The organism is Caulobacter sp. 05T431 (assembly GCF_056665975.1).
Map to the genome: position 1 here is coordinate 1 of NZ_JBFTKU010000006.1, position 219,216 is coordinate 219,216.

General features: G+C 69.7%; 214 protein-coding genes, 2 tRNA genes and 2 pseudogenes. 97 read left to right on the forward strand and 121 right to left on the reverse strand.

The window, feature by feature from the left end; all coding sequences use genetic code 11:
• Nucleotides 1–793: pseudogene (locus AC1U89_RS07310) on the reverse strand (flagellar hook-length control protein FliK); the annotation flags it as partial.
• A gap of 403 nt (nucleotides 794–1,196) precedes the next feature.
• On the opposite strand from AC1U89_RS07310, the gene flgK reads away from it, so the two are divergent.
• The 5 genes from flgK to AC1U89_RS07335 all read left to right on the forward strand — a co-directional run bounded on the left by flgK (nucleotide 1,197) and on the right by AC1U89_RS07335 (nucleotide 6,250).
• A complete protein-coding gene (gene flgK / locus AC1U89_RS07315) occupies nucleotides 1,197–3,311 on the forward strand; it encodes a flagellar hook-associated protein FlgK (RefSeq protein WP_479899060.1) in 2,115 nt (704 codons plus the stop codon).
• A 9-nt stretch (nucleotides 3,312–3,320) separates the two neighbouring features.
• Nucleotides 3,321–4,244 carry a flagellin gene (locus tag AC1U89_RS07320; RefSeq protein ID WP_479899061.1) on the forward strand — a complete coding sequence of 308 codons (924 nt, stop codon included), beginning with the start codon at nucleotides 3,321–3,323 and terminating at the stop codon, nucleotides 4,242–4,244.
• 65 nt (nucleotides 4,245–4,309) lie between these two features.
• Nucleotides 4,310–5,521 (forward strand): tRNA 2-thiouridine(34) synthase MnmA, encoded by a 1,212-nt coding sequence (gene mnmA / locus AC1U89_RS07325; RefSeq protein WP_479899258.1) that lies wholly within the window; start codon nucleotides 4,310–4,312, stop codon nucleotides 5,519–5,521.
• A gap of 30 nt (nucleotides 5,522–5,551) precedes the next feature.
• Nucleotides 5,552–5,884 (forward strand): hypothetical protein, encoded by a 333-nt coding sequence (locus AC1U89_RS07330; protein WP_479899062.1) that lies wholly within the window; start codon nucleotides 5,552–5,554, stop codon nucleotides 5,882–5,884.
• 234 nt (nucleotides 5,885–6,118) lie between these two features.
• Nucleotides 6,119–6,250 (forward strand): hypothetical protein, encoded by a 132-nt coding sequence (locus AC1U89_RS07335; RefSeq protein ID WP_479899063.1) that lies wholly within the window; start codon nucleotides 6,119–6,121, stop codon nucleotides 6,248–6,250.
• Nucleotide 6,251: 1 nt separating this feature from the next.
• Here AC1U89_RS07335 and AC1U89_RS07340 read toward each other — a convergent pair whose 3' ends face one another.
• The 3 genes from AC1U89_RS07340 to AC1U89_RS07350 form a co-directional block, all read right to left on the reverse strand.
• Nucleotides 6,252–6,761, reverse strand: coding sequence for a sugar transferase (locus AC1U89_RS07340; RefSeq protein WP_479899064.1), 510 nt, complete (start codon nucleotides 6,759–6,761; stop codon nucleotides 6,252–6,254).
• 170 nt (nucleotides 6,762–6,931) lie between these two features.
• On the reverse strand, nucleotides 6,932–7,144 hold the full coding sequence (locus AC1U89_RS07345) for a hypothetical protein (protein WP_479899065.1): 213 nt from the start codon (nucleotides 7,142–7,144) through the stop codon (nucleotides 6,932–6,934).
• The gene (locus AC1U89_RS07350; protein WP_479899066.1) at nucleotides 7,141–7,644 is read right to left on the reverse strand and encodes a winged helix-turn-helix transcriptional regulator; all 504 of its coding nucleotides are present in this window, start codon (nucleotides 7,642–7,644) and stop codon (nucleotides 7,141–7,143) included. The genes AC1U89_RS07345 and AC1U89_RS07350 overlap by 4 nt, the downstream gene beginning before the upstream one ends.
• A gap of 220 nt (nucleotides 7,645–7,864) precedes the next feature.
• Between AC1U89_RS07350 and AC1U89_RS07355 the strand changes: the two genes are divergently transcribed.
• Entirely contained in the window at nucleotides 7,865–9,052 is a 1,188-nt protein-coding gene (locus AC1U89_RS07355) for an acetyl-CoA C-acyltransferase (protein ID WP_479899067.1), read from the forward strand.
• Between the two features lie 158 nt (nucleotides 9,053–9,210).
• On the opposite strand, the gene AC1U89_RS07360 is transcribed toward AC1U89_RS07355, so the two are convergent.
• Nucleotides 9,211–9,828 carry a DUF3617 domain-containing protein gene (locus tag AC1U89_RS07360; RefSeq protein WP_479899068.1) on the reverse strand — a complete coding sequence of 206 codons (618 nt, stop codon included), beginning with the start codon at nucleotides 9,826–9,828 and terminating at the stop codon, nucleotides 9,211–9,213.
• A 78-nt stretch (nucleotides 9,829–9,906) separates the two neighbouring features.
• Here AC1U89_RS07360 and AC1U89_RS07365 point away from each other — a divergent pair, with 78 nt between their 5' ends.
• Nucleotides 9,907–10,176 (forward strand): GNAT family N-acetyltransferase, encoded by a 270-nt coding sequence (locus AC1U89_RS07365; protein ID WP_479899069.1) that lies wholly within the window; start codon nucleotides 9,907–9,909, stop codon nucleotides 10,174–10,176.
• Nucleotides 10,177–10,311: 135 nt separating this feature from the next.
• On the opposite strand, the gene AC1U89_RS07370 is transcribed toward AC1U89_RS07365, so the two are convergent.
• Nucleotides 10,312–11,178: a LysR substrate-binding domain-containing protein gene (locus tag AC1U89_RS07370; RefSeq protein WP_479899070.1), complete on the reverse strand. Its 867-nt coding sequence runs from the start codon at nucleotides 11,176–11,178 to the stop codon at nucleotides 10,312–10,314.
• A 112-nt stretch (nucleotides 11,179–11,290) separates the two neighbouring features.
• Here AC1U89_RS07370 and bla point away from each other — a divergent pair, with 112 nt between their 5' ends.
• From bla to AC1U89_RS07385, 3 genes are all read left to right on the forward strand, one after another.
• A complete protein-coding gene (gene bla, locus AC1U89_RS07375) occupies nucleotides 11,291–12,175 on the forward strand; it encodes a class A beta-lactamase (protein ID WP_479899071.1) in 885 nt (294 codons plus the stop codon).
• 135 nt (nucleotides 12,176–12,310) lie between these two features.
• A complete protein-coding gene (locus AC1U89_RS07380) occupies nucleotides 12,311–14,818 on the forward strand; it encodes an MASE1 domain-containing protein (RefSeq protein WP_479899072.1) in 2,508 nt (835 codons plus the stop codon).
• Between the two features lie 171 nt (nucleotides 14,819–14,989).
• Nucleotides 14,990–15,640: a glutathione S-transferase family protein gene (locus tag AC1U89_RS07385; protein WP_479899073.1), complete on the forward strand. Its 651-nt coding sequence runs from the start codon at nucleotides 14,990–14,992 to the stop codon at nucleotides 15,638–15,640.
• A gap of 117 nt (nucleotides 15,641–15,757) precedes the next feature.
• Here the strand turns inward: AC1U89_RS07385 and AC1U89_RS07390 are convergent, their stop codons facing one another.
• Complete coding sequence (locus AC1U89_RS07390) at nucleotides 15,758–16,684, reverse strand: LysR family transcriptional regulator (protein WP_479899074.1); 927 nt, start codon at nucleotides 16,682–16,684, stop codon at nucleotides 15,758–15,760.
• Nucleotides 16,685–16,822: 138 nt separating this feature from the next.
• Here AC1U89_RS07390 and AC1U89_RS07395 point away from each other — a divergent pair, with 138 nt between their 5' ends.
• Together AC1U89_RS07395 and AC1U89_RS07400 are read left to right on the forward strand one after the other, a co-directional pair.
• The gene (locus tag AC1U89_RS07395) at nucleotides 16,823–17,563 is read left to right on the forward strand and encodes an SDR family oxidoreductase (RefSeq protein ID WP_479899075.1); all 741 of its coding nucleotides are present in this window, start codon (nucleotides 16,823–16,825) and stop codon (nucleotides 17,561–17,563) included.
• Nucleotides 17,564–17,821: 258 nt separating this feature from the next.
• Nucleotides 17,822–18,730, forward strand: coding sequence for an SDR family oxidoreductase (locus tag AC1U89_RS07400; protein WP_479899076.1), 909 nt, complete (start codon nucleotides 17,822–17,824; stop codon nucleotides 18,728–18,730).
• 186 nt (nucleotides 18,731–18,916) lie between these two features.
• Here AC1U89_RS07400 and AC1U89_RS07405 read toward each other — a convergent pair whose 3' ends face one another.
• The 7 genes from AC1U89_RS07405 to AC1U89_RS07435 all read right to left on the reverse strand — a co-directional run bounded on the left by AC1U89_RS07405 (nucleotide 18,917) and on the right by AC1U89_RS07435 (nucleotide 28,005).
• Nucleotides 18,917–19,486 carry an OmpA family protein gene (locus AC1U89_RS07405; RefSeq protein ID WP_479899077.1) on the reverse strand — a complete coding sequence of 190 codons (570 nt, stop codon included), beginning with the start codon at nucleotides 19,484–19,486 and terminating at the stop codon, nucleotides 18,917–18,919.
• A 330-nt stretch (nucleotides 19,487–19,816) separates the two neighbouring features.
• Nucleotides 19,817–22,408, reverse strand: a complete 2,592-nt coding sequence (gene clpB / locus AC1U89_RS07410; RefSeq protein ID WP_479899078.1) for an ATP-dependent chaperone ClpB — start codon at nucleotides 22,406–22,408, stop codon at nucleotides 19,817–19,819.
• Nucleotides 22,409–22,509: 101 nt separating this feature from the next.
• Nucleotides 22,510–23,247, reverse strand: coding sequence for a M48 family metallopeptidase (locus AC1U89_RS07415; protein ID WP_479899079.1), 738 nt, complete (start codon nucleotides 23,245–23,247; stop codon nucleotides 22,510–22,512).
• Nucleotides 23,248–23,351: 104 nt separating this feature from the next.
• On the reverse strand, nucleotides 23,352–24,782 hold the full coding sequence (locus AC1U89_RS07420; protein WP_479899080.1) for a M20/M25/M40 family metallo-hydrolase: 1,431 nt from the start codon (nucleotides 24,780–24,782) through the stop codon (nucleotides 23,352–23,354).
• Between the two features lie 132 nt (nucleotides 24,783–24,914).
• Nucleotides 24,915–26,051 (reverse strand): DUF4167 domain-containing protein, encoded by a 1,137-nt coding sequence (locus AC1U89_RS07425; RefSeq protein ID WP_479899081.1) that lies wholly within the window; start codon nucleotides 26,049–26,051, stop codon nucleotides 24,915–24,917.
• Between the two features lie 285 nt (nucleotides 26,052–26,336).
• A complete protein-coding gene (gene prmC / locus AC1U89_RS07430; protein ID WP_479899082.1) occupies nucleotides 26,337–27,185 on the reverse strand; it encodes a peptide chain release factor N(5)-glutamine methyltransferase in 849 nt (282 codons plus the stop codon).
• A 58-nt stretch (nucleotides 27,186–27,243) separates the two neighbouring features.
• Complete coding sequence (locus AC1U89_RS07435) at nucleotides 27,244–28,005, reverse strand: MOSC domain-containing protein (protein WP_479899259.1); 762 nt, start codon at nucleotides 28,003–28,005, stop codon at nucleotides 27,244–27,246.
• Nucleotides 28,006–28,108: 103 nt separating this feature from the next.
• Between AC1U89_RS07435 and AC1U89_RS07440 the strand changes: the two genes are divergently transcribed.
• From AC1U89_RS07440 to AC1U89_RS07450, 3 genes are all read left to right on the forward strand, one after another.
• On the forward strand, nucleotides 28,109–29,383 hold the full coding sequence (locus tag AC1U89_RS07440; RefSeq protein WP_479899083.1) for a YihY/virulence factor BrkB family protein: 1,275 nt from the start codon (nucleotides 28,109–28,111) through the stop codon (nucleotides 29,381–29,383).
• 38 nt (nucleotides 29,384–29,421) lie between these two features.
• Complete coding sequence (locus AC1U89_RS07445; RefSeq protein WP_479899084.1) at nucleotides 29,422–29,967, forward strand: GNAT family N-acetyltransferase; 546 nt, start codon at nucleotides 29,422–29,424, stop codon at nucleotides 29,965–29,967.
• A gap of 194 nt (nucleotides 29,968–30,161) precedes the next feature.
• On the forward strand, nucleotides 30,162–32,903 hold the full coding sequence (locus tag AC1U89_RS07450) for a glycoside hydrolase family 38 N-terminal domain-containing protein (RefSeq protein WP_479899085.1): 2,742 nt from the start codon (nucleotides 30,162–30,164) through the stop codon (nucleotides 32,901–32,903).
• A gap of 221 nt (nucleotides 32,904–33,124) precedes the next feature.
• On the opposite strand, the gene prfA is transcribed toward AC1U89_RS07450, so the two are convergent.
• Nucleotides 33,125–34,195: a peptide chain release factor 1 gene (gene prfA, locus AC1U89_RS07455; protein ID WP_479899086.1), complete on the reverse strand. Its 1,071-nt coding sequence runs from the start codon at nucleotides 34,193–34,195 to the stop codon at nucleotides 33,125–33,127.
• A 163-nt stretch (nucleotides 34,196–34,358) separates the two neighbouring features.
• Between prfA and AC1U89_RS07460 the strand changes: the two genes are divergently transcribed.
• On the forward strand, nucleotides 34,359–34,871 hold the full coding sequence (locus AC1U89_RS07460; protein WP_479899087.1) for a DUF1993 domain-containing protein: 513 nt from the start codon (nucleotides 34,359–34,361) through the stop codon (nucleotides 34,869–34,871).
• Nucleotides 34,872–34,917: 46 nt separating this feature from the next.
• Here AC1U89_RS07460 and AC1U89_RS07465 read toward each other — a convergent pair whose 3' ends face one another.
• The 3 genes from AC1U89_RS07465 to AC1U89_RS07475 all read right to left on the reverse strand — a co-directional run bounded on the left by AC1U89_RS07465 (nucleotide 34,918) and on the right by AC1U89_RS07475 (nucleotide 37,120).
• A complete protein-coding gene (locus AC1U89_RS07465) occupies nucleotides 34,918–35,391 on the reverse strand; it encodes a molybdopterin-dependent oxidoreductase (RefSeq protein ID WP_479899088.1) in 474 nt (157 codons plus the stop codon).
• Between the two features lie 203 nt (nucleotides 35,392–35,594).
• Nucleotides 35,595–36,368: a DUF3108 domain-containing protein gene (locus AC1U89_RS07470; protein WP_479899089.1), complete on the reverse strand. Its 774-nt coding sequence runs from the start codon at nucleotides 36,366–36,368 to the stop codon at nucleotides 35,595–35,597.
• 77 nt (nucleotides 36,369–36,445) lie between these two features.
• Nucleotides 36,446–37,120, reverse strand: a complete 675-nt coding sequence (locus AC1U89_RS07475) for a LysE family translocator (RefSeq protein WP_479899090.1) — start codon at nucleotides 37,118–37,120, stop codon at nucleotides 36,446–36,448.
• Nucleotides 37,121–37,215: 95 nt separating this feature from the next.
• Here AC1U89_RS07475 and AC1U89_RS07480 point away from each other — a divergent pair, with 95 nt between their 5' ends.
• Together AC1U89_RS07480 and AC1U89_RS07485 are read left to right on the forward strand one after the other, a co-directional pair.
• Nucleotides 37,216–38,601, forward strand: coding sequence for an aminotransferase-like domain-containing protein (locus tag AC1U89_RS07480; RefSeq protein WP_479899091.1), 1,386 nt, complete (start codon nucleotides 37,216–37,218; stop codon nucleotides 38,599–38,601).
• A gap of 79 nt (nucleotides 38,602–38,680) precedes the next feature.
• Entirely contained in the window at nucleotides 38,681–39,067 is a 387-nt protein-coding gene (locus AC1U89_RS07485; RefSeq protein ID WP_479899092.1) for an OsmC family protein, read from the forward strand.
• A 9-nt stretch (nucleotides 39,068–39,076) separates the two neighbouring features.
• On the opposite strand, the gene AC1U89_RS07490 is transcribed toward AC1U89_RS07485, so the two are convergent.
• Nucleotides 39,077–39,550, reverse strand: coding sequence for a hypothetical protein (locus AC1U89_RS07490; RefSeq protein ID WP_479899093.1), 474 nt, complete (start codon nucleotides 39,548–39,550; stop codon nucleotides 39,077–39,079).
• A gap of 106 nt (nucleotides 39,551–39,656) precedes the next feature.
• Between AC1U89_RS07490 and AC1U89_RS07495 the strand changes: the two genes are divergently transcribed.
• A complete protein-coding gene (locus AC1U89_RS07495; protein WP_479899094.1) occupies nucleotides 39,657–40,265 on the forward strand; it encodes a TetR/AcrR family transcriptional regulator in 609 nt (202 codons plus the stop codon).
• 6 nt (nucleotides 40,266–40,271) lie between these two features.
• Here AC1U89_RS07495 and ispG read toward each other — a convergent pair whose 3' ends face one another.
• The gene (gene ispG, locus AC1U89_RS07500) at nucleotides 40,272–41,411 is read right to left on the reverse strand and encodes a flavodoxin-dependent (E)-4-hydroxy-3-methylbut-2-enyl-diphosphate synthase (protein ID WP_479899095.1); all 1,140 of its coding nucleotides are present in this window, start codon (nucleotides 41,409–41,411) and stop codon (nucleotides 40,272–40,274) included.
• A 137-nt stretch (nucleotides 41,412–41,548) separates the two neighbouring features.
• Between ispG and AC1U89_RS07505 the strand changes: the two genes are divergently transcribed.
• A complete protein-coding gene (locus tag AC1U89_RS07505; RefSeq protein ID WP_479899096.1) occupies nucleotides 41,549–42,352 on the forward strand; it encodes a hypothetical protein in 804 nt (267 codons plus the stop codon).
• A gap of 170 nt (nucleotides 42,353–42,522) precedes the next feature.
• Here AC1U89_RS07505 and AC1U89_RS07510 read toward each other — a convergent pair whose 3' ends face one another.
• The 3 genes from AC1U89_RS07510 to AC1U89_RS07520 form a co-directional block, all read right to left on the reverse strand.
• The gene (locus AC1U89_RS07510) at nucleotides 42,523–43,668 is read right to left on the reverse strand and encodes a helix-turn-helix domain-containing protein (RefSeq protein ID WP_479899097.1); all 1,146 of its coding nucleotides are present in this window, start codon (nucleotides 43,666–43,668) and stop codon (nucleotides 42,523–42,525) included.
• A gap of 176 nt (nucleotides 43,669–43,844) precedes the next feature.
• Nucleotides 43,845–46,109, reverse strand: coding sequence for a phosphoenolpyruvate--protein phosphotransferase (gene ptsP / locus AC1U89_RS07515; RefSeq protein ID WP_479899098.1), 2,265 nt, complete (start codon nucleotides 46,107–46,109; stop codon nucleotides 43,845–43,847).
• Nucleotides 46,110–46,310: 201 nt separating this feature from the next.
• A complete protein-coding gene (locus AC1U89_RS07520) occupies nucleotides 46,311–46,766 on the reverse strand; it encodes a glycine zipper 2TM domain-containing protein (RefSeq protein ID WP_479899099.1) in 456 nt (151 codons plus the stop codon).
• Between AC1U89_RS07520 and AC1U89_RS07525 the strand changes: the two genes are divergently transcribed.
• Complete coding sequence (locus AC1U89_RS07525) at nucleotides 46,756–47,454, forward strand: hypothetical protein (protein ID WP_479899100.1); 699 nt, start codon at nucleotides 46,756–46,758, stop codon at nucleotides 47,452–47,454. The two genes, AC1U89_RS07520 and AC1U89_RS07525, sit on opposite strands and share 11 nt — an antisense overlap.
• Here the strand turns inward: AC1U89_RS07525 and AC1U89_RS07530 are convergent.
• The 5 genes from AC1U89_RS07530 to AC1U89_RS07550 form a co-directional block, all read right to left on the reverse strand.
• Nucleotides 47,451–48,392: a DMT family transporter gene (locus tag AC1U89_RS07530; protein ID WP_479899101.1), complete on the reverse strand. Its 942-nt coding sequence runs from the start codon at nucleotides 48,390–48,392 to the stop codon at nucleotides 47,451–47,453. The two genes, AC1U89_RS07525 and AC1U89_RS07530, sit on opposite strands and share 4 nt — an antisense overlap.
• A gap of 67 nt (nucleotides 48,393–48,459) precedes the next feature.
• The gene (locus AC1U89_RS07535; protein ID WP_479899102.1) at nucleotides 48,460–49,119 is read right to left on the reverse strand and encodes a glutathione S-transferase family protein; all 660 of its coding nucleotides are present in this window, start codon (nucleotides 49,117–49,119) and stop codon (nucleotides 48,460–48,462) included.
• An 85-nt stretch (nucleotides 49,120–49,204) separates the two neighbouring features.
• Nucleotides 49,205–49,960 (reverse strand): AraC family transcriptional regulator, encoded by a 756-nt coding sequence (locus tag AC1U89_RS07540; RefSeq protein WP_479899103.1) that lies wholly within the window; start codon nucleotides 49,958–49,960, stop codon nucleotides 49,205–49,207.
• 21 nt (nucleotides 49,961–49,981) lie between these two features.
• On the reverse strand, nucleotides 49,982–50,443 hold the full coding sequence (locus AC1U89_RS07545) for a hypothetical protein (RefSeq protein ID WP_479899104.1): 462 nt from the start codon (nucleotides 50,441–50,443) through the stop codon (nucleotides 49,982–49,984).
• An 86-nt stretch (nucleotides 50,444–50,529) separates the two neighbouring features.
• Complete coding sequence (locus AC1U89_RS07550) at nucleotides 50,530–51,777, reverse strand: aspartate kinase (protein ID WP_479899105.1); 1,248 nt, start codon at nucleotides 51,775–51,777, stop codon at nucleotides 50,530–50,532.
• A gap of 182 nt (nucleotides 51,778–51,959) precedes the next feature.
• Here AC1U89_RS07550 and ubiG point away from each other — a divergent pair, with 182 nt between their 5' ends.
• The 3 genes from ubiG (at nucleotide 51,960) to AC1U89_RS07565 (ending at nucleotide 54,359) form a co-directional block, all read left to right on the forward strand.
• Nucleotides 51,960–52,736: a bifunctional 2-polyprenyl-6-hydroxyphenol methylase/3-demethylubiquinol 3-O-methyltransferase UbiG gene (gene ubiG / locus AC1U89_RS07555; protein WP_479899106.1), complete on the forward strand. Its 777-nt coding sequence runs from the start codon at nucleotides 51,960–51,962 to the stop codon at nucleotides 52,734–52,736.
• A gap of 136 nt (nucleotides 52,737–52,872) precedes the next feature.
• A complete protein-coding gene (locus AC1U89_RS07560) occupies nucleotides 52,873–53,910 on the forward strand; it encodes a glycine zipper 2TM domain-containing protein (RefSeq protein WP_479899107.1) in 1,038 nt (345 codons plus the stop codon).
• A 137-nt stretch (nucleotides 53,911–54,047) separates the two neighbouring features.
• Nucleotides 54,048–54,359, forward strand: a complete 312-nt coding sequence (locus tag AC1U89_RS07565; RefSeq protein WP_029914197.1) for a glycine zipper 2TM domain-containing protein — start codon at nucleotides 54,048–54,050, stop codon at nucleotides 54,357–54,359.
• Between the two features lie 160 nt (nucleotides 54,360–54,519).
• Here the strand turns inward: AC1U89_RS07565 and AC1U89_RS07570 are convergent, their stop codons facing one another.
• Nucleotides 54,520–55,953, reverse strand: coding sequence for a LytR/AlgR family response regulator transcription factor (locus AC1U89_RS07570; protein ID WP_479899108.1), 1,434 nt, complete (start codon nucleotides 55,951–55,953; stop codon nucleotides 54,520–54,522).
• 112 nt (nucleotides 55,954–56,065) lie between these two features.
• On the opposite strand from AC1U89_RS07570, the gene AC1U89_RS07575 reads away from it, so the two are divergent.
• On the forward strand, nucleotides 56,066–57,523 hold the full coding sequence (locus AC1U89_RS07575; protein WP_479899109.1) for an alpha/beta hydrolase: 1,458 nt from the start codon (nucleotides 56,066–56,068) through the stop codon (nucleotides 57,521–57,523).
• Between the two features lie 8 nt (nucleotides 57,524–57,531).
• Here AC1U89_RS07575 and AC1U89_RS07580 read toward each other — a convergent pair whose 3' ends face one another.
• From AC1U89_RS07580 to AC1U89_RS07595, 4 genes are read right to left on the reverse strand one after another with little or no spacing between them, the layout of a single operon-like run.
• The gene (locus AC1U89_RS07580; RefSeq protein WP_479899110.1) at nucleotides 57,532–57,966 is read right to left on the reverse strand and encodes a DUF1178 family protein; all 435 of its coding nucleotides are present in this window, start codon (nucleotides 57,964–57,966) and stop codon (nucleotides 57,532–57,534) included.
• 16 nt (nucleotides 57,967–57,982) lie between these two features.
• Nucleotides 57,983–58,807, reverse strand: coding sequence for a carbon-nitrogen hydrolase family protein (locus AC1U89_RS07585; protein WP_479899111.1), 825 nt, complete (start codon nucleotides 58,805–58,807; stop codon nucleotides 57,983–57,985).
• Complete coding sequence (grxC, locus tag AC1U89_RS07590) at nucleotides 58,804–59,058, reverse strand: glutaredoxin 3 (RefSeq protein ID WP_479899112.1); 255 nt, start codon at nucleotides 59,056–59,058, stop codon at nucleotides 58,804–58,806. Before grxC ends, AC1U89_RS07585 begins: the two co-directional genes overlap by 4 nt.
• A 32-nt stretch (nucleotides 59,059–59,090) precedes the next feature.
• Nucleotides 59,091–59,870, reverse strand: coding sequence for a phosphoribosyltransferase family protein (locus AC1U89_RS07595; protein ID WP_479899113.1), 780 nt, complete (start codon nucleotides 59,868–59,870; stop codon nucleotides 59,091–59,093).
• Between AC1U89_RS07595 and AC1U89_RS07600 the strand changes: the two genes are divergently transcribed.
• Nucleotides 59,869–60,783, forward strand: coding sequence for a methyltransferase domain-containing protein (locus AC1U89_RS07600; protein ID WP_479899114.1), 915 nt, complete (start codon nucleotides 59,869–59,871; stop codon nucleotides 60,781–60,783). The genes AC1U89_RS07595 and AC1U89_RS07600 overlap by 2 nt on opposite strands.
• Before the next feature lie 3 nt (nucleotides 60,784–60,786).
• Here AC1U89_RS07600 and AC1U89_RS07605 read toward each other — a convergent pair whose 3' ends face one another.
• The 4 genes from AC1U89_RS07605 to AC1U89_RS07620 all read right to left on the reverse strand — a co-directional run bounded on the left by AC1U89_RS07605 (nucleotide 60,787) and on the right by AC1U89_RS07620 (nucleotide 64,824).
• A complete protein-coding gene (locus tag AC1U89_RS07605; protein WP_479899115.1) occupies nucleotides 60,787–61,203 on the reverse strand; it encodes a hypothetical protein in 417 nt (138 codons plus the stop codon).
• The gene (gene mutT, locus AC1U89_RS07610) at nucleotides 61,200–61,616 is read right to left on the reverse strand and encodes an 8-oxo-dGTP diphosphatase MutT (protein WP_479899116.1); all 417 of its coding nucleotides are present in this window, start codon (nucleotides 61,614–61,616) and stop codon (nucleotides 61,200–61,202) included. The genes AC1U89_RS07605 and mutT overlap by 4 nt, the downstream gene beginning before the upstream one ends.
• A 268-nt stretch (nucleotides 61,617–61,884) precedes the next feature.
• Complete coding sequence (locus AC1U89_RS07615; RefSeq protein WP_479899117.1) at nucleotides 61,885–63,531, reverse strand: glycoside hydrolase family 43 protein; 1,647 nt, start codon at nucleotides 63,529–63,531, stop codon at nucleotides 61,885–61,887.
• 9 nt (nucleotides 63,532–63,540) lie between these two features.
• Nucleotides 63,541–64,824: an MFS transporter gene (locus AC1U89_RS07620; RefSeq protein ID WP_479899118.1), complete on the reverse strand. Its 1,284-nt coding sequence runs from the start codon at nucleotides 64,822–64,824 to the stop codon at nucleotides 63,541–63,543.
• A 201-nt stretch (nucleotides 64,825–65,025) separates the two neighbouring features.
• Between AC1U89_RS07620 and AC1U89_RS07625 the strand changes: the two genes are divergently transcribed.
• Nucleotides 65,026–65,373 (forward strand): PRC-barrel domain-containing protein, encoded by a 348-nt coding sequence (locus AC1U89_RS07625; RefSeq protein WP_479899119.1) that lies wholly within the window; start codon nucleotides 65,026–65,028, stop codon nucleotides 65,371–65,373.
• A 3-nt stretch (nucleotides 65,374–65,376) separates the two neighbouring features.
• Here the strand turns inward: AC1U89_RS07625 and AC1U89_RS07630 are convergent, their stop codons facing one another.
• Nucleotides 65,377–68,364: a P-loop NTPase fold protein gene (locus AC1U89_RS07630; RefSeq protein WP_479899120.1), complete on the reverse strand. Its 2,988-nt coding sequence runs from the start codon at nucleotides 68,362–68,364 to the stop codon at nucleotides 65,377–65,379.
• A 317-nt stretch (nucleotides 68,365–68,681) separates the two neighbouring features.
• Between AC1U89_RS07630 and AC1U89_RS07635 the strand changes: the two genes are divergently transcribed.
• Complete coding sequence (locus tag AC1U89_RS07635; protein ID WP_479899121.1) at nucleotides 68,682–70,136, forward strand: DEAD/DEAH box helicase; 1,455 nt, start codon at nucleotides 68,682–68,684, stop codon at nucleotides 70,134–70,136.
• A 133-nt stretch (nucleotides 70,137–70,269) separates the two neighbouring features.
• Nucleotides 70,270–71,064, forward strand: a complete 795-nt coding sequence (locus AC1U89_RS07640; RefSeq protein WP_479899122.1) for an FkbM family methyltransferase — start codon at nucleotides 70,270–70,272, stop codon at nucleotides 71,062–71,064.
• A 179-nt stretch (nucleotides 71,065–71,243) separates the two neighbouring features.
• On the opposite strand, the gene secA is transcribed toward AC1U89_RS07640, so the two are convergent.
• Nucleotides 71,244–74,009, reverse strand: a complete 2,766-nt coding sequence (gene secA, locus AC1U89_RS07645; protein WP_479899123.1) for a preprotein translocase subunit SecA — start codon at nucleotides 74,007–74,009, stop codon at nucleotides 71,244–71,246.
• 413 nt (nucleotides 74,010–74,422) lie between these two features.
• Here secA and AC1U89_RS07650 point away from each other — a divergent pair, with 413 nt between their 5' ends.
• The 3 genes from AC1U89_RS07650 to AC1U89_RS07660 all read left to right on the forward strand — a co-directional run bounded on the left by AC1U89_RS07650 (nucleotide 74,423) and on the right by AC1U89_RS07660 (nucleotide 77,571).
• The gene (locus AC1U89_RS07650) at nucleotides 74,423–75,403 is read left to right on the forward strand and encodes a peptidylprolyl isomerase (protein WP_479899124.1); all 981 of its coding nucleotides are present in this window, start codon (nucleotides 74,423–74,425) and stop codon (nucleotides 75,401–75,403) included.
• Nucleotides 75,400–76,935: a bifunctional glutamate N-acetyltransferase/amino-acid acetyltransferase ArgJ gene (gene argJ / locus AC1U89_RS07655; protein ID WP_479899125.1), complete on the forward strand. Its 1,536-nt coding sequence runs from the start codon at nucleotides 75,400–75,402 to the stop codon at nucleotides 76,933–76,935. The genes AC1U89_RS07650 and argJ overlap by 4 nt, the downstream gene beginning before the upstream one ends.
• A 171-nt stretch (nucleotides 76,936–77,106) precedes the next feature.
• A complete protein-coding gene (locus AC1U89_RS07660; protein ID WP_479899126.1) occupies nucleotides 77,107–77,571 on the forward strand; it encodes a hypothetical protein in 465 nt (154 codons plus the stop codon).
• Here the strand turns inward: AC1U89_RS07660 and AC1U89_RS07665 are convergent.
• Complete coding sequence (locus tag AC1U89_RS07665) at nucleotides 77,568–78,275, reverse strand: hypothetical protein (RefSeq protein WP_479899127.1); 708 nt, start codon at nucleotides 78,273–78,275, stop codon at nucleotides 77,568–77,570. The two genes, AC1U89_RS07660 and AC1U89_RS07665, sit on opposite strands and share 4 nt — an antisense overlap.
• A 14-nt stretch (nucleotides 78,276–78,289) precedes the next feature.
• A complete protein-coding gene (locus AC1U89_RS07670) occupies nucleotides 78,290–78,691 on the reverse strand; it encodes a GFA family protein (protein WP_479899128.1) in 402 nt (133 codons plus the stop codon).
• Between the two features lie 203 nt (nucleotides 78,692–78,894).
• Between AC1U89_RS07670 and AC1U89_RS07675 the strand changes: the two genes are divergently transcribed.
• From AC1U89_RS07675 to AC1U89_RS07685, 3 genes are all read left to right on the forward strand, one after another.
• The gene (locus tag AC1U89_RS07675) at nucleotides 78,895–79,587 is read left to right on the forward strand and encodes an ABC transporter ATP-binding protein (protein ID WP_479899260.1); all 693 of its coding nucleotides are present in this window, start codon (nucleotides 78,895–78,897) and stop codon (nucleotides 79,585–79,587) included.
• Nucleotides 79,584–81,137 carry a hypothetical protein gene (locus AC1U89_RS07680; RefSeq protein ID WP_479899129.1) on the forward strand — a complete coding sequence of 518 codons (1,554 nt, stop codon included), beginning with the start codon at nucleotides 79,584–79,586 and terminating at the stop codon, nucleotides 81,135–81,137. Before AC1U89_RS07675 ends, AC1U89_RS07680 begins: the two co-directional genes overlap by 4 nt.
• Before the next feature lie 93 nt (nucleotides 81,138–81,230).
• Nucleotides 81,231–81,449, forward strand: a complete 219-nt coding sequence (locus AC1U89_RS07685; protein ID WP_479899130.1) for a hypothetical protein — start codon at nucleotides 81,231–81,233, stop codon at nucleotides 81,447–81,449.
• Nucleotides 81,450–81,455: 6 nt separating this feature from the next.
• Here AC1U89_RS07685 and AC1U89_RS07690 read toward each other — a convergent pair whose 3' ends face one another.
• Nucleotides 81,456–83,741 carry a PAS domain-containing sensor histidine kinase gene (locus tag AC1U89_RS07690; protein WP_479899131.1) on the reverse strand — a complete coding sequence of 762 codons (2,286 nt, stop codon included), beginning with the start codon at nucleotides 83,739–83,741 and terminating at the stop codon, nucleotides 81,456–81,458.
• Nucleotides 83,742–83,908: 167 nt separating this feature from the next.
• Nucleotides 83,909–85,309, reverse strand: a complete 1,401-nt coding sequence (locus AC1U89_RS07695; RefSeq protein ID WP_479899132.1) for an MFS transporter — start codon at nucleotides 85,307–85,309, stop codon at nucleotides 83,909–83,911.
• 82 nt (nucleotides 85,310–85,391) lie between these two features.
• On the opposite strand from AC1U89_RS07695, the gene AC1U89_RS07700 reads away from it, so the two are divergent.
• Together AC1U89_RS07700 and AC1U89_RS07705 are read left to right on the forward strand one after the other, a co-directional pair.
• Nucleotides 85,392–86,099: an ArsR/SmtB family transcription factor gene (locus tag AC1U89_RS07700; protein ID WP_479899133.1), complete on the forward strand. Its 708-nt coding sequence runs from the start codon at nucleotides 85,392–85,394 to the stop codon at nucleotides 86,097–86,099.
• Nucleotides 86,100–86,233: 134 nt separating this feature from the next.
• A complete protein-coding gene (locus AC1U89_RS07705) occupies nucleotides 86,234–86,566 on the forward strand; it encodes a hypothetical protein (RefSeq protein ID WP_479899134.1) in 333 nt (110 codons plus the stop codon).
• Here AC1U89_RS07705 and AC1U89_RS07710 read toward each other — a convergent pair whose 3' ends face one another.
• The gene (locus AC1U89_RS07710) at nucleotides 86,567–87,103 is read right to left on the reverse strand and encodes a hypothetical protein (RefSeq protein ID WP_479899135.1); all 537 of its coding nucleotides are present in this window, start codon (nucleotides 87,101–87,103) and stop codon (nucleotides 86,567–86,569) included.
• A gap of 68 nt (nucleotides 87,104–87,171) precedes the next feature.
• Nucleotides 87,172–89,025, reverse strand: coding sequence for an ABC transporter transmembrane domain-containing protein (locus AC1U89_RS07715; protein WP_479899136.1), 1,854 nt, complete (start codon nucleotides 89,023–89,025; stop codon nucleotides 87,172–87,174).
• Nucleotides 89,026–89,144: 119 nt separating this feature from the next.
• Here AC1U89_RS07715 and rpmE point away from each other — a divergent pair, with 119 nt between their 5' ends.
• Entirely contained in the window at nucleotides 89,145–89,372 is a 228-nt protein-coding gene (gene rpmE / locus AC1U89_RS07720) for a 50S ribosomal protein L31 (RefSeq protein ID WP_479899137.1), read from the forward strand.
• A gap of 229 nt (nucleotides 89,373–89,601) precedes the next feature.
• Here rpmE and rcdA read toward each other — a convergent pair whose 3' ends face one another.
• Together rcdA and AC1U89_RS07730 are read right to left on the reverse strand one after the other, a co-directional pair.
• Nucleotides 89,602–90,111 carry a protease adaptor protein RcdA gene (rcdA, locus tag AC1U89_RS07725; RefSeq protein WP_479899138.1) on the reverse strand — a complete coding sequence of 170 codons (510 nt, stop codon included), beginning with the start codon at nucleotides 90,109–90,111 and terminating at the stop codon, nucleotides 89,602–89,604.
• 175 nt (nucleotides 90,112–90,286) lie between these two features.
• Nucleotides 90,287–90,493, reverse strand: coding sequence for a DUF1192 domain-containing protein (locus AC1U89_RS07730; RefSeq protein ID WP_479899139.1), 207 nt, complete (start codon nucleotides 90,491–90,493; stop codon nucleotides 90,287–90,289).
• An 88-nt stretch (nucleotides 90,494–90,581) separates the two neighbouring features.
• Here AC1U89_RS07730 and AC1U89_RS07735 point away from each other — a divergent pair, with 88 nt between their 5' ends.
• Complete coding sequence (locus AC1U89_RS07735; protein ID WP_479899140.1) at nucleotides 90,582–91,556, forward strand: NAD(P)H-quinone oxidoreductase; 975 nt, start codon at nucleotides 90,582–90,584, stop codon at nucleotides 91,554–91,556.
• A gap of 53 nt (nucleotides 91,557–91,609) precedes the next feature.
• On the opposite strand, the gene AC1U89_RS07740 is transcribed toward AC1U89_RS07735, so the two are convergent.
• Together AC1U89_RS07740 and AC1U89_RS07745 are read right to left on the reverse strand one after the other, a co-directional pair.
• Nucleotides 91,610–93,115, reverse strand: coding sequence for a glycosyltransferase family 4 protein (locus AC1U89_RS07740; protein ID WP_479899141.1), 1,506 nt, complete (start codon nucleotides 93,113–93,115; stop codon nucleotides 91,610–91,612).
• Nucleotides 93,116–93,132: 17 nt separating this feature from the next.
• Complete coding sequence (locus tag AC1U89_RS07745) at nucleotides 93,133–93,924, reverse strand: hypothetical protein (protein WP_479899142.1); 792 nt, start codon at nucleotides 93,922–93,924, stop codon at nucleotides 93,133–93,135.
• Nucleotides 93,925–94,135: 211 nt separating this feature from the next.
• Between AC1U89_RS07745 and AC1U89_RS07750 the strand changes: the two genes are divergently transcribed.
• Nucleotides 94,136–94,501 carry a hypothetical protein gene (locus AC1U89_RS07750; protein ID WP_479899143.1) on the forward strand — a complete coding sequence of 122 codons (366 nt, stop codon included), beginning with the start codon at nucleotides 94,136–94,138 and terminating at the stop codon, nucleotides 94,499–94,501.
• A gap of 94 nt (nucleotides 94,502–94,595) precedes the next feature.
• A complete protein-coding gene (locus AC1U89_RS07755) occupies nucleotides 94,596–95,315 on the forward strand; it encodes a DUF1013 domain-containing protein (protein ID WP_337686401.1) in 720 nt (239 codons plus the stop codon).
• Between the two features lie 113 nt (nucleotides 95,316–95,428).
• Here the strand turns inward: AC1U89_RS07755 and AC1U89_RS07760 are convergent, their stop codons facing one another.
• On the reverse strand, nucleotides 95,429–95,602 hold the full coding sequence (locus AC1U89_RS07760; RefSeq protein ID WP_035018606.1) for a YdcH family protein: 174 nt from the start codon (nucleotides 95,600–95,602) through the stop codon (nucleotides 95,429–95,431).
• A gap of 129 nt (nucleotides 95,603–95,731) precedes the next feature.
• On the opposite strand from AC1U89_RS07760, the gene AC1U89_RS07765 reads away from it, so the two are divergent.
• The 3 genes from AC1U89_RS07765 to AC1U89_RS07775 all read left to right on the forward strand — a co-directional run bounded on the left by AC1U89_RS07765 (nucleotide 95,732) and on the right by AC1U89_RS07775 (nucleotide 97,129).
• Nucleotides 95,732–96,343 (forward strand): UbiX family flavin prenyltransferase, encoded by a 612-nt coding sequence (locus AC1U89_RS07765; RefSeq protein ID WP_479899144.1) that lies wholly within the window; start codon nucleotides 95,732–95,734, stop codon nucleotides 96,341–96,343.
• 23 nt (nucleotides 96,344–96,366) lie between these two features.
• Nucleotides 96,367–96,816 carry a TIGR02444 family protein gene (locus AC1U89_RS07770; RefSeq protein ID WP_479899145.1) on the forward strand — a complete coding sequence of 150 codons (450 nt, stop codon included), beginning with the start codon at nucleotides 96,367–96,369 and terminating at the stop codon, nucleotides 96,814–96,816.
• A 91-nt stretch (nucleotides 96,817–96,907) separates the two neighbouring features.
• Nucleotides 96,908–97,129, forward strand: a complete 222-nt coding sequence (locus AC1U89_RS07775) for a YdcH family protein (RefSeq protein WP_479899146.1) — start codon at nucleotides 96,908–96,910, stop codon at nucleotides 97,127–97,129.
• 12 nt (nucleotides 97,130–97,141) lie between these two features.
• On the opposite strand, the gene AC1U89_RS07780 is transcribed toward AC1U89_RS07775, so the two are convergent.
• Nucleotides 97,142–97,627: a hypothetical protein gene (locus AC1U89_RS07780; RefSeq protein ID WP_479899147.1), complete on the reverse strand. Its 486-nt coding sequence runs from the start codon at nucleotides 97,625–97,627 to the stop codon at nucleotides 97,142–97,144.
• Between the two features lie 29 nt (nucleotides 97,628–97,656).
• Nucleotides 97,657–98,376 (reverse strand): GGDEF domain-containing protein, encoded by a 720-nt coding sequence (locus AC1U89_RS07785; protein ID WP_479899148.1) that lies wholly within the window; start codon nucleotides 98,374–98,376, stop codon nucleotides 97,657–97,659.
• Nucleotides 98,377–98,637: 261 nt separating this feature from the next.
• Here AC1U89_RS07785 and purE point away from each other — a divergent pair, with 261 nt between their 5' ends.
• Together purE and AC1U89_RS07795 are read left to right on the forward strand one after the other, a co-directional pair.
• A complete protein-coding gene (purE, locus tag AC1U89_RS07790) occupies nucleotides 98,638–99,129 on the forward strand; it encodes a 5-(carboxyamino)imidazole ribonucleotide mutase (RefSeq protein ID WP_479899149.1) in 492 nt (163 codons plus the stop codon).
• Nucleotides 99,129–100,226 carry a 5-(carboxyamino)imidazole ribonucleotide synthase gene (locus AC1U89_RS07795; RefSeq protein WP_479899150.1) on the forward strand — a complete coding sequence of 366 codons (1,098 nt, stop codon included), beginning with the start codon at nucleotides 99,129–99,131 and terminating at the stop codon, nucleotides 100,224–100,226. Before purE ends, AC1U89_RS07795 begins: the two co-directional genes overlap by 1 nt.
• Here the strand turns inward: AC1U89_RS07795 and AC1U89_RS07800 are convergent.
• Nucleotides 100,223–100,864, reverse strand: coding sequence for a hypothetical protein (locus AC1U89_RS07800; protein ID WP_479899151.1), 642 nt, complete (start codon nucleotides 100,862–100,864; stop codon nucleotides 100,223–100,225). The two genes, AC1U89_RS07795 and AC1U89_RS07800, sit on opposite strands and share 4 nt — an antisense overlap.
• A 219-nt stretch (nucleotides 100,865–101,083) precedes the next feature.
• On the opposite strand from AC1U89_RS07800, the gene AC1U89_RS07805 reads away from it, so the two are divergent.
• Nucleotides 101,084–101,470, forward strand: a complete 387-nt coding sequence (locus tag AC1U89_RS07805) for a VOC family protein (protein ID WP_479899152.1) — start codon at nucleotides 101,084–101,086, stop codon at nucleotides 101,468–101,470.
• A gap of 4 nt (nucleotides 101,471–101,474) precedes the next feature.
• Here AC1U89_RS07805 and AC1U89_RS07810 read toward each other — a convergent pair whose 3' ends face one another.
• A complete protein-coding gene (locus AC1U89_RS07810) occupies nucleotides 101,475–101,861 on the reverse strand; it encodes a RidA family protein (protein WP_479899153.1) in 387 nt (128 codons plus the stop codon).
• A gap of 93 nt (nucleotides 101,862–101,954) precedes the next feature.
• On the opposite strand from AC1U89_RS07810, the gene AC1U89_RS07815 reads away from it, so the two are divergent.
• The gene (locus AC1U89_RS07815) at nucleotides 101,955–102,674 is read left to right on the forward strand and encodes an aspartate/glutamate racemase family protein (protein WP_479899154.1); all 720 of its coding nucleotides are present in this window, start codon (nucleotides 101,955–101,957) and stop codon (nucleotides 102,672–102,674) included.
• Here AC1U89_RS07815 and AC1U89_RS07820 read toward each other — a convergent pair.
• Nucleotides 102,671–103,327 carry a COQ9 family protein gene (locus tag AC1U89_RS07820; RefSeq protein WP_479899155.1) on the reverse strand — a complete coding sequence of 219 codons (657 nt, stop codon included), beginning with the start codon at nucleotides 103,325–103,327 and terminating at the stop codon, nucleotides 102,671–102,673. The genes AC1U89_RS07815 and AC1U89_RS07820 overlap by 4 nt on opposite strands.
• Nucleotides 103,328–103,507: 180 nt before the next feature.
• Here AC1U89_RS07820 and rpsU point away from each other — a divergent pair, with 180 nt between their 5' ends.
• Nucleotides 103,508–103,747 carry a 30S ribosomal protein S21 gene (gene rpsU, locus AC1U89_RS07825; RefSeq protein WP_089924448.1) on the forward strand — a complete coding sequence of 80 codons (240 nt, stop codon included), beginning with the start codon at nucleotides 103,508–103,510 and terminating at the stop codon, nucleotides 103,745–103,747.
• Nucleotides 103,748–103,860: 113 nt separating this feature from the next.
• Here the strand turns inward: rpsU and AC1U89_RS07830 are convergent, their stop codons facing one another.
• Nucleotides 103,861–104,805, reverse strand: a complete 945-nt coding sequence (locus AC1U89_RS07830) for an alpha/beta hydrolase (RefSeq protein ID WP_479899156.1) — start codon at nucleotides 104,803–104,805, stop codon at nucleotides 103,861–103,863.
• 89 nt (nucleotides 104,806–104,894) lie between these two features.
• The gene (locus AC1U89_RS07835; RefSeq protein ID WP_479899157.1) at nucleotides 104,895–105,689 is read right to left on the reverse strand and encodes a M23 family metallopeptidase; all 795 of its coding nucleotides are present in this window, start codon (nucleotides 105,687–105,689) and stop codon (nucleotides 104,895–104,897) included.
• A 331-nt stretch (nucleotides 105,690–106,020) separates the two neighbouring features.
• On the opposite strand from AC1U89_RS07835, the gene AC1U89_RS07840 reads away from it, so the two are divergent.
• The 3 genes from AC1U89_RS07840 to AC1U89_RS07850 all read left to right on the forward strand — a co-directional run bounded on the left by AC1U89_RS07840 (nucleotide 106,021) and on the right by AC1U89_RS07850 (nucleotide 107,039).
• Nucleotides 106,021–106,368, forward strand: a complete 348-nt coding sequence (locus AC1U89_RS07840; RefSeq protein ID WP_479899158.1) for a UrcA family protein — start codon at nucleotides 106,021–106,023, stop codon at nucleotides 106,366–106,368.
• Nucleotides 106,369–106,494: 126 nt separating this feature from the next.
• On the forward strand, nucleotides 106,495–106,761 hold the full coding sequence (locus AC1U89_RS07845) for a DUF4160 domain-containing protein (RefSeq protein ID WP_479899159.1): 267 nt from the start codon (nucleotides 106,495–106,497) through the stop codon (nucleotides 106,759–106,761).
• Nucleotides 106,758–107,039 (forward strand): DUF2442 domain-containing protein, encoded by a 282-nt coding sequence (locus AC1U89_RS07850; RefSeq protein WP_479899160.1) that lies wholly within the window; start codon nucleotides 106,758–106,760, stop codon nucleotides 107,037–107,039. The genes AC1U89_RS07845 and AC1U89_RS07850 overlap by 4 nt, the downstream gene beginning before the upstream one ends.
• A 77-nt stretch (nucleotides 107,040–107,116) precedes the next feature.
• Here the strand turns inward: AC1U89_RS07850 and AC1U89_RS07855 are convergent, their stop codons facing one another.
• From AC1U89_RS07855 to AC1U89_RS07890, 8 genes are all read right to left on the reverse strand, one after another.
• On the reverse strand, nucleotides 107,117–108,535 hold the full coding sequence (locus AC1U89_RS07855) for an NAD(P)(+) transhydrogenase (Re/Si-specific) subunit beta (RefSeq protein ID WP_479899161.1): 1,419 nt from the start codon (nucleotides 108,533–108,535) through the stop codon (nucleotides 107,117–107,119).
• A 1-nt stretch (nucleotide 108,536) separates the two neighbouring features.
• Entirely contained in the window at nucleotides 108,537–109,424 is an 888-nt protein-coding gene (locus AC1U89_RS07860; protein ID WP_479899162.1) for a class I SAM-dependent methyltransferase, read from the reverse strand.
• 28 nt (nucleotides 109,425–109,452) lie between these two features.
• On the reverse strand, nucleotides 109,453–110,340 hold the full coding sequence (locus tag AC1U89_RS07865) for a hypothetical protein (RefSeq protein WP_479899163.1): 888 nt from the start codon (nucleotides 110,338–110,340) through the stop codon (nucleotides 109,453–109,455).
• A gap of 59 nt (nucleotides 110,341–110,399) precedes the next feature.
• Nucleotides 110,400–110,735 (reverse strand): NAD(P) transhydrogenase subunit alpha part 2, encoded by a 336-nt coding sequence (locus AC1U89_RS07870; protein ID WP_479899164.1) that lies wholly within the window; start codon nucleotides 110,733–110,735, stop codon nucleotides 110,400–110,402.
• A gap of 118 nt (nucleotides 110,736–110,853) precedes the next feature.
• On the reverse strand, nucleotides 110,854–111,996 hold the full coding sequence (locus AC1U89_RS07875; RefSeq protein WP_479899165.1) for a Re/Si-specific NAD(P)(+) transhydrogenase subunit alpha: 1,143 nt from the start codon (nucleotides 111,994–111,996) through the stop codon (nucleotides 110,854–110,856).
• Nucleotides 111,997–112,116: 120 nt separating this feature from the next.
• Complete coding sequence (locus AC1U89_RS07880; protein ID WP_029914316.1) at nucleotides 112,117–112,347, reverse strand: aa3-type cytochrome c oxidase subunit IV; 231 nt, start codon at nucleotides 112,345–112,347, stop codon at nucleotides 112,117–112,119.
• Between the two features lie 61 nt (nucleotides 112,348–112,408).
• Nucleotides 112,409–113,359: a glycosyltransferase family 9 protein gene (locus tag AC1U89_RS07885; protein ID WP_479899261.1), complete on the reverse strand. Its 951-nt coding sequence runs from the start codon at nucleotides 113,357–113,359 to the stop codon at nucleotides 112,409–112,411.
• Nucleotides 113,360–113,483: 124 nt separating this feature from the next.
• On the reverse strand, nucleotides 113,484–114,623 hold the full coding sequence (locus tag AC1U89_RS07890) for an FAD-dependent oxidoreductase (protein ID WP_479899166.1): 1,140 nt from the start codon (nucleotides 114,621–114,623) through the stop codon (nucleotides 113,484–113,486).
• A gap of 83 nt (nucleotides 114,624–114,706) precedes the next feature.
• Between AC1U89_RS07890 and AC1U89_RS07895 the strand changes: the two genes are divergently transcribed.
• The gene (locus AC1U89_RS07895) at nucleotides 114,707–115,375 is read left to right on the forward strand and encodes a TetR/AcrR family transcriptional regulator (RefSeq protein ID WP_479899167.1); all 669 of its coding nucleotides are present in this window, start codon (nucleotides 114,707–114,709) and stop codon (nucleotides 115,373–115,375) included.
• A gap of 16 nt (nucleotides 115,376–115,391) precedes the next feature.
• Here AC1U89_RS07895 and AC1U89_RS07900 read toward each other — a convergent pair whose 3' ends face one another.
• The 3 genes from AC1U89_RS07900 to AC1U89_RS07910 form a co-directional block, all read right to left on the reverse strand.
• On the reverse strand, nucleotides 115,392–115,877 hold the full coding sequence (locus tag AC1U89_RS07900) for an STM3941 family protein (protein WP_479899168.1): 486 nt from the start codon (nucleotides 115,875–115,877) through the stop codon (nucleotides 115,392–115,394).
• Between the two features lie 92 nt (nucleotides 115,878–115,969).
• Nucleotides 115,970–116,893 carry an alpha/beta fold hydrolase gene (locus tag AC1U89_RS07905; RefSeq protein ID WP_479899169.1) on the reverse strand — a complete coding sequence of 308 codons (924 nt, stop codon included), beginning with the start codon at nucleotides 116,891–116,893 and terminating at the stop codon, nucleotides 115,970–115,972.
• A gap of 2 nt (nucleotides 116,894–116,895) precedes the next feature.
• Complete coding sequence (locus AC1U89_RS07910) at nucleotides 116,896–117,369, reverse strand: PaaI family thioesterase (protein WP_479899170.1); 474 nt, start codon at nucleotides 117,367–117,369, stop codon at nucleotides 116,896–116,898.
• 128 nt (nucleotides 117,370–117,497) lie between these two features.
• Between AC1U89_RS07910 and AC1U89_RS07915 the strand changes: the two genes are divergently transcribed.
• Together AC1U89_RS07915 and AC1U89_RS07920 are read left to right on the forward strand one after the other, a co-directional pair.
• A complete protein-coding gene (locus AC1U89_RS07915) occupies nucleotides 117,498–118,010 on the forward strand; it encodes an RNA polymerase sigma factor (RefSeq protein WP_479899171.1) in 513 nt (170 codons plus the stop codon).
• A complete protein-coding gene (locus AC1U89_RS07920; RefSeq protein ID WP_479899172.1) occupies nucleotides 118,000–118,596 on the forward strand; it encodes a hypothetical protein in 597 nt (198 codons plus the stop codon). The genes AC1U89_RS07915 and AC1U89_RS07920 overlap by 11 nt, the downstream gene beginning before the upstream one ends.
• Nucleotides 118,597–118,637: 41 nt before the next feature.
• Here AC1U89_RS07920 and AC1U89_RS07925 read toward each other — a convergent pair whose 3' ends face one another.
• From AC1U89_RS07925 to AC1U89_RS07945, 5 genes are read right to left on the reverse strand one after another with little or no spacing between them, the layout of a single operon-like run.
• The gene (locus tag AC1U89_RS07925; RefSeq protein ID WP_479899173.1) at nucleotides 118,638–119,492 is read right to left on the reverse strand and encodes a pirin family protein; all 855 of its coding nucleotides are present in this window, start codon (nucleotides 119,490–119,492) and stop codon (nucleotides 118,638–118,640) included.
• Nucleotides 119,492–120,850, reverse strand: a complete 1,359-nt coding sequence (locus AC1U89_RS07930; protein ID WP_479899174.1) for an ABC1 kinase family protein — start codon at nucleotides 120,848–120,850, stop codon at nucleotides 119,492–119,494. Before AC1U89_RS07930 ends, AC1U89_RS07925 begins: the two co-directional genes overlap by 1 nt.
• Nucleotides 120,850–121,212, reverse strand: a complete 363-nt coding sequence (locus AC1U89_RS07935; protein WP_479899175.1) for a nuclear transport factor 2 family protein — start codon at nucleotides 121,210–121,212, stop codon at nucleotides 120,850–120,852. The genes AC1U89_RS07930 and AC1U89_RS07935 overlap by 1 nt, the downstream gene beginning before the upstream one ends.
• An 11-nt stretch (nucleotides 121,213–121,223) precedes the next feature.
• Nucleotides 121,224–123,014 (reverse strand): M3 family oligoendopeptidase, encoded by a 1,791-nt coding sequence (locus AC1U89_RS07940; RefSeq protein WP_479899176.1) that lies wholly within the window; start codon nucleotides 123,012–123,014, stop codon nucleotides 121,224–121,226.
• A gap of 54 nt (nucleotides 123,015–123,068) precedes the next feature.
• Complete coding sequence (locus AC1U89_RS07945; RefSeq protein WP_479899177.1) at nucleotides 123,069–123,719, reverse strand: hypothetical protein; 651 nt, start codon at nucleotides 123,717–123,719, stop codon at nucleotides 123,069–123,071.
• Nucleotides 123,720–123,870: 151 nt separating this feature from the next.
• On the opposite strand from AC1U89_RS07945, the gene AC1U89_RS07950 reads away from it, so the two are divergent.
• A complete protein-coding gene (locus AC1U89_RS07950) occupies nucleotides 123,871–124,269 on the forward strand; it encodes a hypothetical protein (RefSeq protein ID WP_479899178.1) in 399 nt (132 codons plus the stop codon).
• Nucleotides 124,270–124,418: 149 nt separating this feature from the next.
• Nucleotides 124,419–125,894, forward strand: a complete 1,476-nt coding sequence (locus AC1U89_RS07955; protein ID WP_479899179.1) for a sigma-54-dependent transcriptional regulator — start codon at nucleotides 124,419–124,421, stop codon at nucleotides 125,892–125,894.
• Between the two features lie 3 nt (nucleotides 125,895–125,897).
• Here AC1U89_RS07955 and AC1U89_RS07960 read toward each other — a convergent pair whose 3' ends face one another.
• The 6 genes from AC1U89_RS07960 to ykgO form a co-directional block, all read right to left on the reverse strand.
• Nucleotides 125,898–126,386, reverse strand: a complete 489-nt coding sequence (locus AC1U89_RS07960) for a hypothetical protein (RefSeq protein WP_479899180.1) — start codon at nucleotides 126,384–126,386, stop codon at nucleotides 125,898–125,900.
• Between the two features lie 279 nt (nucleotides 126,387–126,665).
• Nucleotides 126,666–127,040: a hypothetical protein gene (locus tag AC1U89_RS07965; RefSeq protein ID WP_479899181.1), complete on the reverse strand. Its 375-nt coding sequence runs from the start codon at nucleotides 127,038–127,040 to the stop codon at nucleotides 126,666–126,668.
• A gap of 98 nt (nucleotides 127,041–127,138) precedes the next feature.
• Nucleotides 127,139–127,408 (reverse strand): nucleoid-associated protein GapR, encoded by a 270-nt coding sequence (gene gapR / locus AC1U89_RS07970; protein WP_029914357.1) that lies wholly within the window; start codon nucleotides 127,406–127,408, stop codon nucleotides 127,139–127,141.
• A gap of 92 nt (nucleotides 127,409–127,500) precedes the next feature.
• Nucleotides 127,501–128,370, reverse strand: a complete 870-nt coding sequence (locus AC1U89_RS07975; protein WP_479899182.1) for an NAD(P)-dependent oxidoreductase — start codon at nucleotides 128,368–128,370, stop codon at nucleotides 127,501–127,503.
• 175 nt (nucleotides 128,371–128,545) lie between these two features.
• Nucleotides 128,546–129,163: an HAD family hydrolase gene (locus AC1U89_RS07980; RefSeq protein WP_479899183.1), complete on the reverse strand. Its 618-nt coding sequence runs from the start codon at nucleotides 129,161–129,163 to the stop codon at nucleotides 128,546–128,548.
• Nucleotides 129,163–129,288, reverse strand: coding sequence for a type B 50S ribosomal protein L36 (ykgO, locus tag AC1U89_RS07985; RefSeq protein WP_018061125.1), 126 nt, complete (start codon nucleotides 129,286–129,288; stop codon nucleotides 129,163–129,165). Before ykgO ends, AC1U89_RS07980 begins: the two co-directional genes overlap by 1 nt.
• Before the next feature lie 177 nt (nucleotides 129,289–129,465).
• Here ykgO and AC1U89_RS07990 point away from each other — a divergent pair, with 177 nt between their 5' ends.
• Nucleotides 129,466–130,098: a class I SAM-dependent methyltransferase gene (locus tag AC1U89_RS07990; protein WP_479899184.1), complete on the forward strand. Its 633-nt coding sequence runs from the start codon at nucleotides 129,466–129,468 to the stop codon at nucleotides 130,096–130,098.
• On the opposite strand, the gene AC1U89_RS07995 is transcribed toward AC1U89_RS07990, so the two are convergent.
• Entirely contained in the window at nucleotides 130,095–130,481 is a 387-nt protein-coding gene (locus AC1U89_RS07995; protein ID WP_479899185.1) for a DUF805 domain-containing protein, read from the reverse strand. The genes AC1U89_RS07990 and AC1U89_RS07995 overlap by 4 nt on opposite strands.
• A 111-nt stretch (nucleotides 130,482–130,592) precedes the next feature.
• Here AC1U89_RS07995 and AC1U89_RS08000 point away from each other — a divergent pair, with 111 nt between their 5' ends.
• Together AC1U89_RS08000 and AC1U89_RS08005 are read left to right on the forward strand one after the other, a co-directional pair.
• Nucleotides 130,593–131,882: a lytic murein transglycosylase gene (locus AC1U89_RS08000; protein ID WP_479899186.1), complete on the forward strand. Its 1,290-nt coding sequence runs from the start codon at nucleotides 130,593–130,595 to the stop codon at nucleotides 131,880–131,882.
• A 138-nt stretch (nucleotides 131,883–132,020) separates the two neighbouring features.
• Nucleotides 132,021–133,037 carry a SphA family protein gene (locus tag AC1U89_RS08005; protein ID WP_479899187.1) on the forward strand — a complete coding sequence of 339 codons (1,017 nt, stop codon included), beginning with the start codon at nucleotides 132,021–132,023 and terminating at the stop codon, nucleotides 133,035–133,037.
• Nucleotides 133,038–133,120: 83 nt separating this feature from the next.
• Here the strand turns inward: AC1U89_RS08005 and AC1U89_RS08010 are convergent, their stop codons facing one another.
• Nucleotides 133,121–134,461, reverse strand: coding sequence for an MFS transporter (locus tag AC1U89_RS08010; RefSeq protein ID WP_479899188.1), 1,341 nt, complete (start codon nucleotides 134,459–134,461; stop codon nucleotides 133,121–133,123).
• A 178-nt stretch (nucleotides 134,462–134,639) separates the two neighbouring features.
• Between AC1U89_RS08010 and motA the strand changes: the two genes are divergently transcribed.
• From motA to AC1U89_RS08030, 4 genes are all read left to right on the forward strand, one after another.
• Nucleotides 134,640–135,509: a flagellar motor stator protein MotA gene (motA, locus tag AC1U89_RS08015; protein WP_479899189.1), complete on the forward strand. Its 870-nt coding sequence runs from the start codon at nucleotides 134,640–134,642 to the stop codon at nucleotides 135,507–135,509.
• A gap of 135 nt (nucleotides 135,510–135,644) precedes the next feature.
• Nucleotides 135,645–135,965, forward strand: coding sequence for a hypothetical protein (locus AC1U89_RS08020; protein ID WP_479899190.1), 321 nt, complete (start codon nucleotides 135,645–135,647; stop codon nucleotides 135,963–135,965).
• Nucleotides 135,966–136,066: 101 nt separating this feature from the next.
• Nucleotides 136,067–137,848: a bifunctional tRNA (5-methylaminomethyl-2-thiouridine)(34)-methyltransferase MnmC2/FAD-dependent 5-carboxymethylaminomethyl-2-thiouridine(34) oxidoreductase MnmC1 gene (mnmC, locus tag AC1U89_RS08025; protein ID WP_479899191.1), complete on the forward strand. Its 1,782-nt coding sequence runs from the start codon at nucleotides 136,067–136,069 to the stop codon at nucleotides 137,846–137,848.
• 47 nt (nucleotides 137,849–137,895) lie between these two features.
• Nucleotides 137,896–138,288 (forward strand): DUF6491 family protein, encoded by a 393-nt coding sequence (locus AC1U89_RS08030; RefSeq protein ID WP_479899192.1) that lies wholly within the window; start codon nucleotides 137,896–137,898, stop codon nucleotides 138,286–138,288.
• Nucleotides 138,289–138,507: 219 nt separating this feature from the next.
• Here AC1U89_RS08030 and AC1U89_RS08035 read toward each other — a convergent pair whose 3' ends face one another.
• On the reverse strand, nucleotides 138,508–139,710 hold the full coding sequence (locus AC1U89_RS08035) for an OmpA family protein (protein WP_479899193.1): 1,203 nt from the start codon (nucleotides 139,708–139,710) through the stop codon (nucleotides 138,508–138,510).
• Nucleotides 139,711–139,867: 157 nt separating this feature from the next.
• Nucleotides 139,868–140,812, reverse strand: coding sequence for a LysR family transcriptional regulator (locus tag AC1U89_RS08040; RefSeq protein ID WP_479899194.1), 945 nt, complete (start codon nucleotides 140,810–140,812; stop codon nucleotides 139,868–139,870).
• A gap of 112 nt (nucleotides 140,813–140,924) precedes the next feature.
• Between AC1U89_RS08040 and AC1U89_RS08045 the strand changes: the two genes are divergently transcribed.
• Nucleotides 140,925–141,773, forward strand: a complete 849-nt coding sequence (locus tag AC1U89_RS08045; protein WP_479899195.1) for an oxidoreductase — start codon at nucleotides 140,925–140,927, stop codon at nucleotides 141,771–141,773.
• Nucleotides 141,774–141,808: 35 nt separating this feature from the next.
• Here the strand turns inward: AC1U89_RS08045 and AC1U89_RS08050 are convergent.
• Nucleotides 141,809–141,883 (reverse strand) — tRNA-Val (locus tag AC1U89_RS08050).
• Nucleotides 141,884–141,993: 110 nt separating this feature from the next.
• Nucleotides 141,994–142,350: a cell cycle two-component system response regulator CpdR gene (cpdR, locus tag AC1U89_RS08055; RefSeq protein WP_012284930.1), complete on the reverse strand. Its 357-nt coding sequence runs from the start codon at nucleotides 142,348–142,350 to the stop codon at nucleotides 141,994–141,996.
• A 178-nt stretch (nucleotides 142,351–142,528) separates the two neighbouring features.
• Here cpdR and AC1U89_RS08060 point away from each other — a divergent pair, with 178 nt between their 5' ends.
• The gene (locus tag AC1U89_RS08060; protein WP_479899196.1) at nucleotides 142,529–143,461 is read left to right on the forward strand and encodes an N-formylglutamate amidohydrolase; all 933 of its coding nucleotides are present in this window, start codon (nucleotides 142,529–142,531) and stop codon (nucleotides 143,459–143,461) included.
• Here the strand turns inward: AC1U89_RS08060 and AC1U89_RS08065 are convergent.
• On the reverse strand, nucleotides 143,458–143,892 hold the full coding sequence (locus AC1U89_RS08065) for a winged helix-turn-helix transcriptional regulator (RefSeq protein WP_479899197.1): 435 nt from the start codon (nucleotides 143,890–143,892) through the stop codon (nucleotides 143,458–143,460). The genes AC1U89_RS08060 and AC1U89_RS08065 overlap by 4 nt on opposite strands.
• A gap of 84 nt (nucleotides 143,893–143,976) precedes the next feature.
• Between AC1U89_RS08065 and AC1U89_RS08070 the strand changes: the two genes are divergently transcribed.
• From AC1U89_RS08070 to AC1U89_RS08080, 3 genes are all read left to right on the forward strand, one after another.
• On the forward strand, nucleotides 143,977–144,711 hold the full coding sequence (locus tag AC1U89_RS08070) for an SDR family NAD(P)-dependent oxidoreductase (protein ID WP_479899198.1): 735 nt from the start codon (nucleotides 143,977–143,979) through the stop codon (nucleotides 144,709–144,711).
• A gap of 560 nt (nucleotides 144,712–145,271) precedes the next feature.
• Nucleotides 145,272–147,107, forward strand: a complete 1,836-nt coding sequence (gene typA, locus AC1U89_RS08075; protein ID WP_479899199.1) for a translational GTPase TypA — start codon at nucleotides 145,272–145,274, stop codon at nucleotides 147,105–147,107.
• A gap of 169 nt (nucleotides 147,108–147,276) precedes the next feature.
• Nucleotides 147,277–149,676 carry a putative bifunctional diguanylate cyclase/phosphodiesterase gene (locus AC1U89_RS08080; protein WP_479899200.1) on the forward strand — a complete coding sequence of 800 codons (2,400 nt, stop codon included), beginning with the start codon at nucleotides 147,277–147,279 and terminating at the stop codon, nucleotides 149,674–149,676.
• Here the strand turns inward: AC1U89_RS08080 and AC1U89_RS08085 are convergent.
• The 3 genes from AC1U89_RS08085 to AC1U89_RS08095 form a co-directional block, all read right to left on the reverse strand.
• On the reverse strand, nucleotides 149,673–149,930 hold the full coding sequence (locus AC1U89_RS08085) for a GlsB/YeaQ/YmgE family stress response membrane protein (protein ID WP_029914402.1): 258 nt from the start codon (nucleotides 149,928–149,930) through the stop codon (nucleotides 149,673–149,675). The genes AC1U89_RS08080 and AC1U89_RS08085 overlap by 4 nt on opposite strands.
• A 64-nt stretch (nucleotides 149,931–149,994) precedes the next feature.
• Entirely contained in the window at nucleotides 149,995–151,080 is a 1,086-nt protein-coding gene (locus tag AC1U89_RS08090) for an HlyD family secretion protein (RefSeq protein WP_479899201.1), read from the reverse strand.
• Nucleotides 151,080–152,690, reverse strand: coding sequence for an efflux MFS transporter permease (locus AC1U89_RS08095; RefSeq protein WP_479899202.1), 1,611 nt, complete (start codon nucleotides 152,688–152,690; stop codon nucleotides 151,080–151,082). Before AC1U89_RS08095 ends, AC1U89_RS08090 begins: the two co-directional genes overlap by 1 nt.
• Nucleotides 152,691–152,788: 98 nt before the next feature.
• Between AC1U89_RS08095 and AC1U89_RS08100 the strand changes: the two genes are divergently transcribed.
• Nucleotides 152,789–153,940, forward strand: a complete 1,152-nt coding sequence (locus tag AC1U89_RS08100) for an aminotransferase (protein WP_479899203.1) — start codon at nucleotides 152,789–152,791, stop codon at nucleotides 153,938–153,940.
• Here the strand turns inward: AC1U89_RS08100 and AC1U89_RS08105 are convergent.
• The 3 genes from AC1U89_RS08105 to AC1U89_RS08115 are packed head-to-tail and all read right to left on the reverse strand — an operon-like array spanning nucleotide 153,937 to nucleotide 156,377.
• Complete coding sequence (locus AC1U89_RS08105) at nucleotides 153,937–154,677, reverse strand: class I SAM-dependent methyltransferase (protein WP_479899204.1); 741 nt, start codon at nucleotides 154,675–154,677, stop codon at nucleotides 153,937–153,939. The genes AC1U89_RS08100 and AC1U89_RS08105 overlap by 4 nt on opposite strands.
• Before the next feature lie 37 nt (nucleotides 154,678–154,714).
• A complete protein-coding gene (hmpA, locus tag AC1U89_RS08110) occupies nucleotides 154,715–155,923 on the reverse strand; it encodes an NO-inducible flavohemoprotein (RefSeq protein WP_479899205.1) in 1,209 nt (402 codons plus the stop codon).
• 46 nt (nucleotides 155,924–155,969) lie between these two features.
• Nucleotides 155,970–156,377 carry a group III truncated hemoglobin gene (locus AC1U89_RS08115; protein ID WP_479899206.1) on the reverse strand — a complete coding sequence of 136 codons (408 nt, stop codon included), beginning with the start codon at nucleotides 156,375–156,377 and terminating at the stop codon, nucleotides 155,970–155,972.
• A gap of 111 nt (nucleotides 156,378–156,488) precedes the next feature.
• Here AC1U89_RS08115 and AC1U89_RS08120 point away from each other — a divergent pair, with 111 nt between their 5' ends.
• Nucleotides 156,489–156,932, forward strand: a complete 444-nt coding sequence (locus AC1U89_RS08120; RefSeq protein WP_479899207.1) for an Rrf2 family transcriptional regulator — start codon at nucleotides 156,489–156,491, stop codon at nucleotides 156,930–156,932.
• A 17-nt stretch (nucleotides 156,933–156,949) separates the two neighbouring features.
• On the opposite strand, the gene AC1U89_RS08125 is transcribed toward AC1U89_RS08120, so the two are convergent.
• Nucleotides 156,950–157,708 carry a LytTR family DNA-binding domain-containing protein gene (locus tag AC1U89_RS08125; RefSeq protein WP_479899208.1) on the reverse strand — a complete coding sequence of 253 codons (759 nt, stop codon included), beginning with the start codon at nucleotides 157,706–157,708 and terminating at the stop codon, nucleotides 156,950–156,952.
• A gap of 119 nt (nucleotides 157,709–157,827) precedes the next feature.
• On the opposite strand from AC1U89_RS08125, the gene AC1U89_RS08130 reads away from it, so the two are divergent.
• Nucleotides 157,828–158,436, forward strand: a complete 609-nt coding sequence (locus AC1U89_RS08130) for a DUF2306 domain-containing protein (protein ID WP_479899209.1) — start codon at nucleotides 157,828–157,830, stop codon at nucleotides 158,434–158,436.
• Between the two features lie 72 nt (nucleotides 158,437–158,508).
• Here the strand turns inward: AC1U89_RS08130 and AC1U89_RS08135 are convergent, their stop codons facing one another.
• From AC1U89_RS08135 to AC1U89_RS08145, 3 genes are all read right to left on the reverse strand, one after another.
• The gene (locus AC1U89_RS08135; RefSeq protein ID WP_479899210.1) at nucleotides 158,509–161,073 is read right to left on the reverse strand and encodes a response regulator; all 2,565 of its coding nucleotides are present in this window, start codon (nucleotides 161,071–161,073) and stop codon (nucleotides 158,509–158,511) included.
• A 151-nt stretch (nucleotides 161,074–161,224) separates the two neighbouring features.
• The gene (locus AC1U89_RS08140; protein ID WP_479899211.1) at nucleotides 161,225–161,992 is read right to left on the reverse strand and encodes an SDR family oxidoreductase; all 768 of its coding nucleotides are present in this window, start codon (nucleotides 161,990–161,992) and stop codon (nucleotides 161,225–161,227) included.
• Nucleotides 161,993–162,072: 80 nt separating this feature from the next.
• Nucleotides 162,073–162,816, reverse strand: coding sequence for a hypothetical protein (locus AC1U89_RS08145; RefSeq protein ID WP_479899212.1), 744 nt, complete (start codon nucleotides 162,814–162,816; stop codon nucleotides 162,073–162,075).
• A 191-nt stretch (nucleotides 162,817–163,007) separates the two neighbouring features.
• Here AC1U89_RS08145 and AC1U89_RS08150 point away from each other — a divergent pair, with 191 nt between their 5' ends.
• A complete protein-coding gene (locus tag AC1U89_RS08150; RefSeq protein ID WP_479899213.1) occupies nucleotides 163,008–163,490 on the forward strand; it encodes an SRPBCC family protein in 483 nt (160 codons plus the stop codon).
• 148 nt (nucleotides 163,491–163,638) lie between these two features.
• Here AC1U89_RS08150 and AC1U89_RS08155 read toward each other — a convergent pair whose 3' ends face one another.
• Nucleotides 163,639–164,391, reverse strand: a complete 753-nt coding sequence (locus AC1U89_RS08155) for an extensin-like domain-containing protein (protein WP_479899214.1) — start codon at nucleotides 164,389–164,391, stop codon at nucleotides 163,639–163,641.
• A 141-nt stretch (nucleotides 164,392–164,532) separates the two neighbouring features.
• Here AC1U89_RS08155 and AC1U89_RS08160 point away from each other — a divergent pair, with 141 nt between their 5' ends.
• The gene (locus AC1U89_RS08160) at nucleotides 164,533–165,921 is read left to right on the forward strand and encodes an MFS transporter (RefSeq protein WP_479899215.1); all 1,389 of its coding nucleotides are present in this window, start codon (nucleotides 164,533–164,535) and stop codon (nucleotides 165,919–165,921) included.
• 48 nt (nucleotides 165,922–165,969) lie between these two features.
• Nucleotides 165,970–166,692 (forward strand): hypothetical protein, encoded by a 723-nt coding sequence (locus AC1U89_RS08165; protein WP_479899216.1) that lies wholly within the window; start codon nucleotides 165,970–165,972, stop codon nucleotides 166,690–166,692.
• A 34-nt stretch (nucleotides 166,693–166,726) separates the two neighbouring features.
• Here the strand turns inward: AC1U89_RS08165 and AC1U89_RS08170 are convergent, their stop codons facing one another.
• The 3 genes from AC1U89_RS08170 to AC1U89_RS08180 form a co-directional block, all read right to left on the reverse strand.
• Nucleotides 166,727–167,569 (reverse strand): hypothetical protein, encoded by an 843-nt coding sequence (locus AC1U89_RS08170; RefSeq protein WP_479899217.1) that lies wholly within the window; start codon nucleotides 167,567–167,569, stop codon nucleotides 166,727–166,729.
• 142 nt (nucleotides 167,570–167,711) lie between these two features.
• Nucleotides 167,712–169,700, reverse strand: a complete 1,989-nt coding sequence (locus AC1U89_RS08175) for a protein meaA (protein ID WP_479899218.1) — start codon at nucleotides 169,698–169,700, stop codon at nucleotides 167,712–167,714.
• Nucleotides 169,701–169,791: 91 nt separating this feature from the next.
• Nucleotides 169,792–170,121, reverse strand: a complete 330-nt coding sequence (locus AC1U89_RS08180; RefSeq protein ID WP_479899219.1) for an Mpo1-like protein — start codon at nucleotides 170,119–170,121, stop codon at nucleotides 169,792–169,794.
• Nucleotides 170,122–170,254: 133 nt separating this feature from the next.
• Here AC1U89_RS08180 and AC1U89_RS08185 point away from each other — a divergent pair, with 133 nt between their 5' ends.
• Both AC1U89_RS08185 and AC1U89_RS08190 read left to right on the forward strand, forming a co-directional pair.
• Nucleotides 170,255–171,079, forward strand: coding sequence for an acyl-homoserine-lactone synthase (locus tag AC1U89_RS08185; RefSeq protein ID WP_479899220.1), 825 nt, complete (start codon nucleotides 170,255–170,257; stop codon nucleotides 171,077–171,079).
• 189 nt (nucleotides 171,080–171,268) lie between these two features.
• On the forward strand, nucleotides 171,269–171,709 hold the full coding sequence (locus tag AC1U89_RS08190; RefSeq protein ID WP_029914447.1) for a helix-turn-helix domain-containing protein: 441 nt from the start codon (nucleotides 171,269–171,271) through the stop codon (nucleotides 171,707–171,709).
• 83 nt (nucleotides 171,710–171,792) lie between these two features.
• Here AC1U89_RS08190 and AC1U89_RS08195 read toward each other — a convergent pair whose 3' ends face one another.
• The gene (locus tag AC1U89_RS08195; RefSeq protein ID WP_479899221.1) at nucleotides 171,793–172,146 is read right to left on the reverse strand and encodes a PilZ domain-containing protein; all 354 of its coding nucleotides are present in this window, start codon (nucleotides 172,144–172,146) and stop codon (nucleotides 171,793–171,795) included.
• 224 nt (nucleotides 172,147–172,370) lie between these two features.
• Between AC1U89_RS08195 and AC1U89_RS08200 the strand changes: the two genes are divergently transcribed.
• Entirely contained in the window at nucleotides 172,371–173,363 is a 993-nt protein-coding gene (locus tag AC1U89_RS08200; RefSeq protein WP_479899222.1) for a glucokinase, read from the forward strand.
• Between the two features lie 12 nt (nucleotides 173,364–173,375).
• Here AC1U89_RS08200 and AC1U89_RS08205 read toward each other — a convergent pair whose 3' ends face one another.
• The 7 genes from AC1U89_RS08205 to AC1U89_RS08235 all read right to left on the reverse strand — a co-directional run bounded on the left by AC1U89_RS08205 (nucleotide 173,376) and on the right by AC1U89_RS08235 (nucleotide 179,029).
• Nucleotides 173,376–173,903 carry an SRPBCC family protein gene (locus AC1U89_RS08205; RefSeq protein WP_479899223.1) on the reverse strand — a complete coding sequence of 176 codons (528 nt, stop codon included), beginning with the start codon at nucleotides 173,901–173,903 and terminating at the stop codon, nucleotides 173,376–173,378.
• Nucleotides 173,904–173,959: 56 nt separating this feature from the next.
• On the reverse strand, nucleotides 173,960–174,388 hold the full coding sequence (locus tag AC1U89_RS08210) for a VOC family protein (protein WP_479899224.1): 429 nt from the start codon (nucleotides 174,386–174,388) through the stop codon (nucleotides 173,960–173,962).
• Between the two features lie 23 nt (nucleotides 174,389–174,411).
• On the reverse strand, nucleotides 174,412–174,843 hold the full coding sequence (locus tag AC1U89_RS08215; RefSeq protein ID WP_479899225.1) for a YybH family protein: 432 nt from the start codon (nucleotides 174,841–174,843) through the stop codon (nucleotides 174,412–174,414).
• A gap of 70 nt (nucleotides 174,844–174,913) precedes the next feature.
• A complete protein-coding gene (locus AC1U89_RS08220; protein ID WP_479899226.1) occupies nucleotides 174,914–176,176 on the reverse strand; it encodes an RNA polymerase sigma factor in 1,263 nt (420 codons plus the stop codon).
• 3 nt (nucleotides 176,177–176,179) lie between these two features.
• The gene (locus AC1U89_RS08225) at nucleotides 176,180–176,599 is read right to left on the reverse strand and encodes a YciI family protein (protein ID WP_479899227.1); all 420 of its coding nucleotides are present in this window, start codon (nucleotides 176,597–176,599) and stop codon (nucleotides 176,180–176,182) included.
• Nucleotides 176,600–177,858: 1,259 nt separating this feature from the next.
• Nucleotides 177,859–177,935 (reverse strand) — tRNA-Met (locus tag AC1U89_RS08230).
• A 44-nt stretch (nucleotides 177,936–177,979) separates the two neighbouring features.
• On the reverse strand, nucleotides 177,980–179,029 hold the full coding sequence (locus AC1U89_RS08235; protein WP_479899228.1) for a glycosyltransferase: 1,050 nt from the start codon (nucleotides 179,027–179,029) through the stop codon (nucleotides 177,980–177,982).
• Between the two features lie 182 nt (nucleotides 179,030–179,211).
• Between AC1U89_RS08235 and AC1U89_RS08240 the strand changes: the two genes are divergently transcribed.
• Nucleotides 179,212–180,429 carry a PQQ-dependent sugar dehydrogenase gene (locus tag AC1U89_RS08240; RefSeq protein WP_479899229.1) on the forward strand — a complete coding sequence of 406 codons (1,218 nt, stop codon included), beginning with the start codon at nucleotides 179,212–179,214 and terminating at the stop codon, nucleotides 180,427–180,429.
• Between the two features lie 137 nt (nucleotides 180,430–180,566).
• On the opposite strand, the gene AC1U89_RS08245 is transcribed toward AC1U89_RS08240, so the two are convergent.
• From AC1U89_RS08245 to AC1U89_RS08255, 3 genes are all read right to left on the reverse strand, one after another.
• Entirely contained in the window at nucleotides 180,567–180,938 is a 372-nt protein-coding gene (locus tag AC1U89_RS08245; protein WP_029914468.1) for a hypothetical protein, read from the reverse strand.
• Between the two features lie 82 nt (nucleotides 180,939–181,020).
• Nucleotides 181,021–182,136 carry an NAD(P)/FAD-dependent oxidoreductase gene (locus tag AC1U89_RS08250; RefSeq protein ID WP_479899230.1) on the reverse strand — a complete coding sequence of 372 codons (1,116 nt, stop codon included), beginning with the start codon at nucleotides 182,134–182,136 and terminating at the stop codon, nucleotides 181,021–181,023.
• A 22-nt stretch (nucleotides 182,137–182,158) separates the two neighbouring features.
• Nucleotides 182,159–182,458, reverse strand: a complete 300-nt coding sequence (locus AC1U89_RS08255) for a hypothetical protein (RefSeq protein WP_479899231.1) — start codon at nucleotides 182,456–182,458, stop codon at nucleotides 182,159–182,161.
• Between the two features lie 154 nt (nucleotides 182,459–182,612).
• On the opposite strand from AC1U89_RS08255, the gene AC1U89_RS08260 reads away from it, so the two are divergent.
• On the forward strand, nucleotides 182,613–183,779 hold the full coding sequence (locus AC1U89_RS08260) for a hypothetical protein (protein WP_479899232.1): 1,167 nt from the start codon (nucleotides 182,613–182,615) through the stop codon (nucleotides 183,777–183,779).
• Between the two features lie 179 nt (nucleotides 183,780–183,958).
• Here AC1U89_RS08260 and AC1U89_RS08265 read toward each other — a convergent pair whose 3' ends face one another.
• A complete protein-coding gene (locus AC1U89_RS08265) occupies nucleotides 183,959–187,387 on the reverse strand; it encodes an indolepyruvate ferredoxin oxidoreductase family protein (protein ID WP_479899233.1) in 3,429 nt (1,142 codons plus the stop codon).
• A gap of 142 nt (nucleotides 187,388–187,529) precedes the next feature.
• On the opposite strand from AC1U89_RS08265, the gene AC1U89_RS08270 reads away from it, so the two are divergent.
• The 7 genes from AC1U89_RS08270 to AC1U89_RS08300 all read left to right on the forward strand — a co-directional run bounded on the left by AC1U89_RS08270 (nucleotide 187,530) and on the right by AC1U89_RS08300 (nucleotide 191,558).
• On the forward strand, nucleotides 187,530–188,027 hold the full coding sequence (locus AC1U89_RS08270; protein WP_029914476.1) for an Lrp/AsnC family transcriptional regulator: 498 nt from the start codon (nucleotides 187,530–187,532) through the stop codon (nucleotides 188,025–188,027).
• Between the two features lie 5 nt (nucleotides 188,028–188,032).
• Complete coding sequence (locus tag AC1U89_RS08275) at nucleotides 188,033–188,362, forward strand: hypothetical protein (protein WP_479899234.1); 330 nt, start codon at nucleotides 188,033–188,035, stop codon at nucleotides 188,360–188,362.
• A gap of 120 nt (nucleotides 188,363–188,482) precedes the next feature.
• On the forward strand, nucleotides 188,483–188,812 hold the full coding sequence (locus AC1U89_RS08280; RefSeq protein WP_479899235.1) for an ArsR/SmtB family transcription factor: 330 nt from the start codon (nucleotides 188,483–188,485) through the stop codon (nucleotides 188,810–188,812).
• Nucleotides 188,809–189,291 (forward strand): SRPBCC family protein, encoded by a 483-nt coding sequence (locus AC1U89_RS08285; RefSeq protein ID WP_479899236.1) that lies wholly within the window; start codon nucleotides 188,809–188,811, stop codon nucleotides 189,289–189,291. Before AC1U89_RS08280 ends, AC1U89_RS08285 begins: the two co-directional genes overlap by 4 nt.
• A 42-nt stretch (nucleotides 189,292–189,333) precedes the next feature.
• Complete coding sequence (locus AC1U89_RS08290; RefSeq protein ID WP_479899237.1) at nucleotides 189,334–189,747, forward strand: GFA family protein; 414 nt, start codon at nucleotides 189,334–189,336, stop codon at nucleotides 189,745–189,747.
• Between the two features lie 90 nt (nucleotides 189,748–189,837).
• A complete protein-coding gene (locus AC1U89_RS08295; protein ID WP_479899238.1) occupies nucleotides 189,838–190,728 on the forward strand; it encodes a pirin family protein in 891 nt (296 codons plus the stop codon).
• A gap of 65 nt (nucleotides 190,729–190,793) precedes the next feature.
• Nucleotides 190,794–191,558, forward strand: coding sequence for an alpha/beta fold hydrolase (locus tag AC1U89_RS08300; protein ID WP_479899239.1), 765 nt, complete (start codon nucleotides 190,794–190,796; stop codon nucleotides 191,556–191,558).
• On the opposite strand, the gene AC1U89_RS08305 is transcribed toward AC1U89_RS08300, so the two are convergent.
• Complete coding sequence (locus AC1U89_RS08305) at nucleotides 191,555–191,935, reverse strand: hypothetical protein (RefSeq protein ID WP_479899240.1); 381 nt, start codon at nucleotides 191,933–191,935, stop codon at nucleotides 191,555–191,557. The genes AC1U89_RS08300 and AC1U89_RS08305 overlap by 4 nt on opposite strands.
• A gap of 1,108 nt (nucleotides 191,936–193,043) precedes the next feature.
• Here AC1U89_RS08305 and AC1U89_RS08310 point away from each other — a divergent pair.
• On the forward strand, nucleotides 193,044–194,063 hold the full coding sequence (locus AC1U89_RS08310) for an adenosine deaminase (RefSeq protein ID WP_479899241.1): 1,020 nt from the start codon (nucleotides 193,044–193,046) through the stop codon (nucleotides 194,061–194,063).
• 175 nt (nucleotides 194,064–194,238) lie between these two features.
• On the opposite strand, the gene AC1U89_RS08315 is transcribed toward AC1U89_RS08310, so the two are convergent.
• The 4 genes from AC1U89_RS08315 to AC1U89_RS08330 all read right to left on the reverse strand — a co-directional run bounded on the left by AC1U89_RS08315 (nucleotide 194,239) and on the right by AC1U89_RS08330 (nucleotide 200,526).
• Nucleotides 194,239–195,222, reverse strand: a complete 984-nt coding sequence (locus AC1U89_RS08315) for a DegT/DnrJ/EryC1/StrS family aminotransferase (protein WP_479899242.1) — start codon at nucleotides 195,220–195,222, stop codon at nucleotides 194,239–194,241.
• A 131-nt stretch (nucleotides 195,223–195,353) separates the two neighbouring features.
• The gene (locus AC1U89_RS08320; RefSeq protein WP_479899243.1) at nucleotides 195,354–196,904 is read right to left on the reverse strand and encodes a class I adenylate-forming enzyme family protein; all 1,551 of its coding nucleotides are present in this window, start codon (nucleotides 196,902–196,904) and stop codon (nucleotides 195,354–195,356) included.
• A gap of 95 nt (nucleotides 196,905–196,999) precedes the next feature.
• Nucleotides 197,000–199,090 (reverse strand): 3-hydroxyacyl-CoA dehydrogenase NAD-binding domain-containing protein, encoded by a 2,091-nt coding sequence (locus AC1U89_RS08325; RefSeq protein ID WP_479899244.1) that lies wholly within the window; start codon nucleotides 199,088–199,090, stop codon nucleotides 197,000–197,002.
• Nucleotides 199,091–199,503: 413 nt separating this feature from the next.
• Nucleotides 199,504–200,526: a zinc-dependent alcohol dehydrogenase family protein gene (locus tag AC1U89_RS08330; RefSeq protein ID WP_479899245.1), complete on the reverse strand. Its 1,023-nt coding sequence runs from the start codon at nucleotides 200,524–200,526 to the stop codon at nucleotides 199,504–199,506.
• A gap of 126 nt (nucleotides 200,527–200,652) precedes the next feature.
• Between AC1U89_RS08330 and AC1U89_RS08335 the strand changes: the two genes are divergently transcribed.
• Nucleotides 200,653–201,558 carry a LysR family transcriptional regulator gene (locus AC1U89_RS08335; protein WP_479899246.1) on the forward strand — a complete coding sequence of 302 codons (906 nt, stop codon included), beginning with the start codon at nucleotides 200,653–200,655 and terminating at the stop codon, nucleotides 201,556–201,558.
• Here AC1U89_RS08335 and AC1U89_RS08340 read toward each other — a convergent pair.
• Nucleotides 201,555–202,781, reverse strand: coding sequence for a serine hydrolase domain-containing protein (locus AC1U89_RS08340; protein WP_479899247.1), 1,227 nt, complete (start codon nucleotides 202,779–202,781; stop codon nucleotides 201,555–201,557). The genes AC1U89_RS08335 and AC1U89_RS08340 overlap by 4 nt on opposite strands.
• Before the next feature lie 141 nt (nucleotides 202,782–202,922).
• Between AC1U89_RS08340 and AC1U89_RS08345 the strand changes: the two genes are divergently transcribed.
• From AC1U89_RS08345 to AC1U89_RS08355, 3 genes are all read left to right on the forward strand, one after another.
• Complete coding sequence (locus tag AC1U89_RS08345) at nucleotides 202,923–204,869, forward strand: response regulator (RefSeq protein ID WP_479899248.1); 1,947 nt, start codon at nucleotides 202,923–202,925, stop codon at nucleotides 204,867–204,869.
• A 168-nt stretch (nucleotides 204,870–205,037) separates the two neighbouring features.
• Nucleotides 205,038–206,273 carry a TetR/AcrR family transcriptional regulator gene (locus AC1U89_RS08350; protein ID WP_479899249.1) on the forward strand — a complete coding sequence of 412 codons (1,236 nt, stop codon included), beginning with the start codon at nucleotides 205,038–205,040 and terminating at the stop codon, nucleotides 206,271–206,273.
• A 246-nt stretch (nucleotides 206,274–206,519) separates the two neighbouring features.
• Nucleotides 206,520–207,422, forward strand: a complete 903-nt coding sequence (locus tag AC1U89_RS08355; protein ID WP_479899250.1) for a phosphotriesterase family protein — start codon at nucleotides 206,520–206,522, stop codon at nucleotides 207,420–207,422.
• Between the two features lie 43 nt (nucleotides 207,423–207,465).
• On the opposite strand, the gene AC1U89_RS08360 is transcribed toward AC1U89_RS08355, so the two are convergent.
• Entirely contained in the window at nucleotides 207,466–210,471 is a 3,006-nt protein-coding gene (locus tag AC1U89_RS08360) for a TonB-dependent receptor (RefSeq protein ID WP_479899251.1), read from the reverse strand.
• A 244-nt stretch (nucleotides 210,472–210,715) separates the two neighbouring features.
• Between AC1U89_RS08360 and AC1U89_RS08365 the strand changes: the two genes are divergently transcribed.
• The 5 genes from AC1U89_RS08365 to AC1U89_RS08385 all read left to right on the forward strand — a co-directional run bounded on the left by AC1U89_RS08365 (nucleotide 210,716) and on the right by AC1U89_RS08385 (nucleotide 217,413).
• A complete protein-coding gene (locus AC1U89_RS08365; protein WP_479899252.1) occupies nucleotides 210,716–210,949 on the forward strand; it encodes a hypothetical protein in 234 nt (77 codons plus the stop codon).
• Between the two features lie 194 nt (nucleotides 210,950–211,143).
• Nucleotides 211,144–211,647, forward strand: a complete 504-nt coding sequence (locus tag AC1U89_RS08370; protein ID WP_479899253.1) for a MarR family winged helix-turn-helix transcriptional regulator — start codon at nucleotides 211,144–211,146, stop codon at nucleotides 211,645–211,647.
• Nucleotides 211,648–211,709: 62 nt separating this feature from the next.
• Entirely contained in the window at nucleotides 211,710–213,221 is a 1,512-nt protein-coding gene (locus tag AC1U89_RS08375) for an efflux transporter outer membrane subunit (RefSeq protein WP_479899254.1), read from the forward strand.
• Nucleotides 213,218–214,294, forward strand: coding sequence for an efflux RND transporter periplasmic adaptor subunit (locus AC1U89_RS08380; protein ID WP_479899255.1), 1,077 nt, complete (start codon nucleotides 213,218–213,220; stop codon nucleotides 214,292–214,294). Before AC1U89_RS08375 ends, AC1U89_RS08380 begins: the two co-directional genes overlap by 4 nt.
• Complete coding sequence (locus AC1U89_RS08385) at nucleotides 214,294–217,413, forward strand: efflux RND transporter permease subunit (RefSeq protein ID WP_479899256.1); 3,120 nt, start codon at nucleotides 214,294–214,296, stop codon at nucleotides 217,411–217,413. The genes AC1U89_RS08380 and AC1U89_RS08385 overlap by 1 nt, the downstream gene beginning before the upstream one ends.
• 50 nt (nucleotides 217,414–217,463) lie before the next feature.
• On the opposite strand, the gene AC1U89_RS08390 is transcribed toward AC1U89_RS08385, so the two are convergent.
• Together AC1U89_RS08390 and tuf are read right to left on the reverse strand one after the other, a co-directional pair.
• A complete protein-coding gene (locus AC1U89_RS08390; protein WP_479899257.1) occupies nucleotides 217,464–217,958 on the reverse strand; it encodes a thermonuclease family protein in 495 nt (164 codons plus the stop codon).
• Between the two features lie 186 nt (nucleotides 217,959–218,144).
• A pseudogene (tuf, locus tag AC1U89_RS08395) lies at nucleotides 218,145–219,216 on the reverse strand (elongation factor Tu).

The following is a 219,216-nucleotide window of genomic DNA, read 5'->3' on the forward strand; positions in this document are numbered from 1 at the left end:
GGGCGGCCGGAGCCGGCGCGGGGGCATCGGTCTTGGCGGCCGGCGCGCTCGGGGCGGTCTTGGCCTTGGCGGCGGCGGCCGCGGCCGTCGCGGCGGCGAGCTCGGCGGCCGAGGCCGTCGGCGTCTGCGGCAKGTCGAGGACCGGCGCGGTCTCGGCGGCGTCCGTCGCCACGGCGGCGGCGGGAACAGCGGTTTCCTGGGCGGCGGCGGCCTGGGCCACGACCGGAGCGAAGGTGGTGTCGGCGGCGGCGGCGGCCTGGCCGGTCGTCGCGGTCGCGTCGGCGGCGGCGTCGGTCTTCAGGGGCTGGGTMGTCGGCGCCTGCATGGCGGCGATCAGGGCCGCGGCGGCGGCGAGGGCGGCGGCGTCGGCCTGGCCGGCGGTCGCGTCGGCGGGCTGGCCGTCGGCGACGGTGGTGTCGGCATCGGTCTTGGCGTCGGTCTTGCTGTCGGCGGTCGAAGCGTCCGAAGMCTTGGCGTCGCCCTTGTCGGCGTCGGCGACCTTGGCCGGCGCCTTGGCGTCGGCGGCCTTGTCCGAAGCGTCGGCGGCGCGATCGGCCTTGTCGGCCTTCGCATCGGCCTTGGCGTCGGCGGCCTTGGCGCTGGAGGCCTTATTGTCTTGCGCCCGGTCGGCGGCCTTGCCGGCGTCTCGCGTGGAGGTCTTGTCGTTCGCGGCGTTGGCGCCTCCGGCCTGGGCCAGCAGCGCGCCGAACCCGTCGGCCGCGTCCTTGTCATAGCCGCCGGCGATCGCCGGGGCCTGGGGCAGGACGGAAGTGGGAGCAGCGATCGCGGTCATGCGTCGATTGGGTCCACGGAGGATGGCGGCCCGAAAAGGACACGCCTTGATCCGGACATCCCTCAGCAACCGCCGGGCCAACTCGCAGAAACCAGACAAGCTATTGTTTTATTTGATTTTAATCTTGCATTTACGACTTCGGATAGGCCGACCACGGCGTTTTTTGCCGGGCCAAACAGGGTTAACGGGACCAGGCTTGCCGCGTCGTCGCGTCCCACCCGCAGTTGGCGCCCTCCTTGCGCATACGTTCTTGTCGCTCGCTCGACGTCAGGAACGAATTGCCATGAATTTCAATGGCTTGCACATTGCCGAAGGGGTCGAACCCCGCAACGCCCGGCAGTTTTCGCCGGGCAAGGTCGCGTCGTGCCGTTCGTGGTTTGCCGAGCTGGCCGGAGAATAGACCATGTCGTTGAACACCATCTTGAACGTCGCGACCTCGGGGATGATGGCCAGCCAGACCGGCTTGCGCGTCGTTTCCGACAACATCGCCAACATCAACACCGCCGGTTACGTCCGCAAGACGATCGCCCAGTCCAACCTGGTGTCGAACGGCATGGGCGTGGGCGTCAACATCGACGCCATCAAGCGGGCCACCGACAAGTTCATGGCCGCCGCCAGCCTGAACGGCGCTTCGGACTCCGGGCGCACGGGCGCGATCGCGACGGCCATGGACAACGCCCAGAAGCTGTTCGGCGACCCCAGCGCGGCCGACAACTTCTTCGCCACCCTGGACGACGTCTACTCCGCCTTCTCCATGGCCGTGGACGACCCCTCCTCGACCCTGCTGCGCAGCAGCGCCGTGACCAAGGTCGAGGACTTCCTCGGCGAGAGCAAGCGCATCACCTCGTCGCTGTCGAGCCAGATCAAGGACACCGACAACCGCATCGGCGCCGACGTCGACCGGGTCAACGACCTGCTCAAGCAGATCGACGCCCTGAACGTCGACATCACCCGCGCCAAGATGGCGGGCGCCGACGGCACCGGCTCCGAGAACGTCCAGAGCGGACTGATCAACGAGCTGTCGACCTATATGAACATCCAGGTCAGCGACCGCGCCAACGGCGGGGTCATGGTGCGCTCGGGCGAGGGCGTCACCCTGGCCGGCAACGGCCCGGCTACGATCGCCTACAACCAGTCGGGCCCCGCCAACGGCTATCTCACCGTCGTCACCGCCAACAGCGGCGGCCAGGTCATGCCGCTGGCCGTCACCAACGGCGAGATCCAGGGCCTGCTCCAGCTGCGCAACACCGAGCTGCCCAACCTCTCCGACCAGCTGGGCGAGTTCGTCAGCCGGGCGGCCGAGGAGCTGAACCGCGCCTCCAACGCCGCCAGCTCGGTCCCCGCGCCCAACAGCATGACCGGCAAGGACCTGGGCCTGGACGCCAACACGGCCTTCGCCAACTTCACCGGCAAGACCACGATCGCCATCACCGACCCCAACAGCGCCATCGTCCGGCGGGTCGACATCGACTTCGGCGCCGGGACCATGACGGTGAACGGCGCGGCCGGCCCGGCCTTCACCAACACCAACTTCCTGACCCAGTTGAACACCGCCCTGGGCGGCACGGCCACCGCGGCCTTCGCCAACGGCCAGCTGAGCCTGAACACCACGGCCGCCACCAACGGCATCGCCATCGTCGACGACGCCACCACGCCCTCGACCAAGGCGGGCAAGGGCTTCTCCCAGTTCTTCGGCCTGAACGACATCATCCGCTCGGACGGCTATTCGCCCTACGAGACCGGCATGGTCGCCGGCGACCAGAGCGGCTTCACCCCCGGCCAGACCATCACCCTGCGCCTGACCGACGGCGACGGCAGCCGCATCCGCGACATCCAGGTGGCGATCCCCACTGGGACCGGCACGATGCAGGAGACCATCGACGCCCTGAACTCGCGCAATTCGGGCGTGGGCCTCTACGGCGCGTTCACCCTGGGTTCGAAGGGCGAACTGACCTTCACGTCCAACAGCGCCACCCCGGTCAACCTGTCGGTGGTCGAGGACAAGACCCAGCGCGGCGTGGGCGGCCCCTCGCTCAGCCAGCTGTTCGGCGTGGGCATGAGCGAGCGCAGCACGCGCGGCGGCCTCTACTCGGTCGACCCGGCCATGGACGCCAACCCCGCCAAGCTGCCGTTCGCCAAGCTGGACCTGACCGTCGCGGCCGGCGTCCCGGCCCTGGCGGTCGGCGACGGCCGCGGCGCCCTGGCCCTGGCCAAGGCCGGCGACAGCACCACCACCTTCGCCAACGCCGGCGACACCGCCGGCTCCAAGAAGAGCGTGCTGAACTACGGCGCCGACTTCAGCGGCTCGATCGCCCGCAAGGCCGCCTCGGCCACCAGCCGCAAGGAAGCCGCCGACTCCGTCAAGACCGAGGTCGACGCCCAGCGCCAGTCGCAGGAAGGCGTCAACCTCGACGAGGAGCTCGTCAACCTGACCACCTACCAGCAGGCGTTCAACGCCYCCGCCCGCCTGATCCAGGCGACGAAGGACATGTTCGATGTCCTCACCAATATCGTTTGAGGTTAAGCCATGACCCGCGTCTCCACCTCCGGCAATTTCGGCGTGATGACCAGCAACCTGATGCGCGCCCAGGTGCTGCAGAACGTCGCCGGCGAACAGGTCTCCAGCCAGAAGAACGCCAACGACCTGAAGGGCTACGCCAAGAACGCCGAGGTCCTGACGGCCATGAAGACGGCCCAGGCCAAGGTCGCCGGCTTCCTGGACCAGACCTCGCTGGTCGCCAACCGCCTGGACGTCCAGGACATCGGCATCGGCCAGATCGCCGACGCCACCCAGGACGCCCGCGACGCCATCGCCAACGCCATCGCGGCCGGCAGCGCCGAGACCCTGATGCAGCAGCTGAACGGCGCGTTCGGCGACGTGGTCCAGGGGCTGAACAGCAAGTTCAACGGCCGCTACGTGTTCGCCGGCGCCAAGTCCGACACCGTGCCGACCACCGCCACCAGCATGGCCGACCTGACCGCCGGCCCGCCGATCGCCTCGCTGTTCCAGAACGACCAGTACATCACCAGCAACCGTATCGACGACACCACCTCGGTCGACACCGGCCAGCTGGCCGACAAGCTTGGCACGGGCGTCTACGGCGCCTTCAAGCAGGTCCAGGCCTATGTCGACGCCAACGGCCCGTTCACCGGCAAGCTGACCGAGGCCCAGAGCCAGTTCCTGCAGGGCCTGCTGGGCCCCTTCGACACCGTCAAGAAGGACCTGACCATCGCCCAGGCCCAGAACGGCCTGAACCAGAAGCGCTTCGAGACCGCCCAGACCGACCTTTCGGCCCAGGCCGACACCCTGACCACCATGGTCGGCGGCATCACCGACGTCGACATGGCCGAGGCGGTCACCCGCCTGGAATCCGCCAAGCTGGCCGTCCAGGCCTCGGCCCAAGTGTTCGCGAGCCTGCAGAACTCGTCGCTGCTGAACGTGCTGAGGTAGGGGAGCGTCACTCGGTCCGAGGTCCAAACCTCGCAAAACCGCCCCTGAACCGCTATATGGCCGCGATGGACGCCGACATCGCTCTTCTGGACACCGCCACCACCGCCCCCTCCGCCCTGGATCGCGCGGTCGAGCAGGCGCGTGCGGCCGTAGGCCTGCCGGTCGGGACGCGGATCGTGGCGGCGATGTCCGGCGGCGTGGACTCCACCGTCACCGCCGCCCTGCTGGCCAAGGCCGGCTACGACGTGGTGGGCGTCACCCTGCAGCTCTACGACCACGGCGCGGCGATCTCGCGCAAGGGCGCCTGCTGCGCGGGCCAGGACATCATGGACGCCCGCATGGCGGCCGAGCGGATCGGCATCCCGCACTACGTCCTGGACTACGAAAGCCGCTTCAAGGAGCAGGTGATCGAGGACTTCGCCGACGCCTATCTGCGCGGCGAGACGCCGATCCCGTGCGTGCGCTGCAACCAGACCGTCAAGTTCCGCGACCTGCTGGACGTGGCCCGCGACCTGGGCGCCGAGGCCATGGCCACCGGCCACTACGTGCAGCGCGCCATGCCGGCTTCAGGCGGCAACCGCCCGCAGCTGCGCCGCGCCGCCGACCCGGCCAAGGACCAGAGCTATTTCCTGTTCGCCACCACGCCCGAACAGCTGGACTTCCTGCGCTTCCCGCTGGGCGGCATGGACAAGCCGACCGTGCGCCTGGTGGCCGCCGAGCTGGGTCTGGCCATCGCCGACAAGCCCGACAGCCAGGACATCTGCTTCGTGCCCGAGGGCAAGTACACCACGGTGATCGACCGAATCCGGCCGCAGGGCGCCCTGCCCGGCGACATGGTGCACATGGACGGCCGCGTGCTGGGCAAGCACGAGGGCGTCACCCGCTACACCATCGGCCAACGCCGCGGCCTGAACATCGCCGTCGGCGACCCGCTGTTCGTGGTCAAGATCGACGCCGACAAGCGCCAGGTGATCGTCGGCCCACGCGAGGCGCTGCTGACCCAGGCGCTGTCGCTGAAAGAAGGCAACTGGCTGGGCGCCGAGGACAGCCTGGAAGCGGCCGCCGCCAACGGCGCGCCGGTGCTGGCCCGCGTGCGCTCGACCCGCGAACCCGTCCCGGGCCGTCTGGCCCTGGTCGGCAATGAACCGCGCCTGTTGTTCGACGTGCTGGAAGAGGGCGTGGCGCCCGGCCAGGCCTGCGTGCTGTACGATCCCGCCGATCCCGAGCGCGTGCTGGGCGGCGGCTTCATCGTGGCCACCGAGCGGGCGGCGATCTAAGCTCGGCCTCACGCGGAGGAGTCGTGGTCCGTGCTGCTGCAAACCCTGTCGACCCTGTCCCTGATCGCCGCGCCGCCGGTGGGTGAACCCGAGAACCGTTTCGTCGCCGGGGTCGTCGTGGCGGTGGAGCGATCACGGATCAGCTCGGGCTTCCTGGAGGCCTGGCATCGGATCGAGGTCCGCCCGCCCGCCGCGCCGAACCTGACCCTGTCGGTCCTGAGCCTGAGCGCCGACGAATTCCTGCCGGCGCCCGGCCAGGTCTGCCTCTTCCGCTATCATACGAGCGGACTCGAAAGCGTGCGCGGCCGGGCGATCGTCGACACCATGTCCTGCGATCCCCTGGATTCGGCGCCCGCGAGCTGAGCCGGGCGGACGCCTCAAAAAGCAGCAGATCCCACCGCCTTTGGGTCCATTATTGACGGAGACGCCAAAACGGCGCTCACCGATCAATAGTCACGCTAAAATAATTGCGGCCTGCACCGAAAATTCACGTCGTGGGCGAGTGACATACGAAACTTTTATGGCATTTAGGACGTATCTACTGTGCGCTGCCGCCAAGCTTTTTGACGGCGTTGTAGAATTCGGAGTTGGAGGCCCATGGCAACCGCCGCCTATACTGACAAGCGTCACCAGGACCGGCACGTTTCCTTGACCCGACTGACGGTCATCGCGGCCAATCTCGCGCTCTGGGCCAGCCTGATCGCCGGCGTCGTCCTGGTCGCGGGCTGACCTAGTCGACGCCCTGTTCCTCGCGGAACAGGCCCTGGACCGCGTACAGCCCCGCCACCTTCAGATCCTCGAACACCGACCACCGGGTCACATAGTCCAGCTCGGCGCTCCATGACGGCTCGCCCTCGCCGGCGCGGGGCCAGATCATCCCGGGACGCGCCTCCAGACGCCGGGCGTAGTCCGGCAGCCCCCGGCTCAGGCTGACATATTGCGAAGGCGACTGCGGCCTGGGCCCGATCAGCGACATGTCGCCGTCGATCACGTTGAAAGCCGAGGGCAGGTCGTTGAGGCCCGCCTGCCAAAGGGCCCGGTCGAACACCGTCTMGCCCTCGGCCGGCCGGTGAAGGCGCCAGCGGCCGAAGATCGTCCCTCTCAGCCCGACGGTCTGTTCCCGTACGAAGATGGGGCCGTTCCGGGCGCAACGGATGGCGATGATCATCAACACGCCGATCGGCAGGAAGAACAGCAGGACGAAGACCGCGCCCAGCAGGTCCAGCGTCCGCTTGCACACACTCCCGGCGGGGCCAACCGCGCTGACACGCCCCGTCGTCGCTTCACTCAACGCGAACCCCACTGCACTCAGGGCGCCCCCGCCCGAGCGTCCCCCGCGACTTGGACACTCGAGGGCTTGGAACGCGCTCGATGCGTCGGGGTTCCGACGCACGACGATCGATCCACAGGTCAGTCGATCTCGTCGAAGCCCAGGCCGATCTTGAACAGGCAGTAGCCGGTCTCGTCGACCAGCCGCGCCACGTCGGGGGCGGTGTCGGCGCGCTGGCGCGCGAGGGTGAAGCGCCAGTCGTCTGGGTCCGCCCCGTCCGGGAACCCGGCCCCGTCCGCCGTCACCAGCCGGTAGGCCGGCTTGGTGCGGTGGACGTGGAAGCGGTAGCTCACTCGGCGGCGATCCCGATCGAGGCCTCCAGGGCCTCGCCCACCGTCAGGGCCTGCTCCTCGTGGATCACGCGGGACAGGTCGCGACCATCGACGATCTCGCCGCAGGCCTCGCAGGCCAGCTTGGGATGGAAATCGCAGCCGCATTTCTTATGGACGAAGTGCACCGGCCCCTTGCCCACGCCGTAGACGTGCTGGTCGCCCCACTCGGCCATGGTCAGCAGCACCGGCGACAAGGCCCGCCCCTTGACGGTGAGCACATATTCCTGGCGCGGCGGGCGTTCCGAGTAGCGACGCGGCTCGAGCACGCCGTGGGCCACCAGGCTCTTGAGGCGGGCGGCCAGGACGTTGCGGGCCACGCCCAGGCGCTCCTGCCACTGCTCGAACCGCTTCACGCCCTGGAAGGCGTCGCGGAGGATCAGCAGGGTCCACGGATCGCCGACGACCTCGAGGGTGGCGGCGATGGCGCAGCGTTCGTTGGTGTAGTCGGCGGTACGGCCCATCACGGGAAGGTGAAGCCTTCCGCCGGGGAATGCAAGGGTTGCTTTTGCAGACCTACAGCAGTAGGTTTTTTATAGCAATTGACTCTCTCGGTTGCGCACTGCGTGGCGGCGGCCGGAATATCCGCATTCCCCCGCCGCCCGCTCTTTGCGAAACGCCCTTGCGCCCACCGCGCCGAAGAGGGTTTATTCCGCCGCAAATCCCCCAGGGTGGAGCCTAACCATGTCTAATGCCGATCCGGTCGTCATCGTCTCGTTCGCCCGCACGCCGATGGGCGGCTTCCAGGGGGCGCTGGCCGGGGCCAAGGCCACCGAACTGGGCGCGACGGCGGTGAAGGCGGCGATCGAGCGGGCCGGCGTTTCGGGCGACCAGGTCGAGCAGATCTTCATGGGCTGCGTCCTGCCCGCCGGCCTGGGCCAGGCCCCCGCCCGCCAGGCAGCCGTCGGGGCGGGCCTGCCGCTCTCGGTCGAGGCCACCACCGTCAACAAGATGTGCGGCAGCGGCATGCAGGCCGCGATCATGGCCCACGACGCCCTGGCGGCCGGCAGCGCCGAGATCATCGTGGCCGGCGGCATGGAGAGCATGACCAACGCCCCCTACCTGCTGACCAAGCACCGCTCGGGCGCGCGCATCGGCCACGACCAGATGTGGGACAGCATGTACCTGGACGGGCTGGAGGACGCCTACACCCCCGGCAAGCTGATGGGCGCCTTCGCCGAGGACAGCGCCGCGACCTACCAGTTCGGCCGCGAGGCCATGGACGACTATGCCGTCAAGGGCCTGGCCAAGGCCCAGAAGGCCGTGTCCTCGGGCGCCTTCGCCGCCGAGATCACCCCGGTGACCATCACCACCCGCAAGGGCGTGGAGACGGTCAGCCAGGACGAGCAGCCGCTGAAGGCCGACGCCGCCAAGATCCCCACCCTGCGCCCGGCCTTCAGCCGCGACGGCGGGATCACCGCCGCCAACTCCTCGTCGATCAGCGACGGGGCCGCCGCCCTGGTCATGACCCGCGAGAGCGTGGCCAAGCGCCTGGGCCTGCCGATCGTCGCCAAGGTCGTCAGCCACGCCGCCCACGCCCATGAGCCGGGCCTGTTCACCACCGCCCCGGTGCCGGCCATGAAGAAGGCGCTGAAGAAAGCCGGCTGGGACGTCGCCGACGTCGACCTGTTCGAGGTCAACGAGGCCTTCGCCGTGGTCGCCATGATCGCCCAGCAGGAGCTGGGCATCCCAGACGACAAGCTGAACGTCAACGGCGGCGCCTGCGCCCTGGGCCATCCCATCGGCGCCAGCGGCGCGCGCATCCTGTGCACCCTGATCTCGGCGCTCCAGGCGCGCGGCGGCAAGAAGGGCCTGGCGTCCCTGTGCATCGGCGGCGGCGAGGCCACCGCGATGGCGGTGGAGCTGGTCTAGGGCGCTCTTACCGTTGTCATCCCGGAAAGCGCGCAGCGCTTGTCCGGGACCCAGGTGAACCGCAAAGCCTTCGCCCAGCCCCCTGGGTCCCGGACAGCCCCTGCGGGGCTTCCGGGATGACAACCGTTTGGGGATGCGGGAAGGGCGAGCTTCGCCCCCTACCCGCCCGAAACCGCCTTGGTCAGCAGGTTGATCCGCCGACCGCCGGGCATCTCGACGTCGCCGCCGGTCCAGCCGGCGGGACAGGCCCCCGACCATTCGGCGGTCATGTTCATCCTGTGCTCGCCGTTCATCGCCGGCTGGGCCGCGCCCGTCGTGGTGCTGGTGACGTCCAACACGTAGCGGGTGTTGAAGTCGCCGGCGACGTGGATGGTGCTGTCGGTCTTGCCGGCCGAGCCCATGTCGCAGGCCGAGACCACCGTCCAGCTGCCGTCCATCCCGCGCGTCATCGACTTGCGCTGGCAGCGCTTGTCGTCGCCCTGGGTGTCCAGCCCCATCTTCTCGTCGCTGGTCTCGTCGACGCAGAAGCGGAAGCTGCGGGTGAAGTTCTGGGCCTTGAAGGTCATGGTCTGGGTCCACAGCCCCGGCTTGCGCTTGGGCCACTGGGTCGGGGCCGGGGCGGTCGCCGCCGGCGCCGGCGCGGCGCCTCCAGGCGCGGCCGGCGAGGTGGCCGTCGCCGCCTTGGACGCTTCCGCCGTCTTGGTCTCGGATTTCTGGCCGCAGGCGGCCAGGGCCGCCAAGGTTCCGTACGCCACGAACACCGCTAGAGCCCGCATCGCCCACCTCTTTCGCGCGTTAGCCCCCAGAACCATAACAACCCTGGCGCCCCGCGCCGTCCAGCCCATATGCGAGTCATGACCGACGCCTTCAGCCACAACCCCGCCAAGAGCCGCTACGAACTGGAGGTCGACGGCCTGATCGCCTTCGCCGACTACCAGCGCAGCGGACACCGCCTGGTGATCCCCCATGTCGAGGCCGATCCCGCCCTGCGCGGCACCGGCGCCGCAGGCCGCCTGATGCAGCAGGTCGCCCAGACCGCCCGCGGCGAGGGGATGAAGATCGTGCCGCTGTGCAGCTACGCCGCGGCCTGGCTGAAGCGGAACGATCCGGAGATGATCGCTTAATTTGAATCCGCTCATCCCGGCGAATGCCGGGACCCAGATGGAATGGCGGTGTGGCTGACGCCACGAGCATTAAGCCTATCCAATCATCCACACAGCCATAGGATCTGGATCCCGGCATTCGCCGGGACGAGCGGTCTATGAGGATTGCTCTTCCAGCCAGTCCCGAAACGCCGCCAAAGCCGGCGTCACGGCGCGCGACTTCAGCCAGGTCAGCCAGTACATCCCCGCCMCCACCTCCAGGGCGAACGGCCGCACCAACCGGCCGTGCTCCAGGTCGCGGGCGAACATCATCGATGGGGCCAGGGCCACGCCCGCGCCCTGCATGGCCGCCTCGACCATCACCCAGGAACTGTCGAACACCGGCCCGCGGATCGGCGGCGGCGCAACGCCGGCGGCGGCGAACCAGTCGGGCCAGTCGTCGGCGCGGTAGCTGCGCAGCAGCATCTCGGACTTCAGCGCCTCGGGCGTCCTCAGCCGCTCGGCCACGGCCGGGGCGCACAGCGGCGTCATCGGGGCGGCGAACAGCGGCGTGGCCTGGGTGCCGTGCCAGGCCCCGTCGCCGAACCGCACGGCGCAGTCCAGACCCTCGCCCGCGATGTCGATACGGTTGTTGTTGGTGAACAGGCGCAGGTCGACGAACGGGTGCGCCTCGCGGAAGGCCGGCAGGCGCGGCAGCAGCCAGCCCACCGCGAAGGTGCCAACCACCCCGACGCTGAGCACCTCCATCACCCGGCCGGCCGAGAACCGCTCCAGCACGTCGCCCATGCGGTCGAAGCTGTCGCGCACCACCGGCAGCAGGGCCAGGCCCTCGTCGGTCAGGGCCAGGCCGCGCGGCAGGCGGCGGAACAGGCCCGCGCCCAGCCGCTGCTCCAGCCCCTTGACCTGGTGGCTGACGGCGGCCTGGGTCACGCACAGCTCGATGGCCGCCCGCGTGAAGCTCAGATGCCGGGCCGAGGCCTCGAAGGCCCGCAGGGCGTTGAGGGGAAGCTGCGCGCGGCTCATCTCTATACCCAAAATTATCTAGGGTCTGCGCCGAAGTATCATCGTTTGATCCGGAGGTCACCCGTCGCCCATCTTGCGGGCCATGGAGKACCCGATGATTGATCGACGCCAAGTGTTAACGGCCCTTTCGGCCCTGCCCGCCCTGTCCCTCGCCGCGCCCGCCGCCTCGGCCGCGACCGCGCGCCTGACCAGCGGCATTAGTCGAGGTATCGTCGCCTTGGAAGTCCGCAGCGGCGGCCGGCTGGGCGTCTCGGTGCTGGACACCGCCACCGGCAAGACCTTCGCCCATCGCGGCGACGAGCGCTTCGCCCTGTGCAGCACCTTCAAGCTCCTGGTCGCCGGCCTTGTGCTCAAGCGGGTGGACCAGGGCCAGGAGCGCCTGGACCGCAAGATCCCCTACGGCCCCGGCGTGCTGGTGGCCAACTCGCCGGCCACCGCCAAGCACGTGGGCGAGGGCATGACCGTGGGCGCCCTGTGCGAGGCGACCATGACCCTCAGCGACAACGCCGCCGCCAACCTGCTGCTGCTGTCGTTCGGGGGCCCGCCGGCCCTGACCGCCTTCGCGCGAAGCCTCGGCGACAAGGTCACGCGGCTGGACGACTACGAGACGGGGCTCAACGCGGTCCGTCCGGGCGAGATCCATGACACCACCTCGCCCAACGCGATGCTGGCCACCCTGCGCGCCCTGACCCTGGGCTCGGCCCTGTCGCAGGCTTCGCGCCAGCAGCTGACCGCCTGGCTGATCGCCAACCGGACGGGCGACAAGCGCCTCCGGGCCGGCCTGCCCGCCGGCTGGAAGGTCGGCGACAAGACCGGGAGCTGGGCCGACGGCAAGCGCGGCACGACCAACGACATCGCGGTGATCTGGCCGGCCGGCGGGCGCCCGCCCCTGCTGATCACCGCCTATCTGCACAACGCGACCCTGGACAACGACGGCCGCAACGCGGTCATCGCCGAAGTCGCGCGACTGGTCGTGGCGGAAGGTTTCGGGTCGTAAAAGGTCAAATACAACCTCAGGGGCGCGGCGATGAGCCGCGCCGCAAGCCACTGTTCTTTAAGGCCTTCGATCTATTCATGCCCTGCCGATCGTCTTAGCTTGAGCTATTGCTGGACGACCCGCGAAAGCAGGGTGATGACAGAGACCTCTTCGACTTCCGCCTGGCCAAATCTGGACTGGCCAAGCCCCAAATGGACGGGCGGCGACATCCTGAAGACCGCGGCCCTGGCCGTGATCGCCATGGTCGGCTACGCCCTGCTGGCCTATCTCTGCGTCGAATTCCCCCGCAACTACGGCCAGGTGGCGCCGATCTGGCTGTCCAACGGCTTCGGCGTGGCCTGCCTGCTGTCCTGCCGCAGCCGCCACTGGCCGGCCATCCTGCTGGGATGCCTGGMGGGCGGCCTGGCGGCCGGGGCCCACGTCCAGGACCTGCTGCCCATCAACATCACCCTGGTCAGCTGCAACATCGTCCAGATCTTCCTGTGCGCCTGGGGCATGCGCCGGGTCTGCGGCCAGGAGATCGACCTGGGTCGGGCGCGCGACATGATCGCCTTCGCCCTGATCTGCGGCCTGGCCGTGCCGATCGCCACGGGCGTGGTCGCCGCCACGATCCACACGGCCATGCGCGGCGGCGTGCTGGCGGCCAATATCGGCGTCTGGTCGCTGGGCGACATCCTGGGCCTGATGACCATTACCCCCTGCCTGCTGGCCCTGGTGCGCGTGCGCCACTATCTGCGCGAACGTCCCCTGTCGGTGTCCGGCGTGTTCTGCCTGCTGCTGCTGCTGGTGGTGACCATCGGCGTCTTCACCCAGCCCCGCCCCCTGCTGTTCATCGTGCCGCCGATGATGCTGCTGGTCGCCTGGCGCCTGGAGGTGCTGGGCGCGGCGCTGAGCGCCACCCTGGTGGCCGTCGTCGCGGTGATCTTCACCATGGCCGGGCACGGCCCGATCACCCTGCTGGACAGCGGCTCGCCCGACCAGGCGATCGTGCTGCAGCTGTTCCTGGCCGTGGCGATCTTCATCAGCCTGCCCGTGGCCTCGATCCAACGCCACCGCCGCCAGATCCTGCAGGACATGACCGAGGCCAACGCCGCGGCGGCCCGCAGCGAGGCCCGCTTCCGCCAGCTGGCCGAGAACGCCCAGGACATGATCGTCCACAGCAACCTGCGCGGCGTGATCCAGTACGTCTCGCCGGCCTGCGTCACCATGCTGGGCTACACCCCCGAGGAACTGGTCGGCCGCGAGGGCATGATGACCGTCCACGACGACGACCGCGAGCACATCCGCGCCATCGTCGTCGAGCAGATCGCCCACATGACGGCCCACCACGACAACGGCCCGACCCGGGTCGAGTACCGGGCGATCCGCAAGGACGGCCAGGTGATCTGGCTGGAGTCCCGGCCCGGCCTGCAGCGCGACCCGCTGACCGGGGCCATCACCGGCATCACCGACGTGGTCCGCGACGTCACCGAGCAGAAGGCCATGGAGCGCCAGCTGCGCGAGGCCCGCAACGAGGCCGAGGCCGCCGCCGCGGTGAAGGGCGAGTTCCTGGCCAATATGAGCCACGAACTGCGCACGCCCCTGACCTCGGTGCTGGGCTTCGCCCGCCTGGTCGACGACGAGCCCGACCTGTCGACCGACGCCCGCCGCTTCATCGGCCGGGTCCTGAGCGGCGGCAAGGCCCTGCTGACCACGATCAACGACATCCTGGACTTCTCGAAGCTGGAAGCCGGCCAGCTGGAGCTGAAGCGCGAGCCCGTCGCCCCCGCCCCGCTGATCGAGGAGGCCCTGGACCTGTTCTCGCTGGAGGCCGGGGCCCGGGGCGTGGCCCTGCGCACCGGAGGCCTGGAAACCCTGCCCGCCGACCTGATGATCGACGGCGGCCGCCTACGCCAGGTGCTGCTGAACCTGATCGGCAATGCGGCCAAGTTCACCGAGGCCGGATCGATCACCGTCACGGCCGCCTATGACGCCGCCGAGGAACGCCTCAGCGTCTCGGTCGCCGACACCGGCCCGGGCATCGCCCCGGAAGACGTCGACCTGCTGTTCCGCCGCTTCTCGCAGGTGGACGCCGGCCTGACGCGCAAGCACGGCGGCACGGGCCTGGGCCTGGCCATCTGCAAGGGCCTGGTCGAGGCGATGGGCGGCCAGATCGGCGTCGTCAGCGTTCCGGGTCGCGGGGCCTGCTTCAGCTTCGACGTCCTGGCCCCGTCGACGGCCCATGCCGAAGCCCCGTCCGCCCTGGAGGCCGCCGCCGCCCTGCTGCCGCCCGCCTGCCGGGTGCTGGTGGTCGACGACAACCCGGCCAACCGCGAACTGGTCAACGCCATCCTGACCGCCATGGGGGCCGAGGTGACCKAGGCCGTGGACGGCGAGGAAGGGGTCGCCGCCGCGGCGGCCGAGCGCTTCGACGCCATCCTGATGGACCTGCGCATGCCGCGCCTGGACGGCGCCCAGGCCGCCGTGCGCATCCGCGGCGAGGGCGGCCCCAGCGCCGGCGCCCCGATCATCGCCTTCTCGGCCGACGCCCGCCCGGGCGGCCCTGGCGGGGTGTTCGACGGGGCGGTGTCCAAGCCGATGACCGCCGCCGGCCTGGTCGATGCGCTGAACACCGCCATGGCCAAGTCCGCCGAGGCGGCCTGACGCAACTCGAATAACATCGATCGTCGAGATTGCGCGTCGGGCCGCGCACGCTAGGATCGCGCCGCCTCGAGAGCGTGACAGCCGAAAGTGGATGCCGGTTTCGGCGCCCGTCACGCTCTCCATGTTTGAACGCACCTGTCCTCCGGACAGGGGCCCCCAGGAGCGCCTCCCATGAGCGACGAACTCGTCTTCTACACCAACCCGATGTCGCGCGGCCGGATCATCCGTTGGATGCTCGAAGAGGTCGGCGCGCCCTACCGCACGGTGGTGCTCGACTACGCCTCGTCGATGAAGGCGCCCGAGTACCTGGCGGTCAATCCGATGGGCAAGGTGCCGGCCATCACCCATCGCGGCGTGACGGTCACCGAGGGCGCGGCGATCTGCGCCTATCTGGCCGACGCCTTCCCCGAGGCGGGCCTGGCCCCGCCCGTCGGCTCGCCCGAGCGCGGGACCTATTACCGCTGGCTGATGTTCGGCTGCGGGCCGGTCGAGCAGGCGGTGACCAACAAGTCGATGGGCTTCGTGGTGCCCGAGGACCGCAAGGCCATGGCCGGCTACGGCTGCCTGGAAGACACCCTGAACGCCCTGGAACGGGCGGTCGGCGGCAAGACCTACATCGTCGGCGACAAGTTCTCGGCCGCCGACGTCTATGTGGGCGCCCAGATTGGCTGGGGCATGATGTTCGGCACGATCGAGAAGCGCCCCGCGTTCGAGGCCTACTGGGCCGGGATCAGCCAGCGTCCGGCGGCCAAGCGGGCTTCGGAGATCGACGACGCCCTGATCGCGGCGGCGCAGACCAAGGAAAGCGCGCCGGCCCATTAAAACCCTCTCCCAAAGGGAGAGGGAGGGGCCCAAGCGAAGCTTGGGAGGGTGAGGGGGTAAGACGTCGGGCGGCGTGCCGGCAGAGCGTTTGTGTGAAATCGGTGAGGGTGTAACCCCTCACCCTCCCACGCCTGCGGCGCGGGCCCCGCCCTCTCCCTCCGGGAGAGGGTTCCTTGTACGGAACTCCCCTGTCAGCCACTCCATGAACACCCGCACGCGCGGCGGGATGTGGCGGGCCTGGGGATAAAGCAGCGACACCGGCGTGGGGCTGGGCGGGAAGTCGGGCAGGATCTCGACCAGCCGCCCGGCCTCCAGGTCGGCCTGCGCGTGGTAGCGCGGGATCTGGATGATCCCCAACCCCTGGCGCGCGGCGACGATGTTGGTCTCGGCCCCGGTCACCGACAGCACGGTCGGCAGGGTCACGAACTTCAGGGCGCCGCCGACCATGAACTCCAGCGGAAACGGCTCGCCCGTCGCCGACGAGACGAAGCCGATCATCACGTGGCCGCCGGTGGCCAGGTCATCCGGCGTGGCGGGCGTCCCGTGCCGCTCCAGATAGGCCGGCGCGGCGCAGGTCACCTCGTCCAGCAGACCCACCCGCCGGGCGATCATGGCGCTGTCCCTCAGGTCGCCGACCCGCAGCACGCAGTCGACGCCCTCGCGCACCAGGTCCACCAGCCGGTCGCCCTCGCCCAGGTGCAGGCGGATGTCGGGATAGCGCGCCAGAAAGGCCGGCAGGCCGGGCAGCAGGAAGTGGCGGGCCAGGGTGCCGTGCACGTCCACCCGCAGCAGGCCGCGCGGCTTGGCGTCGCTGAACTCGGCCTCGGCGTCCTCCAGCTCGCCCAGGATGGTCAGGCATCGGCGGTAGAAGGCCTCGCCGTCCAGGGTGGGGCTGACATGGCGGGTGGTCCGCTGCAGCAGGCGCACGCCCAGCCGCGCCTCCAGCTGCTTGACCCCTTCGGTGGCCGTCGAGGCCGGCAGGTTCAGGTCCAGCGCCGCCTGGCTGAAGCTGCGCCGTTCCACGATGCGGACGAACAGGCGCATGGCGTCGAAGCGGTCCAGGACGGCGTCTCCATTATTCGTAATTCTGAATAATGTTGTCGAATATCGGCCGATTATCTCCGTCGGTCAAAAGCTCATCTTCTCCCCACAGCCGACGCGGTGTCGGCCTGGAGAGATGAAATGACCCAGCAAACCAACAAGGTGGCGATCGTCACCGGCGCCTCGGGCGGCATTGGCGCGGCGGTTTCCGAACGTCTGGCCCGCGACGGCTTCACCGTCGTCGTCAACTATGCCGGCAAGGCCCAGCCGGCCGAGGACCTGGTCCGCACGATCGCGGCGGCCGGCGGCGAGGCCGTGGCCCACCAGGCCGACATCGCCGACCCCGAGGCGGTCCGCAAGATGTTCGAGGCCGCCCACACGGCCTTCGGCGGCGTCGACGTGCTGGTCAACAACGCCGGGATCATGAAGCTGGCGACGATCGCCGACAGCGACGACGCCCTGTTCGAGAGCCAGATCGCCGTCAACCTGAAGGGCAGCTTCAACACCCTGCGCGAGGCGGCCCGATCGCTGCGGGACGGCGGGCGGATCGTCAACGTCTCGTCCAGCGTGGTGGGCCTGCTGCAGCCGACCTACGGCGTCTATGCGGCCACCAAGGCGGCGGTCGAGGCCATGACCAGCATCCTGACCAAGGAGCTGCGCGGCCGGAACATCACCGTCAACGCCATCGCCCCCGGCCCTACCGCGACAAAGCTGTTCCTGGACGGCAAGCCCCAGGCGGTGATCGACCACCTGGCCAAGCTGGCCCCGCTGGAACGCCTGGGCCAGCCCGAGGACATCGCCGCCGCCATCGCCTTCCTGGTCGGCCCGGACGGCGCCTGGATCAACGGCCAGACCCTGCGCGCCAACGGCGGGATCATCTGATCCGCCTCGCCTTCACGCCCCTCGATTGTTCCCTCCTCCCCAAATAGCTCGTCATCCCGGGCCTTGTGCCCGGGACCCCTGGTTCAGCTGACGGTGAAGCGCCTTGGCGCGCTGGCGCGCCACACCCCCGCACCTGCGACGGACAGAGGGGTCCCGGGCACAAGGCCCGGGATGACGAAGCAAATGGCGGACGGGAAGTCGAGACCTCAGAGGTCCTCGGACCTCCTCCCAATCACCCCCCTTTCAAGGATCATCGCCATGACCACCCCGAACCAAGTCATCGTCGTCACGGGCGCCTCCAGCGGCTTCGGCCTGCTCAGCGCCAAGGCCCTGGCCCGCCAGGGCCACACCGTCTACGCCTCGATGCGCGAGACCGAAGGCCGCAACGCCCCGCGGGTCGCCGAGATCGCCGCCTACGCCCAGGACAACAGCGTCGACCTGCGCACGGTCGAGCTGGACGTCGGCAGCGACGCCTCGGTCGAGGCCGGGATCGCCCGGATCATCGCCGACAATGGCCGCCTGGACGTGATCGTCCACAACGCCGGCCACATGAGCTTCGGGCCGGCCGAGGCCTTCACGCCCGAGCAGTTCGCCCAGCTCTACGACGTCAACGTGCTGTCGACCCAGCGGGTCAACCGCGCCGCCCTTCCGCAGCTGCGCAAGCAGGGCAAGGGCCTGGTGGTCTGGGTGTCGTCCAGCTCGACACGCGGCGGCACGCCTCCGTACCTGAGCCCCTACTTCGCGGCCAAGGCGGCGATGGACAGCCTGGCGGTGTCGTACTCCACCGAACTGGCGCGCTGGGGGATCGAGACCTCGATCATCGTGCCCGGCGCCTTCACCAAGGGCACCAACCACTTCGCCCATTCCGGCAAACCGGCCGACGAAGCGCGGGCCGCCGAATACGACGACGGCCCCTACAAGGGCGTGGCCAAGATGGCGCTGGACGGCCTGGCCGCCCTGGAGCCGGCCGACGCCGACGCGGGCGAGGTGGCGCAGGCCATCGCCGAGGTGGTCGACACCGAGTTCGGCAAGCGTCCGTTCCGCATCCACGTCGATCCGTCACAGGACGGCGCCGAGGTCGTCAACGGCGTGGCCGACCGGGTGCGGGCCGAGATGTATCGCCGGATCGGCCTGGAGGACCTGCTGAAGCCGGCCGTCATCGGCTGACGTCCCAGAAGGCGCTCAAGAAAAATCCGCCCGCCCCGGCGAAGGTCGGGACCCAGACCGCCCCTCCCGACCCGCCTCCACGACAGGTCCGGAAAACCGGCTTGGGTCCCGACCTTCGTCAGGACGAGCGGAGAGAGGAGATCATCGCCCAGCCGGACGCAGGGCGATGATCAAGTTCAGGACCTGCTAGGCCAGGACCTGGATCACCACGCGGCGGTTCTGGGCGCGGCCGTCGGGATTGTCGTTCGGAGCCACCGGATCCTCCTCGCCGTACGAGATGGTGGCCATCCGGTTCAGGGGCACGCCCTGCTTGCTGAGGAACTTGCGGACGGTCTCGGCCCGCTCGCCGCCCAGGGTCTCGTTGTACTTCGGATCGCCGGTGGCGTCGGTGAAGCCCTGGATCTCCAGGTAGACGTTCTTGTTGTCGCCCTTCAGCTTGCTGGCGAAGTCGGCCAGGCGCTGCTCGGCTTCCGGCGACAGTTCGTGGCGGTTCAGCGGGAACTTCACCGAGTCGTCGCTCAGCACCACCGAATACAGGAACTTGCCCTCGGCCAGCTTGCCGGCGTCGGTCGCGCGCTTCAGCGCCTCCTGGCTGGTGCGGTCCACCTCGGCCAGCTTGCTGTCTGTGCTGTCGACCCGCGTGTTCACCGCGCCGACCTGATCGTTGACGTAGCCCTTGGTCGCGCAGCCGCTGACCGCCAGGCCGCCAGCCACCAGAGCGCTCACCATCATCATCTTGTAATTCACGCTAAGCATGGGACACCCTTCCACCATTGTTTCAACACCGAGCACCAAGCTGAACCGTTCGACAGTTCAGCAGCGGCGCTTCGTCAGTTGAAAACCGACATTCGAAAGAGGCGAATTCTGGGCCTGTTCTAGACAGACTTGGCCATTCTCACGAACATCTCTACGCCGCTCCTTAGTAACGCGCGCGAACGGGCAAACCGGGCAAAGGTTCCCGATAAATATTTGCGATATGTGAGGGCTGAGAGGTCATCCTGGACCTCTTTTCCGGTCTTCGCCAGACAGAAAAAAACGGGCGCGCCCATCGGACGCGCCCGTTGCAGATTCGACGGTGACGCAGCGTTACTGCAGCGTCGCCTTGCCGATCGTCAGGCCGTCGCCGCCGGCGCCGACCGAGATCACCCCGCCATCCTCCAGCTCGCCGGCCAGCAGCTTCTTGGCGATGGGGTCGATCAGGTCCTTCTGGATCACGCGCTTGAGCGGGCGCGCGCCGTAGACCGGGTCGTAGCCCTTGTCGGCCAGCCACTGCAGGGCCTCGGCGTCCAGCGCCAGGGTCATGCGGCGCTCGGCCAGCATCTTGTCCACCCGCTGCAGCTGGATGCGGACGATGTCACCCATGTTCGCGCGCGACAGGCGCTTGAACAGGATGATCTCGTCGATCCGGTTGAGGAACTCGGGGCGGAAGTGGCCGCGTACCGTGTTCATCACCAACGGACGAACCTCCTCGACGTCAGAACCGTCCTCCTGGTTGGCCAGGAACTCGGCGCCGAGGTTGGAGGTCATGATGATCAGGGTGTTGCGGAAGTCGACCGTCCGGCCCTGGCCGTCGGTCAGGCGACCGTCGTCCAGCACCTGGAGCAGCACGTTGAAGACATCCGGGTGGGCCTTCTCGATCTCGTCGAACAGCACCACCTGGTACGGACGCCGGCGCACGGCCTCGGTCAGCGCGCCGCCCTCGTCGTAGCCGACATAGCCGGGAGGCGCGCCGATCAGGCGGCTGACCGAGTGCTTCTCCATGTACTCCGACATGTCCATGCGGGTGATCGCGTGCTCGTCGGCGAACAGGAACTCGGCCAGGCTCTTGGTCAGCTCGGTCTTGCCCACGCCCGTCGGACCCAGGAACAGGAACGAACCGATCGGCTTGGACGGATCGTGCAGGCCGGCGCGGGCGCGGCGGACCGCGTCCGACACGGCTTCCAGCGCCTCGTCCTGACCCACCACGCGACCGCGCAGCTGGTCTTCCATCTTCAGCAGCTTCTCGCGCTCGCCTTCCAGCATCTTCTCGACCGGCACCCCGGTCCAGCGGCTGACGACGGCGGCGATCTGCTCGGCGTCGACGACTTCCGGCGTCAGGGCCTTTTCGGTCCCGCCCGTCTCGCCGGCCTCGGCTTCCGCCAGGCGGCGTTCCAGGGCCGGGATCTCGCCGTACTGGATCTGGCCCGCGCGGGCGAAGTCGCCGGCGCGCTGGGCGGTGGCCAGGTCGGCGCGCAGGCGGTCCAGGGCCTCGCGGGCCTGAGCGGCCCCGCCGACCTTGTCCTTCTCGGCCTTCCAGCGGGCGGTCATCTCGTCGCTGCGGAACTGCAGGTCGTCGATCTCGACCTCCAGGTTCTCCAGGCGCTGCTTGGAGGCCTGGTCGGTTTCCTTGGACAGGGCCTCGCGCTCGATCTTCAGCTGCACTAGGCGGCGGTCGATCTCGTCCAGCTCTTCCGGTTTGGAGTCGATGGCCATGCGCACGCGGCTGGCGGCCTCGTCGACCAGGTCGATGGCCTTGTCCGGCAGGAAGCGGTCGGCGATGTAGCGGTTGCTGAGCGTGGCCGCGGCGACGATGGCGGAGTCGCTGATGCGCACGCCGTGGTGCACCTCGTACTTCTCCTTCAGGCCGCGCAGGATCGAGACGGTGTCCTCCACCGTCGGCTCCTGCACGAACACCGGCTGGAAGCGACGGGCCAGGGCCGCGTCCTTCTCGACGTGCTTGCGGTACTCGTCCAGCGTGGTGGCGCCCACGCAGTGCAACTCGCCGCGCGCCAGGGCGGGTTTCAGCAGGTTGGAGGCGTCCATCGCCCCGTCGCTCTTCCCGGCCCCGACCAGGGTGTGCATCTCGTCGATGAACAGGATGATCGAGCCCTCGGCCGCCGTGACCTCGCCCAGGACGGCCTTCAGCCGCTCCTCGAACTCGCCACGATACTTCGCGCCGGCGATCAGGCTGCCCATGTCCAGCGACAGCAGCTTCTTGTCCTTCAGGCTCTCGGGCACGTCGCCATTGACGATGCGCTGGGCCAGGCCCTCGACGATGGCGGTCTTGCCGACCCCCGGCTCGCCGATGAGGACGGGATTGTTCTTGGTGCGGCGCGACAGGACCTGGATCGTGCGACGGATTTCCTCGTCGCGGCCGATCACCGGATCGATCTTGCCGTCGCGGGCGGCCTGGGTCAGGTCGCGGGCGTAGCGCTTGAGCGCGTCGTAGCCGTCCTCGGTCGAGGCGCTGTCGGCGGTGCGGCCCTTGCGGACCGCCGCGGCGGCGGTCTCAAGGCCCTGGGCGGTGGCCCCGGCGTCCTTCAGGATCTTGGCCGCGTCGCCGCCTTCCTTGGCGATGGCGATCAGCAGGCGCTCGGTGGTGACGAAGGCGTCGCCGGCCTTCTTGGCGCCGGTTTCGGCCGCATCGAAGACGCGCGCCGTGTCGGGCTTCATATAGAGCTGGCCGCCGGCGCCGTCGACGCGCGGGGTCTTGGCCAGCAGGGCGTCCACGGCCGCGTCGGCCGCGTCGGGCCGGCCGCCGGCGCTCTGGATCAGGGCGCGGCTCAGGCCGTCCTTCTCCTCGAGCAGGACCTTCAGCAGGTGTTCGGGGCCCAGTTGCTGGTGCCCCTTGGCCAGGGCCAGGCTCTGGGCCGACTGGACCGCGGACTTGGCGCGGTCGGAATAGAGATCAATCTTCATGCGGTATCCCCTCCAAAGGCGGATTGGGGCCGTTCGCCTCCATCGAGCACAAACGACCTCGGACAGGGATTTAGGTGTGGCCGATCAGCCACACAAGGCTCTCACCACCCCCGCTGGACGATATAGTTCTGCAGCGCCGCGATCCGGGTGGAGTCCGACGGGTGGGTCGAGGCGAACTGCGGGGTGCTGGAGCCGCCCTGGGCCTGCATGTGCTCCCACAGCGTCACCGCCTCGCGCGGGCGGTAGCCGGCCCGCTGCATGAAGTCGACGCCCAGGCGGTCGGCCTCCAGCTCCTGCTTGCGCGAGAACGGCAGCAGGAAGCCGTACTTCGCGGCGTCGCCGCCATAGCTGGAGATCGCCCGCCCCGTGTCGCCGCCGGCCGCGACGCCCAGCACCCCCAGCAGCAGGCTGGAGGTCATGTTTTGCGACTGCCGCTCGGCGGCGTGGTGGGCCACGACGTGGCCGGTCTCGTGGCCGATGACGGCGGCTAACTGGTCGTCGTTGTCGACGATCTTCAGGAGGCCCGTGGTGACGCCGACATGGCCGCCCGGCAGGACGAAGGCGTTGGGCGAAGGGTCCTCGAACACCGCGTAGTCCCACGGACGGTCGCCCAGGCCGGCGGCGTTGACCACCCGCTGGCCGACGGCGCGGACGCGGGCGTTGGCCGCCTTGTCGGGGCTGACCTTGCTCTTGGCCAGGGCCTGGTTCCAGGCCTGCTCGCCGGCCTTGGTCAGGCTGGAGTCATCGACAATCGTCATCTGCTGACGACCCAGCTCGGGATTGTACGCGCAGGCCGAGAGCGCCAGGGCGACGAAGCCGAGGGGGAGGATGCGACGCATGGTGTCTCTCCAGCACGGGCCAGATCCGCCGCCGATTGTATCGACACGGCCTGCGCCCGAACAGATCAGGGTTCACCCCATATCGGGAACGTGCGCGGGGCGGGTCACTTCCCGTCCGCGTACAGCTTGACCACCTCGTAGAGGAACTGGCGGCCGTTCATCAACGCCTTGACCTGGATCCGCTCGTTCAGGCCGTGGATGTGGTCGCCGTCCACGCCCGCCATCAGGCCTGACAGGCCGTAGGTCGGGACGCCCGCCGCATTGGTGAAGCGGCCGTCGGTGGCGCCCGTCAGCATGGCCGGGATGAACGGGACGCCCGGCCAGATCTTGGCGGCGACCTTGGTGGCAGGGGCCATGATCCGCGGCGTCAGCGGCGGCGGCGGGCTGACCGGGTCGGGGTCCTGGGCCAGGGTGATCTTGATGGCCGGGTCGGCGACGATCTCCTGGAGCTGGTCGCGGATGACCTTGGGGTCGTTGCCCGGCAGGATGCGGCAGTTGACGTTGGCCTTGGCCCGCTGCGGCAGGGCGTTGGGCGCGTGGCCGGCCTCGGCCATGGTGGCCACGCAGGTGGTGCGCATCATGCTGTTGCGGCCCGGGTCGCGGGCCAGGATGGCGGCGGCCGCGGCGTCATTGGGGTTGGCGACCATGGCGCGCATGGCGCCGGCCACCTCGGGGTCGGGCTCGATCTTGGCGTTCTGCTCGTAATAGCCCTTGGTGGCGTCGTTCAGGGCGATCGGGAAGTCGTAGGCGCCCAGCCGCGCCAGGCCATTGGCCAGGTGGTAGATCGCGTTGTCCTTGACCGGGCGCGACGAGTGGCCGCCGGCGTTGGTCACTTCCAGCGTGTAGTCCATATAGACCTTCTCGCCGACCTGGATGCCCAGCAGCCGGGGCTGGCCCTTCTCGTCCAGCTGGCTGTCGTCGCCCTCGTTCAGGGCGAAGTCGGCCTTCATGGCCTGCGGGTACTTCTCCAGCAGCCAGGGCACGCTGTTGAACTGGCCGCCCTCCTCGCCGCAGGTCAGGGCCAGCTTGATGTCGCGCTTGGGCTTGAAGCCCTCCTGCTTGTAGCGGATCAGGCTGTCGGTGAAGATCGCCGCCATGGCTTTGTCGTCGCTGGCGCCGCGGGCGTAGAAGTAGCCGTTCTCCTCGACCAGCTTGAAGGGATCGCGCTCCCAGTCCTCGCGCTTGGCCTCGACCACGTCGATATGGGCCATCAGCAGGATGGCGCCGGCCTTGGGGTCCTTGCCGTGCAGCGTGGCCAGGAGGGCGCCGGCCTTCGGATGCTCGTCGGGGAACACCACCTTCACGTCGCTGTCGGGGAAGCCCGCCGCCTTCAGCCGCGCGCCCATCGCCTGGGCCGCCGCCGTGCAGCTGCCGACCGAGGCGGTGGTGTTGATCTCGACCAGCTCCTTGTAGAGGCCGCGGAAGGCGGCTTCATCAGCCGACTGAGCTTTGGCGGAGGTCGCGGCCAAGGCCGGCGCGACAAGCGCCGACAGGGCGGCCGCCGTCAGGAGAAAGGTCTTGGTCTTGCCGCGCATGGTCGCCCCCTAATGTGTTGGGTGCGAGGCTAGGCGGGGTTTGGCGGTCAGCGCAATGGGGGACGCCCAAAACGACGTCATCCCCCGGCGAGGCCGAGGGATGACTGAAGTTCAGGCGATCGGTGGAGAGGTTCAGACCTCTTCCGACTCCGGCGCGGCGCTGCCTTCGAAGCTGCGCGGGGCGCGGCGGCGCTTGGGCTTGGCCGGGGCCTCGCCTTCGTCCGCGGTCGGGGCCGACGGCGCGGCGTCGGCCGGAGCCTCGGCGCGGGTCGACTTGCGGCCCAGGAAGGCCGGGGCGTGGCTGACGTCGCCGTCCTGGCCGCGCAGCAGCGGCGAGGCCGGGGCCTCGCTGGTCAGCGGCGTGGCCTGGGGCTCGATCACGGCCATCGGATCGCGGTCGCGCGGGGCGCGGTCACGGCGCGGACGCTCGCGGCGGCCCTCGCCGCCCTCGCGGGCCTGGCCTTCGCCCTCGGCGGCGGCCGGACGGTCCTCGCGGGGACGCTCGTCGCGGAAGCGGTCTTCCCGCGGACGATCGTCGCGGGGACGGTCATCCCGAGGCCGGTCGTCGCGAGGACGATCATCACGGGGGCGGTCGTCGCGAGGACGGTCTTCCCGAGGACGATCATCGCGCGGACGGTCGTCGCGCTGGCCGTCGCGGGGGCGGTCGTCTCGGTCGCGCCAGCGGTCGCGGCGGCCCTGGCCGTCGCGGTCACGGTCGCGGTTCTGGTTGTTGTCGCGCTGGCCGTCGCGGGGACGGTCGTCGCGTTGCCCGTCACGCGGACGATCGTCGCGTTGTCCGTCTCTGGGGCGATCCTCGCGGGGGCGGTTCTCGAACCGGTCGCGGCGGCCTTCGCCCTGGCCTTCGCCGCCCTCCCCCTCGGCCGGAGCCTCGGTCTGGGCGGCCTCGGGGGTTTCGGGCTGTTCTTCGGGCTCGGCCTCGAAGTCGATCTCGTAGGCCGAATAGGCGTCCTTGCCGATGATGTCGCTGACCGGACGATTCGGCTGGATGGCGCGCAGGACCCGGAAATAGTGCTCGGCGTGCTGCAGGTAGTTCTCGGCCAGGACCCGGTCGCCGGACGACGTCGCGTCGCGGGCCAGCTGCTGGTACTTCTCGTAGACGCTCTGGGCCGCCCCGCGCACCTTCACGCCTTCGGGGCCGTTCGAATCGAAGGCCCGGTTGGCGTTGTGCTGCTGAGGCTTACCGCCGCTACCCGCCCCGCCGCGATTGTTGCGGCCGCGCTGGCGCTTCATGCCCTTGAAATCTCTCATCTTCTCTTCTGAACCTGTCCGGCGGCGATCGGCGCGTCCGGTGTTTGGCCTCTGGAGCGGAGTGGAACCGTGTTGGGTCCTGCCTTCGATGTTCTAGAGACGCTGGTTTCCGTAGAGCCTCCGCCCGGTTCGGGCGCGGCGATCAGCCGGATCGGCCGGTCGCGCCTGCCAGGGGAGTATCGCGATCATCGAGACGATCGCTGTTCCCGTCACCCGGCGTTTTGGAAGGAGACGCTATTCGTCTACCGCCTCACGCCAGGGTTTCCAAGGAATTTTTCAAAACGGCTATTTCGTACCGGTCACAACGCGGTCGTTGACCGACAGATCCTTGATGGTCCGCACGTTCTGGGCGCCGGCCGCCTTGAACAGGGCCTCGACGGCCTCCGACTGGTCGTAGCCGATCTCGACGGCGAACATCGCGCCGGGCTTGAGCACCCGCAGGATCTCGCCGGCCAGGAAGCGATAGGCGTCCAGGCCGTCGGGGCCGCCGTCCAAGGCCAGGCGCGGCTCGTGGTCGCGCACCTCGGGCTCCAGGGTCTCGATCACGTCGGTGGCGATGTAGGGCGGGTTGGAGACCACCAGGTCGAAGCTCTCGTCGCCCAGGCCGTTGGTCCAGTCGCCGCGCAGCAGGGCCACGCGACCGGAAAGGTCCAGGTTGGCGGCGTTCTCGCGGGCCACGGCCAGGGCCTCTTCCGAGACGTCGATGCCCAGGCCCTTGGCGGCCGGGCGCTCGGCCAGCACCGCCAGCAGGATCGTGCCCGAGCCGACGCCCAGGTCCAGCATGTTGAAGGCCATGGCCTCGGGGAAGGCCTTCAGCACCTCGTCGACGATGACCTCGGTCTCGGGGCGCGGGGTCAGGACGTTCTTGTTGACCTGCAGCAGGATCTTCCAGAACCCCTTGCGGCCGATGATGTGGCTGACCGGCTCGCGCGCGACGCGGCGGTTCAGGAAATCCTCCAGGGTCGCCATCTGGGCGTCGGTCAGCACGCGGTAGGGATCGCTGATGATGTCGGTGCGGGTGACGTCGGCGGCCACCTCCAGCAGCAGGCGGGCGTCGATGGCCGGCTGGTCGATCTGAACGGACTTCAGGCGATCCTTGGCGGCGTTCCAGGCTTTGACGAGGGTCAGGGTCATGAGGCGGGGTCTTACTCCGCCTCGCGCGCGGAGGCGACCTCTCGGTGTTCAAATTTCGTCAGGCGAGGCTGACCTCATCCCCCTCCCGCACCGCCCCGCCTTCGTCCACGCGTAGGTAGATGCCGCACAGCATGTGGCCGTAGAGGTCGAACAGGGCCTTCACCACCTCGATGTCGCGCTCGGCGGTGACCGGATCGACGTGGGTGGCGGCGCAGCGGACGATGGGTTTCAGCACCTCCGCCCTCGCCTGCCCCACCCGCATGGTCCGCCCCGTCCAGTCGTTCTCGACCCAGGCCGGCCAGCCCTCGACATAGAGGTTGGCGCGGAAGCGCAGGGGATCAACCGGCCGGCCGAGCCGAGCCTCCAGGTCGCGGACGCTGGCCAGGTTGACGATGGAGACATAGCCGCTGCGGCTGTCCATGAACCGGTGGTCGCTCGGTCCCTCGACCACGCGTAGCGGGCCCTGGACCTCGTCACCCAACAGGTCGGCCAGCCAGGCCTCGAAGCCGCGCCGTCCGTCGGCCCCGCGCAGGTCGCCGGCGAAGTCCGGGCGCCCCCCGGCCCGGGCGGAGAACACCCCGGTCGCCTCGTCATAGGCGGTGCGGGCCTTGGCCACGGCCGGGATCTTGGCCAGCACCGTGAACTTCATCTTCGAGATGTGCCCCGGGGCTTCGGGATCGAAACCGCTGGGGCCGTCCTCGACGGCGTAGAGGCGGTCGCAGGGAAAGCACCGGCCCGCGACCAGCTCGGCCCGCTCAAGGCGCTCGGGCGTGAAGCCCTTGACGGGGTGGCGGTAGAGACTGGCGATCCGGGCGTGCATGGCGCGCAAGGTCGGTGACGACTCGGGCGTTGGCAAGGCGGCGCTTGGGCTCACGCGGAACGGAGCCGCGCCGGTGCGTGTTCCTCCAGCGGAGGGCCAGACCATGACCGACACCGTTCCGCGACGCCCCATCCGGTCGTGGATCGCCTCGCGGCCCTATCACCTGGCGCCCTGGATCGCCCTGCTGGCCCTGGTTCCGTTCGTCCTGCCCCGGCGCGGGCCGGCCCTGGCGCCGAACGAGACGCAGCTGGATCACCCGCCCGGCCTGTCCGAGGACCGGGCCATGCCGCCGCAGGACTTCGACAAGGCCGAGCCGATGCGCGGCCGCGCCGCCCGGCACCCGCACCGCATTCCGGTCCTGGGCTGGCGCGACATCCTGTGGCGCACCTTCCGCGAGATCAGCGTCGACCGCCTGCCCGCCGTGGCCGGCGGCGTGACCTTCTACACCCTGCTGGCCATCTTCCCGGCCATCGGCGCCTTCGTATCGCTGTACGGCCTGTTCGCCGACGTCGGGGCGGTGGAGAAACAGCTGCAGKACATGTCGACCGTCTTCCCGGCCAGCGTCGTCAACATCGTCGGCGAGCAGATGCTGCGCCTGGCCAGCCAGGAACAGGCCAAGCTGGGCGTGGCCTTCGTGGTCAGCCTGCTGCTGTCGATCTGGAGCGCCAACGCCAGCATGAAGGCGCTCTTCGACGGGCTGAACATCGCCTATGACGAGGACGAAAAACGCAACTACGTCACCAAGACGCTCTGGACCTACGCCTTCACGCTTTGCGCCCTGATCTACGCGGTCGTCCTGGCCAGCGTGCTGATCGCCGCGCCCGTGGTGCTGGACCGGATCGGCCTGAGCGCCGCGGCGGTGTTCTGGATCCCTCTGCGCTGGCTGATCGTGCTGGGCGTGACGGCCTTCGCCTTCGCCATGCTCTACCGCTTCGCGCCCTGCCGCGCCCGGCCGCGCTGGCGCTGGGTGATCTGGGGCTCGGTGTTCGGGGCGGCGGCCTGGCTGGGCGGCTCGCTGGGCTTCTCGGTCTATGTGAACCGCGTGGCCCATTACGACGCCACCTACGGCCCGCTGGGGACCGTGATCGCCTTCATGGTCTGGATGTGGTTCTCGATCATGACGGTGCTGGTCGGGGCCGAGCTGAACGCCGAGATCGAGCACCAGACGGCCATCGACTCCACCACGGGGCCCGAAAAGCCGATGGGCCAGCGCGGCGCGGCCATGGCCGACACCGTGGGCCTGGCCTTCCATCCCTGGGAGTTCATCCAGCGCGAGGCGGGCACGGTGAAGCGGGTGTCGGGGCGCTACTGGGGCCACGCCACCGGCTGGAGCAAGGCCAAGCGCCCGCCTCCGCCGAACACGACGCCGCCCAGCTGAGCCTTGGCGAACGCGGGTCGCGCCCCTAAGTGTGCGGCATGATCTTCGCCCCCGCCGTCGACTCCGAATTCCCCGCCATCGTGGCCCTGGTCAATTCCGCGTACCGAGGCCAGGGCGCCCAGGCCGGATGGACCACCGAGGCCGGCTATATCGACGGCCAGCGCATCGACCTGGAGAGCCTGAAGCAGGACCTGGCCGAGGCCCCCGACGCCGTGCTGCTGACCCTGCGCGACGAGGAAGGCGGCCCGCTGCTGGGCTGCGTCTGGATCGAGCCGGACGGCGACGCGCCCGAGGGCGACGCCCAAGGCGGCCCGGCATGGTACCTGGGCATGCTGACCATCCGCCCTGACCTGCAGGACCGCCAGCTGGGCCGCGCCCTGCTGGCCCACGGCGAGGCCTACGCGGCCGGCCTGGGCGCCAAGCGCGTGCGCATGACCGTCGTCCACCTGCGCGACACCCTGATCGCCTGGTACCAGCGCCGGGGCTACGCCCTGACCGGCGAGACCAAGCCCTTCCCCGTGGGCGAGCGCTTCGGCAAGCCGCAGCGCGAACTGTCGTTCGTGGTGCTGGAAAAGACCCTCTAGGTTCGCCGCAAGCCGATTGACCAACTCAACCCAGACAAGCATAATCATTATCTGGGGTTGAATTTCCCACCAGGCTCGCAGATGGGCGCGTCGTGACGACGACGGCGCCCCGTCGCGCGCGCCGACCCGCTCGAACACCCCTGGAAGGCCATCACAGCGAACGATCCGTCCCTGGACCCTCGAGGAGCAGACCCATGACGAAGTTGGGCGTGACGATCAGCAAGGTCATTCTCTGCACCACGCCCCACCTGGACTGGGACTGGATCCTTCCCTTCACCGCCCTCTGTTCGAACAACCCGCCGTACGACATCAACGGCTTCACCTATTTCAGCGCCACCGGCGGCGACGCCTTCACGATCTTCAACCAGGCGTCCGGCTTCCTGGTCCCGAACGGCGCGCCCAACCCGGCCTATTTCTATTCGGTCTGCGAGATGGGCTTCCTGAAGGCCTTCACCGAGGCCAATCCGCAGCTGGCCGGGGTGCTGAAGCAGGCGGGGACCAACCTCGAGATCCTGGGCGGCGGCATCACCTCGCCCGACAGCCTGCTGCCGCACGGCGAGGCCTTCCTGCGCAACTACCTGACGGGGACCAACTGGGTGCAGCAGGCCTACGGCCTGTTCCCCAAGCACGCCTACGTGCCCGACGACTTCGGCCACGACTCGCAGCTGCCCGTGATGCTGACCGCCATGGGCTTCCAGGGCGTGACCTTCGAGCGGGTGGCCGGCGGCGCGCCGACCAACATCCCGCCGCTGGCGGGCCAGGGCCAGTCGCCCGCCGAGTGGATGACGGCCAACGGCACCGAGTTCATCTGGGGCGCGCGCGACGGCTCCACCGCGGTGGCCCACTGGATGCAGAACGGCTACGGCCAGGGCTCGAACCTGACGACGGAGAACGCCGTCAGCGCGATCCAGAGCTACATCACCGCCAACGCGCCCTCGTCGGTGACGCCGGTGCTGTACGTGCCGGTGGGCACCGACTTCGCCCTGCCCGTCGACACCGCCTCGTGCGCCCAGATCTGGAACGAGAGCGGCTCGGCGGTGGTCGCCGTGGCGGGCACCTTCGACGACTACATCCAGGCCATCGTCGACAGCGGCCTGCTGGGCGCGCCGCAATCCTTCCGGCCCCAACCCTACTATTCGGGCTGCTACCAGACGCGACCGCGCATCAAGCGGCTGCACAACGACGCCACCCGCGCCCTTCTGGGGGCCGAGATCTTCGGGGTCATCGCCGGGGCCCGCAACGCCAAGAGCTGCGCCGCCGCCTGGCCGGTGGAGCTGCAGGCGCGCACCTCGGCCCTGCGCGAGGCCTGGCTGGGCCTGGCGCCCAGCACCCACCACGACTTCATCACCGGCACCGCCGCCGACTACGTCTATCGCGGCGAGCAGCTGCCGCGGCTGGCCGCCGCCCGCACCGGCGCCGAGGGCCTGCGCCTCGACGCCATGCGCGAGATCGCCGCCCAGGTCGACGCCGCGCCGCAGTCCGGCGAACAGCCCATCGTGGTGTTCAACCAGCTGGGCTTCCAGCGCAGCGGCCTGGTCGAGCTGGAGGTCCCGTCGGCGCTGGACCCGTCGATCTTCTCCAGCGTGCGCACCCCGTCCGGCAACGTGACCCTGCAGCCCAGCGCCGAGGGCAACCTGCTGTTCGCCGCCACCGGCGAGAGCCTGGGCTACACCACCTGCTACCTGTCCACCGAGAGCGTGTCCCCGACCGCCGAGGCGACGATCACCACCTCGAACGGCGGCGACTCCTACGTGCTGGCCAACAGCCTGATCTCGGTCGAGGTCAGCGCCGCCTCGGCCTGGGCCATCGACACGATCCTGGACCTGCAGTCGGGCGATCCCCAGGCCAACATCCTGAGCGGGACGTCCAACCAGCTGGGCTTCTACAACGACGCCGACGGCAACAACTACCGCTACTCGCCCGAACAGGGCCAGGGCTATCCGGCCCTGACGCTGGACACCAGCGTCACCACCACGGTGACCGGGCTCCAGGTGCTGGAGACCGGCCCGCTGCGCGTGCGCCTGCAGGCCGAGGTCACCTGCAGGGTGGCCGAAGCCGACTACCCCTATGTGCTGGAATATCTGCTGGTCGCCGACGAGCCGTTCGTGCGCCTGCGCACCACGGGCGCCTGCCCGCTGAACTATTCGGCCATGACGATGTTCCAGCTGAGCGCCGAGGTCGACGCGATCGCCCAGGGCACGCCCTACCACTGGGACGACGCCGTCCAGGTCCGCTACTGGGACGGGCCGTCGATGCAGGCCACCCACGACTTCCTGATCCCGGAGACCACCTCGGGCGCGCCGCTGGCCGCGATCTATCACGGCGCCATGCCGGCCTGGGGCCAAGGCGCTCAGAACAGCAACCTGCTGGTCGGCGGCCTGGCTCGCAATCCGGGCCAGAACTATTTCGGCTGGTGCCAGCTGCCCCTGCCGCCCGGCGGCATCGACCCCGACGTCCACACGATGGAATACGCCTTCCGCGTGCCCACCGGGATCAATGTGGACAGCAATGGCAAGGCCGACCCCGGCAACGGCGCCCAGCTGATCGAGGCCCTGGGCTACACCACCCCGCTGACGGCCCTGGTGGCGCCGGGCAATTCCACCAACCAGCTGCCGGCCGCGGTCTCGCTGGCCTCGGTGAGCGCGGTATCGGGAAGCGCCGCCCCGATCCTGACCGCGGCCAAGGGGGCGGAAGCCAATCCGGGGAACCTGATCCTGCGGACCTACCAGGCCTCGAACGCCAGCATGGACGTGACGGTGTCGCTGGCGGGCCTTCAGAGCTTGGGCGGGAGGGTCCAGAACGCCAGCCTGGTCACGGCGCTGGAACAGCCGATCAGCGACGCCCAGAGCCCGACGGTGTCCGGAAGCGAYGTCGGCTTCACGTCCGGCCTGGCGCTGGCGACGCTGCAAGTCGGGTGGTCGACGTCGAACTTCTGAGGACCGGAAGGCGCGGCGACGCGCCCTTCCCCTTTCAAACCGTCATTCCGGGCCTTGTGCCCGGAAACCCTGGTTCAGCTCACACGTGAGGCGCAAGCGGTTCGCCAGCGAACCGCCCCTGCTGCACCTGCGGTGGATAGAGGGGTTCCGGGCACAAGGCCCGGAATGACGGATGTCTTTGTGAGGGCGCTTCTCAATCGATCAAAACGCCCAAGCGGTTCCTAGAACCCGCCCTCTTCCAGGCTGGCCAGGCGCGCGGCCTGGTCCTCGGCGATCAGCGGCTTGATCACGTCGTCCAGGGCGTCGCCCTCCATCACCTTGGCCAGGTTGTAGAGGGTCAGGTTGATGCGGTGGTCGGTGACCCGGCCCTGCGGGAAGTTGTAGGTGCGGATGCGCTCGGAGCGGTCGCCGCTGCCGACCTGGCTCTTGCGGGCGTCCGAGCGGGCGGTGTCCAGGGCCTCGCGCTGCATGTCGTACAGGCGCGCCTTCAGGTTCTTCATGGCCCGGGCGCGGTTCTGGTGCTGCGACTTCTCCGAGCTGGTCACCACCACCCCGGTCGGCAAGTGGGTGATGCGGACGGCCGAGTCGGTCTTGTTGACGTGCTGGCCGCCGGCGCCCGACGAGCGGTAGGTGTCGATCCGCAGGTCGCTTTCGTTGATCTCGATCTCGACGTCCTCGGCCTCGGGCAGCACCGCGACGGTGGCGGCCGAGGTGTGGATGCGGCCTTGGGCCTCGGTGGCCGGCACACGCTGGACGCGGTGCACGCCGCTCTCGAACTTCCAGCGGCCGAACACGCCGTCGCCGGTGACCGAGGCGATGATTTCCTTGTAGCCGCCCATCTCGCCTTCCGAGACGCTGTCGATCTCGACCCGCCAGCCCTGCAGCTGGGCGTAGCGCTGGTACATGCGGAACAGGTCGCCGGCGAACAGGGCCGCCTCGTCGCCCCCCGTGCCGGCCCGGACTTCCAGGATGGCGGAAGCGTTCTCGTCCTTGTCGCGCGGGGCCAGCATCAGGGCCAGCTCGCGCTCCATGACCGGCAGCTTCTCGTCCAGGGCCGTGATCTCGTCGGCGACCATGGCGGCCATTTCCGGATCGCCGGCCATGTCCTCGAGATCGGCGCGTTCGGCGCTCAGCTTGGCCAGGGCCTCGACGGCCTCGGCCACCGGGCGCAGCTCGGCGTGCTCCTTGGAGAGCTTGACGATCTCGGCCCCGTCGGTGGCCGCGCCCATGCGGGCTTCGACTTCACGGAAGCGGTCGAGAACTTGGTCGAGGCGGGCCTGGGGCAGTCGCAAGGGGAGATGTCACGCTGTGGGAGAATGGGCGGTCTCTCTACCGCTCCGAACGCCCCGCGTCACCCCTTGGCGGGTGGACCTGTAAAGCGCGACCATGCGCCCCTATCTCCCGAGCGCGGCCAAACCCATCCCCCGACGCCGCGCCTTTCCTTCGGAGCCCTCCATGCCCCTGTCGATGCATCGCGCCTCGGTCCCCGTCTTCGTCCGCGCCCTCAAGGTGCTGGCGACCCTGCTCGAAAAGGGCGAGGCCCACGCCAAGGCCCAGGGCCTGAACCCCGACGACCTGGTCGCCGCCCGCCTGACCGACGACATGCTGCCGCTGTCGGGCCAGGTCCAGCGCGCCTCGGACGCCTCCAAGGGCGCGGTGGCCCGGCTGACCGGCGTCGAGGCCCCGCCCATGCCCGACGAGGAGACGACCTTCGCCCAGCTGCAGAAGCGCGTGGCCGACACCCTGGCCTACATCCAGAGCGTCGATCCCAAGGCCTTCGAGGGCAGCGAGGACCGCACCGTGGAGCTGAAGCTGCCCGGCGGCGCCCTGACCTTCACCGGCGAGGACTACCTGCTGGGCTTCGCCCTGCCGAACTTCTTCTTCCACGTGGTCACCGCCTATGACGTGCTGCGCCACAAGGGCGTGCAGATCGGCAAGCTGGACTATCTGGGCCCGGTGCAGAGCTAGGCCCCGCGGCCGGGGACACGCACATGTGCGTGTCCCCAATCGGCGCTTAAGGAACCGCCTTCACCTCGACCGACACCACCTGCCGCACCGACCGGCCCGGACGCAGGTCGCCGTCGACGACCAGGCGGTAGGGCCCCTCCTTGGCGTCCAGCGGCTGGCCGTCCTTGCTGTCGGCGATGATCACCGGATTGGCGCGATAGATCGGGTCGGTCTCGCCCAGCGAGTAGGTGGCGGTGAAGCCGTCCGCGCCCTTGGCCACCACCACCTGGTTCAGATAGCGCCCCATCAGCCGGTCGCCCGACACCACCCCGGCCTGCTTGAGCGCCGCGTTCAGCACGGCGCCCTCGTAGGTGATCTGCTTGCCGTGGGCGGTGAAGGTCGCCTTGGCGCGTGGCAGGGCCTTCAGGTCGGCAGGGGTCAGGACCACGGTGTCTCGCCCCTGGACCGTGACCTTGAGGTCCTGGGCCACAGCGGGCGTCGCGATCAGGATGGCCAGGGCGGCGAGGAGGAGCGGACGCATGGGGGGCCCTCGTGTGGAGGTTCGATCTGGACGTGATCCGACCTGTCAAACAAGCCCCAAACCTCCGCTCATCCCGGCGAATGCCGGGACCCAGATCCTATGGCGGTGTGTCGGGCTGGATCAGCTCAGAGCTCGAGGAACCCACCTCAAAGCCATTCCATCTGGGTCCCGGCATTCGCCGGGATGAGCGGATTTTAAAGAGCTCAGTACAACAAGGTTTTGCCGATCACCCCCGAGCCGTCCGGCAGGGGCGAGATCTGCTTGATCATCACCTGGCTGCCCTTGGCGAACCAGAAGCGGGTCACCGGGGTCTCCGGGCGGTTGTAGTCGGCCGTCACCAGCCAGCAGTCCACCTTGCCGCCGCCCGGCAGGTCCAGCGTTTCCGACCCGGCCACCTTGAACACATAGGCCGCCGGCGGACCGCCGCCCGGATGGGTGAAGACGATGCTGGCCTCGTAGCCCGCCGCCAGGGGCAGGGCCTGGATGAACTCCATGTCGGTCTCGAAGTTGAAGCTGGGCTGGGGCGAGGCGACGTCGAAGTCCTTGGCGGCGTTGCCCTCCAGGTCCTTCATCCCGACGATCCGGTCGGGCTGGAAGAGGAAACCCTCGACCTTGGAGACGCCGTCCTTCTGGCTGCGGCGGATGTGGCTCAGCGGCCGGAACGTGCCGACCTCGAACCAGCTGTCCAGCTGGCGGTCCGACGGCGTGGCGCCCACCCCGTCCCAGTGCTGGACGATGTGCATCCGGCGCTTTCCGTCCTGGTCCTCGAAGCGGATCTCGCGGGTCCAAACGTCGGCGACGCGGATCGTGTCGCCGGTTTGCTTGAAGCGCAGATAGCGGTGCGCGCCGGGCTTGAGGTTGGCGAAGCGGGCCAGGGGCTGGCCGACGGGCACGGGGGTGACGGCGGCCTGGGCGGCGGCGGCGCTCCCGGCCAGCAGCGCGACGGCGAGAAAAGCGGAACGGACGGCGTGGGACATGGACGGCTCCGGGTTTCGACGGGCCGCACCAGAGCTCAGCCGTCCGCCCGCGTCGACTTAAGTTTCTGCAATCTGCTTCAGCCCCGCGACGACCAGCGCGGCGTCGGCGGCAGGTCGGCCAGCAGGCGCGGCGCTTCCTTCGAAGCGCCGGCCGGACGGGTCTCGACCACCAGCGGGTAGAGCGAGACCACCAGCAGGGCCGCCATGGTCAGGTTGAAAACGCGCAGCACCCTGGGCCGGTCCAGGAACGGCCGCAGGCCCCGGCCGAAGCCGGCCCAAGCCGCGCTGCAGGGCGCGCCCACCAGCATGAAGGTCCCGGCCACCAGGAACACCGCGCCCGTCGAGCCGTCGGCCATGTAGGTGGTGGCGGCGGTCAGGGCCATGGCCCAGGCCTTGGGATTGACCCACTGGAAGGCGGCGGCCTGCAGGAAGGTCATCGGCTGAGCGCCGGCCTGCTTGTCGGACACCCCCTTGGCCGTGGCGATCTTCCAGGCCAGCCACAGCATGTAGGCCCCGCCCACCCACTTCAGCGCGTCGTGCAGCACCGGGAAGGCCTTGAACACCCCGCCCAGGCCCAGGCCCATGGCGGCGACCATMACGCCCAGGCCTGCGCTGATCCCCAGGATGTGCAGCACCGTGCGGCGGAAGCCGAAGTTCGCGCCCGACGCCAGCAGCATCATGTTGTTGGGGCCGGGGGTGCCGGCGGTGGCGAAGGCGAACAGGACGAAGGCGAGCAGCAGTTGAGCGGTCATGCCGGACACTCCAAAAGCGGAATGTCACGGTCATCTTGCCAATTGCATCATGAGTCAAAACCTATATTGTCACCATGACAATTATGGAGACATGCATGGCGGGCTGGACCCCGACCCTGCCGCCCGGCGACGCGCCGCTGTACGAGCGCCTGCTGGACGCCCTGCGGGCCGACATCGCCTCGGGCGCCCTGGCCGACGGCGTCCGCCTGCCGCCGCAGCGCGACCTGGCCCACCGCCTGGGCCTGGGCCTGGGCACGGTGACCCGGGCCTATGTCGAGGCCGAGAAGGCCGGGCTGATCCAGGGCCATGTGGGACGCGGCAGCTTCGTGCGCGGGCCGGGCGTCACGTCCCGGACGGCCGTCGAGGCCGCCCTGATCAATCTCAGCCAGAACATCGCTCCGCTTTCGCCCAGCGCCGCGCGGATCGGCGAGACCCTGTCGCGCCTGCGCCGCCGGCCCGACCTGCTGGAGAACCTGGCCTACGCCCCCTCGGCGGGGCTGGAGCGCCAGCGCCGGGCCGGCGCGGCCTGGCTGGCGCGGAGCGCGGGCCTGGACGGTGCGGACTGGCGGCGAACCCTGTGTTGCGCCGGCGCCCAGCACGCCCTGACCCTGGCCTTGGCCACCCTTTGCCGCCCGGGTGACACCGTGCTGTGCGAAGCCGCGACCTTCCCTGGCTTCAAGGCCCTGGCCGATCATGTCGGTTATCGCCTACGGGGCGTGGCGATGGACGAGCAGGGCCTGCTGCCCGAGGCGCTGGACCGCGCCGCCGCCGAGACCGGCGCCAAGGTGGTCTTCGTCCTGCCCACCCTGCAGAACCCAACCGCCCGTTCGATGAGCGCCCGCCGCCGGGCCGAGATCGTCGCCGTCGCCCGGGCGCGCGACCTGACGATCGTCGAAGACGGTATCTACGCCATCTTCGGCAACGGCGCGGACGAGCCGCCGCCCCTGGCCGTGTTGGCGCCCGAGCGCACCTTCTACGTGACCGGCGTCTCCAAGTCGCTGGCCCCGGGGTTGCGGGTCGGCTTCCTGGTCGCGCCCAGCGAAGACCATCTGGAACGCCTTCTACGCGCGGTGCGGGCCCAGTTCTACGCCCCGCCCAATTTCGGCGGCCTGATCGCCACCCAGTGGATCGAGGACGGCGCCGCCGACGCCATCGCCACCGAGATCCGCGACGAGATGACCGGCCGGCTGACCCTGGCCCGCGACATCCTCGGCCCCGCGATCACTCCGCCCGGCTCGCCCCACGCCCCGCACGTCTGGCTGCCGATGGACGAGCTGGCGGCCGAACGCCTGGCCGGCCGGGTCCTGCGCGGCGGTGTCGAGATCACGCCGCCGGCCGCGCCGATCGTCGAGCCTGGGCTGATCAGCGGCGCGCGCCTGTGCCTGGGCGCGGCGGCCGACCGCGACACGCTGGAGCGCGGCCTGAGCGTGGTCGCCGCCGCCCTGGCCGGGACGGAGGAGCGGTCACGGGCGGTAATCTGACGGGCCCGCCGATTTGTTCTAGACGTCGGAGCCGGCGCGTCGGAGACCTCGCGTGATCCACCCTCAGCCAGGAGCCGCCATGGCGACCGCCACCGCCCGCATCAGCGACGCCCGCTACGCCACCACCATCACCACCGGCCGCCACGAGCTGACCGCCGACGAGCCGCCGCGCAACGGCGGCGCCGACGTCGGCCCCGCGCCCTTCGACCTGCTGCTGGCCAGCCTTGGCGCCTGCACGGCCATGACCCTGAAGATGTACGCCGAGCACAAGCAGTGGCCGCTGGAGTCGCTGGAGGTCCGGCTGCACTATCACGGCGGCGAGACCCCGCCCCGGATCGAGCGCGTGCTGGTCCCCGCCGGCCCGCTGGACGACGCCCAGCGCGCCCGCCTGGCCGACATCGCCGAGCGCACGCCGGTGACCCTGGCGATCAAGGGCGGCGTGCCGATCCAGACCTCGCTGGGGTGAAGCCGCCGGTCAGGCCGGCCGGGCGCCGGCCGCCATGGCCGCGCTCATGGCGCGCCAGGCCTCGACGTTCATGCAGGCCAAGTATTCGGCCTGCATGTCGGGCGTGAGGATCTCCATCATCTGGCGACCCTCAATCCAGATCTCGACGACGCCGAACATGCCGCCGCGCTTGCGGTATTTGGCCGGCCAGCCCTCGCGGGCGGCGATGGCCATCACCGTTTCCAGGTCGAGGTCCGTGGCGACGGCGGCGTGGGTGGCGGTGTAGGCCGGCTGGCCGGTGTGCTCGCCGTGGGCGTCGGCGTCGCCTTCCGTTTCGCGCAGCACCACGTCGACCGGATAGACCTCCAGCGCCGTCCCGCGCGCGTCGCCGGCCAGGGCGATCCAGCCGTTGTCGGAGATCGGCGGGAAGCGGAACGCCTCGCCGCCCCAGAGCTCGGCCAGCACCTGGGCCACGTGTTGCGGATCGTGCGCCGCGATCKACATGTGAAATAGCATCGGTATCCCTTTCGTGGGGCGCTCAATGCAATGTGGCACAGATTGTGTCAATACGGGTTTGACACTTTTTGTGCCAGACTCTATCTGGACCCCCATGGATGGTTCAGCCCACAAGCCCGGCGCCCGCGAACAGAAGAAGGAGGAGGTGCGCACGCGCATCGCCGACGCCCTGATCGAACTGCTGGCGGAGGGGCGGATGGACATCAATCACGACCTGATCGCCGAGCGGACGGGCCTGGGCCGGCGCACCGTCTATCGCTACTTCCCCGACCGCGAGACCTTGCTGGCGGGGGCCACCCACCGCGTGCGCGAGCTGGCCGGGCCGCGCGTCGCCTTCCCCCAGACCGAGGCCGACCTCACCGACGCGCTGCACGACATCTATACAGGCCTGGACCGCATCGCGCCGATCACCACCCTGGTGCGCTCCACGCCCCAGGGGCGGGCGATGCGGATGGCCGACAGCGGGCGTCGGGTCGACGCCTACACCCAGGTCGCCGCCGACCTGGTCAAGGACCTGCCGCCCGAGGACCAGAGGCTGGCGACGGCGGTGCTGCAGGTGCTGCACACCACGCCCTGGCTGGAGATGCGCGACCAATGGGGCCTGGACGGCGAACAGATCGCCAAGGCCACGGGCTGGGCGATGCGGACGCTGATCGCGGACCTGCGGGCCCGCCAGGGCCGCCCGCTGGATCGGGACGGCTGAGGCGCCCTATTCGGCCGCGATCGCCTTGGCGTCGGCCTCGGCCTTCAGCTGGGCCGCGCGTTGTTCGACCAGCTCGACGATGTGGTCGATCATGCCGTCGTTGGACTGCTTATGGTCGGGCTTGCCGGCCATGTAGACCATGCCCGAGCCCGCGCCGCCGCCGGTGAAGCCCAGGTCGGTCATCAGGGCCTCGCCCGGGCCGTTGACCACGCAGCCGATGATCGACAGCGACATGGGTTGGGAAATATGAGCTAGCCGCGCTTCCAGGGCCTCGACCGTCTTGATCACGTTGAAGCCCTGACGGGCGCACGACGGGCAGGCGATGATGTTGACGCCGCGGTGGCGCAGGCCCAGCGACTTCAGGATGTCGAAGCCGACCTTGATCTCCTCCACCGGATCGGCGGCCAGGCTGACCCGGATCGTGTCGCCGATGCCGGCCCACAGCATCGAGCCGATGCCGATCGAGGACTTCACCGTGCCCGTGCGCTGGGCCCCGGCCTCGGTGACGCCCAGGTGCAGCGGGCAGTCGATGGCCTCGGCCAGCTGGTAGTAGGCCGCCACCGTCATGAACGGGTCGCTGGCCTTCACGCTGATCTTGAACTCGTGGAAGTCGTGGTCCTGCAGGATGCGGGCGTGGTTCAGCGCGCTCTCGACCATCGCGTCGGGGCACGGCTCGCCGTACTTCTCCAGCAGTTCGCGCTCCAGCGAGCCGGCGTTGACGCCGATCCGCATCGAGCAGCCGTGGTCGCGGGCCGCCTGGATCACGTCGCGCACGCGGTCGGGGCTGCCGATATTGCCCGGATTGATCCGCAGGCAGGCCGCGCCGGCCTGGGCCGCCTCGATGCCGCGCTTGTAGTGGAAGTGGATGTCGGCCACGAGCGGGACCTTGGCCTCGCGGGCGATGGTCCTGAAGGCGGCCGTGGAGTCGGTGTCGGGGCAGCTGACGCGGACGATGTCGGCGCCGGCCTCCTCCAGCTGACGGATCTGCTCCAGCGTCGCCTTGGCGTCGCTGGTCAGGGTGTTGGTCATCGACTGGACGGTGATCGGGGCGTCGCCGCCCACCTCCACGTTGCCCACGCGGATCTTGCGCGATTGGCGGCGCGTGATCTGGCGCCAGGGACGGACGTGCGTGTGGTCTGCGGACATGGGGCCAATCTAAGGGGTTTGGCGGCGGAACCCAAGAGCGGGCGCGTGCAGGGCGCGAGGAGAAATGTCGCGGGCGCCACGATCCTGACGCGGGCGGGTGGTCTCTGGAGCCTCCCAAAGGCGGTTCTGGAGTTTCGATGAGCGGGCGACCGCAGCCGTACGATCCCCTGGTCCCGACGCCGGTCCCGCGCCGGCGGGCGCGCGTGGACGGCCTGATCGCCGGGGCGGTCAGCCTGGCGGCCCACGCCGGCCTGCTGCTGGCGATCCTGGCCGTGCGCATCCAGCCGCCGATGATGGACGAGCCCGACCCGATCGCCGTGGCGCTTTACCAGCCGCCCCCTCCCCCGCCCGAGCCGCCCAAGCTGGCGCCCGAGCCTGCCGGCGCGCCGGCTCCCGCCGAGCTCTCGCCGCCCAAGCTGCCCGTCCGCCMGCCGAAACTGGTCCCGCCGCGCGAGGTCGAACCCCTGCCCGCCAAGCCCGCCCCGACGCCCCAGGTGGTGGCCGAGCTGGGCGAGGCCGACCTGATCGGCGCGGCCACGGCCGGCACCGGCTCCGGGGCCGGCGGCGCGGGCAGCGGTCCGGGCGGCGGCGGCTGCGACATGGTCCGGCTTCTGCAGGACGCCCTGCGCAAGAACCCGCGCGTGCGCGCCGCGATGATGCAGGTCCACCCCGAGGCGGCGGCTCGGGGCAAGGCGGTGCTGGTTTGGAACGGCGACTGGGTGCAGAGCCCGGGCCAGGAGGGCAAAGGCCTGGCCGGCGTGCGCGAACTGATCATGCTGGAGGTGGCCTTCGCCCCCAAGGCCTGCCGCGACGACCCGATGCGCGGCCTTGTGCTGATCTCGCTGAGCGACGGGCCGGGTGCGCCGCGTCTGGCGCTGGGGTCGAGCCGCTGGAACTGGTCGGACCTGCTGTTCGCGAAGTCTGGGCGCGGGCGGGGGTAGGTCCCTCAACCTCACTCATAAACCCGTCATCCCGGGCCTTGTGCCCGGGACCCCTGGTTCGGCTCTCACGTGAGATGCATTGGCGCGCCAGCGCGCCACACCCCCGCCCTTGCGGCGGACAGAGGGGTCCCGGGCACAAGGCCCGGGATGACGGCTGAAAATGTTGAGCGTTAGCCCTGCGGCTTCGGCGCGGGAGCCGTGGTCGGCGCGGCCGGCTTGGGCTGCGAAGCCGCCGCCACGGGCGCCGGAGCGGGCGCGGCCGGAGCCACCACCAGCTTGCCCAGGGCCGTCGTCGGGGCGCTCATGCGGCTGGTCAGGGCGCCGCCGTTGTAGACCTCGAAGGCCTGCGGGTCGGAGACCTCGGCGATCAGGCCGCCGTTGCGCGGGGCGCGGAACGCCTCGCCGGCCGCCATCCAGCGGGTGAAGTAGATCGCGCCGGCCGCGTCGTGCACGGTCAGCGAACCCGGCTTGCGGGCCTGCAGGATCAGGCCCGAGGCCTCGGCCGGGGTCGCGCCGTAGACCGCGCCCTTGGCCCGGAACGGCATGCCGACCTTGACCGCCTGGTTCGGATCGACGCCGGCCTTGGCCGCCTCGGCGGCGCGGACCTTCGAGGCGGCGGTCACCGCGTCGGCCGAGCCGCCGTTGGCGGCGGCGTCGTCGAGGCCGGGGGTCTTGTAGGGCTCGGGCGTGGTCGATTCGACCGGGGCCGGCAGCGGGGCGCCCAGCGAGACCGAGCCGTCGCCGGGACCACCCGGGCCGCCGGGACCGCCGCCGTTGGCCGCGACGGCGGCCGGCGCGTTGACGGCCGCGGCCGCTTGCTCCTGGGCCACCTGGGCCGGCGGGGCGTCCTTGGCGATGGCGCGCTGGGCCACGTTCCACAGCACGATGGCGGCCACGATCAGCACGCCCAGGGCCAGGACTAGGCCCAGGCGCGGGTCACGCTCGTGGCGCACGCCGACCGGGGCGCGCAGCGGCTCGCTGTCGTCGGGCACGTCGACCTTGAAGCGGGCCACGGCGGCGTCGCCGTCCAGGCCCAGCACCTTGGCGTAGGACTTCACATAGCCGATCGTGAACGGCCGTGAGGGCAGCTCGTCCAGGCGCAGGTCTTCCAGCGCCTCGATGTAGCTGAGACGGATGCGGGTGGCGTCGGCGACGTCCTGCAGGGTCAGGCCGCGGAACTCGCGGGCCGCGCGCAAGGCCGAGCCGATGTCGACGCCATAATCGATCGAAGGCTGGTGCTCGGCCAGCGGCGCGTCCTCGCGCTCGCCGTCGGCGACCAGATGCAAGTGCGAGACCCTGCCCGTATCCAGCGGCATGGCTGCCATGAGACCCCAAATTCGCGTCGCCGGAGAATTCAGCCCCCTCAGAGACGAAACCGACGACTTACCCCACCCGTCCTAGCCGGGATTTGTTAATACTTTATGGTCGATATCAAAGTAAGTCGCCGGATTCAATACACTATACGGCGGCGCTTGGTTAACCCAGGCCGTGTCTAGACGGCGACGTAAAGCTTGCGCGCCAGGGTTTCGATCTCGCCACGGAGCGACCCGGCCGAGGTCTTCAGCAGCGCCTCGACATTGCGCCGGGCGGCCTCGCGGTCGCACGACAGCACCATCTGCTTGACCGGCCCGATCCCCGCCGGCGGCATCGACAGGCGGTCGAAACCCAAGGCCAGCAAGGCGAAAGCCTCCAAGGGCCTGCCCGCCATCTMGCCGCAGACCGAGACCGGCGTGCCGGTGTCGGCGCAGGCCTGCTGGATGGTCTTCAGCGCGCGCAGGGCCGCCGGGGACAGCGGATCGTAGCGGTCCGAAACCCTTGGATTGCCCCGATCGGCCGCGAACAAATACTGCATCAGGTCGTTGGTGCCGACCGAAACGAAGTCGGTCATCGGCAAAAGCGCGTCGAGATGCCACAGCAGCGAGGGCGCCTCGATCATCGCCCCGACGTCCAGACGCTGCGGCGCGGGCCGGCCGCGCTTCAGGGCCCAGGCGACCTCCTGGTCGACGAAGGCGCGGGCGGCGCGGAACTCGTCCACATTGGCCACCAGCGGGAACATGATCCGCAGCTCGCGGCCGCGGGCGGCCTTGATCAGGGCGCGGATCTGCATGCGCAGCAGGGCCGGCCGGTCCAGGCCCATGCGGATGGCGCGCCAGCCCAGGGCCGGATTGTCCTCGCGCTCCAGCTCCATGTACGGCAGCAGCTTGTCGCCGCCCAGGTCCAGGGTGCGGAAGGTGACGGGCATGCCGTTCGCGGCTTCAAGCACCTTCTCGTAGAGGCTGGTCTGGGCCTCGAGGCGCGGCATCTCCTCGGCGACCATGAACTGGAACTCGGTGCGGAACAGGCCGATGCCCTCTGCCCCCGTCTCGCCCAGGATGTCCAGGTCGACGGCCAGGCCGGCGTTCATCAGCAGGGTGACCTTGCCGCCGTCCTTGGTGACCGCCGGCGTCTCCCGGATCCGCGCGAACTCGGMCTTGCGCTGGGCGCGGACCTCCATCCGGGCCTGCAGGGCCTTGATCACGTCGGCGCGCGGCCGCAGCCAGGCCTCGGCGGTCTCGGCGTCGACCACGACGGGGTCGCCCTCGCTGACCCGGTMGCGCAGGCCGGCCAGGCGGCCCACGCACGGGATGTCCAGGGCCCGGGCCACGATGCCGGCGTGGCTGGCGGCCGAGCCCTCCTCCAGGAGGATGCCCTTCAGCTTGGTGCGGTCGTATTCCAGGAGGTCGGCCGGACCCAGGTTCCGGGCGATCAGGATGGCGTCCTCGGGCAGGACGCGCACGGCGTGGACGTCGCCCGACAGGTGGCGCAGCAGCCGGTCGTTCAGGTCTTCCAGGTCGTGCAGGCGCTCGCGCAGATAGGGGTCGCGGGCCTGGCCCAGGCGGGCGCGGTGCTCGGAACGCACGCGCTCGACCGCCGCCTCGGCGGTCAGGCCCGAGCGCACGGCTTCCTGCAGCGACCGGTTCCAGCCCCGGTCGTGGGCGAACAGGCGGTAGGTCTCAAGCACCTCGTACGACGCGCCGAMCAGGCCGTGCTGGCCCTCCAGCATCTCGTCGATCTGGGTCTGCAGCGCCTCGACGGCCCATTTCAGCCGGGCCTCCTCGGCCAGGGCGTCGTCGGACAGCAGCTGTTCGGGGGCCACGGGCTGCTCGTGCAGCACGGCCACGCCGTACGCCAGGCCTTCGGCGAAGCGCGCGCCCTTCAGCCGCTCGGGCTTGTGGGGCGCGATCTCGACGTCCTTGAGCTCGCCCTGGCCCAGCAGCTCGCTGGAGCTGACCATCTCGGCCAGCACCATGGCGATGATCTGCAGGTCCTCGACCTCTTCCTCGTCATAGATCCGCTCGGTGCGGTTCTGGACGACCAGCACGCCGATCGCGCGGCCGCCGCGCAGCAGGGGTACGGCCAGGAAGGCGTGGTAGGGATCTTCGCCGGTTTCCGGGCGGTACGAGAACGACGGGTGGCTGGCGGMGTCCGACAGGTTCAGCGGCCGGCCCAGGCGCATGGTCTCGCCGACCAGGCCCTCGCCCGGCTTCAGGCGGGTGACGTGGACGGCGTCGCGCGACAGGCCCTCGGTGGCGAACAGTTCCAGATCGCCCGAAGCGCGGCGCAGATAGATCGAGCAGACCTCGGCGACCATCGAGATGGCGATGGTGCGCACCACCATGTCGAGCTTGCCCTGGGCGGGTCCCGCCCCGGCCATGGCCTCGCGAATCTGCCGAAGCAGGCTGCGTGGTCCCCGAACAGCGATCCCGGACGCCGCCATGTCTGCGCGCGCACTCCCCTTTGGTCGGTACGGCTTAGCCTGACAGAACGCGTCAGGGGTTAAGAAGCCGCATCGCCCTCAGCCGGGCTATAGCAGATTTCGCGCCGCGCACAGCGTTCGCTCGCGGTCAAATCGTGGTTCGCGCACGAAAAAGGCGCCGCCCCCGAAGGGACGGCGCCGGTCGTTTCGGCTGGAAGGCTGTTAGCGGCGCTGGCCGTAGTAGCCGTTCCCATACTGGCCGCCGCTGTAGCGGTAGCCGGTGTTGTAGCGGTCGTCGCGATGGTCGCGGCCGTAACCGCTGTTGTAGCCGCCACCGTAGCCCGACTGGCCGTAGCCGTTGTTGTAGCCGTAGCCGCTGTTGTAGCTGGACCCATAGCCGTGGCGCGGGTCGCGATAGCTGTTGGAGTAGCGGTGATCGCGATCGTTGCTGCCCGTGGAAGCGCCCAGGGCGGCCCCGGCGACGGCGCCGATGGCGATGCCGCCCTTGTCGCCGTCCGACAGCGCCGCGCCGGCGATGCCGCCGATCAGGGCGCCGAGGATGGCGCGTTCGGTCTTGTTGCTCTTGTCGCCGGCGAAGGCGGCCGAGGCGGGCAGGACCAGGGCGCCGGTGACGGCCGCGGCGACGGCGATCTTCGTGAACTTACCAATGGTCTTCATGGCACTTGCTCCATTCGAAGCGTCATGTCCGGGGAAGTCCGGTTCGGCGCTGTTGGAGCCTTTGTCGCAAAGTGGCCTTGAACCCGATCTGAACGGCGATGTTCAGCTTACAGTCATGTTTGCGGCGCGGCGACGAACTTGCGAAGGAAGCGGCGGCGCGTCAAAGGTCGCGACCTTCACCATGGCGGCCTATCGGATGTCGAACCTTCTCCTTGCCCGTAAGATCACGCGCCTTCACCCGGCCGCGCTGACCGTAAGTTGGCTGGTGGTCAGCGTCACATCGACATTGGCCCCGCTCTCGCCCCTGTCCCCAGTCCTGACGCTGACCTTGATCACCCTGATGTGCGGCTGGGCCTGGGCGGTCTACACGGTGTCGATCGCGATGACGCCGGCGCCCGTCGCCCCGCGCTGGGCCTCTTGGCTCTTCCTGGTCCCGCCCCTCCTCGCCGTGGTCGCGGAAGTCGCCCATCTGTCGATGGACAACACGCCCCTGGCTTTCGCTTTCTTCGCGTTCCTGTTCTTCGCGCTGTGGCGGTCGGCCCAAGCGTTGCTGGTCGCCGATCCGCAGGGGGGCCCGGCGACGGCGGGACGCGTCTTCGGCACGATGATGCTCTTCTTCTTTGGGCTGGTCGGGGTCTGGGTCCTGCGTCCGCGCATCCTCCGCGTGGCCGGCCCGGCGACGGCCTAGGCGGCCACGGCCTCGGCGCCGGGCCGATGCAGGTGCACCGACCACAGCACGCCGGCCAGCATCAGGACGATCGCCGCGGCCTCCAGCGGCAGCGGCCAGCGGGCGTCGTGCAGGAAGCCGTAGACCAGGGCGAACAGGGTCTCGAACACGATCAGCTGGCCTGACAGCGAGAGCGGCAGCAGGCGGCTGGCGGCGTTCCACAGGCCGTTGCCGATCACCGAGGCCCCCAGGGCCACGGCCAGGCTGACGCCCCAGAACAGCATCCAGTCGGCCGGGACGTGTGGGGTCGCGCCCAGGAAGGCCGGGATCACCAGCAGCAGCGACAGCAGGCCCGTGACCACGCCGGTCAGCAGCGACCACTCGTGGCTGTTGAAGCGCGGGGTGGCGGCCAGGCGGCGGGCGTTCCAGACGGCGTAGATGGTCCAGACGGCCAGGGCGCCGACCGCCGCCAGCAGGCCCAGCACCAGGCGTCCGACATCGACCCCGGCGGCCGTCTGGAAGGCGGCGATGTTGATGCAGACCACGCCGGCGGCRACCAGCAGCAGCGGCGCGGCCAGCCGGCGCAAGGCCACGCCCTCGCCAGGTTTCGCGCCGACCAGGGTGATGGTGACCGGCAGCAGGCCGATGATCAGCGAGGCCGGGGCGACGCCGGCGATCTGCACCGAAACCGCCAGGCCGACGTAGTAGACGATGTTGCCCAGCAGGCTCAGGCCCGCCAGGTCGCGCCAGTCGGCCAGGGTCAGCCGCGCCAGCACCGAGCGGGCGCTCGGGACCAGCAGGGCCGCCGAGGCCAGGCCGTAGCAGAGGTAGCGCCCAGCGGTCATCTGCAACGGGGTGAAGGCGTGCAGCAGCTTGGGGGCCAGGAACACCCCGCCCCAGAACGCCCCGGCCACGAGGCCGCAGAGAAGTCCGATCACGAGGCGCTGGCGCGAAGTCATGCGCCGGAGGTAGCAGAGCCGGCTCCGGGAAGCTTGGCGAAACCTCCCGGAGCCTTGGCGAAAAGTCCTACTCCGCCGGCTCCAGAACCGCCTCGTACGGCGCTGCCTGGGCCGCGAGGGCGCGCTGGAAGGCGGGCCGGGCCTCGCAGCGGCGGACATAGGCGTCCAGCACCGGGTTGCCGCTGACGAGGTCGGTCTCGCGCGCCAGGCGCAGCACGGTGGTCATCATCAGATCGGCGGCGGTGAAGCGCTCGTCGGCCAGGTATTGGCGGCCCTTCAGCCAGGCGGCCAGGCCTTCCAGCCGCCGGATCGCGAAGGCCTCGGCCCCCGGCCGCCGCGCCTTGGCCCAGGCTTCCTCGGTGAAAAAGACGTCGATCAGGAACAGGTTCTGCAGGGCCGGCTCGACCGAGTTCAGGGCGGCGATCAGCCAGGTGTGCATCCGCAGCCGGGCTTCCGGATCGACGGGCGACAGCACGGACGACTTCTCGGCGATGTGCAGCACGATCGCGCCGCTCTCGAACATCACGAACTCGCCGTCCTGCATGTAGGGCACCTGGCCGAACGGCTGGACGGCCCGGTAGCCGGGGGTGTCCTGTTCGCCCTGGTCCAGCAGACGGGCCTCGTACGGAATCCCCGCCTCCTCAAGCGCCCAACGGACGCGAAGGTCGCGGACCAGCCCTTGGGCGAAGGGCGGGACCGAGCGGAAAGCACTCACCGTGATCATCATGCGGCTCCTCGTTGTGAGGCCCCGGCGGGGCCTTCGAAGAGAAGTCGCGTCAGGGGGCGCGATTTCGACATCGCGCTCGGAAAAATCAGCCTTCGGCGCCGCGCCGCCAGGCGGCCGGGGTCACGCCCAGCCGCGCCTTCATGGCCCGGGTCAAGGCGCTCTGGTCGGCGTGGCCGGTGCGCACGGCGATCTCGGCGATCGACAGACGGGTCCCGGCCAGCAGGCGTTGGGCCGCGCGCAGACGGGTGTCGGCCAGCTGGCCGTGCGGCGAGCGGCCGTACGCCGCCGCGAAGCCCGCGTAGAACCGGCTCTGGCTCATGCCCGCCTCGGCCGCCAGCTCGGCGACGGCCAGGGGCCGGGCGAAGTCGCGCTCGATCAGGGCGGCGGCGCGGGCCAGGCGCGGATCGGGGCCCAATCCAGCTTTGGGCCCGCCGGCCGCCAGGGCCCGCAGCAGCAGCGGCGCCCACAGGGCCGCCACCTCGTCCTCGACCCGCCGCGCGGCGTCGCCGCAGACGAAGTCCAGCAGCCCGCGCACCGGGGCGTTGACGGGCAGGAAGGTGCGATCGCGCAGGGCCTCGAACGGGGCGATGAGGTCGGCGCCGATGTCGGCCACCACGAACAGGTTGTCGCCGTCGGCGGCGAAGGCGTGGCGAGTCCCGCACGGGACCAGCACCGCCTGGCCGGCCTGCACCCGGCCGCCGCGGCCGTCGACCTCCATCTCCAGCACGCCCCGGCGCGGCAGGACAATCTGGTCAAAGTCGTCGTGGGCGTGGGCGTCGCCGTCKGCGCCGTAGCGGCGGAGGGACAGTTGGGCGGGGCGGCCGTTCAGTCCGTCGTGCATCGCCGCCGCCTCCCTCTTTCGTCAGCCGTGCCCCGGCAGGGCCAGCGGCTCGCTGATGGCTTCGACCAATTGCTTGGCCTGCTCGACCGCGCCCTCGATGTCGCGCTCGATGAACGCCACCTCGGCGTCCGTCAGGGGATGTGGGGCGGCGATGACCTCGCGCAAATAGGCGCGCTTCTCGGGCTCGGTCATGGTCCACCAGCCGACGGTATGGCCTTCCTCGATGACCGCGTCGCCCATGGCCAGCAGGTCGTCCTCGTCGAAGATCGGCCGGCCGGGCTGCTCGGGGAACCATTGGCCGTCGTCGGGCAGGTGGCGGTCCAGCTTGCGCAGCAGCGCCGCCAGCCACGGGCTGACCAGCAGGGGTTTCTCGTAGCCATCGCCGAACTTGGCGCGCAGCAACAGGTCGTACAGCAGCTCCAGCCCCGCCTCGCCCTCGAAGGTGACGGACTTCTTCTCGGGATCGAAATGGAAGACCGACATGGAGGCTCCTGGAAGGGATTCGCAGCCCTTCATAACGTCCGAACGCGACGTTTAGCTAACGGCGGGACTTGCCCCGCCGCGCAAGCCTACAGCTGGTCCAGCCCGTAGGCCGCGTGCAGCGCGCGCACGGCCAGTTCGGTGTAGGCCGCGTCGATCAGGACCGAGATCTTGATCTCCGAGGTCGAGATGACCTGGATGTTGATGTTCTTCTCGGCCAGGGCCTGGAACATMGACTGGGCGACGCCGGCGTGCGAGCGCATGCCCACGCCGATCACCGACACCTTGGCGACGTCCTCGTTCACGGCCACGTCTTCGAAGCCGATCTCCTTCTGGGCGGCGCGGACGATCTCGACGGCGCGGACGGCGTCGCGCTTGCCGACGGTGAACTCCATGTTCGCGGTGTCGGCGCTGCGGGCGCGCGACTGCACGATCATGTCGACGTTCACGTTGGCGTCGGCCAGGCGGCCGAAGATCTGCGACGACACGCCCGGATGGTCGGGCAGGCCCAGCAGGGTGATCTTGGCTTCGTCGCGGCTATAGGCGACGCCCGAGACGATGCGCTTTTCCATGATTTCTTCCTCGTCGCAGACGATCGTACCTTGGCCCGGGGCTTCGCCCGGCTCGACGAAACTCGACAGCACCCGCACCGGGACGCGATGGGCCATGGCCATCTCGACAGAGCGGGTCTGCAGCACCTTGGCCCCCAGCGAGGCCATTTCCAGCATTTCCTCGTAAGAGATCTTGGCCAGGCGCTTGGCCTTGCTCTCGATCCGAGGGTCGGYCGTGTAGACGCCGTCGACGTCCGTATAGATGTCGCAGTCGCCCTTCAGCGCGGCGGCGATGGCCACGGCGCTGGTGTCCGAGCCGCCCCGGCCCAGGGTGGTGATGCGCTGGTCGGGGGTCACGCCCTGGAAGCCGGCGATCACGGCGATCTGACCGGCCGCGAAACAGGCCTCCAGATTGGCCGGCGGGATGTCCTCGATGCGGGCGCGGCCGTGGGCGTCGTCGGTCAGGATCGGCACCTGCCAGCCCAGGAACGAGCGGGCGTTCAGGCCCATGTTGCGCAGGGTCATGGCCAGCAGGCCGGCCGTCACCTGCTCGCCCGAGGCCACGACGGCGTCATACTCGTCGTCCGACTCCGGCAGGCCCTGGGCCGCGCGGCCCGAGCCGTCGGTCCAGGCGACCAGCTCGTTGGTCTTGCCCGACATGGCCGAGACCACCACCGCCACCTGCTTGCCCGTGGCCACTTCGGCCGCGACCAGGCGCGCCACCCGGCGGATGCGCTCCAGGTCGGCCACCGAGGTGCCGCCGAACTTCATCACCAGACGTGACACGCCCTACCCCTGAAAAACCTAAGGTCAATTCTTGCGCCGGGGGCGGACGAACCGCGCCGCTCGCGCAAGCCGCGGTCTTCTAGCGGCGCAGCGGCGCAACGGCAATGTCGCGGACGTGTCTTTTTCGTCGAGTGCGACGTCTCGCCCTGTGCCGCCCGCCGCGTCGTTGCTAAATGAGGACCATGAGCCAGTCCGCCGACGCGCCCCCCTCCGCCGGAAATGCCCCCTCCTGGAGCATCGACCCCGCCGACGTGGCGCGGTTCTCGGCCATCGCGGCGGAGTGGTGGGACCCGCGCGGCAAGTTCGCGCCGCTGCATGTGTTCAATCCCTGCCGACTGGGCTTCATCCGCGAGCAGGCCCTGGCCCGCTTCGACCGCGACGGCAACGCCCGGACGCCGTTCGAGGGCCTGAGCCTGCTGGACATCGGCTGCGGCGGCGGCCTGCTCAGCGAGCCGATGGCGCGGCTGGGCTTCAAGGTCACGGCCGTCGACGCCTCGGAGAACAATATCAAGACCGCCGCCGCCCACGCCGCCGAGCAAGGGCTGGAGATCGGCTACCGCCCCGCCACCGCCGAGCAGCTGCTGGCCGAGGGCGCGGGGCCGTTCGACGTGGTGCTGACCATGGAGGTCATCGAGCACGTGGCCGACCCGGGCCAGTTCCTGCGCACCTGTTCGAAACTGCTCAAGCCCGGCGGCCTGATGATCGTCGCCACCCTGAACCGCACGCTGAAGGCCCTGGCCCTGGCGAAGATCGGCGCCGAATACGTGCTGCGCTGGGTGCCGCCCGGCACCCATGACTGGAAGCAGTTCCTGAAACCCGACGAGCTGCGCGCCTTCCTGGCCGGCGAGCCGGTGGACGTCAAAGGCCCCTTCGGCGTGGCCTACAACCCCCTGACCGGCCGCTGGAGCCGCTCGGCCGACGTCGACATCAACTACATGATGACGGTGACCAAGGACTGAGGCTGGAGGCCCTCTCGCGCCGAAACGGAACCTGTACCGCCGCCGCGCCTTTATTGGCCAGGGACATCCCATCTAAGGATTGGCGGCCGTAATCGGGGGCCGAGCGTCGATCCGTTCGTCGGAACGGAGAGCTATCATGACTTCCAAAACCACTGTGTGGCTGATGGCCTCGGCCGTCGCCCTGAGCGCGGCCGCGCCTGTACTGGCCCAGTCGGCCGACGCGGCCTACCGCCAGCGCCTGGAGACCTACGGCGACCAGCGCGCCGTCTACGACGCCCAGAGCGCCGACTATCAGCAGCAGCAGCGCGATTACGACCGCGACCGCTCCAAGTACCTGAGCGACAAGTCCGACTACGACCGCCGCTACGGCGCCGGCGCCTACGACCGTCGCTATCCGCAGTACGCCACGCGTTTCGACAGCCCCAGCTACAACAGCAGCTCGGACTATTACCGCGAGCAGACGGCGTTCGAGCACGACCGCCAGGTCTATGAGGACACCCGCCGCGACTACGACCGTCGCAACGGCTACGGCGCCTATGATCGCCGCTATCCCGACCAGGCTCGGCGCTTCAGCGTCAGCGGCCAGGCCTACACCACCAGCAGCAGCGACTATCTGAGCCAGCGCGCCCAGTACGACCGCGACCGCGCCGACTACGAGCGGGCCCGCGCCGACTACGACCGCCGCTACGGTTCGGGCGCCTATGACCGCCGCTATCCCGACTACGCCACGCGCTACGGCGCGCCGTACGCCGGCAGCTATGGCGACGACGTCTCCTACAACGCCCCCTGCCGGAGCGACGCCCGGAAGAACGCCACCGCCGGCGGCGTGATCGGGGCCCTGGTCGGGGCCGTGGCCGGCTCGAACCTGGCCGCCCGCAACGCCAAGCCCGAGGGCACGGTGCTGGGCGCCCTGGTCGGGGCCGGCGTCGGCGCCAGCATCGGCAACGCCTCGGCCAAGGGCCGCTGCGACGCCAATGGCCAGTACTGGACCTATGACGACACCGTCGCCTACCGCGAGAGCAGCCGCTATCGCGCCAGCTCCAGCAGCGTCTACAGCGACTACAGCCGCCGCTGCCGCCTGGCCCCGGCCGACACCGACTACAACGGCCGGGTCGAGACCCGCTATGTCCGCGTCTGCCCCGACAGCGCCGGCCGCTACCGCGTCCAGGGCTAGAGTCTGAACGGGGATGAACGGAGGCGCCAGAGCCGCTTCATCCCCGGTTCAGGTCGGAAAGCCGACACTGATCGAACCCAATACGAGCTTGGGCGTTCATTGCGCTCAAGGACCACAAACCAAGAACGGAGCTCGCCATGCGCGCCCAACTCAAGACCCTCGCCGTCGTCGTCGCCCTGGGCTTCACGGCGTCCACCGTCGCGGTCACCGCGGCCGAAGCCCAGACCCGCCACAAGGTCTGGGTCTGCAAGAGCACCAAGAGCGCCCGTAACAAGGGCACGGTGATCGGCGCCCTGTCGGGCGGCACGCTCGGCGCGGTCGTCGCGGGCCACGGCAACAAGACCGAAGGCGCCCTGCTGGGCGGCGCGGTCGGCGCGGTCGCCGGCAACCAGATCGCCAAGAAGAACTCGAAGAACAAGAACTGCCACTACGAGTACCGCTACTACTAGAGCATGGCAGCCGAAGGTGGATGCCGGTTTCGGCGTCCGCCAGGCTCTAAGCCGTTGAAATGGAGCCTGGCTTTCAGCCAGGCTCCGGGCGGCTCTGCTTGAAGGCAGGTCGGGCGAAGGGGACGGGAAACCGTCCCCTTTTGCGTATGCGGCGCGTCGGTCAGCCCGTCGCGCGCAGCAGGACGGCCTCGTCGAGGGCTTCGCGCAGGGCCTGTAGGCGGGAGCGGCTGACGGGCAACGGCGGCCCCTCGCGCATGTGAAGCCGGCCGCCGCCGTTCTGCCGCTCGAAGCGCTGAACCTGGGCCAGGTTGGCGATCGCCGATCGATGGACGCGCAGGAAGCCCGGCGGCAGTTGGGCCTCAAGCTGGTCGAGACGCGCCGCGTGCAGCAGGCCGCGCCCGCCGATCAGCCGCAGCTCGGCATAGTCGTCGGCCCCCACCACGGCCAGGATCTCCGCCACCGGCACCAGCTCTACGCCGCGCGCGGAGGCCACGGTCAGCCGGTCGGGCCGGCTGGCGGCCCGGGTGAGCGCGGCCTCCCGGCCACGGTCGTCGCGGCCCAGCCGAACGACCTCGGCCATCAGCAACGGCACGACCAGTCCAGCGGCGAGCAGGAAGTAGGACAGGTCCACCAGCCACTCGGGAAACCCGACGGCCAGGACCAGGAACAGCGCCAGATAGGCCAGGGTCGGCCGCGCCCCGGTCAGGCGCTTGCGGACCCCGGCGGCGGCCGCGACGCCGGCCAGGATCACGCCGATCAGCAGGGCCAGCCCGGTCTTGAGGTCGAAGCCGGGCGCGAAGGCGGTGAGGCCGACGGCGACCGCGGCCAGGACCGTCATCCGCCGACGCGCCCCAGGCAGGAAGCGGCCGGCGGCATAGGCCACCAGCATGATCGAGAACGCCCCCGACAGCGCCCAGATCGCGCTCATCCGCCAGGCGTGCAGGGGATAGGCGTAGGAGACCAGCGCCCGGAGATTCTCCACGACGGCCTGCAGGGCCGCGACCCCCGCCATCGCGGCCAGGACCAGGCTCGACCCCGTGCGGCGCAAGGCGTGGATCACCCCGAAACCGAACGCCGCGGCCAACAGCGCGCCGGCCGCGACGAAGGTCACCGCGAGCAGCGGGATGTGACCCGAATAGGGATAGGGCCCGACCGTCGCCGACATGACCGGGCGGTCGAAACGCAGGCCGCCGTGGAACGACGACATGTGCATCACGACCACGTTCGCCCCCGGCCGCCAGGCGGTTTCGGCGATCGGCATGGCGACCTGGTAGCGCCCCGGAACCTCGGCGCGCGCGTCGGCGGCGGGACGACCGTTGGCGCCGAGCCTCCGGCCGTTGAGCCACACCTCGGACGAAGCCACGCCCGCGACATAGAACGCCTGGGGGCGCGCATCCGCCGGCGCGGGCAGGGTCGCCCGCAGCCAGATCTCCCGGCCCTGGGGATCGATCGCGCTCTCCAGGGGCCGGCAGTCGGTCAGGACCGGTCCGTCGGCTCCCAAGGCGCCGCGGCAAGCCTGCCACGGCAGATCGTTGGCCCTGGCCAGGGTCGCGAAGCCGGCCAGGAGACCGGCGAGGAGGAGGGTTCGCCACATGGCGTCAGTCTAGGGCGCCGCTCGCCGAGATGCGTGGCCATTCACCGATCGGGACGCGCCGTTGACCGAACCGCCCCGGACAAACCGGCGTCGGCCCGGCTCAGTCGGCGGCATGAACAGCACATCCCTTCACCGCCGCGCCCTGCTCGCCTCGGGCTTCGCCGCCGGCCTCGCCCTTCCGACGCTCGCCTCGGCCCAGCCCGCTTCCAGCCAGGCCCAGCCGGGACCGTTCCGCTTCAAGAGCCGCGGCGGCCAGGAGGTCGACGCCKAGCGGGGCTTCTTCGAGGTCCCGGAGGACCGTCGCGATCCCCGCTCGCGYCGCATCCGCCTGAGCTATGTCCGCTTCCCGTCGACGGCGGCCAGGCCCGGCCCGCCGATCGTCTACCTGGCCGGCGGCCCCGGCGGCACGGCGACCGGCGCGGCGGCCGGTCCGCGCTTCCCGATCTTCATGGCCCTGCGCGAGGTGGCCGACGTGATCGCCTTCGACCAGCGAGGCACGGGGCTTTCGAACGCCATCCCGGCGCGCCCCACCTCGACGCGGCCGCCGCCGGTGTTCACGGAAGCCGGGCTGACCGCCTGGTTCCGCGCCGAGTTCCAGGAGGCCTGGCTCGATTGGACCAAGGCCGGCGTGGCCATGACCGGCTACAACACCGCCCAGAACGCCGACGACATCGACGACCTGCGCCGCCACCTGGGCGCGGAGAAGATCGACCTCTGGGGCATCAGCTACGGCTCGCACCTGGCCCTCAGCGCGCTCAAGCGGCATGGCGACAGGATCAACCGCGTGGCCCTGGCCAGCCTGGAGGGCCAGGACCAGACGGTGAAGCGCCCGGCGGCGATCGACGGTCTCCTGCGCCAGGTGGACGCCCTGCTGGACGCCGACCCAGCCGCCCGCGCCGCGGTCCCCGACCTGCCCGCCCTGATGCGCCGCGTGCACGCCAGGCTCGAGGCGCAACCGGCCGTGACGAAGATCACCCTGAAGGGTGCGCCGGGCGAGATCGCGATGGGCGGCTTCGGCGTCCAGATGCTGGCGGGCGGGCTGATCGCCAATCCCAGTAGCCTGGCCCTGCTGCCGAGCCTGTACCTGGCCCTCGACGCCGGGCGGACCGACGTGCTGGCGCCGTTCCTGGGCGACGTGTCCGACCTGCTGAGCGTGACCGGCATGCCCGAGGCCACGGACCTGGCGTCGGGGATTTCGCCCCAGCGGCTGGCCCTGATCCGGCGCGAGGCGAAGGCCGCCGTGCTGGGCCAGGCGCTGAACTTCCCGATGCCGCAACTGCTGGGCGCGGTCCCGGGGGCCGACCTGGGCGAAGGCTTCCGAGCGTCGTTCCACATCGACAACCCCGCCCTGCTGGTCGCCGGCTCGCTGGACGGCCGCACGCCGTTGGCCGAGCAGGACGTGGTCGCGGCCCAGTTCACGCACAAATCGCGGGTGATCGTCGAGAACGCCGGCCACAACGTCTTCGAGGCCCATCCCGACGTGCAGGGCCTGCTGGTGCGGTTCTTCCGCGGCGAGGCCGTGGCCGACACCCGGCTGAGCCTGCCGCCGCCCAAGTTCAAACTGGCGTAGCGGCGCCCCTAGTTGACCTCGGTCTTCTTCGGCGGGGGCGGCGGCAGGGGCGCGATCTTGACGCCGTCCTCGACCAGGGCCTTGACCTCCTTGGGCGAGGCCTCGCCGTAGATGCCGCGCTCCTCGGACTTGCCCTCGTGGATCTCGCGGGCCTCCTTGGCGAAGCGGTCGCCGACATAGTCGAAGTTCTCCTCGACCTGGCGGCGGACCTCGCCCATGGCGGTCATCATCATCTCGCGCATCTTCGGATCGACGGCGGGCGCGGACTTCTGGGCCTTCGTCCCGGCCACGGCGGGGGCCATGATCTGCTTGCGCACGCCCTTGGACCCGCACAGCGGGCATTCCAGCAACCCGCGCGCGGCCTGGTCGTCATAGTCGGACGACGAGCCGAACCAGCCTTCGAAGGCGTGGTCGTGATCGCAGCTGAGCGCGTACTTGATCATGGGGGAAATATAGGGACTACGGGCCCGTGAAGGTACGGGCGTTCTTGAGGGCCGGGATCGCCGCGCGGGCCTTGTCGACGGCCGCAAGGTCGAGGTCGGCGATCAACACGCCCGGCTCGTCGTGGTCAAGTTTCCCGATCACCTCGCCCCAGGGGCCGACGGCGATCGAGCGTCCCCATGTGCCGCGGCCGTCCTCGTGGAAGCCGCCCTGGGCCGCCGCGATCACGAACGAGCCGGTCTCGATGGCCCGGGCGCGCAGCAGGATGTCCCAGTGGGCCTCGCCTGTGGGTCGGGTGAAGGCGGCGGGCGCGGTCAGGACCTGGGCGCCGCCCAGGGCCAGGGCCCGGTGCAGGGCCGGGAAGCGCATGTCGTAGCAGATGGTCAGGCCGAAATTCGCCAGCGGCGTCTCGACCACCGCGGCCCGGTCGCCCGGCGTGTAGGTCGCCGACTCCCGAGCCGTCTCACCGGTGGGCAGGTCGACGTCGAACATGTGCAGCTTATCGTAGGTGGCCACGATCGCGCCGGAGGGGTCGATCACCGCCTGGCGGTTCGCCGCCTTGCCGTCCTCGCGCAGCACCAGGGCCGAGCCGACGTCGACCCAGACACCCAGCTCCTTGGCGAGGTCACGCAGGCCGCGCACCACGATGTCGTCGTCCAGCGAGACCAGGGTCGGCAGCAGTTTGGCCCGGTCCTTCTGCAGGACGTTGGTGCATTCCGGCGTCAGGATGAACCGGGCGCCCTGCGCCGCCGCCTCGCGCACCAGGGGCGCGACATGCTCGAGCGCCGCCCCGTGGGTGGCGGGCGTGCGGGTCTGGATCAGGCCGACTCGAAGCTGGGTCATGCGGCCAGAAGCGGGTCCAGCTTGCCTTCGCGCTCGAGGGCGAACATGTCGTCGCAGCCGCCGATGTGCTGCTCGCCGACGAAGATCTGCGGGAAGGTGGTGCGGCCCGAGCGGTCCATCATCTCCTTGCGCAGCGCCGGATCCATGCCCGCTTCGATCTCGGTGAAGTCGGCGCCCTTGTCGTTGAGCAGCTTCACGGCCCGCGAGCAGTAGCCGCAGAACGGACGGGTGTAGATGGTGACCTTGGCCATGGGGAATCCGTAACAGAAGTCGTTTCGCATCCTCATATAGGACGCGCTTGCATTTCTGTAACGCGCGCGACGACGGCGAGTGACACTTGTGTGGCGCCGGCCGCCAGCAGGGCCCGGGCGCAGCCTTCGGCGGTGGCCCCCGTGGTCAGGACGTCGTCGACCAGCAGCACCCTGCGGCCGATCACCCGGTGGCGGCGCCGTTCAGGCACGGCGAAGGCGGCGGCGACGTTGCGGCGGCGGCCGTCGGCCGACTTGCCGCCCTGGCTGTCGGTGTCGCGCCGACGCACAAGGGCGTCGGCGAGATAGGCCCGGCCGGCCATGGCGCACAGCGGCCGGGCGATCTCGGCGGCCTGGTTGTAGCGGCGTTTCAGCAGGCGCGAAGGGTGCATCGGCACGGGAACCACGGCCTCGGCCTCCTCCAGCAGGTCGGCGGCGCTGCGCGACAGCCAGCGGGCGAACAGGCCCGACAGGTCGGTGCGGTCGGCGTGCTTGAGCTTGAGGATCAGGTCGCGCGAGTGCTCGTCATAGAGGCAGGCGGCCCGCGCCCGGGCGAAGGCGCGGGGCCGGGCCTGGCACAGGGCGCAGCGGACCTCGCCGGCGTCGAAGGCGAACGGCGCGCCGCAGCCGTCGCAGACCGGACCGTCCAGGAAGGTGATGCGGCTCCACGCCTCCGCCGACAGTCCCGAGGTCAAGGCCGCCCCGCCGTCGAAGGCACGTGGCGGCAGGATCAGGTCCAGCATCCCGCGAGCGAACGCCGTCACGCGAGCCGGCGGTTTCCAAGAGGCGCGAGAAGCCCCATCTTGCGCCGACATGACCACCGCCCCCCTGCTCTTCGACCGCGCCCTGCTGCGCGCCCGTCTCGACCGCGCCGCCCCCGGCTTCCAGGCCGCCGAGTTCCTGAAGGCCCGCGCCGCCGAGGACGCCGTCCTGCGCCTGGAGGCGATCCTGCGGGAGTTTCCCGTGGCGGTCGACCTGGGAAGCCGAAACGGCGCTTTCTCCCGCGCCCTTGCCGACAGCGACGCCCGCGCCAAGATCGGCCTGCTGATCGAGACCGACCTGTCGGAGCGCATGCTGGGGAACCGGACGGGCGCGCGGGTCGTCGCCGACGAGGAGCGCCTGCCGTTCGGCGACGAGACCCTGGACCTGGCGGTCTCAACCCTGGCCCTGCACTGGACCAACGACCTGGTCGGGGCCCTGATCCAGATCCGCCGCGCGCTCAAGCCCGACGGCCTGTTCGTCGGCGCCCTGTTCGGCGGGGCCACCCTGACCGAACTGCGCCAGGCCCTGCTGGCCGCCGAGGACGAGATCACCGGCGGGGCCTTCCCCCGCGTCTCGCCGTTCGCCGACACGGTGGACGCCGCGGGCCTGCTGCAGCGCGCCGGCTTCGCCCTGCCCGTGGCCGACAAGGACCGGGTCAAGGTGCGCTACGCCCACCCGATCGCCCTGCTCAAGKACCTGCGGGCCATGGGCGAGACCAGCGTGCTGATCGACCGCTCGCGCAAGCCGCTGAGCCGCAAGGTGCTGTTCCGGGCGCTCGAGATCTATCAGGAGCGCTTCGCCGAGCCCGACGGCCGGGTGCCGGCCACCTTCGAGATCATCACCGTCACCGGCTGGGCCCCGCACGAGCGCCAGCAGAAGCCCCTGCGCCCCGGCTCGGCCAAGATGCGCCTGGCCGACGCCCTGGGCACGGTGGAGCAGCCGGCGGGCGACAAGGCCGGGAGCTAGGGCCTAAGGTTCGCCGTGGACGGCGATGTCGGGGAACCGTCCCAGGCTGATGGCCTCGGGCGCGGCCTTCGGGCATCGCGCGCTGAGCGCCGCGTCCATCCGCTTCAGGCTCCGCTCGAGCAACGCCGCGCGCTTCTTCGCCGACAGGCCGATCAGTTCGTCACGCCACCAGTTCTCCTGTTCATCGCGGGCCTCGGACCGACAGTCCGGCGCCGAAAGGCTGAGGAAGACCTGACTGTCGCCGGTCACCAGGTCCAGCGTGCGGGTCAGCAGGCGACGCGTGGCCTGGCAATTGGAGGCGAACTCGTCGCGTCCGGCCTGGCAGGACAGGGTCCAGCCGTCATGAGTCTCGGGCGCGGACGCGGCCGTAGCGGAGCCCGCCGTCAGAACCAGCACCAGCGACAGCGTGACCGCCCTCACAGCAGGTCGCGCAGCCAGGCGATCAGCGGCAGGTCGGCCGGCGGCATCGGATAGTCGGCCAGCTGGTCGGGCTTCACCCACTTCAGCGCCTCGTGCTCCTTGGCCATCACCACGCCGTCCCAGCGCCGCAGCAGGTACAGCGGCATCAGCAGGTGGAAGGTCTCGTAAGTGTGCGAGGCGAAGACGAACGGCGCCAGGCAGGCCTGGGCGACCCTGATGTCCAGCTCCTCGTGCAGCTCGCGGATCAGGCACTGCTCGGGCGTCTCGCCGGGCTCGACCTTGCCGCCGGGAAACTCCCACAGGCCGGCCAGCGACTTGCCCTGGGGGCGCTGGCAGATCAGCACGCGGCCGTCGACATCGATCAGGGCGGCGGCGGCGACAAGGACGGTGGGCTTGGGCGTAGGCTCGGTCATGGGGCGTTAGTTGAACGTCCAGAGAGGATTGGCAACCTTGAATCCCTCTCTCTWWGAGAGAGGGAGGGGCCCGCCGCGAAGTGGTGGGAGGGTGAGTGGTTACAATCTCTCAGGATAAAGCTCGGGCGAGACGGGCATGCGTCGGCGGTCGCGCCGATATTGGAGGTTTGCTCTCCGTTTTGAGGCGGTCGAACGGCCCTAGGCTTACCGGCAAGCGGTGAAACCTCTCACCCTCCCACCGCCTGCGGCGGCGGGCCCCTCCCTCTCTCTATGAGAGAGGGATTTTCGCCACGTATTCCCGCTCCACATACCCGAACCCGTCGAAGTCCGCCGGCAGCGCCGTCCCCGAGGTGTCCTGGCACGCCACGCCCACGAACGCCCCGGTGAAGTTGGGCGCGCCGGGGGCCGTGGCCTCGTCCGACAGGATCGAGGCGTCGAACACCTCCGGCAGCCAGGTCCAGGCCTCGCCGTCCAGGCTCCAGGCGAAGCGCAGGCGCTCGAAATCGACCTCGACCCGCAGGTGGACCAGCCCCTCGTCGGGCAGCGGGATCGAGGTGGTGAAGGCGTCGGCCTGGGGGCTGTCGGGCAGGGCCGACATCACCTGCAGATGCCGGCCGCGCGCCTCGTCGCGCGACACGAACAGGTAGTGGAACTTGTTGGCCCCGTAGTAGCAGACCAGCCCGGCGGCCTGCTGATAGTGCGCGGGCGTGAAGTCCATGACCGTGCGGGCGCTGTAGCAGAACGCCTGCTGTCGGCGGGCGACCAGGGCCTGGCGGAAGCTGCTGCCGATGCTCTCGCGGCCGAACAGGCGCAGCCAGCCGGGGCGGGCCGCCAGGCTGAACAGCTGGTCGGGATAGGGCGAACGCAGCCACTGGAAGTCAAGCKGCAGGTCTGGACCGTCGAAGTCCTCCCAGGCCGGGGCGGCGGGCCAGGGCGCGGGCGGCAGGCCGGGCGACGGCGGGTTCAGCTCGGGATCGCCCGAACCGTCGCGGGTGCGCAGCCAGCCGTCGTCGCCCCAGGTCATCGGCTGGATCGCCGTCTCGCGGCCCAGCACGCAGCGCCCGCGATTGGGCAGGGGCCGGCCGCACAGATAGGCCATCCAGGTCGTCCCGTCGGGCGTCTCGACCAGGTCGGCGTGGCCGGCCCGCTGCAGGGCCGCATGCGGCCGGTCGCGGGCCGTCAGCACCGGGCCGTCGGGATGGAGTTCGTACGGCCCCTCCAGCGTCCGCGACCGAGCCATGGTCATCGCGTGGCCGAAGCCCGTGCCGCCCTCGGCGGTTATCAGGTGGTACCAGCCGTCGCGCTTGTAGAGGTGCGGCGCCTCGGTCAGGCCCAGCGGGGTGCCGGGGAAGATGTTGATGCGCTCGCCCACTAGTCGCGCGGCGAAGGCGTCGTACTCCTGGGCGACGATGCCGGCGAAGCGGTTGCGGCCCGGCCGGTGGTCCCACAGCATGTTCAGCAGCCACTTCCTGCCGTCGTCGTCGTGGAACAGCGAGGGATCGAAGCCGCTGCTGTTGAGGAACACCGGGTCGGACCACGGCCCCTCGATGTCGTCGGCCGTGACCAGGTAGTTGTGGAAGTCGCGCAAGCTGGCGCCCGAGGCCCCGCCCGTCGTGGTGCGGCCGTAGCGCTTCACGTCGGTGTAGATCAGCCAGAACTTGCCGTCGGCGTGGGTCAGGCACGGGGCCCAGACGCCGCAGCCGTCGGGCGCGCCCAGCATGTTCAGCTGGCTGGGCCGGGTCAGGGGCCGGCTCAGCAGCCGCCAGGTCACCAGGTCGCGCGAATGGTGGATCTGGACGCCCGGGAACCATTCGAAGGTCGAGGTGGCGCAGTAGTAGTCCTCGCCGACACGGATGATCGACGGGTCGGGATTGAAGCCCCTCAGGATCGGGTTGGAGATCACGGCTTGCGACATCAATAGGCTCTAGACGGCGGGAACGGCGACGGGCCTGGCGGCCGGCGGGATGGAAGGCTGGCGGACCAGGGCCCACAGCAGGGCGGCGCCGGCCAGGTCCAGCACCCCCAGGGCGACGAAGAACGGATCGTAGCCGATCCGGGCCACCAGGCCGCCGATCAGCAGCGAGAAGATCAGCAGGCCGAAATTGCCGCAGAACCCGGCCATGCCGGCCACGGTGGCCACCTCGCTCTTGCGGAACAGGTCGGACGACATGGTGATCACCGTCACCGACAGGGTCTGGTGGGCGAAGCCGCCGACGCAGAGCAGGGCGATGGCGACATAGGGGCTCTCGACCCGGCCGACGAACATCATGCCGGTCATCAGGGCCGCGCCCAGGGTGAAGGCCCAGCGGCGGGCGTTGATCAGGCTCACCCCGCGCTTCTGCAGGAACAGCACCACCGCCGGGCCGAACAGGCAGCCCAGGTCGGCCGCCACGAACGGCAGCCAGGCGAACAGGGCGATCTGCTTGAGGTCGAAATGGCGGACCGTGGTCAGGTACAGCGGGATCCAGAACGACAGCGTGCCCCAGGTGGGGTCGGCCAGGAACCTGGGCAGGGCGATGCCCCAGAAGTTGCGGCGGGTCATCAGGGCCAGGATCGACGGCTTGGCGCCGGCGTCGTCCAGGTGCGTCTCCTGGCCCGAGGCGATCAGGTCGCGCTCGGCGTCGGACAGGGCCTTGTGCTTGTCGGGCGACTGGTAGGCCAGCAGCCACAGCGCCACCCAGACCAGGCCCAGGGCGCCGGCCACGAAGAAGGCCGCCCGCCAGTTCCAGACCAGGATCGACCAGGCCACGAGCGGCGGGGCCAGCACCGCGCCCATCGAAGCGCCGATGTTGAACATCCCGCCGGCGAAGCCGCGCTCCTTGGCCGGGAACCAGATCGACACCGCCTTCATCCCGGCCGGCTGGGCGCAGCCCTCGGCCACGCCCAGCGCGCCGCGCAGGCCCAGCAGGGCCTGCCAGCTTCCGGCCAGGCCATGAGCCATGGTGATCAGCGACCAGGCGGTGGCGAACAGGGCGAAGCCCAGCTTCAGCCCGATCGAATCCAGCACGTAGCCGCACAGGGGCTGCAGCATGACCCCCAGCTGGAAGGCGCCGGTGATCCAGGAATACTCCTTGGGGCCGATATGCAGGTCGGCCAGCACGGTCGGGGCCGCGACGCCCAGGGTGCTGCGGGTCAGGTAGTTGAGCACCGCGCCCAGCATCACCAGGCCGATCATCCACCAACGCAGGGCCCGGATCTTGCCGCTCATGCCTCTCTCCCCGACCCCGCCAGCCTTGGCGATGTCGCCGCGACGGTAGCGGTAACAGCCATAGACCGCCCCACCATCATCCGCAACGCCGGCTGGCCTGACCATACCGACCAAGGTCTGACCAATGGATCGATCTTGGCCGTGGCGGCGTTTGTTCGCGGAACAAACCCTCTTCCAACGACCCTGCCAAGGAGCCCCTCGATGAGCCTCGACGATCGCCTGGTGAAGAGCGCCGCCCTGATCGGCGTCAAGATCAACGACGCCGGCGGGCACAAGCTGGGCGCGATCCGCGAGGTGTTCATCGACCGCGACGCCGGCATCGCCCGCTACGTGGCCATCGAGCCGGCGGGCCTGTTCGCGGCCGGCGGCAAGTACCGCCCCCTGCCCTGGCGCCTGCTGACCTGGGACGACAAGGACGAGGCCTATGTCGCCGACGTCACCAAGGACCGCTTCAAGGAAATCCCCGCCTACGATCGCGACCAGCTCAACAGCGCGACCTACGGCTGGGCCGAGCAGGTGGAGCGGTTCTTCCAGGACGTGGTCGAATAGGGCTCAGCGGTAGCGGTTGAACGAGTAACGCCGGACCAGGCGGGCGGCGGCGAGGAGCTCGACGGCCTGGAACCCGACCTTGCGCTGCCGGGTCGCCGCCGCGCAGGCCGCGTACAGGGCGTCGACCTCGGCGGTTTCCGGCTGTTCGGGCGATCGCTTCGCATAGGGCGAGATCAGGCTCTCGACGCTTCCGGGCTGGCCGCTACGCAGCCGATCCAGGAACCAGTCGGCGACCAGGGGACGCTGGCCAGTCTCGACCGCCGCCATCAGGGCGATCAGCGGATATTCCGGCGGCCTGCCCGACCCGCCCAGCACAGCCTCGCCGTCCTCCTGGCCGCGACGGGCCCGGGCGATGCGATAGACGTTGACCAGCCGCTTGACCCCGCGCGGCGCGGTGGCGGCCAGGGCGGCGATCTCCGGCGATCCCAGGAAGGCGATCTCGGCCTCGGTCAGTTGCAGCTTGCGGCGCGACTTGGCGCGTTCGGCTTCCTTGGCCTTCGTCGTCTCGGCGGCGGGCGAAGCCGATGTGTCCTCCGTCTTGCCCCGACGCTTCGCGTTGAGCCGAAGACGCGCCGCGACCTCGCCGACATCGGGATACTCGTCGTGGGGACGTCGGGCCGTGGTCGTCTGGACGCGTCGCGCGGCCGAGGACTCGACCGACTCGCCGGCCAGCATCCGGACGTAGGGCTGGAATGTGCCGCCTTCTCCGCCGGCCAGCGGCCGCAGCCAGAACGGGATCTGGAAGATCTTTTCCAGGTAGTGCATGGCGCGCTCGTTGCGCTGCTGTTCGCCCAGCTTGTCGGTCTCGGCGTCGCCCGTCTCGAACTGCTTGGCCAGCGCGGCCTGGACCCAGTTCACGTCCACGCCCACTACCACCACGAACAGGTCGAAGGCCAGCAGCAGGTGGATGGCCTGCAGCACCTCGTAGACCTTGTCCTCGTGGCAGCGGTCCAGGTCGTCGATATAGATGATGATCCGCTCGGGGGTCTCCCAGTCGGCGTCGGGCCTTTCGGCGTAGCCCGGCTCCCGGCGGGCGTCCCGGACCTCCCTGGCGATGGTGTCCACCGCCTGGAACAGCCGCCGGGTGCGCCCGATCAGGCCGATGTCCTTCTCCAGCGCCTTGGTGTCGGGATCGTCCTCCAACACGTAGCGCAGGAGGCGGGGCGGGTTGGCCTTGCCGGTCGGGTCGACGTAGCGGGCCAGGGCTTTGGCCGAGGCGGTCTCCGCATCCTCCAGGGCCTGGGCCTCGGCCAAGGCCTTCTTCAGCTCGACCTCCTTGACCAGGAGCGCGGCGACCGTGGCCTTGTTCTTTGCGTCGATCTCGCCGGCCAGGGTCGCGCCACGCTTGGCGACGTCACGCGCGATGGCCAGGGCCGGGCCCAGCACCTTGCCCAAGCTCGCCGCCAGCGCCACCCCGCCGGCCACCAGCGGCGCGACGACATCCAACCAGGCCGCGCCGGGCTTCCAGAAGGCCACGGCCAACCACGCCGCCATGCCGAATACGACCGCGAGGACCAGCGGAATCGTCAGCCACCACCGCTTGCCCGCGCCCTTGAGCACGCCCCAGACAGCGCCCAGCGAACCGAAGGCGCTCGAGGCGTCCTTCGCCGCCCCGACGATCACATCGGCCGCCTTGTCCTTGTTGTCAGCACCGCCCAGGCCCAGGGCGGCCAGATGCCCCTTCTGCGCGGCGTAGCTCTCGCTGAGCAGGTTCATCGCCGTCCGGGCGAAGACCTTGCCCGACGCCTCGCGCGCATCCTTCGCCGCCTGGTCCCGCGCCTTCTGGGCCTGGAGGACCACCTCGCCGTTCCTGACCATCGCCTCGCGATTGGCCGACAGGCTGTCGGACAGGGCGTGGACGTGCTGGTTGACCCGCTGGACCAGCTGAGCGTGCCGAGCCTGACCCGAGCGGTCATAGCCGCCGGCCCGCAGTTGATCGAAGAATTCGGCGGTCAGGCTGGCCCACAGGTTGGCGTCGGCGAAGTGCCAGGCGTTGAAGCGGATCTGCACGATCGGATGGACGAAGCGCGCGGCGCTGGCCTCGTTGGCCGCTGGCGCGGTCCTGCCGTCCTCGGGCCGGGACATGGCGCGCACCGCCTGCTCCAGCTTGGCCATGAAGGTCGACTTGCCAGAACCCCAGTCGCCGAAGATCGCGACGGCCAGCGGCGCGACGCGGTCCAGGCAGACCAGCTGCATCAGGGCCTCGACGTCGCGCTCGGTCCCGAGCACATCAGTGTCGTCGGCGACGGGGGTGTCGCCGTCGAAGGGCGAGATGGCGTCGTCGGCGGCCCGACGCGGCGGCGCGGCCGCCCTCCTTCTCGACGGCGGTTGCTGGGACAGACCGAACGCCTTGAGCCAGGCGGCCTCGGTCTCGCCGGGTTCGGGCGAGATCAGGGTGCGCGCGATCAGATCGCGCTTGAGCGCCTCGATGTCCTGGCTCCCGAGGGACAGGCCGAACAGCCCGCCGATCAGGTCGTGGAATTCCTTATTGTCCAGCGCGGCCGCGAACAGGTGCCGGGCGTCGAAGGCCTCGCGCCGGACGGTGGCCTGGGCGAAACGCACGGCGTCGGCCTCGAGCCCCCTGACGGAATACGAGAGCACCACCTTGTAGCCCTTGCTCAAGGCGCCCAGGGCGTCGTCGGGCGAGGTGCGCTGGGCCAGCGTCGCGGTCATGCGCTCCTTGGAGACGCGCTCCCCCAGCTTGGCCGCCAGCCAGGCCGCCGTGTTGCCGAAAGGCAGGGAGTCGCCGTCCTCGATCCCGGCGGCGATCATGCCCAGGATCAGGGCCCGGAAATCGAAGACGATCTCGCTGGCCTTGTGGTCGACCACCACATAGCGGGCGCCGCGCTGCATCGCGCCGACGATGGTGGGCGAAGCGTTGGCCGACTTGAACCCGGTGAAAGCCTGTTCGGCGATCAACGACCAGCTGATCGTCGGCGTCGGCCCGTCGATGTCTTCGCCCTCGGCCAATATGCCCCGTCCCACCGGCATTGCGTCACCCCCGTCCGGACAATCATCGGGTGCGACGCGGCCGCTCGCAACCCCCGTTTCACCGCCAAACCCTTGCCGCCCTTGACTTCGCACCTGCAATAAACGACATAGGCCCTACGCCATCTGGCGTTATCGGCCGCTCCAGCCGCGTGAGGGACCTTTCTGGTCCAGCCTGTCGAGCGCCCTGAAAGCTTCTCATCAGACCGCCCGTGTCACGCGGGGCGCTCCCCACCGACCCGCCGCCAGGCGAGCCGTGCGAGGATCGCATGCGCCGCCTCGTCCCTAAAAAGGATTGGCGGCTGCACGAAAGACACTGAGTGACTCAATTCTCCGATCTCGGCCTCGCCAAGCCCCTGCTGAAAGCGCTGGCCGACAAGGGCTACACCCAGCCCACCCCGATCCAGGAACAGGCCATCCCGACCGTGATGTCGGGCCGCGACCTGCTGGGCATCGCCCAGACCGGCACCGGCAAGACCGCCGCCTTCGCCCTGCCGATCCTGCACCGCCTGGCCGAGGACCGTAAGCCGGCCCCGCGCCGCGGCTTCCGCTGCCTGGTGCTGTCGCCAACCCGCGAGCTGGCCACCCAGATCGCCGACAACTTCAAGGCCTACGGCGCCCATCTGGGCCTGACCGTCGCCACCATCTTCGGCGGCGTGAAGTATGGCCCGCAGATGAAGGCCCTGGCTGCCGGCGTCGACGTGGTCGTGGCCACCCCGGGCCGCCTGATGGACCACCTGGGCGAAAAGTCCGCCCACCTGAACGGCGTCGAGATCTTCGTCCTCGACGAAGCCGACCAGATGCTGGACCTGGGCTTCGTGGTGCCGATCCGCAAGATCGCCAGCCAGCTGCCCAAGGACCGCCAGAACCTGTTCTTCTCGGCCACCATGCCGGGCGAGATCGGCAAGCTGGCCGGCGAGCTGCTGAAGAACCCGGCCCAGGTCTCGATCACCCCGCAGGCCACCACGGTCGAGCGCATCGAGCAGTCGCTGATCTTCATCGAGGCCCAGCGCAAGCGTCCGCTGCTGGCCGAACTGCTGGCCGACCGCAGCGTCGAGCGCGCCATCGTCTTCACCCGCACCAAGCGCGGCGCCGACCGCGTGGCCAAGTACCTGACCGCCAGCGGCATCGAGAGCGCCTCGATCCACGGCGACAAGACCCAGGGCCAGCGCGAGCGCGCCCTGGCGGCCTTCAAGGCCGGCGAGACCAAGGCCCTGGTGGCGACCGACATCGCCGCGCGCGGCATCGACGTCAACGACGTCAGCCACGTGTTCAACTACGAGCTGCCCAACGTGCCGGAGGCCTATGTCCACCGGATCGGCCGTACGGCCCGCAAGGGCAAGGACGGCGTGGCCATCAGCTTCTGCGCCGATGACGAGCGTCCGCTGCTGAAGGACATCCAGAAGGCCACCCGCCAGACGATCCCGTCCTTCGACCGCCGCAACGACAAGGGCCTGGCGGCCGCCGCGGCCGTGGCCGACAAGCTGGCTCCGCCGGAGAAGTACGTCGATCCGCGCCGCGCCGACCCGCGCAACAACGTGCCGTCGGAACTGCGCCGCCAGCGCAACCGTCCGAACAAGAACGGCGGCCAGAAGGCTCAGGGTCACGGCCAAGGCCAGGGCCACGGCAAGCCCGGCGGCCAGCAGAACCGCGGCCGCAACGGCGGCGGTAACGGCCAGGGCCAGCAGGCCCAAGGCCAGGCCCGCTCGGGCGGCGACTTCCGCGGTCCCAAGCGCGCGGCGGCCCCGTCGGAGCGCTGGAACCCGATCGACTAGTCCGATCCAGGATCGATGAAGCGAAACGCCCGTCCCGGCTTGCCCGGGGCGGGCGTTTCCGTGTGACCCCAAGCCCGCTTGACCGGGCGACGCCGTGACGGCCTGCTGAACGCGCAGATTCGTCGAGGCTCCCATGCGCAAGTTCAATCCCCGCCCCACGGCCTTCGTGCTGACCTCGACGCTCCACGGCGCGATGCTGGTCAACCGGCACGACTACCATCGCCTGGAGGGCGGCGGCGCGATCGGCGTCGGTTGCCAGCTGCTGGAGACCCAGGCCTTCGATCCCGGCGAGGTCGACGTCGTGCTGCAGCTGCTGGAGATGCGGCGGGCTCACTTCGGCGACGGGGTGATCGCCCTGGACTGCGGCGCCAATATCGGCGTCCACACCATCGAATGGGCCCACCTGATGCACGGCTGGGGCGAGGTCGCGGCCTTCGAGGCCCAGGAGCGGGTGTTCTACGCCCTGGCCGGCAACATCACGCTGAACAACTGCTTCAACGCCCGGGCGATCTGGGCGGCGGTGGGCCAGGAGAGCGGGATGATCGCCGTGCCCGCCCCCGACTATTTCACGCCCTCCAGCTTCGGCAGCCTGGAAATCCGCCAGACGGCGACCACCGAGTTCATCGGCCAGGAGATCGACTACGCGCGGGCCCAGCCCACCCGGATGATGGCGATCGACGACATGGGCCTGACGCGCCTGGACTTCATCAAGATCGACATCGAGGGCATGGAGATGGACGCCCTGCGCGGCGCCCAGGCCACKATCGCGGCCTGCAAGCCGCAGATGCTGATCGAGAAGATCAAGACCGACGAAGCCGCCCTGCGCGGCTTCCTGGCCGAACACGGCTACGCGGTGTTCGAGATGGGCGGCAACGTGCTGGCCATCCATGAGACGGACCCGGCCAAGGCGCTGGTCAGCGGGGGGTGAACCACCTTCCTTCTCCCCTTGCGGGAGAAGGTGTCGGCGACGCCGACGGATGAGGGGTCTCTCAAAAACAAAAGCCGCGCCCGGTCGTTCGACGGGGCGCGGCTTTGTCGGTCTTCAACCCCTCACCCGACCGTGCTTCGCAGGGCCGCCCTCTCCCGCAAGGGGAGAGGGAAGAGCGCTTAGACCAGCGCGCCGTGGCAGTGCTTGAACTTCTTGCCCGAGCCGCAAGGGCAAGCGCCGTTGCGGGCGGTGTATTCCCAGCCTTCCGGCAGGACCGAGACCGGCAGGGCCTCGCGCTGCTGCGGCGACAGGCCTTCCGGCAGGGCGCCGGCGGTGGCCGCGTTCTCGCCGGTCAGCGGGTCGAGGTGCACCTGGGTCAGCCCTTCCGGCGTGTGCAGCGGCTCGGGCTCGGCATAGGCGATCTCGACCGTCATCAGCCAGCGGGTGGTGTTGGTGCGCAGGTCGCCCAGCAGCTTCTCGAACAGCGAGAAGGCTTCGGTCTTGTACTCGTTCAGCGGGTCGCGCTGGCCGTAGCCGCGCAGGCCGATGACGTTGCGCAGGTGGTCCAGGTGCATCAGGTGCTCGCGCCACTGCAGATCGATCATCTGCAGCAGGAAGTTCTTCTCCACCGAGCGCATCTGCTCGGGGGTGATGATCACTTCGCGCTCGGCGGCGTAGGCGTCGGCGGCCTGGGTGATGCGTTCGCGGAAGGCCTCGTCGTCGACGCCCTCCTCGGCCGCCCATTCCTCGACCGGTAGGTCCAGGCCCAGGATCGCCTGGCAGCGCTCCTTCAGGCCCTCGATGTCCCATTGCTCGGCATAGGCCTTGGGCGGGATGTGGCGGGCGACGAGGTCGTCGACCACGTCGTGGCGCATCTCGGTGATGATTTCCGAGAGGTCGCTGGCCTCCATGAATTCCTGGCGCTGCTCGAACACGGCCTTGCGCTGGTCGTTGACGACGTCGTCGTACTTCAGGAGGTTCTTGCGGATCTCGTAGTTGCGCTGCTCGACGCGCTTCTGGGCCGTGGCGATGGCGTTGTTCAGCCACTTGTGGGTGATCGCCTCGCCTTCCTGGACGCCGAAGGTGCGCATGATCGCGTCCAGGCGCTCGCCGGCGAAGATGCGCAGCAGGTCGTCCTCGCACGACAGGAAGAACTTCGAGCGGCCCGGGTCGCCCTGACGGCCCGTACGGCCGCGCAGCTGGTTGTCGATGCGGCGGCTTTCGTGGCGCTCGGTGCCCAGCACGAACAGGCCGCCGGCCTCCAGGGCCTTGGCCTTGGCGACCGAGATCTCGGCTTCCAGCTCGGCCTTCTGGGCCAGCTCGTCCTCGTGGGTCGGGGTGATCCCCAGGCCCTTCTGCTGCTGGCGCCAGTTGGCCAAGCGCATGTCGACATTGCCGCCCAGCTGGATGTCGGTGCCGCGGCCGGCCATGTTGGTGGCGATGGTCACCGCGCCGGGCACGCCCGCGTCGGCGACGATGCCGGCTTCCTGCTCGTGGAAGCGGGCGTTCAGCACCTGGTGCGGGATGCCCTTGTGCTTCTTGCCTTCATATTCCCAGGCGTAGGTCGACAGCAGCTTGGACAGCTCTTCCGACTTCTCGATCGACACGGTGCCGACCAGGATCGGCTGGCCGCGCGCGTGGCAGTCGGCGATCTGCTTGAGGATCGACTCGTTCTTCTCGCGCTCGGTGCGATAGACCTCGTCGTCGTCGTCGATGCGCTGGACCGGACGGTTGGTMGGGATCTCGCTGACGCCCATCTTGTAGATGTCGTCGAATTCCTGGGCCTCGGTCGCGGCCGTGCCGGTCATGCCGGCCAGCTTCTTGTAGAGGCGGAAATAGTTCTGGATGGTCACCGAGGCCAGGGTCTGGTTCTCGGGCTGGATCTGGGCGCCTTCCTTGGCCTCGATGGCCTGGTGCAGGCCTTCCGACAGGCGGCGGCCGGTCATCATGCGGCCGGTGAACTCGTCGATCAGGATCACCTCGCCGTCCTTGACGATGTAGTCCTTGTCGAGGGTGTACAGCACGTTGGCGCGCAGAGCCTGGTTGACGTGGTGCACGACCGAGATGTTGGCGGCGTCGTAGAGGCCGGCGGTGTCCTCGGCCAGGTGGCCGCCCGACATCAGGATCTCTTCGATGCGCTCCTGGCCTTCCTCGGTGAGGATGACCTGCTTCTGCTTCTCGTCGTGGTCGTAGTTGGTCTTGTCCTTGATGAGGTCCTTCACCAGGACGTCGATGGTCTTGTAGAACTCGCTGCGGTCCTCGGTCGGGCCCGAGATGATCAGCGGCGTACGGGCCTCGTCGATCAGGATCGAGTCCACTTCGTCGACGATCACGTAGTGGTGGCCGCGCTGGACCATCTCCTCGACGCTGTAGACGAGGTTGTCGCGCAGGTAGTCGAAGCCGAACTCGTTGTTGGTGCCGTAGGTGATGTCGCTGCGATAGGCGCGCTGGCGCTCGCCCTGCGACAGGCCGTTGACGATCACGCCGTACGACAGGCCCAGGAAGTTGTGGATCTGGCCCATCCATTCGGCGTCGCGCCGGGCCAGGTAGTCGTTGACGGTGATGACGTGGACGCCCTTGCCTTCCAGGGCGTTCAGGTAGGTGGGCAGGGTCGCGACCAGGGTCTTGCCCTCGCCGGTGCGCATTTCCGAGATGCCGCCGCCGTGCAGGACCATGCCGCCGACCATCTGGACGTCGAAGTGGCGCATGCCCAGCACGCGCTTGCTGGCCTCGCGGACCACGGCGAAGGCTTCGACCAGCAGGTCGTCCAGGGTTTCGCCCTTTTCCAGGCGGGCCTTGAATTCGGCGGTCTTGGCCTTGAGGGCCTCGTCCGACAGCGCGGCGTATTCCGGCTCCAGGGCGTTGATCTTCGCCACCTTGGCGGACATCGCCTTGACTTTGCGTTCGTTGGAAGAGCCGAAGAGCTTTTTGGCGAAGCCGAGCATGAAGTGAGGGTTCCGGAGCGGGTGTCTGTGAGGCCGGCGCTAGGGCTTGAAGGCCTTCACTACGGTAAATTCGAGGCGTCGAAGCGAGCGGGATTTCCACTTCTTGTACGCGCGCGGAGACTTAAGCACCGGCCTAGCGGGTGTCAACGCGAGCGCTGATGGTCATGAGCCTTGTGACAGCGGGGATGGAATGGACTCGGCGCTTAAATCGCCGTCACTGAGACCGGTTCCCACGCGCCCCTGGTTATCCACCGCCATTCCGGGCCTTGCGCTCCGGAACCCCTCCATCCGACGCATGCGCGAATGTGCGGCGCGCCTGCGCGCCAAGGCAGGCAAGCGCTCGAAGCTGTTTCCTCTTGGCGATAAACCGCGCTAGAGCGCTTGGGGAAGAGTCAGCCGGAGATCGGCCCCTTATGAATAGAGCCAAGTCCCGTGTTTCAGCCCTGGCGGCCCTGGCCGCCCTGAGCCTGCTGGTCGCCGCCTGCGGTCGCAACAAGGCCGACGAGCGTCCGCCCGAGCCCGGCGACACCGCCGTCGCCCGGGTCGACGGCCACACGGTCTGGGCCAGCGACGTCAAGCGCGAGGCCGTGGCCCAGGGGCTGATCAGCGAAGGCGAGCCGCTGGACATCGGTTCGGACCTGTTCCGCCAGCGCCTGGACGAGGTGATCGACCAGAAGCTGCTGGCCGCCGAGGCCCTGAAGCAGAAGCTGGACAAGGACCCGGTGGCCCAGCGCCGCCTGGCCGCCGCACGCGAGCGCATCCTGGGCGACATGCTGGTCGAGAGCGTCGTCGAGAAGGCGGTCAACGAGAACGCCATCCGCGGCCTCTACGCCGAGCAGCAGAAGCTGTCCAAGCGCAGTGAGGAGATCCGCGCCCGCCAGATCCTGGTCGCCAGCCAGGCCGACGCCGAGGCCGTCAAGAAGCTGCTGACCGCCGGCGCCTCGTTCGACGCCCTGGCCATGGAGCGCTCGACCGACCCGGCCACCCGCTTCAACGGCGGCGACCTGGGCTATTTCACCGTCGACGTCATGCCGCCGGCCTACGCCGCGGCCCTGCAGAACGTCGAGAAGGGCGCGCTGGTCGGCCCGTTCCAGACCGAGGGCGGCTGGGCCGTGCTGCGCGTCGAGGACAAGCGCCTGGAGGAACCGATCACGCTGGAGGCCGCCCGGCCGCAGATCGTGCGCTTCCTGACGTATGACCAGGTCCGCGACCTGCTGGAGAAGCTGCGCGGCGGGGCCAAGGTCGAGATGCTGACCGGCAAGCCCCAGGACGTGCCCGGCGCGCCGCAGGAACCGGCCTCGGCGCCGCCCGGCTCGGCCGACCAGGCCCCCTCCTCCGATCTCGACGACGCCCCGCCGGCGTCCGCCCCCGCTCAAGCTCCGGCCAAGAAATGACCAAGACCCCCTCCAAGGCTTCCAAGCCCGCCGCACCGAAGGCCGCCGAGAAGAAGACGACCAAGGCCGCCCCCAAGGCCGCCAAGCCGGCCGCCGCGCCCTCGCCCACCCCGGCCGAGATCGTCGGCCAGGTCGGCGCCAGCGTCGGCCAGACCCTGGAACGGGCGCTGGACCCGCTGACCGCCGCCCTCAAGCGCGCGGGCTTGCGCCGCGCCCAGAAGGACGCCAGCCAGGGCGCGCCTGAAGCTGCGCAGGCCGTCCAGGCCGCCAAGCCCGCCGGCGCGCCGGGCAAGCCCGGCCTGGCCGTCTCGCCCCTGGCCGTGCCGTTCCCGACCATCCCGCCCATCGCCGGGGTCGAGATCGCCACGGGCCGCGCCGGCTTCTACAAGCACCAGCGCGAGGACATGCTGCTGATGCGCTTCGCCGAGGGCACCAGCTGCGCCGGCGTGTTCACGCGCCACGGCGTCGGCTCGGCCCCGGTCGACTGGTGCAAGCGCCAGCTGGCCGCCAGCAAGGGCGAGGACGTCCGCGCCCTGGTGGTCAACGCCGGCTGCGCCAACAGCTTCACCGGCAAGCCCGGCGCCGACGCCGTGCGTCGCGTGGCCACGGCCGTGGGCAAGCGCTTCGACTGCCGCCAGCGCGACGTGATGATGGCCTCGACGGGCGTGATCGGCGTCATCCTCGACGACAGCAAGATCATCTCGAACCTGCGCGAGGTGGAGACCCGCCTGACCGAGGACGCCTGGGCCGGCGCCGCGGCGGCGATCATGACCACCGACACCTTCCCGAAGGGCGCCTACGCCACGGCCATGATCGACGGCCACGAGGTGCGGATCGCGGGGATCACCAAGGGTTCGGGCATGATCGCGCCCGACATGGCCACCATGCTGGCCTTCGTGGCCACCGACGCGGCCATCGCCCCGGCGGCCCTGCAGACCCTGGTCAGCCTCTACACCCGCACCACCTTCAACTGCGTGACGGTGGACGGCGACCGCTCGACCAACGACACCCTGCTGCTGTTCGCCACCGGCCAGTCGGGCGCGCCCAAGATCCACCGCGCCGGCGACCGCCGCCTGGCCGACTTCCGCGAGAAGCTGGAGGCCGTGCTGCTGGACCTGGCCCTGCAACTGGTCCGCGACGGCGAGGGCGCGACCAAGTTCGTCAAGATCACCGTCAACGGCGCCGAGAGCCCGCTGTCGGCCCGCAAGATCGCCCGCACCATCGCCGAAAGCCCGCTGGTCAAGACCGCCTTCGCCGGCGAGGACGCCAACTGGGGCCGCATCGTCATGGCCGTGGGCCGCGCCGACGAGCCGGTCAACCGCGAGAAGCTCAGCGTCAAGTTCGGCGACCTCTACGCCGCCCGCGACGGCCTGGTGTCGGCCGAGTACGACGAGGCCAAGATGAGCAAGTACGTCAAGCGCCAGGAGTTCGAGGTCAGCGTCGACGTCGGCGTCGGCAAGGGCTCGGCCACGGTTTGGACCTGCGACCTGACCAAGCAGTACGTGGCGATCAACGGGGATTATCGGTCTTAATCCCCCAAGATCGCTCAATATGAACCGCTCATCCCGGCGAATGCCGGGACCCAGCTCCCAAGGCGGTGTGAATGACTGGATAAGCGCGGCGCTTCTGGCGTCAGCCTCAAAGCCATTCCATCTGGGTCCCGGCATTCGCCGGGATGAGCGGATATTTGAAGGATAGGACCCATGTCCGACACCCCCCTGAACCTCGCGGACATCGCCGAGGCCTGCCGCGACGCCGGCTATGTCGTGGCCGAGATCGATCGCGGCCTGGAGGTCTCGGGCTCCGACGACGGCGGGGCCTTCTACCTGTTCCCCGAGGGCGACTGGCTGCAAGTGCGATGCCAGGTGTTCGACGAGACCGACCTGGAGCAGGCCCGCGACCTGACCGCCCTGTTCGAGACCGCGGCGCGGGCCCAGTTCCGGATGATCGGCTGCCGCTTCGGCTTCGACGAGCTGACCGGCCTGTGGCTGGTCGCCGACCTCTATCCGGGCTTCGAGCCCGAGCGCCTGCCGGCCGTGCTGGAACAACTGGCCTTCGTCTGGGGCTCGCTGGGCGACGTGCTGGACGCGGCGCTGAAGGGCACGACCGTGGACGAGGTCACCCTCGACGCGGCGTTCGAACTGGAGCCCGACGAGCGGCCGAACTAGGTCGCCGAGGCCTCGGCGCCCGCCAGCGCCTCGTCCAGCCAAGCCTGCAGCTTCGCCAGGATCGGCGGGCTCAGGTCGCAGACCGCCTTGTAGTCCCGCCAGGCGGCGCGCGCCTCATCCGGTCGTCCGGCGGCGGCCAGCAGGAACGGTCGCGCCAGCAGGGCCTGGGTGTGACGCACGGACGTCGCGCATCGATCCATTCGGCGTATGGCGTCGGCCAGCGAGGCCGGTTCGGCATGGGCGCTCCAGAAGGGCCCGGCCTGCTTGAACGTGGCGGGCAGGGTCACCCGCGCATCGGCCAGGGGCGCCTTGGCGCCGTGATAGAAATCGATGGTCAGCCCATGATCGCCGTTGCCGATGAAGACGTCGAACTTGGCGCCCTTGGGGGCCGGCGAAAACGCGGCGCCCTGGCCCTTCAGCTTCGGCACGAAATCGACCGAAAGCCCGAACGCCGGGCAGATCACGCCGCCCTTCATCTTCTCCAGCGCGAACACCGGATGGATCGCGCCCGGCCCCATGCGCACCCACAGCAGGTCGGCGACCGGCTCGAAGCCCTCGAAGGTGGGATAGCCGGCGAGCAGCGGTGTGAGGACCTCGTGCAGGTCGGCCTTGCGCATCTCGCGCCAAGGCTGCGACCGGCGCGCGCCCTGAGCCCATTCCTGCCGCCCGCGCGCGCTGAACAGCCATTCCAGAATGTCGACCATCGCCTGCAACCGCCTCATGCGCCCCGCGGTATGACCCGGATGTCGCGGATGTCCGCCGCCCAGGGCATGGCCGCGTCGCAAAAACCCTGCGCCGCCGGCGTCAGCTGGGCGCGTTGGCGGATGGCCCCGGTGCGCAGGAACAGGAAGGCCGGCGCCTCGGCCTTGCCGGAATAGAGGGCCGAGCCGCAGTCGCCGCAGAAGGCGGTGGTCACCGCCGCGCCGCTGCCGCCGACCTTGACGTAGATTCTTGGCTCGCCGGTCATTTTGAAGTCCTCCGCCAGGACCGGCACGTTCACGCGATAGGGCGCCCCCGATATCGTCTGGCAGTCGGCGCAATGGCAGATGATCGTGCGGCGCGGGTCGACCTCGGCCTCGTACCGGATCGCGCCGCAGTGGCAGGCGCCGTCGACCTTCATGGGACAGTCTCGCTGATTGGGGGCTTGGCTTCGCCGAGGGGAGCTTCGCGGTCCGGCCGAGTCAAGGACCCGGTCTGAAGGACGGCTTGAAACCGCCGCCCCAATCGCGTTCACATGAGATCGTCGCACCAGGGGAGACGCCGCGTTTGACCGAAGCTCTGATCGTTCGCGGCCTCGACAAGACCTTCACCAAGCCAGCGGTCATGGACCTGGACCTCACCGTCCACGCCGGCGAGCTGTACGCCCTGCTGGGCCCCAACGGGGCGGGCAAGACCACCACCCTGCGGATGGTCGCGGGCCTGACCAAGCCCGACAAGGGCGAGATCAGCATCTTCGGCATCGACGCCCGGGCCGATCCGGCGGCCGCCAAGGCCATCACCGCCTGGGCCCCGGACGAGGCCATGGTCTACGACCGGCTGACGCCCCTGGAGTATCTGGAGTTCGTCGCCGGCCTCTGGAACGTCGAGCCCAAGGCCGCCAAGGCCCGGGCCGAGGGCCTCCTGGCCAAGCTGGGCCTGACGGCCGAGGCGCGCACGCGCTGCGAGGGCTTCTCGCGCGGCATGAAGCAGAAGGTGGCCCTGGCCGGGGCCCTGATCCACGACCCCAGGCTGCTGATCCTCGACGAGCCGCTGACGGGCCTGGACGCCGCCGCCGCCCGCCTGGTCAAGGACATGCTGCAGGAACGGGTCGACGCCGGCGGGACCGTGATCCTGACCACCCACATCCTGGAGGTGGCCGAACGGATGGCCGACCGCATCGGCATCATCGCCGGCGGCCGCCTGCTGGCCGAGGGCACGCTGGAAACCCTGCGAACCCGGGCGGGCGAGGGAAAGGGCGGCTCGACCCTGGAAGACGTCTTCCTGCAACTCACCGCCACCGAGGGAGCGCCCGCGTGAGCCTGTTCGCGCCGGGCTCTCTGCTCTGGCTTCTGGGGCACGAGATGCGGCTCTACTGGCGCAACTTCCGCGCCGGACGGGCCGGTCGAGGCGCGCGCGGGGTGGTCAGCCTGGTCATCATCGCGGTGATGCTGGTCGGCGGCGGGGTCCTGGCGGCCCTGGGCCTGCACGACGTCCAGGTGCCGATCAACCCGATCTCGATCAGCCTGGCGGCCTTGGGCAGCGTCGTGGTCTTCACCCTGATGCTGTCCCAGACCCTCAGCGCGTCGAGCGAGGCGCTGTACGACCGCAACGACCTGGACCTGCTGTTCTCCTCGCCGATCGGCCCGTCCAAGGTGCTGTTCGTGCGCTCGTTGGGCGTGGCGGGCGGAGTGCTGACGATCTTCGTCCTGATCGTCACGCCCCTGCTGGGTCCCTCGGTGATCTATGGCCACCCGGGCTGGATCGGGGTGTTCGGGATGCTGGGCGCCCTGGCCCTGAGCTCGACCGCCGTCGGCCTGCTGCTCGCCATGGCCCTGTTCGCCCTGATCGGTCCGCGCCGCACCCGCACCGTGGCCCAGGTGCTGGCCGCCCTGGTCGGCGCCGCCTTCTTCCTGGCCAGCCAGACCCGCACGATCCTGGGGGCCCAGAAGAGCAGCAGCCTGTTCCTCGAGATCGAGCGCCAGGCGCGGGAGGGACGACTGCATCCGCCGCCGATCGCCGCCCTGCCGCTGCGGGCCATGCTGGGCGAGCCCCTGCCCCTGCTGGCCCTGCTGGCCGGCTCGGCAGCGCTGTTCGCCATCGCCGCCCTCGCCCTGGGCCGGCGGTTCTCGGACGCCGCCGCCGCCACCCAGGGCAAGACCGCCGCCCGGCCGGCCAAGGTCAGCCGCGGCGACGCCCGCCGCGCCTTCGCCGCCGGCCCCTTTCTGGCCACCGTGCGCAAGGAGCTGCTGCTGATCGGCCGCGACGCGGCCCTGCTGTCGCAGGTGCTGCTGCGGGTGCTGTACCTGATCCCCACCGCCCTGGTGCTCAGCCGCAACGCCGCCCACGGCGCGGGCCCGGCCCTGGCGGGCGGGGCCGGGGTGGTGGCCTTCCTGGCCGGGCAGGTGGCGGGGAGCCTGGCCTGGATCACCCTGTCGGCCGAGGACGCCCCCGACCTGCTGGCCGTGTCGCCGGCCCGCATCCAGACMCTGCGCCGCGCCAAGCTGGCGGCCGCCCTGATCCCCGTGGCCCTGTTCCTGGTCCTGCCGATCGCCGTCCTGACCTGGTTCTTGCCGACCGCCGGCGCCTGGACGGCCCTGGGCGCGGCCCTAGCGGCCTGGAGCAGCGGCCTGATCAACATCTGGCACCAGCGGCCGGGCAAGCGGTCGGATTTCAAGCGGCGGGGCGGCGCCTCGTGGATGGCGACCATCGCCGAGATGCTGGTCTCGGCCCTGCTGGCCGGCGCCACGGGCATCGCCGTGGCCGGCCTGTGGGCCTGGGCCCTGATCCCGCTGGGCCTGGCCGGCTTGGCCCTGCTGAGCCTGCGGCGCAGCGACGCCCAGATCGCCCGTAACCTTCGAATACGGTAAAGCTGCGATTAGGGTTTTACCTGATTGCGCGACATTGCGACGCAGCTACGGTCTATGTCGGGTCGGGGACATAGAGTTGAGTCGAGAGTACCCATGCCCGCCGTCCACGCCACGTTCCGATCCCAGAACCACCGGGCGACCCGCCAGGAGTCGAAGGCCCTGGTCGTGGCGATCAGCGCGCTGCAGCTGGCGATGCTCTTCCTCGTCTGGCTGGTGGCCCTGGTCCCGATGGCCCTGCTGGCCCTGGGCGCCACGGTGGTCCAGGCGCTGAAGCCCGCGGCCGCGAAGACCCCGGCGCCGGTCGACTCTTAGGCTCCCCTACCCGTCCAGCGCCGCCTCGATCCGGCACACCACGCCCTCCGGCCGAAAGTCGATGTGCGCCTCGCCCGACAGCTCGGCGGCCAGGCCCCGTTCGATCAGGCGCGAGCCGAAGCCGCGCCGGCTGGGCGGCGACACCGGCGGGCCGCCGCTCTCGGTCCAGGTCAGGACCAGACGGGGATGGGCCCCGCCCGGGACCACGGTCCAGGCGATCCGCACCTGCCCCGTCGTCATCGACAGCGCGCCGTACTTGACCGCGTTGGTCGCCAGTTCGTGCAGGGCCATCGACAGCGACAGCGCCATGCGCGGCGACAGCCGCACCGACCCGCCCTCGGTCAAGAACCGTTCGGCGCCGCCGTGCAGGTCCTCCAGGCGGCCCAACAGGTCCAGCAGGTCGGCCCCCTCCCAGTTTTCGCGGGTCAGCAGGTCGTGGGCCTCGGCCAGGGCGACGATGCGGGCCGAGAAGGCCTCCTGCGCCTGTGGCAGCGAGCGGGCGGCGTGGAAGGTCTGGGCGGCGATGGCCTGGATGGTGGCCAGCGAGTTCTTGACCCGGTGATTCAGCTCGTTGACCAGCAGGCGCAGGTGCAGCTCGGCGCGCTTGCGGTCGGTGATGTCGACCGTGGCCCCGACCACCCGCGCCGGCTTGCCGGCGTCGTCGAAGAAGCCCCGCCCCTTGGCCGAGATCCAGCGCTCCTTGGCGTCGTCGCGGCCCACCGTGCGGTACTCGACGTCGATGTCGGCGCGCCGGACCGGGTCCATCGACGCCAGCAGCGCCGCGCGCACGGCCTCGCGATCCTCGGGATGCATGGCCGCGTAGAAGTCGTCCAGCCCGACATCGGCGCCCAGCGCCATGCCGAACATGCCGTAGCCGCGTTCGGACCAGCGCAGCTGGCGCTTGCGGACGTCGTAGTCCCAGGTGCCGACATTGCCCGCGTCCAGCGCCAGGGCCATGGTCGCCTCGCGCAGCACCTGGTCGGCCTCGGCTTCCTTACGCTCGGTGACGTCGGACACCACGCCCACGAAGCGCACGCACAGGCCGTCCTGGAAGAAGGCCCGGCCGAAGGTCTCGATCCAGCGCACCGCGCCGTCGTTGTCGCGGCGGATGCGGTATTCGCGGTTGATGGTGTTGTCGCCCGCCGGGTCCATGGCCGCCCGGATGGCGTCCATCAGCGCCGGCAGGTCGTCGTCGTGGACCAGGCGCTCGAAGGCGTCGAGCGGGTTCTCGATCGCGCCCTCCGGCAGGCCGTAGATCTCGCGGCAGCGCTTGTCCCAATAGCGCTCGCCGGTCTGCGGATTGTGGTCCCAGCGGCCCAGGCCCGCGCCGTCGACGGCGATGCGCAGATCGGCCTCGGCCGCTTCCAGCGCATGCTCGATGCGCTTGCGGTCGGTGATGTCGACCATCACCCCGCGGTGGCGCACGGCCCAGCCCCGGGCGTCGCGCTCGACCTTGCCGCGGGTCTGCACCCAGCGGATCGAGCCGTCGGCCTGGATCAGCCGATACTCCTCGTCGAAATCGTTTGTGGTCCGCAGGTGGGTACGGCCGGATTTGAGCAGCCGCGCGAAGTCGTCGGGATGCAGGGCCTTGCTGAAGTCCGCCAGCGGCAGCCCGCCGACCGCGCGTTCGGGATCGACATTGTGGAACCGCGCGTAGCGGGCGTCGGCATAGACCTTGTCGGCGACGATGTCCCAGTCCCAGGTGCCCACCCCGCTGGCCGCCCTCAGGGCCAGCTGGTAGCGCTCCTCGCTGGCCCGCAGGGCCTGCTCGGCCTGCACCCGCCGCGTGACGTCGGTCAGGGCGATCAGCACCCCGCCCACGCCCGATGGCGCGGCGGCGTCGGGCATCGGGCTGAGGCGGATATTGAAATAGCCGTCGGTGACCGAGCCGTCCGGCTGGATCGTGGTCAGGAACAGGTCCTCGATGACCGTGCCGCCGCTGACTCCGGCCAGGATCGCCCGCTCGGGCCCCTCGGAATCGGCGGCCGAGGTCGGCGGCGCCTCGGCGAAGGTCTTGCCCAGGACGTACGGATGGCGTTCGCCCAGCATGGGGGCGTAGGCGTCGTTGTAGATCAGCACCATCTCCGGGCCCCAGCGCAGGGCGCTGGGAAACCGGCTGGCGACGATCATGTCGACCGCGAAAACCAGGGCGAGCGACCACGTGGCGCGGGGTCCGAGCGGCGTAGCCGCCCAGTCGAACGCCTCGATCCGCTCGCGCAGGTCGCCAGGCGCGAACGTCTCCTCTACCGAAGGCGTGTCCGGGGCGAGCCCCTGATCACGGGTGTCCACCATGCCCGTGTTCCTTCCCGGCCGTCGTCAACGGCCAAGGTGCAGCAGACCTCATGGCGGGCGGGGTTTCAAGCCGCGGCGCTGGACCGTGGGATTCTCATCCAACGAAAAACAGCCCGTTCCCACCTGCGGAGGCGAAAACGGCCGATATTTCATCCGGTTGCGGTCGGCTAGCCGACACTGGCCGCCGTACGGCCCTCACTGCGCCAGGCCACCCCGGCCGCGACCAGCAGCACCAGGGCGGCGATCAGGCCCGAGACTCGCAGGCCGGCCGCGATCTGGTCGGGGCCGCCGGCCGCCAGGGCGCCCATCACCGCGACCCCCGCCGCGCCCGCCGCCTGGCGGCAGGCGTTCAGCACGCCCGAGGCCGTGCCCGAGAAATGACGGTCGACGCTGGCCAGCAGGGCGCTGGTCATGGCCGGCACCGCCGTCCCCATGCCGCCGGGGATCAGCAGGAAGCCGGGGACCATCAGCCAGAACGGCGTGGCCGGTGTCAGCCGGCTGGTCAGGGCGTAGCCCAGCGCCGCCACCAGCACCCCGCCGGCCATGGTCCGCGCCGGACCGAAGCGGTGGGCGATCCGGCTGCTGAGCAGGTTCGAGACGATGAAGGTCGCCGTCAGCGGCAGGAAGGCCAGGCCCGCCTGGACCGCGTCGTAGCCGGCCGAACGCTGCAGGAAGAGGCCCAGCACGAAGATCACCCCGTAATAGGTGAAGTTGACGCCGACCCCGATCACCACCGCCGACCAGACCATGCGGTTTCGGAACACTTCCAAAGGGACCGCTGGATGCGCGCTGCGCATCTCGACCGCCAGGAAGGCCGCCGCCGCCGCGACGCCGCCGGCCAGGGCGCCCAGGACCAGCAGATCGCTCCAGCCGCGATGACCGCCCTCGATCACCGCCCCGACCAGGCCGGCCAGGGCGACGAAGCCCAACGCCTGTCCGGGCAGGTCCAGCGGCCGCTTCTCGCGCGGCGGGACCTCGGGCACGAAGACCAGGGTCAGGGCCGCGCCCAGCAGGCAGAGCGGCAGGTTGACCAGGAACACCCAGCGCCAGCCCAGGGCGCCGATCAGCAGGCCGCCGATCACCGGTCCGGCGGCGATCGACACCCCGCCGGCGGCGGTCCACCAGCCCACGGCCCAGGCGCGGGCCTTGTCGTCGCCGGCCGCCGCATGAGTGATCAGGGCCAGCGAGGGCGGCACCAGCAGGGCGGCGGCCGCCCCCTGGATCGCCCGGGCCAGGATCAGCTGCAGGGCGTCGTGGGCCAGGCCGCAGGCGGCGGACGACAGGGCGAACAGCACCAGCCCGGCCAGGAAGGCCCGCCGGGGCCCGAACCGGTCGCCCAGCGCCCCCGCCGACAGCAGCAGGGCGGCCAGCAGCAGGGTGTAGGCGTCGACCACCCATTGCAGGCTGGCGGTCGGGGCCCCGAACTCGCGGCCGATGGCGTCCAGGGCCACGTTGACGATGGTCACGTCCAGCTGGACGATCGTGAAGCCAAAGCTGGCGGCCGCCAGGATCAGCGGCAGGCCGGTGGGGCGGCGGGCGGCGGCGGACGCGACTCGGACATTGGTCATGGCCCGATCTTCGCCCGGTTCGACCCGTGATGTTACACGCGGGAGTGAAGCATCCGGGGAATGGCTGTCTTATAGTCAGTCCATGGAAGCCAATATCGCCTCCCCCGCCGCCCTGATCGGCGATCCCAGCCGGGCGGCCATGCTGCAGGCCCTGCAGGACGGCCGGGCCCATCCGGCCGGCGCCCTGGCCTGGGCCGCGGGCCTGACCGCCCAGGCGGCCAGCAACCACCTGGCCAAGCTGGTCGACGGCGGGCTGGTCAGCGTCGAGCGCGAGGGCCGCCACCGCTATTACCGCCTGGCCAACGCCGAGGTCGCCCACGTGCTGGAGGCCCTGGCCGTGCTGGCCGCGCCGGTCCGCTCGCTGGAGCAGCCCCGCTCGCCCCAGGCCCGCGCCCTGCGCGACGGCCGCTGCTGCTACGGCCACCTGGCTGGCCGCCTGGGCATCGCCGTGACCGACGCCCTGGTCGCCCACGACCTGATCCGCCCCGCCGACGACAAGCTCTACGCGGTCACCGCGCCCGGCCGCGCCTGGTTCGAGGACCTGGGGCTGGACCTGGACGCGATGCGCTCCAAGCGCGGCGCGGCTCGCCAGTGCCTGGACTGGACCGAGCGCCGCCACCACCTGGCCGGCCCGCTGGGCGTGGGCCTGCTGGGCCGCATGGTCGCCCTGGGCTGGATCGAAACCGTCGCCGGCAGCCGCGCGGCCAGGCTGACGACGCTGGGGCGCGAGGAACTGCGGGCGCGGCTCGGGGTCGAGCTGGACGGCCTGGAAGGTCGCGAGGCGGCATGACCCTTCCTTCTCCCCTTGCGGGAGAGGGAACGCCTATTCGTTAGGCGCTCATACGATTGTCGCCCGATCGTGGAAGATGTCCCACGCCGAGACACATCTCAGCGTTGATGATGGGTCATCCCGGGAGCCCCGCCATGCCCGACTTCAAGCTCGCCCTCGCCCCCAGCCAGCTGACCCAGACGATCAATCCGTGGTCCTGGACCTTCGGCGACTTCAGCCTGTTCACCGTCAACCTGGGCAAGTCGGCCGCGCCCGGCGTCGAGGCGCGGATCCTCGACGAGGTCGGCAGCTACGGTCGCCAGCTGGGCCGGATCGGCGAGGCCCTGTCGGTGATCATCGACTGGGCCGAGAAACAGGGCCTGCCCGAGCACAAGGCGATCGCCGACCTCAAGCTGCAGCTGGAGCACGTGGACGTGATCCGGCGGGAGGAGAAGGTCGCGACGCCGACGGCGACCGCCGCCGAGTAGCTAGGCCGCGTCGCGCAGCTTGCGCAGGCGGTTGGCGCCGCGCAGGCCGTTGTAGAACAGCAGCAGGCAGACCAGATCCACCACCACGGCCAGGGCCTGGCGCCAGGCCGGGATCATGTGTGCGCTCGCCGTCATGGGGTTGACCATCGCCAGGACCAGCATCAGCAGGCTGTAGAGCGCCAGCAGGCCCAGCAGCAGCGGGATCACCGAATTGGGCTTGCGCCACTGCACCGCGCCCAGGACCACGAACACCGCCGCGAACACGACGCTCATGGCGAGCGTGGTGTAGACCATCGCCGGCCCCATCATCGCCATGGCCGCCTGCCCCGCCTGGCTGCTCTCGCCGTACATCGCTCCCGTCGCCTTGCGCAGCTGCGCCAGATAGCCGTCGATGTTCACCGCGATCAGCGCCGCGCCGAACAGGCCGTGGGCGGCGCTGACGAACGCGCCCACGGCGCCGGCGCGGCCCGAGGCCAGGGCCTCGTCCTCGGTGGAAATGGCGGCGGCCGGATTGAACCAGCGCGACAGGTCGGTCATTGGAAAGCCCCCAGGGTTACAAGCTTGACCGCACCATCCGGAGTTGCGGCCGGCCGGTCAACGGGTCCCTAGGCCGCCTCCACCCCGAACTGCAGCCGCGCCAGCTTGGCGTAGAGGCCGCCCTGGGCCGCCAGCTCGGCGTGGGTGCCCTGCTCGACCACGCGGCCGTCCTCCATGACAACGATGCGGTCGGCCTTGAGCACGGTGGCCAGGCGGTGGGCGATGACCAGGGTCGTGCGCTCGCTCATGGCGTCGTGCAAGGCCTTCTGGACCAAGCGCTCGTTCTCGGCGTCGAGGGCGCTGGTGGCCTCGTCCAGCAGCAGGATCGGGGCGTCGCGCACCAGGGCGCGGGCGATGGCCAGGCGCTGGCGCTGGCCGCCCGACAGGGTCTTGGCCCGCTCGCCCACCGGGGTGTCGAAACCCTCCGGCAGGGCGTTGATGAAGGCCGTGGCCTGGGCCGCGTCGGCGGCGGCGCGAGCCTGCGCCTCGGTGGCGTCCTCGCGGCCGAAGCGGATGTTGTCCAGCGCCGAGCCCGAGAACAGCGGGCTGTCCTGGGCCACCAGGGCCATGCGGTCGCGGACCTCGGCCGGATCGGCGTCGCGCAGGTCGACGCCATCCAGGCGCACCACCCCGGCCTGGGGGTCATAGAAGCGCAGGAGAAGCCGCAGGACCGTGCTCTTGCCCGCCCCCGAGGGACCCACCAGGGCCACGGTCTCGCCCGGCTTCACGACCAGGTCGAAGCCCTTCAGGGCCGGCAGGTCGGGACGGCCCGGATAGGCGAAGGTCACGTCCTCGAAGGCGATGGCGCCGCGCGACGGGACCGGCAGCGTCTTTGGCTTTTCCGGCGCGGCGATGCCGGGCTGGGAATTGAGCAGTTCGGCGATCCGATCCATGGCCCCGGCGGCCTTCTGGACGTCGCCCCAGACCTCGCCCAGGGCGCCGACCGAGCCAGCGGAGAAGATGGCCAGCATGGCGAACTGGGCCAGGGTGCCCGGCGTCATCTCGCCCGACAGCACGAGGTGCGCGCCCACCCACAGCAGCAGGGTCACGCCGCCGAACGCCAGGGTCATGACCACGACGGTCATGCGGGCCCGGGCGCTGACCCGCCGGATCGAGGCCTTGTAGGCCGTCTCGACCGCGCCGCCGAAGCGGGTGTCGGCCGCGCCTTCGCGCCCGAAGGCCTGGACGGTGTCCAGGGCGTCCAGGCTCTCGCCGGCGTAGCCGACCGCGTCGGCGAACTTGTCCTGGGCGGTGACCGACAGCTTGCGGACGTTGCGGCCCAGCAGGAAGATCGGGGCCAGCACCACCGGCACCATCAGCACGATGAAGCCCGCCAGCTTGGGGCTGACGAAGGCCATGTAGCCCAGACCGCCGATCAGGCTGAGCGTATTGCGCAGCGCCACCGAGACGCTGGTGCCCACAAGCTGCTCGACGATCGTGATGTCGGTCGTCATCCGCGACAGCACCTCGCCGGTACGGGTCTTCAGGAAAAAGGCCGGGTCCAGCTTCAGGGTGTGGCCGTACAGCGCCCGGCGCAGGTCGGCGACGACCCGCTCGCCCAGGCGGGTGACGAAGAAGAATCGCAAGGCCGTGGCCACCGCCAGCAGCAGGGCCACCGCCGCCAGGCCGAGGAAGGCGTTGTTGATCGCGTCGCCCGAGCCCTTGCTGAACCCCTTGTCGATCACACCCTTGAAGGCCCCGGTCAGGCCCAGGGTGGCGCTGGTCGAGAACAGCAGGAAGAAGCCGGCGGCCAGGGCGTCGCCCACGTGGCGGCGCACGAACGGCAGCAGATGGGCCAGGGGACGGATGTCCTTGCGGCGCGGACGGCGGTTGGCGGCCTCGGCCAGATTCTGGACCAGCTCCGCGCCCGCGCTCGGCCTGCCCTCGGCCGAAATCTCGCCCGCGTTCACGTCACTCATCAACTGTCCCTTGCCAAATTCGCGCGCTTTCTTTATAGCCGCGCGTCTCCGAGAGCCACCCGCAAGGTACGGCTCCCGCCCACACATTCTTACATGCCGCCTCAAGTCGGTTGGATCGCCCGATGAAACAAGACATTCACCCCGACTATCACTTCATCACCGTCACCCTGACGGACGGCTCGAATTATCAGACCCGTTCGACCTACGGTAAGGAAGGCGCCACCCTGGCGCTGGACATCGATCCGCGCGTGCACCCGGCCTGGACCGGCGGCAACGCCCAGATGATGGACCGTGGCGGCCGCGTCTCGCGCTTCAACGCGAAGTTCGCCGGCTTCACCGCCAAGAAGTAAGCGTTCCACGCTTCTCGCCGTAAGGGCGACGAAAGGCCGGTTCCGCGTTAGCGGGCCGGCCTTTTCTGTTTTGATCCGCCCCCTACGGGGGCGGACAGGCGGCGCGGTCGCCAGGTGGGGGCAAGTGAGACGCGGCAGGGCTGACAGGGGTTAGCTGCGGAGCGGCTAACACTTGCCCCCTACGGACCGCTTCGCGGTCGTCTTCCCCCGGAGGGGGAAGAGGCGCGGGTTAGGCCGCGCCGAACGCCGCGCTGAGCCGGTCGAAGTGGGCCTGCACCGGGCGCGGGGCCTCTTCCTCGGCGGCGGCCTCGACGTACATGCGCTTGTCCAGGTGGCGGACGCGCTCATAGAGGCGCTCGGAGCGCTGCAGCAGGTTGACCAGGCCGAAGGGCAGGTCCTCGACGGCGGCGGCTTCGCCAGTCTCCAGGCCCAGGCGGTAGTTCTCGGCGCAGGCGGCCTCGGCGGCCATCTCGCCTTCCTTGACCGCGCGCTGCACCAGCAGCCACGAGGCCACCTGCATCAGGCGGGTGGTCAGGCGCATGCTTTCGCTGGCGTAGGCCAGGGCGGCGTTGCGCGAGAGAATCTTGCTGTCGTGGCGACCGGCCCCGTCCAGATAGGCGGCGGTCTCCTCGACCAGCGTCATGCCTTCCTCGAAGGTCCGATCAAACAGTTCGGAGCGGGCGAAATCCTGGATCACGCCAGCACGCCAGGGGGCCTGGGCCACGTTCAACTCGGTCATAGCTACTCATTGCCCCTTCGAAAGGCCGCGAGACCGTCTCGCCGGACAGGGGGACTGCAACCCCCGTGCCAGACGTGATCGTCCCGTTTCGCGACCGCCCCTCCCCCAAAGTCGACCGAAAGCCGTTATCCGAGTCAGGCGGGCTCGAGAGTCCGCCTGTAGCGTAAACCGATCGTTAGTCTAGGCGACCAAACAGCGCATTGGCCGCGTCACGTCCCGCCTTTTTCTTGCTGAGCTGGGCGCGGGTGCGGGCGATTTCCGCTTCCAGCGCCTCGATCCGTTCTTCCAGTTCCGCAACGCCGTAGTTCTCGAGGTCCTCGTGCGTGGTGGCGTTGAGCGCATCGCCTCGGAAGGCGCGCGGCTCGACCGGTTCTTCCATCATCGGATCGGTCTCCCTTGGTCGACCCCTTTTCGATCCGGCATCTGACGCCTACCAAGGGCCGGACGCAAGCCTCACGGGATGTTCCACCATGTCCGAGACCATGACCGCCATCGCCATCGAGGGCGGAAAAGGCGCCGCCGACGCCCTGCATCCGGTGAGCGTGGAGCGGCCGGAGCCCGGACCCGGCCAGATCCTGATCCGCGTGCGCGCCGCCGGGGTGAACCGTCCGGACCTGTTGCAGCGCCTGGGCTTTTACCCCCCGCCGCCCGGCGCGCCGGCCACCCTGGGCCTGGAGGTCGCGGGCGAGGTCGTGGTCGGGTCGGGACGCTGGAAGGCCGGCGACAAGGTCTGCGCCCTGCTGGGCGGCGGCGGCTACGCCCAGTACGCCGTGGTCGACGCCCGCCACGCCCTGCCCATTCCAGACGGTTTCGACTTCGCCCACGCCGCCGCCCTGCCCGAGACCGTGTTCACGGTGTTCGCCAATGTGTTCGAACACGGGATGCTCAAGCCTAGCGAGACCGTACTGATTCATGGTGGGACGTCCGGTATCGGGACAACGGCGATCGCCATGGCCAAGGCGCACGGCGCGCGGGTGATCGCCACCGGCCGCGGCGCCGACAAGAAGGCCCAGGCCCTGGCCCTGGGCGCCGACATCGCCGTCGACGCCAAGACCGAGGACTTCGCCGAGGTCGCCAAGGCGGCCGGCGGCGTCGACGTGGTGCTGGACATGGTCGGGGCCAGCTATTTCGAGAAGAACCTCGACGCCCTGAACACCGGCGGCCGGATCGTCTACATCGCCGCCCTGGCCGGGCCGGTGCTGGAGGTCCCGGTCATGAGGATCATGCAGAAGCGCGCGGTGATCACCGGCTCGACCCTGCGCCCCCGCCCGGCCGACGAGAAGGCCCGCCTGGCCGCCGAGATCGAGCGCGTGGTCTGGCCGTGGATCGCGGCCGGCAAGCTCAAGCCCGTGATCGACGCCACCTTCCCGCTGGAGGACGCCGCCGCCGCCCACGCCCACCTCGAGGCGGGCGAACACGTAGGCAAGGTGGTCCTGCTGGCTTAGACGTTTGGCGCGTGGCGAACGCCGAAACCGCCAACACTTTCGGCTGCCACGCTCTAGGCGAACGTCACCGACACCAGGCCGAAGCCCAGTTCGCGCCCATCGGCCGAAAGGCCCTCGGCGTGGGGCGAGACGCAGCGCTCGGTCTCGAAGGTGAGCCACGACAAGGGCCCGTCCTCGAGCCCGAGGTCGTCGGGCAGCCCGATCGAGTGTTCTCGGGGGCCGCCCTGGCTCAGGTCCACCCGGCCCAGCCCGCGACCGTTCAGCGCCACAGTGACGTCGTAGCGGGGACGGGACGGCGTGAGGAACGGCTGGAGCACCAGCGTGACCCGCGTCGGCGCGGCGCCGGGCTTCAGCCTGAACCGGACGGAGCACCGGCGACGCGCCGACCAGGCGCCCCAGGGCTCGACCGCGTGGAAGCCGTCGAGACCCAAGTCGCCGGACACGCCGATCAGCACCGTCTCGCCCCGCGGCAGCGTCCTCACGCCCTCGGAGAGCCGCAGGATCTCGTCCATCAGGTCGGCCCGCTCGCGCAGCCAGGGCGCGTTMCCCGGGTTGGGGTTCCAGGCCTGAAGATGCCGGGCCGTCGCCCGGATCGCCTCGCCCGGCTCGGCGCGCACGAAGGTGTCGATCGTCCGTCGGTACAGCGCCGCGTAGGCCTCGGCCCAGGCGTCCAGCCCGGCCTCCTCGCGCACCCTGCGCCCCACCGCCACGGCGTCGTCCGGATCGTAGCGGTCGATCTCGGCCAGCAGCGCATCGACCGTGACCGGCCGGGACAGCACGCGGAGTCCGAAATTCTCCCGCCGCCAGGTCGGATAGCGTTCGGTGGTGGCTAGGCCCGCCAGGCCGCGCCCGTCGCAGACGATAACCGGCCGCAGGCAGGCCATGGCCTCCAGGGCCGAGAGGGCGCTGGTGAAGACCAGGTCGTAGTCGGCCAGCAGCGCCTCGGGCCTGGCGACCAGGCGGTCCACCGCGATCCCCACGGCGTCGACCTCCATGCCGCGCGCCGCGCAGGCCGCCCGGATCGCCTCCAGGTGCCCCTGGTTCTTGGCGAAGGCCAACGCCTTGCGCGGCTTGTCGGGCAAGGGCGGCCCCGGCCGGAAGCGTTCGAGGTCGACGCCGTTGAGCACCACGTGCGTCCGGGCCGGGTCCACGCCCTCCTCGACGACCAGCCGGTCCCGGAAGCCGTCGCTGATGGCGACGAAGGTCTGGATGTTGGGCAGGCGGGGCGGCACGTCGTGCCAGCCGGTGAAGTCGTGGCACACGAACAGGGCCGGGACGTCCGGGAACCGCGCCGCCGCCACGGCGGTCTGGATGACGTGGTGGCCGTGGATCACGTCCGGCGTCTCGCGGATGGCGTCGATGTCGTCGGCGACCGGCACCGACGCCGCCCTCAGTTCGTCGGCGATCGCCCCCAGGCTGGGCGAGTAGACCATGGGCCGGTGGCCGGCGCGCGCCAGGGCCAGGGCCAGGTCGCGGGTCACCGTCTCGGTGCCCGAGCGCCCGGCCAGTGTGATGTTGGTCAGCAGGACCCGCAGTCCCGTCGGCGTCGCGGACCTCATGCCTGATCTCCGGCCGATCACGGGCGGCTCGCGGCGGCCAGGCGCGCGGCCAGGGCGGTCACGATCGGCGCCATGTGGCTCCAGCGCAGGACCTCGGCGTACAGGCCGGCGGCGACGCGCTCCCGTCCATAGCATTCATAGAGCGGCGGCGTGTCGACGGTGGGCGTCAGGTCGGCCAGCGACCGGGGGTCGTGCAGGGTCTCGATGTTCAGGACGCCGGGCCCGCCGGCCGCCAGCAGGCCCGCCGTCTCGTCGGAAATCTCGGGGTGGCGCGCGATCAGCGCCAGCTTCTCGGCCACTTCGGACTCCGTCAGCACGATCCGGCGGCGCTCGGTCCCGCGGGGAGCTCCCGCCAGCGCGTCCGGCACCACGGGATAGTCCAGCACCTCGACGGGTCGCCCCAGCCGCCGGCTCGCCTCGGCGGCGGCCACCCGGGCCAGCAGGTGGGTCAGGTCGTGGATGGGGTTGTAGTTCTGCCAGGCGTCGGTCACCACCAGCGAGACCTCCCGTGTGACGAAAGCGTCGCGCAGCGTGTCGGCCAGGCGGCCGAACGCCCGACCGTCGCCGGTCAGGATCCAGGCGTAGAGCTCACGATCGAAGGCCGATCCGAAGGGCTCGGCGGGAACCGCGCCCGCCTCGACCGCCATGCCATGGCTGGCCTGGATCCGGGCTTCCGAACAGGTCGAGCGCGATCCCTTGGCGATGACGAAGAAGCTGGGCTTGGTCGTGACGAACCAGCGCGCGAGCCGCAGCTCGTGCCCGGGATGCGCCACGACGAACGCGACATTGACGGACGCCTGTGTCCCCAAGACCCACCTTCTTATCCGCGTGGCGTTTCACCCGTTTGCGGGATCGCGGCGCCGGTGACTCGGCTGTTCGCCCTTCATTGTAAACACCGAAAAGGCCGCATGCCCCAGGACATCGACGAGTTGATCGCGCCGACCGGCCGATCGCCCGTCGGGCGAGGCGGCTTCTTCACCCGCAACCCAGAGTGATACGCCTGGGCGGACGGAGGACGCCATGAGCCTGAACAGCATCCTGCACGGCGCGCGCGCGCTGATGGTCCACCCCCATCACGTGGAGTTGGGCGTGCTGGGCGTGGCCATGCTGGTCGCCCTTGTCTGGTTCGAGGTCCGCAAGCCGGACGCCTGGCTGCAATGGCTGACCCTGTCGATGCTGATGGGGCCKGGTTTCCTGTTCTTCCTCGACGGCCGGGGGACAGGGCTGGACACCTCGCCGTTCGCGCTGGGCCTGGCCCTGGCCTTCGCGGTGGGCGGCGGCGGGCTGGTCACCTTGCGCGCCATTGGGCGACGCGAGCGCCTCGAGGGCCTGCGCGAAAACGCGGCTTCGACCCGCCATGCGCCGCTGAATCTGGGGAATGGTTGATCCCCGTTCCCTTTCCCGAGAAACCGCATTATAGCTCCAGGCTGAACATCCCGCCCGGCCGCAAGGTCGGGCGCCGTCATTTCTGGAGGACCGCATGTCCGACATCCTGATGCCCAAGGCGACGGCCGTCTGGCTCGTGGACAACACGTCGCTTAGCTTTGAACAGATCGCCGACTTCTGCGGCCTGCACCCCCTGGAAGTCCGCGGCATCGCCGACGGCGAAGTGGCGCGCGACATCCGCGGCGCCGACCCGATCGGCAACGGCCAGCTGACCCGCGAAGAGCTGGACCGCGCCCAGGCCAATCCGGACTACCGGATGAAGGCCCAGGTCAGCCGCCACGCCGAGCTGCTGAAGCCGCAGAAGAAGGCCCCGCGCTACACCCCCGTGTCGCGCCGCCAGGACCGTCCGGACGCCATCGCCTGGTTCCTGCGCCATCACCCCGAGGTGACCGACGCGCAGATCTCCAAGCTGCTGGGCACCACCAAGTCGACCATCGAGCAGGTCCGCGCCCGCACGCACTGGAACGCCGCCAACATCAAGCCGGTCGATCCCGTGACCCTGGGCCTGGTCGGCCAGCTGGAGCTGGACGCCCTGGTCAAGAAGGCCGCCGAGAAGAAGGCCAAGGACGACCTGAAGAAGGGCATCCTGCCGGAAGACCCGACCCTGCGCCCGGCCTCGGAAACCAGCGCCCTGCCCGAGGACCACGACGACGAGGAGGCCGCCATCCGCGCCTCGCGCATCGAGCCCAAGGCCGAGGACGTGTTCGGCAAGTCGACCTACGTGGCCGACGACGAAGAGGACGACGAGGACTAGTCATCCCCGCCACCCAAGCAAAAGGCCCGCCCCGTTTGCACGGAGCGGGCCTTTCTGTTTTCGGCCTCCTCTGGCGGCCACCGCCATTCCGACGCGGCGATKGCTAGAGGGGGCTAGTGAAGTCGCGCCCTGAGGCCTTCGATCTCCTCCTTGAGCCTGAGCTTCTGCCGCTTCAACTCCCTGAGCAGGGTGGTGTCACTGACGGGACGACGGGTCTCCTCCTGAATCGTGCGGTCGAGGCTCTCATGACGGGATCCAAGCTCGCGGATACGGGATTCGATGGCCATGGCTGTCGGCTCCTTGCTGGTGGACGTCGAAGTCAACACCCGCTGTTCGAAGCTGTCAGATCACATATGATTGCAATCGGCGGCGCTTGACCTGKCGCAGCTTGCTCCCAAGACGGACGAAAATTCACCATGTCGACCTCGCCGGCTTCGCCTGAAAAACCTCGCCTGGTCGTTGGAATCTCGGGGGCGTCAGGGGTTGTCTACGGTCTGCGGGCGCTGGACGCCTGCCGCGAACTGGGCGTGGAAAGCCACCTGGTCCTGTCGAAATCGGCGGCCCTGACCCTGTCGCAGGAGACCGGATTTTCCGTCGCACAGGTCAATGAGAAGGCAGATTTCGTCCATCGCGTGGGCGACGTCGGGGCGGCGATCGCGTCAGGGTMGTATCGCACGCTCGGGATGATCGTGGCGCCCTGCTCRGTGCGGACCATGAGCGAAATCGCAACGGGCGTAACGGCTTCGCTTCTGACCCGCGCCGCCGACGTGACTCTGAAGGAGCGTCGCCCCCTGGTGCTGATGGTGCGCGAGACGCCCCTGCATCTGGGCCACCTGCGCACCCTGACCAAGCTGGCCGAGATGGGGGCGGTGATCGCCCCGCCCCTGCCCGCCTTCTACGCAAAACCGCAATCGATCGCTGAGATGGTGGACCAATCGGTGGGCCGCGCGTTCGATCTGTTCGGCCTGTCGTGGCGGCCGGTCAAGCGCTGGGGTGAAGACCTGGCGACCATCACTGGCGATGCCTGAAAAGGGCTCGGGGGTTAACGGCGATGCGGCTTTGGCAGTGGGCCCTGGAGGTCTATGCGCGACCGTCTGTCGCAGAGGCGTGCCTGTCGCTGCAGGACCAGCACGGCCAGAACGTGCCCTACCTGCTGTGGGCCGCCTGGCGGGCCAGCGAGGGACGCGACGCCGACGTCGGCCTCGCCGCCGACCTGGTCCGGCGCTGGGACGCCGAGGTCGGCTCGCCCCTGCGCGCGGTCCGCCGCTCGATCAAGCCGGCCTGGCCCGCGATCGACGACGACGCGCGCGAGGATTTCCGCAACGCGGTCAAGGCCGTCGAGCTTCAGGGCGAGAAGGTGCTGATGGAGAGCCTGGAGGCCCTGAGCGGCGAGCCCAGCCCCCGGCGCGACGTGTTCGAGGCCCTGCTGGAGGCGGCCCAGGCGGTGGGCGCGCCGCCCCGCGAGACCGCCCTGCGCGCCCTTGCCGACACGCTTTCCTAGAGCCGATTCAACGCCCTTTACCCGCTGTCAGGCTTTGCTATCTATCACCGCCCTTAAGACGCCGATCGGGGCAAGGCATGGAGGAGCGTCCATGAACGACGACGATCCTTCCGACGAATCCGACGTCGCCATCGAGCGACGCCTGGCCACGCTGCGCGAAGAGCACCAGGACCTCTCCGACTCGATCGAGGCGCTGGAGGAACGCCCCCAGCCCGACATGCTGCAGATCGCCCGGCTGAAGCGCCGCAAGCTGTCCCTGAAGGACGAGATCGTCCGCCTGGAAGACCAGCTGACGCCGGACATCATCGCCTAGGGCCGCGGTCGTTCAGAGCCGCCGCTCCCACGCCGCGGACTTCGTCCTGACCCAGATATTGTTGCGATACAGCACCCGCCCGTTCTCGCGCACCGACAACAGGACCAGGTGCGGCTCGGTAGGTCCCGTCCAGTGTGGCGGATACCGAAGCGCCAGATAGCGCACCTCCACCGGCCGCCCACCCAACTCGCCAATCGGATTTCCGCGCGCGGGATACAGGCAGATGTTGAAGTGCGGCCCGCGACCGCCTTGGACCTGATCGCAATTGAATTGGTACGCGCGGCCGTCCTCGCCTTGGAACAGGTAGGGATCCCTCCTGTCGGCGCCCGTCGTGCTGTAGGGGAAAACTCCCTGGACGACGAGCGGACCGCGAACCTCGGGCGTCTTGGGCTGAAGCTGGTTGTACTGCGTGTACGCGATGAACCCGAAGAGGGGCGCGAACAGCAGGAGGATGACGACGTCCCGGACGTTCCAGGCGTCCTTTTCGCCCTTGCTCACGATCTCGCCATTCCCGGGGGACCTCGGCCCTACGCTTCCTTGCGCGAGCGCTTCTTCAGGAACATCGCCGCGTCGGCCTCGGCCAGGGCGACTTCGGGGTCGGCGCCGGCCTCGATCTCGCGCACGCCCCACGAGACGCGCAGCGGCACGGACCACTCGCCAACCTGCACCGGCATGTCGCGCACGGCCGCGGCCAGGGTCTCGGCCTTGGAGACGGCGGTCTGCTGGTCGGCCTGGACCAGCAGGACGGCGAACTCGTCGCCGCCGATCCGGCCCACCACGTCGCTCTCGCGGACATTGGCCTGCAGGCGCTGGGCGACGGCCTTCAGGGCCTCGTCGCCGGCCGCGTGGCCGAAGCGGTCGTTGACGGCCTTGAAGCCGTCCAGGTCGAAGAACACCAAGCTGGCCGGCGAGCCGTAGCGCTGGGCGAAGGCGGCGACCCGCTTGATCTCGCGCAGGAAGGCGCGGCGGTTCAGCACCGGGGCCAGCACGTCCATGTCGGCCAGGCCTTGCGCTTCGCCCAGCTTGAACTTCAGGCGGGCGACCTCGTTTCGCAGGTCGTCGATCTCGACCATCAGGGTCTTCAGGGCCGACTGCACCTGCGGGGTCAGGTCGGCTTCCGACAGGCCCAGGAACCCGGCCGTGTCGGCGGCGACCACGGCCCGCGCCACCACCGGCCCGGCGGCCTCGGTCAGCGCCCGGCGACGGATCGCCGAGAAGGATTCGGTGCGGGCGCTGGTGATCTTCATGGGACGACGAAAGCCACTTTGGGAATCACTTGCGGTGAAGCTTCGCGCATTTCTGCGTTCTTTCATTAACCATGACAATGGCGACGGCCATGTGTCGCAGCGTCGCGGCGCCGCACTATCGTCCGGGATCGACAGCGGTTTTCTGGTGAGAACGGGCTTTGGAGCCCGGGCGCCAGCGGCTATAAGGCCCGCGATTCACGGCCGTCAGGTCACTGAGCGCCTCCAGCGGCGCTCCACCGCCTTCTGGGGAAATCGTCGCCGATGCCCACCGCCACGCCACCTGTCGCTATCGTCATGGGCAGTCGTTCGGACTGGCCGACCATGAAGAAGGCGGCCGACGCGCTCGATTCCCTTGGCGTGACCTGGGAGGCCAAGGTGGTTTCGGCGCACCGCACCCCCCAGCGGCTGGTCGAGTTCTCCACCGGCGCCCAGGCGGCCGGCTATAAGGTGATCGTCGCCGGGGCCGGCGGCGCGGCGCATTTGCCGGGCATGGTTGCCTCGATGACCATCCTGCCGGTGCTGGGCGTGCCGGTGCAGTCCAAGGCCCTGAACGGCCTGGATTCCCTGCTGTCGATCGTCCAGATGCCGGGCGGCGTGCCCGTCGCCACCCTGGCCATCGGCGAGGCGGGCGCCAAGAACGCCGGCCTGCTGGCCGCCCAGATCCTGGCGATCTCCGACCCCGCCCTGGCCCAGCGCCTGGCCGCCTTCCGGACCGAACAGACCGACAGCGTCGTCGAGAGCGTCGAAGACTGATGAGCAAGTCCCCGCCCGCTTCCCCTTTGGCTCCTGGTTCCACGATCGGCATCCTCGGCGGGGGACAGCTGGGTCGCATGCTGGCCCTGGCCGCCGCGCGCCTGGGCTTCGACGTCGTGATCCTGGATCCGGAGGAGAACAGCCCGGCCGGCCGCGTCGCCAGCCGCCAGATCGTCGGCCCCTATGACGACCGCTGGGCGCTGAAGCGACTGGCCGAGGCCTGCGACGTCGTCACCTACGAGTTCGAGAACGTGCCCGCCGCCACCGTGGCCGAGCTGACCGCCCTGGGCGTGTCGGTCGCCCCCGGCGCCAAGGCCCTGGCCGCCGCCCAGGACCGGGTGGTGGAGAAGAGCTTCCTGGCCGAGATCGGCGTCCCCACCGTGGCCTTCGCCGCCGTTGACGACGCCCAAGGCCTGGCCGCCGCCGTCGCCCAGATCGGCGCGCCGTCCCTGCTGAAGACCCGCCGCGAGGGCTATGACGGCAAGGGGCAGGCCTGGATCCAGCGCCCCGCCGAGGCCGCCGCCGCCTTCGAGAAGATCGGCCGCCAGCCCGCCATCCTCGAGGCTCCGGCCGACTTCGTGCGCGAGCTGTCGGTGATCGCCGCCCGCGGCCGCGACGGCGAGATCGCCTGCTACCCGCTGTCGGACAACCATCACGAGGGCGGCGTCCTGCGCCGCACCAGCGCGCCGGCCAAGGTCAGCGCCGCCACCCGCGACCAGGCCGAGGCCATCGTCGCCAAGATCCTGACCGCGCTGGAATATGTCGGGGTCATCGGCGTTGAGCTGTTCGAACTGGCCGGCGGCAAGCTGCTGGTCAACGAGTTCGCGCCGCGCGTCCACAACACCGGCCACTGGACCCAGGACGGCTGCGAGGTCGACCAGTTCGAGCAGCACATCCGCGCCGTCGCAGGCTGGCCGCTGGGCCCCACCGCCCCACGCGCCCATGTCGAGATGACCAACCTGCTGGGTCCCGAGGTCGAGGCCTGGGCCAAGCTGGCCGCCGAACCCGAGACCCGCGTCCACCTCTACGGCAAGGGCGAAGCCCGGCCGGGGCGCAAGATGGGACACGTGAACCGGCTGCGCGGACTGAAGGACTAGCTAGGCGCGCGCCGGCTCGTCGAAGGCCGCCGGAGCTCGACCAGCAATCGGCCTCGGCGCTGGATCGCCCAGATCGCGGCGACGGCGAGACCGCCGCCTAGCAGGATCATCGCCGCCCTCAAGCCCCTGGCGCTGTTGTCGACCGTCCTGTCGACGATGACCTGGCCGTCCATGCGCAGAGCAAGAATCTGGCTGCCGGAAACCTCCATTTCGACGCGCTCGGGCTCTGGCCAGCGGGGCAGCGCCCGCCATTTGGCCAGGGCCGGGCAATCGTTGTGCGGACGTCCAGGCGACCCGCAGGTGAAGCGGAAGCTGCGCCCGTCCGGCATGACGACCAGCCTGGACCACGACCTGACCTCCACCGGCTTGCCCGCCACGAAGACGCCGCCAGGCGGGGCGAGCTGGACGGCCAGGGCGATCAGGGCGACCGAAAGCGGCAGCACCGCGCCCCAGGACGCCAGCTCGGCCAGCGCCCGGCTCCGGCGCGCCGCATGGGTTCGCAGAGGCTGATCGCCCAGGCGCCGGTGGAGAAGGAACGCCACCGTCGCCAGGACGACCGCGACCAGACCCAACCCCGCCCCGGCGACGAAGCGGGTCATCAGGCCCCAAAGGGTCGCGCCCACGCCAGCGAGCGCCATGCCGGCGGCGGCCTCGATCCAGCGTCGTCTGGTCGCGAGCGTGCGGGAAATCGGCGTCGGTCCGGTCCGCCGGGGGTCGAGAGCGGAAACGGCCAGGAGCGGAAACCTGACCTTTCAAGGTCAAGCTAGCGGGCGCGCCCCTGGAAAGGAAGCGCCGGACCTTGCCGCGACCCGACCGCCGAGGCAGCCTTCCCGGAACAGGCGACGGAGGGCATCGACATGGCGGTTCCGGACGGCGCGGAGGCGATGCGCCCCTTCCTGCCGGCCAAGGACTTCGCGGTCAGCAAGGCGTTCTACCAGGCCCTGGGCTTCCAGACCCTGTTGGACGGCGAGGTGGCGATCTTCGGCCTGGGAGCCAGCGCCTTCATCCTGCAGCGCTACTATCAGAAGGCCTGGGCCGAGAACTGCATGATGCAGCTGATGGTCGACGACCTGGACGCCTGGTGGGCGCACATCCAGGCGCTGGACCTGCCCGGCCGGTTCGACGTCCAGCCGCCCAAGCCGCCGGCGATGCAGCCGTGGGGCCTGCGGGTGGCCTATGTCTACGACCCGTGCGGCGTGCTGTGGCACGTGTGCCAGCGGCGTCCGGACGCGCCGCAGGACTGACGCCTCACGCCACAGCGATGATCTCCAGCTCGACCAGCCAGTCGTCGGCCAGGGTCTGGACGACGATCGCCGTGGTCGGGATGCGCCGGTCGCCCAGGGCCTTGACCMGCGCCGCGCCGTTGGCCTCGGCATAGGCGGGATCGCGCAGGTAGCTGGTCAGGCGCACGATGTTGTCGACGGTCATGCCGGCGGCGGCCAAGATCGTCCGCAGGTTCGACCAGACCAGCTCCAGCTGGCGCTCCAGTCCGGCTCCCGCCGCGCCGTCCGCCTCCAGCCCCATGGTCCCGGCCACGAACAGCATGCGGGCCGGATTGCGCACTTCCAGGGCATGCACGTAGTCGTCGGTGGCGGCGTAGATCCCGTCGGTCGGATTGTGGATCACGGTGTCCATGGCGGGCCTCCCGGGGCTTTCGTTTTGCGGCTTCACGCCCCAGCTTAGCGGAAAGGCGCGCCGTCGGTGTGACGGCCCTTCGCGGAGCGACCCATGGCCGAACAAGCGCTCATCGGCCAGAAACTGATCGGCCTGATCGGCGGCATGAGCTGGGAGAGCTCGGCCCAGTACTACCGGCTGATCAACGAGGCGGTGCGAGACCGCGTGGGCGGGGCGGCCTCGGCCCGCATCCTGATGTGGTCGTTCGACTTCGCCAGGATCGAGGCCCTGCAGCACGCCGGCGACTGGGACGCCCTGGCCGGCGAGATGGTCGACGCGGCCAAGGCCCTGCGCAAGGGCGGGGCCGACTTCCTCGTCCTGTGCACCAACACCATGCACCGCTGCGCCTGGGCCATCGACGCGGCGGTGACGACGCCGCTGCTGCACATCGCCGACCCGACGGCGGCGGCGATCCAGGCCGCGGGCCTGACGCGTGTCGGCCTGTTGGGCACGGCCTTCACCATGGAGCAGGACTTCTACCGCGGCCGGCTGGAAGAGAAGTTCGGCCTGGAGGTGCTGATCCCCGAGGCCGAGGATCGTAAGGCGGTGCACGGGATCATCTATCGCGAGCTGGTGACCGGCCAGGTCCTGGACGCCTCGCGCCAGGTCTATCGCGAGGTGATCGCGCGGCTGGTGGTGCGCGGGGCGCAGGGCATCATCCTGGGCTGCACCGAGATCATGCTGCTGATCGGCCAGGACGACAGCCCCGTGCCGATCTTCGACACCACCACGCTGCACGCGATGGCGGCGGTGGACCGGGCGTTGAGGGACTAGCGCGTCCCGTACCGCATCCGCGCCAGCGCCGCGGCCACCTCGGCCGCCAGGTTCATCGGCTTGATCCCGGCCTTCCACTTCTCGAAGGCCATGACGTTGTCGATGCGGCCGTCCAGGTGCTTGAGGGCCGACTCGCGGCCCGAGGCCATGTCGACCGCCAGGGTCGAGACCAGGATCCCCGACAGGATCGCCCGCTTGGAATAGTGATTCTCGTCGGTGGCCGTATCGCCGGCCCAGCGCCACAGGACGTCGGCGCTTTCCCAGATCAGGGTCAGGGCCAGCGGCATGTTGGTCGGGAAGGCCAGGAAGGCGGAGAGCTTGCGCAGGGCCTCGGCGTCGCGCTGGGCGGCGTCCAGGCGGGCGACCACCCCGGCCCGGATCTTCTCGCGGATCTTGGCCGGCGGCGGATTCAGGGCCTTCAACGCGGCCAGGGCGGCCTTATCGTGGCGGCGCGACAGCAGGGCGGCCAGGTCGCGCGCCCCTTGCGGCAGCAGGAGTTGCGCCTCGCCGGCGTTGAGGCCGGCGGCCACGGCGGCGGCGCGGGCCAGCCCCGGGTTCCACCCCAGGCGCGGCGCCAGGCGCAGGGCCTCGTCCAGCACCCGTTGCTCGGTCGTATCAGCCCAATCAGCGGCGTCGGCGGTTTTGTCGCTCATGAATCCGAGTCTACACGGGAGTTTAGGCCGCGTCGCCATGGACAGCGGGCCTCGCCTCTGCTATCAGCCGCCCCTCGTCGCCCGGGAGATCCCTTTCCGGGCTTATCAGGTTTTGTTCGCCCGCCCGGCCCCTGAGAGGGACTCGGGAAGATGGTCGGGCCGTCGAATGGAGAGAGACCCCTGGTCCAGATTTTCGTCCGCGACAACAATGTCGATCAGGCGCTCAAGGCCCTGAAGAAGAAGATGCAACGCGAAGGCAGCTTCCGTGAAATGAAGCGCCACGTGCACTACGAAAAGCCGTCGGAAAAGCGCGCCCGTCAAAAGGCCGAAGCTGTCCGCCGCGCCCGCAAGCTGGCCCGCAAGCGCGCCCAGCGCGAAGGCCTGCTGCCGATGCCGAAGAAGCCGGCCGGCGCGCGCTAAGCGACGCTTTCCGAGCTTTCGGAAACACCAAACCCGCCCGGAGCGATCCGGGCGGGTTTTGTTATTCCTCCCCCTGTGGGGGAGGTGTCGGCGAAGCCGACGGAGGGGGGACCTTAAGCCCCCGCCACGAACGCCACCGCCTTGACGATATGCCCCGCGAACTGGTCGCCCAGCAGCCGCGTATGCGTCGCCGCCTCGACGTGGTCCACATAGCCGTGGGTGGACCGCTCGGCCGGCGCGGACTGCATGGCCTTGCGCTTCTCGCGACCCTTGACCGGTCCGGCCGTCACCACGGCCACCGGCCAGGCGGGATCATAGGCCGGCACGGCGACCGCCTGGTCGGCCGACTGGGACCACAGCTCGACCTCGGCGGCGGCGGTGCGGTTGTGGCGGCCGTTGGCGAAGGCCCAGCGCTTCTCGGCCTTGGCCGCTGGCGGCAGGCCGATCTTGTCGCCCAGGCTGGTGTAGACCAGCGGCTTGTAGAGCCCCAGCGACGCGCCCCGCGCCGCCCAGCGCGAGGCCGTGGCGAAGGCCTGGATGAACGGCTTGAACGCCTCGGTCTCGGAGGCGTCGGCCGTGGCGGCGTCGACCAGCACCAGGCCGGCGATCTGGCTGGGGTTGCGCCCGGCGTATTCGCGCAGGCGCAGGCCGGCCATCGAGTGGCCCACCAGGATGAACGGCCCGCGCTCGCCCGAGGCGGCGACCAGCTTCTCGAAGTCGGAGACGATGGCCAGGCCGTCGCGCGGCGCAGGTCCCGGCGGCGAGAAGCCCATGCCGGCCCGGTCGTAGGCGCAGGATCGCCAGCCGGCCTTCGTCAGGGCTTCCTGGGTCGCGCCCCAGTCGGCGGCGAAACCGAAGGCCCCCGCCTCCAGCCAGACCGTCGGTCGATCACTGGAAGGACCCTCGCAGACCAGGCGCAGTTGGCGCCCTTCGCCGATGTCCACCATCCGCCCTCGGGGCACGGGATGACTTGCCGCCGACATCAGGCCGCCCACGGCGACGAACGAAACGAGGAGAAGGGTGAATCCGGCAACGGCGCGTCCGAGGAACTTGAGCATGCGACCACTCTAGCCGAGCGTCGGTGTCCGTCGAGTGACGGCCCTGTGGAAAACGCATGCAGGGCCCAGGCGCCCAAAAGGCGGGAGCCCTAGCCGTCGACCACGTTAATCCGCGTGCGGATGCGGCCGCCCTTGACGCGGGTGACCACGCCCTGGCCGTCGGCCGACATCTTGCCCGCCATTTGGGCCTTCACGCCGTCGGGCCAGCGCGAGACCGTGGCCAGGCGCACCTTGCGGCCCACCTTGGCGGCGGCCTTCAGGGGCAGGTCGCCCTTCTCGGCGAAGGTCTTGCCCATGAACAGGGCCGGGTTCAACGGCTTGCCGGCCTTGTTGCGCAGTTCGAAATGCAGGTGCGAGCCGGTCGAGCGGCCGCTGCTGCCCACATAGGCCACGGTGGTCCCGCGCTTGACGTAGGCGCCCCGCTTGAAGCCCGCGTCGCGACCCAGGTGGGCGTAGAGCGTGCGGAAGCCGTCCTTGTGGGCCACCTCGACGAAGCGGCCGTAGGTGGACGAGACGCCGCTGCGCATGACGATGCCGTCGGTGGCCACGTGCACCGGCGCGCCGACCGGGGCGGCGATGTCGACGCCCTCGTGCAGGCGGCCGTTCTCTTCCCACGGCATCTGGCGAAGGCCGAACGGCGAATTGACCACATGGCCCGGCAGCGGGGCGTCGAACACGAAGGCGGGCGGCGGCGGGGGCGGCGGCTCGGGGGCCGTGACGGGCTCGGCCGCGGTCGCCGGCGCGGGTTGCTCCAGGCCGGCGCCCATCGCGCCGATCGTCGTCACCGCGTTGATCGCGCCCCAGACCACGATGGCGCCGCCCAGCGCGGCGAACGCGACGAGCGAATAGGGCGACGTGGTTGCGGCCAGGACTCGAGACGCCAAGAGCGATCCTCACAGACGGACGGTCGACCCAAAGGCCCCGCCGAAGCGGGCTCCCATCCCACAGGTGACCTTTCGGGATAATGAAGGCGTAGCCCTATGCCGCGTCCATGAGGCGAAAAGGCGGCGCAGCTTAACCATTGGTCAACCATGACCATGATCAGCGGACAGATGATCCGCTCTACATTACCGGAATTTTAGAACATTACTTTGAGTACACTTCTTTAATTACACGTCATGAAAGAGACGTAACGAGTATTCATGAGAACACCGGAGTACACCTTTGGACATGGCGCAGGGACGCGCTAACGACATCAACCGAAGGGACGATCCGATGCGTAAGTTCATGACCAGCCTGGCCGCCGTGGCCACCGTCACCCTGGCCGCCGTGCCCGCCCTGGGCCTGCTGCAGGCCGCCCACGCCGAAACCACCGCCACCATCTCGCTGGTGGGCCTGAACCTCTCCAACCCCGCCCACGCCGCCGAATTCAACGCCCGCGTCGACGCCGCCGGCGAACGCGTCTGCCGCACCCTTGTGCACGACAACCCCACGGGCGACTTCACGATCGCCGGCTGCAAGGACGGCATCCGCAAGCAAGCCGCCGCCCAGCTGTCGCACAGCCAGCGCGAAGGCCTGAAGACGGCCGCCCGCGCCACCCCGGTCTCGGTCGCCGCCCGCTGAGCGACCGCATGATCCAGGCAAGCGAAAGGCCCCGGACGGGAACGTCCGGGGCCTTCTCTTTTCTGTTGCGACCAGAGCGGAGATGAGAACAAAATGGCAACAAATACGCGAATTGGGGAACCGCGAATGCCGATCATCTCTGTCTTTTTCGGCATTGTGATCCGGATCAATTTCACGGATCACAATCCACCCCACCTACATGCCGAGTATCAGGGGCATGAAGCGCTGTTCGACATCCGAACGAGCAGAGTCATCGCGGGCGAACTGCCACGTACCGCCACGCGCCTCGTGACCGATTGGATAGCCTTGCACCGCCCCGCGTTAGCCGAAAACTGGGACCGGGCCTATAATGACAGGCCGACCTTCAGAATTCCGGGATTGGATCGGGAATGACCTTCAAACTCGTCAAGGCTATCCGCGTGAAGGCCCTGCCCGGTCATCGGCTGGACATCGCCTTTTCCGATGGGTCGAGCGGGATCGCCGATCTCAGCGAAATCACACTTTCCAAAGGCGAAATGGCCCGCCCGCTCGCCGACGAGACCTTCTTCGCGCAGGTTTTCCTGGAGATGGGCACGCCGACCTGGCCCAACGGCTATGACGCCGATCCKACCAACATACGGATGAAGCTGGAGGCGGCGGGTCAATTGCAGAGCACCGGCGCGGCCGTCTAGCCACGGGTGCGTATCGCCAACAGAAAGCCCCGGATGTCGCCATCCGGGGCTTCTTTGTATCGTGAGGATCGAAGGCCCTAAAGCCCCTTCACGATCCCCTCGACCATCTTCTTGGCGTCGCCGAACAGCATCATGGTGTTGTCGCGGAAGAACAGCTCGTTCTCGACGCCGGCGTAGCCGCTCGACATGCCGCGCTTGATGAACAGCACCGTGCGGGCCTTTTCGACGTCCAGGATGGGCATGCCGAAGATCGGGCTCTGCGGGTCGGTCTTGGCGGCCGGGTTGGTGACGTCGTTGGCTCCGATCACGAAGGCCACGTCGGCCGTCGAGAACTCGCTGTTGATGTCCTCCAACTCGAACACCTCGTCATAGGGGACGTTGGCTTCGGCCAGCAGCACGTTCATGTGGCCCGGCATGCGGCCGGCGACGGGGTGGATGGCGTACTTCACCTCCACGCCCTCTTCCTTCAGCTTGTCGGCCATTTCGCGCAGGGCGTGCTGGGCCTGGGAGACGGCCATGCCGTAGCCCGGGACGATGATCACCTTGCTGGCGTTCTTCATGATGAAGGCCGCGTCGTCGGCGCTGCCCTGCTTGACCGGACGGGTCTCGACCTTGCCGCCGGGGCCGGCGGCCGCGGCGTCGGCGCCGAAGCCGCCCAGGATCACCGAGATGAAGCTGCGGTTCATGCCCTTGCACATGATGTAGGACAGGATCGCGCCCGACGAGCCGACCAGGGCGCCGGTGATGATCAGGGTGGTGTTCTCCAGGGTGAAGCCCAGGGCCGCGGMGGCCCAGCCCGAATAGGAGTTCAGCATCGACACGACGACGGGCATGTCGGCGCCGCCGATCGGGATGATCAGGGTCACGCCGATCAGCAGGCTCAGCGCGAAGATCGCCCAGAAGGCCCAGATGGCCGCACCGCCCGAGATCACCAGCACCACCACCAGGGCCACGATGGCCAGGGCGATGACGATGTTCAGCAGGTGGCGGGCCGGCAGCAGGATCGGCGCGCCGCCCATGTTGCCGTTCAGCTTGGCGAAGGCGATGACCGAGCCGGTGAAGGTGATGGCGCCGATGGCCAGGCCCACCGACAGCTCGATCAGGCTGTTGAGGTGCACATGGCCGTCGGCGCCCAGGATGCCGTAGGCCGCCGGGGTGTAGATCGCCGCCACGGCCACCAGGCACGCGGCCATGCCGACCAGGCTGTGGAAGGCCGCCACCAGCTGCGGCATCGAGGTCATCGGCACCTTGCGGGCGATGACCGCGCCCACGCCGCCGCCGACGGCCACGCCGCCGATGATCAGGCCGATGGTGATCGGGTCCAGCGCGCCCTGGCTCCACAGGGTGGCCAGGGTGGTCAGCACGGCGATGGCCATGCCGATCATGCCGTAGGTGTTGCCCTTGCGGCTGGTCTCGGGGCTGGACAGCCCCCGCAGCGCCAGGATGAAGAGCACCCCCGAGACGATGTAGAGGATGGCGGCGAGATTGGCGTTCATGTCAGGTCTTGGCCCCCAAGAGCGGCGAAGAGGAAAGCTCCGGCGCGGCGTTGACGCCGAACCGGGGTGGATGGCCCGAAGGCAGGCCGGAGAGGTCGTAGCGCGGCGGCTCGTAGTGGTTGGCCGCCGTGTAGGGCGCGGCGAAGCGGGCCTGGCCGTCGGGGCCAGCGAGTTCGTCCTCGCGCACGAAGAAGGCGTTGGCGCCGGAGAGATTGCAGCCCACCAGGGCGTAGCCCTTGGCGCGGCCCAGGGCCTCCAGACTGGTCAGGCTGGCGCTGTGATAGTTGCCGCCGTCCCAGACCCGGTCGGCCTTGTACTCGGCGACGAAGGCCACGGGCGGCGGATAGGCGGCGTTGTATTCGATGATCACGACGCGCGGACGCACGGCCTCGATGGCCTTCCAGATCCAGTAGTCGTTGCCGTCGATGTCGATCGACAGCAGGTCCACCGAGGCCGGCTTGTCGGCGGTCCCGCCGGCCCAGGGGCCCAGCAGGTCGTCGATGTTCTCGGCGGTGACGAAGGCCTTCTGGACGGTCAGCCGCCCCTGCCCCACGGCCACGGCCTGGTGGCCCTTGGCGGCTTCGACATACTTGTCCGAACCGTCCAGCCACAGGCCGCTCCAGCCGGCCATCAGCAGCAGGGCGGTGTTGCACTCCACCCCGGCCTGGACGCCGAACTCGATGAAACGCCGGTCGCCCTGGCCGATGCGGTTGAAGATCTCCAGGACGATCCCGTCCTCGTCGTTCTGGCTGTAGGTCTTGCGGCCATGGGCGATCAGCCGCCCGGGCTCCTGGGCGCGCGCGCTGGTCCGCAGCTCGTCCCACCATCGCTCCAGCGCGATGCGGTTGGCGACTTGGGCCTGTTTGACGATGCGCTTGTCGCCGAACATCAGGCGGCTCCCAAGCGTCGGCGCGCGGTCATGGCCGCACCGCCGGAGCCGACTGGGCGCCCAGCAGGGCGAAGATCGAGGTCTGGGTCGCGGGATCGCCGGAATAGCCGTAGATCGCAGCCAGCGTCAGTTGCGCGGGCCCAGGCGCGAAGGCGCTGGTCACGGCCATGCCGCCCAGGCCGCCCGGGGCGATCTTGATGGTTCCGGCCACTGGCCCGAAGGACACGGCCTGCCCCCCGGCGCTCTTCAGGTCGAGCCGCGTTGGCTCCTGGAAAAGCTTTCCCCCGTCGGGCCGCAACAGCGACCCGCATTGCCCCAGAAGCTCCGGCCGCGCCGTCAGCGCGTCGGGCGCGCAAATGGCCAGAGACACATAAGCCTGAGGCTTGCCCAGGGGCGGATCGATATACTGGTAGGTGACCTTGACCTGGCCCGCGGGAATCTCTTCCGGCTTGAGACGCGCGTAGGCTGCGGTCGCCGCGCCCCACCCCGACGACGCCGTCAGCAGCGAGCGCTTCATCAGCGTCAGTTCATAGACACCGTTCGCCCGCGCCAAGCCGTTGAGGACCATCTGGCCGTCGAAGGTTCCGTCGTGATCGACGTCGCGGAAGCAGACGCCGATGTCGCCCTTGGCGACGATCCCGCGCGCGCCGTTCGAACCCGGCGCGCAGAAGACCTCGTCCTCGCCGATCAGCCCGCCCGCAAACAGGGCGCCCTCGGCGAAGGCAATGACGCGACCGCCGCCGTTCACCGTGTCGGCCACCTGGTAGGGCGCGCTCAGCCGAACGGCCGCCGTGGAGCGGAAAGCCTGGCTGAACAGCGCGCCGCCGCTGGCGATCCCGTCGACGGACGTCGAACGGGGCGCCTCGATGACGACGGGGAACGACAGCACCGCACCTTGCGGCAGCTCGGCGGCCATCGCGCCGGCCGCTGACAGCGAAGCCATCAATGCAAGGGCTGGCGGGAGGCGGCGAAGGCTCACTTCTTCTCTTTCTTCTTGTACATGGCCAGCATCCGCTGGGTGACCAGGAAGCCGCCGAAGATGTTGACCGCGGCGAAGGCGGCGGCGACGGCGCCGGCGCCCTTCGAGATCCAGGTCGAGGCGGCGACCGTGCCGCCCGAGAGGTCGCTGTTCGCGCCGTGGGCGGCGGCGGCCAGCAGGGCGCCGACGATGATCACCGACGAGATGGCGTTGGTCACGGCCATCAGAGGGGTGTGCAGGGCGGGCGTCACGCTCCAGACCACGTAGTAGCCCACGAAGATGGCGAGCACGAAGATCGCCAGGCGGAACACGGTGGGGTCGACGGCTTCCATATTCAGCTCCCTTTTGCTCATCATCCTTCGGTCGCGAAGCGATCCGGAGGATCCAAGCTGAGTTTTAGACACGGCCAGCGCCGCTTAGGTCCCCCGCATGAAGCGGGGGATGACGAACCTATTTGGCCAGCAGCGACGGGTGCACCACCGCTCCGCCCTGGGTGACCAGGGCCGCCTTGAGGATCTCATCCTCGAAGTCCGGGGCGAAGGCGCCTTCCTTGTTCAGGAACAGGCTCGACAGGGCGAACAGGTTGCGAGCGTAGAGCGCGCTGGCGTCGGTGGCGATGCGGCCCGGCAGGTTGGCCGCGCCCAGGATCTTGGCGCCGTTGGCGGTGACCACGGTCTCGTTCAGCTTGCCGCCCTCGACGTTGCCGCCGGCCTCGATGGCCAGGTCGACCAGGATCGAACCCGGCTTCATCGACGCCACCTGGGCGGCGTTGACCAGCTTGGGCGCGGGGCGGCCCGGGATCAGGGCCGTGGTGATGACGATGTCCTGCTTGGCGATGTGCGAGGAGACCAGCTCGGCCTGCTTGGCCTGGTATTCCTTCGACATCTCCTTGGCGTAGCCGCCGGCGGTCTGGGCGTTCTTGAACTCCTCGTCCTCGACGGCCAGGAACTTGGCGCCCAGCGACTCGACCTGCTCCTTGGTGGCCGGACGCACGTCGGTGGCGGTGACCACCGCGCCCAGGCGGCGGGCGGTGGCGATGGCCTGCAGGCCGGCGACGCCCACGCCCATCACGAAGACCTTGGCCGCGGCGACGGTGCCGGCGGCGGTCATCATCATCGGCAGGGCCTTGCCGTAGGCCTCGGCGCCCTCGATCACGGCGCGGTAGCCGGCCAGGTTCGCCTGCGAGGACAGCATGTCCATCACCTGGGCCCGCGTGATGCGCGGGATKAACTCCATGGCGATGGCGCTGGCGCCGGCCTTGGCCAGGGCGTCCAGTGTTTCCTTGTCCTGATGCGGATTGAGCGCGGCCGCGACGATCGCGCCCTTCTTCAGGGCGGCGATCTCGGCGGCTTCGGGGGCGCGGACCTTGAACAGGACGTCGGCGTCCTTCAGGGCCTCTTTCGCCGTCTTGGCCAGCTTGGCGCCGGCCGCTTCGTAGTCGGCGTCCGGATACGACGCCGCGATCCCCGCCCCGGCCTGCACGACGACCGTGAAGCCGGCGCCAGCCAGTTTCTTCACGGTCTCGGGCGTGGCCGCGACCCGCGTTTCACCCGCGCGGGTCTCTTTCGTGACGGCGATGACGGCCATCGGCATACCCCTCCCAAGGACGCTGCTTGCTCCGACGAGCTTGCGCGTCTCTCTAGGGGATGTTCTTGCCCGATGTCGAGCCTTACGCTCGCGTCAGAGGCAAAAAAATTCCGATGTCTACCGGTGTCAGTGGGCGGAGGCGGGCTTTTCGCGCAGGAACACGACGCCCACGATCGCCAGCACGATTCCCGGGACCAGACCACCGATGAAGCCGGCGGCGGTGCAGAACCACAGGGTGATCGTCAGCAGCAGGACGGCCACGGCCAGCGAGCCCCACTTGGTCATCTTGCCGAAACCCTCGAAGGTCGCGGCCTGCTCTTGAATGTCCATCGAACCGCGTTGGTAGTCGCCGGCCATGTCTGTTTCCTAGGTGGAATTAAAAAAACGCCCCGCCGCTTACAACGTGCGGGGCGTGGGCTCAAGCCGCCGCGATGTCGCGGTTGGCCCAGGCCTCGTCGGTGAACCGCGTTCGCACAGCCGCGACGGCCTGGTCGACCGAAATGTCGGCGATCCGCCCTTCCCCGCCGTCCAGCCGCGACAGCCAGCGCGAATAGGCCGGCACGGGGCTGGTGCCCATCAGACCGACGGCCGGGCGGCCGACCGAGGCGGCGACGTTCAGCGGGCCCGAGTCGTTGCCCAGGAACCCGGCCGACAGGGCGATCAGGGCCGCGCCCTGGTCCAGCGGCAGATCGAAGACGGCCACGTCGCGACCAGGCGGCTGGGCCTCGATCACCGGCAGGGCGCGCGCGGCGTCGCCGGGACCGCCCAGCCAGAAGACGGTCGGGAACAGGTCGGCCAGGGCCGTCGACACGGCGGCGAAACGCTCGGCGGGCCAGGTGCGGGCCGGCTCGCTGGCCCCGACGCCCAGCACCAGCCAGGGACCCGGCAGCGCTCCGAACCGCGCCTTGACGGCGGCCACGGCCTTGGGGTCGAGCAACAGGCCCGGCTCGCGGCTGTCGACCTTCAGCCCGTGCAGGGCCTCGAAGGCGGCCAGCTTGGTCAGGCGATGCTCGGGCCGCATGGCCTTGGGCAGGAACGGCCCCTTCAGCCACTGCTCCTGGCTGGAATGGCCCAGGCCGAAGCCGCGGCGGTCCGGCACGCCGGCCAGCCAGGCGGCCTGGGCGGGGCGGCCGATCTTCTCCAGGATCCAGACGGCGCGCGGCTTCACCTCGCGGCAGAGGCGCCAGAAGTCGAGGACCTCCTTCACGCCCTTCAGCGATCCGGTGAAGTGGCGGGCATAGACCACCGAGGCGATCGTCGGCTCGACCGCCAGCACCTCGGCGGCGCGGCTGGACGGTCGGGCGGCCAGCACCACCGTTCCCTCGGGCGTGGTCGCGGCGATGGCCCGGAAGGTCGGCAGGTGCCACATCAGGTCGCCGATGCCCCGGTCGGGGGCGTAGACCAGCACCGGTCCGGCAGGGTTTTTCGCGCTCACGAAGGATCAGGCTCCCGACTAAGGCCGTCCAGCGGCTTAGCGGGCGGCGCGGGCCTTGTCATCCGCGCTCGGCTTGGAACGCCCCGCTGAAGAATTCGACGAGACTGGTCGGGGCGCGGTGGTCCAGGCAGAGGTCCAGGATCTCCCGCGATCCCTCGGCGGCGGCTCGGGCGCGCGGGAACATCGCCGCCTCGTAGGTCGCGAAGGCCGCCTCGATGTCGTCGGGGCGCGCGGCGATGGCCAGGCCCAGTTCGGCGCCGTCCAGCATCGCCATGTTCGCGCCCTCGCCCGCCGGCGGCGCCAGGTGCGCGGCGTCTCCCACCAGGGTCACGCCGGGGACGCGGTCCCATCGGTGGTCGTCGGGCAGGGTGTGCAGCATGCGCGGAACCGGCGGGGTGTCGCTGTCGGTCATCAGGGCTGTCAGGGCCGGCGCCCAGCCCGCGAACTCGGCGGCGATCCGGGCCTTGGCGTCGGCGGGGTCGGCGAAGTCGACGCCGGCGATCCACTCGGCGGAACGGCGCAGGGCGAAATAGGCGTGGACGACGCCGTCCGGCTCGCGGTGCGCGAAGATCCCCTGGCCCGGGGCCAGGGCGAACAGCGCCCCGCCGCCCGCCGCCTGGGCCGTCGCGGGATGCCGGGCGTCGGCGTCGTGCAGATAGGTCTCGACGAAGGTCACGCCCAGATAGTCAGGTCGGGCGTCCGACAGCAGCGGCCGGACCTTCGACCAGGCGCCGTCCGCGCCCACCAACGCGTCGGTGACGCCGGTCGTCCCGTCGGCGAAGGCCAATTGGTGACGGCCGCCGCCCAGGGCCTCGAGGCCGACCAGCTTCTTGCCCCACTGGATCGTCCCCTCGGGCAGGGAGTCGATCAGCATCCGCCGCAGCGCGCCGCGCGGGACCTCGGGCCGGCCGCCCGCGCCGTCGTCGGCTTGCTCCAGCAGCAGCGCGCCGTTGCGATCCAGCACGCGCGACGCCTGCCCGCCCTCGTGGATCAGGCCCAGGAATTGATCGAACAGGCCCGCCGTCTTCAGCGCCAGCTGTCCGTCGGCCTCGTGGATATCCAGCATCCCGCCCTGGGTGCGCGCCCCGGCCGAGGCCTCGGCCTCGTAGATCGTCGCGGGAACGCCCTGCAGGTGGAGCACCCGGGCCAGGACCAGGCCGCCCAGGCCCGCTCCGATGATCGTCACGGATTTCGTCATGAGGTCGCCTCCAGGATCACATTGGAACGATGTTCCATTTCTGCCTATTGGAACATCGTTCCAATCATGTCAAGACTCGGCCCATGACGACCAAGACCAAGCGCGGCGAGCGGCGCACCGACGCCCTGTCGAAAGACCGGATCGTGGAGGCCGCGATCGCCATCCTCGACGCCGAGGGCGAGACCGCCCTGACGTTCCGCGCCCTGGCGACGCGCCTAGCGACGGGCGCCGGGGCGATCTACTGGCACGTCGCCGACAAGACCGCCCTGCTGACGGCGGCGACCGGCGACCTGATCGACCGCGCCATGGCGCAGGGCGACGACGCCCCGCCGCGCCAGGCGATCCGGGCCATCGCCCTTCGCGTGTTCGACCTGATCGACGCCCATCCGTGGGTGGGCGCCCACCTGGCGCGCGAACCCTGGCAGTCGGCGATGTTGCGGATCTTCGAGGGCGTCGGCAGCCGGTTGGACGCGCTGGGCGTCCCGGAGGACCGCCAGTTCGACGCCGCCACGGCGCTGGTGAACTACATCCTGGGCTGCGCGGGGCAGAACGCGGCCAACGCCCGACTCATGCCCGCCGAAACGGATCGCGAAGCCGCGCTGGGCGCCGTCGCCGCCCAGTGGACCAAACTCGATCCCGCCGAGCACCCCTTCGTGCGCAAGATGGCGGCCCGGCTGGGCGACCACGACGACCGCGATCAGTTCCTGGCCGGGGTCGACCTGATCCTGGCGGGCCTGGACGCCGCGCGCTAGCCGATCCGGCCCGACCTCAGGAGACGCCCAGCGCCCATACCCGGTAAGCGTTGAGGTCCTCGGCCATCTTCTCGGGCGAACCGGGCCAGCCCTTGGGCAGCGCGCCGTCGGCCCCGAAACTCCGCGCGATCCGGCCCAGGGCCGTGTCCTTGCGGGCGGCGGGCACGAGGTTGTAGCCGATCATCTTGCCGCCCCGGGGCAGCTTGTAGACGAAGACGCTCTCGACATCGCGCCACAGCACCTTCTTTGGGGCGCGGATGAAGCCTCCACGGACCGTGAAGCCCTTGGCGTCCAGTTCCAGGACCTGGGGACGCATCAGCAGAAAAGCGAAGATGGCGGCGCACAGCCCGAAGAACACCAGGGCCAGCCACGCCTTGAGGTTGGTCGAGTCGTCTCCGACCATCATCGCGCCGATCGCCACGAAGATCAGGCTGCCCGCCAGGTACAGCGACATCTTGAGGCGCGACGCCTCGATGGTCCGCGGTCCGACCTGCGTGCTCACGCCCACATCGATTGGTTTGCCCATGACCGTTCCCCAAGCTTGGCCACAAGCCTAGCCAACGGACCGGCGGCGGGACAAGCCCCGCGCGCGACCTAGCCCCAGCCCGCCAGCAGCCCTCGCAGGCCGCCCACGAAGGCCAGGGGCTGGTCGACCATCACGTGGTGGTCGGCGTCGGGGATGGCGACGCGCAGGACGCTGTCGGGCATCTCGCCGAACATGTAGGCCAGGGTGTCCTCGCGCATCAGGGCCGAGCGCTCGCCCCACATCACCGCCGCCGGGCAGGCGATGCGCGGCAGCAGCAGGCCCAGGTCCGGCATCGAGAACCTCTGCCAGATGGCCGGGTCGAACTTCCAGGTCCAGCCGCCCTCGACCTCCTTCAGCGAGCCCCGGGCGATGTGGTCGGCGATGTAGAGGTTCTCGCAGCCCTGCGGCGGGGCCAGGCGGAAGCGGCTGAGCGCCTGCTCCAGGGTCGGATAGACCCGGTTGGCGGCGTCGGGGCGCGACGGCGGGCCCTTCCAACGCTTMTCGGGCGGCTGGATGCTGCTGTCGACCATGACGATGCCGCGCAGCCGGTCGGCGTGCTCGACGCCGCAATAGAGGGTTGGGAAGCCGCCGAACGAGTGGCCCACCAGGATCGGCTTCACGCCGCCGACCTCCAGTCCCGCCGCCTCGACCGCCGCGAAGATCTCGGCCGCGAACGACTGGGCCGAATAGGCCGGCCGCCAGTCCGAGCCGCCCATGCCCGACCACGAGATGGCCGCGCACCGCCAGTCTTTCGCGAAGAACGGGGCGATGAAGCTCCACCAGTCGGCGTGGGCGCCGTTGCCGTGCAGGAACAGCAGGCCCGGCTTGCCGACCTCGCCCCAGGTCAGCAGCTCGATCTCCGCCCCCTCGACCGGGATGCGCGAGCGCTCGGGTTCGACGGCGACGGCGGCCTCGAACCAGGCGGGGGTCGGCGGCCTCTCGCCGTGGAACGGACCCAGCAGCGACGTTGGGGCGGGGCGATCATCGGCCATGCTCAGCTCTCCGCCTTGTAGGCGACCTCGCCCGGGCGCGGGGCGCGGGGCGACAGGGCCTTGAAGACGCCGGTGCCGGTCATCAGGGTCCGCTCGCCGGCCCAGATGCGGCCGCGCACGGTGAAGACCAGGTCCTGCTCGGAGATCAGCTCGCCCCGCCCCTCCACGAAGTCGCCCAGCTGGGCGCCCGACAGGAAGTCGCAGTTCAGGCGGACCGTGACCCAGCTGTAGGACTTCTGCAGCGAGATGATCCGGCCCCAGGCCATGTCGGCGAAGCTCATCAGCATGCCGCCGTGGCAATTGCCCAGGCCGTTGGTGTGGTGCTCCTCGACGCGGAATCCCAGGACGGCCTCGCCGGGTCCGGCGCGCTGTTCGTACAGCGGCCCGATCTGCCGGCCGAAGCCGCGCGACCAGTTGAGCTGGCTGTAGCCCTCGGGAATGGCGGCGGCCTGGGCGTCCGTGAGATCGTCTGACATGGGAGAAGTCTAACAAGCGTTTGAAGCGTGGCAAGCATTACGCGCGCGAAGTTTCAGCGCACCCTACGGGCGTCGTTGTAAGGACGGCGCGCCCACCGGCGTCTAACCTTCTGAAAACGGGGCGCACCATGGCGGCTGGACGACAGGAGGACGGGGCTTTCGCGGCGTGGCTGGCGTCGCACCTGCCCGCCCTTCGCCGGGTGGCCCGCGCCTTCGCCGAACCGGCCGACCAGCACGACCTGATGCAGGAGCTGACCGTGGCGCTGTGGAAGGCCCGGCCGCGATTTCGGGGCGAGGCCGCCGACGCCACCTTCGTCCACCGCGTGGCCCACAACGCCGCCCTCACCTGGCGGCGCGGCGAGACCCGGCGTCGGCGGCGGCAGGACGGCGTGGCGGCCGAGCTGGCCCTGCGGGCGGACCAGCCAGACACGCCCGAGGCCKACCTGCTGGAGCGGCTCTACACGGCGATCCGCACCCTGCCGCCGCTGGACCGGTCGCTGATCCTGCTGTCGCTGGACGGCCTGGCCTATGGCGCGATCGCCGGGCTGCACGGTCTGACGGAAACCAATGTCGGCGCGCGGCTGACCCGCATCCGCGCCCGGCTGACGATCCTGGTGAAGGAGGACGGCGATGGAGTTTGACCGTCTCGAACAGGCCTGGCGCTCGGAGGCCAACACCCCCGACGCCCAGGCCCAGGCCTATCTGATGGAGGAACTGATGCACATGCTCAAAGCCCGACGTCGCGGCGAGACCCTGCTGTTCGCGATCCCGGTCGCGGCCATGGCCCTGTTCACGGGGATCGCGGCGCGGTCGTTCCTGACCGGCCGGAGCGACCTCGGCCACGAATGGGGCGCCCTGGCCATGCTGGGGGTCTGCTGGGCCGTGCTGGCGGCGGTGTTCTTCGCCGCCCTGCTGGTCCGGCGCCCGCGCGGCGACGGCTCGCCAATGCGCCAGACGCTGGAAGCCATGCTGGCCGCCAACCGGCGGGCGCGGATCAACTACCGGATCTTCTGGATGAGCCTGCCGGTGTTCATCCTGCCGACGCTGATCGGGGTGTTCCAGCTGAACGAGGTCGGCAAGGCCACGGATCGCAACGTCTGGCAGATGCTGCTGCTGTTCGGCGTGGCCCTGGCCGCCAGCCTCGGCTGGAACGCCCTGCGGTTCTTCAAGGTGCTGAAGCCCGAGCAGCGGCGGCTGGAGGGGTTGCTGGCTGACTATCGGGAGTAGGCTGGATTGGGGACAGGCGCATGCGCCTGCCCCCGGGGCCCCTACCCCGGCACGGCCCCGAACTTCCCGGCGTTGTAGTCGTCGATGGCCTGGATGATCTCTTCCCGGGTGTTCATCACGAAGGGACCGTGGGCGAAGACCGGTTCGCCGATCGGTTCGGCGTGGCCCAGCAGGACCACCGAGCCCTCAGGAGCCTCGAACGCGACCGTCTCGCCGTCGTCGTTCAGCTCGACCAGATTCCACTTCGGCGCCGCTTGGCCGCCGACCACGATCCCGCCGGAGACCACGTAGAGGAACACCGCCCTGCCCTTGGCCACGGGCAGGTCCAGCGCGCCGCCCGGCGACAGACGCACGACCGACATCTCGATGCCGATCAGCGACGGGAACGGACCGCTCACGCCGGCGACCGTGCCCGAGATCACCTCGACGCTCGCCCCGCCCGTCTCGACCTTCGGGATTTCCGCGCCCTGCAGGCCCAGATAGTTCGGCGCGGTCATCTTCAGCCGACCGGGCAGGTTGACCCACAGCTGCAGGATCTCCATCGGCCCGCCGGCCTTCTTGAAGCTCTCCGGCGACAGCTCGGCGTGGACCAGGCCGCTGCCGGCGGTCATCCACTGCACGCCGCCCGGCCCGATGATGCTTTCGTGCCCGCCGCTGTCGAGGTGCGACAGCTCGCCGTCCAGGATGAAGGTCACGGTCTCGAAGCCGCGATGCGGGTGCGGCCCGAACGGCAGGCCGCGGTTGTTCGGCGGATAGACCTGCGGGCCGTGGTGGTTGAGGAACAGGAACGGATCCAGCTGCGGGATCGCCGGGCCGGGCAGCGGCCGCCGGGTGACCAGGTCGCCGATGTCGTCGCGATGGGCGGGGTGCAGGCGCTTTAGGGTTCTGGGCGTCATCAGGAAACTCCGGCCGCGCTCAGCACCGCCGCCTGCCGCGCGGCCAGCCCCTCTTCCGAGAAGCCCTCCAGCGACGTCTCGAACAGCGCCTTCCAGTTATGCCGCGCGCCCAGGTGCAGGAAGGCCGCGCCCAGGCCGATGGCGGCGCGGTCCATGAACACGAACTCACGCGGGATGGTGATCGGACCCTTGTCCTTCAGGGCCTGGCGCACCTTGAAGGCCTCGCGGCGGCCGTACTCGCCGGGCGGGGTGTCGTCGGCGACGCTGCGCACGCGGTCGTCCAGCAGCGGGCCGTAGATGAAGCGGGCCCAGACGTTCAGCACGTCCACCAGGTCGTCTGTCAGGTTGGCGAAGCCCCAGCTGCGATAGGCCTCGACCTGCTCGGCCCGGTCGTCGTTGGACAGGGCGCGGTAGAGCCGCACCACCCCGCCCACGAACTTGGGCGGGAAGATGCGGATGCAGCCGAAGTCCAGCAGGTTCAGGTGCGCCGCGCCCTCGCCGCCGAATGTGTAGTTCCCCAGGTGCGGGTCGCCGTGAATGATGCCCAGGTGAGTCATCGGGCTCCACCAGGCCTCGAACAGCAGGGCGGCGATGCGGTCGCGGACCTCTTGCGGCGCGTCCTTGAAGGCCAGCAGCCCCCGGCCCTCCAGCCAGGTCATGCTGAGCAGGCGCTTGGTCGACAGCGACGGGACGGGCTCGGGCACCTGGATGTCGTCGCGGCCGGTGAAGAACCCGCCATAGACAGCCATCAGCTTGGCCTCGCGCTCGTAGTTCAGTTCCTCCCGCAGCCGGTCGCCGATCTCGACGATGGCCTCGCTGGGGTCGATCGAGCCGTCCATCCGTTTGAACAGGCCGATCAGGGCGCGCAGCTGGCCCAGATCGCTTTCGACCGCGCTCTGCATGTCCGGATACTGCAGTTTCACGGCCAGGGCGCGGCCGTCGGGGCCGACGGCGCGGTGCACCTGGCCCAGGGACGCGGCGGCGGCGGCCTCGTGCTCGAAGCTCTGGAACCTCCCCGCCCAGTCCGGCCCCAGCTCGGCGGCCATCCGCCGGCGGACGAACGGCCAGCCCATGGCGGGCGCGTTGGTCTGCAGCTCGGCCAGTTCGGCGGCGAATTCCGGCGGCAGCAGGTCCGGCACCGTGGCGAACATCTGGGCCGCCTTCATCAGCGGCCCCTTCAGCCCGCCCAGGGCCGCCTTCAGCGCCTTGGCGTTGCGGGCGTCGGCCCCCTCGCCGCCGAACAGGCTGTTGGCGCCGTACGACACTGCCGCGCCGGACAGGCCGGCGCCGACCTTGGCGAAGCGCGACACGCGGCCGGCCAGGCGGTTGCGCTCAGGATCGCGGGGGTCGTCGGCCATCAGCCGAACTGCCGGGAGTCGTAGAAGAACCGTTCCCGGACGATGCGATCGCCCTCCCAGACCTGGTGGGTCAGCTCCTCGAACCGCAGGGTCTCGCCCTTCGGGTTGGTCATCAGGAACACCCACTGGATGACGACATTGTCGCCGTCGTGCAGGACCATGACCGCCGGTTGGGTGTCCATCTTCGACAGCCGCGCCAGGGCCGCCGCCTCATGCGCGACCAGCACGTCACGGCCCACGCGGGGCTCGGCGTTGTTCTCCTGCATCGAGGCGCCCTCCGCATAGAAGCGCTCGATCGCCTCCACGTGCTCGTTGCGCTCGACGGTGGCGATGAAGTCGGCCAGGCGGTCCTTGGTGGGCATTGCGGCTCCGGTCAGACGAGGGCTTCGAACTCGTCGACCAGGCGTTCCAGCTGGGCGCAGCCCGCGGCCCAGAACGCCTTCTCGCGCGGGTTCAGCCCGAAGGGCTTGAGCGCCTCGACATAGGTGCGCGTGCCGCCCGCCGCCAGCAGGTCCTCGTACAGCGGCGCGAAGGTTTCGGGGTCCTCGCGGCGCTTCTCCATCAGGCCGCGCACCAAGAGGTCGCCGAACGCGTAAGCGTAGACATAGAACGGCGCGTGCACGAAGTGGCTGACATAGGCCCAGTAGTGCTCGTAGCCCTCGTTCAGCACCACGGCCGGGCCCAGGCTCTCGCCCATCACGTCCAGCCACAGCTTGCCGATCTGGTCGGGCGACAGCTCGCCGTCCTTGCGGGCCTCGTGGAAGCGGCGCTCGAAGCGGTGGAAGGCGATCTGGCGGACGACGGTGTTGAGCCCGTCCTCGATCTTGCCGGCCAAGAGACCCATGCGGTCCTTCGGCGTGGCCTCGGCCAGCAGGCGGTCGAATACCAGGCCCTCGCCGAAGATCGAGGCCGTCTCGGCCAGGGTCAGGGGCGTGTCGGCCAGCAGGGTGCCCAGCGGCGCGCACAGGGTCTGGTGCACGGCGTGGCCCAGCTCGTGGGCCAGGGTCAGCACGTCGCGCCGCTCGCCCATGTAGTTCATGAAGACGTAGGGGTGCCGCTCGGCCGTCACCGGGTGCGAATAGGCCCCCGACTGCTTGCCCGCGCGGGGGCGAGCGTCGATCCACGGCTTGTCGAAGAAGGTCTGGGCCGTGTGGGCGAACTTCGGGGCCAGGGCCTGGAAGCTTTCCAGCACGATCCCCTGCGCCTCGGTCCAGTCGTAGTTCCTGGGCGCGGCGGCCGTGAGGGGCGCGTTGCGGTCCCAGTAGTCCAGGGTCTTGCGGCCCATGACCTTGGCCTTCAGGGCGTAGTAGCGGTGCGACAGGCGCGGATAGGCCTCGACCACCGCCTGCTCCAGGGCGTCGACCGCGTCGGCGTCGACCTCGTTAGCCAGGTGGCGCGACTGGGCGGGGTTGTCGAACCGCCGCCAGCGATCCTCGACCTGCTTCTCGAAGGCCAGGGTGTTCATGACCAGGCCCTGGGTGGAGGCGCGTTCCTCCAGCGCCTTGGCCAGGCCGTCGGCGGCGGCCTTGCGGCGCTTGCCGTCGGGGTCCGACAGGCGGTTCAGCGCCTCGGGCAGGGTCAGGCTTTCCTTGCCGACGCTCGCCGTCAGCTTGGCCAGGGTCTCGTCGTACAGCCGCACCCAGTTGGCCACGGCCGGGCCGCGGTCGACGATGTAGCGCTCCAGGTCCGGCGTCAGTTCGTGCGGGCGCGACAGGCGCAGACGGCGCAGCCACGGCGTCCAGCGGACGGCGACCGGATGGGCCTTCAGGGCCGCCTCCAGCTCGGCGTCCTCCAGCTGGTTCAGCTCCAGCGAGAAGAACAGGCTTTCCGAGGCGATCTGCGACGAGCGGGCCCGCAGGTCGGCCTCGAACTTGGCCCAGGCCGGATCGTCGCGGGCGGTCGAGGCGGCCAGGCCCGCATAGGCCCCCACGCCCCACAGGCCGTTGGTCGCCTGCTCGTACAGCTTGATCCCGCGATCCAGCAACACGCCCAGGCGCTCGGGCTCGCCCCGGGCCTGCAGAAACAGGCCCTCCAGGCTGGCTAGTTCGTCATTGGCGGCCTTGGCGGCGGCCAGGTCGATCTCGATCCTGGGATCCTCGCGGCCGGCATAGAGGTCGGCGAGATTCCACTCGGGCAGGGCGTCGGTCTTGAAGGGCGCGTTCATGGCCACGGATATGAGCCCGTCGAAGGACGCGTGCAATCGTGGCTGTTGCTTTCCTCAGCGCCCTCGCCGCTCGGTCTGGTMCATCAGCCAGGCGAACAGCGTCGCCAGCAGGTAGGCCGATAGCGAGGCGATCACCATCTGCGGGACGCCGCCGGTGGGCGGGGCCACGATGCTGACCAGCTGCAGGGCCACCAGCAGGACCAGGAACAGCGGCGTGCTCCAGCCGCTGTGGCCCTGCAGGCCGCGCCGCCAGCCCCAGGCCGTCGCGGCGATGGCCAGCAGACCCATCTCCAGCGCCTGCTCGGGCACGGCGTGGTCCCACCAGCCCAGCCCCACCCTGGGACCGCCGAACCAAAGCGGCAGGTCGGGCCGGTGGACCAGGAAATCCAGCCCCCAGTGCGACGCCACCACCAGCCCCACGGCGATCGCCGCCGCGCGGGGCAGCTTCAGCAGGAAGAAGGCCGCCAGGCCCGCGGCCAGGGCCCACAAGACCGCAGCGGGCAGGCTGTGGGTGTAGGGCATGTGCGACAGCACCAGTGGGCTACCGGCCAGATGCGGGTCCAGGCTCATCCGCTCGACCCCGGCCAGGACCAGCACGGCCCAGGCCACGTCCACCACCTGGGCGCCCAGCACATAGGTCCAGAACGGCGCCTTGGGCTGTGCGGCCTTGGCGGCCAGGGCGGCCGCGTAATGCCCCACGAACATCATCCCCTCCCACGCAACTCGAGGCGGAGGCTAGGTCGGATCACGGCGCCTGAACAGACGTCGCATTACCGAGAATTAAAGGGCGCGCCGGCGAGTCGCCCCTTAGGATACCGCCGGTCGACGAGGGGTTGTCGACGAGGGCAGGACATCGATGAGCAGGGTCGCCGTTTCCATCGCTCTGGCCGTGGGCCTGCTCGCCGCGCCGTCGGCGATGGCCGCGGACAAGCCCCAGCCCATGGGCTGGCTGTCCCTGACCCTGCGCAGCGTGGTGGTCTTCCACAGCTGCACCGAGCGCCTGAAGGAGCGGTTCCACATCGGGCCGCTGAACGACATCGACATCACCGACATGGACACCGGCGGCGGCGACCTGTCGGGCGCGGTGGACGTCAAGTTCACGGCCGTCACCACCGAGAAGAAGACCCAGCGCCGCAGCCACTTCGTCGGCGTCTGCCATGTCGGCCGCGAGGGCGAGACCCGCATCGAGGCCCGCCTGATCAGCCAGGACGGCGGCCCGATCCGCCGCGTGCCGCCGGGCCGGATCGCGGGCTGACGCGTCCGATCGTCACACCTCGTTAAGGGCGACCGTTAACCCCTGACTCACGTCTCCGAAACCCGGTCTTTACCCCGCGCCTGTATCACTCTGAACCAACAAGAGCCCTGTCCCATGTCGGACGCGGCCGGTTCTAACGGGTGTCTGCAATGACCAAGACGGTTCTCGTCGTCGACGACGATCCGACTCAACGGCGGCTGATCCAGGCCGTCCTCGAGCGCGAAAGCTTCTCGGTCTCGCACGCCGAGAACGGCGACGCGGCCATGGCCCATCTGGCCAGCGGCGCGCCCGTCGACGTGGTCCTGCTGGACCTGGTCATGCCGGGCCTGTCGGGCCAGGACACGCTGAAGGAGATGCGTGCGCGCGGCTATGCGCAGCCCGTGATCGTCCTGACCGCTTCGGGCGGCGTCGACACCGTGGTCAAGGCCATGCAGGCCGGGGCCACCGACTTCTTCATCAAGCCGGCTTCGCCAGAGCGCATCACCGTCTCGATCCGCAACGCCCTGTCGATGGGCGAGCTGAAGGGCGAGGTCGAGCGCCTGACCAAGCGCGCCGGCAACCGCACCACCTTCGCCGACCTGATCGGGACCTCGCCCGCCATGACCCTGGTCAAGCGCATGGGCGAGCGCGCGGCCAAGTCGTCGATCCCCATCCTGATCACCGGCGAGAGCGGGGTCGGCAAGGAGCTGATCGCCCGTGCCGTGCACGGCGGCTCCGACCGGGCCGGCAAGCCGTTCGTGGCCGTCAACTGCGGTGCCATCCCGGAGAACCTGGTCGAGTCGATCCTGTTCGGCCACGAGAAGGGCAGCTTCACCGGCGCCACCGACAAGCACCTGGGCAAGTTCAAGGAGGCCGACGGCGGCACCCTGTTCCTGGACGAGGTGGGCGAGCTGCCGCTGGACATGCAGGTCAAGCTGCTCCGCGCGCTGCAGGAGGGCGAGATCGACCCGATCGGCTCCAAGCGCTCGCAGAAGGTGGACGTGCGCATCGTCTCGGCCACCAACCGCGACGTCGCCCACGCCGTGCAGCAGGGCCGGTTCCGCGAGGACCTCTACTATCGCCTGAACGTCTTCCCGATCGAGGCCCCGTCCCTGCGCGAACGCCGCGAGGACATCCCGGCCCTGGTCGAAGCCTTCATCCGCCGCTTCAATGTCGAAGAGGGCAAGCGGGTGGTCGGCGCCGCGCCGGAGACCTTGCAGGTCCTCACCGGCTTCGACTGGCCCGGCAACGTGCGCCAGCTGGAGAACGCGGTCTATCGCGCCATCATCCTGGCCGACGCGCCCTATCTGCAGCCTTACGATTTCCCGGCCATCTCGGGGATCATGGCGCCGCCGCCGGAAGCGGTCACGCCGGTCGCGCCGCAGCCGGACCTGTCGGCCGCCCTGCAGGCCGCCCACGCCGCCATGGCCCGCGCCCCGGCCCAGGACGCGCCCGTGCGCATCCTCGACGACCGCGGCCACCTGCGGACCCTGGAGGAGATCGAGCGCGACCTGATCCAGCACGCCATCGAGGTCTATGCCGGCCACATGTCGGAAGTGGCCCGTCGCCTGGGCATCGGCCGCTCGACCCTCTACCGCAAGGTCCGCGAGCAGGGCATCGACGTCGATCTCAAGGAAGCCTCGTAAAGGTCAGGCGCTGATCGCCAGGGGCGGCGAGGCTTCGGCCTCCGCCTCGGCCTCGACCTCCGGCTGGTCGGCCCGCACCCATCCGGCCTCGGTGCGGAGGGCCAGGCCCGCCTGCTCCAGGCCCTGCAGCTCCAGCATCACCGCCGCCAGCGGGATGGCGCGGCCCCATCGCCGGGTCAGCTTGCGCGAGATCTCGGACGCCGCGATCGCCGCGTCGCCGCTGCCCAGCACCAGCAGGATCATCTCGCGGGCCGAGCGCGGCTTGCGTCCTCGCCGGGACGCGCCGGTCGCGAAGCTGGCGGGTTCGCCCTCCAGTCCGGCATGGCCGTGGGCGCCGTCGGCCAGGCCGCCGCGCTCGATGGCGCCCAGGGCCAGGCTCAGCGCCCGCAGCTCGTCCTCGAACGGCGCCTGGGCGCGGCGCTGGGCCTCCAGCATGCGCGCCTCCAGGTCGGCCTTCCGGCGCAAAAGATAGTCGTAGATCGTGGTCGCCATCTTCGGGCTGCCCAGAAAAGGCGTGAGACTCCCCACCGCGGTCACGCTGTCGCGGCGTCGGTCGCAGCCATTTTCTACGGCGCGGACAGACGACAAAAGCGATTAAAAGCAATACTTTACGCGAGCCCCAAATGTCCGCCCGTTTCGTTACCGAAAACCTAACGGCGTTCTATGGACTCGCGTGTTTGGTGAGAAACGGGGACCATTTTCGGCGGATTCGGGGGTTCGCCCCGCGCCGTCTCAGGKATTCACCCTAGACCGAAACTTGGCCGTAGCCGGTCATTCGTCGTCGGGCTCGACCGCCGGAGCCTCGGGCTCGCGCCCCCGCCGCGGCGAGTCGCGGCGGCCGAAGCCCTTGCCGCGCGACATGGGCTTGCGCTCGCCTTTCGCCTTGGCGGCGATTTCCTTGAGCTTGATGGTCTGGTTGCCCGACATGGCCTGGCCGGCGCCGCCCTTCTCGGGATCGCCGAACGCCCGACCGTAGGTCTCGATGCGCTGGGCCACCGAGCCCAGGAACTCGTTCTCCCACTCCGACAGCTCGATCCCGGCCTTGTCGGCCGTGCGCTTGGCGCGCTTGAGGGCGTTCAGGGCCGCCTTGCGCGCCCTCACTCTAGGGTCATGGGCTCGTGGATCGGGCGGCTTCTTGGCGCGCATGCGGGGAGACTAGCGGGCGTCGAGGGCGGGACGCACGCGGAAAAATCGCGGTTGCGGCTGGGGACGCCCGCATGCGGGCGTCCCCAATCGGCAGCGCCTTAAATCTCGCCGATGGCCGACAGGTACAGGTCCAGGATCGCGTCCTCTTCCTGGCGCTTGGCGCGGTCCATCTTGCGCAGGCGGACCACCTTCTTGAGCACCTTGACGTCGAAGCCGTTGCCCTTGGCCTCGGCGTAGACTTCCTTGATCTGCTCCATGATCTCGGTCTTCTCGACCTCGAGGCGCTCGACCCGGTCGACGATGCTCTTCAGCTGACCTTGGGCGGTGGAGTTCAGCACATCGGCGTGCGGGGCGGCGTCGTCAGCCATGGAGAATGCTCGCGAAAAGGCGGGAAAACAGAGGCGCGGAACCTAGTGGCAACGGCGCGCGAGTGGAAGGTGGATTCCCCCTTCTTTTTTCTTTAGCGCCCTTCCACACGTCCGCGCGACACCTCGGCCAAAGCGGCCAGGTCGGGCGTCTCGCCCTCGCCCGACAGCAGGGTCTCCAGGCCGCCCTCGACCAGGTCGGCCAGCGGCAGGGCCAGGCCCTTCTCGTCGCCGGCGGCCTGGGCCAGACGGACGTCCTTGAGGGCCAGGTCGGCGGCGAAGCCCGGCGGGTGGTAGCGGCCCTCGGCGATCATGCCGCCGTAGATCTTGTAGATCGGCGAGGCGAAGATGGTGCTGGTCAGCACGTCCAGCAGGTCGGCGGCCGGCACGCCGTGGGCCGCGCCCAGGGCCGTGGCCTCGCCCATGGCCTCGACGGCCGAGACGATCATCAGGTTGCCGGCGATCTTGACGGCGTTGGCGCGGACCGGGTCCTCGCCCATCGGCCAGACCTTGCCGGCCAGGGCCTCCAGCACGGGCAGGGCAGCGGCCACGGCCTGGGGCGCGCCGGCCGCCAGCACGTTCAGCCCGCCGGCCCGGGCCACCGGCGGACGCCCGAACACCGGCGCGGCCACGTAGCCCAGGCCCAGCTCGGCGTGGCGGTCRGCCAGCTCGCGGGCGAAGGCGGTCGAGATGGTGGCCAGGTTCACGTGCACCAGGCCCGGCCGAGCGCGCGGCAGGGCGGCCAGCAGGGCGTCGCGGATCGCCTGGTCGTGGGCCAGGATCGACAGCACCAGGTCGCCCTGCAGCGCGCCCTCGACGCCGTCGGCCACGGTCGCGCCCAGGGCGGCCAGCTCGGCGGCCGGGCCGGGCGAGCGGTTCCACACCGTCACGGCGTGGCCCTTCTCCAGCAGGTTCTCGACCATGGCCTTGCCCATGGCGCCCAGGCCGATGAAACCGATGTTCATGTCGTCGCTCCCGAGATCCTTCTCCCCTTGCGGGAGAAGGTGTCAGCGAAGCTGACGGATGAGGGGTCGCAAGGCGTCGAACACCCAGCGTGACCGTTCAACTGGTCGCAACGGCCCGGTTCTTCAACCCCTCATCCGGCGCTTCGCGCCACCTTCTCCTGCAAGGGGAGAAGGGTCAGAGAAGTCCATGCCCCTCCACCACTGGCCGCAAGGCCGCCGGATCGATGAAGTGGTGCGTATGGAAGCCCATCGCGGCCGCCGCGGCGATGTTGGCGGCGCTGTCATCGACGAACAGCAGGTCGGCGGGCTCCAGGCCCGTGCGCTCCAGGGCGATCTCGTAGATGCGGGTCTCGGGCTTGATCACCCGCTCGCGGCCCGAGACCACGGTGTCGCGGAAATGGCGGAAGGCCGGGCTCCGGGCCCGCACKCCGTCCCAGGTCTCGTGGGACATGTTGGTCAGGCCGAACTGCGGCACGCCGCGCGCGGCCAGGTCCTCGATGAGGCTTTCCGTCTCGGGGATCGTCCCGGAGAACATCTCGTCCCAGCGGTCCCACCAGGCGGCCAGATGCTCGGCGTGTTCGGGGTGCTGGGCGCTGCGGGCGGCGATGTTGTCGGCGAAGGTCACGCCGCGATCGGTGGCCGCGTGCCAATCCAGGGTCCCGACATGCGAAAGGAACCGGTCGAGATCGGCCGGTTCCTTGAAGATCTTCGCGTAGAGCGTGCGCGGATCCCAGCGCACGATGACGTTGCCGACATCCCAGAGCAGCGCCCTGGGAGGCCGCGCAGGCGTCATTAGCCTTGCTTGGCTTTGAAGCGCGGGTCGGTCTTGTTGATGATGTAGATCACGCCCTTGCGGCGGACCATCTTGCAGTCGCGGTGACGCGACTTCAGCGACTTCAGCGAGCTACGAACCTTCATGACCGTCTCTATACTCAGCGGAGAGGTTCGCGGCCGCCATGAGGGCGAAAGGAACATCCGGGATGTTTCGGAGGGCGTGCGTATAAGCAGGACAACCGCCGGAGTCAATGCGCGCCTTGGCGGGAAAGCACGCCGAAACGGGGGTTCGCGCCCGCCTTGTGGCCCAGGAGCCTCGTCATGACCACCGCCAGGATCGACGGAACCCAGGGCTACGACCGGGACGTCGAGGCCTTTTTCGAGCGCGCCGACGCCATACCCCTGGCGCGGAAGTACGAGGCCGTCCTGCATCTGCTGCCCACGGCTCCCTCCCGGATCCTCGATATCGGGGCCGGATCGGGCAAGGACGCGTTCGATCTGGCGGCCCTGGGACACCAGGTCCTGGCCGTGGAGCCCACCCCCGCCCTGCTGGCCGGGGCCATGGCCCGCCACGCCCATCCCGCCATCGCCTGGCTGGACGACGGCCTGCCCGATCTGGCCGCGACGCGGGCGCGCGGCGAAACTTTCGACCTGATCCTGCTCTCGGCGGTCTGGATGCATCTGGACGAGGCCCAACGCCGCCGCGCCATGCCCAACGTCGCCGCCCTGCTGGCCGACGGCGGCCAGCTGATTCTGTCGCTGCGCCACGGCCCGGTCCCGCCCGGCCGCCGGATGTTCGAGGTCTCGGCGGACGAGACGATCGATCTGGCGCGGGCCGAGGGCCTGAGCGTCCGGCTTCAGCAAGAGCGCGGCTCGATCCAGGCCGCCAACCGCCTGGCCGGCGTCACCTGGACGATCCTGGCGTTCGAGAAAGCTGTGGAAGTCGCGCCCTAGGCGCTTCGGTCAAATCCAATCCTCGCCCCCGGCGGACCGCCATAGGCGTTGCTGACCTTCTCGCCCGGGATGCAACCGAGCCAGATCAGCAGCCCGCCGATGATCAGCGCCGCCACCCCGCCGACGGCGTAGATTCCGTCCTCGTCATGAAGCAGCAGGGCCGCGAGGACTATGACCACGATCTCGGCGATAAGGACCCCGCCCGCGATCCAGCCCGAGCGCCCGATGTCGTGCAATCGGGGCACGCACACCATGACAAGCACGATCTCGCTGACTTTCACCTGCGCGTGGAAGACCAGAACCGTGATMGCGATCAACGCGGCGACGACGCCCAGCGATAGCCAATAGGTCGCCCGGTTCGTGCGCCCCCGCAGAAATCCCATTCGTGTCCCCACAGGCGAAAAGCTTCACTTTAAAGACCATCAAAGCGGAACTTAACCGGTCTGTCGCCCTTGTGATTGCAGCCCCGTCACGAACCCCGGTAGCCTGCCTTCATGGATAGACGCGTTTTCCTCGTTCTGCTGCTGGCCGGTTGCGCCGACACCTCGGCCAACGCCCCGCTGGCCCCGTCGGTCACGCCGCCCAAGCCGCCGGCCGTGCCGCCGCCCGCGCCCGCCGCGCCGTCGGCCGATCCGGGCGCCTCGGGCCAGTCGGTCGGCTTCGACACCTGGCTGGCCGCCTTCAAGCAGAAGGCCCTGGCCGCCGGCCTGACCCAGCAACTGCTGGACCGCGAGCTGGACGGCGTGACGCCCGATCCCCGGGTGATCTCGCTGGACGGCCGCCAGCCGGAATTCTCCAAGCCCGTCGGCGCCTACATCCAGGGCGTGGTCGGCGACGACCGCATCGCCGTKGGCCGCGACAAGCGCCAGACCCTGGCCTTCCTGCCGGACGTCGAGCAGCGCTACGGCGTGCCGCGCGACATCCTGCTGGCCGTCTGGGCCATGGAATCGGCCTTCGGCAAGATCCAGKGCAATTTCGACGTCGTGCGCTCGATGGCCAGCCTGGCCGCCGACGGCCGCCGCCGCAACTGGGCCGAGGGCGAGCTGATCGCCGCCCTGAAGATCATCGCCTCGGGCGAGGTCACCCGGACCCAGCTGCGCGGCTCGTGGGCCGGAGCCATGGGCCAGACCCAGTTCCTGCCCTCCAACTACCTGTCCACCGCCGTCGACAACGACGGCGACGGGCGGCGCGACATCTGGGGCAGCGACAGCGACAGCCTGGCCTCGGCCGCCAACCTGCTGAAGAAGGGCGGCTGGAAGCCCGGCGTCGGTTGGGCCAAGGAAGTGATCCTGCCGGCCGGCTTCGACTACGGCCTGGCGGAAGGTCCCCGCGAGATCCCGGCCTGGTGGGAAGCCAAGGGCGTCAAGCGCGCCGACGGCCTGCCCTGGACCGCCGCCGACGCCGCCTCGCCCGCCGGGCTGATCCTGCCCGCCGGCTGGTCGGGTCCGGCCTTCCTGGTCCTGCCCAACCACTTCGCGATCCGCACCTACAACAACTCCACCTCCTACGCCCTGGGCATCGGCCTGCTGGCCGACCGCTTCGCCGGCGGCGGGCCGCTGGTCGCGACCTGGCCGGTCGAGACGCCGCTGAACCTGGCCGACCGCATGGCCGCCCAGATCGCCCTGGGCCGCCTGGGCTTCGATCCGGGTCCGGCCGACGGGGTGATCGGCGCGGGCACCCGCAAGGCCCTGCGCGCCTGGCAGACCGACCGCAAGCTGCCGGCCGACGGCTACCTGTCGTCCGACATGGTGGCGCGGCTGAAGGCCCAGGCCGGGATCAGCTAGAGCCGCCCTCGCGGTTCTGGGCCATTCCCCCGCGCCGGATTACCGTCGCTCCGTAAGGACGGCTCAGCAATCCGCCCTATGGCTGCCCGGATCACGCCCGACCACTCTTCGAGGCCTACGCCACGGAGAGTTTGGGCCATGGGCTTTGAGTTGAACATCCGATCCGCCGCCCGCCGTTTCGTCCAAGGGCTGGGCGTCGGCCTTGTCATCGCCCTGGCGGCCGGAGCCCAGCAGGCCCAGGCGTCCGAAGGCGGCGCCAGCCTCTACCTGCTCGGCTCGGGCGGGCCGGGAAACGCCATCATGCCGCCGCTGAAGGGCGTGTTCTTCGACAACGAGCTCTACTACTACAAGGGCAGCGCCAGCTCCGGGAAGCAGTTCACCGTCGGCGGCAACGTCGTGGCCGGCCTGGACGCCAAGATCCTGGCCGACTTCGCCACCGTCCTGTGGGTGCCGACCACCAATCTCAACGGCGTGACCGTGGCCCTGGGCGCCGCCGTGCCCGTGGGCAATGTCGATGTCGACGTCAACGCGGTGATCACCGGTCCGCACGGGAACCAGATCGGCCGCTCGGCCGGCGACTCGGCCACCGTGATCGGTGACCCGATCGCCACCGGCATGCTGGGCTGGAGCAAGGGGAACACCCACTACCAGGTCTCGACCATGCTCAACGTCCCGATCGGCGACTATCGCGACGACGACCTGGCCAACCTGGCCTTCCACCGCTGGGCTTTCGACACCTCGTTCGCGGTCAGCTGGCACGATCCCAAGAGCGGTTGGGACGTCAGCGGCAAGGCGGGCCTGACCTGGAACGGCGAGAACCGCGCGACCGACTACACCACCGGGACCGAGATGCACGTGGAGGCCTCGGTCGAGAAGACCTTCTCGCCGAAGTGGTCGGCGGGCCTGATCGGCTACTATTTCGACCAGGTCAGCGCCGACCGCGGCCCCGGCGCCGTGCTGGGCCCGTTCCAGGGCGAGGTCACCGGCGTGGGCGCGACGGCGGCCTACAACTTCAAGATCGGCCACATGCCCGCCACCCTGCGGGCCCGGGCCTTCACCGAGTTCGACGCCACCAACCGGATGGAAGGCGACTCGTTCTGGCTGGGCCTGACCGTGCCGCTGAGCCTGAAGATGCCGGCGGGGGCGGCGGAGTAGGGCGCCTCGACTAGCCCTACCTCTCGGCCCGCAAGGGCGGGAATGACGGACCAAAGGTAAGGTTCGGAACTCGCCCTCGCCCCCTAGTGCGGCCCCGTCGCGTCGATCGAGCTGGCGTCGACCACCTGGGACTCGTCGCGGGCCTCGCGCGGGGCCGCGGCCTCGCCCACCCGGCGCATGATCGGGTCGAGCAGGGCGTAGGCGGCCAGGCCGGCCAGGATCGCCACGTTCATCAGGTAGGGCGACGGGTGGGCCCACTTGTACAGCGCCACGCCCAGCACCGGGGCGATGATCACCGAGGCGCCGTTGATGGCGCTGATCGCCCCGGCCACCGCCCCCTGCTCCTCGTGTCCCACCGACAGCGAGGCGCCGGCCGTGAAGCCGGGCCGGGCGAAGCCGTAGCCCAGGCTGCACAGGGCGAAGCCGACGACCAGGGTGTGGTAGTCGGGCGAGAAGGCGACGATCAGGTTGCCCAGGCCCGCGCAGCCGGCGCCCAGCCACAACAGCTGGCGCGGGATCAGGCGCAGCATGCGGATCAGGCCCCACTGGGCCAGCAGGCTGGCCACGGCGCCGGCCATCATGGCGATCCCTGCAAACGCCGCGGCCTTGGCCGGCGAGATGCCCAGCTTGTCGATGACCATGAAGCCCAGGGTCTGCTGGTTCACCGTCTGGGCGCTGGCCAGTAGGAAGCCGTAGAGGATGAAGGGCATGATCCGCCGGTCGTTCCACCGCACGCGGGCCCGGGCCCTGTCCTTCGCGCCGCCGACGCGTTCGGGAATCTCCTCGGGCGTCTCGGGCAGGCCGCGCATCACCAGGATCAGCACCACCCCGGCGATGACCGCGAACGAGAACATCGGCCCCGACAGGGTCAGCAGCGGGAACACCAGGAACGGCGCGACAGCCGGGCCCAGGATCGTGCCCAAGCCGCTGGCCGAGGCCATGGTGGCCAGGGCGTTCGTGCGGTCGGCCGGCGCGGTGCGGTCGGCGACATAGGCCTGGGCCGCCGGGTTCGAGGCGCTGCCGACCAGGCCGAAGATCGCCCGCGACAGGGCCGCCCCGGCGAACACCGCCAGCGGGACCATCAGGCCCTTCAGCCCCATCAGGATGAAGAAGCCGAAGCCCAGCATCGACACCGCGAACCCGGCCATGCCCAGAAGCACCATCGGCTTGCGGCCGCGCTTGTCCGACATCCGCGCCCAGACCGGCGACATCACGCCCCACAGCAGGGCCGACAGCGAGAAGATCGAGCTGATCAACACGTCCGGGATGCCGACCTGGCGGCCGATGGCCGGCAGAACGGTCTGCAGGGCGGTGTTGCCGGCGGCGCTGGACAGCAGCACCGCGAACAGGATGGCGAAGGCGCGGCCCTTGGCCTTGTCGTCCAGGCGCCCGAAAAGGTCGGTGTCCGAGCTGGCTGCGCTCATGCTTCCCCTCCAAGACGGCGGCCGGCCGGTTGCCCCGGCTTGTCTGTCGAACGGCGACGTCAAACATCTGTTAGGCGGGTGCGTCGAAAGGCGCAACAGGCCCGAAAACCCCCGCTCACCTTGGATTAAGCATTAACGGCGATGATCCCGGCTGAAGTTACCCGGGGCTCTCTTCGTCATGTTCCAGATCATCGGCATCGTCCTGCTGTTCGGCCTCGTGTTCGGCAGCTTCATCATGTCCGGCGGCAAGATGGACGTGATCATCGAAGCGGCCCCGCACGAGCTGATGTGCATCCTCGGCGCGGGCATCGCCTCGTTCCTGATCTCGAACTCGATGACGGTGATCAAGGCCACCGGCGGCGGCTTCGGCAAGATCTTCAAGGGTCCCAAGTGGAAGACCGCGGACTATCGCGACCTGCTGGGCCTGCTGTTCCTGCTGACCAAGACCATGAAGTCCAAGGGCGTCATCGCCCTGGAAAGCCACATCGAGCGTCCGCACGAGAGCGGGATCTTCCTGCGCTACCCGAAGATCATCAAGGACCACTTCGCCGTCGACTTCATCTGCGACACCCTGCGGATGATGACCATGAACCTGGAGGACCCCCACCAGGTCGAGGACGCGATGGAGAAGCAGCTCGAGAAGCACCATCACGAAGGCCTGGCCCCGGCCCACGCCCTGCAGAGCCTGGCCGACGCCCTGCCCGCCCTCGGCATCGTCGCCGCCGTGCTGGGCGTCATCAAGACCATGGGCTCGATCACCGAGCCGCCGGCCGTGCTGGGCGCGATGATCGGCGGCGCCCTGGTCGGCACCTTCCTGGGCGTGTTCCTGGCCTACGGCCTGGTCGCCCCGTTCGCCACCCGCTTGACCGCCGTGGTCGACGAGGAGGGCTCGTTCTACAAGATCATCCAGTCGGTCCTGGTCGCCCACCTGCACGGCAACGCCGCCCAGATCAGCGTCGAGATCGGCCGCGGCAACGTCCCGAGCGAAGCCCAGCMCAGCTTCCTGGAGCTGGAAGAAGCCCTGCAGGCGATCCCCAACGAGGTCTGATCCGGGCGATCACGGACTGATCACGGATCCGTGAACATTTGTCTTGCCCCTGCCACCGAACTGATGTTCTGTGACCTTGTGACGCGGCTCAAACGGACCGCGGTCGCCCAAAAAGCAGTCGCAAGGGAAGTCCCTATGACCACCAAGATTCTCCGCTCGTTCCTGATCGCCGGCGTGGCCGTCTCGGCCCTGTCGCTGGCCGCCTGCGGCCCGAAGACCGACACCGCCGCCGACGCCAACGCCTCGAAGGCCGCCCAGGACGCCGCCGCCTCGGCCAGCACGGCCCAGGACGCGTCCGCGAACGCCKCCACCGCCGCCGCCGACGCCAACAAGGCCGCCGCCGACGCCGCCGCGGCTCCGGCCGCCCCGGACGCCACGACCGCCGCCGAAGCGCCCGGCACGACCACCACCACGACCACCACCACCGAGAAGAAGACCGAACCGGCCGCCCACTAAGGCGGGTTCACGTCCAGACGATCGGGAAGGGCCGTCCGCGAGGGCGGCCCTTCTTCTTTGCGGGCTTCTTCTGAAAGAGTCGGGCGCCCTATAAGCGGCGCATGAGCGATCCGGCCGTCCCCTCCCCCGACTCCCCGCTGGTCTGGCGCGACGACGGCCTGCCGCAGTCGGCCCTGTACGGCGACGTCTACTTCTCCAGCACCGACGGCCTGGCCGAGACCCGCGCGGTGTTCCTGACCGGCTGCGACCTGCCGGCCGCCTGGCGGGGCCGCGACCGCTTCGTGGTGGGCGAGCTGGGCTTCGGCACCGGCCTGAACATCGCCGCCCTTCTGGACCTGTGGCGGCGCGAACGAACTCCGGGCCAACGCCTGCACGTCTTCTCGATCGAGGCCCACCCGATCACCCGCGACGAGGCGGCCCGGGCCCTGGCGGTCTGGCCGGAGCTGGGCGAGGCGGCCCAGGTGCTGCTCGACCACTGGCCGGGAAGCGCGCGTGGCTTCCACCGCATCGACCTGCCTGGCTTCGACGCCACCTTCGACCTGGCGGTGATGGACGTCGAGGACGCCCTGGCCGCCTGGGACGGGGCGGCCGACGCCTGGTTCCTGGACGGGTTCTCGCCCGCCCTGAACCCCGCCATGTGGCGCGAGGAGATCCTGGCCGCCGTGGCCGCCCGCAGCGCCCCCGGGGCCAGGGCCGCCACCTTCACCGTCGCCGGCGCCGTGCGGCGCGGCCTGGCCGCCGCCGGCTTTCAGGTCGACAAGCGTCCGGGCTTCGGCCGCAAGAAGGAGCGGCTGGAGGCGGTCATGCCCGGCCAGGCCGAGCCGCGGCCGCGTCCGACCCGCCTGGCGGTGGTCGGCGGCGGGATCGCCGGCGCCGCCATGGCCCGCGCCGCGCGCGCGGAGGGCTTGGACGTCGCGGTCCTGGACGACGGCCGGTCGCCGGCCTCGGGCAATCCCGCCGCCCTGGTCACCCCCGCTCTGGACGCCGGCGGCGGCCCGCGCGCCGCCCTGCCGGCCCAGGCCTTCGCCCGCGCCGTCGACCTGTACKCCGACCTGCCCGAGGCGGTGATCGCCCGGGGCGTGCTGAAACTGGCGGTCGCGCCGCGCGACGGCGAACGCCACGCCGCCGTCGCCGCCCAGGACCTGTTCGAGCCCGGCGCCATGCGCATCCTCGCCGCGGACGACGCCACGGCGCGCCTGGGCGAGCCGACGGAAGCCGCCCTCGACATGGCCCAGGCCCTGGTCGTGGAGCCGGCCCGGGTGCTGGAGGCCTGGCGCGGACCGGCGATCCCGGCCCGCGTGGCCCGGCTGGCGCGCGAAGGCGACGTCTGGCGCCTGTACGACGCGGAGGATCGCCTGCTGGCCGAGGCCGACGCCGTGGTGCTGGCCGGCGGCGCGGAGCAGGCCGCGCTCTGGCCCTCCGCCCCCATCCGCCCCGTGCGCGGCCAGGCGACCTGGACCGAGCATCCGGCCCCCGCCCCCGCCGCGTTCGGCGCCTATGCGATCCCGGCCCGCGACGGGGTGCTGTTCGGGGCCACCCACGATCGCGGCGGCGTCGAGACCGACGCCCGCGAGGCCGACGATCGCCGCAACCTGGTGGCCCTGGCCAAGGGGCTGCCCGGCCTGGCCGCCGATCTGGCCGACGCTCCGCTACGGGGCCGCGCCGCCGTGCGCGCGACCACCGCCGACCACCTGCCGCTGGCGGGCGCGGCTCCCGAGGCGCCTGACGGCCTGTTCGTCCTGGGCGGCCTGGGCGGGCGCGGCTTCTGTCTGGCGCCCCTGCTGGCCGAGCATCTGACGGCCCGGGTCCTGGGCCTACCCTCGCCCTTGCCGCGCGACCTGGCCGACCTGGTCGAGCCCGCGCGATTTTCGTCGCGCCCTTAACCTAGAGCGGTATAATCKGCCTCGAAACGGGGAAACAGGAGAACGCCATGCAGCGCATGTTCCTCGTCTTGGCCGTTTCGGCCGCCGCCCTTACCAGCTTCGCCTCCCCCGCCGTCGAGGCCTCCGCCCGGAAGGTCGACCCGTCGCAGTGCTTCCGCACCGAGCGGATGGTCAACTGGGCCTCGGACGACGACCGCAACATCTATGTGAAGCTGAACACCGGCGCCGTGTTCCAGGTGACCCTGAAGGGCGACTGCCCCGGCCTGACGACCTATCGGATCCTGTCCTTCGACACCGACTTCACCGACCAGATGTGCAACGGCCGGCCCGCCACCGTCATCACCCGCAGCGGCGCGGGACCCCTGCATTGTGCGGTGGCGTCCATTCGCCCCCTGTCGGCCGACGAGGCCAAGGCCCTGCCGGACAAGCAGCGCCCCTGACCACGCGGCCGTTCGCCACGAGAGCCGACACCCCCAGAACGTCGGCCTGACCGGCCCCCGACGCCCTCTCGGGATTTCCGGACGATGACGCTCCCGAACCGCTCGGGGGCGTCTTTCTTTTGGAGACGGCGCCGTCCCCTCGCCCGGTTCGCGAGGACGGAAACGAAAAAGGGCCCGGCGTTTCCGCCGGACCCTCTTCCTCAGTGCCTGATCGCGATCTTAGAAGTTGATCGAGATCGTGGAACGGCGGTTCAGCGGTTCCTTCACACCGTCGCCGGTGGCGACGGCCGGTTCGCTTTCGCCCTTCCAATCCACCGCCAGGGTGGTGGCTTGGACACCGGCGCCAACCAGGGCGTCGGCGACGGCCTTGGCACGGCGCTCGGAGAGCTTGGCGTTGTACTTCGGAGAACCCGAGGTGTCGGTGTGGCCGACCACGGTGATCTTCGTCGCGTTACCGCCCTTGGCGTAGTCAGCCGCTTGCGAGACCACGGCCTGGGCTTCCGGCGTMAGCACGTACTGATCGAACGGGAAGTAGACCACGAACTCCTTGGCCTCGTAGGCCGGCGGCGGAGGCGGCGGGGGCGGCTCCGGAGGCGGCGGCGGGGGCGGGGGCGGCGGAGGCGGCGGGGGCGGAGGCGGCGGGGGCGGCGGCGAGCCGAAGGTGTAGCGGATACCCAGCGTCAGCGAGGTGTCCTTGTACTTGCCTTCGAAGGTGCCGACGTCGGTCACGGGGCCGAAGCGGCCCGGGCCGCCGACGTTGGTGGTCACCGAACCCCACTGCAGGTCGTCGGTCGCCAGGTAGCGGCCGGTCAGGTCCAGGGACCAGTTCGGCGCGAAGTCCCAGGCCACGCCGAGGATGCCTTGCCAGGCCAGGGCCTGGTCGACGTCGTCGATGCTGGTGTTCTGGAACTGGGCGGCGCCGGCCGGCACGTTGGACAGCTGGCCGTAGACCTTGTTGTGGACCCAGGCCGTACCCAGGCCGGCGCCGATGAACGGACGCCAGGTGGAGTCGGGCATGAAGTCATAGATGACGTTGAACATCAGGCTCGAGGCCTTCAGCTCGCCATCCACGCCGCCGCAGGTCGGGGCGGCGACGGTGCGCGCCACGCCGGGGGTGCAGAGACCCGACGGCGTACCGGTGCCGTGGACGCCCGACTGGTCGCCGGGGCGATAGCCGTATTCGCCTTCGACACGCCAGTTCGGGGTCAGCTTGTAGCCGATACGGCCAAAGCCAGCCCAGTCGTCATCGGGGGAGAAGCTCCACTCCGATCCGGTCGTGGACGAGGTCCCCTTGACGCCGTCGGGCCAATGGTACCCGACGTCGCCGGCGACGTACCATCCGCTCAACGTCATTTGGGCGGAGGCGCCCGACGCGGCGCAGAGCGCAAGCGTCGCAACACCAGCCAGCAACCCGATTTTCATGATGTAACCCTCTACGTGAATGTCGCGAGATCGGCACTGGGAGCGACCTCACGACGACAACGCGCCAGGATTGAAATCAGGTGTGGCCAAGGCGCCACATTCCGGCCATTTCGTCGCAAAAGCGACTCAAGGCTCCGGAACCCGGGCCCTTGCCCCTTCAAGAAAACGTCGGTCCCGCGGGATCGCTCCCGGCGCGGCGGCCGCGCGGCCCCAGGACCTCGCGCGCCATGTCGACGAAGGCGCGCAGCTTGGGAGCCTGGGCGGCGCGGCGCGGGAAATAGAGGAACAGGCCCGGCTCCTCGATGGCGGTGTCGGGCAGCAGCCAGCGCAGGCGCCCGTCGCGCACGGCCTCGCGGACCAGGGGCTCKAACACATAGGCCACGCCCACCCCCGCCAGGGCCAGGTCGCGGGCGTAGAGCGGATCGGTGACGCGGGCGGTGCCCCGCACCCGCACCGCCGTGTCGGCGCCGTTCTCGCGCACCTCCCAGGCATAGTCCGCGCCCGTGGAGACCAGGCGGAAGCCGATGCAGTTGTGGCCGGCCAGATCGGCCAGGGTCCCGGGTTCGCCCCGGGCCCGCAGATAGCCGGGCGCGGCGACCATGATGGCCTTGAACGGCGGGGTCAGGCGGACGGCGGTCATGTCCTGGGCGATCATCTCGCCCAGCCGCACGCCGGCGTCCCAGCCGCCGGCCACGATGTCGACCAGGCCGTCGTCCGAGGTGACCTCGATCACCAGGTCCGGATGCCGCCAGGCCATTTCGGCGATCACGGGGGTCAGGGCGATCTCCAGCGCCACGCGCGGCGCGTTCAGCCGCAGCACGCCGCTCACCCGCCCCCGGGTGGCTCGCAGCCGCTCGACCGCCTCGCCCACCTCGGCCAGGGCCGGACCGACCTCGGCGACGAACTGGGCGCCGGCCTCGGTCAGGGCGACGCTGCGGGTCGTGCGGATCAGCAAAGGCAGGCCCAGCCGGTCCTCCACCGTCTTGACCGCGTGGCTGACCGCCGAGGGGCTCATGCCCAGCTCGGCCGCCGCCGCCGCGAAGCCGCCGCGCCGGGCGACCGCCAGGACCACCGGGAAGTGCGCGATCAGGTCTCGATCCATTCCTGCACGATTTCGAATAGCCAATGCGATTTGGACCATCTTATCACGCAATGGCTTCGCTGCGATCTTCGCCGGGCGTTCGGACGGAACGCGTTCCGGACGGGAGATCCCCATGACCGCCACCGCCACCGCCAAGACCTGGTTCATCACCGGCGCCGCCTCGGGCTTCGGCCGCGCCTTCGCCGAGCACGCCCTGTCGCGCGGCGACAACGTGGTGGCCACGGCGCGCTCGATCGCCAAGCTGGACGCCCTGGTCGCCCTGGACCCCGCCCGCGTGCTGGCCGCCAAGCTGGACGTCGACCAGACCGGCGACGCCGAGGCCGCCGTCGCCGCGGCGGTCGCCCGCTTCGGCCGCATCGACATCCTGGTCAACAACGCCGGCTACGGCGTGGTCGGCGCCCTGGAAGAGACGCCGGACGCCGAGCTGCGGGCGATCCTGGACACCAACTTCTTCGGGGCCCTGGCGGTGATCCGCGCCGCCCTGCCGACGCTGCGGGCCCAGGGCTCGGGCGCGATCGTCAACATCTCCAGCCTGGGCGGCCAGCTGTCGTTCGCCGGCTTCTCGGCCTATTCGGCCAGCAAGTTCGCCCTGGAGGGCGCTTCAGAGGCCCTGGCCCAGGAGGTCGCGCCGTTCGGGATCAAGGTGCTGATCGTCGAGCCCGGCCAGTTCCGCACCGACCTGGCCGGCGCCGGCATGCGCCACATGCCGATCCTGGCCGCCTACCAGGACACGGTGGGCCCCACCCGCGCCTTCGCCCACGACATGCACGGAACCCAGCCCGGCGACCCGCGCAAGGCGGCCGCCGCGATCGTCACGGCGCTGGAGGCCGACGTGACCCCGCTACGCCTGCAGCTGGGCGCCGACGCGGTCGAGGCGGTGCGCGGCCACGCCGAGACGATGCTGGCCGACCTGGCGGCCTGGGAAGCGGTGGCGACGGCCACGCGCCACGACGACGCCTGAACGGGCGTCGGGTCGATCTGGATTTGGGAAGGGAATGGTGGACGCGACAGGGATTGAACCTGTGACCCCTACGATGTCAACGTAGTGCTCTCCCGCTGAGCTACGCGTCCGCCGAAGCGATCCGAAGCGCCCTGGAAAAGGCGTCCCGGCCGGGAAGGTGTGGGGGTATAGCGGCGGCTTGGCCGTCGCGCAACCCGCCTTTCGGCGGGTCCCCAAAAAATTAGGCGGCCATCATCTTCTCGACCTCGGAGACGAGGTCGCGCAGGTGGACGGGCTTGGACAGCACCTTGGCGCCGGCCGGGGCGCGGTCCTGGGCCGACAGGGCCACGGCGGCGAAGCCGGTGATGAACATGATGCGCAGGGACGGGTCGCGGGCGGCGGCCTGGCGGGCCACCTCGATGCCGTCCATGCCGGGCATGACGATGTCGGTCAGCAGCAGGTCCCAGGGGGTGTCCAGGTGCTGGACGGCTTCCTCGCCGTCGGCGCAGGCCGTGACCTCGAAACCGGCGCGCTCGAGCGCGCGCGCGAGGAAGCCGCGGAGGGAGTCATCGTCTTCGGCGAGGAGGATGCGGGCCATGCGGTCAGTTTCCAGGCGATCGGCGGAATTGGAAAGCGGGAATCTAGAGAAGGACGGTAAATCGCGGATGAACCGGCCCCGCGCTGTCCACAGCTAAAGCTTCGGCGCCAGGCCCGGCTGCTTATCACGCGGGTGGTTGGCGTTTGACCCGGAACCGTCCGACCGCGACAATAAGCCCATGACCGCATGGGAGCCGATCGCTTCGGAAACGCCGGCGACGGCGGAGCACGGCTTCTCGCCGGCTTTCGAGGTCGCGCGGGCCCAAAGCGCTGATGGGGCGGAGGGCCAGCCGCCCCCCACTCCGCTGGTGTTCGCCTCGCCCCATTCCGGCCGGCTCTATCCGCCCGACATGCTGGCCGCCGCGCGGCTGACCGCCCACGAGCTGCGCGGGTCCGAGGACGCCTTCGTCGACGACCTGATCGCCGGCGCGCCCGCCCTGGGGGCCTGCGTGATCCGCGCCCGGCTGGCCCGCGCCTATATCGACCTGAACCGCGACGCCTGGGAGCTGGACMCGGCGATGTTCGAGGACGCCCTGCCCGACTTCGCCCAGGCCCGCACGGCGCGGGTGGCGGCGGGGCTGGGGGCGATCGCCCGCGTGGCCGGCGAAGGCCGCCCGATCTACGCCCGCAAGCTGACCTTCGCCGAGGCCAAGGCGCGCATCGAGACCGCCCACCGCCCCTATCACGACGCCCTGGACCGCCTGCTGGCCCAGGCGCGCAACGCCCACGGCGTGGCGATCCTGGTCGACTGGCATTCGATGCCGGCGGCGGCGGCCCGCGGCCACCGGGCCCGGGGCGGCGGTCCGTGCGACATCGTGCTGGGCGACCGCTTCGGCGCGGCCTGCGGGCCCAAGCTGACCGCTCTGATGGAGAAGACCCTGGAGGGGCTGGGCTATCGCGTCGCCCGCAACGCCCCCTACGCCGGCGGTTACACCACCGAGCACTACGGCCGCCCCGCCCGGCGCACCCACGCCATCCAGGTCGAGATCAACCGCGCGCTCTATATGAACGAGACGACCCGCGAGCCGACCGAGGGCCTGGCGCGGCTGAAGGCGCATATCGAGTCGGTGACGGCCCGGCTGGTGGCGACCGACTGGGCCGAGTTGCTCTAGCCTGCCTTGCCGGCTTGCCGTTCCCTGGCGTTCCAGGCTTCGCGCTGGGCGAAGACCCGCGTCACCTCCGCCATGTTCTCCGTGCCCCACGTGCAGAGCGGCACAAGGGCCTCGGCCAGGCCGTGGCCCAGCGGCGTGAGGCTGTAGTCCACGCGCGGCGGGACCTCCTTGTAGTCGGTCCGCTTCACCAGGTCGTCGCCCTCCAGCTCCTTGAGCTGCTGGATCAGAACCTTGTCGCTGACATCGCGTATGGCGCGACGCAGCTCGCCGTACCGTGTGGGACCGCCCTGGGCCAGGAAGTAGAGGATCAGCGGCTTCCACTTTCCAGCGATGACCCGCAGCGTCGCGTCCAGCCCGCAGGTGAAGCCGGGCAGCGTCGGGGTGCAGCTCTGGACCGGCGGCGGGGCCGGACGTGAGGGGTTCGATGACATTTCTAGGCACTTACCAAAAGGTGCATACTTGTCGATAGGTGAGTACGAAGCCAGCTGAGTGCAACCTCAATGAAGGAGCACATCATGAGCAGGCTACAAGGCAAGACCGCGGTGATCACCGGCGGCGGCAGCGGCATCGGGCTGGGGACCGCCAAGCGGTTTATMGATGAAGGCGCGTTCGTCTATCTGTTCGGGCGACGCAAGGCGCAGCTCGACGACGCCGTGGCCCAGCTGGGGTCCTCGGCCCGCGCCGTGCAGGGCTCGGTGACCGATCCGGCCGACCTGGACCGGCTGTACGAGATGGTGAAGGCCGAACGCGGCGGGCTGGACGTCCTGGTCGCCAACGCCGGGACCGGCTCGTTCGCGCCGCTGGGCGAGATCACGCCCGAGCACTACGACCAGATCTTCGACGTCAATGTGAAGGGGCTGGTGTTCACGGTGCAGAAGGCCCTGCCGCTGATGTCGGACGGCGGGTCGATCATCCTGACCGGCTCGAGCACGGGGGTGATGGGGACGCCGGCGTTCAGCATCTACAGCGCCACCAAGGCGGCGGTCCGCAACCTGGCGCGCAGCTGGGCCCTGGACCTGCGCGGCACGGGGATTCGCGTCAACGTGCTGTCGCCGGGTCCGACCACGACGGAACTGGCGCTGGAGGTCCTGGGCGAGGAGGGAATCGCCGCGATGGGGGCGTCCACCGTGCTGGGCCGCATGGGCGATCCGTCGGAGACCGGGGCCGTGGCCGCGTTCCTGGCGTCGTCGGACAGCAGCTTCATGACGGGCGGCGAAGTCTTCGTCGACGGCGGCCTGGCGCAGGTCTGACGCCGAGCGTCCACGCCAAGGGGGTTTCGAGGCCGAAAATCGAAGCCCCCGACCGGCCTCTTCGGAACAAGTCCAGGCCCGGCGCGCGTTTAGAACGGGCCGCCCGGCCCCAGGCCAAAAAAAAGCCCGGCTCGAGAGCCGGGCAGTTCATTAGGGAGGAAACGCCCAGGAAGGGCAGAGGCGGCAGCGCCGCCTCACAGGTTGCTTATAGGGTGCGGTGCGAAATCCATCAAGCGAAATCTTCGACAACGTTGTCGTTTTTTATATCGCGAACCGACTGAAATCCTTTGTAACACAAGGGACAGAGAACGCCGCTCTCCAAGCTTGGCCGATTTTGGCGACAATGCTGCACTGCACAATTAGTTGCCAAAGAAACGACATCCGCCCGCAACTTTCGCAAACCCTATGAATTTAAGGGGTTTGAGCGTGACACCGGTTACCGTGGCAATTCCACGCGTAGGGGTGGGGGTGGATAAACGTCGCGCAGTCGCGTAAAAGCCGCGCGCCTGACGCGCCCGCGTCAAACCCCATCTGTTCCTCCCCGAAAGTCCGCCTTCTCCATGTCCATGCGAAACATCGCCATCATCGCGCACGTCGATCATGGCAAGACCACCCTCGTCGACCAGCTCCTGGCCCAGTCGGGCGTGTTCCGCGCCAACGAGGCGACGACCGAGCGCGCCATGGACTCCAATGACCAGGAGCGCGAGCGCGGCATCACCATCCTGGCCAAGTGCACCAGCGTCCTGTGGAACGGTGAGGCGGGCGAGACCCGCATCAACATCATCGACACCCCCGGCCACGCCGACTTCGGCGGCGAGGTCGAGCGCATCCTGGGCATGGTGGACGGCTGCGTCCTGCTGGTCGACGCCGAGGAAGGCGTCATGCCCCAGACCAAGTTCGTGCTGACCAAGGCGCTGAAGATGGGCCTGAAGCCCATCCTCTGCATCAATAAGGTCGACCGGGCCCACGCCGATCCGGACCGCGTCCACAACGCCGCCTTCGACCTGTTCGCCGCCATCGGCGCCACGGACGAGCAGCTGGACTTCCCGCACATCTACGCCTCGGGCCGCGCCGGCTGGGCCACGATGGACCTGAACGTCCCGAACGATAACCTCGCCCCGCTGTTCGACCTGATCGTCCGCCACGTGCCGGAGCCGAAGCAGATCGAGAAGAAGGACGAGCCGTTCCAGATCCTGAACGTGCTGATCGAAAGCGATCCGTTCCTGGGCCGCCTGCTGACCGGCCGCATCGAGAGCGGCAAGGCCGTTCCCGGCATGGCCATCAAGGCGCTGGACCGCGACGGCAAGGAAATCGAGCGCGGCCGCATCACCAAGGTGCTGGCCTTCCGCGGCCTGAAGCGCTCGCCGGTCGACGAAGGCGCGGAAGCGGGCGACATCGTCGCCATCGCCGGCATGTCCAAGGCCACGGTGGCAGACACCCTCTGCGCCCTGGAAGTGACCGAGGCCCTGCCCGCCCAGCCGATCGATCCGCCGACCATCTCGATGACCGTCTCGGTCAACGACAGCCCGCTGGCCGGCCGCGAAGGCGACAAGGTCCAGAGCCGCGTGATCCGCGACCGCCTGCTGAAGGAAGCCGAATCGAACGTGGCCATCAAGGTCACCGAGTCGACCGAAGGCGACGCCTACGAAGTCGCCGGCCGCGGCGAACTGCAGCTGGGCGTGCTGATCGAGAACATGCGCCGCGAAGGCTTCGAGGTGTCGATCAGCCGTCCGCGCGTGGTGTTCCAGAACGATCCGGAAACCGGCAAGCGCCTGGAGCCGATGGAAGACGTCATGATCGACGTCGACGACGAGTTCTCGGGCATCGTCATCGAGAAGCTCTCGCTCCGTAAGGCCGAACTGCGCGACATGGGCCCGTCGGGCGCGGGCAAGACCCGCATCCAGCTGGTCGCCCCCTCGCGCTCGCTGATCGGCTATCAGGGCGAGTTCCTGACCGACACCCGCGGCTCGGGCGTGCTGAACCGCGTGTTCAGCCACTACGAGCCCTACAAAGGCGCCATCGACCAGCAGCGCAAGGGCGTGCTGATCTCGAACTCCGACGGTGAAACCGCGGCCTACGCGCTGTGGAACCTGGAAGAGCGCGGCGTGATGTTCGTCGGCGCCGGCGAGAAGACCTATCAGGGCATGATCATCGGCGAGAACGCCCGTCAGGACGACCTCGACGTCAACCCGATGAAGGCCAAGCAGCTGACCAACGTCCGCGCCTCGGGCAAGGACGAGTCGATCCGCCTGACCCCGCCGCGCCGCATGACCCTCGAACAGGCCATCGCCTACATCGAGGAAGACGAGCTGGTGGAAGTGACGCCGAAGAACATCCGCCTGCGCAAGCAGACCCTGAACCCGTCGTTCCGCAAGCGTCGCGTCAAGGAAGAATAGTCGCCTCCCAGGCTCTTCTGGGACAGACGATCAAGAAGCCCGCCATCTTCCGAGATGGCGGGCTTTTTCATGGGTTTAAGCGGCCTCTACGGTTAACCGGCGTTTCAGGAACCACCGTTAGGTTGCACGCGGGGGATGCGGGGGAGCGTCCTGGGATTGCGGGATCGCCGTGCGTCAGACTTCCACTCTTTCCGGCATCGCCGCGCGGCTGGCCGCGCTGGCCTCGCGCCATCTGCCCGCCGTGCCCGAGGCCATGGCCGGCCGCGTCCGCTTCGAGCAGCTGGTCAGCATCCAGCGCCTGACGCCGGTGATGATGGCCGCCAACATCATCAACGCCCAGCTGGTCTGCCTGGCCGGCCTGGGCGGCGCCCATCAGGTCGCGCTGGCGGTGTGGGCCGGCGCCGTCACCTGCTACGCGCTGCTGGGCCTGCGCGGCTGGCTGTCGGCCCGCCGCCGCAAGAGCGCCAAGAACACCGTCTCGGCCCGGGGCGCGCGGCGCGTGGCCCTGCAGGCGGGGCTGCTGGGCGCGCTGTGGGGCGTGTTGCCCGCCCTGGCGCTGCGCGACGCCGACACCGAGATGAGCATGCTGATCGTGGCCCTGACGGCCGGGATGATCGGCGCCGGCAGCTTCGCCCTGCTGACCCTGCCCATGGCCGCCCTGGCCTATACGACCCCGCTGGTGATCGGCTCGCTGTTCGTGCTGCTGACCAGCCAGGAGCCAGTCCTGCTGGCCTTGGCCGGGCTTCTGATCTTCTGCTACCTGGTCGTGGGCCTGTCGTGCCTGTCGCACGCCAAGGTCTTCGTCGACCGCCTGGTGGCCGACGACGAGCTGGAGCGCCAGAAGCAGGTGGTCAGCCTGCTGCTCAGCGACTTCGAGGAAGGCTCCAGCGACTGGCTCTGGGAGGTCGACGCCACCGGGGCCCTGACCTACGTCTCCGAACGCATGGCCGAGGCGGCCGGCCGCTCGCGCGAGGACCTGCTGGGCCGCCGCGTCAGCGAGCTGGGCGCCGAACTGGCCGAGGCGCCCGAGGGGCTTTCGAACCTGGGCGGCCTGCTGGTCGACCAGAAGGCCTTCCGCGACGTGGTCGTGTCGGTGCTGGTCGGCGATGAACTGCATTGGTGGGCGCTGAGCGGCAAGCCGATCCACGCCCTGGACGGAGCCTTCGCGGGCTTCCGCGGCGTGGGGGCCGACGTCACCCAGGCCCGCAAGGACCAGGAGCGCATCAAGCGCCTGGCCCATTACGACGTGCTGACCGGCCTGCCCAACCGCCTGTCGTTCCTGCAGGCCCTGAGCGCCGCCTGGGACGCCAAGGGCAAGACCGCGGGCTGCGCGGTGCTGTGCCTGGACCTGGACCACTTCAAGGGCGTCAACGACAGCCTGGGCCATCCGATCGGCGACGCCCTGCTGACCGAGGCGGCCGGCCGCCTGCGCGCCTGCGTCGGCGACACCGGCGTCGTCACCCGCCTGGGCGGCGACGAGTTCGCCGTGGTGGTCCGCGACCATCTGGCGCCCGCCGAGCTGGGCGCCCTGGCCCAGGCCATCGTCGACGCCCTGTCCCAGCCCTACGAGCTGAACGACCATCACGTGGCGATCGGGGCCAGCGTCGGCATCGCCATCGCCCCGGCCGACGCCGACGACGCCGACACCCTGCTGAAGAACGCCGACCTGGCCCTCTACCGCGCCAAGGGCGACGGGCGCGGGGCCTATCGCTTCTTCGAGGCGACCATGGACCTGTGGGCCCAGGAGCGCCGGGCCCTGGAGATMGACCTGCGCTCGGCCCTGAAGAACGACGAGCTGAAGCTGTTCTTCCAGCCGCTGATCGGCGCCAAGGCCCACGAGACCATCGGGTTCGAGGCCCTGCTGCGCTGGCAGCACCCGCGCCGCGGCCTGGTCGGGCCCGACGACTTCATCGAATGCGCCGAGCAGTGGGGGCTGATCTGCAAGATCGGCGAGTGGGTGCTGAACGAGGCCTGCCGCCAGGCGGCCGCCTGGCCCGCGCCGCTGAAGGTGGCGGTCAACCTGTCGCCCAACCAGTTCGCGGCCGGCGACCTGGTCGACCAGGTGCGCGCGGCCCTGCACGCCTCGGGCCTGACCCCCGCGCGCCTGGAGCTGGAGATCACCGAGGGCCTGCTGCTGCGCGACACCGCCGGCACGCTGGAGCAGCTGAAGGCCCTGAAGGACCTGGGCGTGCGCATCGCCATGGACGACTTCGGCACGGGCTATTCCAGCCTGGCCTATCTGTGGCGGTTCCCGTTCGACAAGATCAAGATCGACCGCACCTTCGTGGCCGAGATGGCGGGCAATCCGGCCATCGCCGACATCCTGCGCACCATCACCCTGCTGGGCCGCACCCTGAACCTGGAGGTCACGGCCGAAGGCGTGGAGACCGCCGACCAGGCGCGAATCCTGGAGGACATGCGCTGCGACCACTTCCAGGGCTACCTGTTCGGCCGCCCCATGCCGATCGCCGACATCCCCGGCTTCCTGCTGGACAATACAGCCCAGCAGATGCGCAGGATCGTGCTGGACGAGGCCGCCGACGACGCGAAGGCGGCCAAGGGCGCCTAGATCCGGCGCCGCCCGCTGAACAGGCCCACGATCCACAGCAGCACGATCGCACCCACCGTCGAGACCAGCAGGCTGCCCAGCCAGCCGAAGAAGTGGATGTTGAACATGCTGGCCAGGAAGGCGCCGATCAGCGCGCCGACCAGGCCGACGATCAGGTTGGTGATCAGGCCGTGATTGCGGCCCATGACCTGTTCGGCGATCCAGCCGGCGAAGATGCCGATGATGACCGCACCGATGAAACCCACACCGTTCATGTCGCTTGATCCCTGACAGCCAAGATTGCCCAGGAAATGCTCGAGCGCCCCGGTTGGTTGCGCCCTAGCGCGCGGTGTCCACCCGGGCGACCACGCTCATGCCGGGACGCAGGCGGGCGATACCGTCCTGGTCCGGATCGAGCACGATGCGAGTGGGCAGGCGCTGGACCACCTTGGTGAAGTTGCCCGTGGCGTTGTCGGGCTTGATCACCGCGAACTCCGAGCCGGTGGCCGGCCCCAGCCGCTCGACATGGCCGCGCAGCTTCAGCCCGCCCAGGGCGTCGACCTGGACCGTCGCCGGCTGGCCCACCTTGATATGGGCCGTCTGGGTCTCCTTGAAGTTGGCGGTCACCCAGGTCTGGCGCGGCACGACGCCCATTAGCTGGGTCCCGACGGCGACGTACTGGCCCAGCTTGACCCCCACCTCGCCCACCGCCCCGTCCTCGGGCGCGCGGATGGTGGTGTTGGCCAGGTCGATGCGGGCCAGCTCGACGGCCGCCCGGGCGTTGGCCAGGGCGGCCTCCAGCCCCTCGCGATTGACCTTGGTGGTGGCCAGGGCCTGGCGGGCGATGTCGATATTGGCCGCGGTCTGGGCGACGCCGGCGGCGGCCTGGCGCTGGGCCACCTGCAGCACGTCGCGCTGGCTGGGGGCCAGCCAGCCCTGGGCCAGCAGCGGCTCGGCCCGCTTGATGTCGACCTGGGTCTTGGCCAGGGCGGCCTGGCTGCTGCTGGCCTGGGCCTCGGCGAGCCGGATCTGGGCGGCGTTGGAGGTCTGGGCCTGGGTGTTGGCGTCCAGCGCCGCCTGGGCCGACTGCACCGACGCCTCGGCCTGGGCCAGCTTCTGGCGGTAGATGCGGTCGTCGATCTGGACCAGCACCTGGCCGGCCTTCACGGCCTGGAAGTCCTTGACCGCCACCGCCGTCACATAGCCGTCCACCTTGGGGGCCAGCAGGGTGACATAGCCGCGGACATAGGCGTTCTCGGTGCTCTGCACCGTGCCGGTGAACGGCGGCAGCTTCCAGGCGTAGAGCACCAGCAGCACCCCGCCGACGCCGGCCACGATCACCGGGATGGCCGCGCGCGACCACATCCGCTTCGGCGGAGGCGGAGCTGGCGGCGCGATCGGTGTGGCGGCTTGCGGGTCGGACATCAGGCGGCCTCCACGGGCGTCAGCCGGGCCGCGCGCCGCAGGCGCAGGTCGGAGCGGACGCGCAGGAACAACAGGTAGAAGAAGACCAGGACGGCCAGGATCGCCACCGTGGCGAACACGTCGTCATAGGCCAGCACCGTGGCCTCGCGCGTCGCCTGCTGGGCCAGCAGGGCCGCGCCCTCGCCGCTGCGCAGGGCCGGGTCGGTCAGCACGCCGGCATAGGTCCCCGACAGCTGCTTCACCCGCAGGGCCACCTGCGGATCGGTCAGGCTGAGGCGATCGACGATCGCGGCCGAATGCACCCGCTCGCGCACCGTCATCAGCGTGCCCAGGAAGGCCGAGCCGCCCAGGGCCCCGATCACCTGGCCTGTCGAGAACAGAACGATGAAGCTGACGATGTACTCCTGGCCCATGCGGATGGCGCGCGGGAAACCGGCCAGCAGGGCGGCGGGCAGGAACAGCGCCCCGGCGAAGGCCATCATGCCCTGGCTGAGGTACATCTGCTCGGGTCGGGTCAGGCTAGTCGACAGGCTGTCCATCCAGGCCGCGGCCGCCACCATCAGCAGGGCGATCAGGGCCGGGGTGCTGACGTGCTCGGGATTGATCGTGAAGGCCACGATGACCATGCCGGCCAGGGTGGCCGCCAGCATCACCCACGACAGGCCGGCCATCTGGTCGTTGTTCATGCCCAGGGTCTGCAGCAGGCCGAACGCGCCGACGCCCTGCTCGGACAGCACGATGCGGAACAAGAGGATGATCACCAGCAGGCGCAGCAGGTCGGCGCTGGTCAGCCAGCGCAAGTGGATCAGGGGCTTCCGACGATGCAGCTCGACCAGGGCCGTGGCGGCCAGCAGCACGACGGCGGCGGCCAGGCACCAGCCGATCCAGGCGGTGTCGAACCACCAGACGTAACGCCCCTGCCCCAGCACCACGCACAGCAGGGCGATGCCCGGGGCGAACAGGGCGAAGGTGAGGAAGTCGCGCCACTCGAACATCTGCACGCGCGGGATCGGCGGCAGGCGCAGCAGGTTGACGGCCGACAGGCAGACCACGCTCAGCCCGATCTCGGCCAGGTACAGCCCATGCCATTGGCCGGTGTCCAGGAGATCGGAGGACACAAGCCGCGACAGGGGCAGGGCCAGCTGCGCCCAGCCCACGCCCAGGGCGATGCCGACGATCCGCCGCTCGGGCGGGGCGGCCTCGACCATGTAGAGCAGGGTCAGGGTCGACAGGGCCGAGGCCGCCATGCCCGCCGCCGCCCGCACGGCGATGGCCGACCGCAGGTCGTTGCTGAGCAGGTGCGCCAGCCCCACCACGATGAACAGGCCCAGCCCGATGTCGGCGAACAGCCGCAGCCCGTACTGGAACCGGAACTTCACGGCCAGCAGGCCGATGGTGGCGTTGGCCGCGGTGTAGGCGATCGACAGCCAGGCCGACTCGTTGGTGTAGGCGCCCAGCGAGCCCTGGATCCAGGGCAGGTTGTTGTTGATCAGGTTGGCGCCCAGCCCCTGGGTCAGGCCCAGCAGCATCGACACCGCGCCGTAGGCCAGCCCGTGCGCCCACGTCCAGGGCGGTGCAGGCGGCGGGGCTGGGACGGCGCTGTCGGTCACTTCAGAGGAAGCTCCGCCTTGGGGAAATCGTTCCACGCGACGACCCAAGCTATCACCGCGCGACCTGTGCTAGGCAAGGGCTTGAGGAGACGCGCCCCATGGTCCACCCCGTCTATGCCGACCTGCCCACCACCATCTTCGAGGAGATGAGCGGCCTGGCCCGCCAGACCGGGGCGATCAATCTGGGCCAGGGCTTTCCGGACGACGCCGGGCCGATGGCGCTGCGCCAGAAGGCCGGCGAGGCGCTGATCACCGGCACGAACCAGTATCCGCCGATGCGCGGCCTGCCCGCCCTGCGCCAGGCGGTGGCGGCGCACTACAATCGCAGCCAAGGCCTGGACCTGGACTGGGAGAGCGAGATCGTCGTCACCTCAGGCGCGACCGAGGCCCTGGCGGCGGCCTTCCTCAGCCTGATCTCGCCCGGCGACGAGGTGGTGCTGTTCCAGCCGCTGTACGACGCCTACCTGCCGATGGTGAAACGCGCCGGCGGGGTCCCGAAACTGGTGCGCCTGACGCCGCCGCACTGGCGGTTCGACCGGGCCATGCTGGAGGCGGCGTTCAGCGAGCGGACGCGGATGGTGGTGCTGAACACCCCGCTGAATCCGGCCGGCGTGGTCACGCCCGACGAGGACCTGGCCCTGCTGGCCGAGTTCTGCGTGAAGCACGACGCGATCGCCGTCTGCGACGAGGTCTGGGAGGCCGTGGTCTTCGACGGCCGGAAGCACCGGCCGCTGATCGGCTATCCGGGCATGCGCGAGCGCACGGTGAAGATCGGCTCGGCCGGCAAGATGTTCGGCATGACCGGCTGGAAGGTCGGCTTCCTGTGCGCCGCCCCTGCCCTGACCAAGGCCCTGGCCGGCGCCCACCAGTTCCTGACCTTCACCACCCCGCCCAACTTGCAGGAGGCGGTGGCGTTCGGCCTGCAGGAGCCCGGCGACTGGTTCGAGGCCATGCCCGCCGGCCTGCAGCGCTCGCGCGATCGGCTGGCGGCGGGCCTGCGCGAAGCCGGCTTCGTGGTGCTGGACAGCGGCGGCACCTATTTCCTCAATGTCGACCTGAAGGCCTCCGGGATCGACGAGGACGACCGCACCTTCGCCCTGCGGGCCGTCCGCGACCACGGTGTGGCCAGCATCCCGGTCTCGGCCTTCTACGCGGAGGACCCGGTCCGCCACATCCTGCGCCTGTGCTTCGCCAAGGCGGACGACACGCTGGACGAGGCCGTTCGGCGGCTGGCGGCGGCGCGGGGCTAGGCCGGCTTCTCCCACTCCATCACGACGTACCAGGGCACGCCGCGATAGCGTTCGGCCTTGGCGGGATCGCCGCCCACGGGCGCCGGCTCGTCGAAATGGGTCAGGCGCAGGCCCGCGCCCAGGAAGGCGGCCATGTAGGCCGACAAGGGCCGGTGCCAGTTGACGATCCGGATGCCCCGCCAGGCCTCCCAGCCGGACCGCTGTTCCAGATAGCGGTCGATCCGCACGCCCGGACTGTCGACCCAGCGCTCCAGGATCGGGGCGTCGACCCGCGCGGTCGAGAAGCTGGTCAGGTTGGCGATGAACAACGTCCCGCCCGGCGCGAGGACGCGAGCCATCTCGACGATCGCGGCTTCGAAGTCAGGGATGTCGATCAGGCTCAGGCAACTGACCACCAGGTCGAACTCGGCGTCCTCGAACGGCAAGGCGCCCGCGAAGCCGTCGACGTACAGGCCCTCGGGATGCCGCCGTCGCGCCTGGTCCAGCAGGGCTCGGGTCGGGTCCAGACCCACCGTCTCGACGCCGAAGCCCGACAGCATCCGACACAGCCGCCCCTCGCCGCAGCCCACGTCCAGCGCCTTGCGGAAGCTCCGCCCGCCCAGCCTTTCGCGGACCACGGGATCGAGCACGTAGCGACGGCCGTAGTCGCCATGCTCGCCCATGTCGGCGATCCAGGCGGCGGCGGAATCGGCCCAGCCGTTCGAGGCTGGGTCGTCGGACGAAGGGGCGTCGCTCATGCCGCCTGAATAGCACGGCGACGCCCGGAGCTCAGCCTCAGGCCGCGATCGCCTCGGCCGTCGGGCCGAACACCTCGTAGTGGATGCGGTCGCTCGGCACGCCCGCCCCCGCCAGCCCCGCGACGAAAGCCTTCAGGAACGGCGTCGGTCCGCACAGGTAGAAGTCCGCCTCGGCGAACGGGGTGTTGGCCTTCAGCCAGTCGATGGTGATGAACCCGTCCAAGTCGTGGCTCTCGCCCGCCCGGTCGCCCGCCAGCGGTTCGCTGTAGAAGGTGGTCACCGAGACGCCGCCGTGGTCCTTGGCCAGGGCGCGGACGTGGCCGTCCAGGGCATGGACCCGGCTGTTCAGCGCGCCGTGCACGAAGTGGGCTTCCAGCTCCGGATGTTCCTTGGCGATGTGCTCGACCATGCTGACCATCGGCGTCAGGCCCACGCCGCCGCTCAGCAGCACCACCGGACGGGCCGGCTGGTCGGCCAGGAAGAAGTCTCCGGCCGGCGGGGTGGCCTGCAGGATGTCGCCGATCCGGGTCTGGTCGTGCAGGAACCGCGAGGCCGCACCCAGGTCCTCGCGCTTGACCGAGATGCGGTAGCTCTCGCCGTTCGGCCCGGCCGAGATCGAGTAGTTGCGCTTCTCGCMGGGCGCGTCCGGCAGGTCGAAGCGGAAGGTCAGGTACTGGCCCGGCTTGTGCGGGATCACCTTGCCGCCGTCGGCGGGGCGCAACACGAACGAGGTGATCACCGCGCTCTCGCGGACCTTCTCGGCCACGACGAAGTCCCGCCAGCCGGTCCAGCCGCCTTCGAAGGCCTCGATCTCGGCGCGGATGCCCGCCTCGCGGCCGATCAGGATGTCGGCCAGGAACCAGTAGGCCTCGCCCCAGGCGCCCAGGATCTCGTCGGTGGCCGCGTCGCCCAGCACGTCCTTGATCGCGCCCAGCAGAGCCTTGGCCACGAACGGATAGTGTTCGGCCAGGATGTGGTAGCCGACGTGCTTGTGGGCGATGCGCTCGACCACCGGCAGCACCACGCCCAGGTTGTCGATGTTCTGGGCGTAGGCCAGGATCGCCCCGGCCAGGGCCTTGGGCTGGGCGCCGGTGCTCTGGTTGGCGTGGTTGAACAGCGCCTTGATGTGGTCGTCCTGGAACAGCCGGGCGTACATCGCCAGGGTGATGTCCTCGCCGTACTGGGCCAGGGCCGGCACCGTGGCCTTCACGAGCGCGATCGTCTCCGCGCCGAGCGCAGCCGCCATTGTCTCTACTCCTTGTCTGGGTTTGTTGTCTGGGTTTGGATCGCGGTCAGCAGGCCGCGGGTTGGGAAGGCGCCGCCTTGGACAGGCGGAAGTGGAGGGCCGCGTCCAGGCTCTGGGCGATCCGCGCGGCCTTGGCCTGCATCGCCGCGGCGACCGGCGGCGACATCATCTCGTCGGTGGTCTGGTTCCACAGCGCCAGCCAGCGGGCGAACATCTCCGACGGGATGCGGGCGGCGTGCTGCAGGTGGACCGCCACCGGATTGCCCTTGTAGCGGCCGGTCGTCAGCATCACCGAAGACCAGAAGTCGGTCAGGGTCCCCAGGTGGTKGCCCCAGTCCTCGATCGCGTCGTTGAACACCGGCCCCAGCGCGGCGTCGGCGCGAACGCGGGCGTAGAAGCGCTCCAGCAGGGCCGGCAGGGCGGCTTCGATCTCGGCGGCTTGGGTCGGGTCCATCGGGGAGCCTAATTGATGCGTCAAAAATGCATCTATAAGCCCGTAGCGAAACATGCAATGGAAATACCAGTTCTAAGTAATCACCCTTAGGGGTGCGTGCCCGGAGTCCCGATGCGCCTGACGCGCTACACCGACTACGCCATGCGGGTGCTGCTGCACCTGGCGGCGCGCGACGACGGCGACCTGTCCTCGATCGGCGAGATCGCGGCGCTCTACAGGATCTCGCAGAACCACCTGATGAAGGTGGTGCAGGACCTGGGCAAGGCCGGCTTCGTGCGCACCGTGCGCGGTCGCGGCGGCGGTATCGCCCTGGCCCGTCCGGCCGACCAGATCGTCGTCGGCCAGGTGGTGCGCCAGACCGAGGAAGGCTTCCAGCTGGTCGATTGCAGCAGTTGCGTGATCGCCCCCGCCTGCACCCTGCCCCGCGCCCTCAACGAAGCGACGGCGGCGTTCATCGCGGTGCTGGACAAGTACACGCTGGAGGACCTGCTGGATCAGCGCCACCAGATGCGGGCGCTGTTCGGGATCACCGACCCGGCGGCCCTTCCCGCTTAGGATCAGCCGCCTGGCGCCTAGAACCAGCCGGCCGCCTTGACCGTCGGCGCATGGGTCCGGCTGACCGGAGCCACCACGTCGCCCGCCAGGCGCAGCTCGCCCCCGCCCCGTCGCCAGCGCACGCCCTCCACCGCCTCGGCCGCCACCCACCACGAGCGGTGGGTCTGGAAGCCGTGGGCGCCGGACAGCTCGTCCAGGGCGACCGCGAAGCGCAGGGTGATCATCTCGGCCCCGGCGTCGGTGTGGACCCGCAGATAGTGGTCGTCGGCCTCGATCGCGATCAACCGCGCGCCGCGCCGCTTCGCCGACAGTCGCCGACGGAAGGCGGCCTCGGCCTCGGGCAGGGGCGGCGCCACCACGACCCGGGTCTGGACCACCGCCGCCGGCCGGCGCCAGACCAGGGCCCGGATCGCCATGACCGGGACCGAAATCAGGAACACCTGCCACAGCAGCGGCCAGTACCGCGACGCGATGATGGGCGCGCCCACCACCAGGCGGTCGGACACCAGGACCCACAGGGCGGTCGGCGGCGTCATCAGCACCGTGGTGACCAGCAGCCGCCGCCAGAAGACGCCCGCCCGGCGCCCGACGGTCTCGTCGATCAGGATGCCGATCAGTCCGCCGCCGACGATGCACAGCACCCAGTAGGCATAGGCGTGGCGCGGCGGCAGCATCTCGCTGCCGAACGGGCCGACCGCGCCCAGGAACAGGCCGATCGCCAGCAGCAGCGCCAGGTCCGCGCCGCCGCGCTGAAGGATCGCCCGCAGGTTCGTCACCCCGTCACAGCCTCTCACCCCGACGCGGCGCCGTTCGCGCAGTATCGGCGCCGCTCACGCAACCTCGCCTAGCGCCGGTCGGCGAGCTTCGCAATCTCCGCCGAAACTCGGAGACCCGCATGACCCGCCTTCTCAACCGAAGCCTCTGGACCCTGTACGCCCTGCTGAGCGCGGCCGTGGCGATCTTCTCGTATCGCTACCTGCCAAGGATCGGGCTGCTGAGCCCCGAGATCCTGGCCAACCTGTTCGCCCGGCCCTGGCTGGACGTGCACGTGGCCGGAGCGGCGACGGCCCTGCTGGTCGGCCCGCTCCAGTTCCTGCCCTGGGTCCGCCGACGGTTCCCCGCCGTGCACCGCACCCTGGGACGGGTCTATGTGGTCGGCTGCCTGGCGGGCGGGGTCGGCGGGCTGGTGATGGCGTTCGGCTCGACCGCCGGTCCGATCGCCACGGTCGGTTTCGCCAGCCTGGCGGTCTGCTGGATCACGGCCAACGTCCAGGGCTGGCGCCTGGCKGTGGCGCGCCGCTTCGACGACCACCGCGCCTGGATGCTGCGCTCGTTCGCCATGACCTTCGCCGCGGTCACCCTGCGGATCTACATCGTGGCGCTGCCGATGATGGGCGTCGCGTCCATCGACGCCTATCGCGCCGCCGCGTTCGTGTCCTGGATCCCGAATCTGATCCTGGTCGAGTTCTATCTGCGCGGCCGGACGCAGACGGCCATGACGTAGACAACGCCATCTCCCTTTTCATCCGTCATTCCCGCCACAAGGGCGGGAATGACGGACGATTGGGGGCGAGTATCAGGCGAGCACGCTCTCGCCGACCGCCTGCGTCACGCCGCGCCGGTCCAGCACCTGGACCATCACCGACAGCAGGTCGCGCAGGTCGATCGGCTTGGCGATGTGGGCGTCCATGCCCGCCTCCAGGCAGGTGTCGATCTGGGTGCGCATGACGTCGGCGGTCAGGGCGATGACCGGCAGGGCGGTCCAGCGCGGATCGCGGCGCAGGCGCCGCGTGGCCTCCAGCCCGTCCATCACCGGCATGTTGACGTCCATCAGCACCAGGTCGAAGGCCTCGGCCTCCAGGGCGTCGAGGGCCTCGCGGCCGTTCTCGACCTCGACCAGGTCGCAGTCGAACGGGGCCAGGAACAGCTTGATGACCCGGCGGTTCACCGGATGGTCGTCGACCACCAGCACCCGGCGGCCGTGCAGGGGCGACAGCGTCTCCTCCTCGCCCGGGGCGCCGAAGGCGGCCGCGCCGGCCTCGGCCGTCCCGGCGGCCGCGACGTCGACCTGGAAGTCCAGCTCGAAGGTCGAGCCCCGGCCCTCGCGGCTGTCGACCCGAATCTCGCCGTCCATCAGTTCGGCCAGGCGGCGGGTGATGTTCAGGCCCAGGCCCGTGCCGCCGAAGGTGCGGGTGGTCGAGGCGTCGGCCTGGGTGAAGGCGCCGAACAGCTTGGACAGGGTGGCCGGGCTCATGCCGATGCCGGTGTCGGCGACCGTCAGGCTGATCGCCGTGCGCCCCGTCTGCGGATCGGGCGCCCAGGCCAGGGTCACGTCCACGCGGCCCACCACCGTGAACTTCAGGGCGTTGGACAGCAGGTTGGCCAGGCACTGGCGCACCCGCACGGCGTCGAACAGCAGCATCGGCGGCGGATCGCCGGCCACGGTGAAGGTCAGCTCGACGCCCTTTTCCCGGGCCGTCGGCTGGTAGCCGCCGACAAGTCGCGCGCAGACGCCAACAATGTCGCCGGCGGTGGGGGCGATCTCCAGCTTGCCGGCCTCGATCTTGGACAGGTCCAGGATGTCGTTGAGCAGCACCAGCAGGGTGTCGCCGCTGTCGATCATCAGCTCGACCTGTTCGCGCTGGCGGGCGTCCAGGGCCTCGCTCCGCAGGGCCTGGGCCATGCCCAGCATGCCGTTCAGCGGCGTGCGCAGCTCGTGGCTCATCACGGCCAGGAAGGCTGACTTGGCCTCGTTGGCCGCCTCGGCCCGGCCGCGGGCATCCTTCAGCCGCATCGAGGCCCGGCGCAGGTAGAAGCCCCAGGCCACGCCGCCCAGCACCAGCACGCCCAGCAGCATGGCGATGATGATCGAGGCGTGGGCCAGGCGGCGGTTCAGCTCGACCTCGGCGGTCAGGCGGCGGCTTTCGTCGCGCTTGGACTTCAGCTCGGTCTCGAGAGCCGAGGCCATCTGGGCGCCGTTGCGGGTCAGGGCGGCCTGGGTCTTCTCGTGGTCCTGTCGCCGCCACTGGTCCAGGTCGTGGAAGGCGTCCTCGCCGCGATGCTCGGCCAGGGCGATATAGGCGCTGACCAGCAGCTCGGCCTGGGGATCGCGCTCCAGGGTCTCCAGGGGGATGGCCCGCGCGACGTCCAGGTCGGCCCGGGCGGCGGCGGCCTGGCCCAGCTCGGCCCGGGCCTGGGCCCGCAGCCGCAGGCTGAGGCCGGTCAGGCGGTTGGTCGGATGGTCGATCTCGAACGCGCCCGCCTCCAGGCACTTGAGGACCCGGGTCGGCGCGCGGCGGGCGTTGGCGATGCGGGCGCAGAGATAGCGATCCCAGGTCTTCAGGTCCGGATCGCCGGCGGCCTCGGTCATGTGGTGGTGGACGCCCGCGAAGTGCTCGGCGGCGTCCAGTTCGCCCACCTCGGCGGCGGTGTAGGCGATGTCGTAGATGCGCTCGACCTTGCGCATGTAGAAGGCGTTGCCCTCGTCCAGGCGGGCGGCGGCGCTCATGTGGTCCAGCGCGCCTTCCTTATCGCCGATGTAGGACAGGGTGTAGGAGTGCACCTGGTGGGCCTCGGCCAGCATCGGCCGGGCCACGGCGCCCTTGCGCTCCAGCTGGCCCATGACCTCGGTCGCCAGGCGCGAGGCCTCGGCCCAATGGCCCGAGCGGCCCAGGCTGCGGATGCGCTCGATCGTCGCCATCATCCGGATGTTGGGGCCCGAGCGCTCCAGGTAACGCACCCAGTCGGCGTCGTTGAACGTGCGGAACCCGCCCGACTCGTGGCGGTAGGCCGTGGTCAGCAGGTCGACCAGGTTCAGCAGCTCGGCGTCGTCCTCATCCTTGGCGACGCGGCGCACGCGGCGGGCCCAGTCGTCGAACTGCGGCTGCACCTGGTTGCTCTTGTAGGCGTAGAGCACCGACCACAGGCCGTAGAGGCGCTTGTCGCCGTGCTGCTTCAGCGCCCGGCGTCCGACGCGCTCGATGTCGTCGTTCTCGCGGGCGGGCGGCTTGATCTCGTCGCGGCTGATTTCGCGGTACAGGGCGTCCAGCTTGGCCGACTGCTGCGAACGGGCGAACGCCGTTCCGCCGCTTGCGACGAACAGGGTTGCGATCGCCGCGAGGAACAGGACGTAGCGCCGCAAGCCGTGGTTTCCTGGTGAACCTTGGCAAGGTACGAAAACGGCCTGTATCCAAAGTTAAGATCGACGTGGCGCGACGTTCTGTCCCCAGATGACTCCAGCGGGGGCAAATATCGCCCTTTCGCGGCGGCGTCCGCCCCGCCTCGCGGCGCCGCTAGATCGTGGCCCCGCCGTCCACCACCAGGGCCTGTCCGGTCATGAAGCTGCCGGCCTTCGAGGCCAGATAGACGGCCGCCCCGGCCAGTTCGTCGGGCTCGCCGATCCGGCGCAGCGGCACGCCCTTGGTCGAGCGCTCCAGGGTCGCCGGATCGTCCCACAGCGCCTTGGCGAAGTCGGTCTTGATCAGGCCCGGCGCGATGCAGTTGACCCGCACGTTGTCGGGGCCGAACTCGTGGGCCAGGTTGCGGGCCAGCTGGAAGTCGGCGGCCTTGGAGATGTTGTAGGCCCCGATGATGGCGTTGCCGCGCAGGCCGCCGATCGAGCTGACGATGATGATCGAGCCATCCTTCCGCTCGCGCATCTCCGGGGCGACCATCGCGATCAGCCAGTGGTTGCTGATGATGTTGTTGTCCAGGATCTTGCGGAACTGGTCGTCGGCGATGCCCGACAGCGGGCCGTAATAGGGGTTGGAGGCGGCGTTGCAGACGCAGATGTCGATCTTGCCGAACGCCTTGCGGGTCTCGTCCACCAGCCGCTGCAGGTCCTCCTTCGAGCCGATGTTGGCCGGGACCGAGATCGCCGTCCCCTCGCCGTGCTGGGCGTTGATCTCGGCCGCAACCTCGTCGCAGGGACCGGCCTTGCGCGACGAGATCACCACCTTGGCCCCGTGCTCGGCCATGCGCTGGGCGATCGCCTTGCCGATGCCACGCGAGCTGCCGGTGATGATCGCCACCTTGCCGGCGAGGTCGAAGAGGTTGGTCATGGCGCGCTCCCGGCGAACATCAAAACGATTGTTTGAATTGCCGGCACATTGGGAGGAAGGCCCGGCCAGGTCAAGCCGCCTCAGAAGCGGTAGGTGAAGCCGAACAGCGGTCCCTTCAGGTCCAGGTCGACGTTGCGGCGACCCTTGTCGTTCTCGAAATGCAGGAAGCGATAGCCGCCCATCAGCCGCCAATGGCTGGAGGCGTCGTACTCGACCATGCCCTGGCCCTGCCAACTGGTGGTGTCGCTGCCCCAGCCGCTGTCGATCTGGCCCATGAAGCCCCACTTGCCGTACTGGCCGCGGGCCCGCGCGCCGATGACGCCGTCGAACCAGTTGGTGTCGGCGCTGGCGTCGATCAGGTCGGTGTTGGGCGCGCTGAGCGTGAAGTCGGTCTCCAGCCAGTAGCCCCGGACGCCGGCGGTCAGGTCCACGTCCCACTTGTCGCCGTCGACCACCCGGTAGAAGCCGTTCACGCTGCCCACCATCGCCTTGGTGTCGAGGTCGGGCTTGAGGGGCAAGGCTGGCGGCAGCTCGACGTCGTCGCCGAAGCCGATGTCGACATAGGCGAAATCGACCAGGGCCCCGATCCGGTCCTTGCTGAGCTCGGCCACGCCGAAGCCGAAGAACTGCAGGTTATCCAGGATATTGCCGTCGCCCAGCACGGGGGTGGGCCGATCGGCGTTCAGCCCCAGCGGCCCCTTGACGCTGGGCAGCCAGACATAGGTGCCCATGCGGAACGTCACGTCGTCGTCGGCCCTGGCCTCGACGGCGCTCGCCCCCAGGGCCAGCGCCGCGGCGCAGCCCAGAACCACCGCAACCTTCATCAACCCGCTCCCTGGCGACCCGGGGAGAGCCTGAACTGTCCAGCCGAGGGGTAAATCAGGTGAACACCCGAGACGGGCCTCGGCTTCTCGCCATCGGGGCGCGGTCTCGACAAAAGTTCGCGGGCCATGTCGGATCGCCGACACGGTGGCCGTCCTTCGGGCGCAACACCCAATCCCCTTGGAGAAACGCCATGGACACCCCCGCCCCTTCGCCCATCGCCGACCGCGAACTGGTGCTGACCCGCGTCCTCGACGTGCCCGCCGACAAGCTGTTCAAGTGCTGGACCACGCCCGAGCGCATGAACGAATGGTTCTGCCCCAAGCCCTGGACCGTCTCGCACGCCGAGATGGACATCCGCCCTGGCGGCTCCAGCCTAATCGTCATGCAGGGCCCGAACGGCGAGGAGGTCCCCAATCCGGGCCTTTTCCTCGAGGTCGTCCCGAACAAGCGCCTGGTCTTCACCGACGCCTTCGCCTCGGGCTGGGTCCCGGCGGGCAAGCCGTTCATGGTCGCGACCATCGAGTTCGACGACCTGGGCGACGGCACGACCCGCTACACCGCCACCGCCCGCCACTGGACCGTCGAGGACCGCAAGACCCACGAGCAGATGGGCTTCCACGAAGGCTGGGGCATCGTCGCCGACCAGCTGGCCGAGGTGGCGAAGACGTTCTGATCTGGATTCCGCTCATCCCGGCGAATGCCGGGACCCAGATGGAATGGCTTTGAGGCTGACGCCAAGAGCGCCGAGCTTCTCCAATCATCCACACCGCCATGGGATCTGGGTCCCGGCATTCGCCGGGATGAGCGGAGTTATTTGATTACTACGCGCACTTGCTCCACCCGTGCATGTCCAGGTGGAAGTGGTCGTGGTGCTCGGCGTTGAAGTCGGGGCTCAGCGTGGTGATGAACACTCGGCAGGCCCCGTCCCGCACGCGGCGCAGGAACTGGCCCTTGGGCCCCGGATCGTTCCAGTCGCGGGCCACGTAGACCGTCTGGCCGTCGGCCAGCTTGAAGCCGGCCAGATCGATGGCGTCGGCGGTGGCGTGCTCGCTGACCGGGCCCGCCGTCTTGCCGTACTGCCGCCGGCACGAATAGGTGCCGTAGTGCTCCAGGCCGACCACGCCCTGACCCAGCACCTCGTAGGCGGCCGGCTGCACCACCTGGCGCTCCCAGATCGACAGGGCCAGGGCCTCCTTGCAGACCATCGGCGCGTCCGTCGGCGACAGGCCGGCCATGCCGCCGTCGATCTTCAGGGCGTCGCGCACGATGCAGAAGCCGCCGTCGGTGGTCTCCGGGACCTCCTCGTACGACAGGCCCGCCTTGCGCAGGATCGCCCGGCAGGTGGCGGGGTCGGCGCCGGCCCGCGCCGCCTTGATCCGCGTGGCCATGCCCACCGGGTCGACGATGCTGAGCGGCTTCCACGGCAGGTGCTGGCGGGCGATGCCGCGCTCGGCCACCAGGGCCATGACCAGCACCAGCGACCACAGCAGGACCAGCGCCGTCAGCCCCGCCAGCCGGTTCTGGCGGCGCGTGCGATGCTCGACGCTCTGATGTCGCGGAACGCGATAGGCCATGGCGGGGGGAGCGCCTGAAAGGTTAACGGCCAAGCCTTGCCTTAGGACTTGGCCATAGACAACCCTCTCCCCGGAGCGAGGGCTTCCGAAGGCTTGGCTTGTCGTCCGGAAAGGGCCATCTACCGCGTCCCGGAGACACTCATGACCCCCACCAACAGCTGGCGCGGCCTGCTGAACGCCGAACTGGCCCCGCGCTTCGCCCTACTGTGCCTGGGAATCTGGCTGAACGCCGCCGACACCCTGGTGACGGTGACGATCATGCCCAGCGTCGCCAAGGAGATCGGCGGCTTCCAGTATTTCGGCTGGTCGATCGCCGCCTTCCTGCTGGGCTCGATCCTGGCGGGGGCGTGCGCGGGCAAGCTGTCGATCCGCTTCGGCCTGCGCCGCGCCACCGCCCTGGCGGGGGTGGTCTACGCGATCGGCTGCGCCATGGGGGCCCTGGCGCCGGGATTCCTGACCTTCGTGGCCGGCCGGCTGGTCCAGGGCCTGGGCGCGGGGGCGATCGTCTCGCTTTGCTACGTGGCGATCAGCGCCATGTTCCCCGAAAGCCTGTGGCCGCGCGTCTACGGGGCGATCGCCGGGGTCTGGGGGGCGGCCACCCTGCTGGGACCGCTGTGCGGCGGCCTGTTCGCCGAGGCCGGCTTCTGGCGCGGGGCGTTCTGGTTCTTCGTGGTCCAGGCCGTGATCTTCGTGGGCGCGGTGCTGGTCATGGTGCCGTCGGCCCCCAAGGCCCCCGAGGGCGGGCGCATCCCCAAGCGGCAGCTGGCCCTGCTGACCGTGGGCGTCACCCTGATCGCCGCCGCCGGGGTCGTGCCCGGCCAGGTCACGGCCGCCGTCTGCGCGATGCTGGGAACCCTGGCCCTGGCCGTCATGCTGCTGGTCAACGGCCGCACGGCCGATCGCCTGCTGCCCCGCGCGGCCGGCGACCTGCGCACCGCCACGGGCCTGGGGCTGATGGTGATCTTCTTCTGCGAAGCCGCGACGGTGGGCTTCTCGGTCTACGGCCCGACCTTCATCCAGGCGCTGCACGGCGCCGGCCCCTTGCTGAGCGGCTACGTGATCGGCGGCATCGCGGCGGGCTGGACGGCGCTGTCGTTCGTGGTCGCGGGCCTCAAGCCCCGGCACGAGGGGCTGGCCATCCGCCTGGGCGCCGTGGTCATCGCCGCGGGCGTCGCCTGGGGCGCGTTCGAGATGGTTCGCGGGGGGCTCATCGGCATCACCGCTTCGATGGTGCTGCTGGGCGCGGGCTTCGGGATCTGCTGGGCCTTCCTGGCCAAGCGGGTGATCGGCGGCGCGCCGATCGAGGAGCAGCCCCTGGCCTCGGCCGCCGTGCCCACCACCCAGCTGATGGGCGGCGCCACGGGCGCGGCCGCCGCCGGCGCCCTGGCCAACGCCCTGGGCTTCGCGCACGGGGTCACGCCGGAGGGCGGCCTGGCCCACGGCTTGCTGCTGTTCTACGCCTTCCTGCCGCTGGCGGTGGTGGGCCTGCTGGCGGCCTGGCGACTGGGACGTCCCCAGCCAAGCTTGTGACGCAATCCCGGACCATCCTGTCGTAAGCAGGCGGGCGGGAGATGGGGGATGAGACGTATCGGCGGCGCGACGACGGGCCTGGTCCTGGCGACCGCCGTCCTGTCCCTCCTCGCGCCCGGCGACGCCCGCGCGGTCGCCCGCCATCCACGACAGGCCGCCCCGCCCGACGACACCAAGCTCCTGAACGTGATGAGCCCCGCCATGCTGTCGGTGGAGGTCGCGGCGTTCGAGACGTTCACCGGCCCCGCCCTCAAGGTCTGGCCCGACGGGCGGCGTGACTATCAGGTCGACGGCTGCGCGGTCAGCGCCCTGACCACGGGCACGACGGTGACCGGCCTGAAACTGTCCCTCGGCAAGACGTGCACGGTGGACCTCAACCGCTTCTTCGTCTTCCCGTTCGATTTCCCGACCGCCAGCGCCATGACGATGGGCGACTTCAACAACCGCATCACCGGCAACGACAAGATCACCGCCGACTGCCTGGACACCTGTCCGGACGGCGCGACGCCCACCCTCCACGAGCACTTCGTGGGATCGGACCTGCTGGCCCATCTGGAGGTCGAACTGGACGTGGCGATCGACGACGCGCCGCGTCGGACCGCCTTGACCCATTGGACCTCGGCGATGCACGACGGCGGCGGTCCCGACTACGTCGCCGGGGCCCGCTACCAGTGCGACGCCCGTTTCGACCGCGCCGCCGTCGCCGCCTTCGACAAGATCAAGCCCACCGCGGTGGCCATCGGCTACAGGCTGCCGGTCCCGAAGTGCTGAGAGGTCCGAGGTCCGTCCGGGCCCTCAGGACGCCTCAGTTCATCATTCCACCGATGGCGACGCCCACCAGGACGGGGGCGAGCACCGCCACCTCGTCGGGCGGGGAGTCGTCTGTGGCGGCGCCGATGATCGGCTGGACCATGGCGGTGTCCGAGGCATTGCCTGCCGCCTCGACCACCGCTTCGAGCGACGGCCGGACCGCGACCATCGCCGCCACGACCTCTTCCCGTGACACCAGGATCTCGCTCAGGCCAAGCACGATCGGTCCGCCCTGTTCGCGACGGGAGGACGGCAGGGCCTTCAGGCTGTTGGGGCCGACCACCAGGCGCACCAACTGGCGATCTCCACGCTCGCGCGGCGCGATCCGTTCGATCTGGTCCCAGGTCAGGGTCCCGCCCAGCGCCCGGCTGTAGACACCCTCGGCGTCGATGCGCAGTTCGACCTCACGCTTCGGGAAGGCGCGCCCGCGCCAGAACAGGTATCCGGCCTGGACCGCGAAGACCGCCGTCACGATCCACAGATAACCCGTCCCCCAGGCCGAGGCGCCCTTGAGGCCGGCGATCAGCGCGGCCAGAGCCGAAACGCCCGTTCCCGTCAGTGTCCCGGCCCGGTCGATCCAGCGCTTCCACAGCGCCTTGCGTCCGGTCAGCCAGACGCCCGGCGCGGGGCGCTCCGCCGCGTCCGGAACCAACGCGAACGCTCCGGCCGCGGCGATCCCCAACACCAGGAAGATGGTCAGCCCCCCGCCGGAGACGACGTGCAGGCCAAGCGAGAGCCCGCCCCACGGCAGGAAGAGCGCGAAGTTGTACGCCGCGTCGCCCGCCAGCGGCGAGATCTTGCCGTCGGTGACCTTGGTCAGGGATTTCAGCTGTTCCAACGGTCGTTCCTCAGAGATCGGCTTCGACGATGTCGGTCGCGCCGCAGGCGTGAGGTCGCGTCGATGTCGGAGTAGGCGCCGGGAAACTCATGCCTTCAATCTAGGCGGGAAGCTTCACGGTGGGCAAGCGGCCCGCCGCCCCTCAGGCCTCCGCCAGCGCGGCGTCCTCCACCAGCCTGACCACGTCGCCCATGATCTCGGTGATCTTGAAATCCTTGGGCGTGTAGATCCGCGCCACGCCCATCTGCTTGAGGATCAGGGCGTCGCCGTCGGGGATGATGCCGCCGGCCACCACCGGGATGTGGCCCAGGCCCTCGGCGCGCATCAGGCGGACCACCTCCTGGACCAGATCCAGGTGCGAGCCCGACAGGATCGACAGCCCCACCACGTGGGCGCGGCCCTCCTTGGCGCGGCGGACGATCTCCTCCGGCGTCGAGCGGATGCCGTCATAGATCACCTCCATGCCGCAGGCGCGGGCGCGGGTGGCGATCTGTTCGGCGCCGTTGGAGTGGCCGTCCAGGCCCGGCTTGCCGACCAGATAGGTCAGGGTGCGGCCCAGCACCTGGGACACCCGCTCGACCTGCGCCTTCACCGCCTCGACGTCCTCGGCCTCGCCGGTCGAGACGACCACGGCCACGCCGGTGGGCCCGCGATACTCACCGAACACCTCGCGCAGCGCCCCAGCCCACTCGCCGGTGGTGACGCCCGCCTTGGCGGCGGAAATCGAGGACTCCATGATATTTCGGCCATCGCGCGCGGCGGCCTTCAGATCGGCCAGGACCGCCTCGACGGCGGCGGGATCGCGAGCCGCCTTCCAGGCCTTCAGCCGCTCGACGACGCCCGCCTCCAGCAGCGGATCGACCGTCTCGATGGCCTTGCCTCCGGCCGCCAGCGGCGAGGCTTCGGTGTCGGTCCAGCGATTGACGCCCACCACGGTCAGGTCGCCGGTCTCGACCGAGCGCACCCGCGCGGCGTTCGACGCCACCAGCTGGGTCTTCATGTAGTCGATGGCGTCGCTGGCCCCGCCCATGTCGTCGATCAGGGCCAGCTGCTCCAGCGCCCCCTTGCTGAGTTCGGCCACCTTGGCCTCCACCACGTGGCTGCCGTCGAACAGGTCCTCGTATTCCAGCAGGTCGGTCTCGTAGGCCAGCACCTGTTGAAGCCGCAGCGACCACTGCTGGTCGAACGGGCGCGGCAAGCCAAGCGCTTCGTTCCAGGCCGGCAGTTGTAGGGCCCGGCAGCGGGCGTCCTTGCTGAGCGTGACGGCCAGGGCCTCGATCAGGATGCGGTAGACGTTGTTCTCGGGCTGCTGCTCGGTCAGGCCCAGGCTGTTGACCTGCACGCCGTAACGGAAGCGCCGGGCCTTCTTGTCCTGCACGCCGTAGCGCTCGAGCAGGATCTGGTCCCACAGGCGGGTGAACGACCGCATCTTGCACAGCTCGGTCACGAACCGCACGCCGGCGTTGACGAAGAAGCTGATGCGCGAGGCGACGATCTCGAAGTCCTCGTCGGGAACCTGGCCGCCGGCCTTGACGGTGTCGAGCACGCTGATGGCCGTGGCCAGGGCGAAGGCCAGCTCCTGCTCCGGCGTCGCCCCCGCCTCCTGCAGGTGGTAGCTGCAAACGTTCATCGGGTTCCACTTGGGAACCTCGCGGTAGCACCAGGCGATCATGTCGCCGATCAGCCGCAGGGACGGCTCCGGCGGGAAGATGTAGGTGCCGCGGCTCAGATATTCCTTGATCAGGTCGTTCTGGGTGGTGCCCTGCAGCAGCCCGCGGTCGGCGCCCTGCTCGTCGGCCAGGGCCACGTACATCGCCAGCAGCCAGGCGGCCGGGGCGTTGATGGTCATCGAGGTGTTGGACTGGTCCAGCGGGATGCCGTCGAACAGGGTCCGCATGTCGCCCAGATGGGCGATCGGCACGCCCACCTTGCCCACCTCGCCCCGCGCCAGGATGTGGTCGGCGTCATAGCCGGTCTGGGTGGGCAGGTCGAAGGCGACGGAAAGACCGGTCTGGCCCTTGGCCAGGTTGGCGCGGTAGAGGGCGTTGGACTTCTCGGCCGTGGAGTGCCCCGCATAGGTGCGGAAGATCCAGGGCGCGTCCGGCGCGTGCTGGAACGGCTTGGCTGACATCCTGCGCTTCCCGTTTATCGTTGTTCTTAATTACCAACGATCATGAACCGGGTTTTGCTGCAACGCAACATCGCAAGGGCGAAGGCGGGGCTCAGAAGGGGCGCTTGCCCGTCACCACCTCGAACCACAGCCGGAAATCGCCGGCCAGGCTGTAGAGCGGGTACTTGAACGTGGCCGGCCGGTTCTTCTCGAACACGAAGTGCCCGACCCAGGCGAAGCCGTAGCCGACGAAGGGCGCGGCGACGAAGAACCGCCAGTCGAGCAGGACGCCGCAGACCAGGGCCGCGATGACCAGGGTCGTGCCGACCACGTGCAGCCGCCGGCTGGTCCGGTTGACGTGTTCGGTCAGGTAGAACGGGTAGAAGGCCGCGAAGGTGCGGTAGCGTTCCCCCGCCTTGGCCGGATGATCATGCGCCGTCATGGCGCCGATGATCCGCCCGACCGGGTTTGGTTGCAAGGGGCGGCGCAAGCTTGGCATAGGCCGTTTGGCCTATCGCGTCGCGCGGAGGATCGGCCGCCTAATGCCCCCTATCAACCAGCCGGGGGGCCGGACCATGATCCACATCGTCACCTCGCAGAACCGACACCTCTACGGCCCGCAGCTGTGGGCCATGCACGAACAGCGGCGCGAGCAGTGCGTCGAGAAGAACGGCTGGGTCGACCTGGTCGTCCTGGAAGGCGGGGAGGTCGACGACTACGACGACGCCCAGGCCATCTACCTGCTGGGCTTCKACGCGGCCATGCGGCTGGAGGTGGGCCTGCGCCTGCATCCCACCGAAGAGCGCTGCATGCTGGCCGACAAGTTCCCCCACCTGATCGCGCCGGACGAGACGCCGAAGAAGGGACCGGCGGTGTGGGAAGCCACGCGGCTGTTCACCACCGAGGCCTATCGCGCCCGCAAGGGCCCGAACCGGGGCCTGCGGGTGTTCGAGGTCTGGGCCGCGGCCATGGAATTGGCCCTGGTCAACGGCGTCGAGCGCTTCGTCGGCATGATCGACATGGCGCTGTATCCCGGGATCCTGAACTCGCCGATCGACACGCGGCTGGTCGGCCTGCCCCGGCCCTACGCGTTCGGCGTGGTGGCCGGTTCCGAGATCGCCCTTTCCGACGCCCTGCTGGACCGGGTGCGCGAGGCGATCGGGGTCGACGGCCCGGTGGGCTACCATGTCGACGAGCTGGACCTGCGCGCGTTCGGCGGCCTGGCGGCCGTCCAGCACCAGGTGATCCGCGCCCAGACCCCGCAGTTCGACCCGGGCTCGCCCCGCGACGAGGCGCTGGCGGCCGAGACCCTGTATCGGCTCAACGACACCAGCCTCCAGGCCCGCCGAATCTGGGCCGAACGCGACGCTGCTCCGCCCGCGGAACGACTCAACGCCTAGCCCCTGCTGCGGCGCCGAAACAATTTTGCCTGGAAATCGCCTCGATCTAGGCGTGTACGTCCGTGCGTTAGCGTCAGCTTGGGGTTAATTAGCTAAACCTCAGCGACCTAACGCCGCGCCTTGCCGCACCGCCGTTCCATGAACGTGTTGGACGTGGCATGGTGCACGGACAACCTTTGGAGGCGAAACTTGAGCGAAGAAACCGAGGGCCGACGCCCGAATCCCGTCGATCTGCACGTTGGCGGCCGCGTCCGGATGCGTCGCAAGCTTTTGGGCGTCAGCCAGGAACAACTGGCCGACTCGCTGGGCCTGACCTTCCAGCAGGTGCAGAAGTACGAGCGCGGCGCCAACCGCGTCAGCGCCTCCAAGCTGTATGAGATCGCCAAGACCCTGCAGGTCCCGGTGTCGTTCTTCTTCGACGGCCTGGCCGACCCGATGGACGGTTCGGACGGCGACGAGATCGGTCAACAGGCCGAGCGCATCGTCCAGGAATTCCTGACCACCCCCGAGGGTCTGGAACTGGCCGAGGTGTTCCCGAAGATCGGCCGCGGCCGCGTGCGCCGTCAGGTCCTGGACCTGGTCCGCGCCATGGCCGAGGAAGCCGCCCGCGCCGAGAACGCCGCCGCCTAAGCGTCGGTAACGACGAAGTAGCCTGTTCGGGCCCCGGCTCCCCCGCCGGGGCCCGATCGCGTTTCAGGGGTCGGCTTGGGGCCTCAGCCGGCCGAGGCGCGCCGCGGGCTGGCCTGCCAGATGCGCTTGGCCGTCTGCAGCGAGGCCGGCGCCAGGCCGCGCAGATCGTGACTGCGCAGGATCTTCAGCCCGAACTCGCGGTCCTTCTGCCAGACCACCTTCACCTCGTGGGCGTAGCCCGACACCAGGTCGACCAGCTGGACGCTGGACGGCGGTATGGCGCTGGACAGCATCTGGATGCGCAGGCCCGTGTCCGACTGATCGCGCACGACGCAGTCCCACGCGAAGGCGCCGCACAGCACCTTGGCGGGGGTTTGCATCGCAGTGCGGGGACCGGCGCGGCGGTCGGCCATCCCGTCGGAACCAAACTTCGACATGCCCCTAACAACGCGCGGCGCCGTTAATCGGTGGTGCAGCGGCAAGGTTTATTTCCCGCTGACCACGCCGCAACCGGCGGTTTTCCCCAGCAAAACGCCGCCCCTCGCATGCCGCCAGGGAACCCTCCGCGAACGCGGTTATTTAGCGAGTAACCCGCTTGGCGCTATGATGGGACCAGGCCGGCGCAGACCGGCCGCCCCGGGGAAACAAAAAGGACCGCCCGATGACCCACGGCGTGGCGCTGTTGGCCGACGTGAACGGCCGCGATCTGATCGTCGCCCTGGCCCGGCCGGGCGACAGCCCCGGCGAGCATCGCGTCCTGCCCGGCTCGACCCCGCTGGAGCTGGAGGCCGGCCTCAAGTCTGTCCTGGCCGAGCTGGAGCCCGACGCCCTGGTCGGCGCGGCGATCGCCGCGGCGGGCCCGGAGATCGACGGCACGGTGATCGTCACCGCCACCGGCCTGAGCCTGTCCCTGACCTGGCTGCGCAGCGTCCTGCGCACGCCCCGGGTCTATCTGGTCAACGACTTCACCGCCTGCGCCATGGGCGCGCCCAAGGTGGCCGAGGCCGACCTGACCGTGATCCATCCCGGCAAGGCCGCCCGCAACGCCGCCATCGCCGTGCTCGGCCCGAACCTCGGCCTGGGCGTGGCGGGCCTGGCCCCCCTGCGCGGCGACGGCTGGCTGGCCGTGCCCAGCGAAGGCGGCCACATGGACTTCTGCCCGGTCGAGGCGCGCGAGGCCCCGGTCTTCTCGGCCGTCCGCGCCCGCCACGGCGAGGTCTCGGCCGAGCGCCTGCTGTCCAAGGAAGGCCTCAGCGACATCCACTGCGCGCTGGTCGGCGACGGGGATCCTCTCGTCGTACCCGAAAATGACAACGTTATCATCGAGTTGGCGCGCGCCGGCGACGCCAAGGCCCGCGAGGCGATCTCGATCTTCAGCGCGCTCCTGGGCGGTTTCGCCGGCGACATGGCCCTGCTGTTCGCGGCCCGCGGCGGGGTGTTCCTGAACAGCCCCCTGCTGGAGACCATCGACAGTCTGCTGGACCGCGAAGCCTTCGCGCGCCGCTACCGGGCCAAGGGGCGGATGAGCTACTACCTGGCCGAGGTGCCGGTGTTCCGCATGCCCGGCCGCCCCGCCCTGCTGGGCCTGTCCAGCCTGTTCACCCCCAGCGACATGCGCTACGGCGCGTCGGAGGTGAAGTTCCTGGATTGCTGAGGGCAGGTCGCCCTAGGTCTCCGCTTCCGTCTTCAGGCTGGCCAGGCCGGCTTCGAAGTCCTTGCCGATMATCTTGTCCATGTCGAGCACCAGGCCCATCAGCTTGAACATGAAGGGGGAGGCGCCTTCCATCGCCCAGGTGACGCGGGTGGCGTCGCCCTCGGGGACCAGGGTGAAGATCGCCTTGTGGTGGGCTTCGAACGGCTTGGTGAAGTCCAGGCTGATGTTCAGCTCGCCGGGGGCGGCCGCCTTGACGATCTCCATCTTCCCCGCCCCGGCCTTGCCGTTGCCGGTCCAGGCGTAGGTCGCGCCCAGGCCGCTGGCCGAGCCGCCATAGGTGCGGGTCAAGGCCGGGTCGAGGTTCTCGTACGGCGACCAGGCGCGCCACTTATGGAAGTCGGCGATCAGGGCGTAGATCTTTTCCGGCGGCGCCTTGATCACGATGGAGCGGGAGACGCGAAAGGTGTTGGGTCGGGTCGTCGCGTAGGCGAGCACGGCGACGATCGCGACGACGACGACGATGGCGATGATCTTGAGCATTGGTTTCCCCTCTTTGCTGGCGGGCGGGACCTTGGCGGCCCCGCCTCATGTTCGGGCTAGGCCTTGGGCGTCGTGGCGATCGACCACGAGAAGCCGTAGGGGTCCTTGAGCTGGCCGTAGCGGTCGCCCCAGAACATCAGCTGCACCGGCAGGGACACCGTGCAGCCGGCGGCCACGGCGCGCTCGAACCACGCGTCCACGTCGTCGACCTGGAGGTGCAGGTTGAAGGCGCCCGGCTTCTCCGGCGGATAGCCGTGCTCAGGATAGAAGTCGCTGAGCATCAGGGAATTGCCGTTGATCAGCAGATGGATGTGCATCGTCCGGCCCTTTTCGTCCGGCGGGATGCTGTAGAGCTCCTCGGCGCCGAAGGCCTTGGCGTAGAACGCGGCCGCCTCGGTGGCGGTCGCGTTGCTGGGCGACAGATAGGGCACGATGCCGCCGGAAACGGGCGGCAGCTTGGGCGGCGGTTGCTGGGCGTCGGTCATGGTCGTTCCTCTCCGATCTGGGGTCAGGGCTGAAGATCGACGGCGGCCTTGAAGCTGCCGTCCATCAGGAAGGGCACGGACTCGTGCTGGTGGACGATCTTCCAGGCGCCGCTCAGTTTGCGCAGGCCCAGGGTGCAGCGGAACCAGAGGTCCGGGGTCTCGCCGCCCGTCTTGGTTCCGGTCATGTGGGCCAGGCCGTGGGCGAAGGCGACGTCGCCGGACGCGGCGATCACCAGGTCCCGGAAAGCGTAGCCGATGGGGCTGGACCAGGTGTCGAACCAGGCCGCCAGCCCCTCGCCGCCGTCGTCGGGCGCCGCCAGCGGCGGGGCCAGGGAATAGACGACCAGGCCCTTGTCCCCGCAGGCCGCGACGGCCTCGGCGTCCTTGTCGTGCAGGCCTTGCGTCCAGGCGTCGATCAGGCGGCGGATCGCGACCTCTTCGGCGGCGTCGGTCATGGCGGTCTCCGTTCGGTTCAGCCAGAGGACGAACGCCGCGTCGCCCTCCCGACACCGGCCCGGAAACTTTCTAGCCGGCGCTTTCCTTCAGCAGCCGGTCCAGGTGCAGGCGGATGTGGGCGGCCTCGGCGGCGGTGTTGGCCAAGGCGATGGCCTGGTCGAAGGCGACCTTGGCCTCGTCCCGCCGTCCCAGCTGGAACAGCAGCCCGCCCCGCAGGCCGAAGAAGTGGAAATAGCCCGACAGCTTGGGGGCCAGGGGCTCGATCATCTCCAGGGCCGCCTCGGGTCCGGCCACCTTCGACACCGCCACGGCGCGGTTCAGGGTGACCACCGGCGACGGGGCCAGCTGCTCCAGGTCGCCGTACAGCAGGTCGATCCGCGCCCAGTTGGTGTCCTCGGCCCGCTCGACCCGGTCGTGCTCGGCGGCGATGGCGGCCTGGACCAGATAGGGCCCGGGTCGGCGGTGGCGGACGGCCTTGTCGATCAGGGCCAGGCCCTCGGCGATCATCCGCTGGTTCCACAAACTCCGGTCCTGCTCCTCCAGCAACACCACCGCCCCGTCGGCGTCGAACCGGGCCGGAGCGCGGGCGTGCTGCAGCAGGAGCAGGGCGGTCAGGCCCATGATCTCCGGCTCGCCGGGGAACAGCCGCAGCAGCAGCCGCGCCAGACGGATGGCCTCGCCGCACAGCGAGCCGCGCGTCAGCAGCTCCTTGCCGCCGGCCGAATAGCCCTCGTTGAAGACCAGGTAGACCATGGCCGCCACGGTGCTCAGGCGCTGCTCGCGCTCCTCCAGGCCCGGCGCGCCGAACGGCACGTCGGCCGCCCCGATCTTGGCCTTGGCCCGGGTGATCCGCTGCTCCATCGCCGATTCGCCCACCAGGAAGGCGCGGGCGATCTGCTTGACCGACAGGCCCGAGACGATGCGCAGGGCCACGGCCACCTGCTGGGTCGCCGGCAGGTCGGGATGGCAGCAGATGAACAGCAGCCGCAGCACGTCGTCGCGATAGTGCTCGCCGTCCAGCCGGTCGACCAGGGCGGCCTCGGCGTCCTCGAGGTCCGAGATCAGCTCCTCGGCCGGCAGCGGCGCCGACTTGCTCTGCTTGCGCACCCCGTCCAGGGCGGCGTTGCGGCCGACCAGGATCAGCCAGGCCGTCGGGTCGCGCGGCGGACCGTTCTTGGGCCAGGCCTTCAGCGCCCGCAGGCAGGCGTCCTGGAAGGCCTCCTCGGCGGTGTCCAAGTCGCGGAAATAGCGCAGCAGGGCGGCCACCGCCTGGGGCCGGGCCGCCGTCAGGGCCGCGTCGATCCAGGCCGCGTCGATATTGGCGATGGTCATGCCTCAGCCCCTCGTATGGACGGCCCGCCTGGGGCGCGCCTCGCCCAGGCCGCCGGGACGATAGACGGCCAGCGGGCGGATTTCATAGGCGCCCCGGTCGGGATTGGCCACGGCCAGGTCGCGGGCCACCGCGATCGCCCCGTCCAGGTCGCCGCAATCGACCACGTAGAAGCCCAGCAACTGCTCCTTGGTCTCGGCGAACGGACCGTCGATCACCAGGTGCTCGCGCGCCTCGGCCAGCCGCCCCTTGCGCAGGGTGACGGCGGCCGTGGTCGGCAGCAGGCGGGCCACCGCGCCCAGGCGGTCCAGAGCGGCCAGGCCGGCCTCGACCGTCCCCAGCCGCGCCATGACCACGGCGTCCTCCGCCGGCGTCCAGGCCCCGACCACGTCCTCGGAATTGTAGCAAAGAATGGCATAGAGCATCGGCTGCGCACCTTGTCGTAGCCAGGACGATCAGGACCTCGGCAATCCGACAGCGCGGCCAGGAAAAATAAGGCTCCCCCGTTTCCGCCACGGTCAAGGAGCCCTATTTTCGCCCAGGCGTTCCTTGATCGTCGGACCGCCGACACAAAACCATAAATGGAAAACGGCAAAGGGGAGGAGGCGCTCGCAAGCCAGGAGCCGTACGCGTGACTTTGTGGATTTCGACGTTCATCATCGTGTTCCTGCTCGGCATGCTGGCCTGGCCGAGCCTCGCCCCCCGAATCGACTCGCTACGCCGCAAGCGGCGTGGGGTTCGGCGGCGGTATTTCCAGGATTGAGGGCTAGTCGCCTGGATGCGTCCGGCGTTGGCAGCGGACCGACCGGCATGAACGCAAAGAGCCGCTAACTTGCGATCGACCTAAATACGGCGGTCGTTGCCCAACGCTCTTCTATTAGCGCGATCTTCCGCAGGGGAGAGGAACACACCGTCAGGGCCGGGTATAGCTCCCATAGCCCGCGCCCTTTGGTCCAGGATGTCCAAACGTCTGTCGAGCTCCCGCGCAGCAACGTCGATCTCATGGTCAATGTGATTTCTGTCTCGCTGAGAGCGGGGCCGCTTGGCCCGGAAGCGAGTCTGAAACCTGCGGAACTGATTCTGTACCTCTATGATCGTATCAACCAGCGAGGGCGAAATTGTCTGAGCTGGCGAAATAGCGTCTGCAGCTCGTTGGCAAACGTCGAACTGACTGGCGAAATACTCCGAGACATGCCCGCGCGCGATGTGGAGGCCGTCCCTCTCCAGCTTGAGCACGTGCCGAGTGAACCTTACCGGCACATGGGCGAGGTTGCGCACCGCGATCATTTCATCGCGAGCCCTATCGGCGCTTACGCGCTCGTGGTGTCGCCCCGCCAACCAGGCTGTTCCGAAAATCGCGCAGACTGAACCAACCGCTTGGGCCCATCCGGAGAGATAGTCGAAATCATCGAGCCATCTCGTGAGGTCCCACCAATATCCGATGGTGCACGCCACCGCGGCTATCGCGACACCCGCGAGAGCTCCACTCCAGCCAGGAACCGTGTTCGACATTTCCGCCCTCTTCCCCTGTTCATGCTCTGGGGAGCCGCAGGATGGAGTGCACAACAGTCAAAGGCGAGATCAACTCGACGGACTATCGGCAGGATTTGACGGATAGGTCCAACGGACTCATCGGCAAACGCCGATAAAGGCAACAAAGCAACGTCCTGTAGGAAATCCGAGGTGGTGGCTGGGGGCGGGATCGAACCGCCGACCTGTGGGTTATGAATCCACCGCTCTAACCATCTGAGCTACCCAGCCGCACGAAGCGGAGGCGGGCTTATAAGCGCAAAGCGGGGGCGGCTTCAAGTCCGTCCGAGCATCAGATTTAGCACCGCGTCGAGACGTCGCTTCAGGCTTTCCGGACCGTAGTCGCCCAGGACCTTGGCGCGGGCCGCCGCCCCCAGGGCCACGGCCTTTTCCGGGGCGGCGATCAGGCCGGCCAGGGCCCCCGCCAGGGCGGCCGGGTCGCCGGGCGGGACCAGGACGCCGTCGACGCCTTCGCCGATCATCTCCACGGGCCCGGGAATCGCGCTGGCCGCCACCGGCAGGCCGGCGGCCATGGCCTCCAGCAGCACCAGCGGGAAGCCCTCCTGGTACGAGGGGAAGGCGAAGACGTCGCCGGTGGCCAGGAAGGCGGGGGCGTCGCGCCAGCCGACCAGCCGCACGCGCTCTCCCAGGCCGTGCTGGGCGATCAGCCCCTCCAGCTTGGCCCGCTCGTCGCCCTCGCCGGCGATCTCGCAGACGAAGTTCTGGTTCTGGTCGCGCAGCAGCGCCAGGGCGGCGATCAGCACGTCGAAGCCCTTCTTGGGATGCAGCCGGCCGGCGGCGACGATGCGCGGCGCGCAGATCCCGTCGCGGAAGGGCGTGGCCAGGACGGCGGGCGGCTTCACGGCGTTGGGCACGAAGTGCACGCGCTCGGCCGGCGCGCCGCGCTCGACCGCCAGCTCGGCCAGGTGCCGGCCGACGCAGACATAGTGGGTGCGCGTGGTCTCGATATCGAAGGCCGGCTTGTGCACGCAGATCGCCAGCACGGTCTTCGGCGGCGCGACCTTGGCCATCAGGCGGGCCGGACGCTGGCCGTGGCTGAGGATCAGGTCCGGCGCCGTGGCCCGGACCAGCCTGCGGGCCGCGCCCACCGTGATCGGGTCCCAGTCGGTATAGGCCGGCAGGGTCGCCAGGGGCGGAACGCGTCCGGCCTGCTGGACCGCGACCTTGCCGCCGGCCCGCACCACGCCCGTCGCCGTGCCGCCATGCGCGGCGGCGTAGGCCTCGAGGATCGGCTGGTAGTCGAGGAACACCTGCTCCAGGCCGCCCAGGCCCTTGCCCAACATGGCGTGCAGGATGGCGGTCAAGGCGGGCTCCCCAGGGACGCCAGCGGCTGGCGAGGCCGGACCTTCGTCGGGCGAAGACGGGAAGTCAACGCGCCGCCGGGATGACAGCTGTCAAACGATCTGGATGACAACGGCGCGTCACGATGACAACGTAGTCACCTGACCAATCGTCGTCCCCTCGCCCCTCTCGTCAGGACAGTTTCATGCGTCTTCGCCATCTCGCCCTCGCCGCGCTGGTCCTGTCGGCGTGCGCGCCCGCCACCACGACCCAGGCCCAGCCCAATCCGCCCGTCGAGACCGGCCCGCCCAACGCGCCGGACCAGAAGCCGGCCTTCTCGCAGCAGACCCGCGCGCCCGAGGAGAAGCTGGGCGTGGCCTATCATGTCGAGACCCTGGCCACGGGCCTGGACCACCCCTGGGGCCTGGCCTTCCTGCCCGACGGCTCCAAGCTGGTCACCGAGCGCGCCGGCCGGCTGCGCATCCTCGGGACCGACGGCAAGCTGTCGCCCGCCGTCGCGGGCCTGCCGGCGGTGTTCGCCGAGGGCCAGGGCGGCCTGTTCGACGTGGCGCTGGACCCCGACTACGCCAAGAGCGGCCTGATCTACTGGACCTATGCCGAGCCCCGCGAGGGCGGCAACGGCACCACCGCCGCGCGCGGCAAGCTGGTGCTGGGCGCGCAGCCGAAGCTGGAGGACGTCCAGGTGATCTGGCGGCAGATGCCGACCATGGATTCGCCCCTGCACTTCGGCGGCCGCCTGGCCTTCGCCCGCGACGGGGCGCTGTTCATCACCACGGGCGAGCGCTCGATCATCCCGGGCCGCATGCAGGCCCAGAAGCTGGACGCGGCCCTGGGCAAGGTGATCCGCATCCGCCCGGACGGCTCGATCCCCGCCGACAACCCCTATGTCGGCAACCCGCAGGCCAAGCCCGAGATCTGGTCCAAGGGTCACCGCAACCTGCAGGGCGCGACGATCAATCCGTGGACCGGCGAACTGTGGACCGTCGAGCACGGCGCCAAGGGCGGCGACGAGATCAACACCCCCAAGGCCGGCAAGGACTACGGCTGGCCGACCATCACCTATGGCGAGGACTATTCGGGCAAGCCGATMGGCGACGGCATCACCCAGCACGAGGGCATGGAGCAGCCGATCTACTACTGGGACCCGGTGATCGCCCCGTCGGGCATGGCCTTCTACAACGGCGGCCTGTTCCCGGCCTGGAAGGGCAGCCTGTTCGTTGGCGGGCTCAAGGGCTACCTGGTGCGGCTGACGCTGAAGGACCACCAGGTGGTCGGCGAGGAGCGCCTGCTGTCGGAGCTGAACTTCCGCATCCGCGACGTGGTCGTGGGGCCGGACGGGGCGCTGTACCTAGTGACCGACGAGGACGATGGGCGGGTGTTGAAGGTGGTTCCGAAGGGCTAGAGCGGCGAACACTTGCCCCCTACGGACCGCTTCGCGGTCGTCTTCMCCCACAGGGGGAAGATGCGCGTCCTCCGCCCCCTATGGGGGCGGACAGACGGCGAAGCCGTCAGGTGGGGGCAAGTGCGTGAGCCACCGCCCTACTTCGGCTTGCCCTTCCTCGCCTCCCAGAGCGTCGCCGCCAGCGACGGCTTGCCCTTCAGCAACGTCGCCGCCGCCATGCCGGCCAGGAACGAGGCGGTGGGATGCTCCTGCATCATCGCCAGCACGCGCTTGTCCAACGGCGGCTGGCGCGTGCGGGCCAGGTGCCGCTTGTGCAGCAGCGACCAGACCGTGACCACCACCGAGGCCGTGATCGCCACGATCGCATAGGACCAGGCCGAACCGACCCACTGGGCCAGGAAGGCGAACACCGCCATCGCTCCCGCCACCGCGGCGATCGCCGCCGCCATGATCAGACCCGCCCCCGCCATCAACCGCGAGATCAGCCTGTCGATGAAATCGTCCAGCATCGCGCCCTCCTGAAAAGCCAAGATTGCAACGCGCGAAGCGGGAGTTGGTGGCAGGACTTGAGACAGGACTGGGGTTTGGGCCCTACGCCGTCAGGCGCGCGGCGACCTCTTCGCCGATCGCCAGCGAGCTGGTCAGGCCCGGGCTCTCGATGCCGAACAGGGCCATCAGCCCGTCCAGCCCGTGGGTCTCGGCGCCGCTCAGCAGGAAGTCGGGCTGGGGCTCGTCCGGCCCGTGGATCTTGGGCCGCACCCCGGCGTAGTCGGGGACCAGCAACTCCTCCGGCACGTCCGGCCAGAACTTGCGGATATAGGCGGCGAAGGCGGCGCGACGGCCCTCGTCGACCGAATAGTCAGGGGCCGGGACATATTCCAGGTCCGGCCCGAACACCGCCTGGCCGCCCAGGTCGTTGCGGTAGTGGGTGCCCAGGGCCCCGTGGATCGGCGGCGGATAGATCAGGCGCTGGAACGGCGCCTTGGCCGCCAGCCGGAAATAGACGCCTTTTCCGTAGTGGGCCTTGGGAATCTGGTCGGCGGGGAAGCCTTCGATCGTCGCGGCCACGGCCTGCGACGAAAGTCCCGGCGCGGTGACCAGCAGGCGGCAGGTCAGACTCGCCGTCTCGGCCCCGCCGATCCGCACCGTGAAGCCGCCGCCGGCCAGGGGCGTCGCGCCCTCGAACGGCGTGTTGACCACCACCGCCCCGCCGGCCGCCTCGATCTCGCCCTGCAGGGCCAGCATGTAGTCGTGGCTGGCGAAGACGCCGCTCTCGGGCGACAGCAGGGCGGTGTGGGCGTTGAGGCCGGGCTCCAGCGCCCGCGCCTGGGCGCCGGTCAGGTGCTCCATGCCCTCGACGTCGTTGTCGAGCGCCTGCTGGAAGATCGCCTCCAGCTGGGGGATCTCGCCCTCGTTGGTGGCCACCACCAGCTTGCCGCACTTCTTGTAGTCGATGTGATGCCTGTCGAGGAACGCGTAGAGCAACCGCCGCCCCTGGACGCAGAACCGCGCCTTCAGCGAGCCGGTCGGATAGTAGAGCCCGCCGTGGATCACCTCGGAATTGCGCGACGACACGCCCTGGCCGATGTGCCCCTCGGCTTCCAGCACCGCCACGACCAGGCCCCGTTGGGACAGGGCGTAGCCGCAGGCCAGGCCCACGGCGCCGGCGCCGACCACGACGGCGTCGAAATCGAACTCTTGGGTCATTCCGAGATCACCAGCCGCCGCTTCACTCGCGCGATGCGTCCAAGCGCTGCTTCAGCCCCGCGCGGAGTTCGGCGAAGAAGCCCTCGGCCTCGACGCCCCCTCGCGGGTCGCCCTCGGCCTCCAGCCTCGTCACCAAGGCTTCCAGTTTGTCGTCGCCGCCCATGATCTCGACGGCCCGCCGGTAGTTCAGATCGGCCAGCTCGGCCGCCACCGCCTCGTCCAGCGACGCGAACTCGCCCCGCGCCACGCGCTCGCCGAGATCGAAGGCGTCCTCGGGCCTGAGCGTCACCATGACGGGCTTGGATGAAGCCGGCTTGTTCATGCGGTCAGCCTAGCACGGCCGCCGCGACGCGCCAGAGGCGGCGGCCGCCCCCGCCTCGACCTTCATTGCCCTTTTTCGAGAGCTGTGAAACCCTTGCTCGACAAGGTTGAGGGCGCGCCGTCGTCACGCGTCGGCGCCTCAGGGAAGGGCCATCATGAACTTCGGCGCAGCGCTCGACGTCGCGGTCGGACTGATCTTCGTCTATCTGCTGGTCAGCCTGTTCGTCACGGCGCTCAACGAATACATCTCCAGCTTCCTCAACAAACGCAGCGAGTACCTGCTGTCGCGGGTGCAGAGCCTGCTGGGCGGCGACGGCTCGGAGAAGAAGACCGGCGAGTGGTCGCCCGAGATGTGCTCGGTATGGAACCACCCGCTGATCAGCGCCCTCAAGTCGCACCAGACCGCCGAGGACCACTGCACCAAGCGCGGGGCGTTGCTGAAGAACGCGCCGTCCTACATCCCCGGCAAGACCTTCGCCGTGGCCCTGACCGAGACGCTGAAGCCGTCGGACACCGCCCATCTCAGCTTCACCCAGCTGAAGACCGCCGTCGCCGGCATCGAGAACAACGACGCCCTCAAGAACGCCCTGCTGCCGATGCTCGACGAGGCCGAGGGCAAGGTCGAGAAGTTCCAGACCAACGTGGCCACCTGGTTCGACGGGGCCATGGACCGCACCAGCGGCGCCTATAAGCGCTGGATCCATCGCCTGACGTTCTGGGCGGGATTCGCGGTGGCCATCGCCTTCAACGTCAATTCGCTGCAGCTGATCGACAACCTGTGGCGCGACCCCGTGGCCAGGGCCGGGCTGGTGGCCCAGGCCTCGCAGTCGGCCAAGGACGCCGAGACCGCCCAGGCCTTGCAGAACAGGCTGGCGGCGCAACAGGCCGAGGCGGCGCCGGGCGCGTCGGACCCGGGCGCCGACGCCTCCGCTGTCGATCCCACCGCCGATCCCGCCTCCGGCGCCGCGGCCGAATGCGCCTGCGACAAGGATCAGAGCGCCGCCGACATCGGCCAGAAGCTGGCCCTGCCGATCGGCTGGACCCACGAGGCGATCTGCGACCTCTGGACCGACCCCCGCGCCAGGCCCACGCCCGGCCAGCTGCAACAGCGGCCGCAGGACTGGAGCAAGAGCTGCAAGGCGCTCAAGCGCGACAGCTGGGGCGTCACGGTGAAGATCTTCCTCAGCCTGCTGGGCCTGGCGATCACCGGCCTGGCCGTCTCGCTGGGCTCGCCGTTCTGGTTCGGCACCCTGCAGTCGGTGACCAACATCCGCGCCACCGGCATCAAGCCGGACCGCGCGGACGGAACGGCGCAGAAGTAGCCGTTTCTCTTTTCGCTCGTCATCCCGGGCCTTGTGCCCGGGACCCCTGGTTCAGCTCGCACGTGAGGCGCAAGCGAACCGCCAGCGGTTCGCCCCTCCCGCACCTGCGGCGGACAGAGGGGTCCCGGGCACAAGGCCCGGGATGACGACTGGAAGGAAGGCGCGAGGCCGGTGTCCCCCTACCCCTCCCACTGGCTCCACAGCGTCGCCGCTTCGGCCTTGGCCTTGACCACCGAGGCGTCCTTGACGTGGCCGTAGCCGCGGATGTCCTGCGGGACCGCCGCGATGCGGGCCGCCAGGGGCAGGCGCTCGGCGGTCAGGCCGCCGGCCAGGCGATCGAGGGTCACCTCGTAGTCGGCGATCAGGCCGCGCTCCATGCGGCGCTCCTCGGTGGCGCCGAACACGTCCAGCGGACCGCCGCGCAGGCCCTTCATCTTCGCCATGATCGGGAAGGCGTAGTCCAGCATCCAGCCGCCGAAGGCCATCTTGCGCGGCGTGCCGTCCTTGTTCTTGGCGCCGATGATCGGCGGGGCCAGCCAGACCTTAGCCTTGCCGCCCTTGAAGGTCCCGGCCAGCTCGGCCTTGAAGCGGCCGTCGGTATAGAGGCGGGCGACCTMGTACTCGTCCTTGTAGGCCATCAGCTTGTAGAGGTTCACGGCCGCCGCGCGGGTCAGGGCCTCGCCGCCGCCGTTCGCCGCTTCCGCCGCCGCGACCTTCTCGATCTTGGCCAGGTAGCGCTTGGCGTAGGCCTCGTTTTGATAGGCCGTCAGATCGGCCGCCCGCTTGGCGATCAGTTCGTCCAGCGGCATCGTCTCCGGCGTCGGCACGTCGGCGTCGCGCGGCCCCATCGATGACGGATCGTGAGCGACCTTCCGGCCCAGTTCGAAGGCGGCGAGGTTGGCGTCGTAGTCCACGCCGTTCAGCTTGATGGCGCGGTAGATGGCGCGGCTGGAGACCGGGATCACCCCGTGCTGCCAGGCGAAGCCGACCATGATCATGTTGGCGAAGATGGCGTCGCCGAACTGGGTCTCGGCCAGGTGCTGGGCCGGGCAGGCGTCGAAGGCCTTGGTCGCGCCCTTGATCCGCCGGGCCATGGCCCCGCTGTCGAAGCGGATGTCGCGGCTGGTGACGAAGTCGGCCGTGKGGGCGAAGTCGCTGTTGCCGAAGGCGGCGGTGCGGTCCTTGGCGTAGAGCGACAGGCCTTCCGGGGAGGCGGCCACCAGCATGTCGCAGGCGATCAGCACGTCGGCGCTGGCGGCGGGCACGCGGCCGCCGACCACCGTCTCCTCGGTCTCGCCGATCTTGACGTGGCTGAACACCGAGCCGCCCTTCTGGGCCAGGCCGGTCATGTCGACCACGCTGCCGGCCCGACCGTCCACGTGGGCGGCCATGGCCAGGATCGAGGCCACGGTCGTCACGCCCGTGCCGCCCACGCCCGTGAAGATGATCCGGCGCACGCCGTGGAAGTCGTCGAACACCGGCAGGGGCGTGGAATCGGCCGTCAGGGCCGGGGCCTTCTTGGCCTGGGCGCCCTCGGCCCCTTCCAGGGTGATGAACGACGGGCAGAAGCCGTCGACGCAGCTGTAGTCCTGATTGCAGGTCGACTGGTTGATCTTGCGCTTGCGGCCGAACTCGGTGTTCAGCGGCTCCACCGACACGCAGTTGGACTTGATCGAGCAGTCGCCGCAGCCCTCGCAGACCAGCGGGTTGATGAACACCCGCTTAGTGGCCTTGGCCATGGTCCCGCGCTTGCGGCGGCGGCGCTTCTCGGTGGCGCAGGTCTGGTCGTACAGGAGCACCGTCGTGCCGGCCGTGTCGCGCAGCATCTTCTGCACGGTCATCAGTTCGGACCGCGGGAAGACCTCGACGCCGGGGGCCAGGTCGGTGACGCCCTGGTAGCGCTCCAGCTCGTCGACCACGATCACCGTCCTGGCCACGCCTTCGCTGGCCAGCTGGCGGGTGATCTGGGCGGGGGTGAAGCCGCTCTCGGCGCGCTGGCCGCCGGTCATGGCCACGGCGTCGTTGAACAGCAGCTTGTAGGTGATGTTGGCCCCGGCCGCGATCGCCGCTCGGATCGCCAGCGAGCCGGAGTGGTTGTAGGTGCCGTCGCCCAGGTTCTGGAAGACGTGCTTCTCGGTGGTGAACGGCGCGGCGCCCACCCAGGTCAGACCCTCGCCGCCCATGTGGGTGTTCAGGTCGGTCATCGGGTCGTTGAACCCGGCCATGTAGTGGCAGCCGATGCCGGCCAGGGCGCGGCTGCCCTCGGGCAGCTTGGTCGAGGTGTTGTGCGGGCAGCCCGAGCAGAAGAACGGCTTGCGGGCCTGGTCGGCGGCCAGGCTGACGGCGGCGACGCCGGCGGCCGAGACGCGGTTCAGATAGGCCTGGGCCCGCTCCATGTGCGGGCCGTCCGGCAGGCGGTCGTAGATGGCCAGGGCGATCTCGGCCACCGACAGCGAGCCCAGCTCCGACAGCAGCGGCGCGCCCTTTTCGTCGACCTTGCCGATGATGCGGGGGCGGGCCTGGGCGGGCAGGTCGTAGAGCGCGGCGCGCGCCTGGGGCTCGATCAGGCCGCGCTTGTGCTCGATGACCATCAGGGTCTCGAGGCCGGCGGCGAAGGCGCGCAGGCCCAGCGGCTCGAGAGGCCACGGCATGCCGACCTTGTAGATCGACACGCCCAGGTCCGAGGCCTCCTCCAGGGTCATGCCCATGGCGGTGAAGGCTTCCAGCACGTCCTTGTAGGCCTGGCCCTGGCAGACGATGCCCAGCCGCGCCTTGCCGACGCGCACGTGGTGGGCGCCCAGCACCACCCGGTCTACGCCGTTGGCGCGGGCGAAGGCCAGGGCGGCGGGGATCTTGTGCAGGCGGAGCCGGCGCTCCTTCTCCATCGGCTGATCCTTCAGCCGGATGCCCAGGCCGCCGGGCGGCATGGGGAATTCGGGGACCACCAGCTTGTGGCGGTCCAGCGAGACGTCGATGGTCACGCCCGAGTCCATGGTGTCGGCCAGGGCGATCATGCCCGTCCACAGGCCCGAGAACCGCGACATCGAAATGCCCAGCAGGCCGTAGTCGAGCACCTCCTGCACGTCGGCCGGCGACAGCACCGGCATCTCGAAGTCCTGGAAGGCGAACTCCGACTGCGACGGCAGGGTCGAGCTCTTGCAGCCGTGGTCGTCGCCGGCCACGGCCAGCACGCCGCCCGTCGGGAAGCTGCCGGCGAAATTGGCGTGCTTGAACACGTCGCCGGTGCGGTCCACGCCCGGGGCCTTGCCGTACCACATGCCGAAGACGCCGTCGTGAGTCGCGCCCGGGAACAGGTTGGCCTGCTGGCTGCCCCAGACGGCGGTGGCGGCCAGGTCCTCGTTCAGGCCTTCCTTGAAGACCACGTCGTGGGCGGTGAGCAGCTTGGACATCCGCGCCGCCTGCTGGTCCAGCCCGCCCAGGGGCGAGCCGCGATAGCCGGAAAGGAAGCCCGCGGTGTTCAGCCCGGCCCGGGTGTCCAGGCGCTTTCGGTCGAGGAGGACCCGGATGAGCGCCTGCACGCCGGTGATGAACGCACGACCATCTTCGAGCAGATATTTGTCGTCGAGCGTGATTTCCGAGTGCCGCATAGCAAAAATTTTCCTCCGGGGTCTTCCTGCCCGCTCAGCAATATCTTATAGAAGCGGGGAAATTGTTTGCCCAAGGTTTGCCCGACTCAAGGCCGCTTTGCGCAAGATCAACGCGTCAATCACCCTCTGGGGGGAGGAATTCTTGTCCGAACAACTCGACGCCGTGGATGCCAAGATCCTCGATCTCATCCAACACGACGCCGGTCTGTCCGTTGCGGAGATCGCTGAACGAGTCGGCCTGTCGTCCAGCCCGTGCTGGCGGCGCATCAAAAGGCTGGAGGACGCGGGCGTCATCCAGCGCCGCGTGACCATCCTGGACCGCGAGAAGCTGGGCCTGGGCTTCGAGGTCTATTGCACCGCCAAGCTGTCGCTGCCGACCAAGGAAAACCTTGAGGTCTTCGAGCAGGCCGTGGGCAAGTGGGCAGAGGTTGTGCAGTGCGCCACCGTGACCGGCGCGGCCGACTACGAGCTGCGCATCGTCACCCGCGACATGCGCGCCTTCGATGAATTCCTGCGCGACAAGCTGCTGTCGCTGGGCCTGGTGTCGAACATCGAGAGCCGGATCGTCATCCGCGGGGTCAAGAACTCCACGGCCGTGCCGCTGGGTCTGGTCAGTCCGTATGTGAGCCCGCTKAGCTGACATCGGTGAACGAGGAGGACCTTCGGGAAATCCGACGGCAAGTCACAGCTTTCCTCAACGGCGAGGCGCGACCGGTCGAAACGGCGGTCGCGCTCTTTGGCTATCACGACGATTCCATCGAGCCCGCGGCGTTGCGCGACGCGCTGCTGGCCTTCGTCGCCGTCGCGAGCGAGACGGACGCCATCCCCCTCGGCGACCGACGCGCGCTTTGGCATCCGGACGTGCGCGAGGCGGAAGACCGCAAGCATGATGCGGCCCAGGCCTGGGCCCATCCGATCGTTGAACAAGCGTGCCTCCAGATCGTCGCGGCGACCGAGGCCGAGGCCTCCCTCTAAGATTCCGCCTTCTTACGGCGCCGCGCCCCACCGAAAGGTCGAGCGCGGCGTTTTTCGTTTCGGCCTGGTCCAAGCGAATTAGCATTGACTAATGCATTAGCCTTTACTAATTGATCAGCCATGATCGAAGCCGCCCCCATCGACAGCGTCATGCGCGCCCTGGCCGACCCCACGCGGCGGGCGGTCTTCGAGCGCATCGCGCGGTCCGACGAGATCACCGTGGCCGAACTGACCCGGCATGCCGGCGTCAGCCAGGGCGCGGTGTCCCAGCACCTGAAGTCGCTGAAGACCGCCGGCCTGGTCGCCGACCGATCCGAGGGCCGCAACGTCTTCTACCGCGCCCAGCCCGAGGGCCTGACGCCCTTGGTCGACTGGATGTCCCACTACGGCGTGTTCTGGCGCGACCGGTTCGCCGACCTGCGCAACCTTCTCCAGGAGATCGACCCATGAGCGATGCGGCCCTCCAGACCCGGCCTGACACCCACGAGATCGTCGTCGACGAGGTCTTCCCGCACGCGCCCTCCACCGTCTGGAAGGCCCTGACCAACGGCGCCCTGATGGCCCGATGGCTGATGGCGCCGACCGGGTTCGAGCCCGTCGAGGGGTGTCGCTTCACCTTCCAGACCACGCCGGGCGGGTCCTGGGACGGGGTGATCCACTGCCAGGTGCTGGAGGCGGTCGAGAACCGGCGCCTGGTCTATGGCTGGAAGGGCGGCCACGCGGCCAACACCGGCTACGGCGCGCCGCTGGAGACCGTGGTCACCTGGACCCTGACGGCCAGCGAGGCCGGCACGCGCGTGCGTCTGGTCCATTCCGGCTTCGTCCTTCCGCGCAACCAGAGCGCCTTCGACGGCATGAGCAAGGGCTGGCAGGTGGTGATGGAGCGCCTGGAGACCTGCACGGCCGAACAGGACGAGACCCAGCACTAGGGTCGCCCTCCCCTACCCCAATCCGACAACCAGGAGACTTCGATGAGCGACCCCTTCACGGGCGGCTGCGCGTGCGGCGCCGTGCGCTATTCCATCGTCGGCGAGCCGATGGTGCAGGCCGACTGCCAGTGCCGCACCTGCCAGCGCGTCAGCGGCACGGGCCACGGCTCGTACCTGACCTTCAAGGACGCGACCGTCACCCTGCAGGGCGAGGCCCGGCGCTGGGAGGCCGTGGGCGACCTGGGCACGGTGAAGGCCCACGCCTTCTGCCCCGCTTGCGGATCCCCGGTCTATCTGGCCTTCCCGGCCATGGCCGACCTGTTCACGATCCACGCCGCCAGCCTGGACGATCCTGAGCGCTACGCCCCGGCCATGACCTTCTTCACCGCCAGCGGCTTTGCCTGGGATCCGGTGCCGTCCGGCCACCAGGCCTTCGAGGGCATGCCGACGGGCTAGGCGGCGAGCGCCGCGACTCCCCCGTTTTCTTCTAGAGGCAAGCGCCTCTTCCCTTCTACAGTAAGGGCTCCATCGCTTCGGAGCCTTCCCATGATCGACCTCGTCATCGACCAGCGCCGCAAGGACCTCGGCGGCTTCGAGGTCGGGCGCGTGCTGCCGTTCCACAGCCGTCGGATGGTGGGGCCCTTCACCTTCTTCGACCACATGGGGCCGGTCGAGTTCGAGCCGGGCTTCCCGCGCAATGTCGACGTGCGCCCGCACCCGCACATCGGGCTGTCGACCCTGACCTACCTGTTCGAGGGCGAGATCACCCACAAGGACAGCGTCGGCTCCGACATCGCCATCCGTCCGGGCGAGGTCAACTGGATGACGGCCGGCAGCGGCATCACCCACTCCGAGCGCTTCGAGACCCTGCGCGAGTTCGGCGGCCCGATGCACGGCATCCAGGCCTGGGTGGCCCTGCCCGACGGCCAGGAGGAGATCGCTCCCCGCTTCTCGCACCACCCGCGCGACGAGATGCCGGTCTATGAGGAGGGCGGCCTGAAGGCCGCCCTGGTGGCGGGCAAGGCGTTCGGCGTCGAGGCCAAGGTGCCGGTGTTCTCGCCGCTGTTCTACGTGCATTGGGAGCTGGCCGCCGGCGCCAAGGCCGGACTGCCGGCCGAGTATCCCGAGCGCGCCGCCTATGTGGCCACGGGCAAGGTCGAGGCCGCCGGCCAGGTGCTGCACGCCGGCCAGATGGCGGTGTTCAAGCCGGGCGAGACGATCACCTTCGAGGCCCTGGAGCCCTCGACCGTCATGCTGCTGGGCGGCGAGCCGGTGGGGCCGCGCTTCATCGAGTGGAACYTCGTCTCCTCGTCCAGGGAGCGGATCGAGCAGGCCAAGGCCGACTGGAAGGCCCAGCGCATGAAGCTGCCCGACCTGGACGACCAGGAATTCACGCCCCTGCCCGAGCCGCCGCCCCCGCCGCCGCYGATGTCCTAGGCGGTATCGACAGCGCCGCTCGCGGCCTGCTACGCATGCGAACGATTGTTTGAAAGACTGCTCGCATGCCCAGCTTCACCAGCTTTGACGGCCTGACCATCGCCTATCAGGTCTATGGCGAAGACGAGACGCGGCCGCCGGTGCTGCTGCATCACGGCTTCGGCGCGAGCGGCATGATCAACTGGAAGGCGCCGGGCGTCATCAGCAGGCTGTACGACGCCGGCCGCAAGGTGGTGACCATCGACGCCCGCGGCCACGGCGCCTCGGACAAGCCGCACGATCCCGCCTTCTACGGCGAAGCCAGGATGGCGCGGGACGTCTCGGCCCTGATCGATGAACTGGGCGTCCCGGCCGTCGACCTGGCCGGCTATTCGATGGGCGCCATCGTCAGCCTGATCACCGCCAGCCAGGAGCCGCGCATCCGCCGGCTGGTCACCGGCGGGGTCGGCGAAGGCGTGGTGGCGACCGGCGGTGTCGACACCCGCCACGTGCCGAACCAGGCCATCGTCGAGGCCCTGCTGGCCGACGACCCGGCCACGATCTCCAACCCGGCCGCCCTGGCCTTTCGCCAGTTCGCCGACGCCTTCGCCGCCGACCGCAAGGCCCTGGCCGCCCAGGCCAGCGTGGTCCACGCCGCGCCGATCGCGCTGGACCGGATCACCGCCCCGACCCTGGTCACGGCCGGCGACGCCGACCCGCTGGCGGTGCATCCCGAACGGCTGGCGGCGGCGATCCCCGGCGCGCGTTCGCTGCTGGTGAAGGGCGACCACCGCTCGGCGGTGGCCGATCCGACGTTCGTGAAGGCGATGGTGGCGTTCTTCGCCGACTAGAGGAACGGCCTCGGCAGCCGGAGCGGCCCCGGCCCGACCTCATCGTCGGCGTCGCCCACGGCCTGGTAGTGGACGACCAGCTTGGCGCAGGCGCCCAGGACCAGGGCCTCAACGAAGGCGGTCTCCCGGCCGGTCAGGCGGACGATCTCGGCCAGGGCGTGGCCGCGCCCGGCGGCCATGTCCATCACCGCCACCTCCTGGGCCGACAGCGCCGCGCGGGCCCCGGCCAGCCGCTCCACGGCGTCCAGCCGCTGGAAGCCGTCGTCGCTGGCCAGCGCCTTGCGATAGTCGCGGCCGTAGAGGCCGGCCGCCTGGGCTTCGGCGAAACCGATGTTGGGGCCGAGGTCTTCGCGGGGGATGGGAAGGGGGTCGCTCACCGGAGGGTTCTAGGCCATCGGGCGGAGAATGGGGACCCAGGCGCTGGCTTCCGCGCCGGGAGCCGACCATCGGAACGTCAGCTAAGGGTGGTTAGCTGCCCTCGGAACCCCTCTCTCTTTGAGAGAGGGAGGGGCCCGCCGCGAAGCGGTGGGAGGGTGAGTGGTTTCACCATCGGCCGGCAAATCCCAAGACGTTCAACCTCGCTTTCGAGGTGTCAGAAAGAGCGCGCCACGCCTGCTGGTCGTGGATCTTGGCKAACAGACGAAGGCCTGCTGAAAGACTGCGCTTCATTCGGTGAGGGTGTAACCACTCACCCTCCCATGGCTTCGCMATGGGCMCCTCCCTCTCTCTAAGAGAGAGGGGTTCGGTGGACGTTCTTCAACATCCGCTCTGGGTCGAAAGCCGACCTTCTGGTCGGTGTGAGCCTTACATCTCTCGGAGGCTGCAGCGTGCCGGGCTGGGCGAAGGAACCTCGACGGGGATACAGCCCGCTCAATCCCCGCGAACGCGAAAACAAACCCCAGAGAACTCAACGCCCTGCAAGAAAAGCAGCGTCACAAGCACCGCCGCGTTCAAACCGCCCGCATACTGGTCCTCGCCCTGTCGTGGGGAGGACGTCCGGCCGGCGACCGATACGTGCGACAGGGGCGGTCGAGCGGGAAGCGCTCGTCGGTGGTCTTCAGTGACGCTTCGGGCGTCCTGGGCAGGTTTCCCTGAAACATCGGGACGAAGCCCAGGGGACGAAGGATCGGCGGACGCGGCAGGCCCGGGCTGAAATCGCCCGGGCGGTCCGGGGAGCTAGCCACTCCCCGCCCGTCGGGGGCCTCCATCGGAGCGGGTTAAAAATCCGCGATCCGAAGGCTTCCGGAAAACGATCCGCGCGGAGCGTCCAGACCCTGTCGAAACGGTACTCTGCAAAACCAATCCTCCGGGCATGGCCCGGACGCTCCGCCGCCTCCCACCCGCCGGGTTCCCCGGTCGGGAACATGCGCTCGCGCGTGTCCCCAGCAGAGGGCAGTGCGCATCTTGGGGACACGCCCAAGGGCATGTCCCCTGCCCCTACGATCCCTGTTGAACACCCCCGCCCCCGGCGCTCATAATCCGGCCATGACCGATCTCGCCCTCGAAGCCTTCGTCCGCGGCCTGCCCAAGGCCGAGCTGCACATGCACATCGAGGGCAGCCTCGAGCCCGAGCTGATGTTCGAGCTGGCCGCGCGCAACGGCGTGACCCTGCCGTTCAAGACGGTGGACGAGATCCGCGCCGCCTACGCCTTCTCCAACCTCCAGGACTTCCTGGACATCTACTACCAGGGCGCGGGCGTGCTGCTGACCAAGGCCGACTTCAAGGACCTGGCCCTGGCCTATTTCCGGCGCCTGGCGGCCGACGGCGGGACCCATGCCGAGATCTTCTTCGACCCCCAGACCCACACCGACCGGGGCGTGGCCTTCGACACCGTGGTGGACGGCCTGGTCGAGGGCATGGAGCAGGCCGAGCGCGAACTGGGCGTCAGCTCCAAGCTGATCCTCTGCTTCCTGCGCCACCTGGACGAGGCTTCGGCGTTCGCGACGCTGGAGCAGGCCAAGCCGCACCTGTCGAAGATCGCCGGCGTGGGTCTGGACAGCTCGGAGGTGGGCCACCCGCCCGCCAAGTTCGCCCGCGTGATGCAGGCCGCCCGGGACCTCGGCCTCAAGGTCGTGGCCCACGCCGGCGAGGAAGGCCCGCCGGCCTATGTCTGGGAGGCGGTGGACATCCTCGACGTCGACCGCATCGACCACGGCAACCGCGCCCTGGAGGACGACTGCCTGACCGCCCGCCTGGTGCAAGACGGCACCACCCTGACGGTCTGCCCGCTGTCGAACCTGAAGCTGTGCGGCGTCAGCGACCTGAAGGAGCATCCGCTGAAGCGCATGCTGAAGCTGGGCCTGAAGGCCACGGTCAATTCCGACGACCCGGCCTATTTCGGGGGGTATCTGCTGGAGAACTACGTCCAGACGGCCGAAGCGGTCGGCCTGACGCGCGACGAGCTGGTGACCCTGGCCAAGAACAGCTTCACGGGCTCGTTCCTGGACGAGGCGGAGAAGGCCAAGCGGGTGGCGCAGGTCGAGGCGTACGCGGCGGCGCATTAGAAACCCTCTCCCAGAGGGAGAGGGAGGGACCCATTGCGCAGCAATGGGAGGGTGAGGGGTTAGGAACGGTGGACGGCGTGCCGGCAGGGCGTCGCGTGAATCGGCGAGGGTGTAACTCCTCATCCTCCCACGCCTGCGGCGCGGGCCCCTCCTTCTCCCTCTGGGAGAAGGTGATTTAGACCAGCGCCTTGCGAACCGCCTCGGCCAGCTCGTCCAGTTCCGTGATCCCCAGGTCCGCATGGAACGGCAGGCTCAGCACCGAGTGGGCCAGGCGGTCGGCCACCGGGGTCTGGTCGCGGATCACCACGCCCGGACCGACCGGGTTGGTCGCATAGCCCATGTCGGCCAGCTTCTCGGCCACGATCGGGGCGACGCCTTCGGACAGGCTGACGACCCAGGCGTCCGACACCCAGCTCATGCCCCAGCCCGGCTGGAAGCCGATCGGCGCGCCCAGCAGCAGCATGCGCAGGCGCTGGGCGGCGGTGGCCAGGCGCAGGCGCTGGCCCGACCAGCCCTCGAGCCCGGCCTCGCCTTCGAAGGCCGGAGCCTCGAGGCGGGCGATGAAAGAGGCGTCCTGGCTGGCGATGAACACGCCCTGGCCGCTGGGCAGGCCGACGACCACGGGGACCGGGGCATCCATGATCACGTCGAAGCCGTCGGTGGCGTCGACCACGATCGGCAGGCCGGTCTCGCGCTGGAAGGCGGCCCAGGCGGTCATGTCCGGGGCCCGGCCGAAGGCGCAGGTGGGGACGATGGCCTCGATCGGCGGCGGGGCCTCGCCGAGGCGCTCGCGCAGGTGGGCCGGATCGAACATCCAGCTGTAGGGGTCGACGTCCACCAGCCAGGCCCGCAGGCCGGCGGCGGCGACCGCCTCCAGGGTGGCGGCGCTGGCCAGGGCGGGGACGATGCAGACGCCGCCGGGGCGGACGCCCGAGGCGACGAGGGCGGCGGTCAGGGCGCAGACGCGGTCGGCGACGGCGCGGACGGCGGTGGGGCGGTCGAAGCGGTCGGCCAGCTTGGCGTCGAGGCCGGGCGTCAGCCCCTGTCGCAGCACCTTCTCGACGGCCGCGAAGTCCACCGGGACGCCGGCGGCCGCGAAAGCGGCTTCGGCCTTGGCCTTCTTGCGCGCTTCCGGCGAGACTTTGGGGAGGGCTTGCATCAGACGTCGCTTCCGAACAGTCCAGCTCTGTCACACGACAGCGCCGTTATGGTTAAGCAAACGTATCGACTGACTCGGGCGCCCCAGATGCGGCGCGCCGTCGCGGCAAAAATGGGGCCGGAATCTTCGACCTAGGCAGAAGCCGTCCAACCGTCCCGGAGTTCACGCTTCAACACCTTGCCAATATGGCTGCGGGGAAGGGATTCGACCAGACGCAGGTCGACCAGCCGCTGGGTCTTGCCCAGGCGGGCGTTGACCCAGGCCCGTAGGCCCTCCGCGTCAATCCGCGCATCAGGCTTGAGCGCCACGAAACCGACCGGCGATTCGCCCCAGGCGTCCGAGGGCACGCCGACCACCGCCGCCTCGACCACCTCGGGGTGCTGGACGATCTCGGCCTCGATGTCGCTGGGATAGATGTTGAAGCCGCCGCTGATGATCATGTCCTTCTTGCGATCCATCAGCGTCAGGAAGCCGTCCTCGTCGAACCGGCCGACGTCGCCCGTGCGGATGAACCGCCAGCCCTCCGGCGAGACCCAGGTCGCCTCGGCGGTCTTGCCCGGCTGGCCGTGATAGCCGTTCATCATGCCGCCCGAGCGGCCGACGATCTCGCCGACCACGCCGGGACCGACCTGGACGCCGTCCTCGTCGATCAGCCGGATGTCGTGGCCGGGGGCGGGCTTGCCGACCGTGTGCAGCTTGTCCGGATGCTCGTGGGCGATCAGGATGCAGGTGCCGCCGCCCTCGGTCATGCCGAAATACTCGACCAGACCGCCGGGCCAGCGCGCCAGGACCTGGGCCTTCAGCTCGGCCGAGAACGGGGCGCTGGTGCAGAACTTCAGGTGGGTCGACGACAGGTCGAAGTCGCCGAAGTCGGGCCGGTCCATCAAGCGGCGGTACTGCACCGGCACCAGCATGGTGTGGGTCATGCGATGGGCCTGGGCCAGCTCCAGATAGCGGCCGGCGTCGAACTTCTTCATCAGCACCACCGTGCCGCCGCCGGCCAGGGTGGGGAAGAAGCAGACCAGGGTCGTGTTCGAATAGAGCGGGGTCGACAGCAGGGTCACCGCCTCGGGGCCGTAGCCGACCGCGTCGCCGCGGAACACGTGCTTCCAGCGCATGCCGTGCGACTGGACGATGCCCTTGGGCGCGCCGGTCGTGCCGCTGGAATAGATGATGTTGAACGGCTCGTCGGGCCCGATCGCCACGGCGGCCGGGACCGCGCCGACGGGGGCCAGCCAGGCGTCGAAGGCCTCGCCGAAGTCCGAGCCGTCGAGCGTGATGTAGCGCACCGCGATGGGAGCGGCCTTCTGGGCCTCGGCGACGCCCGCATCCAGGAAGAACAGCCGCGCCCCGCAGTCGGCGACCATGCCGGCGATGGCCTCGGGCGTCGACGACGGGGCCAACGGCGCGACCGCCACCCCGGCCCGCAGGGCGCCAAGGAAGAGCGCCGCATAAGGGATCGAGGACAGGGCGCAGACGGCGACGGCCTCGCCGGGCTTGATCCCGTCGCGCTGCAGGGCCGCGGCGACACGGTCGGCCAAGGCGTCGAACTGGGCGTAGGTCACCGCCTCGCCGGTCTCCATGACCACGGCCGGGTGGTCGGGATGCTCGGCGGTTCGCAGCCGCAGGATGTCGCCCATCACGCCGTAGTCGGCGGTCATCATGTCGGCGATCGTGGTCATGCGGATTTCCTACTCAGTACGCCAAACGGGGACAGGCACATGTGCCTGTCCCCAGCGGGTCTACGGGACGACGACGGGAGAAGCCCTGGACGCGATCAGGCGTCCTTGAACGCCTTGCCTTCCGCCACCAGCCGCTCCAGCAGGGCCGAGGGCTTGAAGTCGTCGCCCAGCTTGGCCTGGAACTCCTGCATCTTGGCCAGGATCTTATCCAGACCCACCAGCTCGCCCCAGAACATCGGGCCGCCGGTGTAGACGGGCCAGCCGTAGCCGTTGACCCACACCGTATCGATGTCGGACGAGCGGATGGCCTTGCCCTCCTCCAGGATCTTGGCCCCCTCGTTGACCATCGGATACAGGCACCGCTCCAGGATCTCCTGGTCGCTGATCTCGCGGCGCTGGATCTGGCGCTTMTCGGCGAAGTCGAGGATCACCTGCTCGACCTCCTTCGACGGCTTGGCGACGCGGTTCTCGTCGTAATCATAGAAGCCCTTGCCGTTCTTCTGGCCCCGACGGTCCATCTCGCAGAGCACTTCGCGGACGGTGGACGAGCTGGTCTTGGCCGGGTCCCAGCCGATGTCGAGGCCGGCCAGGTCGCTCATGGCGAAGGGGCCCATCGGCAGGCCGAAGTCGTAGAGCACGCGGTCGACGTCCCAGGGCATGGCGCCTTCCAGGATCAGCTTCTGGGCCTCGCGCTGGCGCTGGGCCAGCATGCGGTTGCCGACGAAGCCGTGGCAGTTGCCGACCAGCACCGCGACCTTGCCGATCTTCTTGCCGATCTGCATCGAGGTGGCGATCACCGACTTGTCGGTCTTGGCCCCGCGCACGATCTCGAGCAAGCGCATGACGTTGGCCGGCGAGAAGAAGTGCAGGCCGATCACGCTTTCGGGCCGGCTGGTGCTGGCGGCGATCACGTCGATGTCGAGATAGCTGGTGTTCGAGGCCAGGATCGCGCCGGGCTTGGCGATCTTGTCCAGCTTGCCGAACACCTCCTTCTTGATCTCCATCAGCTCGAACACGGCCTCGATGATCAGGTCGCAGTCGGCCAGGTCCTCCAGGTTCATCGACGGCGTCAGCAGCCCCATGCGCTTCTCGACGTCGTCCTGGGTCAACCGGCCCTTCTTGGCGGTGTTCTCGTAGTTCTTGCGGATCACCCCGACGCCGCGATCCAGGTTCTCCTGCTTGGCCTCGATGATCGTCACCGGGATGCCGGCGTTGAGGAAGTTCATCGAGATGCCGCCGCCCATGGTGCCGGCCCCGATGACGCCCACCTTCTTGACCGGGATCAGCGGCGTGTCGTCCGGCACGTCGGGGATCTTGGCGGCCTGGCGTTCGGCGAAGAACACGTAGCGCTGGGCGGCCGACTGGCTGCCGGTCATCAGCTCCATGAACAACCGGCGCTCTTCCTTCAGCCCCTCGTCGAAGGGCAGGTTCACCGCCGCCTCGATGCACTTGATGTTGTTCTCGGGGGCCATGAAGCCGCGGAACTTCTTGGCGTTGGCCTTGCGGTATTCGCTGAAGATCTCGGGCTTGCCGCGGGCGGCCTCGACCTTCTCGTTCTGGTCGCGAATACGGCGCAGCGGCTTGTCCTCGGCCAGGACCACGCGGGCAAAGGCGATGGCCCCGTCGCGCAGGGCGCCCTCCTCGACGATGGAGTCGAACAGGCCCATGGCCAGGGCGGCCTTGGCCGGCACGTGCTGGCCGGTGGTGACCATCTCCAGCGCCTTCTCGACGCCGACCACGCGCGGCAGGCGCTGGGTGCCGCCCGCGCCGGGCAGCAGGCCGATGTTCACCTCGGGCAGGCCCGCCTTGGCCGAGGGCACGGCGACGCGGTAGTGCGCCACCAGCGCCACCTCCAGCCCGCCGCCCAGCACCGTGCCGTGGATCGCGGCGACCACCGGCTTGGGCGAGTTCTCGATGGTGTTCTGCACCTCCTGCAGCGACGGGCCGGTCATGGCCTTGCCGAACTCGGTGATGTCGGCCCCGGCGATGAAGGTCTTGCCCTCGCAGATCAGCACGATGGCCTTGACCGCGGGGTCGGCGATGGCCGCGTCGAAGGCCTTGGACAGACCCTCCCGCACCGCCGCCGACAGGGCGTTGACCGGCGGCGAGTTGAGCGTGACGACCCCGATGTCGCCTTCGACGGTCAKATCGGTGACGTTGTTGATCGCGGCCATGGCGTGCTCCACCCCTAGGTCTGTGGTTGGCGTTCTTTTGAACGGTTGTTTGAAGCAAACCCTGCACGACCCGGCGACGAAGTCCAGAGGTCCGTAACGGCGCCGCGAATTTAGGCGCCGGCCATTGACGCCGCTCCATTCATACTTGAAATTCGAAAAGTATAAGTTTCAGCCGGAGCCAATCCGTGCGGGCGGGGGGAAGCCGCCGAGGGAAGCGCCCGCAAAGCGAGCGGGAACGCCGATGTGTGCTCCGATTGTCGAGGGCGTACGCGTAAGAGGGCTGGCGTCGGGACGCGACTTGCACACGTCCTATATCTTCGAAGCCGACCATCTTCCGCGCACGTGGCGCGCCGCCTTGGCGTGTCGACTTAGGTGAAGCGCACTCGGCGCGGGAGCCTGCCTCCCGCGCCGCTTTCTTGAGCGATCTAGAGTTTGAGCACGATCTTGCCGAACGGCCCGCGGTCCAGATGGTCCAGGGCCGCGTGCAGGTCGGCGAAGGCGTATTCCTGGGCGATGACCGGCTTGAGCCCGCGCAGGTCGACGAAGCGGACGAAGTCCTCCAGCGCGCGCCGGTGGCCCACCACCAGACCCCGCACGGCCAGCTGCTTGAGCAGCATCGGGAAGACCGTGCCTCTCAGTTCGCTGCCCTCCAGCAGGCCGATCACCGCGATCTGGCCGCGCACGGCGGCGGCCGTGATCGAGCGATCGAAGTTGTCGCCGCCGGCCACCTCCAGGATGTGATCCGCGCCCCGGCCGGCGGTCAGGGCGATCACCTCCTGAGCCCAGTCGGTCTTCAGCCGGTTGACGCCGTGGTCGGCGCCCAGGGCCTGGGCGCGGGTCAGCTTGTCGTCGTCGCCCGAGGTGACGATCACCCGCGCGCCGGCCGCCTTGGCGATCTGCAGGCCGAACAGCGAGACGCCGCCGGTGCCCTGGACCACCACCGTCTGGCCCGGCGCCAGGCGCCCTTCCTCGATCAGGGCGAACCAGGCGGTCAGGCCGGCGATCGGCACGGTCGCGGCCTCGACGTCGGTCAGGCTGGTCGGCGCGGCCGACAGGACGTCCTGCGACAGCAGGACATATTCCGCCGCCACGCCCTGGTAGAAGCCGCCCAGGGTGGGATAGGCCGGCGCCGCCGCCGAGCTGCGCGCCGGGCCGTCGATCCAGTGCGGCACGAAGGTCGAGATCACCCGCGCCTCGACCGCGAACCGCGTCACGCCTGGCCCGACGGCCGCCACCGCACCGGACAGGTCCGAGAGCGGGGTGAAGGGGAACTGCAGGTCCAGGCCCATGCCGCCCTCGACCACCATCTTGTCACGATAGTTCAGCGACAGGGCCGCCACCTTGACCAGCACCTCGCCCGGGCCGGGCGTGGGGATCTCGACCTCGCTCAGCACCAGGCGGTCGCGGCCCAGGCCGTCCATCGTCCACCGCTTCATCAGGTTCGTCATCAGGTCTTCCTCGACATCGCGCCCTTGCCGGGCTGAGAGGAGGTGGACCATATGCACTTCAGAATTCTACGGTGGCGGCCATTTGTCCGATAACTGTAGCGCACACGGAACCAATGGAGAGCCGCCATGAGCGAACGCCTGAGCGGGATCGCGACCTTCGTCGAGGCGGTGGAGGCCGGCGGCTTCGCGCCCGCCGCCCCCCGCTTGGGGCTGACGCGCTCGGCGGTGGGCAAGACCATCGCCCGGCTGGAGGCGCGGCTGGGCGTGCGGCTGTTCCATCGCACCACGCGCAGCCAGAGCCTCACCGAGGACGGCCAGATGTTCTACGAGCGCTGCGTGCGCGCCCTGGCCGAACTGGAGGCGGCGGAGGCGGCGCTGGAGTCCGGCCGGGCCGAGCCGGCCGGCCGCCTGCGAGTCACCGCCCCGGTTATCTTCGGCCGTCATTGCGTCGCCCCGATCCTGCTGGACCTGGTCCGCCGCCACCCGGCCCTGGAGCTGGACCTGTCGTTCAGCGACCGCCCCGCCGACCTGATCGAGGACGGCTTCGACCTGGCCGTCCGCAACGGCGGCCTGCCCGACCGGGCCGGCCTGGTCGGGCGACGGGTGGCCGGGCAGCGGATGACGGTCTGCGCCTCGCCCGCCTATCTGGACCGCCATGGCCGCCCCCAGCGCCTGGAAGACATCGCCGACCACCAGGCCGTGCTCTACGGCCGCGGCGACCGCTCGCGGCGCTGGCTGTTCCCCACGCCCGGCGAGCCGGATCGCGAGGTCACCCCCGCCGCCCGCCTCCGCTTCGACGACCTGGAGGCCATCGCCGAGGCGGCGGCGGCGGGTCTCGGCCTGGCCTGGCTGCCCTGCTGGCTGGTGCGCGAGCCGGTGGCCGCGGGCCGGCTCGAGCGGGTGCTCACCGACCTGCCCGGCCTGGTGTTCGACACCCACCTGATCTGGCCTCAAGCGCCGCACCTGCCGCTGCGGGTGCGGGCGGCGATCGACGCCCTGGCGGCCGAGCTGCCGAAGATGATGCTGAACTAGCCGTTGCTCTCGGTCAGGGCCGCATAGACCAGGGTCCGCAGCTCGCGCCGGATCGGATAGGCCGAGGACGGGATCAGCTGGGTCATGAACACCACGGCCAGGTCCTCGACCGGGTCGATCCAGAAGGCGGTCGAGGCCATGCCGCCCCAGAAGTACTCGCCCAGCGAGCCCAGGTTCCGGGTCCGGGCCTGATCGATGGTCATGGCGAAGCCCAGGCCGAAGCCCAGCCCTTCGAACACCGTCTCGCTGAACAGCGAGCGCGACATCTCGGTCAGCTCCCGGCCGCCCGGCAGGTGGTTCATCGTCATCAGCTTCAGGGTCTTGGGGCTGACGATCCGCGCCCCGTCCAGCTCGCCGCCGTTCAGCAGCATGCGGCAGAACCGCATGTAGTCGTCGGCCGTCGAGACCAGCCCGCCGCCGCCCGACTTCACCGACGGCTCGGACAGATAGTGGCTGGTGGTCGGGTCGTCCTGCAGCACCACCTCGCCCTTCGGATTCAGGGTGTAGCAGGCGGTGAAGCGATGACGCTGGTCGTCGGGCACGAAGAAGCCGGTGTCGACCATCTTCAGCGGCTCGAAGATGCGCTCCTTCAGGAACGCGTCGAACGGCTGGCCCGAGACCGCCTGGACCAGATAGCCCAGCACGTCGGTGGCCACCGAATAGTTCCAGGCCTCGCCCGGCGAGAACTCCAGCGGCAGGGTCGCCAGGGCCTCGACGAAGGCCTCCAGCCCGCCCTCGCTGTCGACCCCGTCCAGCTTCAGCTTACGGTAGGCGGCGTCGACGTTCGAGCGCTGCTGGAAGCCGTAGGTCAAACCGGCGGTATGGCGCAGCAGGTCGACGATCCGCATCGGCTGATCGACCGGCTTGGTCTGGAAGGCGCCCAGTACGCCGGCCTGGAACACGCCCAGCTTCTTCCACGACGGGATGAACCGGTGCACCGGATCGTCCAGCGCGACCTTGCCCTCCTCGACCAGCATCATGAAGGCGATCGAGGTGATCGGCTTGGTCATCGAATAGATGCGGAACAGGCTGTCGGCCTGCAGCGGACGCCCGCGTTCCTTGTCCGCCGAGCCCAGGATCGTGGTGTGCGCCAATTGGCCGCGACGCCACACCTGGACCAAGGCGCAGGGCAGCTTTCCGGGCGCGATGTAGCGATCCTGGATGAAGGCGTCGATGCGCTTCAGTCGGTCCGACGACAGACCCACGGCTTCTGGCGTGCTCAAGACGATATCCCTCCTGCGGCCGCCGCCGGGACGATCGCGGGCGGGCGGCGTGCTTATTGTTGGCGCGATCGAAGGGGCGGTACGTCGAAACCCGCCCTTTACCCGTTCGTGCGCATATCGATTGAAAACTAGGGAACGGGGATGGGCAAGCACTTGCGCGACGAGATCCCCGGCGGCCTCAGTATCGAGCAGGCCGCCGCCGACTGGTTCTTCGAAACCAGCCTCGACATGTTCGTGGTGCTGGAGGACGACGCGATCGTCCGCGTCAATCCGGCCTGGACCACCCTGACCGGCTGGACGCCCGACGAGACCCTGGGCCGGCCGATCCGCGACTTCTTCCACCTGCACGACACCGACACCATCCGCGGCATCGGCGCCACCCTGCGCGCCGAGGGCGAGGCCCGCTCCGAGCACCGCCTGGCCCGCAAGGGCGGCGGCTGGCTGTGGGTCCGCTCACAGTCCAAGCTGCTGCCCGAGGCGTTCGGCCGCGAGGCCCTGCTGATCGTCTTCCAGGACTTCACCGAGGACCGCGCCCGCCGCATCGAGCGCCAGCAATCCGAGCGCGCCAACGAGCTGCTGCGCAACACGGCGGGCGTCTATGTCTGGCGGTTCGACGCGCGCAAGGGCGTCTATATCTTCGAGCAGGACATCCCCACGCCGACCTCGCCCCAGGGCGGGGTGCGGATCATGACGGTCCAGGAGATGACCGCCTCGACCCATCCGGAAGAGCGCCAGGCCGTCTGGGAGGCCTTCAGCCGGACCCTGGCCACGGGCGACCACCACATCCAGACCTACCGCTACCTCGATCCGGCCAGCCAGTCCTGGATCTGGATGCGAGCGGCCTGGCGCGGCGTGCGCGGCTCCAGCGCCAAGGCGTGGGACGTGATCGGCATCAGCCAGGACGTCACCGAACTGGTCGCGACCCGCGACGCCGCCCTCGGCGCCGCCGAGGCCAAGGCCCAGTTCCTGGCCAATATGAGCCACGAGATCCGCACCCCGATGAACGGCGTGCTGGGCGTGATGCACCTGCTCAAGCGCGAGAAGCTGTCGGACGACGGCCGCCGGCTGCTGACCGAGGCCCTGGGCTGCGGCGCCATGCTGTCGGAGCTGCTGAACGACATCATCGACTTCTCCAAGATCGAGGCCGGCAAGCTGGAGCTGAATCCCGAGCCGATCGATCCCGCCGCCCTGCTGCGCAGCGTCGCCGACCTGCTGCGGCCCCAGGCCAAGCAGAAGGGCCTGACCCTGGATGTTGTGGTCGATCCGGGTGTCGGCTGGGTCGGCGCCGATCCCTTGAGGCTGCGCCAGGGCCTGTTCAACCTGTTGGGCAACGCCGTGAAGTTCACCCTGGAGGGCAGTGTCGAGGCGCGCCTGACCACCGCCGGCCCGCCGGGCGCGCGGCGGCTGCGCTTCGAGATCCAGGACACCGGCGTGGGCGTCGACCAGGCCACGGCCGAGGGCCTGTTCCAGCGCTTCAGCCAGGCCGACGGCTCGACCACCCGCCGGTTCGGCGGCGCGGGCCTGGGCCTGGCCATCACCCGGCGGCTGGCCATACTGATGGGCGGCGACGTCGGCTTCACCAGCCCGCCCGGCGGCGGCTCGCTGTTCTGGCTGGAGATCGCCGCCCCGCCCGCCTCCGAGGCCGCCGCCCCGGTCGAGGACGCCGACACCGGTCTGCTGGCCGGCCTGCGCGTGCTGATCGTCGAGGACAACGCCACCAACCGCCTGATCGCCGGCCGACTGCTGGAGGCCATGGGCGCGGTCGTCGAGACCGCCGAGGACGGTTGCCAGGGCCTGGAGGCCGTCGAGCGCGGCGGCCCCGGCTTCGACCTGATCTTCATGGACATCCAGATGCCGGGCATGGACGGCGTCGAGGCCACGCGGCGCATCCGCGCCCTGGGCGGCGAGGCCGGCGCGACCCCGATCGTCGCCATGACCGCCAACGCCCTGGCCCACCAGCAGGCGTCCTATCTGGCCGCCGGCATGGACGGCGCGGTGGCCAAGCCCCTGTCGCCTATCGCCCTTGTCCAGGCGATCGCCGCCGTGCTCGGCCAGGCCGACGGCGAGCGGACCTCCCTGGCGTCCTAGACCTTCGAACCATCGCGCCGCCTCAATCCTGCAACACGGGCGCAAGATTCCGCGCCCACGAAAGCGGCGCCGAAGCGAGTCGCGCGCCTTGTCGTGCGGTCAGGGCTTCCTAAATTGGACCAACGGGTCCAAGGGGGCGCGCCAAGGCCGCGAACAAGGGGGCGACACATGGACGACGGCCGGATCGCGAGCCCCGCCACCGAGCGGTACGCGAAGAAGAAGGAGGCGATCCTCGCCGCCGCGACCGCCATCCTGAACCGCCAGGGCGTCAAGGGCATGACCCTGGCCGACGTGGCGGCCAAGGTCGGGCTGATCACCACCAGCGTCACCTACTACTACCGCAAGAAGGACGATCTGGCGGCCGCCTGCTTCATGCGCGGTCTGGAGCGGTTCGACGCCCTGGTGACCGAGGCGGGCAAGGCGCCGGACGCCCCGGCCCGGCTGCTGAACTTCCTCGACCTCTATCTGGACCTGAACCGCCGGGTGCGCCTGGGCGAGGCCGCGCCCCTGACCAGCTTCACCGAGATGCGGGCCCTGAAGGAGCCGCTGCGCGGTTCGGTGCAGGGCGCGTTMAACGATCTTTTCCGCCGGGTGCGCGGCTTCTTCGAGGGGCCGGAGTTCGACCACCTGGACAAGCGCGACCGCAACGCCCGCACCCACCTGCTGCTGGAGCAGGTGTTCTGGTCGGGCTCGTGGCTGCGCCGCTACGATGTCGACGACTACGGCCGCGTGCGCGAMAAGATGTACGACATCCTGGTCAACGGCCTGGCCCCCAAGGGCTCGACCAACGCCTGGGCGCCGCTGACCCTGCCCGATCCCACGCCGCAGTCGCCCGAGGGCCAGGAATGGCGCGAGACCTTCCTGGTCGCCGCCACCCGGCTGATCAACCAGCGCGGCTATCGCGGCGCCTCGGTCGAGGACATCTCGGCCCAGCTGAACGTCACCAAGGGCTCGTTCTACCACCACCACGAGGACAAGGACGCCCTGGTGGTCGAGTGCTTCGAGCGCACCTTCGCCGTCACCCGCAAGGCCCAGGTCGACGCCCGCGATCTGGCCAAGGACAGCTGGCAGCAACTGTCGTCGGCGACCGCCGCCCTGGTCGCCTACCAGCTGTCGGACCATGGTCCGCTGCTACGCGCCTCGTCGATGGGCGCCCTGCCGATCGAGATCCGCACCGAGATGGCCCAGGGCTACGCCCGCGGCTCCGAACGCTTCGCGGCGATCATCTCGGACGGCGTGGCCGAGGGTTCGGTCCGGGCTGTGGACCCGATGATCGCGGCCCACATGATCAATTCGATGCTCAACGCCGCCGCCTCGCTGGGCATCTGGGTGCCCGGGTTGGAACGCGACGAAGCGGCCAGGCTGTTCGCCCGGCCGCTGCTGACGGGGCTGTTCTCGCGCTAGGCCGCGCCTCGACTTTTCATTGCCGTAATTTCGAGCTCAACTCACGGCCGTGGTCGGACGGGGCGAGCGGTCATGCACAGGCGAGACGCGGTTCAGGGCATTGTCGGCGCGGCCGCGGCCCTGTTTGTCGGAGGGCGCGCCGGCGCCCAGGTCGTCAAGCCGTCCCCGATGGACGGATGGGAACCACCGCCGCCGGTCAGCATCATGACCGTCGGAGGCTGGCGCCCGGCGTACGGGTCGTCCGGAATGGGCGTCACCCTCGTGCACGAACACGTCCTGGCCAATTTCCAGACCTATGCCGAGTGGGCCAAGTCGCCCCTGCCCTATGACCGCGACGAGGTGGTGAAGGTCGTCCTGCCCCGCCTGCTCAGTCTGAAGGCCCTGGGCTGCCAGACCTTCGTCGACGCCACGGCGGCCTATCTGGGTCGCGACCCGACGCTACTGCAGCGCCTGGCGCGTGAGAGCGGCCTCAACATCCTCACCGTCACCGGCAACTACGCCGCCTTCGACAACACCCACCTGCCGCCCTGKGTGTTCACCGACACCCCCGAGGCCCTGGCCGAGCGGTGGGTCCTGGAATGGAAGAACGGGATCGATGGAACCGGTGTCCGGCCGGGCTTCATCAAGCTGGGCTTCAACGGCGGCCCGCTCAGCGAGGTCGAGCGCAAGCTGATCCGCGCCGGCGCCCTGGCCCACAAGCAGACAGGCCTGACGATCGGCGCCCATACGGGTCCGGCCGTGTCGGCCTTCGAGCAACTGGAGGTCCTGGAGAAGGAAGGCGTGCACCCGTCCGCCTGGATCTGGATCCACGCCCAGAACGAGCCGGACGTCACGCGGCACATCGCGGCGGCGCGGCGCGAGGCCTGGGTGGAGTTCGACGGGATCGACGCCAAGTCGATGGACCAGCACGTCGGCCTGGTGACCCGCCTGCGGGACGAAGGTCTTCTGAAACGCGTGCTCATCTCGCAGGACGCGGGTTGGTACAATGTCGGCCAGGCCGGCGGCGGTCAGGCCCGCAGCTATGAGGTGATCTTCACGCACTTCCTGCCGGCGCTTCGGGCCAAGGGCTTCAGCCCGGCGGAGATCGACACGCTGATGGTCGCCAACCCGGCGGAGGCCTTCGCGGTCCGGCAGCGCGGAATGGGCTGATCGAAGGGAGGGGCGGCCTGGACCGCCCCTCCCACCGACGGTTCTAGAACTTCTTCTTGATCCCGAACTTGTAGGTCCGGCCCAGCGGGTCGCCCGTGAACGGGTCGTAGCCGAGGTCCAAGCGGGCGTACGAGGGGTCCTGGTCGAAGACGTTGGTGATCGTCGCCGACAGTGTGGTGTCCCAGGGCAGGAACACCCGATACGAGATGTCGGTCAGGATCTGCTTGTCGATCTTCTTGCCGGCCGCCACCTGCACCGGCGCGCCGGTGGAGTCCTTGTAGGCCCCGGCCGCGAACGGCGCGGTGCGCTGGTCGACGTAGCTGTCGATGTAGTGGACCGTCAGGCGGACGTTGTGCGGCCCCCGGGTCCATTCGCCGAAGGCGTCGCCCTTCCACTGCGGGATCGGCACGGCGATGGTCTGGTAGTTCAGCTGGCCCACGGCGTCGAACGCGGGAGTGACCACCACGCCCTCCACCGTCTGGGCGTCGATCTTGTATTCGGAGATCCAGGTGGCGTTGGCGCCCACGCGCAGGTCGCCGCCGATCATGTCCTCGAAGATGTAATCGGCCGAGAAGTCGACGCCCGAATTCTTGATCGATGGTCCGTTGACATAATAGGTCTTCAGGCGGGCCAGCGACGAGATCGTGCTGCAGCCGGTGGTGAAGGTGAACCGCGCCTGCAGGGCCGCATAGGCCGGGTTTCCGCAGTTGTTGGCCCCCGTCGCCCCGTTCGGATAGAGGGCGTTGACCATCCCGCCCACCGGCTCGGCCACGATCGGCTTGTCGAAGTCGAACTGGAAGTAGTCGATGCTGGCCTTGAAGTTGCCGGCGTTGAACAGGACGCCGGCGTTGAAGGTGTCGGCCTTTTCCGGCTGCAGGTTGGGATTGCCGTAGATGTCGACGGCGCGGAACACGCCCAGGATGCTCTGCAGCGAGGTGACCGACGAGGTGACCAGCTGCGGATCGGGCGGACCACGGAAGGTCGAGCCCGCCGACCCGCGCAGCGCCATCCACGGCGTGGCCTGCCAGCGGATCGCCACCTTGGGATTGAAGGTCGAGCCCGTCGGGCCGCCGTAGTCCTCGTAGCGGGCGGCCAGCTGCATCTGCAGGTCCTCGGTGATCGGCACCGACAGTTCGCCGAAGCCGGCCATGACGTCGCTCTGCTTGTCGGCCGGGGTGTTGACGCCCAGGAACATGAACGGCCCATTGCGGACCGAGCCGGTGCAGGTGGTGACCCCGTAGTCCGGCGTGTTGACGCACGGATTGATCAGGGCGTTGGAGATGTCGTTGTAGTCGGACTTGAAGTAGGTCAGGCGGTACTGCACCCCGGCGGCCCAGGCGATGTCGCCGCCCGGCAGGGTGATGTTGGTCTTGCCGTTCAGCACCGCCTCGCCGACGAACAGGCGCGAGGCCTGCTTGGTGGTCAGCTTCTGGAAGAACCAGCGCGTGACCTCCTCGCTGTTGGCCAGGTTGGCGTTGTAGCCCGCATTGGCCACGCCGGTGATGGCGTTGCCGGGAATGGCGTTGGCGAATGGATTGTAGAACAGGCAGCCATTGACGCCGGGCACGCCCTGGATGCCGGGGGTGACCGGATCGGTGTCGCAGCGCGGGCCGCCCAAGCCGCGCAGGGCCAGCTGGAAGCGGTTGACCAGCGTGTCGTAGCCGGTCCGGATGCCCACCTCCTGCGAATAGGTCAGGGCCAGGTCCCAGCCGATCCCGTTGTCGAACTCGCCCGAGAGGTCGCCCGACACCCGATAGGCGTTGTAGGACCGCGCGCCGATCGAGGGGCCGTAGCCGAAGGCCGGGTTGCCGCCCAGGCCGTAGGGCCGGTTGGCCGCGTTGATCGCCCCGCCCGCCAGCACCGTCGACGGCACCGTGGTCTGGGCCCCGGTCACCAGGCTGGTGGTGACGATGGTGGGGTTGGCGGCCATGAAGGCGATCAGGCCGGGGTTGTTGGCCGGCACGTAGTAGCGCCCGACCAGCGTCGGCGCGACCGCCACCTCGGCGGTCGGCACCGCCAGGGCGGCGTAGGACGGCGAGGTGTTCCAGTCGGGGACGTCGGTGTGGCTGACCAGGGCCTCCATGTGGAACTTGGTCTTGTCCGACAGGTCGGCGTTGATCTCGCCATAGGCCTGGAGGGCGTCCTGCTTCTCGACCAGGTTGTCGAACGGCGTGTAGTGCCAGTAGCAGACCGGCGTCAGGCCGCTGAAGCCGGCATAGCCGCCCAGCGACGAGCAGCTGGGATCGCGGAAGCCCGTCGTCGAGGCCGCGGCCGGGATGAAGGTCGAGGGGTTGCCCGCCGCCGACCAGCCCGCCTCGGGATTGTCCAGATACGGCTTGTTGGCCCAGTCGCGGTCGGCGACCGTCAGCTTCGAGCGATGCTGCCAGCCGATGGCGGCCAGCAGGTTGGCGCCGTCCCAGACCTTGCCGTAGGTGACGTTCAGGCCGTAGTCGCCCTTCGACCCGTCGATGAACCGGTAGTCGGCGCCGGCCTCCAGGCCGTTGAAGTTCTTCTTGGTGATGAAGTTGACGACGCCGGCGATGGCGTCCGAGCCGTAGGTCGCCGCGGCCCCGTCCTTCAGCACCTCGATCCGGCCGATGGCGGCGCCGGGGATGATGTTGGTGTCGACGATGCCCGCCCCGGCCGCGGCCAGCGGGTTGATCGCCAGGCGCCGGCCGTTCAGCAGCACCAGGGTGCGCTGCGAGCCCAGGCCCCGCAGGTTGACCGAGCCCGAGCCTTCCGAGCCCTGGGCCCGGGCGTCGAACTGGTTGGTGTCGCCCAGCACGCCGTTCGAGACCGGCAGGGCCTTGAGCATCTCCACCGTCGAGGGCGAGCCCTGCTTTTGCAGGTCCTCGACGCCGATTACGTCGACCGGCAGCGAGGCGTCCTCGGGCGTGCCCTTGATGAACGAACCGGTGACGATGACCTCTTCCACCATGGTGGGCCCCTGGTCGCCCGGCGGTCTGGTCTGGGCGTGGGCGGCGCCTGTCGCGGCGCAAAGGACAAGTGTCAGGGCCGAGGCCCCGCGCAGGAACATCGCTTTCTTCATGGTCTTCCCTCCCGAGCTGCTTTTTTTGGACGCAGGTCTTTTGGGCTTCGGGAAACCTAGTCGGCGGCGCGCCTCGCGCGTCGTCCGGCGCTCGCGGCGGCCTTCGCCCCCACGCTGTCGCAAGGACGCGTTTCGAAAATTGAAGATGCGTGTTCGCGCGCCGACAACTCTGGGATCCCCCTAAGCCGGGTACTGGAAACGCTTGACTGAAAGCCCGCGATTCCGCGCGGGCGGAAGCTCGACCGTGAAGTCGAACATCTGTTTCGATGATGCGGTATGTTTTGACGCCGCGTCAACCGCGCATCACCGCCGCCCGTTCGAACGCACGGTGCGCGGCGCGCCGGAACCGGCCGGCGAAATAATCGCCGCGCCGTGTCGCAAAGCTGCGCCTTCGTTCGTCATCTACAGGAAGAGCCCATGCGCGACCGCCAGGCAGGCGCCGCGCGCAACCCAGCGCCGGCAGGAGAAAAAGCGATGACGCACCGCCCTTCCATCCCGCCGCCCTCGTCCCCAATTGAACGAACGATGGTCGTTCGCGTTAGTCCCGCGCTCGGCCTCTTGGGGATCTGGCGATGACTGTCCTGCCGGCCGAACGAGCGGCGAGCGCATTTTGGCCGTCCATATCGCTAAGCGATTTGACTATTAAATCACTTAACAATAAGGGTCGCGTCCATGACGACAGGCGATCCCAATTCGACGAAAGGCGTGTGGCGCAGCGCGCACACGCCCCGCGATCCGATCGGTCAGCGCCTGAAGACCATTTCGATGCTGACGCGCCAGATCGGCCGCAAGATCGGCGAGAGCCTGGGCGTCAACGTCACCGACATGGCCGCCCTGGAGCAGCTGCTGAACAACGGCCCGATGACGCCCGGCCAGCTGGCCCAGCATCTGAAGGTGACGACCGCCGCCGCCACCCAGATCGTCGACCGCCTGGAGCGGGCCGGCCACGTCGCCCGGGAACGGCGGGCCCACGACCGGCGCAAGGTCTGCATCGTGCCCGTGGAGGCCTCGGTCGAAAGGGCCTTCGCCCAGCTGGCGCCGATGCTGGACGGCCTGGACGGCGTCATCGCCGGCCTCTCCCCCTCGGAGCGCCAGGTCATCGAGCGCTTCCTGGACCAGGTCGCTGACGTCTATGGCGCCATCGCCACGCCGTCGGCTTCCGATCCCCCTTGTTGAAATCACGACGACCGCCCTCCCCCTTCGGTCGCGCCTGCAGGTGAGTGTTGATGAGTGAAATCATGATCGGAGAGCGCCAGCGCCCTCGGCCATTCCGATCCGGAGCCTCGCTTCTGGCGCTGAGCCTGGCGGGATTGGCCCTGGCCGGCTGCGTGAACACCCCGCGCCCGACGCCCGACACCCGCCTGCCGGCCGCCTACGAGGCGCCCGCCGGCACGGCCCAGGCGGACCTGGACCACTGGTGGACCAGCTTCAACGATCCGCAGCTGACCGGCCTGATCGAGACGGCGCTGGAGAAGGCGCCCGACGCCCGCACCGCCGCCGCGCGGCTGGACGAGGCCCGCGCCGTTCGCAAGGGCCAGGTGCGCCAGATCTGGATCCCCGGCACGCCGCTGACCGGCAGCGCCAGCAAGACCCACACCGAGATCCTGGACAGCAGCGGCGCGGCCGGCTTCACCCAGGGCGGCGACAGCGAGAGCTACGCGGCCAATTTCGACGTGTCGTGGGAGCTGGACCTGTTCGGCCGCAAGCGCGCCGGCATGCGCATCGTCGACAACGACTTCGCCGCCGCCCGCTTCGCCTATGAAGGCGCCCGCGCCTCGCTGGCGGCCAATGTCGCCCAGTCCTACTTCCAGGCGCGCGGCCTGGCCGTCCAGCTGGACGACGCCCGCCAGACCGAGCGCATCAACACCTCGCTGCGCGACTTCGCGGTCAAGAAGGCCAACGCCGGCCTGATCGCCACCTCGGAAGCCGACCGCGCCGAGTCCGACCTGGCCTCGACCCAGGCCCGGGTCTCCAACCTTGAAGGCCAGCTGGACGCGGCGCGACGCAGCCTGCTGATCCTGATCGGGCGCGGAACCGACCCGCTGGCCAGCCTGCCGGTGGACGCCCGCCTGGACCTGGCCCCGCCGGTCCCCGCCACGATCCCCGGCGAGCTCCTGGGTCGCCGTCCCGACGTGCGGGAGGCCCAGGCCCGTCTGGCCTCGGCCTCCGGCACGCTGAAGATCGACGAACTGGCCCTGCTGCCCACCTTCAACATCACCCCGGGTGTGGGGCTGACCAAGAGCGTCCAGCCCTCGTTCCCGTTCGCGGGCGGCGGCGGCGGGGGCAAGACCTCGACCACCAGCTCGGCCTGGACCATCGGGGCCAACGTCTCGATCCCGGTGCTGAACATCCCCGCCCTGCTGGCCGACATCGACGCCCAGGACGCCCGCACCCAGCAGGCGGCGATCGCCTTCGAGAAGTCCATCCAGACCGCCTATGGCGAGGCCGAGAACGCCATGCTGCAGCTGGCCGCCGACCAGCGCCGCGTCGCGGTGCTGACGGCCGGCGAGGCTCGGGCCGAGCGGGCCTACAACGCCAACCGCAAGGGCTACGCCCTGGGCCTGATCGACCTGACCACCACCCTGCAGGCCGAGCAGTCCTGGCGCCTGTCGCGCACCGCCCTGACCGACGCGCGCACCGACGCCCTGCTGCACGCCGTCCAGACCTACAAGGCCCTTGGCGGCGGCTGGACGCCCGACGCCGTCGTGGCCGCCCAAAACACCACCCCGACCCAAGTCTCCTCGAAATGAGCTCCTCCCCCATGACGACCCGCACCGCGCTCGCCGCCATGATCCTGATCGCCGCGACGGGCCTGACCGCCTGCGGCGAGAAGAAGGACAAAGCCGCTCCGAAAGCTCCCGCCGCCGCGGCCCGCGCCGTCAGCGTCGGCTMGGTCGAGACCCGGCCACTGGGCGGTGGAGTCGAGGCCTCAGGCCTGTTGGTTTCGCGCGAGGAGGCCGCCGTCGGCTCCGAGCTCAGCGGCTATCGCGTCGCCCGCCTCTACGCCGACGAGGGCGACTATGTCCGCGCCGGCCAGCCCMTGGCCCAGCTGGACGACACCCTGCTGCGCGCCCAGGTGGACCAGCAGGCCGCGGTGACCGCCCAGGCCGACGCCGAGGCCCGCCGCGTCGCGGGCCTGGACGGCCAGGGCGTGCTCAGCCAGGAGCAGATCGAGACCCGCCGCTACCAGGCCAAGGCCCAGGAAGCGGCCCTGAAGGAACTGCGCACCCGCGTCTCGCGCATGACCATCACCGCGCCCGTCAGCGGCCTGGTCCTGCAGCGCGGGGTGCAGCCGGGCCAGATCGCCGGCGGCGGGACCACGCCCTGGTTCACCATCGCCCGCGACGGCCTGGTCGAACTCGACGCCGAGGTCAACGAGGCCGACCTGGCCGGCATCCGCGCCGGACAGCCGGTGCAGGTCAGCCTGCCCAGCGGCCAGGCCGTGTCGGGCGTCGTGCGCCTGGTCAGCCCCCGGGTCGACAGCGGCAGCCGCCTGGGCAAGGTGCGCGTGCGCCTGCCCGTCCGGCCCGACCTGCGCCCCGGCGGCTTCGGCCGCGCCACCTTCGGCGCCTCGGGCGCGTCGGTGACCGCCGTTCCTGAATCCGCCATCCGCTACGAGGCCGACGGCCTGTACGTCATGACGGTCGACAGCAACAACAAGGCCCATCAGGTCGCCATCAAGGTCGGCCAGAAGGGCGGCGGCTGGGCCCAGCTGGTCCAGGGCCCGCCGGCCGGGACCCGCATCGTGCTGGGCGGCGCGTCGTTCGTCACCGACGGCGACGTGATCCGTCCCGCGGCCACCACTCAGCAGGCGGCGCGCTGATGGCCGACCAACACAAGACAGGCGAGCTTCGCRTCTCCGCCTGGGCGATCAAGAACCCGATCCCCGTCGCGGTCCTGTTCATCGCCCTGATCATCGCTGGCGTCGGCTGCTATCTGGGCCTGCCCATCAAGCAGTTCCCGAACGTCGAGTTCCCGGCCGTGACCGTGACGGTCACCCAGAGCGGCGCCGCGCCCGGCGAGATGGAGACCCAGGTCACCCGCCCGATCGAGGACGCGGTGGCCAGCATCTCCAACGTCAAGACCATCAGGTCTTCCGTGGTCCAGGGCGCCTCGACCACGACGATCGAGTTCAACCTCGGCGAGGACCTGCAGAAGGTCACCGACGAGGTGCGCTCCAAGGTCGACCAGACCCGCTCGCTCCTGCCGCGCGAGGTGGACGAGCCGATCGTCCAGCGCCTGGAGATCACCAGCGCCCCGATCATCACCTACGCCGTCTCGGCGCCGAACATGAGCGCGCCCGAGCTGTCGTGGTTMATCGACGACACCGTCACCCGCGCCCTGCAGGGCGAAAAGGGCGTGGCCCAGGTGGCCCGGGTCGGCGGCGTGGATCGCGAGATCAACGTCATCATCGATCCCGACCGAATGGCCAGCTTCGGCGTCACCGCGCCCCAGCTGAACCAGGCCCTGGCCAGCTTCAGCGTCGACGCCCCTGGCGGCCGCGCCAAGATCGGCGGCCGCGAGCAGACCCTGCGCGTGCTGGGCGYGGCCACCACGGTCGAGCAGCTGCGCGCCATCACCATCCCGGTGGCCGGCGGCCGCTACGTGAAGCTGACCGACGTGGCCCAGGTGGGCCAGGGCTCGGAAGAGGAGCGCGGCTTCGCCCGCCTCGACGGCAAGCCCGTCGTCGCCTTCCAGGTGATGAAGACCCGCGACTCCAGCGACGTGGCCGTCGAGGATCGCGTGAAGAAGGCCGTGGACGCGCTGGAGGCCAAGCAGCCGGGCGTGACGTTCGTGAAGATCTTCTCGACCGTCGACGAGACCCGCGCCAGCTTCGCGGCCACCGAGCACACCCTGCTGGAAGGCATGCTGCTGGCCTCGCTGGTGGTGTTCCTGTTCCTGCGCGAATGGCGGGCCACCCTGATCACCGCCATCGCCATGCCGGTGTCGCTGATCCCCACCTTCGCCTTCATGTCGATCATGGGCTTCTCGCTCAACGTCGTGACCCTGCTGGCCCTGACCCTGGTCATCGGCATCCTGGTCGACGACGCCGTGGTCGAGATCGAGAACATCGAAAAACGCGTCGCGCGCGGCCAGAGACCGTTCCAGGCGGCGATGGAGGGGGCCGACGCCATCGGCCTGGCGGTCGTGGCCACCACCTTCACCATCGTGGCGGTGTTCGTGCCCGTCTCGTACATGCCCGGCACGCCCGGCCAGTTCTTCAAGGAGTTCGGCCTGACCGTCGCGGTGGCCGTGCTGTTCTCGCTGGTGGTCGCCCGCCTGCTGACGCCGCTGCTGGCCGCCTACTTCCTCAAGCCGTCGAAGGACCCGCACCCGCGGCGCGAGTTCACGGGCTTCTATCGCGGGCTCCTCGATTGGTCGCTGGATCACCGCTTCCTCAGCATCCTGATCGGCACGGTGATCCTGATCGGCTCGTTCGCCCTGGTGAAGTTCATCCCCACGGCCTTCCAGCCGGCCGGCAACGCCAACTACTACTATCTGAAGGTCCAGGGTCCGCCCGGGGCGACCACGGCCGACATGGAGCGCACCGTCCAGGCGGTGACCACCATGTTCCGCAAGCGTCCCGAGACCGCCCACGTCTTCGCCCAGGTCGGGTCGAACATCGGCAGCGGCTGGGGCGGGCAGAGCGGGGCCGACATCCGCGACGCCACGGTGACCATCGTGCTGAACGGCAAGCGCGACCTGACGGTGACGGAGATCAAGCAGGTGGTCCGCAACGGCCTGCACGACATCCCCGACGCCCGGGTCAACCTGCTGGGCGACTGGGGCACCTCGGAAGTCCAGACCATCCTGATCTCCGACGACGGCCCGCTGCTGGAGCGCACCGCCGCCCAGATCGAGCGCGAGATGCAGGGCCTGGCCACGGTGGCCGATCCGCGCCCCTCCTCGCCGCCCAGCGGTCCGGAGATCGTCATCCGGCCCAAGCCCGACGAGGCCGCCCGCCTGGGCGTCAGCGCCGCCGACATCGCCGCCATCGCCCGCGTGGCCACGGTGGGCGACATCGACGCCAACGTCGCCAAGATGACCCAGGGCGAGCGGCGGATCCCGATCCGCGTGCGCCTGCCGGCAGAAACCCGCGCCGACCTCGACGCCCTGGGCGCCCTGCGCATCCCCACGGCCAGCGGCGGCACGACCCGGCTCGACACCGTGGCCGACCTGTCGTTCCAGGCCGGTCCGGCCAAGATCGACCGCTTCGCCCGCAAGCGTCAGGTGACCATCGAGGCCGACCTGGCCAACGGCGCCCAGCTGGGCCAGGCGATGGCCGACGTGGGCAAGCTGCCGACGATGAAGCACCTGCCGCCCAGCGTCGGCCCCGCCACGGCCGGCGACCAGGAGGCGTTCGTCGAGCTGTTCACCGGCTTCGCCATCGCCCTGCTCTCGGCGGTCGGCCTGGTGTTCGGCGTGCTGATCCTGCTGTTCCGCAGCTTCTTCAAGCCGATCACCATCCTGTCGGCCCTGCCCCTGGCGATCGGCGGCGCGTTCTTCGCCCTGCTGGTCACCGGCCAGTCGCTGTCGATGCCGTCGCTGATCGGCTTCCTGATGCTGATGGGCCTGGCGGCGAAGAACTCGATCCTGCTGGTCGAGTACGCGATCGAGCAGGAGCGGGCCGGCATGAGCCAGCGCGAGGCCATCCTCGACGCCTGTCACGAGCGGGCGCGGCCGATCATCATGACCACCCTGGCCATGATGGCCGGCATGCTGCCGACGGCCCTGGGCATCGGCACCGGCTCGGAGTTCCGCCAGCCGATGGCCGTGGCGGTGATCGGCGGGCTGATCACCTCGACCGTGCTGTCGCTGGTGCTGGTGCCGGTGGTCTACGAGATCGTCGACGACATCGAGCGCTGGCTGACCCCCAAGCTGTCGCGCATGACCACCCCGCGCGAGGCCGAGGGAACGCTGTCGCCGGTCGACCGCCTGTAAGTGGATCCTGTGGCCGTCCGCCCTTTCGTGGTGGGCGGCCACGTGGCGCCCTAGCGCTTGCTGTCGTCCAGCAGCGAGCCCACCACCGGGGCGTCCGGGGCCTTGGCGCTGATCGGCTCGCACCAGGGGAAGCGGTTGTCGCGCCCGGTGCTGCGCCGGCTGGCCAGGCCGCTCTCGAACATCAGCTGACCCAGGTCCACGCCGTCCAGCTGGACGACGGCCAGTTCGCGATGGAACTCGTCGAAGCCGCCGGTCGGCTGGACGGTCACGTCGCGCGCCTCGCGCATGCGCTGGCGCATCCACAGGGTCGCCTGCTTGGCGGCGGCCGCCTCGGCCCAGCATCGGGCGTCGGGTATGCCCTGAGGCGCGTAGGCGTTGGCCAGGCGCACATGCTTGCCGTCGATCACCAGCGCGTCGGCGCTGAGCACCCGCACGCGGTCGCCCAGGCCGGGCGGCGGCGTGATGCTCGCCGGCGGATCGGGCGTCTTCTGGCAGGCGGCCAGGCCGACCGCGAGCGACAGGACGATAAGGCTGGTTCGGATCAAGTGCTCACCCCGATGAGGGCGCCAGGATAACGCGTTCTCGCAAGGGCGGGAACCGGTCGAAGGCGCGGAGGCTCCTCGATGGATCCCTTCTCCCCTTGCGGGAGAGGGGTTTGGACATAGCAAAAGGCCCCGGAGATCGCTCTCCGGGGCCTTCGCTTGTCTAGCCGAAGCTAGATCGATCGAGGATTACTCGACGATCTTGGCCACGACGCCGGCGCCGACGGTGCGGCCGCCTTCACGGATGGCGAAGCGCAGCTTCTCTTCCATGGCGATCGGGGTGATCAGCTCGACGTCCAGCTCGGCGTTGTCGCCCGGCATGATCATTTCCTTCGGCCACGAACTTGGTGTGCGGGGTGATCGAACCCGGCTTGCACAGCACCTGGCCGCGCTCGACGTCTTCGCGCTTGGTGCCGCGCAGCAGCACGCCCACGTTGTCGCCGGCTTGACCTTGGTCCAGCAGCTTGCGGAACATTTCCACGCCCGTGCAGGTCGTCTTCTGGACCGGACGGATGCCGACGATCTCGACTTCCTCACCGACCTTGACGATGCCGCGCTCGACGCGRCCSGTSACSACSGTGCCGCGGCCCGAGATCGAGAACACGTCTTCCACCGGCATCAGGAACGGCAGGTCGATCGGACGATCGGGCTGCGGGATGTAGGCGTCGACCGTGGTCATCAGTTCCAGGATCGACTGCTCGCCGATGATCGGGTCGCCGCCGTCGATCGCCACCTTGGCCGAACCCTTGGTGATCGGGATGTCGTCGCCCGGGAAGTCGTACGACGAAAGCAGCTCGCGCACTTCCATCTCGACCAGTTCCAGCAGCTCGGCGTCGTCGACCAGGTCGACCTTGTTCATGTACACGACCAGGGCCGGCACRCCGACCTGACGGGCCAGCAGGATGTGCTCGCGGGTCTGCGGCATCGGGCCGTCAGCGGCCGAAACCACCAGGATCGCGCCGTCCATCTGCGCCGCGCCCGTGATCATGTTCTTCACGTAGTCGGCGTGGCCGGGGCAGTCGACGTGGGCGTAGTGACGGTTGGCCGTCTCATATTCCACGTGCGCGGTGTTGATCGTGATGCCGCGGGCCTTYTCTTCCGGCGCCGCGTCGATGTCGGCGTAGTTCTTGGCCGTCGCGCCGCCCGACTTGGCCAGCGTGATGGTGATCGCCGCCGTCAGCGTCGTCTTGCCGTGGTCAACGTGACCGATCGTGCCGATGTTGCAGTGCGGCTTAGTGCGTTCGAACTTTTCCTTGGCCAT

Bases quoted from the DNA above. Each gene is read 5' to 3' on its own strand.
- AC1U89_RS08120 (WP_479899207.1), top strand. From the start codon at position 156,489: ATGCGCCTGACGCGCTACACCGACTACGCCATGCGGGTGCTGCTGCAC.
- AC1U89_RS08375 (WP_479899254.1), top strand. From the start codon at position 211,710: ATGATCGGAGAGCGCCAGCGCCCTCGGCCATTCCGATCCGGAGCCTCG.
- AC1U89_RS07730 (WP_479899139.1), bottom strand. From the start codon at position 90,493: ATGATGGAAGAACCGGTCGAGCCGCGCGCCTTCCGAGGCGATGCGCTC.
- gapR (WP_029914357.1), bottom strand. From the start codon at position 127,408: ATGGCTGACGACGCCGCCCCGCACGCCGATGTGCTGAACTCCACCGCC.
- AC1U89_RS07630 (WP_479899120.1), bottom strand. From the start codon at position 68,364: ATGCCGGTGGGACGGGGCATATTGGCCGAGGGCGAAGACATCGACGGG.
- AC1U89_RS08200 (WP_479899222.1), top strand. From the start codon at position 172,371: ATGACCCACGGCGTGGCGCTGTTGGCCGACGTGAACGGCCGCGATCTG.
- AC1U89_RS08225 (WP_479899227.1), bottom strand. From the start codon at position 176,599: ATGCTCTATGCCATTCTTTGCTACAATTCCGAGGACGTGGTCGGGGCC.
- AC1U89_RS08160 (WP_479899215.1), top strand. From the start codon at position 164,533: ATGACCCCCACCAACAGCTGGCGCGGCCTGCTGAACGCCGAACTGGCC.
- AC1U89_RS07775 (WP_479899146.1), top strand. From the start codon at position 96,908: ATGAACGACGACGATCCTTCCGACGAATCCGACGTCGCCATCGAGCGA.
- AC1U89_RS08090 (WP_479899201.1), bottom strand. From the start codon at position 151,080: ATGTCCGACCCGCAAGCCGCCACACCGATCGCGCCGCCAGCTCCGCCT.
- AC1U89_RS07965 (WP_479899181.1), bottom strand. From the start codon at position 127,040: ATGCGCGCCAAGAAGCCGCCCGATCCACGAGCCCATGACCCTAGAGTG.
- AC1U89_RS07595 (WP_479899113.1), bottom strand. From the start codon at position 59,870: ATGTCGGCGCAAGATGGGGCTTCTCGCGCCTCTTGGAAACCGCCGGCT.
- AC1U89_RS07815 (WP_479899154.1), top strand. From the start codon at position 101,955: ATGGCCGAACAAGCGCTCATCGGCCAGAAACTGATCGGCCTGATCGGC.
- AC1U89_RS07485 (WP_479899092.1), top strand. From the start codon at position 38,681: ATGGCGACCGCCACCGCCCGCATCAGCGACGCCCGCTACGCCACCACC.
- AC1U89_RS07955 (WP_479899179.1), top strand. From the start codon at position 124,419: ATGACCAAGACGGTTCTCGTCGTCGACGACGATCCGACTCAACGGCGG.
- AC1U89_RS08285 (WP_479899236.1), top strand. From the start codon at position 188,809: ATGAGCGATGCGGCCCTCCAGACCCGGCCTGACACCCACGAGATCGTC.
- AC1U89_RS07535 (WP_479899102.1), bottom strand. From the start codon at position 49,119: ATGATGATCACGGTGAGTGCTTTCCGCTCGGTCCCGCCCTTCGCCCAA.
- clpB (WP_479899078.1), bottom strand. From the start codon at position 22,408: ATGAAGATTGATCTCTATTCCGACCGCGCCAAGTCCGCGGTCCAGTCG.
- AC1U89_RS08010 (WP_479899188.1), bottom strand. From the start codon at position 134,461: ATGAGCGCAGCCAGCTCGGACACCGACCTTTTCGGGCGCCTGGACGAC.
- AC1U89_RS07755 (WP_337686401.1), top strand. From the start codon at position 94,596: ATGTCCGACATCCTGATGCCCAAGGCGACGGCCGTCTGGCTCGTGGAC.
- AC1U89_RS08260 (WP_479899232.1), top strand. From the start codon at position 182,613: ATGAACTTCGGCGCAGCGCTCGACGTCGCGGTCGGACTGATCTTCGTC.
- AC1U89_RS07770 (WP_479899145.1), top strand. From the start codon at position 96,367: ATGCGGCTTTGGCAGTGGGCCCTGGAGGTCTATGCGCGACCGTCTGTC.
- AC1U89_RS07320 (WP_479899061.1), top strand. From the start codon at position 3,321: ATGACCCGCGTCTCCACCTCCGGCAATTTCGGCGTGATGACCAGCAAC.
- AC1U89_RS08065 (WP_479899197.1), bottom strand. From the start codon at position 143,892: ATGTCATCGAACCCCTCACGTCCGGCCCCGCCGCCGGTCCAGAGCTGC.
- AC1U89_RS07660 (WP_479899126.1), top strand. From the start codon at position 77,107: ATGTCCGACACCCCCCTGAACCTCGCGGACATCGCCGAGGCCTGCCGC.
- AC1U89_RS08330 (WP_479899245.1), bottom strand. From the start codon at position 200,526: ATGACGAACCTGATGAAGCGGTGGACGATGGACGGCCTGGGCCGCGAC.
- AC1U89_RS07495 (WP_479899094.1), top strand. From the start codon at position 39,657: ATGGATGGTTCAGCCCACAAGCCCGGCGCCCGCGAACAGAAGAAGGAG.
- AC1U89_RS07705 (WP_479899134.1), top strand. From the start codon at position 86,234: ATGCCCGACTTCAAGCTCGCCCTCGCCCCCAGCCAGCTGACCCAGACG.
- AC1U89_RS08165 (WP_479899216.1), top strand. From the start codon at position 165,970: ATGAGACGTATCGGCGGCGCGACGACGGGCCTGGTCCTGGCGACCGCC.
- AC1U89_RS08085 (WP_029914402.1), bottom strand. From the start codon at position 149,930: ATGAACGGTGTGGGTTTCATCGGTGCGGTCATCATCGGCATCTTCGCC.
- AC1U89_RS07480 (WP_479899091.1), top strand. From the start codon at position 37,216: ATGGCGGGCTGGACCCCGACCCTGCCGCCCGGCGACGCGCCGCTGTAC.
- mnmA (WP_479899258.1), top strand. From the start codon at position 4,310: ATGGACGCCGACATCGCTCTTCTGGACACCGCCACCACCGCCCCCTCC.
- AC1U89_RS07990 (WP_479899184.1), top strand. From the start codon at position 129,466: ATGACCACCGCCAGGATCGACGGAACCCAGGGCTACGACCGGGACGTC.
- AC1U89_RS07845 (WP_479899159.1), top strand. From the start codon at position 106,495: ATGCCGATCATCTCTGTCTTTTTCGGCATTGTGATCCGGATCAATTTC.
- ispG (WP_479899095.1), bottom strand. From the start codon at position 41,411: ATGTCCGCAGACCACACGCACGTCCGTCCCTGGCGCCAGATCACGCGC.
- AC1U89_RS07885 (WP_479899261.1), bottom strand. From the start codon at position 113,359: ATGTGGCACCTGCCGACCTTCCGGGCCATCGCCGCGACCACGCCCGAG.
- purE (WP_479899149.1), top strand. From the start codon at position 98,638: ATGCCCACCGCCACGCCACCTGTCGCTATCGTCATGGGCAGTCGTTCG.
- AC1U89_RS07625 (WP_479899119.1), top strand. From the start codon at position 65,026: ATGAGCCTCGACGATCGCCTGGTGAAGAGCGCCGCCCTGATCGGCGTC.
- AC1U89_RS07840 (WP_479899158.1), top strand. From the start codon at position 106,021: ATGCGTAAGTTCATGACCAGCCTGGCCGCCGTGGCCACCGTCACCCTG.
- AC1U89_RS08280 (WP_479899235.1), top strand. From the start codon at position 188,483: ATGATCGAAGCCGCCCCCATCGACAGCGTCATGCGCGCCCTGGCCGAC.
- AC1U89_RS07920 (WP_479899172.1), top strand. From the start codon at position 118,000: ATGGAGTTTGACCGTCTCGAACAGGCCTGGCGCTCGGAGGCCAACACC.
- AC1U89_RS08145 (WP_479899212.1), bottom strand. From the start codon at position 162,816: ATGAAGGTTGCGGTGGTTCTGGGCTGCGCCGCGGCGCTGGCCCTGGGG.
- AC1U89_RS08335 (WP_479899246.1), top strand. From the start codon at position 200,653: ATGAGCGAACGCCTGAGCGGGATCGCGACCTTCGTCGAGGCGGTGGAG.
- AC1U89_RS07445 (WP_479899084.1), top strand. From the start codon at position 29,422: ATGATCTTCGCCCCCGCCGTCGACTCCGAATTCCCCGCCATCGTGGCC.
- AC1U89_RS08150 (WP_479899213.1), top strand. From the start codon at position 163,008: ATGGACACCCCCGCCCCTTCGCCCATCGCCGACCGCGAACTGGTGCTG.
- AC1U89_RS07960 (WP_479899180.1), bottom strand. From the start codon at position 126,386: ATGGCGACCACGATCTACGACTATCTTTTGCGCCGGAAGGCCGACCTG.
- AC1U89_RS07415 (WP_479899079.1), bottom strand. From the start codon at position 23,247: ATGCGTCGCATCCTCCCCCTCGGCTTCGTCGCCCTGGCGCTCTCGGCC.
- AC1U89_RS07735 (WP_479899140.1), top strand. From the start codon at position 90,582: ATGTCCGAGACCATGACCGCCATCGCCATCGAGGGCGGAAAAGGCGCC.
- AC1U89_RS07865 (WP_479899163.1), bottom strand. From the start codon at position 110,340: ATGGCCGCCGAGCTGCCGCAAGGTGCGGTGCTGTCGTTCCCCGTCGTC.
- AC1U89_RS08100 (WP_479899203.1), top strand. From the start codon at position 152,789: ATGGTCCACCCCGTCTATGCCGACCTGCCCACCACCATCTTCGAGGAG.
- AC1U89_RS07400 (WP_479899076.1), top strand. From the start codon at position 17,822: ATGACCACCCCGAACCAAGTCATCGTCGTCACGGGCGCCTCCAGCGGC.
- AC1U89_RS07710 (WP_479899135.1), bottom strand. From the start codon at position 87,103: ATGACCGACCTGTCGCGCTGGTTCAATCCGGCCGCCGCCATTTCCACC.
- AC1U89_RS07665 (WP_479899127.1), bottom strand. From the start codon at position 78,275: ATGGTCGACATTCTGGAATGGCTGTTCAGCGCGCGCGGGCGGCAGGAA.
- AC1U89_RS07435 (WP_479899259.1), bottom strand. From the start codon at position 28,005: ATGCACGCCCGGATCGCCAGTCTCTACCGCCACCCCGTCAAGGGCTTC.
- AC1U89_RS08360 (WP_479899251.1), bottom strand. From the start codon at position 210,471: ATGAAGAAAGCGATGTTCCTGCGCGGGGCCTCGGCCCTGACACTTGTC.
- AC1U89_RS07700 (WP_479899133.1), top strand. From the start codon at position 85,392: ATGGAAGCCAATATCGCCTCCCCCGCCGCCCTGATCGGCGATCCCAGC.
- AC1U89_RS07880 (WP_029914316.1), bottom strand. From the start codon at position 112,347: ATGGCCGGCGACTACCAACGCGGTTCGATGGACATTCAAGAGCAGGCC.
- AC1U89_RS07895 (WP_479899167.1), top strand. From the start codon at position 114,707: ATGACGACCAAGACCAAGCGCGGCGAGCGGCGCACCGACGCCCTGTCG.
- AC1U89_RS07650 (WP_479899124.1), top strand. From the start codon at position 74,423: ATGAATAGAGCCAAGTCCCGTGTTTCAGCCCTGGCGGCCCTGGCCGCC.
- AC1U89_RS07930 (WP_479899174.1), bottom strand. From the start codon at position 120,850: ATGGCCGACGACCCCCGCGATCCTGAGCGCAACCGCCTGGCCGGCCGC.
- AC1U89_RS07420 (WP_479899080.1), bottom strand. From the start codon at position 24,782: ATGCGCGGCAAGACCAAGACCTTTCTCCTGACGGCGGCCGCCCTGTCG.
- AC1U89_RS07910 (WP_479899170.1), bottom strand. From the start codon at position 117,369: ATGTCAGACGATCTCACGGACGCCCAGGCCGCCGCCATTCCCGAGGGC.
- rcdA (WP_479899138.1), bottom strand. From the start codon at position 90,111: ATGACCGAGTTGAACGTGGCCCAGGCCCCCTGGCGTGCTGGCGTGATC.
- AC1U89_RS07385 (WP_479899073.1), top strand. From the start codon at position 14,990: ATGAGCGACGAACTCGTCTTCTACACCAACCCGATGTCGCGCGGCCGG.
- ubiG (WP_479899106.1), top strand. From the start codon at position 51,960: ATGAGCCAGTCCGCCGACGCGCCCCCCTCCGCCGGAAATGCCCCCTCC.
- AC1U89_RS07925 (WP_479899173.1), bottom strand. From the start codon at position 119,492: ATGACGCCCAGAACCCTAAAGCGCCTGCACCCCGCCCATCGCGACGAC.
- AC1U89_RS07520 (WP_479899099.1), bottom strand. From the start codon at position 46,766: ATGAAGACCATTGGTAAGTTCACGAAGATCGCCGTCGCCGCGGCCGTC.
- AC1U89_RS07940 (WP_479899176.1), bottom strand. From the start codon at position 123,014: ATGAACGCGCCCTTCAAGACCGACGCCCTGCCCGAGTGGAATCTCGCC.
- AC1U89_RS07820 (WP_479899155.1), bottom strand. From the start codon at position 103,327: ATGAGCGACAAAACCGCCGACGCCGCTGATTGGGCTGATACGACCGAG.
- AC1U89_RS07580 (WP_479899110.1), bottom strand. From the start codon at position 57,966: ATGATCAAGTACGCGCTCAGCTGCGATCACGACCACGCCTTCGAAGGC.
- mutT (WP_479899116.1), bottom strand. From the start codon at position 61,616: ATGACCGAGCCTACGCCCAAGCCCACCGTCCTTGTCGCCGCCGCCGCC.
- AC1U89_RS07670 (WP_479899128.1), bottom strand. From the start codon at position 78,691: ATGAAGGTCGACGGCGCCTGCCACTGCGGCGCGATCCGGTACGAGGCC.
- AC1U89_RS07395 (WP_479899075.1), top strand. From the start codon at position 16,823: ATGACCCAGCAAACCAACAAGGTGGCGATCGTCACCGGCGCCTCGGGC.
- AC1U89_RS08255 (WP_479899231.1), bottom strand. From the start codon at position 182,458: ATGAACAAGCCGGCTTCATCCAAGCCCGTCATGGTGACGCTCAGGCCC.
- AC1U89_RS07405 (WP_479899077.1), bottom strand. From the start codon at position 19,486: ATGCTTAGCGTGAATTACAAGATGATGATGGTGAGCGCTCTGGTGGCT.
- AC1U89_RS08140 (WP_479899211.1), bottom strand. From the start codon at position 161,992: ATGACCAACCTCTTCGACCTCGCCGGCAAGGTGGCGATCATCACCGGC.
- AC1U89_RS08155 (WP_479899214.1), bottom strand. From the start codon at position 164,391: ATGGCCTATCGCGTTCCGCGACATCAGAGCGTCGAGCATCGCACGCGC.
- AC1U89_RS08315 (WP_479899242.1), bottom strand. From the start codon at position 195,222: ATGCAAGCCCTCCCCAAAGTCTCGCCGGAAGCGCGCAAGAAGGCCAAG.
- AC1U89_RS07795 (WP_479899150.1), top strand. From the start codon at position 99,129: ATGAGCAAGTCCCCGCCCGCTTCCCCTTTGGCTCCTGGTTCCACGATC.
- AC1U89_RS08175 (WP_479899218.1), bottom strand. From the start codon at position 169,700: ATGTCAGCCAAGCCGTTCCAGCACGCGCCGGACGCGCCCTGGATCTTC.
- AC1U89_RS08300 (WP_479899239.1), top strand. From the start codon at position 190,794: ATGCCCAGCTTCACCAGCTTTGACGGCCTGACCATCGCCTATCAGGTC.
- AC1U89_RS08180 (WP_479899219.1), bottom strand. From the start codon at position 170,121: ATGACGGCGCATGATCATCCGGCCAAGGCGGGGGAACGCTACCGCACC.
- AC1U89_RS08250 (WP_479899230.1), bottom strand. From the start codon at position 182,136: ATGACCCAAGAGTTCGATTTCGACGCCGTCGTGGTCGGCGCCGGCGCC.
- prmC (WP_479899082.1), bottom strand. From the start codon at position 27,185: ATGACCCTGACCCTCGTCAAAGCCTGGAACGCCGCCAAGGATCGCCTG.
- AC1U89_RS07510 (WP_479899097.1), bottom strand. From the start codon at position 43,668: ATGCCGCTGGATACGGGCAGGGTCTCGCACTTGCATCTGGTCGCCGAC.
- AC1U89_RS08210 (WP_479899224.1), bottom strand. From the start codon at position 174,388: ATGACCGACGCCCAGCAACCGCCGCCCAAGCTGCCGCCCGTTTCCGGC.
- AC1U89_RS07570 (WP_479899108.1), bottom strand. From the start codon at position 55,953: ATGTGGCGAACCCTCCTCCTCGCCGGTCTCCTGGCCGGCTTCGCGACC.
- AC1U89_RS08195 (WP_479899221.1), bottom strand. From the start codon at position 172,146: ATGTCGAAGTTTGGTTCCGACGGGATGGCCGACCGCCGCGCCGGTCCC.
- AC1U89_RS07800 (WP_479899151.1), bottom strand. From the start codon at position 100,864: ATGGCGCTCGCTGGCGTGGGCGCGACCCTTTGGGGCCTGATGACCCGC.
- AC1U89_RS07620 (WP_479899118.1), bottom strand. From the start codon at position 64,824: ATGAGCGGCAAGATCCGGGCCCTGCGTTGGTGGATGATCGGCCTGGTG.
- AC1U89_RS08215 (WP_479899225.1), bottom strand. From the start codon at position 174,843: ATGACCGACGCCGCCGAAGAGGTCGCGATCCGCCGCCTGATCGACGCC.
- AC1U89_RS07545 (WP_479899104.1), bottom strand. From the start codon at position 50,443: ATGTCGGTCTTCCATTTCGATCCCGAGAAGAAGTCCGTCACCTTCGAG.
- AC1U89_RS07560 (WP_479899107.1), top strand. From the start codon at position 52,873: ATGACTTCCAAAACCACTGTGTGGCTGATGGCCTCGGCCGTCGCCCTG.
- AC1U89_RS07830 (WP_479899156.1), bottom strand. From the start codon at position 104,805: ATGCTCAAGTTCCTCGGACGCGCCGTTGCCGGATTCACCCTTCTCCTC.
- AC1U89_RS07695 (WP_479899132.1), bottom strand. From the start codon at position 85,309: ATGACCAATGTCCGAGTCGCGTCCGCCGCCGCCCGCCGCCCCACCGGC.
- AC1U89_RS07805 (WP_479899152.1), top strand. From the start codon at position 101,084: ATGGCGGTTCCGGACGGCGCGGAGGCGATGCGCCCCTTCCTGCCGGCC.
- AC1U89_RS08005 (WP_479899187.1), top strand. From the start codon at position 132,021: ATGGGCTTTGAGTTGAACATCCGATCCGCCGCCCGCCGTTTCGTCCAA.
- AC1U89_RS07425 (WP_479899081.1), bottom strand. From the start codon at position 26,051: ATGAGAGATTTCAAGGGCATGAAGCGCCAGCGCGGCCGCAACAATCGC.
- AC1U89_RS07525 (WP_479899100.1), top strand. From the start codon at position 46,756: ATGGTCTTCATGGCACTTGCTCCATTCGAAGCGTCATGTCCGGGGAAG.
- AC1U89_RS07935 (WP_479899175.1), bottom strand. From the start codon at position 121,212: ATGCCCACCAAGGACCGCCTGGCCGACTTCATCGCCACCGTCGAGCGC.
- AC1U89_RS08345 (WP_479899248.1), top strand. From the start codon at position 202,923: ATGGGCAAGCACTTGCGCGACGAGATCCCCGGCGGCCTCAGTATCGAG.
- AC1U89_RS08310 (WP_479899241.1), top strand. From the start codon at position 193,044: ATGACCGATCTCGCCCTCGAAGCCTTCGTCCGCGGCCTGCCCAAGGCC.
- argJ (WP_479899125.1), top strand. From the start codon at position 75,400: ATGACCAAGACCCCCTCCAAGGCTTCCAAGCCCGCCGCACCGAAGGCC.
- AC1U89_RS07565 (WP_029914197.1), top strand. From the start codon at position 54,048: ATGCGCGCCCAACTCAAGACCCTCGCCGTCGTCGTCGCCCTGGGCTTC.
- AC1U89_RS08030 (WP_479899192.1), top strand. From the start codon at position 137,896: ATGCAGCGCATGTTCCTCGTCTTGGCCGTTTCGGCCGCCGCCCTTACC.
- AC1U89_RS08045 (WP_479899195.1), top strand. From the start codon at position 140,925: ATGACCGCCACCGCCACCGCCAAGACCTGGTTCATCACCGGCGCCGCC.
- AC1U89_RS07870 (WP_479899164.1), bottom strand. From the start codon at position 110,735: ATGGAAGCCGTCGACCCCACCGTGTTCCGCCTGGCGATCTTCGTGCTC.
- ykgO (WP_018061125.1), bottom strand. From the start codon at position 129,288: ATGAAGGTTCGTAGCTCGCTGAAGTCGCTGAAGTCGCGTCACCGCGAC.
- AC1U89_RS07860 (WP_479899162.1), bottom strand. From the start codon at position 109,424: ATGTTCGGCGACAAGCGCATCGTCAAACAGGCCCAAGTCGCCAACCGC.
- AC1U89_RS07465 (WP_479899088.1), bottom strand. From the start codon at position 35,391: ATGCGTCCGCTCCTCCTCGCCGCCCTGGCCATCCTGATCGCGACGCCC.
- AC1U89_RS08370 (WP_479899253.1), top strand. From the start codon at position 211,144: ATGACGACAGGCGATCCCAATTCGACGAAAGGCGTGTGGCGCAGCGCG.
- AC1U89_RS07585 (WP_479899111.1), bottom strand. From the start codon at position 58,807: ATGACCCAGCTTCGAGTCGGCCTGATCCAGACCCGCACGCCCGCCACC.
- AC1U89_RS07760 (WP_035018606.1), bottom strand. From the start codon at position 95,602: ATGGCCATCGAATCCCGTATCCGCGAGCTTGGATCCCGTCATGAGAGC.
- AC1U89_RS08220 (WP_479899226.1), bottom strand. From the start codon at position 176,176: ATGACCATCGCCAATATCGACGCGGCCTGGATCGACGCGGCCCTGACG.
- grxC (WP_479899112.1), bottom strand. From the start codon at position 59,058: ATGGCCAAGGTCACCATCTACACCCGTCCGTTCTGCGGCTACTGCTCG.
- AC1U89_RS07685 (WP_479899130.1), top strand. From the start codon at position 81,231: ATGCCCGCCGTCCACGCCACGTTCCGATCCCAGAACCACCGGGCGACC.
- AC1U89_RS08320 (WP_479899243.1), bottom strand. From the start codon at position 196,904: ATGACCACGATCGCCGACATGATGACCGCCGACTACGGCGTGATGGGC.
- AC1U89_RS07785 (WP_479899148.1), bottom strand. From the start codon at position 98,376: ATGAAGATCACCAGCGCCCGCACCGAATCCTTCTCGGCGATCCGTCGC.
- AC1U89_RS07675 (WP_479899260.1), top strand. From the start codon at position 78,895: ATGGACCTGGACCTCACCGTCCACGCCGGCGAGCTGTACGCCCTGCTG.
- AC1U89_RS07365 (WP_479899069.1), top strand. From the start codon at position 9,907: ATGACCGACGCCTTCAGCCACAACCCCGCCAAGAGCCGCTACGAACTG.
- AC1U89_RS07335 (WP_479899063.1), top strand. From the start codon at position 6,119: ATGGCAACCGCCGCCTATACTGACAAGCGTCACCAGGACCGGCACGTT.
- AC1U89_RS07350 (WP_479899066.1), bottom strand. From the start codon at position 7,644: ATGGGCCGTACCGCCGACTACACCAACGAACGCTGCGCCATCGCCGCC.
- AC1U89_RS07390 (WP_479899074.1), bottom strand. From the start codon at position 16,684: ATGCGCCTGTTCGTCCGCATCGTGGAACGGCGCAGCTTCAGCCAGGCG.
- typA (WP_479899199.1), top strand. From the start codon at position 145,272: ATGTCCATGCGAAACATCGCCATCATCGCGCACGTCGATCATGGCAAG.
- AC1U89_RS07355 (WP_479899067.1), top strand. From the start codon at position 7,865: ATGTCTAATGCCGATCCGGTCGTCATCGTCTCGTTCGCCCGCACGCCG.
- AC1U89_RS07460 (WP_479899087.1), top strand. From the start codon at position 34,359: ATGCCCCTGTCGATGCATCGCGCCTCGGTCCCCGTCTTCGTCCGCGCC.
- AC1U89_RS07890 (WP_479899166.1), bottom strand. From the start codon at position 114,623: ATGACGAAATCCGTGACGATCATCGGAGCGGGCCTGGGCGGCCTGGTC.
- AC1U89_RS08245 (WP_029914468.1), bottom strand. From the start codon at position 180,938: ATGCTGGACGATTTCATCGACAGGCTGATCTCGCGGTTGATGGCGGGG.
- AC1U89_RS07470 (WP_479899089.1), bottom strand. From the start codon at position 36,368: ATGTCCCACGCCGTCCGTTCCGCTTTTCTCGCCGTCGCGCTGCTGGCC.
- AC1U89_RS07690 (WP_479899131.1), bottom strand. From the start codon at position 83,741: ATGGTGGACACCCGTGATCAGGGGCTCGCCCCGGACACGCCTTCGGTA.
- AC1U89_RS08105 (WP_479899204.1), bottom strand. From the start codon at position 154,677: ATGAGCGACGCCCCTTCGTCCGACGACCCAGCCTCGAACGGCTGGGCC.
- AC1U89_RS07360 (WP_479899068.1), bottom strand. From the start codon at position 9,828: ATGCGGGCTCTAGCGGTGTTCGTGGCGTACGGAACCTTGGCGGCCCTG.
- AC1U89_RS07950 (WP_479899178.1), top strand. From the start codon at position 123,871: ATGAGCAGGGTCGCCGTTTCCATCGCTCTGGCCGTGGGCCTGCTCGCC.
- cpdR (WP_012284930.1), bottom strand. From the start codon at position 142,350: ATGGCCCGCATCCTCCTCGCCGAAGACGATGACTCCCTCCGCGGCTTC.
- rpmE (WP_479899137.1), top strand. From the start codon at position 89,145: ATGAAACAAGACATTCACCCCGACTATCACTTCATCACCGTCACCCTG.
- AC1U89_RS08290 (WP_479899237.1), top strand. From the start codon at position 189,334: ATGAGCGACCCCTTCACGGGCGGCTGCGCGTGCGGCGCCGTGCGCTAT.